The organism is Streptomyces sp. NPDC085927 (genome assembly GCF_044540975.1).
Lineage (GTDB): Bacteria > Actinomycetota > Actinomycetes > Streptomycetales > Streptomycetaceae > Streptomyces > Streptomyces hirsutus.
On the sequence record NZ_JBITSN010000016.1, the window covers coordinates 1 to 197,160 of the forward strand.

At 72.1% G+C, this 197,160-nt stretch carries 171 protein-coding genes, 5 pseudogenes and 2 CRISPR repeat arrays; of the genes and pseudogenes, 99 read left to right on the forward strand and 77 right to left on the reverse strand.

The window, feature by feature from the left end:
* Window positions 1-355 precede the first annotated feature (355 nt).
* The 18 genes from ACIF80_RS30715 (at window position 356) to ACIF80_RS30800 (ending at window position 16,239) form a co-directional block, all read left to right on the forward strand.
* Window positions 356-631 (forward strand): hypothetical protein, encoded by a 276-nt coding sequence (locus tag ACIF80_RS30715; RefSeq protein ID WP_399810551.1) that lies wholly within the window; start codon window positions 356-358, stop codon window positions 629-631.
* Window positions 632-732: 101 nt separating this feature from the next.
* Window positions 733-1,170 (forward strand): hypothetical protein, encoded by a 438-nt coding sequence (locus ACIF80_RS30720; protein ID WP_399810553.1) that lies wholly within the window; start codon window positions 733-735, stop codon window positions 1,168-1,170.
* A gap of 325 nt (window positions 1,171-1,495) precedes the next feature.
* A complete protein-coding gene (locus ACIF80_RS30725) occupies window positions 1,496-1,765 on the forward strand; it encodes a hypothetical protein (protein ID WP_399810555.1) in 270 nt (89 codons plus the stop codon).
* 191 nt (window positions 1,766-1,956) lie between these two features.
* Window positions 1,957-2,730 (forward strand): hypothetical protein, encoded by a 774-nt coding sequence (locus tag ACIF80_RS30730; RefSeq protein WP_399810556.1) that lies wholly within the window; start codon window positions 1,957-1,959, stop codon window positions 2,728-2,730.
* 644 nt (window positions 2,731-3,374) lie between these two features.
* Window positions 3,375-3,758 (forward strand): hypothetical protein, encoded by a 384-nt coding sequence (locus ACIF80_RS30735; RefSeq protein WP_399810558.1) that lies wholly within the window; start codon window positions 3,375-3,377, stop codon window positions 3,756-3,758.
* Window positions 3,755-4,552, forward strand: coding sequence for a DUF317 domain-containing protein (locus ACIF80_RS30740; RefSeq protein WP_399810560.1), 798 nt, complete (start codon window positions 3,755-3,757; stop codon window positions 4,550-4,552). Before ACIF80_RS30735 ends, ACIF80_RS30740 begins: the two co-directional genes overlap by 4 nt.
* 29 nt (window positions 4,553-4,581) lie before the next feature.
* Window positions 4,582-4,938: a hypothetical protein gene (locus ACIF80_RS30745; protein WP_399810561.1), complete on the forward strand. Its 357-nt coding sequence runs from the start codon at window positions 4,582-4,584 to the stop codon at window positions 4,936-4,938.
* The gene (locus ACIF80_RS30750) at window positions 4,929-5,753 is read left to right on the forward strand and encodes a DUF317 domain-containing protein (protein ID WP_399810563.1); all 825 of its coding nucleotides are present in this window, start codon (window positions 4,929-4,931) and stop codon (window positions 5,751-5,753) included. Before ACIF80_RS30745 ends, ACIF80_RS30750 begins: the two co-directional genes overlap by 10 nt.
* Before the next feature lie 226 nt (window positions 5,754-5,979).
* On the forward strand, window positions 5,980-6,384 hold the full coding sequence (locus tag ACIF80_RS30755) for a hypothetical protein (RefSeq protein ID WP_399810564.1): 405 nt from the start codon (window positions 5,980-5,982) through the stop codon (window positions 6,382-6,384).
* Complete coding sequence (locus tag ACIF80_RS30760; RefSeq protein WP_399810565.1) at window positions 6,381-7,151, forward strand: DUF317 domain-containing protein; 771 nt, start codon at window positions 6,381-6,383, stop codon at window positions 7,149-7,151. The genes ACIF80_RS30755 and ACIF80_RS30760 overlap by 4 nt, the downstream gene beginning before the upstream one ends.
* Before the next feature lie 34 nt (window positions 7,152-7,185).
* Entirely contained in the window at window positions 7,186-8,976 is a 1,791-nt protein-coding gene (locus ACIF80_RS30765) for a type IV secretory system conjugative DNA transfer family protein (protein ID WP_399810567.1), read from the forward strand.
* A 55-nt stretch (window positions 8,977-9,031) separates the two neighbouring features.
* A complete protein-coding gene (locus ACIF80_RS30770) occupies window positions 9,032-9,631 on the forward strand; it encodes a hypothetical protein (RefSeq protein WP_399810569.1) in 600 nt (199 codons plus the stop codon).
* Window positions 9,632-9,658: 27 nt separating this feature from the next.
* A complete protein-coding gene (locus tag ACIF80_RS30775) occupies window positions 9,659-10,492 on the forward strand; it encodes a hypothetical protein (protein WP_399810571.1) in 834 nt (277 codons plus the stop codon).
* Entirely contained in the window at window positions 10,489-11,232 is a 744-nt protein-coding gene (locus tag ACIF80_RS30780; protein WP_399810572.1) for a DUF317 domain-containing protein, read from the forward strand. The genes ACIF80_RS30775 and ACIF80_RS30780 overlap by 4 nt, the downstream gene beginning before the upstream one ends.
* A 311-nt stretch (window positions 11,233-11,543) precedes the next feature.
* Window positions 11,544-12,413, forward strand: a complete 870-nt coding sequence (locus ACIF80_RS30785; RefSeq protein WP_399810574.1) for a hypothetical protein — start codon at window positions 11,544-11,546, stop codon at window positions 12,411-12,413.
* Window positions 12,413-13,687 carry a DNA cytosine methyltransferase gene (locus ACIF80_RS30790; protein WP_399810839.1) on the forward strand — a complete coding sequence of 425 codons (1,275 nt, stop codon included), beginning with the start codon at window positions 12,413-12,415 and terminating at the stop codon, window positions 13,685-13,687. Before ACIF80_RS30785 ends, ACIF80_RS30790 begins: the two co-directional genes overlap by 1 nt.
* Entirely contained in the window at window positions 13,687-14,817 is a 1,131-nt protein-coding gene (locus tag ACIF80_RS30795) for a DnaB-like helicase N-terminal domain-containing protein (protein WP_399810576.1), read from the forward strand. Before ACIF80_RS30790 ends, ACIF80_RS30795 begins: the two co-directional genes overlap by 1 nt.
* A gap of 63 nt (window positions 14,818-14,880) precedes the next feature.
* Window positions 14,881-16,239 (forward strand): DUF317 domain-containing protein, encoded by a 1,359-nt coding sequence (locus tag ACIF80_RS30800; protein WP_399810578.1) that lies wholly within the window; start codon window positions 14,881-14,883, stop codon window positions 16,237-16,239.
* Window positions 16,240-16,791: 552 nt separating this feature from the next.
* Window positions 16,792-18,291: direct repeats of the CRISPR family, unit length 29 nt; unit sequence CGGAACACCCCCGCGTCGGCGGGGAGGAC.
* Between the two features lie 17 nt (window positions 18,292-18,308).
* Here ACIF80_RS30800 and cas2e read toward each other — a convergent pair.
* From cas2e to ACIF80_RS30840, 8 genes are all read right to left on the reverse strand, one after another.
* Window positions 18,309-18,626 (reverse strand): type I-E CRISPR-associated endoribonuclease Cas2e, encoded by a 318-nt coding sequence (cas2e, locus tag ACIF80_RS30805; RefSeq protein ID WP_399810580.1) that lies wholly within the window; start codon window positions 18,624-18,626, stop codon window positions 18,309-18,311.
* Window positions 18,626-19,579 carry a type I-E CRISPR-associated endonuclease Cas1e gene (gene cas1e, locus ACIF80_RS30810; RefSeq protein ID WP_399810841.1) on the reverse strand — a complete coding sequence of 318 codons (954 nt, stop codon included), beginning with the start codon at window positions 19,577-19,579 and terminating at the stop codon, window positions 18,626-18,628. The genes cas2e and cas1e overlap by 1 nt, the downstream gene beginning before the upstream one ends.
* A gap of 56 nt (window positions 19,580-19,635) precedes the next feature.
* Window positions 19,636-20,289, reverse strand: a complete 654-nt coding sequence (gene cas6e, locus ACIF80_RS30815; RefSeq protein WP_399810582.1) for a type I-E CRISPR-associated protein Cas6/Cse3/CasE — start codon at window positions 20,287-20,289, stop codon at window positions 19,636-19,638.
* The gene (gene cas5e / locus ACIF80_RS30820; protein ID WP_399810584.1) at window positions 20,286-21,080 is read right to left on the reverse strand and encodes a type I-E CRISPR-associated protein Cas5/CasD; all 795 of its coding nucleotides are present in this window, start codon (window positions 21,078-21,080) and stop codon (window positions 20,286-20,288) included. The genes cas6e and cas5e overlap by 4 nt, the downstream gene beginning before the upstream one ends.
* A complete protein-coding gene (gene cas7e, locus ACIF80_RS30825; RefSeq protein WP_399810586.1) occupies window positions 21,077-22,204 on the reverse strand; it encodes a type I-E CRISPR-associated protein Cas7/Cse4/CasC in 1,128 nt (375 codons plus the stop codon). Before cas7e ends, cas5e begins: the two co-directional genes overlap by 4 nt.
* A complete protein-coding gene (gene casB / locus ACIF80_RS30830) occupies window positions 22,201-22,833 on the reverse strand; it encodes a type I-E CRISPR-associated protein Cse2/CasB (protein ID WP_399810588.1) in 633 nt (210 codons plus the stop codon). Before casB ends, cas7e begins: the two co-directional genes overlap by 4 nt.
* 74 nt (window positions 22,834-22,907) lie before the next feature.
* Window positions 22,908-24,497, reverse strand: coding sequence for a type I-E CRISPR-associated protein Cse1/CasA (gene casA / locus ACIF80_RS30835; protein WP_399810590.1), 1,590 nt, complete (start codon window positions 24,495-24,497; stop codon window positions 22,908-22,910).
* Between the two features lie 540 nt (window positions 24,498-25,037).
* Complete coding sequence (locus ACIF80_RS30840; protein ID WP_399810592.1) at window positions 25,038-27,878, reverse strand: HD domain-containing protein; 2,841 nt, start codon at window positions 27,876-27,878, stop codon at window positions 25,038-25,040.
* Between the two features lie 191 nt (window positions 27,879-28,069).
* Window positions 28,070-30,112: a CRISPR direct-repeat array (repeat unit 28 nt; unit sequence GTCCTCCCCACCGACGTGGGGGTGTTCC).
* Window positions 30,113-31,012: 900 nt separating this feature from the next.
* Between ACIF80_RS30840 and ACIF80_RS30845 the strand changes: the two genes are divergently transcribed.
* The 5 genes from ACIF80_RS30845 to ACIF80_RS30865 all read left to right on the forward strand — a co-directional run bounded on the left by ACIF80_RS30845 (window position 31,013) and on the right by ACIF80_RS30865 (window position 36,862).
* Window positions 31,013-31,900 carry an SDR family oxidoreductase gene (locus ACIF80_RS30845; protein WP_399810593.1) on the forward strand — a complete coding sequence of 296 codons (888 nt, stop codon included), beginning with the start codon at window positions 31,013-31,015 and terminating at the stop codon, window positions 31,898-31,900.
* Between the two features lie 256 nt (window positions 31,901-32,156).
* On the forward strand, window positions 32,157-33,299 hold the full coding sequence (locus ACIF80_RS30850; RefSeq protein ID WP_399810595.1) for a polyprenyl synthetase family protein: 1,143 nt from the start codon (window positions 32,157-32,159) through the stop codon (window positions 33,297-33,299).
* Window positions 33,296-34,876 (forward strand): phytoene desaturase family protein, encoded by a 1,581-nt coding sequence (gene crtI / locus ACIF80_RS30855; protein WP_399810596.1) that lies wholly within the window; start codon window positions 33,296-33,298, stop codon window positions 34,874-34,876. The genes ACIF80_RS30850 and crtI overlap by 4 nt, the downstream gene beginning before the upstream one ends.
* The gene (locus ACIF80_RS30860; protein WP_399810598.1) at window positions 34,863-35,858 is read left to right on the forward strand and encodes a phytoene/squalene synthase family protein; all 996 of its coding nucleotides are present in this window, start codon (window positions 34,863-34,865) and stop codon (window positions 35,856-35,858) included. The genes crtI and ACIF80_RS30860 overlap by 14 nt, the downstream gene beginning before the upstream one ends.
* Complete coding sequence (locus ACIF80_RS30865; RefSeq protein ID WP_399810599.1) at window positions 35,855-36,862, forward strand: DUF5914 domain-containing protein; 1,008 nt, start codon at window positions 35,855-35,857, stop codon at window positions 36,860-36,862. Before ACIF80_RS30860 ends, ACIF80_RS30865 begins: the two co-directional genes overlap by 4 nt.
* Window positions 36,863-37,108: 246 nt before the next feature.
* Here the strand turns inward: ACIF80_RS30865 and ACIF80_RS30870 are convergent, their stop codons facing one another.
* From ACIF80_RS30870 to ACIF80_RS30895, 6 genes are all read right to left on the reverse strand, one after another.
* Window positions 37,109-38,656 carry an FAD-dependent oxidoreductase gene (locus tag ACIF80_RS30870; RefSeq protein WP_399810601.1) on the reverse strand — a complete coding sequence of 516 codons (1,548 nt, stop codon included), beginning with the start codon at window positions 38,654-38,656 and terminating at the stop codon, window positions 37,109-37,111.
* Complete coding sequence (locus tag ACIF80_RS30875; protein WP_399810602.1) at window positions 38,653-39,384, reverse strand: methyltransferase domain-containing protein; 732 nt, start codon at window positions 39,382-39,384, stop codon at window positions 38,653-38,655. Before ACIF80_RS30875 ends, ACIF80_RS30870 begins: the two co-directional genes overlap by 4 nt.
* The gene (locus ACIF80_RS30880; RefSeq protein ID WP_399810603.1) at window positions 39,381-40,604 is read right to left on the reverse strand and encodes a lycopene cyclase family protein; all 1,224 of its coding nucleotides are present in this window, start codon (window positions 40,602-40,604) and stop codon (window positions 39,381-39,383) included. Before ACIF80_RS30880 ends, ACIF80_RS30875 begins: the two co-directional genes overlap by 4 nt.
* On the reverse strand, window positions 40,601-41,311 hold the full coding sequence (locus tag ACIF80_RS30885; RefSeq protein WP_399810605.1) for an SDR family NAD(P)-dependent oxidoreductase: 711 nt from the start codon (window positions 41,309-41,311) through the stop codon (window positions 40,601-40,603). Before ACIF80_RS30885 ends, ACIF80_RS30880 begins: the two co-directional genes overlap by 4 nt.
* Window positions 41,312-41,414: 103 nt before the next feature.
* Complete coding sequence (locus tag ACIF80_RS30890) at window positions 41,415-42,662, reverse strand: NAD(P)/FAD-dependent oxidoreductase (protein ID WP_399810607.1); 1,248 nt, start codon at window positions 42,660-42,662, stop codon at window positions 41,415-41,417.
* Window positions 42,663-42,901: 239 nt separating this feature from the next.
* Window positions 42,902-43,903: a MerR family transcriptional regulator gene (locus tag ACIF80_RS30895; RefSeq protein ID WP_399810609.1), complete on the reverse strand. Its 1,002-nt coding sequence runs from the start codon at window positions 43,901-43,903 to the stop codon at window positions 42,902-42,904.
* A gap of 157 nt (window positions 43,904-44,060) precedes the next feature.
* Here ACIF80_RS30895 and ACIF80_RS30900 point away from each other — a divergent pair, with 157 nt between their 5' ends.
* The 4 genes from ACIF80_RS30900 to ACIF80_RS30915 all read left to right on the forward strand — a co-directional run bounded on the left by ACIF80_RS30900 (window position 44,061) and on the right by ACIF80_RS30915 (window position 46,830).
* A complete protein-coding gene (locus ACIF80_RS30900; RefSeq protein ID WP_399810610.1) occupies window positions 44,061-44,669 on the forward strand; it encodes an RNA polymerase sigma factor in 609 nt (202 codons plus the stop codon).
* A gap of 104 nt (window positions 44,670-44,773) precedes the next feature.
* Window positions 44,774-45,613 carry a DUF4397 domain-containing protein gene (locus ACIF80_RS30905; RefSeq protein ID WP_399810612.1) on the forward strand — a complete coding sequence of 280 codons (840 nt, stop codon included), beginning with the start codon at window positions 44,774-44,776 and terminating at the stop codon, window positions 45,611-45,613.
* Window positions 45,606-46,262, forward strand: coding sequence for a class F sortase (locus ACIF80_RS30910; RefSeq protein ID WP_399810613.1), 657 nt, complete (start codon window positions 45,606-45,608; stop codon window positions 46,260-46,262). The genes ACIF80_RS30905 and ACIF80_RS30910 overlap by 8 nt, the downstream gene beginning before the upstream one ends.
* Window positions 46,263-46,353: 91 nt before the next feature.
* Window positions 46,354-46,830, forward strand: a complete 477-nt coding sequence (locus ACIF80_RS30915; protein WP_399810614.1) for a hypothetical protein — start codon at window positions 46,354-46,356, stop codon at window positions 46,828-46,830.
* A gap of 69 nt (window positions 46,831-46,899) precedes the next feature.
* Here the strand turns inward: ACIF80_RS30915 and ACIF80_RS30920 are convergent, their stop codons facing one another.
* The 5 genes from ACIF80_RS30920 to ACIF80_RS30940 form a co-directional block, all read right to left on the reverse strand.
* A complete protein-coding gene (locus tag ACIF80_RS30920) occupies window positions 46,900-47,478 on the reverse strand; it encodes a Dps family protein (RefSeq protein ID WP_399810616.1) in 579 nt (192 codons plus the stop codon).
* A gap of 225 nt (window positions 47,479-47,703) precedes the next feature.
* Window positions 47,704-48,876, reverse strand: a complete 1,173-nt coding sequence (locus ACIF80_RS30925; protein ID WP_399810618.1) for a hydroxylase — start codon at window positions 48,874-48,876, stop codon at window positions 47,704-47,706.
* 28 nt (window positions 48,877-48,904) lie between these two features.
* Window positions 48,905-49,744 carry an alpha/beta fold hydrolase gene (locus ACIF80_RS30930; RefSeq protein WP_399810620.1) on the reverse strand — a complete coding sequence of 280 codons (840 nt, stop codon included), beginning with the start codon at window positions 49,742-49,744 and terminating at the stop codon, window positions 48,905-48,907.
* 66 nt (window positions 49,745-49,810) lie between these two features.
* The gene (locus ACIF80_RS30935; protein WP_399810622.1) at window positions 49,811-51,232 is read right to left on the reverse strand and encodes an MmgE/PrpD family protein; all 1,422 of its coding nucleotides are present in this window, start codon (window positions 51,230-51,232) and stop codon (window positions 49,811-49,813) included.
* Window positions 51,233-51,958: 726 nt separating this feature from the next.
* Window positions 51,959-52,789 carry an IclR family transcriptional regulator gene (locus ACIF80_RS30940; protein ID WP_399810624.1) on the reverse strand — a complete coding sequence of 277 codons (831 nt, stop codon included), beginning with the start codon at window positions 52,787-52,789 and terminating at the stop codon, window positions 51,959-51,961.
* Window positions 52,790-53,038: 249 nt separating this feature from the next.
* On the opposite strand from ACIF80_RS30940, the gene ACIF80_RS30945 reads away from it, so the two are divergent.
* The 11 genes from ACIF80_RS30945 (at window position 53,039) to ACIF80_RS30995 (ending at window position 64,145) form a co-directional block, all read left to right on the forward strand.
* Window positions 53,039-54,010 carry an ABC transporter substrate-binding protein gene (locus tag ACIF80_RS30945; RefSeq protein ID WP_399810626.1) on the forward strand — a complete coding sequence of 324 codons (972 nt, stop codon included), beginning with the start codon at window positions 53,039-53,041 and terminating at the stop codon, window positions 54,008-54,010.
* Window positions 54,007-54,855: an ABC transporter permease gene (locus ACIF80_RS30950; RefSeq protein ID WP_399810628.1), complete on the forward strand. Its 849-nt coding sequence runs from the start codon at window positions 54,007-54,009 to the stop codon at window positions 54,853-54,855. The genes ACIF80_RS30945 and ACIF80_RS30950 overlap by 4 nt, the downstream gene beginning before the upstream one ends.
* Window positions 54,852-55,640, forward strand: coding sequence for an ABC transporter permease (locus ACIF80_RS30955; protein WP_399810630.1), 789 nt, complete (start codon window positions 54,852-54,854; stop codon window positions 55,638-55,640). Before ACIF80_RS30950 ends, ACIF80_RS30955 begins: the two co-directional genes overlap by 4 nt.
* Window positions 55,637-56,455 carry an ABC transporter ATP-binding protein gene (locus ACIF80_RS30960; protein ID WP_399810632.1) on the forward strand — a complete coding sequence of 273 codons (819 nt, stop codon included), beginning with the start codon at window positions 55,637-55,639 and terminating at the stop codon, window positions 56,453-56,455. The genes ACIF80_RS30955 and ACIF80_RS30960 overlap by 4 nt, the downstream gene beginning before the upstream one ends.
* Complete coding sequence (locus ACIF80_RS30965; protein WP_399810634.1) at window positions 56,448-57,647, forward strand: flavin reductase family protein; 1,200 nt, start codon at window positions 56,448-56,450, stop codon at window positions 57,645-57,647. The genes ACIF80_RS30960 and ACIF80_RS30965 overlap by 8 nt, the downstream gene beginning before the upstream one ends.
* A gap of 39 nt (window positions 57,648-57,686) precedes the next feature.
* Window positions 57,687-58,565 (forward strand): VOC family protein, encoded by an 879-nt coding sequence (locus ACIF80_RS30970; protein WP_399810636.1) that lies wholly within the window; start codon window positions 57,687-57,689, stop codon window positions 58,563-58,565.
* A gap of 30 nt (window positions 58,566-58,595) precedes the next feature.
* Window positions 58,596-59,762: a hydroxylase gene (locus ACIF80_RS30975; protein ID WP_350848916.1), complete on the forward strand. Its 1,167-nt coding sequence runs from the start codon at window positions 58,596-58,598 to the stop codon at window positions 59,760-59,762.
* Window positions 59,762-60,652, forward strand: a complete 891-nt coding sequence (locus ACIF80_RS30980; RefSeq protein WP_399810638.1) for an alpha/beta fold hydrolase — start codon at window positions 59,762-59,764, stop codon at window positions 60,650-60,652. The genes ACIF80_RS30975 and ACIF80_RS30980 overlap by 1 nt, the downstream gene beginning before the upstream one ends.
* 70 nt (window positions 60,653-60,722) lie before the next feature.
* The gene (locus ACIF80_RS30985) at window positions 60,723-61,583 is read left to right on the forward strand and encodes an alpha/beta fold hydrolase (RefSeq protein WP_399810640.1); all 861 of its coding nucleotides are present in this window, start codon (window positions 60,723-60,725) and stop codon (window positions 61,581-61,583) included.
* 167 nt (window positions 61,584-61,750) lie between these two features.
* Complete coding sequence (locus tag ACIF80_RS30990) at window positions 61,751-63,214, forward strand: 4-hydroxyphenylacetate 3-hydroxylase family protein (protein ID WP_399810642.1); 1,464 nt, start codon at window positions 61,751-61,753, stop codon at window positions 63,212-63,214.
* Between the two features lie 91 nt (window positions 63,215-63,305).
* Window positions 63,306-64,145, forward strand: a complete 840-nt coding sequence (locus ACIF80_RS30995; RefSeq protein ID WP_399810643.1) for an aldo/keto reductase — start codon at window positions 63,306-63,308, stop codon at window positions 64,143-64,145.
* Between the two features lie 21 nt (window positions 64,146-64,166).
* Here ACIF80_RS30995 and ACIF80_RS31000 read toward each other — a convergent pair whose 3' ends face one another.
* The gene (locus ACIF80_RS31000; protein WP_399810645.1) at window positions 64,167-64,628 is read right to left on the reverse strand and encodes a pyridoxamine 5'-phosphate oxidase family protein; all 462 of its coding nucleotides are present in this window, start codon (window positions 64,626-64,628) and stop codon (window positions 64,167-64,169) included.
* 113 nt (window positions 64,629-64,741) lie between these two features.
* Here ACIF80_RS31000 and ACIF80_RS31005 point away from each other — a divergent pair, with 113 nt between their 5' ends.
* Window positions 64,742-65,200, forward strand: coding sequence for a hypothetical protein (locus ACIF80_RS31005; protein ID WP_399810647.1), 459 nt, complete (start codon window positions 64,742-64,744; stop codon window positions 65,198-65,200).
* Window positions 65,201-65,266: 66 nt separating this feature from the next.
* Here ACIF80_RS31005 and ACIF80_RS31010 read toward each other — a convergent pair whose 3' ends face one another.
* Window positions 65,267-66,847 carry an IucA/IucC family protein gene (locus ACIF80_RS31010; RefSeq protein ID WP_399810648.1) on the reverse strand — a complete coding sequence of 527 codons (1,581 nt, stop codon included), beginning with the start codon at window positions 66,845-66,847 and terminating at the stop codon, window positions 65,267-65,269.
* A gap of 105 nt (window positions 66,848-66,952) precedes the next feature.
* Between ACIF80_RS31010 and ACIF80_RS31015 the strand changes: the two genes are divergently transcribed.
* Genes ACIF80_RS31015 through ACIF80_RS31025 form a run of 3 tightly spaced genes read left to right on the forward strand, consistent with a single transcriptional unit; the run spans window position 66,953 to window position 70,635 of the window.
* On the forward strand, window positions 66,953-68,476 hold the full coding sequence (locus tag ACIF80_RS31015; RefSeq protein ID WP_399810650.1) for an IucA/IucC family protein: 1,524 nt from the start codon (window positions 66,953-66,955) through the stop codon (window positions 68,474-68,476).
* Window positions 68,477-68,533: 57 nt separating this feature from the next.
* The gene (locus ACIF80_RS31020) at window positions 68,534-69,808 is read left to right on the forward strand and encodes a VWA domain-containing protein (protein ID WP_399810651.1); all 1,275 of its coding nucleotides are present in this window, start codon (window positions 68,534-68,536) and stop codon (window positions 69,806-69,808) included.
* Window positions 69,808-70,635: a hypothetical protein gene (locus ACIF80_RS31025; RefSeq protein WP_399810653.1), complete on the forward strand. Its 828-nt coding sequence runs from the start codon at window positions 69,808-69,810 to the stop codon at window positions 70,633-70,635. Before ACIF80_RS31020 ends, ACIF80_RS31025 begins: the two co-directional genes overlap by 1 nt.
* Window positions 70,636-70,774: 139 nt before the next feature.
* Here ACIF80_RS31025 and ACIF80_RS31030 read toward each other — a convergent pair whose 3' ends face one another.
* Window positions 70,775-71,440 carry a winged helix-turn-helix transcriptional regulator gene (locus ACIF80_RS31030; protein ID WP_399810654.1) on the reverse strand — a complete coding sequence of 222 codons (666 nt, stop codon included), beginning with the start codon at window positions 71,438-71,440 and terminating at the stop codon, window positions 70,775-70,777.
* 91 nt (window positions 71,441-71,531) lie between these two features.
* Here ACIF80_RS31030 and ACIF80_RS31035 point away from each other — a divergent pair, with 91 nt between their 5' ends.
* Window positions 71,532-72,740 carry a pyridoxal phosphate-dependent aminotransferase gene (locus ACIF80_RS31035; RefSeq protein WP_399810656.1) on the forward strand — a complete coding sequence of 403 codons (1,209 nt, stop codon included), beginning with the start codon at window positions 71,532-71,534 and terminating at the stop codon, window positions 72,738-72,740.
* A 97-nt stretch (window positions 72,741-72,837) separates the two neighbouring features.
* The gene (locus ACIF80_RS31040; RefSeq protein WP_399810657.1) at window positions 72,838-73,119 is read left to right on the forward strand and encodes a hypothetical protein; all 282 of its coding nucleotides are present in this window, start codon (window positions 72,838-72,840) and stop codon (window positions 73,117-73,119) included.
* Between the two features lie 147 nt (window positions 73,120-73,266).
* Here the strand turns inward: ACIF80_RS31040 and ACIF80_RS31045 are convergent, their stop codons facing one another.
* Complete coding sequence (locus ACIF80_RS31045; RefSeq protein WP_399810658.1) at window positions 73,267-74,136, reverse strand: helix-turn-helix domain-containing protein; 870 nt, start codon at window positions 74,134-74,136, stop codon at window positions 73,267-73,269.
* A 283-nt stretch (window positions 74,137-74,419) separates the two neighbouring features.
* Between ACIF80_RS31045 and ACIF80_RS31050 the strand changes: the two genes are divergently transcribed.
* Entirely contained in the window at window positions 74,420-75,313 is an 894-nt protein-coding gene (locus tag ACIF80_RS31050) for an MBL fold metallo-hydrolase (protein WP_399810844.1), read from the forward strand.
* Between the two features lie 147 nt (window positions 75,314-75,460).
* Here ACIF80_RS31050 and ACIF80_RS31055 read toward each other — a convergent pair whose 3' ends face one another.
* Window positions 75,461-76,789: an MFS transporter gene (locus ACIF80_RS31055; RefSeq protein ID WP_399810659.1), complete on the reverse strand. Its 1,329-nt coding sequence runs from the start codon at window positions 76,787-76,789 to the stop codon at window positions 75,461-75,463.
* Window positions 76,790-77,074: 285 nt separating this feature from the next.
* Window positions 77,075-77,866 (reverse strand): IclR family transcriptional regulator, encoded by a 792-nt coding sequence (locus ACIF80_RS31060; protein ID WP_399810661.1) that lies wholly within the window; start codon window positions 77,864-77,866, stop codon window positions 77,075-77,077.
* A 138-nt stretch (window positions 77,867-78,004) separates the two neighbouring features.
* On the opposite strand from ACIF80_RS31060, the gene ACIF80_RS31065 reads away from it, so the two are divergent.
* From ACIF80_RS31065 to ACIF80_RS31080, 4 genes are all read left to right on the forward strand, one after another.
* Complete coding sequence (locus ACIF80_RS31065; RefSeq protein ID WP_399810663.1) at window positions 78,005-78,679, forward strand: hypothetical protein; 675 nt, start codon at window positions 78,005-78,007, stop codon at window positions 78,677-78,679.
* A 58-nt stretch (window positions 78,680-78,737) separates the two neighbouring features.
* Window positions 78,738-79,160 (forward strand): acyl-CoA thioesterase, encoded by a 423-nt coding sequence (locus ACIF80_RS31070; protein ID WP_388434153.1) that lies wholly within the window; start codon window positions 78,738-78,740, stop codon window positions 79,158-79,160.
* Between the two features lie 383 nt (window positions 79,161-79,543).
* Window positions 79,544-80,425 (forward strand): lysozyme, encoded by an 882-nt coding sequence (locus tag ACIF80_RS31075; protein WP_399810665.1) that lies wholly within the window; start codon window positions 79,544-79,546, stop codon window positions 80,423-80,425.
* 208 nt (window positions 80,426-80,633) lie between these two features.
* Entirely contained in the window at window positions 80,634-81,308 is a 675-nt protein-coding gene (locus tag ACIF80_RS31080; RefSeq protein WP_399810667.1) for a peptidoglycan recognition family protein, read from the forward strand.
* An 88-nt stretch (window positions 81,309-81,396) separates the two neighbouring features.
* Here the strand turns inward: ACIF80_RS31080 and ACIF80_RS31085 are convergent, their stop codons facing one another.
* The 6 genes from ACIF80_RS31085 to ACIF80_RS31110 all read right to left on the reverse strand — a co-directional run bounded on the left by ACIF80_RS31085 (window position 81,397) and on the right by ACIF80_RS31110 (window position 85,474).
* Window positions 81,397-82,776, reverse strand: coding sequence for an 8-oxoguanine deaminase (locus ACIF80_RS31085; RefSeq protein WP_399810669.1), 1,380 nt, complete (start codon window positions 82,774-82,776; stop codon window positions 81,397-81,399).
* A gap of 47 nt (window positions 82,777-82,823) precedes the next feature.
* A complete protein-coding gene (gene pucL / locus ACIF80_RS31090; protein WP_399810671.1) occupies window positions 82,824-83,744 on the reverse strand; it encodes a factor-independent urate hydroxylase in 921 nt (306 codons plus the stop codon).
* A gap of 5 nt (window positions 83,745-83,749) precedes the next feature.
* A complete protein-coding gene (uraH, locus tag ACIF80_RS31095; protein ID WP_399810673.1) occupies window positions 83,750-84,157 on the reverse strand; it encodes a hydroxyisourate hydrolase in 408 nt (135 codons plus the stop codon).
* A 13-nt stretch (window positions 84,158-84,170) separates the two neighbouring features.
* A complete protein-coding gene (uraD, locus tag ACIF80_RS31100) occupies window positions 84,171-84,698 on the reverse strand; it encodes a 2-oxo-4-hydroxy-4-carboxy-5-ureidoimidazoline decarboxylase (RefSeq protein ID WP_399810675.1) in 528 nt (175 codons plus the stop codon).
* Between the two features lie 159 nt (window positions 84,699-84,857).
* On the reverse strand, window positions 84,858-85,226 hold the full coding sequence (locus ACIF80_RS31105) for a helix-turn-helix domain-containing protein (RefSeq protein ID WP_399810676.1): 369 nt from the start codon (window positions 85,224-85,226) through the stop codon (window positions 84,858-84,860).
* Entirely contained in the window at window positions 85,223-85,474 is a 252-nt protein-coding gene (locus ACIF80_RS31110) for a hypothetical protein (RefSeq protein ID WP_399810678.1), read from the reverse strand. Before ACIF80_RS31110 ends, ACIF80_RS31105 begins: the two co-directional genes overlap by 4 nt.
* Before the next feature lie 708 nt (window positions 85,475-86,182).
* Between ACIF80_RS31110 and ACIF80_RS31115 the strand changes: the two genes are divergently transcribed.
* Both ACIF80_RS31115 and ACIF80_RS31120 read left to right on the forward strand, forming a co-directional pair.
* Window positions 86,183-87,868 carry a ribonuclease J gene (locus ACIF80_RS31115; RefSeq protein ID WP_399810680.1) on the forward strand — a complete coding sequence of 562 codons (1,686 nt, stop codon included), beginning with the start codon at window positions 86,183-86,185 and terminating at the stop codon, window positions 87,866-87,868.
* 95 nt (window positions 87,869-87,963) lie between these two features.
* Window positions 87,964-88,692: a spermidine synthase gene (locus tag ACIF80_RS31120; protein WP_399810681.1), complete on the forward strand. Its 729-nt coding sequence runs from the start codon at window positions 87,964-87,966 to the stop codon at window positions 88,690-88,692.
* A 137-nt stretch (window positions 88,693-88,829) separates the two neighbouring features.
* Here ACIF80_RS31120 and ACIF80_RS31125 read toward each other — a convergent pair whose 3' ends face one another.
* From ACIF80_RS31125 to ACIF80_RS31140, 4 genes are all read right to left on the reverse strand, one after another.
* Window positions 88,830-89,336, reverse strand: a complete 507-nt coding sequence (locus ACIF80_RS31125) for an AAA family ATPase (RefSeq protein WP_399810683.1) — start codon at window positions 89,334-89,336, stop codon at window positions 88,830-88,832.
* A 413-nt stretch (window positions 89,337-89,749) separates the two neighbouring features.
* Window positions 89,750-89,992, reverse strand: coding sequence for an acyl carrier protein (locus ACIF80_RS31130; RefSeq protein WP_399810684.1), 243 nt, complete (start codon window positions 89,990-89,992; stop codon window positions 89,750-89,752).
* Window positions 89,993-90,617: 625 nt separating this feature from the next.
* Window positions 90,618-91,646, reverse strand: coding sequence for a cytochrome d ubiquinol oxidase subunit II (locus ACIF80_RS31135; RefSeq protein WP_399810686.1), 1,029 nt, complete (start codon window positions 91,644-91,646; stop codon window positions 90,618-90,620).
* A 105-nt stretch (window positions 91,647-91,751) separates the two neighbouring features.
* Window positions 91,752-93,170 carry a cytochrome ubiquinol oxidase subunit I gene (locus tag ACIF80_RS31140; protein WP_399810688.1) on the reverse strand — a complete coding sequence of 473 codons (1,419 nt, stop codon included), beginning with the start codon at window positions 93,168-93,170 and terminating at the stop codon, window positions 91,752-91,754.
* Between the two features lie 519 nt (window positions 93,171-93,689).
* On the opposite strand from ACIF80_RS31140, the gene ACIF80_RS31145 reads away from it, so the two are divergent.
* The 4 genes from ACIF80_RS31145 to ACIF80_RS31160 all read left to right on the forward strand — a co-directional run bounded on the left by ACIF80_RS31145 (window position 93,690) and on the right by ACIF80_RS31160 (window position 96,678).
* The gene (locus ACIF80_RS31145; RefSeq protein WP_399810690.1) at window positions 93,690-94,547 is read left to right on the forward strand and encodes a TIM barrel protein; all 858 of its coding nucleotides are present in this window, start codon (window positions 93,690-93,692) and stop codon (window positions 94,545-94,547) included.
* A gap of 39 nt (window positions 94,548-94,586) precedes the next feature.
* A complete protein-coding gene (locus ACIF80_RS31150; protein ID WP_399810691.1) occupies window positions 94,587-95,489 on the forward strand; it encodes a 2-hydroxy-3-oxopropionate reductase in 903 nt (300 codons plus the stop codon).
* A 53-nt stretch (window positions 95,490-95,542) separates the two neighbouring features.
* Complete coding sequence (locus ACIF80_RS31155) at window positions 95,543-95,782, forward strand: hypothetical protein (protein ID WP_399810693.1); 240 nt, start codon at window positions 95,543-95,545, stop codon at window positions 95,780-95,782.
* A gap of 161 nt (window positions 95,783-95,943) precedes the next feature.
* Complete coding sequence (locus ACIF80_RS31160; RefSeq protein WP_399810695.1) at window positions 95,944-96,678, forward strand: TIGR04222 domain-containing membrane protein; 735 nt, start codon at window positions 95,944-95,946, stop codon at window positions 96,676-96,678.
* A gap of 39 nt (window positions 96,679-96,717) precedes the next feature.
* On the opposite strand, the gene ACIF80_RS31165 is transcribed toward ACIF80_RS31160, so the two are convergent.
* Complete coding sequence (locus tag ACIF80_RS31165; protein WP_399810847.1) at window positions 96,718-97,017, reverse strand: GPP34 family phosphoprotein; 300 nt, start codon at window positions 97,015-97,017, stop codon at window positions 96,718-96,720.
* Between the two features lie 245 nt (window positions 97,018-97,262).
* Between ACIF80_RS31165 and ACIF80_RS31170 the strand changes: the two genes are divergently transcribed.
* Complete coding sequence (locus ACIF80_RS31170) at window positions 97,263-98,501, forward strand: sensor histidine kinase (protein ID WP_399810849.1); 1,239 nt, start codon at window positions 97,263-97,265, stop codon at window positions 98,499-98,501.
* Window positions 98,502-98,561: 60 nt separating this feature from the next.
* On the opposite strand, the gene gcl is transcribed toward ACIF80_RS31170, so the two are convergent.
* Window positions 98,562-100,346 carry a glyoxylate carboligase gene (gcl, locus tag ACIF80_RS31175; RefSeq protein WP_399810696.1) on the reverse strand — a complete coding sequence of 595 codons (1,785 nt, stop codon included), beginning with the start codon at window positions 100,344-100,346 and terminating at the stop codon, window positions 98,562-98,564.
* A gap of 296 nt (window positions 100,347-100,642) precedes the next feature.
* On the opposite strand from gcl, the gene ACIF80_RS31180 reads away from it, so the two are divergent.
* Window positions 100,643-101,431 carry a hypothetical protein gene (locus ACIF80_RS31180; RefSeq protein ID WP_399810698.1) on the forward strand — a complete coding sequence of 263 codons (789 nt, stop codon included), beginning with the start codon at window positions 100,643-100,645 and terminating at the stop codon, window positions 101,429-101,431.
* Between the two features lie 52 nt (window positions 101,432-101,483).
* The gene (locus tag ACIF80_RS31185) at window positions 101,484-102,005 is read left to right on the forward strand and encodes a GNAT family N-acetyltransferase (protein WP_399810699.1); all 522 of its coding nucleotides are present in this window, start codon (window positions 101,484-101,486) and stop codon (window positions 102,003-102,005) included.
* On the opposite strand, the pseudogene ACIF80_RS31190 reads toward ACIF80_RS31185, so the two are convergent.
* A pseudogene (locus ACIF80_RS31190) lies at window positions 102,001-102,649 on the reverse strand (AMP-binding protein); the annotation flags it as partial. The gene ACIF80_RS31185 and the pseudogene ACIF80_RS31190 overlap by 5 nt on opposite strands.
* An 8-nt stretch (window positions 102,650-102,657) precedes the next feature.
* Window positions 102,658-104,331 (reverse strand): AMP-binding protein, encoded by a 1,674-nt coding sequence (locus ACIF80_RS31195; RefSeq protein ID WP_399810701.1) that lies wholly within the window; start codon window positions 104,329-104,331, stop codon window positions 102,658-102,660.
* A 498-nt stretch (window positions 104,332-104,829) separates the two neighbouring features.
* Here ACIF80_RS31195 and ACIF80_RS31200 point away from each other — a divergent pair, with 498 nt between their 5' ends.
* Window positions 104,830-107,661: an AAA family ATPase gene (locus ACIF80_RS31200; RefSeq protein ID WP_399810703.1), complete on the forward strand. Its 2,832-nt coding sequence runs from the start codon at window positions 104,830-104,832 to the stop codon at window positions 107,659-107,661.
* 501 nt (window positions 107,662-108,162) lie between these two features.
* Here ACIF80_RS31200 and ACIF80_RS31205 read toward each other — a convergent pair.
* Entirely contained in the window at window positions 108,163-109,287 is a 1,125-nt protein-coding gene (locus tag ACIF80_RS31205) for a winged helix DNA-binding domain-containing protein (RefSeq protein ID WP_399810705.1), read from the reverse strand.
* A gap of 327 nt (window positions 109,288-109,614) precedes the next feature.
* Here ACIF80_RS31205 and ACIF80_RS31210 point away from each other — a divergent pair, with 327 nt between their 5' ends.
* Both ACIF80_RS31210 and ACIF80_RS31215 read left to right on the forward strand, forming a co-directional pair.
* Window positions 109,615-109,740, forward strand: coding sequence for a hypothetical protein (locus ACIF80_RS31210; protein WP_399810707.1), 126 nt, complete (start codon window positions 109,615-109,617; stop codon window positions 109,738-109,740).
* A gap of 80 nt (window positions 109,741-109,820) precedes the next feature.
* Entirely contained in the window at window positions 109,821-110,261 is a 441-nt protein-coding gene (locus tag ACIF80_RS31215) for an SRPBCC family protein (protein WP_399810709.1), read from the forward strand.
* Window positions 110,262-110,359: 98 nt separating this feature from the next.
* Here ACIF80_RS31215 and ACIF80_RS31220 read toward each other — a convergent pair whose 3' ends face one another.
* The 4 genes from ACIF80_RS31220 to ACIF80_RS31235 form a co-directional block, all read right to left on the reverse strand.
* Window positions 110,360-111,517 carry an XdhC family protein gene (locus tag ACIF80_RS31220; protein ID WP_399810711.1) on the reverse strand — a complete coding sequence of 386 codons (1,158 nt, stop codon included), beginning with the start codon at window positions 111,515-111,517 and terminating at the stop codon, window positions 110,360-110,362.
* Between the two features lie 95 nt (window positions 111,518-111,612).
* Window positions 111,613-114,105: a xanthine dehydrogenase family protein molybdopterin-binding subunit gene (locus ACIF80_RS31225; protein WP_399810713.1), complete on the reverse strand. Its 2,493-nt coding sequence runs from the start codon at window positions 114,103-114,105 to the stop codon at window positions 111,613-111,615.
* Window positions 114,102-114,740: a (2Fe-2S)-binding protein gene (locus tag ACIF80_RS31230; RefSeq protein ID WP_399810715.1), complete on the reverse strand. Its 639-nt coding sequence runs from the start codon at window positions 114,738-114,740 to the stop codon at window positions 114,102-114,104. The genes ACIF80_RS31225 and ACIF80_RS31230 overlap by 4 nt, the downstream gene beginning before the upstream one ends.
* Window positions 114,740-115,630 carry an FAD binding domain-containing protein gene (locus ACIF80_RS31235; protein ID WP_399810716.1) on the reverse strand — a complete coding sequence of 297 codons (891 nt, stop codon included), beginning with the start codon at window positions 115,628-115,630 and terminating at the stop codon, window positions 114,740-114,742. Before ACIF80_RS31235 ends, ACIF80_RS31230 begins: the two co-directional genes overlap by 1 nt.
* A gap of 408 nt (window positions 115,631-116,038) precedes the next feature.
* On the opposite strand from ACIF80_RS31235, the gene ACIF80_RS31240 reads away from it, so the two are divergent.
* Window positions 116,039-117,808 (forward strand): PucR family transcriptional regulator, encoded by a 1,770-nt coding sequence (locus tag ACIF80_RS31240; RefSeq protein ID WP_399810718.1) that lies wholly within the window; start codon window positions 116,039-116,041, stop codon window positions 117,806-117,808.
* 269 nt (window positions 117,809-118,077) lie between these two features.
* Window positions 118,078-118,845 carry a hypothetical protein gene (locus ACIF80_RS31245; RefSeq protein ID WP_399810720.1) on the forward strand — a complete coding sequence of 256 codons (768 nt, stop codon included), beginning with the start codon at window positions 118,078-118,080 and terminating at the stop codon, window positions 118,843-118,845.
* 55 nt (window positions 118,846-118,900) lie between these two features.
* Here the strand turns inward: ACIF80_RS31245 and ACIF80_RS31250 are convergent, their stop codons facing one another.
* A complete protein-coding gene (locus tag ACIF80_RS31250; RefSeq protein WP_399810721.1) occupies window positions 118,901-119,743 on the reverse strand; it encodes a GntR family transcriptional regulator in 843 nt (280 codons plus the stop codon).
* Window positions 119,744-119,922: 179 nt separating this feature from the next.
* On the opposite strand from ACIF80_RS31250, the gene ACIF80_RS31255 reads away from it, so the two are divergent.
* Both ACIF80_RS31255 and ACIF80_RS31260 read left to right on the forward strand, forming a co-directional pair.
* Window positions 119,923-120,825: a (2Fe-2S)-binding protein gene (locus tag ACIF80_RS31255; RefSeq protein ID WP_399810723.1), complete on the forward strand. Its 903-nt coding sequence runs from the start codon at window positions 119,923-119,925 to the stop codon at window positions 120,823-120,825.
* A 306-nt stretch (window positions 120,826-121,131) separates the two neighbouring features.
* Window positions 121,132-122,175 carry a DUF2637 domain-containing protein gene (locus tag ACIF80_RS31260; RefSeq protein WP_399810725.1) on the forward strand — a complete coding sequence of 348 codons (1,044 nt, stop codon included), beginning with the start codon at window positions 121,132-121,134 and terminating at the stop codon, window positions 122,173-122,175.
* Window positions 122,176-122,466: 291 nt separating this feature from the next.
* On the opposite strand, the gene ACIF80_RS31265 is transcribed toward ACIF80_RS31260, so the two are convergent.
* Both ACIF80_RS31265 and ACIF80_RS31270 read right to left on the reverse strand, forming a co-directional pair.
* On the reverse strand, window positions 122,467-122,889 hold the full coding sequence (locus tag ACIF80_RS31265; protein ID WP_399810852.1) for an ATP-binding protein: 423 nt from the start codon (window positions 122,887-122,889) through the stop codon (window positions 122,467-122,469).
* A gap of 333 nt (window positions 122,890-123,222) precedes the next feature.
* Window positions 123,223-123,867, reverse strand: a complete 645-nt coding sequence (locus ACIF80_RS31270; protein WP_399810727.1) for a hypothetical protein — start codon at window positions 123,865-123,867, stop codon at window positions 123,223-123,225.
* Between the two features lie 234 nt (window positions 123,868-124,101).
* Between ACIF80_RS31270 and ACIF80_RS31275 the strand changes: the two genes are divergently transcribed.
* Window positions 124,102-125,610, forward strand: coding sequence for a helix-turn-helix domain-containing protein (locus ACIF80_RS31275; protein WP_399810728.1), 1,509 nt, complete (start codon window positions 124,102-124,104; stop codon window positions 125,608-125,610).
* A 25-nt stretch (window positions 125,611-125,635) separates the two neighbouring features.
* Here ACIF80_RS31275 and ACIF80_RS31280 read toward each other — a convergent pair whose 3' ends face one another.
* Both ACIF80_RS31280 and ACIF80_RS31285 read right to left on the reverse strand, forming a co-directional pair.
* Window positions 125,636-127,378: a pyruvate dehydrogenase gene (locus tag ACIF80_RS31280; RefSeq protein ID WP_399810730.1), complete on the reverse strand. Its 1,743-nt coding sequence runs from the start codon at window positions 127,376-127,378 to the stop codon at window positions 125,636-125,638.
* Window positions 127,379-127,454: 76 nt separating this feature from the next.
* Complete coding sequence (locus tag ACIF80_RS31285; RefSeq protein WP_399810732.1) at window positions 127,455-128,891, reverse strand: protein phosphatase 2C domain-containing protein; 1,437 nt, start codon at window positions 128,889-128,891, stop codon at window positions 127,455-127,457.
* A gap of 200 nt (window positions 128,892-129,091) precedes the next feature.
* Between ACIF80_RS31285 and ACIF80_RS31290 the strand changes: the two genes are divergently transcribed.
* On the forward strand, window positions 129,092-129,574 hold the full coding sequence (locus ACIF80_RS31290) for a DUF456 domain-containing protein (RefSeq protein WP_399810733.1): 483 nt from the start codon (window positions 129,092-129,094) through the stop codon (window positions 129,572-129,574).
* 99 nt (window positions 129,575-129,673) lie between these two features.
* Here ACIF80_RS31290 and ACIF80_RS31295 read toward each other — a convergent pair whose 3' ends face one another.
* The 6 genes from ACIF80_RS31295 to ACIF80_RS31320 all read right to left on the reverse strand — a co-directional run bounded on the left by ACIF80_RS31295 (window position 129,674) and on the right by ACIF80_RS31320 (window position 137,871).
* On the reverse strand, window positions 129,674-130,195 hold the full coding sequence (locus ACIF80_RS31295) for a methylated-DNA--[protein]-cysteine S-methyltransferase (RefSeq protein WP_399810854.1): 522 nt from the start codon (window positions 130,193-130,195) through the stop codon (window positions 129,674-129,676).
* 53 nt (window positions 130,196-130,248) lie between these two features.
* The gene (locus ACIF80_RS31300; protein WP_399810735.1) at window positions 130,249-131,706 is read right to left on the reverse strand and encodes a bifunctional transcriptional activator/DNA repair enzyme AdaA; all 1,458 of its coding nucleotides are present in this window, start codon (window positions 131,704-131,706) and stop codon (window positions 130,249-130,251) included.
* A 73-nt stretch (window positions 131,707-131,779) separates the two neighbouring features.
* Window positions 131,780-132,892 (reverse strand): ribosome small subunit-dependent GTPase A, encoded by a 1,113-nt coding sequence (gene rsgA / locus ACIF80_RS31305; protein ID WP_399810737.1) that lies wholly within the window; start codon window positions 132,890-132,892, stop codon window positions 131,780-131,782.
* Between the two features lie 310 nt (window positions 132,893-133,202).
* Window positions 133,203-134,726: a cellulose binding domain-containing protein gene (locus tag ACIF80_RS31310; RefSeq protein ID WP_399810738.1), complete on the reverse strand. Its 1,524-nt coding sequence runs from the start codon at window positions 134,724-134,726 to the stop codon at window positions 133,203-133,205.
* 290 nt (window positions 134,727-135,016) lie between these two features.
* Window positions 135,017-136,342: a radical SAM protein gene (locus ACIF80_RS31315; RefSeq protein ID WP_399810740.1), complete on the reverse strand. Its 1,326-nt coding sequence runs from the start codon at window positions 136,340-136,342 to the stop codon at window positions 135,017-135,019.
* 329 nt (window positions 136,343-136,671) lie between these two features.
* Complete coding sequence (locus tag ACIF80_RS31320) at window positions 136,672-137,871, reverse strand: RNA-guided endonuclease InsQ/TnpB family protein (protein ID WP_399810742.1); 1,200 nt, start codon at window positions 137,869-137,871, stop codon at window positions 136,672-136,674.
* Window positions 137,872-138,017: 146 nt separating this feature from the next.
* Here ACIF80_RS31320 and ACIF80_RS31325 point away from each other — a divergent pair, with 146 nt between their 5' ends.
* The 6 genes from ACIF80_RS31325 to ACIF80_RS31350 all read left to right on the forward strand — a co-directional run bounded on the left by ACIF80_RS31325 (window position 138,018) and on the right by ACIF80_RS31350 (window position 147,155).
* Window positions 138,018-139,274, forward strand: coding sequence for an FAD-binding protein (locus tag ACIF80_RS31325; protein ID WP_399810743.1), 1,257 nt, complete (start codon window positions 138,018-138,020; stop codon window positions 139,272-139,274).
* 116 nt (window positions 139,275-139,390) lie between these two features.
* On the forward strand, window positions 139,391-140,713 hold the full coding sequence (locus ACIF80_RS31330; protein ID WP_399810745.1) for an ROK family transcriptional regulator: 1,323 nt from the start codon (window positions 139,391-139,393) through the stop codon (window positions 140,711-140,713).
* A gap of 328 nt (window positions 140,714-141,041) precedes the next feature.
* On the forward strand, window positions 141,042-142,307 hold the full coding sequence (locus ACIF80_RS31335) for an ABC transporter substrate-binding protein (protein ID WP_399810747.1): 1,266 nt from the start codon (window positions 141,042-141,044) through the stop codon (window positions 142,305-142,307).
* Window positions 142,308-142,329: 22 nt separating this feature from the next.
* Window positions 142,330-143,292 carry a carbohydrate ABC transporter permease gene (locus tag ACIF80_RS31340; RefSeq protein ID WP_399810749.1) on the forward strand — a complete coding sequence of 321 codons (963 nt, stop codon included), beginning with the start codon at window positions 142,330-142,332 and terminating at the stop codon, window positions 143,290-143,292.
* A gap of 110 nt (window positions 143,293-143,402) precedes the next feature.
* Entirely contained in the window at window positions 143,403-144,221 is an 819-nt protein-coding gene (locus ACIF80_RS31345) for a carbohydrate ABC transporter permease (protein ID WP_399810751.1), read from the forward strand.
* Window positions 144,222-144,233: 12 nt separating this feature from the next.
* Window positions 144,234-147,155, forward strand: coding sequence for a glycoside hydrolase family 2 TIM barrel-domain containing protein (locus ACIF80_RS31350; RefSeq protein WP_399810753.1), 2,922 nt, complete (start codon window positions 144,234-144,236; stop codon window positions 147,153-147,155).
* Window positions 147,156-147,169: 14 nt separating this feature from the next.
* On the opposite strand, the gene ACIF80_RS31355 is transcribed toward ACIF80_RS31350, so the two are convergent.
* The 4 genes from ACIF80_RS31355 to ACIF80_RS31370 form a co-directional block, all read right to left on the reverse strand.
* Complete coding sequence (locus tag ACIF80_RS31355; RefSeq protein WP_399810755.1) at window positions 147,170-152,419, reverse strand: caspase family protein; 5,250 nt, start codon at window positions 152,417-152,419, stop codon at window positions 147,170-147,172.
* Window positions 152,416-152,844: a hypothetical protein gene (locus tag ACIF80_RS31360; RefSeq protein WP_399810757.1), complete on the reverse strand. Its 429-nt coding sequence runs from the start codon at window positions 152,842-152,844 to the stop codon at window positions 152,416-152,418. The genes ACIF80_RS31355 and ACIF80_RS31360 overlap by 4 nt, the downstream gene beginning before the upstream one ends.
* Window positions 152,845-153,056: 212 nt before the next feature.
* Complete coding sequence (locus ACIF80_RS31365; protein WP_399810759.1) at window positions 153,057-153,599, reverse strand: hypothetical protein; 543 nt, start codon at window positions 153,597-153,599, stop codon at window positions 153,057-153,059.
* Window positions 153,581-155,320: a PHP domain-containing protein gene (locus ACIF80_RS31370; RefSeq protein ID WP_399810761.1), complete on the reverse strand. Its 1,740-nt coding sequence runs from the start codon at window positions 155,318-155,320 to the stop codon at window positions 153,581-153,583. The genes ACIF80_RS31365 and ACIF80_RS31370 overlap by 19 nt, the downstream gene beginning before the upstream one ends.
* Before the next feature lie 306 nt (window positions 155,321-155,626).
* Between ACIF80_RS31370 and ACIF80_RS31375 the strand changes: the two genes are divergently transcribed.
* Complete coding sequence (locus tag ACIF80_RS31375) at window positions 155,627-157,069, forward strand: hypothetical protein (RefSeq protein ID WP_399810763.1); 1,443 nt, start codon at window positions 155,627-155,629, stop codon at window positions 157,067-157,069.
* A gap of 51 nt (window positions 157,070-157,120) precedes the next feature.
* Window positions 157,121-157,879, forward strand: a complete 759-nt coding sequence (locus ACIF80_RS31380; protein WP_399810765.1) for a hypothetical protein — start codon at window positions 157,121-157,123, stop codon at window positions 157,877-157,879.
* Here the strand turns inward: ACIF80_RS31380 and ACIF80_RS31385 are convergent.
* From ACIF80_RS31385 to ACIF80_RS31405, 5 genes are all read right to left on the reverse strand, one after another.
* Window positions 157,866-158,291 (reverse strand): NUDIX hydrolase, encoded by a 426-nt coding sequence (locus tag ACIF80_RS31385; protein WP_399810767.1) that lies wholly within the window; start codon window positions 158,289-158,291, stop codon window positions 157,866-157,868. The genes ACIF80_RS31380 and ACIF80_RS31385 overlap by 14 nt on opposite strands.
* Window positions 158,292-158,355: 64 nt before the next feature.
* Complete coding sequence (locus ACIF80_RS31390; protein WP_399810768.1) at window positions 158,356-159,207, reverse strand: isocitrate lyase/phosphoenolpyruvate mutase family protein; 852 nt, start codon at window positions 159,205-159,207, stop codon at window positions 158,356-158,358.
* Window positions 159,208-159,216: 9 nt separating this feature from the next.
* A complete protein-coding gene (locus ACIF80_RS31395; RefSeq protein ID WP_399810770.1) occupies window positions 159,217-160,365 on the reverse strand; it encodes a family 43 glycosylhydrolase in 1,149 nt (382 codons plus the stop codon).
* Between the two features lies 1 nt (window position 160,366).
* A complete protein-coding gene (locus ACIF80_RS31400) occupies window positions 160,367-161,494 on the reverse strand; it encodes a family 43 glycosylhydrolase (protein ID WP_399810771.1) in 1,128 nt (375 codons plus the stop codon).
* 168 nt (window positions 161,495-161,662) lie between these two features.
* Entirely contained in the window at window positions 161,663-162,496 is an 834-nt protein-coding gene (locus tag ACIF80_RS31405) for a class II glutamine amidotransferase (RefSeq protein WP_399810773.1), read from the reverse strand.
* 151 nt (window positions 162,497-162,647) lie between these two features.
* Here ACIF80_RS31405 and mmuM point away from each other — a divergent pair, with 151 nt between their 5' ends.
* Complete coding sequence (mmuM, locus tag ACIF80_RS31410) at window positions 162,648-163,562, forward strand: homocysteine S-methyltransferase (RefSeq protein ID WP_399810775.1); 915 nt, start codon at window positions 162,648-162,650, stop codon at window positions 163,560-163,562.
* A gap of 601 nt (window positions 163,563-164,163) precedes the next feature.
* On the opposite strand, the gene ACIF80_RS31415 is transcribed toward mmuM, so the two are convergent.
* A complete protein-coding gene (locus ACIF80_RS31415) occupies window positions 164,164-165,132 on the reverse strand; it encodes an alpha/beta hydrolase (protein WP_399810777.1) in 969 nt (322 codons plus the stop codon).
* 84 nt (window positions 165,133-165,216) lie between these two features.
* Window positions 165,217-165,534, reverse strand: a complete 318-nt coding sequence (locus ACIF80_RS31420; protein ID WP_399810779.1) for a putative quinol monooxygenase — start codon at window positions 165,532-165,534, stop codon at window positions 165,217-165,219.
* 147 nt (window positions 165,535-165,681) lie between these two features.
* Here ACIF80_RS31420 and ACIF80_RS31425 point away from each other — a divergent pair, with 147 nt between their 5' ends.
* Together ACIF80_RS31425 and ACIF80_RS31430 are read left to right on the forward strand one after the other, a co-directional pair.
* The gene (locus ACIF80_RS31425) at window positions 165,682-166,587 is read left to right on the forward strand and encodes an AraC family transcriptional regulator N-terminal domain-containing protein (RefSeq protein ID WP_399810781.1); all 906 of its coding nucleotides are present in this window, start codon (window positions 165,682-165,684) and stop codon (window positions 166,585-166,587) included.
* Window positions 166,588-166,733: 146 nt separating this feature from the next.
* Window positions 166,734-167,483, forward strand: coding sequence for an SDR family oxidoreductase (locus ACIF80_RS31430; protein WP_399810783.1), 750 nt, complete (start codon window positions 166,734-166,736; stop codon window positions 167,481-167,483).
* A gap of 278 nt (window positions 167,484-167,761) precedes the next feature.
* Here ACIF80_RS31430 and ACIF80_RS31435 read toward each other — a convergent pair.
* Window positions 167,762-167,950 (reverse strand): annotated as a pseudogene (locus tag ACIF80_RS31435) (integrase core domain-containing protein); the annotation flags it as partial.
* On the opposite strand from ACIF80_RS31435, the pseudogene ACIF80_RS31440 reads away from it, so the two are divergent.
* Window positions 167,951-168,187: pseudogene (locus ACIF80_RS31440) on the forward strand (IS110 family transposase); the annotation flags it as partial.
* Here ACIF80_RS31440 and ACIF80_RS31445 read toward each other — a convergent pair.
* Window positions 168,180-168,665 carry a hypothetical protein gene (locus ACIF80_RS31445; RefSeq protein ID WP_399810785.1) on the reverse strand — a complete coding sequence of 162 codons (486 nt, stop codon included), beginning with the start codon at window positions 168,663-168,665 and terminating at the stop codon, window positions 168,180-168,182. The pseudogene ACIF80_RS31440 and the gene ACIF80_RS31445 overlap by 8 nt on opposite strands.
* Window positions 168,666-169,012: 347 nt before the next feature.
* Here ACIF80_RS31445 and ACIF80_RS31450 point away from each other — a divergent pair, with 347 nt between their 5' ends.
* Window positions 169,013-171,871 carry an ABC transporter substrate-binding protein gene (locus ACIF80_RS31450; RefSeq protein ID WP_399810786.1) on the forward strand — a complete coding sequence of 953 codons (2,859 nt, stop codon included), beginning with the start codon at window positions 169,013-169,015 and terminating at the stop codon, window positions 171,869-171,871.
* A gap of 28 nt (window positions 171,872-171,899) precedes the next feature.
* A complete protein-coding gene (locus ACIF80_RS31455) occupies window positions 171,900-172,520 on the forward strand; it encodes an HD domain-containing protein (protein WP_399810788.1) in 621 nt (206 codons plus the stop codon).
* A gap of 6 nt (window positions 172,521-172,526) precedes the next feature.
* Here ACIF80_RS31455 and ACIF80_RS31460 read toward each other — a convergent pair.
* A pseudogene (locus ACIF80_RS31460) lies at window positions 172,527-172,640 on the reverse strand (deoxyxylulose-5-phosphate synthase); the annotation flags it as partial.
* 262 nt (window positions 172,641-172,902) lie between these two features.
* On the opposite strand from ACIF80_RS31460, the gene ACIF80_RS31465 reads away from it, so the two are divergent.
* Window positions 172,903-173,976 carry a hypothetical protein gene (locus ACIF80_RS31465; protein ID WP_399810790.1) on the forward strand — a complete coding sequence of 358 codons (1,074 nt, stop codon included), beginning with the start codon at window positions 172,903-172,905 and terminating at the stop codon, window positions 173,974-173,976.
* Between the two features lie 517 nt (window positions 173,977-174,493).
* Here the strand turns inward: ACIF80_RS31465 and ACIF80_RS31470 are convergent.
* Window positions 174,494-175,297 carry a MerR family transcriptional regulator gene (locus ACIF80_RS31470; protein WP_399810792.1) on the reverse strand — a complete coding sequence of 268 codons (804 nt, stop codon included), beginning with the start codon at window positions 175,295-175,297 and terminating at the stop codon, window positions 174,494-174,496.
* Window positions 175,290-175,826, reverse strand: coding sequence for a VOC family protein (locus ACIF80_RS31475; RefSeq protein ID WP_399810794.1), 537 nt, complete (start codon window positions 175,824-175,826; stop codon window positions 175,290-175,292). Before ACIF80_RS31475 ends, ACIF80_RS31470 begins: the two co-directional genes overlap by 8 nt.
* A gap of 47 nt (window positions 175,827-175,873) precedes the next feature.
* Between ACIF80_RS31475 and ACIF80_RS31480 the strand changes: the two genes are divergently transcribed.
* Window positions 175,874-176,155 (forward strand): transposase, encoded by a 282-nt coding sequence (locus ACIF80_RS31480; RefSeq protein WP_399810796.1) that lies wholly within the window; start codon window positions 175,874-175,876, stop codon window positions 176,153-176,155.
* On the opposite strand, the gene ACIF80_RS31485 is transcribed toward ACIF80_RS31480, so the two are convergent.
* The gene (locus ACIF80_RS31485) at window positions 176,135-177,259 is read right to left on the reverse strand and encodes a BtrH N-terminal domain-containing protein (protein ID WP_399810797.1); all 1,125 of its coding nucleotides are present in this window, start codon (window positions 177,257-177,259) and stop codon (window positions 176,135-176,137) included. The two genes, ACIF80_RS31480 and ACIF80_RS31485, sit on opposite strands and share 21 nt — an antisense overlap.
* Before the next feature lie 452 nt (window positions 177,260-177,711).
* Between ACIF80_RS31485 and ACIF80_RS31490 the strand changes: the two genes are divergently transcribed.
* A complete protein-coding gene (locus ACIF80_RS31490) occupies window positions 177,712-178,038 on the forward strand; it encodes a DNA glycosylase AlkZ-like family protein (protein ID WP_399810799.1) in 327 nt (108 codons plus the stop codon).
* Between the two features lie 4 nt (window positions 178,039-178,042).
* On the opposite strand, the gene ACIF80_RS31495 is transcribed toward ACIF80_RS31490, so the two are convergent.
* Together ACIF80_RS31495 and ACIF80_RS31500 are read right to left on the reverse strand one after the other, a co-directional pair.
* Window positions 178,043-179,050: a homoserine dehydrogenase gene (locus ACIF80_RS31495; RefSeq protein ID WP_399810801.1), complete on the reverse strand. Its 1,008-nt coding sequence runs from the start codon at window positions 179,048-179,050 to the stop codon at window positions 178,043-178,045.
* Window positions 179,051-179,180: 130 nt separating this feature from the next.
* Window positions 179,181-179,684, reverse strand: a pseudogene (locus ACIF80_RS31500) (carboxylesterase/lipase family protein); the annotation flags it as partial.
* A 215-nt stretch (window positions 179,685-179,899) separates the two neighbouring features.
* Here ACIF80_RS31500 and ACIF80_RS31505 point away from each other — a divergent pair.
* From ACIF80_RS31505 to ACIF80_RS31520, 4 genes are all read left to right on the forward strand, one after another.
* Window positions 179,900-180,952, forward strand: a complete 1,053-nt coding sequence (locus tag ACIF80_RS31505; RefSeq protein WP_399810803.1) for a LacI family DNA-binding transcriptional regulator — start codon at window positions 179,900-179,902, stop codon at window positions 180,950-180,952.
* 64 nt (window positions 180,953-181,016) lie between these two features.
* Entirely contained in the window at window positions 181,017-181,412 is a 396-nt protein-coding gene (locus ACIF80_RS31510) for a VOC family protein (protein WP_399810805.1), read from the forward strand.
* A gap of 184 nt (window positions 181,413-181,596) precedes the next feature.
* Window positions 181,597-182,166 (forward strand): PadR family transcriptional regulator, encoded by a 570-nt coding sequence (locus ACIF80_RS31515; protein WP_399810807.1) that lies wholly within the window; start codon window positions 181,597-181,599, stop codon window positions 182,164-182,166.
* Between the two features lie 130 nt (window positions 182,167-182,296).
* Complete coding sequence (locus tag ACIF80_RS31520) at window positions 182,297-183,100, forward strand: SGNH/GDSL hydrolase family protein (protein WP_399810857.1); 804 nt, start codon at window positions 182,297-182,299, stop codon at window positions 183,098-183,100.
* An 80-nt stretch (window positions 183,101-183,180) separates the two neighbouring features.
* On the opposite strand, the gene ACIF80_RS31525 is transcribed toward ACIF80_RS31520, so the two are convergent.
* Both ACIF80_RS31525 and ACIF80_RS31530 read right to left on the reverse strand, forming a co-directional pair.
* Window positions 183,181-183,876: a helix-turn-helix domain-containing protein gene (locus tag ACIF80_RS31525; protein WP_399810809.1), complete on the reverse strand. Its 696-nt coding sequence runs from the start codon at window positions 183,874-183,876 to the stop codon at window positions 183,181-183,183.
* A 10-nt stretch (window positions 183,877-183,886) separates the two neighbouring features.
* A complete protein-coding gene (locus tag ACIF80_RS31530; protein WP_399810812.1) occupies window positions 183,887-184,822 on the reverse strand; it encodes an AraC family transcriptional regulator in 936 nt (311 codons plus the stop codon).
* A gap of 82 nt (window positions 184,823-184,904) precedes the next feature.
* Between ACIF80_RS31530 and ACIF80_RS31535 the strand changes: the two genes are divergently transcribed.
* A complete protein-coding gene (locus ACIF80_RS31535; protein ID WP_399810814.1) occupies window positions 184,905-185,804 on the forward strand; it encodes an NmrA family NAD(P)-binding protein in 900 nt (299 codons plus the stop codon).
* Window positions 185,805-185,865: 61 nt separating this feature from the next.
* Here ACIF80_RS31535 and ACIF80_RS31540 read toward each other — a convergent pair whose 3' ends face one another.
* Window positions 185,866-187,068 (reverse strand): YihY/virulence factor BrkB family protein, encoded by a 1,203-nt coding sequence (locus ACIF80_RS31540; RefSeq protein WP_399810816.1) that lies wholly within the window; start codon window positions 187,066-187,068, stop codon window positions 185,866-185,868.
* A gap of 120 nt (window positions 187,069-187,188) precedes the next feature.
* Here ACIF80_RS31540 and ACIF80_RS31545 point away from each other — a divergent pair, with 120 nt between their 5' ends.
* The 10 genes from ACIF80_RS31545 to cysD all read left to right on the forward strand — a co-directional run.
* Entirely contained in the window at window positions 187,189-188,823 is a 1,635-nt protein-coding gene (locus ACIF80_RS31545; protein WP_399810818.1) for an acyl-CoA dehydrogenase family protein, read from the forward strand.
* Between the two features lie 463 nt (window positions 188,824-189,286).
* Entirely contained in the window at window positions 189,287-190,564 is a 1,278-nt protein-coding gene (locus ACIF80_RS31550; RefSeq protein WP_399810860.1) for a GAF domain-containing protein, read from the forward strand.
* Between the two features lie 236 nt (window positions 190,565-190,800).
* Window positions 190,801-192,132, forward strand: a complete 1,332-nt coding sequence (locus tag ACIF80_RS31555) for a hypothetical protein (RefSeq protein ID WP_399810821.1) — start codon at window positions 190,801-190,803, stop codon at window positions 192,130-192,132.
* A 75-nt stretch (window positions 192,133-192,207) separates the two neighbouring features.
* Window positions 192,208-192,780, forward strand: a complete 573-nt coding sequence (locus ACIF80_RS31560) for a GNAT family N-acetyltransferase (RefSeq protein ID WP_399810824.1) — start codon at window positions 192,208-192,210, stop codon at window positions 192,778-192,780.
* A 196-nt stretch (window positions 192,781-192,976) separates the two neighbouring features.
* Complete coding sequence (locus ACIF80_RS31565; RefSeq protein WP_310887545.1) at window positions 192,977-193,060, forward strand: putative leader peptide; 84 nt, start codon at window positions 192,977-192,979, stop codon at window positions 193,058-193,060.
* A 182-nt stretch (window positions 193,061-193,242) separates the two neighbouring features.
* Complete coding sequence (locus tag ACIF80_RS31570; protein ID WP_399810827.1) at window positions 193,243-194,940, forward strand: nitrite/sulfite reductase; 1,698 nt, start codon at window positions 193,243-193,245, stop codon at window positions 194,938-194,940.
* On the forward strand, window positions 194,937-195,116 hold the full coding sequence (locus tag ACIF80_RS31575; protein ID WP_399810830.1) for a hypothetical protein: 180 nt from the start codon (window positions 194,937-194,939) through the stop codon (window positions 195,114-195,116). The genes ACIF80_RS31570 and ACIF80_RS31575 overlap by 4 nt, the downstream gene beginning before the upstream one ends.
* On the forward strand, window positions 195,113-195,823 hold the full coding sequence (locus tag ACIF80_RS31580; RefSeq protein WP_399810832.1) for a phosphoadenylyl-sulfate reductase: 711 nt from the start codon (window positions 195,113-195,115) through the stop codon (window positions 195,821-195,823). The genes ACIF80_RS31575 and ACIF80_RS31580 overlap by 4 nt, the downstream gene beginning before the upstream one ends.
* 91 nt (window positions 195,824-195,914) lie before the next feature.
* Window positions 195,915-196,451: an adenylyl-sulfate kinase gene (gene cysC / locus ACIF80_RS31585; protein WP_399810835.1), complete on the forward strand. Its 537-nt coding sequence runs from the start codon at window positions 195,915-195,917 to the stop codon at window positions 196,449-196,451.
* A partial coding sequence (cysD, locus tag ACIF80_RS31590) for a sulfate adenylyltransferase subunit CysD (protein ID WP_399810837.1) occupies window positions 196,448-197,160 on the forward strand: 713 nt, incomplete at its 3' end. The genes cysC and cysD, both read left to right, overlap by 4 nt.

The following is a 197,160-nucleotide window of genomic DNA, read 5'->3' on the forward strand; positions in this document are numbered from 1 at the left end:
GACTCGACCGGCACGCACCCGCCGACCGGCCAGAAGAATCCTCTGTTGCCCTGGCCGCCTGATCAACCCCCGAAGGATTTCCGGAGCCGACCACTAAGCCAGCGCATCTTCGCCCATCGAACGAGTTCAGCAACCTCCTCACGGGTCAGCTCGTGGTCGTCCTAGTTCGGGAAGATGCCCTCGCAGCCGGAGGCATGGCTGATCACCCGCTGATTGTTGGTGCAGCTGGCCATCCAGGACCCTGTCCTGGCCACAACCGGCCGTCCGGCGCCCCATGCCAGCAACCGATCAGCTGTCCCCTCAGGAAAGGAACATTCTCCTGCGTCTCATAGCCCGCCCCACCCATTCGAGTAAAGTGCAGATAAGCACCGACTGCTGGAAGGCGTCGCGCGACGCAGACACGAAGTCCAAGGAAGAGTGGCTCGCCGCCCGCCGCGCCAAGGAGCAGCAGGCCGCCTCCGAGTGGGCCGAGCGCTTCGACATGCCGCCGTTGGAGGGCCCGGAGAAGGCCCGCACGATCATCCGGGCCGGCTGGTGGATCGACCAACGTGATACAGACGGCGCTGACCTGCTCGAACTCCTCGAAGCAGCCACCGATGACGACTGCGGAACCGAAAACCCTTTCCGCTGAAAGCAACCGGACCATAGCCGGGGAGTGCCGGTTAGCCAAACCGGCGATCCTGCAGACCATTGATCCTCCCACCGCCACTCGCCCCGCGTGGAAGGACCCGAATGCTCCCGCCATCCTGGACGCCTTCGAACACCCCGCTGCCCGCACCAACACCAGACCCATTCACCCCTGCTCGGGACATCACCCACGCCCACTTCCGGGCTGGAGACCACGTCGTAGTTCTGAAGGGTGCTTTCAGCGGGGAACTTTGGGGAGACTCCATGCACATCGTGGCGCCCTCCTGGCACACCCCGACGGATGAGAACGGCTGGCGGCTGCGCGATTCCACCGGTGGACAGCAGTCGTACATCACCGCCCACCCGCAGTACCTGGTCCACCTCTCTCGCCGGTGCCCCGACTGCCTGCTCCACCTGCGTGCCGTGGAGGACTACCTCCTGCCGAGGTTCACCAGGGACCGGGAGATCGTCGACTGCGGCTGGTACACCACCACCGTCCTCGGCCAGCTCGTGCACGTCAACGATGCCCGGAGCGGCCAGTGAGCCTCCCTCGCCACCGGCCCGGCCGCGTCCTGGCCCTCGCACGCTCCCGGGCCCGGGCCATCCTGAATCCCGCAGACCGTGACTGGCCCGCCCAGCTCGCTGCCAACCTGCGCGAACTCGTCGCTGACTGGAAGGAACCGGCGGAGGTCTGCGCGGATGCCGCCTGGGCGGCTCGTGCCGCCGGGCGCGGCGTCCTCTCCCTCCCACGCCCCCGGCACCGAAACCGACACGATCACCGCCGAGGCCGGCCGCATCGAGACGGACCTGCGGCTCGCTCCCACGCATCACCCCATATGGCACCGGTGCGAGCCCATTGGCTCCCCTCATGTCGGTCCCGGGCCAACTCGCTGACGAATACTCCGGCCCACTGACCGCCGTGCGCAGGCTCGTCGAGCACACCGCCTACCGCCTCGCACTGCTGCCGGGCCTCGCCGGGCAGGACACCGCACACCATCTGGAGTTGATCGCCCGCCGCCTCCATGGCGTGCAGCAGGACCTCAACACGGGCTACCGCTCATCTCAACGGCAGGTCGGCCAGCCGGGTGTTGCGGCCTTACCGCCGACCGTACGCCACACCACCCGACCCTCACCGTAGGAGCCTTCCTCTTTACCCCTCACCGACCGGCACGCGCCGCACACGGGTCGCAGCGTGTGCACCGAGCAGGTCCGCGACACCGAACGCGAAGCCTCGGCCGTGTGCGCAATCCCTCCCCCACTCCCTGCGCCGCCCCTCCCCCGGCCTCCACCAGTCCGCGCCGCTGACCCTCCCGCCTGCGTAAGGAAGACATGCACGACTACCACAAGCCCGGCCGCCTCGCGTCCTTCGCCGATCTCCTGGCCGGGGAACTGCCCGGCGCCTGGGGCAGCATCTACCACCCGCCGGATCACACAAACGACCTCGCCGAACTGAGCGACCGCGTCTGGGATATGGACCTCGTCGCCGAGTCCCTGACCACGCACCCGTTGAAACACGGAGCCGTTCTCACACGGGAGGATGGTGCCCAGCTCATCGTCCTCGACCGGCACGACGAACGGGACGGCTTCCTCATCGCCGCCGTCGCCCCTCGTAACATCCCGGCAGAGGCGTTTCGCGGACTGCGTGAGCCGGACGGCATCGCCTTGAACGACGATCCGTTCCTCAGCGCCGGGTCCGTCGCGCGCGACCTGCTGGCCCGCTACGACGCCTCGCTCGCCCAGGTCCGCAACAACGCCGCCGACACTCAGGAAGCAACCGCTGAGGTGCGTCCGTCCCAGCCGGACCGGGTCGTCCTCGCCTGGCAGGCCGACGGAAGCCTCGCCGCCGCCGGTGTCACCGCATCAGCCGCCGATGTGTTGCTCGCCAACGGCTTCATCCACGACGAACAGAGCGGCATCTACCGGCTGAGCAGTAACGACAGTGCCGCCCTGGCCTGTGCCGTGCACCAGACTGCCATCCAGCTCGACGCACGAGGCATCACCGCCGCAGTCCAGCACCAAGCAGACCGGTCCACGCCTACAGCCACCGCACCAGCAGCCGCCTTCCCACCCCGGACCCGCACTGCCAGCGCACGGACACGATGAGCCGGGACGAGCCCGACTTCTTGGTGATGGACTACATCACCATCACGCGCGACATACGCACCGGTTAGTCGACGCGCTCGGCGAAGACGACTGGGCTGCAGCGTCCTTCAGACGGCCGGCGGATTCGCGGACGTCTCCGGCGCACGCGGGGACTGCCCTCGTCCGCCGCACGACCTGCCCGTCCAGTAGAGGCGCCCCAGCACCGCGGCAGCTCACGTCCTGTTTGAGGCCGGCTCCACGGTCAACATCCGCCCCGACCTCTTCGACGAGGACGCCTGTCAGCAGACCGTGCACGAGGTCTGCGCCCGCCAGGCCCATACTGCCGCGGTCGGCCCAGCGTCCCGCGCAGGCTCCGCCACCACCGCAACGTTCCGGCGTCCCCCGTGGCCCGACCCGGCCCCGACACCTTCTTCGGGGCCCGGAAAGCACCACGACCGGAAAACCCGTAGTGCCCCGCACAGTCCTGCCGATCTCCCGGCACCTCAAGCCCTGACTGGTGACCGTCCGGTTCCGCCGCTACCTGCGCGCATTATCGCCACCGGTCCCGACCAGGACGCTCCGAAGGCCGGTGTGCGATACGCCGCCCTCGATGAAGCGCGGCGCATCGCACACCGCCACTGACCTCATGTCCGCTCCGGAGGACTATGCCCCACAGCACCTCTGACCAGGCCAAGCTGGCCGACGAGATCACCCGCCAACTCGGCCACCTCACCAGTACTCTCGTGCAGCTCCCCGCCCACCAAGCCACACAGCTCATCGCACGCGTCCTGGACCCCATGGACGGAATCCTCAGCGGCTTCGCCCACCTCGTGGCCACCGGCAGCCGCTTCGCCAAGAACGAAGCCGAACGCGGCGCGTTGCCGGCAGAAGTGTGGCTAGCCCTCGGCCGGGCCGCGAACGAACTCAATGCCATCGGCGTGGACCTCGAAGAACACGCCGACACTCTCCAGCGCTTCAGCGCCCGTCCGGCCGCCACTGCGGCAAAGCCCCTGGTTGCCACTCCGCTCGTCATACGGCGGCGCCGATGAAACGAAACCAGCGGCGAGACTGGAGAGCGGGCGAACAAGCCGAGCAGCACTACCTCGTAGAGCCGCGCTCGCTGGCCGGCGGCGGCGACGTCCGCCACATCTTCGAATACCTGCGCGCCTGCGGATGGCAGGACAAGTCCAAGCGCAGCGGGCCGCTTGCCTTCGTCAGCCCCGACCGCAGCATCCGCGTCGGATACGACCCCTTCGTCCAGCCGGGCGGATGGACGATTCACAGCAAGGCTGGCGCGCACCAGGACGAATGGATTGCGATGCTCGGCCGACAGGCACCGGTGGAGATCGTCGCCGGACTTACCGACGCCCTCGCTCGCCCCCGCTCCGCACACGCCCCCGATGTGTGGGCCCCGCTGCAGGAGCAGCGTTGGGAGACCAGGCGGCCCTCCGGGCAGTTCAACGCCAGGAGCCCGGAGGGCACGGCGTGGATGCAGTTCTACGAGGACCCATCCGGTCAGGCCATGTGGTGGTCCGGAGCCAACGACCAGCAGGGCAACGGATGGACGGCGGTCTTCACCGCCTCCACGCCCATGCACGTCGTCCAAGCCTTCTCCACCGCCCTGGCCAGCCCCGAACCCGTGATGCGACCGCGGGGACGCGTGCCACACAGCTCGAAAATCCGTACCACCTCCGTCTCGGTCTTCCCCTCCCAGCTGAGTGCCTGGCAGCAAACCCGCATCCAGGCCGCCCGCACCGCCACCTGGGCCCGCTGGGCAGCCAACCGGCCCCGCACCGCCACCCGCCCCGCCGCCGGCAGTCACCACGTCCGCGCTCGCCGCTGACCGGGCCGAACCTTCCCTCAAGGAGCCCCGTGTCCGAACTGGCCCCCAACGACATCCACCACGCCACCGAGACCCTGTCCCGGCTCACCGAATACCTGCGCGGCGCACCCGACCCCGGCGATGCGCTCGCTCTGGTCGAGCCCCTGCTGGACGAGTACACCGGCATCCCCGTCCAGTTCGGCGACAGCCTGCGCGCCCTCGCCCGCGTGGTGCTCGACCACCCGGACACCGCCCGCACCCCCGGTCTGCGTCTGCTGGCCACCGAGCTGCGCGCGGCGACATGGGAGCAGACCGACCAGCACGCTCTGCACTACGTCATGGACGAACTACGCACCCTGCTCGCGAACGGCTCCCCGGACACCCCGGAGTGCTCCCGGTGCCGGTGAACGAACGGCAGCTCGCCGAGTACGAGCGCAAGCACGCCGGCCAGATCCCGTTCGACACAAGCCCCCGCCATCTTGCCGGGCCTGGCGACGCCCGTCATGTCACCCACGGCCTCGCCGCCGCCGGATGGTCCCGCATCTCCGATCCCTTGAGCCCGCAGATGGTGCTGACCAGCCCCGACCACCGTCGCCGCCTGCAGTTCACTCCGGAGTCGGGGCACCTGTTCGCTTGGTGGCAGCTGGCGAGCGAGCCCACTGGCACTGAGCCGTACTGGTGGGCCGGCTTCGGCGAACTCGTCCCCGCCGAGGTCCTGGCCGGAGTGACCGATGCCGTCATCGCCCCGCCGCCGGCAAGGCAGCCGGACCCGTGGCAGGCAGTTTCCTCAGCGGGATGGGTCCGTACCGACGAACACACGGCGCATTCCGCGGATGGGATGTGCTCCATCGAACTGCATCCGCTCGCATTCCGCGACGCGCCGTCCTGGCACATCGAAACGCACGAGACCGGCTTCGACGGCCATCCTGGCCGCCCCATCTGGCACGCCCGGTTCCATGAACACACCCCCGTCCATCTGGTGAACGCGTTCGTCACCGCACTTGCCGACAGCAGTCCTCTTCAACGCGGGATGTACGACCGCGCCGCGCACTACAGCGCCGTTCAGGAGCCGAGCCCGCTCACTCCGAAGCAGGTGGTCGCCGCACACATCACTCGGCTCGATGCCCTTCGCGCCCAGGCACGCACCGCCCGCCGCAAGCAACAACCGGCTACTTCCAAGGCTTCCACGCCGCCGAGGGCGACCGCATCCGTGCGGCGCTGACCCGACCGTTCCGCCTCTCCGCCCCTCCGCCTGACGACCGCTAGGACCCGCCATTTCCCTCACCCCCTCCGCCCATCGCAAGTCGCTACGTCATCTCGACGGCTTCCTCAAGGACAGCGAGGGCATCCTCAGCTCCTGGAACGCGTACTCCGACGAGCACACCGACCTCGACGGCTGGCCCTATGACGAAAGCGCCTACGGCCGTCGGGCCAGTATCCGCGACGCCATGACCGCCGAGGCATTCGAGACAGTCCGCAACGGCGAGCATCGCCTCCTGGCCACCGCCCGGGCTCAGCTTGGGCAACTGCCCGCCGACGCGGTGCAGAGCCGCTGGGTCTGGCAGCTGGACGTCCTGCAGGACGCCCTGGAACGTCTCGATGCCCTGGACAAAGAGTGGCGGGAGACCCGCGACAGCCTCCCCGCCGACGCCCGCCTTGGCTCTCCGGTCTTCGATGACGCCCTCGCCGAGCACCACGCCGAATGCTGGAGCTGCCTCGACGACTGGGCCACCCATGGCCAGGCCCTCGCCGAGATCCACTCAGCAGCCCGGTACGCCCCCTCCCCTTTGGCTCCATCACCCTCCACGACCGCCGCTCTTCCCACGTCACGGGCCACCAAGGTGCGCCGATGAACGCGAACGAGGCCCCCGCAACCGTCGGGATCGACCTCGTCTCCCCGCCCTATCCGGCCAGCAGTGGCGACCCCGCATGGGTGACCGTGCCCCTGCACCGCGCCTGCGGCTGGAGCTACGGTCACGACCCTCTGATGCCCCGGGTCCTTCTGTCCAGCCCCGACCAGAAGGCTCTTTTGCGGCTTGAACCAGCCGAGGACGGGCCGTGGTGGACCCTGCAGCACGCCCGCGGTACTGCCCAGCCGAACTGGTACGCCGGCTTCGGCGCCCGCACCCCTGTCGAGATCATCGCAACGTTTACCGACGCTCTCACCGACCCCGCCAAACCGGTGGGGGCCGACCCGTTCGAGCCCTTGCGCCAGGCCGGATGGCACTCGCCCAGCGTCGACGACGTCCTCGTCTCGCCCGACGGCATCGTCAGGGTCGACCGGCCCACGTACGGCGGCAGCAATGCCTGGACGATCAGAACAGGACTCGCCTGGCAGCCCGCCATCTGGCGAGCAGACCTGGACGGCAACACGCCCATCCACCTCATCACGGCACTGACCAGTGCACTCGCCAGCGACGGCCCCCTCATCCGCGCACCCGGCCGCGTACCGCACCTGGCCCGCGCCCAGATGACCGTAAAGAGCCACAGCGTCCCCGCCGAGAGCTTGGCATCCGCGCTGGAGGACCGGGTTCGCGCGCTCTCCGCCCGACGTTCCATCACACCGATGCCCACGCCGACGCCACGACGCCCTCCGGCCGGCCCAAACCGCACTCGCTGAACCCCACAGCCCTCTCACCCGGAAGCACACACTCTTGCCCTCTGCCCCCAACTCCTCCACCGACGGGTACGACCTCGCCTTCCGCCTCTTCCTCGGAGTGCTCGGCATCGTCATACCCCTGTCGCACCTCGCCTGGCTGTCCGGCAACGCCACCGCCTGGCTGACCGGACACGGCTGGGCTTCCTACCAGCCGACCACCGCTCTCCTGCACCCCGACCGGCTCTGGCCGCAGGCCGGGGAGACGTCTCTGCTGATCGGAGCGCGCATCGTCCCGATCGCGGCCCTGCTCGCGCTCGGCGCCGTGGTCGGCGTCCTGTGGTCCCGTCATAAGGGCGGAAGCGGCGGCCGTAAGAAGAAGATCGCCGGCATGGCCAAGCCGAGGGACATCGAGCCCTTGATGGCCAAGGCGATCACCGCGAAGGCACGCTCCCTGCGACCGAGCCTGAAGACGGCCAAGCACATCGCAGCGAAGGACACCGGCATCCTCCTCGGCAACCTCCAGGGCACGCGGCACGAGGTGCGCATGGGCTACGAGGACGTCGCCGTCGCGATCATGGCGCCGCGATCCGGCAAGACCACATCCCTGGCGATTCCATCGATCCTCGCCGCTCCTGGCCCCGTCCTGCTCACCTCCAACAAGGCCGCCGGAGACGCGTTCACCGCGACCATCGACGCACGGTCGGCAGTCGGACGGACGTGGTCGATGGACCCGCAGCAGATCGCGCACGCCTCCCGCGAGATGTGGTGGAACCCGCTCGCCGACGCCAAGACCCTCGACGGCGCCGGCCGGTTAGCCGGCCACTTCCTCGCCGCCAGCGTGGACGCGAGCCAGCAGGGTGACTTCTGGTCGAAGGCCGGATCCAACATCCTGTCCCAGCTCTTCCTCGCCGCAGCCCTCGACGACCGGCCCATCACCGACGTCATGCAGTGGCTGGCCTTCCCCGCCGACCGCACCCCGCTGGACATCCTGCGCGACCACGACCTCGCCGCCGTCGCCGCGCAACTCAAGGGCACCGTGGAAGGCCCGCCCGAGACCCGCGACGGCATCTACGAGACGGCCCGCCAGTACGCCGCCGCCCTGCTGAACTCCGAGATCGCCGCCTGGGTCACCCCGCAGAAGAACATCCCGGAGTTCCGTCCGTCGCAGTTCGTCACCTCCACCGACACGCTCTACCTGTTGTCGAAGGACGGCGGAGGCGGTGCTTCGGCGCTGATCGCGGCGTGCGCGGACTCCGTGATGCGAGCGGCGACCGCCCAGGCCGAGCGTGCCAGCGGTCGGCTCGACCCGCCGATGCTCGCGATCCTCGACGAGGCCGCCAACGTCTGCAAGATCAGTGACCTGCCGGACCTGTACTCCCACCTCGGCAGCCGCGGCATCATCCCGATCACGATCCTGCAGTCCTACCGCCAGGGCCAGAAGGTCTGGGGCGACGCAGGCATGGACGCCATGTGGTCCGCCTCCACCGTGAAGGTCATCGGCTCCGGTATCGACGATCCCGACTTCGCCGACAAGCTGTCCCGGCTGATCGGCGACCACGACGTGGAGACCACCTCCACCTCCCGCTCCGAGTCCGGCAAGTCGACCTCCGTTTCGATGCGGCAGGAGCGGATCCTACCGGCCGACGCGATCCGCGCCCTGCCCAAGGGCACCGCACTCTGTTTCGCCACCGGTATGCGGGCCGCCATGCTCGACCTGCGCCCCTGGTACCTCGAACCCGGCGCTGCCAACCTCTCCGCAGCCTCCGCCCACGCGTCGAAGGCGATCACCACTCGCGCCGTCGCCAAGCACGCCCCCCAGCAGAGCGAGTACGGCACGACCATCTAGCAGGGCCGAGGCAGACCTCCGTCTCGCTCACCGCCCCTGAACCTCCCGGAGCCTCATGGCCCTCACCGACCACAACGATGTCTTCATCGGCTCGACCGGCGACGGATGGACCTTCGTCGTCCTCAACCGGTCAATCCGCAACGCCGGCCACATTCTGACCGGGGCGGGATTCACCGCACGCAAGCGCCAGGATCGCACCCTCTGTCTCCTGCCGCCGGAGACCGCCGAAGACGCGCACGAGCGCGCCGACGCGGCGGCCTACGGATTGATGACCCACACGCATGACCTCGTCGACCTCGCCTGGACCACGCGCCAGAACAGGACCGGCGCACCGCCCCGGCCCGATGTGATCTTCCGCTTCGTCGACGGCGTCGTCACCGCGACCGCCACCCCGGACACGGCAGGAACCGTCCTCGTCCAGCACGGCTTCACGTCTGCGGGAGCTCCAGGACAGTACGAGTTGCCTCCCAGATGCGGCAAACGCGAGGTACTGGGCGCCGTGGTGAGCGCCGAGGCCCATCTCTACACCCATGGCCTGAGCGTGCGCGTCGACCTCGGCATCGCCACCGTGCAGAACATCCCACCGGCACGCACCCGCCCTGGTGCCGCACCCGAGTCGCCGTCCGCTTCCCAGGCCAAGCGGCGAAGCCGCTGACCAACAGTCCGCCGCACCTGGAGCATCATGCGTCAAGTCGACCTGTCAGCCGAGGTCGCCCGACTACGGGAACTCGGCAGCGATTTCGAGGACCTGCACAGCGAAGTCCGTTCCCTCACCCTGACCCCCGGCACCGACGCCCGGCAACAGATCACGTCGAAAATCATGGTTATCAACGAGCTGGTTCGACGCGCCCTGGAGCATCTTGACGTGCTCGACGGCAGTCAGTACACCACGGTGCCCGGCAGCCGCCCTTCCCTGGAAGCACTGGCCGCCATCGTTTCCACCGCAAGTTTCGCCGCCTCCGACCTGGCCAGTGCACTGTTCTCCAATCCCCTGGAAGCCGCCGCGTCCCCCGGCCCACCAGCCGATGAAAGGGCAGTACGCAAGGCACGGCACGCAAAGGCAATGCCCGTTATGCCGAAGCATCTGGCGGACGCTGCCCGTCAGCTCAACCTCACCTACACCGGCTGTCATTACCTCGCCAACGGCATCAACGGCGACGTGAAACGGCACTCCAAACGGCAGCGGGCCCCCACGGAGCCGAGCATCTCGGACAGCCAGTACGACACCCTCCTTCGACTGTCCCAAGGGGGCGGCAGTCTCTACGACATGAGGTACGGCGTCAGCAAAGCCGTCGATCAGAACGGGAAGACCGTAAACCTCGCCACGCTGAACGCCCTGACCAAGCGAGGACTCGTCCAGGTCGACACCTCCACATCCCTGTTCCAGGGCCAGCTCCTCGACGTCACCGCCGATGGCCAGCGGGCCCTCGCCCAGCACAAGCCCGGCACAACACCCGCCCGGTCAGTGGCCAAGGCACCTGCTTCGGCGAAGCCAGCCACGAGACGCACCCGATGACCGACTTCGCCCCCACGGACCGGGTCCTCATCTCCCCGCGCCACCTGGCTGGCGGAGGACTGGACCGGCTCGGTGATGCCCTCGGTCCCCTGATCCACCTGTACTCCTGGACGCACAACCACGACGCGACCACCGGACACGTCGCCCTGGACAGCCCCTGTCACAGCCTCTTCGTCGACTTCGATCCGGCGAACCGGCACGGCAACTGGTGGCGGATCAGCCACCACGAGCCCTACTGGGAAGCCCGGTTCAGCCGGCAGACGCCGATCGAGGCCATCGCCGCCTTCGCCCAGGCACTGCCACAGTTCCTGGGCGATACGCGGCACGCCGGACGGATCCCGGTCACGACCAGCACTCTCGTGCAGACAGCAGACCTCAACAACTGGACGATGGCGGCCGAGGGAGAGGCCACCGTGTTCACCTCCGCCGACGGGCACTGCGCCCTCACCCACGAGCTGAACGCCGACACCCGCTGGCACATTCAGCACTCTCTGCTCGACGGCGTCGACACCGACTGGGCCGCCTCTTTCACCCGCGCCACCCCCGTGCGCCTGGTAAGCCAGTTCTTCACCCACCTGGCCAGCACCGCATCGGTCCAGCGCACCTTCGGTGACCTCCCGCATCTCGTGCAGCACTCCAGTGAAGCGGTGATCGCTCCCGTCCGCAACGCGGCGGTGAACCCGCGCGTCCAGCACGCCCTGGCCCAGCCTGGCCGTACCCACGCCGCCAAGCGACGGTGACGCCTGATTTACGCACCGCCACAGGGGCAAGCTGCCCTGGGCCGTACCCGTGGCAGCACCGTTCAGGCTGCCACCCGCCTTCTCCAGCGCATCCCCGCCGTGTACGCGGAAGCCGATCGCCGCCCCGCCTCCCCCGGTAACCACCAAGCCCAAGCAGTCACCGGCGGCCAGCAGCACCCCTACTCGTAGGCGGCACAGGCCCCCGCCTACCGCCAGAGACGCATCCACCACCTCTCATACCAGGATTACCCATTTCCACACCTCCCGCTTTTCGCGCCATATCCCTGGGCGCTGGGGTTCAGTCCAGCGCCATGCTCGCACTTTCAGCCGAAGGTCTCCTCCCCAAGGTCGATTACGCCATCTTCGCCGATACTGGCTGGGAACCCCGAGCGGTCTATGCCCACCTCGACCACATCGAGAAAAAGATCGCAACCCCAGCAGGAATACCCGTCCTCCGGGTCTCCTCCGGAAACATCCGCCAAGACGCACTGGACCCGGAACACCGTTTCGCCTCCATGCCGCTCTACATCCTGAACCAAGACGGCAAACAGGGCATGACCAGGCGTCAGTGCACAGGCGAGTACAAGATCAAACCGATCAAGAGGAAGGTCCGCGAACTCCTCGGCTACCCATACCCGCAGCGTATTCCGAAGGGTGTTTTCGTCGAGCAGTGGGTGGGCATCTCCACGGACGAATTCCATCGCGCCAAGGATGCCGATGTCCGCTACATGCACAACCGGCACCCGCTGATCGATCTGGGCTGGTCGCGCTCCGACTGCATCCGCTATCTCACATCACTAGGTCTCGCGGACACGCCGAAATCAAGTTGCCTGGGATGCCCTTTCCACGGAAACGCGCAGTGGCGGCACATCCGTGACACCAGCCCCGACGAATGGCAGGACGTCGTAGCATTCGACGCCGCCATCCGAAAGGGAAATGCTCGCGCGAACGCGAACGGGAACCATCTGCTGGGGCAGGCGTTCCTGCACCGCTCCCGGGTGCCGCTCAGCGAGGCGCCGATCGACCACGTCACCGCCGCTGAGTGGGCGGCCCGCCAGGACGAGCTGACCGATGCGCCGGACGCGGAGGAGCTGGAGCAGGGTGTGGTGGACGGCTGCTCCCCGTGGGCCTGCCGTGGCAGCGCCAAACCTGTACAGGACGACTTCGGACTGGTCTCTTGATCGTTCTGGATCTGTTTGCGGGTCCGGGCGGCTGGAGCCATGCCCTGTCCGTCCTCGGTGTCCGCGACATCGGCCTGGAGTGGGATCCCTGGGCATGCAAGACCCGTGCTCGTGCCGGTCAGTTGACGCTGCGCACCGATGTGGCGCTGTATCCGACGTGGCCCTGGGTCGGCCGGACCCGAGGGTTGATCGCGAGTCCGCCGTGCCAGGCATGGTCGATGGCCGGCAAGCGCCTAGGCCTGGTCGACCAGCCGCTGGTGCACCAGGCGGTCGCGGACCTCGCCGCCGGACGGGATACCCGGGAGAAGCTGCTGGCCGCCTGCCGGGATGAGCGCAGTCTGCTGGCCGCCGAACCGATGCGCTACCTCCACGCCCTGAACGCGTCCGGCGAGCCGGAGTGGGTGGCTATGGAGGAGGTCCCCGATGTCCTGCCCCTGTGGCGGCAGTACGCGGCCATTCTTCGGCGCTGGGGCTTCTCGGTGTGGACCGGCATCCTCAATGCCGCCGACTACGGCGTCCCCCAGACGAGACGGCGGGCGATCCTCCTCGCCTCCCGTGTCCGTGCGGCCCATCCGCCCGCGCCCACCCACGCCCGCCTCGCCGAGCCCGAGTCGCTGTTCGGGCCGGGCCGCGCCCGGTGGGTCAGCATGGCCGAGGCCCTCGGCTGGGGCGCCACCGAGCGCCCCGTCCCCACCGTGTGCGCCGGCGGCGGACCGGGCGGCGGCCCCGAGCCCTTCCCCTCCGGCTCGCGCCAGAGTCTCGCCACCGCCCGGGAACAAGGTCTGTGGCGCCCGCAGACGGCTTCCACGGAGGTGGTGCTCGAACCGCAGACCCGCGGAGCGGGCTGGACCGCGCGGCACGGCACCCGATCGGCCACCCCCGAGGGAAGCCCGGCGCCCACGTTCACCAGCAAGACCACCCACTGGAAGTGGGCACTGCGCAGCAACAACCAGGCCAACGCCACTGTCCGGCCGCTGGACGAGCCCGCCGGGACCCTGTTCTTCGGGCACCGCGCGAACGAGTGCACCTGGGTCGCCGAGCCCGTCGGCATCCCGTCCGAGGACAAGCGTCCGGCGGCCCCTGAGCCGATCCGGATCACCGCCCGGGAGGCCGGAGTCCTGCAGACCTTCCCCGCCGACTACCCCTGGCAAGGAAACAAGGGCCAGCAGTTCTCCCAGATCGGCAACGCCGTGCCCCCGCTGCTCGCCGCCCACCTTCTCGCGCCGCACCTGCGAGTGCCCCTCAACCCCGACGACTTCACCCTCGCCGTCTGATGCTCCCCGACCACGCTCCCGACCAGGACGCCGTCCTCGACATGCTGCCTGAACAGCGGCCGGTGTACTACGCCGAGCAGGCCCTCCTCGGTGCTCTCCTCCTTGAGCCCCACCGCCTCGCCGACATCACCGGCGTCGAACCCGACTCCTTCTCCCACCACGCCCACGGCGCCCTGTTCGCCGCGATCCGCGCCCTGCCGGCCCCCGACCCCGGCCGGCACGCCGAGGACGCCAGCTGGCTGACCGCGGTCCTGACCACCGCCCGAAAGCACACCCGCGGGCTAACCGCCTCCTACCTGCACACGCTGGTCCAGATCTGCCCATGGCCCAAGCACGCGCCCGCCTACGCACGGATGGTCGAAACCGATCACGCCCGCCGCACCCTGCGCTTGCATGCCCACCGCCTCATACAGTCCGCGACAGACGCCACGCTCCCCCAGCCCGTCTCCGCGGCCCTCGCCAAAGCAGATGCTCTCGCCCGCTGCGCCGACGACCTCGCGGCCCGCTTTCGGGCGCACCCCGGTTCCCTGCCCCGCACGCTGGCGCCACCACCCGGCGACACGCTCAGCGGGCACGACGAGGAAGCGCTCGACGAGGAGCGGTCACTGCTGGCGACCGCGATCGCGCACCCCGCGGAGACCGAGCAGATGCGCTGGCTGACCGCCCAGGACATCACCCACCCGCTTCACGCCGGACTGTGGCAGTGCCTGACCGCCCTGACCCGGCGCGGCGCTCCCGTCGACCCCGTCACCGTCCTATGGGAGGCCCAGCACAAGGGCCTGCTCACCGCGGAGATCACGCCCCTGGAGCTGCTCAACCTCCTCAGCACGCCGCCCGGCGGCTCGCCCCACTACTGGGGCGAACGCATCCTCAAGCGCGCCGTCCTCACGACCGCACATCACGTAGGCACACGCATCGCAGCGTTCACCAACGATCCAGCGACCACCCCGTACCAGCTCGTCGTCGGCAGCCGCCGCGCACTGGCAGACCTCACCTCGCTGCGCAGCCGATGGGAGCGGGCCAACCATCCCACGCCACCAACCACGCCCGCCCACTCCCGAACCTCACCCCCGCCACGGGCAGGCCCACCGCCGGTGACGACCCCGCCCTTTCCTCGCATCTCCCGCTGACGTCTACCCGCCCGGGGCCCGGCTCCATCCGGCCCGGCCCCAGGCCGAATCGAGCAACTCGCCTTGACGACACTGTCCATCGACGCGCACGTCCGCCTCGACACCCACCCCTCCCATCGCAGCGCCGTCGTCGCCACCGTCGCCGGCACCGCACGACACATCGCCCACGCCCACCTGAGCGTCCGCGGCTTCGAGCGCGTGGACGAGCACACGCTGGTCATGGCCCGCATCGACCGCGAGGAGCCCTACTGGGCAGAACGGGCCGCCCAGGCGCTCATTGCCGAAGGCATCAGCACCGAGATCACGTCCGGGCTGCGTGAAGCCATTGACGAGGAGTGGACCTGGGCCGACTACCCCATGCCCTGGTGCACCCGCCAGGAGATCCGTGAGGTCTCCGACGAAGCCCAGAAGATCTACGACGACATCCGCCACGGCCGCCTCGTCATACACGCCCACGCCCACGACGGATGGACCATGGTCGCCGCCGGCTCCTACCGCGACGGCAGCAGCGTCGCCCTCCATGGCGAGAACCACCTGCGCACGATCACGGAGAGCTTCGATTCACCTGCCGAAGCACTCACCGCCTTCGAACGCCTCTACGGCGGCACGAAGCGCCCCGGGCCCGCGCCTATGACCGACGTCGAGCGCCAGACCGCCGAAGCCCGCCACACTCTGCACTCGCCTGGCCCGCTGGAACCCGAGCCTGCCGTCCAGCGGACCGAGATGGTTCCCGCCTACGCCGCCGACCCGGCGGACCACGACGCCGCCCTCGACGAATTCGTCGCCGAACACGACGACTGGGAGAAATGGCGCACCTGGTCGGACGGCACCACCCACCTCATCCACGAGTCACAGACCTTGCGGGCCGAACTCGTCCACGAAACAGATCCCCGCGAGACCGCCTGGACCTTCGCCGCCTACGAGACACCCGTCTCCGACCGCATGTGGCACCTCACCCTGACCGGCTCCACACCCGCCCCCGTACTCAAGACCCTCCTGAGCAGGCTCGCGGAAGGCGACGCCTGGGAAACCGCCATCGGCAGCCCCACCACCGAGAAGACCGTCACCGAAGCCACCCGCCCCCTCACCGACGCCGGCTGGAAGCACACCATCGAAGGACAGTGGATCCGCTGGGAGACCACCCCGGGCGACGCCGGCATCCAGTTCGACGCCTTCGCCGCCCAGAACCTCAGCACCCTGCCCACCTGGACCCTCTGGGCCGGCCCCAGCATCGACTGCCCCACCTGGGCCCTCCACGCCTCCCCCTACACGCCCGCCCCGCTCCTGGCCAGCCTCGCCGAGGACCTCGCCCACGGCACCGGCACGAAGCTGGCAGTGCCCCACAGGCCCGCACAACTCAAGACCACTCCACCCGGCCTCCCGCAGGCCATCAATCCACACGCCGCCAACCGGAGCCTGTGACGACCCAACCCTCTCTCCGCGCCATGACACAAGCGAAGCGTGGCTCTGTACGTGTCGAGGAGCAGCGTTTCTACAGCAGTTTGGGAGGCACTTCGGTGGCCGGCACCGAGCTGTTGTTCACGACGATGGACAGCACCGCCCACCACCGGGAAGCGCTCCGCCGTCTGCGTCGCTATTGGTGCTCCGGTGGCTGAGGGCAAAAGCGCTGGCTACGGGGCCAGGCGATCGGTGGCGCAGCATCGACGCCGTCACGCGGACCGCGGCGGCGTACTGCCTCCCGTTCTCGTCGACATCGACATCGACATCGACATCCCAGCGTGGCAGGTGCCTCCCGCGGTCGTGAACAACTGCTGCCGTGAGTCGTCGATAAGGCCACGAAGCGTCACCCTCGGACGACCGCTGCCGTAGGTACGCCCCCGAGCCCGAACGCACATCGGCCCCCGCACGGCATGTCCGAAGGTCGCCATGCTGTTTCAGGCAGTCCGGTAGACCGAAGGCATAAGTCCAAGTAGGTGAAGAACCTTTCGAAGTTCACGGACAAGGCGTGCCCAGCGGAACACCCCCGCGTCGGCGAAAAGGACCCGGGTTCGGGGCCGCTGGCGCTCTCGTAGCGCGGAACACCCCCGCGTCGACGGGGAGGACGGCCTGGTCTGTGCCACGCCGTTCCTGCGGCACGGAACACCCCCGCGTCGGCGGGGAGGACTCAATCCACAGGTCCGCGAGAAAACCGTTCGTCGGAACACCCCCGCGTCGGCGGGGAGGACCCGGATGGCGGGAAGCGCCCCGGCCCAAGAGACGGAACACCCCCGCGTCGGCGGGGAGGACGACGGTGTCGGCGAGGGCTTTGAGTGCGGCCTCGGAACACCCCCGCGTCGGCGGGGAGGACTACGCCGGCCACCACATCCGACCCGGCGGCCTCGGAACACCCCCGCGTCGGCGGGGAGGACTGTAGTCCCGCGCCGTCCGGACACTGCATCGGCGGAACACCCCCGCGTCGGCGGGGAGGACAACGCCTCCCTGATGTCGGCCAGGGAGGCGGGGGGAACACCCCCGCGTCGGCGGGGAGGACGCAGCCGGAGTCGGTCGTGCCTGAGTGGCGGTGGGGTGCGGAACACCCCCGCGTCGGCGGGGAGGACCCTTCGACATGACCAGGAAGAACAGCAGCACGGCGGAACACCCCCGCGTCGGCGGGGAGGACCCCGTCGGTGGTGATCTCCTTGCCAAGCCGGGCGGAACACCCCCGCGTCGGCGGGGAGGACGCCGCGTACTGGGAGAGCAGCCGGCGGCGCACCGGAACACCCCCGCGTCGGCGGGGAGGACGCTTCCTGCCACTGCTGCGCGCTGGGCCAGTGCGGAACACCCCCGCGTCGGCGGGGAGGACAGGCGAACCCTGTGCGCACCCACGTGCGCTGGTGGAACACCCCCGCGTCGGCGGGGAGGACTCGGTGCGGATGTCCACCGACCAGGCCGGGCGCGGAACACCCCCGCGTCGGCGGGGAGGACATCCCCACCGGTGTCCTCCTGGACGTCGAGCACGGAACACCCCCGCGTCGGCGGGGAGGACCTCGAGCGGGTCGTCTCCGAACCGCGAGGTAGCGGAACACCCCCGCGTCGGCGGGGAGGACGCGGCGAAGGAGGGCCGGGCGGCGATCGAGTACGGAACACCCCCGCGTCGGCGGGGAGGACAACGCGACGCCCAACACGAACGCGAACGTCACCGGAACACCCCCGCGTCGGCGGGGAGGACCACCCCGCGAAGCTGTTGCCGCCGTACTTCGACGGAACACCCCCGCGTCGGCGGGGAGGACCAGGTCACCAGCGCCAAGCAGCAGTTCGGCTACGGAACACCCCCGCGTCGGCGGGGAGGACGTCGGACGACTCACCGCCGACCCCGAGCTCCGCGGAACACCCCCGCGTCGGCGGGGAGGACCTGGCCGAGGGTGGAGCGGCGTTCTTCGCGGGCGGAACACCCCCGCGTCGGCGGGGAGGACCTGGCCGAGGGTGGAGCGGCGTTCTTCGCGGGCGGAACACCCCCGCGTCGGCGGGGAGGACCCTTTCTGACCTGCACCTTAAGAGGGGGCTTGCATTTCCTTTACCTTTGGTGCGGCGGTCATGCGGATCAGAGTAAGGCCGTCGAAGTCGACAGGGGCCCGGCGGCGGGTTCCTGCGGTTCGGATGGCGTAGCCCTGTTCCGTGGCGGCGGGGTGGACAAGAAGGGCGGCGCCGTTGCCCACGACTTCGGTGACGGCGTTCCAGAGTTCATCACGGACGCGGGCCGAGACGCTGCCGACGAAGATGCCGGGCACTACTTCGCTGGTCCATCGACTGAGGGCGCCGCGCAGGTGGTCGGGGACCGCGGTGGTGGCGATGACGACCATGGAGGGCATCAGTTGCCTCCTTCGGCGTAGTTGACGCCTGCTGGGAGGACTCCGGCTTTGGGGTCCCAGAGGTGGACCATCCGCACGTCACGCCGTTCGGAGCGTTCCTCGTCGGTGTCATCGCCGGCTGTGGTCGTGTGGGTGTGGGCCGGGGTCAGCAGGGACTGGACGTCCTGGACGATGCGGGGCAGGAGACGCAGGAGTCGGAGGTCTTCGCGGAAGCGGCGGCGGGCTTCCTGTTCGGGGTTGTCGGAGCTGTGGAGGGCGAAGGCGAGGGGGAGTGTGATGTCGGCTTTGTAGAGGTCGGCGATGTCGTAGACGAAGGCGTGCTGGGTGCCGGCGTGGACGTAGCCGAGGGCCGGGGAAAGTCCGAGGGCGAGCAGGGCGGCGTGGACGACGCCGTACAGGCAGGTGTTGGCGGCGGACAGAGCGAGGTTGACGGGGTCCTGGGTTTCCCATTGGTCGGGCCGGTAGTTGCGGCGGAAGCGTCCGATGCCGTGTTGCTGCGCGAGGATCTTGTAGAACGCCTTCATACGCTGGCCTTCCATACCGCGGAGCTGGTCCAGGGTGACGGATTCCGGTACGTCGGCGTCCTTGAAGCGCATCCGGTACATGCGAACGGCGAGCTCAAGGCGCCGCGTCGGGTCGGCCCACGTCGCGACCTGTTGTTCGAGCCAGTGGGTGGTGAGGGAGTCCGGGAGGATGCCCGCGTAGGCACGGACGCCGCCCGCTCCGACGCAGACGACGCTGGTGCCATGGCGAGCGAGGGTGGTCAAGGCCGGGGTGGTGATGGATACACCCGGGCCGAGGAGCAGGCAGGACAGGGCGGCGGTGGGGATGTAGACGAGGTCGGTGCGGTGTTCGTCGATCTGGATCTGCGCGCACACTCCGGTGTCGTCCTGCACCACGCGGACCATGTCCAGGTAGAGGAAGGACAGGGAGTCCGCGACGCGGGGGAGCATGGCCAGGGTGGGGGCGGCGAGGCGTCTGCGCGCGTCGCCGCCCCGTCGTGGCGCGCTCACGTGGTTCTCGCGGGTGCGAGGCTGAGCAGTCCCGCGCCGTACGGTTTGCCACGTCCGATGCCGTGGATGACGGCGTCTCGGAGAGCGTCGGGGTCGGTGACGGCGGCGGTGCCGTCGTAACGGAGCAGGCTGTGCCGCATGCGGGGGGCGTCTTGGCCGCGAGGGCGGACCGACTCCATGCTGGTGGGGGTCAGGACGTGAAGGTCGAGGCCGGCTTCGGCGGCCCGGCGGAGCCACCACTGGTCGGCGTCGGTGCCGGAGAGCGGCACGATCTGTCCCCGCTTTCCCTTCTCCTCCAGGGAGAGCCGCTCCCGCTTGGCGGGGTTGAGGACGATGCGGTAGCGGACGCCGAGTCCCTTGCGCAATGCGGTGAACATCGGGGCGAGGCTTTTGACGTCGGCTTGGCCGTATCCGGTGGGCAGGCGTGCCGGGTCGAGCATGGCGGCGGTCTGGACGAGGAGGGTGCTGGAGGTGTCGGTTTCGTCCAGTCGGTACAGCAGCCCGGCCTGGTGACGGGGGGCGTCGCCGAGGCCGTCGGGGACCATCCGCATGACGGTGCGGTGCATCTGGGTGGCGTCGCGCAGGTCCCGTTGCACGTCGCGGCTATGCGGGTTGAGGCGGATGCGTGCGATCACCGGATGGTCGTTCATGCGCTTTCCTCGAGGTGGGCGTAGTCGATCAGGCGTTGCACCAGGGTCTCTGGGGGGCCTGCGAGGGAGCGGGGCACCGGTTCCACGGTGCGGTGGAGGCGGCGGCCTGTGTGGCTGCGGCCGTGCTGGGCGAAGCTCACCGGCACGTCGTTCACGTCGATGACGTCGGCCGGTGCAGGCTGTCCGGAAGCACTGGTGGGCGGTGGCTGTTCCAGGAGGAATTCCACGGCGACCGCCCCGGCTTCCTGACCGTCGCCGTCCTTCGCTCGCGGCGCGGTGCGGCTGAGCGGCACCCGGGTGCGGAGTTCTTCCTCGGGGTCGTCGACGTGGCGGCGCAGGAGGAACGGCTCGTCGGGGACGCAGGAACGGCGGCCCAGATAGGGCGCCCAGTGCGGGCGGCTCAGAGCATCCGCGAGGCGCTCGACGGTCTCGTCGGCTGCGGTGACGGCGACGACGAACACCGCGTCGGACAGGTAGTGGCGGCGGGTGATGACGGCGGCGCCCTTGTTACTGCCTCCACTGGTGGCGGCGGTGCGGTCCTTGGGGAATCCGCCGCCGACGGTGTGGTAGTCGACGAGCCGGACGCCCGGCCGGTCCACGCGCACGGTGAACCGCAGGTCCTGGTAGCGGTCCAGGCCCGCCTCATCGCGGCCGATTCCCTCGGCCGCGGCGAACATTCCGATCAGCGCGGAGCGGGTCGGGAAGGGCGCGGTGTCCCGCACTGGGGTGAACGCGGAGCGTTCACCCCAGGACTGCAGGGGGCCGGCCAGGCGCAACAGGAGCCCGCTCACTGCTGATCCTGCACGGCGGGCACAGCGGCCTCGACGGCGGCGTCGATCAGCTGGTCGAAAGAGTCGTGGGTGGTGCCGAGCCCGGTGTACTTCTCCTTGGGGTTGATGACGGCGTGGCCGTGGAAGCGGCGGTTGCGGTCGCCGGTGAGGCGGTTGATGTTGCCGGCGTAGGCGTCGAGGGCTTGGCGGGAGGGCTGGGAGAAGCCACCCTGCTGGTCGCCGGTGACGGGGGTCTCGAAGGCCGCGGCCAGGGAGAGCGGTCGGTGTTCACGCACGGCGAGGTAGGCCAGGTCCGGGACGGTGTGCGGGGCGGTGCTGCTCTTCTTGGCCTGCGGGAGGGAGAGCAGGAAGTGCTCGGCAAAGGAACTGAGTACGGTCCGGGCGGCCTTGATGTCGCCGTCCAGGTTCTTCAGCAGGTCGGCGACGTTGACGGTCGCGTACCGGTAGAAGACGCCGGCGCTGAACTCGGCGGTGTCGAGGTGACCGCTGCCGGTCTCGGCCTCGCCCAGCCAGTCGTCGACGGCGGTGAAGTAGTCACGCTGCGGCTCGGCGGTGTGCGTGGTGAACGCGTGGGCGACCTGGGCCGCCCCGTCCACGTTGGCGTCCGGGAGCTCGGCGAGCATGCGACCCAGCAGACTGATGGAGGCGGTGCGCCGCTTGAGGATCGCCTCGATCGTCTGGGGCGGCAGTACCTGGCCGGGCTTCTTCTTGTCCTGGGCCGCCTCCAGGGTCTGACGGTGCTCGGCGCACACGGCGGCCAATTCGTCGATGGCCGCCTCCGGCAGGAACAGCAGCACCGAGGTGTGGCCGGCCGATTCCGTGCCGATGCCCTTCTTTCCGGCGCTCGCGGCGACCTGCGCTCCGGCGAACGCGGCCAGCTCGGTCGGCCAGCCGGCGTTCTCGAGGGCGCGCTGCACCTTCGCCGGCACCAGGCGGGTTCGGGCGGCCTTCTCCCCGAGATCCTGCTCGACGCCGAGCCGGATGACCCGCTTCCAGGACTGGCTGGAGACCCGGATGCGGGGAGCGTTGCCGTAGCGCACCTGCTTGGGGGAGCCGAGGTCGTCACGGTTGAGGTTGGCGGCGGGCACCGACTGCAGGGCGCTCAGGTCCAGGTAGAGAGTCATCGGTCGTTCTCCTCGGCAGAATCAAAGTAGGCAGGCTCGGTCGTGCCGCTGCTGGCGGTGCGGAAGTAGCTCTCGAGCCAGCGGGTGGCGATACGGTCGCGGCTGCGGTTCCACCGGGCGAGGTCCTCCAGGAGGACTGCCCAGTCGACCGCGATGCCGCCGACCAGGAGCTGGCGGACGAGGGCGGGCAGGCCCGGGTGGACGGCATCACTGCTCTGGCGGGCCATCAAGTGAAGAGCGCTTTCGGCAGAGTTCTCCTTCAGGACGCCCTGGGAGACGGCCTGGCCGAGTGAGGCGCCCAGGTTGGAACGCTCGTACCAGGAGACGAACGCGCTCTGGTCGGGTGTGGTGTCGCGGGCCGAGCGGGGACGTGCGGCGATCAGCGAGGCCACCGCGTAGTACGCCCGCCGAACATCGGCATGGTGCTGGTCGTCGTGGTCGCGCATCCACGGCACCAGGTAACGGTGCATGTAGTTGCACCGCTCCACCGGCAGCCCGAGCCCGCGCCGCAGGGCGGCACGGGCCTGCGTGGACTCGCACACCTGGTGCACGTAGGCGACGAACCGGTCCGAGATACGGACGGTTGAGGAGGTCGGCGGAGCAGACACCGCCGGCACGGAATCGGTCATGAGACATCCCTGATGCGGGGAAGGGTGAGGTGACGAAGCGCCGACGGCGTCGGCGTGAGCGCAGCCGGGCGGGTTCAGTCGGATGCGGACGGCTGTAGCAGTGTGAGAAGGAGGCCGCGGGCGCGGTGACGGGCGCGCGCCACCCGGATGTCCGCACGGTTGGCCTGGCCGATGGCCTCGTCGAGAGCGGTGAGGGCCGCGTCGACGAACGGCTTGTCGGCCCGGTCTGTGATGCGGCCGGGCTCGGTGAGCTGCCAGAACTTCTTCTCCGCGGCCGGCCAGTAACGAGTCAGCGCGGCAGAAGCCCACGGACCGGGCTTGCGGGCATCCAGCTTGATCTTGGCCTTGGGCGACAGGTCGACACCCGTGTCGGTGGCGATCTTCCAGGCGATCCTCGCGGCGAAGTCCAGCCGGTCACCTGCCTTCTCCGCAGCGGCGTGGCAGCGCTTGACGTGATAGGCCATCTCCGCGTCGTTCTCCTCCTGCCACTGCAGGACCTGCGGACTCGTCGCCCGGAACCAGACGCTGTCCTTTTGCTGACCGTCCTGGTCGAAGCCGTAGGCGCGCACCCTCAGCCGTGGCAGCAGTGGCTTGGGCAGGTGCGCGAGAGCCGGAGGGCGCTGGGCATCCTGACGGCTGTCCTTCAGCAGCAGCGAGTCGAGATCCCGCCACAGGGCCCTCGCCCCGTCGGCCTCCCGCGGCTGGAAGTCTCCGTCCTTGCGCCTGTCGAGGATCTGGTACGGGTCACGCACCTTCTGCGGCGGCTCGTGCGTCGACCAGGTGATGTAGGCGTCGGTCACCGTCCGGCCGTCCTCCGACGGCACGAGCAGCGCGGCATGACGGAACCGGCCGGTCAGCATCCGGCCCGGCCACGTGACCGGTGGCAAAGACTCCAGGGGAGCGTTGAGTTCCTCCTCCCACGGGCAGGCGTCCTGCGCCTCCCAGTCAACCTCGGCCTGAGGGCTCGGCACGGCCAGCACCAGCGTGCTGAACAGGTCGGGCCCCCAGGAAAAGTAGGAGACGGACTTGCGCAGCGGGGCCGCGTCACCGCTGCCTGCCCGCTCACCGGTGATCCGGCGGGGCGTGCACTGCCCGGACGGCCCGTAGTACAACTGCGCGATCAGATGCCAGGCGGCCTCGGCGGCCGGTACCGGCACGGGCGCGGTGTCGGTGAAATGACCGAACAGTACCGCCCCGTTGACGCCCGTGGGGCGGCCCATCACGAGCTTGTTCACCCCGGACGGGTTCGGTGCCCCCTTCGCGTCCACGCACTCCGCGCGCAGCCGCGGATCCTGGAGGAACGGCCGCTCGGGATGGAACAGGTCGAACCGACCCACCAGGGCTGCCCGGCCGAAGTACGCGTCCACCGCCTGCGGATCGAACCGGCCGGCCTTCAGAACACGCTCCCGCAGATCGAACCAGTCGTCGATGTCCTCCGCAACGTCCGGATCGTCGAGCCGGTCACCACCATCGGTGGCGATCCTCGCCGCGATCGGCGCCAGAATCCGCATCAAGCCCGCCGCTGCCGGCGGCACCGGCATCTCCAGGTCCTCGATCTCGTGCGCGCGTTTGAACAACTCGCACAAGCCCACCCACGCCGACTGCCCGGTCAGCAAACGCACCGGAACCCACGGCTCGACCCGCAGGTCGAATCCCCCACTCACGGCCACCCCCTCCAACGCCCTTGTTCCCCATGACACACCGGCACCGCAAAGCGCCCCAGCAGCCTTGCTCCCAGCGTCCCGACATTGAAACAGCCGCCACTGACAACGGAGCCGTTTTCCGTCGGACGCAGCACCAGAGGGAAGATCGACTTGCCCGCACTGTTCCGAGTGGGCTATGACCCTCCTCAACGCACCGCCTCAGTCGAGGAATTGGCCGGCCCAGCCATGAGGAGAACCATGCAGCCGGCCCTTCCCGTCCCGTGGACTGCCGCAGCACCTTGGGTGCTTGTGGTGGCCGTCATTATGATCGTGATCGGCGAGCGTCCGGACCCGGCAACGGTCGGATCGTGCAGCGCCTTACTGCTGGGGGCTGCTGAGGTATACCGCCGCCTCTCCCGGTAATCGGCGGGGAGGTGGCCCTAGGTACTCTCCTAGGGCCACCTCCCCGCCGAAGCAGGGGTGCTTCAGTCGAGGGCCAGGGAGGTTACCTTCAGCCCTACGCCTTCCCCGCCGACGTGGGGGGTGCCCGGTTGGACTCGGTCACTTACGGACAAGCCCGAGGTCCTCATCCAGCCGCAGTGTCTTGCCGCCGACCTTCACCGCTTGCACACTCCCGCCCTGCACGGGCTGGCGAAGAACACGCAGTTCTCCGAGCATCGGGTGCTTCGTCCACGACTTCGGCGGGGCGACAGCGTCGGGATCCGCTTCCTTGAGCCAGTCGGCGCGGACCGGAATGGTGCGGCGCATCACCTCCCGCACGGACGAGACCGGCATCTTGCCGTCCGACGCGACCTGGGGAAGCAGTTGCTCACCCTCAGGGTCCAGGGTCGCCCGGCCGTCCTCCTGGACATAGGCGCACAGCAGTCGCACCGAGTCGGCGCCGAGTCTGGTGGACACCTCCCACTCATCCTCTTCACCGGGCAGATCGTGCAGGTCATGCAGCGCGGAAACGCTCCGCGCCCGTGGGACGGCGAGAAGGCCGGCCATGCTGCGTTCCGCCGTCTCCTTGCCCTTGTGAGCCGTCCAGGCTTTCGCCTCGCTGCCGCCCGGACTGTTCCAGTCGAAGTCCTCGTTGTCCCCGTGGACGGCTTCGACCAGGTCCTGCACATCGCCCGGGATGGAGATGGTCCCGCCCCCGATTCCGGCAAGAGTGTGGGAGGTGGTGGTGAGGAGGTGCTCGGAATACACCTCGCCCCACTGCTGTGGCGTCTTTCCGCCGCCAGCCATCGGGTCGAGCACCACAAGACGCGGCCCGCTCGCCCAGGCCGGACGGCCGCGACCATCGGGGTAGCCGTGCCGGGCCCAGTGGTTCTCGTGCCGCCAGCACCGTCCGGCCCGCTGCAGCAGCAGGGACAGCGGAGCGAGGTCGCTGATGACGATATCGGCATCAAGATCAAGTGACTGCTCGACGACCTGGGTGGCGACAACGATCCGGCGCGGCGGACGCGGACCTCCGCGGCCCAGCCCTTCGGTGACCTCCCGCGTACGGGCCTCGCGTACGTCCCCGGGGAAACGGGCATGCAGCAGTTGTACGCTTCCGCCCTGCTCGTGGGAGCGCTTGCCGAACCGTTCACGGAGTCTCAGATAGGTGTCCTGCGCTTCTTCTACGGTGTTGCACACCACCAGGGCAGTGCCGCCCTCCCCCTCGCCCACCGGCTTCAGGAGCCGTTCGATCACCGCCAGCCGGTCCCGGGCACCACCACCGGAACCGTGGACGACCGGCTCCACCACGACACCGAGCTCCATGCCCCGCGCACGCGCCTGCTCATGCTGGCGAGCAGGCGAAATCTGGGTCGCCCGGCCGCTCTCCCCGTCCACATACAGCCACCCGGGGTAGGGCGCCGGAAACGTCCGTCTACTCAGGGCCCGCGTCTTGTGGCCGGCGCCCTGCAGATACTCCTTGATCAGCCGGTCGCTGACCGACGCCGGCAACGTCGCCGACAGCAGGACGACCGGCACGCCGTACGCCCCGAGCCAGTTCAGCAACCGGCCCAGCAACACCTGCATGTACGGGTCATAGGCGTGGGCCTCGTCGACGATGAACGTCTTCCCCGACAGGCCCAGCAACCGCAGCGCGTTGTGCCGCACCGGCAGCACCGCCATCAGGGCCTGGTCGATCGTGCCAACCGCGAACTGCGCGAGCAGCGGCCGCTTGGGCCCGCGCAGCCACCGCTGCGGCCGCATGTCCGCCTCCGCCCGCCGACTCCCCACCCCGGCCTCGTCACCGTCACAGGTCAGCACGCTCTGCGCGTCCAGGTCCTCGTCGGCGTAAGCACTGTTCAGCCAGGCCATACTGTGGACCAGCGTCAGCCCGGCATCCTCGCCGGACTGACGCAGCAACGCTTTCGCAACCCGCCCGTGCATCTGATCGCTGGTAGCCATCGTCGGCAGCAAAAACGCGTACCCCTGCGTGCCGAAGACCTCGGACAGAACCCGCTCGGCCTCCAGAGCCGTCTCGCTCTTACCGTCACCCGGAGCCGCGGTGACGAGGAAGATGCCGCCACGACGCCCCTCGCCCATCGCCTCCCGCAACTCGTTCATCACGGACCGCTGCAACGGATTCGGCTCGCCCTGAATGCCGTACGCCTCCGCGAACCCCTTGCGCTGCAACCACACCCGGGCCAACCCGGCCTCGGCCAGCAGACGGGGAGCGTCCTTCTGTGAACGCTTGAAATGATCCGCCAGCACCGGCTCGAGCCCCCGCTGGCGTTCCCGAAGATAGTCCTCCTGACTTACCAGCCAGTCCGCAAGAATGACCACCCCCGTCACCAACACCGCGGCCGACGCCTTGAACACCCCCGGCGCCTGCGGCGCTCCCAGCGACTCGTGCACCGTGGCTGCGTGCGCAGTCCTCTGCCGCGCCCAGGCGGCCCCACCGAGAAACGCCGGAGCGATGCCGTCCTCGACGCGGTGAAAGCGTCCGTGATGACCGCCGATGACCTCGGCCAGCCGCTCTGCGACCCTCAGTTCTCCGTCAGCGGCAAAGCCCAGATCCGCCAGCACTTCCTTCGCACCCTGCAGGCCGGCCACATCATGCCCGAACCGCTCCGCGCTCATCTTCATGCGGTCGCCGCCCAGCTCCGCGCTGAGGTACTGGCTGCCATGCCAGGAGCAGAACTGAAACCCTGAGAGCTTGCCGATGTCATGCAGGCCGGCACACAGCCCGACGACTGTCCTCGCACGTTCCAGCTCGCCCGCCAGCCCCATCCCGTCGGCGATCCGCAGACGCTGGTTTTCGGACAGGTAGGCATCCCAGAGGTGCAGCGCCATCGCGGCAGCGTCCAGGAGGTGCCGGATCAGCGGATACGGCGGCAGCCCCGGATCCAAACCTCTCGACTTCCCCCACACCGACTCATCCGGCGCTTCCCACTTCCCCGGCATCCTCGCCCCCTCACCCCAGCCAGCGGACCACGCCCCACTACTGGAGCCGGCATTCAACCACTCCCCACCGACAGCACTGCAGTCATCCGGCCCCGATATGGTGAAGACGTGCAGCTTCACCCGTCGCGACGCAGAGTCGCCCTCAATGCAAAAGAAGGGCAAAGCCCTACTTGAGCCGCAGGTCAGAAAGGGTCCTCCCCACCGACGTGGGGGTGTTCCGAAGTGGCCTCCTGGCTCGCCTGGTGCACCACCGTCCTCCCCACCGACGTGGGGGTGTTCCGCGTTCCTGGATGTCCTGCTGCCCGTTCTCGGCGTCCTCCCCACCGACGTGGGGGTGTTCCGTCGTCGAGCGCCTCGAACTTGCTCACTCTCACGTCCTCCCCACCGACGTGGGGGTGTTCCTCCACGTACGCCAAGGTGGACAGAGTCCTCGGCGTCCTCCCCACCGACGTGGGGGTGTTCCGTGGCACCCGACCACCGTTGCCCGGCTGCTCTCGTCCTCCCCACCGACGTGGGGGTGTTCCGTGTGTCGAGCGTGCGGCCGAGCGTGCGGTGCTGTCCTCCCCACCGACGTGGGGGTGTTCCGATGGTGGGGTCACCCGCCATCAAGGAGACGCCGTCCTCCCCACCGACGTGGGGGTGTTCCGCGTGCTATCCGCACTTGGCCCGCCGACCGGAGGTCCTCCCCACCGACGTGGGGGTGTTCCGTCGCCGCCCAGGTCCAGCGGTACGGAGAAGCTGTCCTCCCCACCGACGTGGGGGTGTTCCGTTCATGGAGCCCGGGTCGCCGTGGTCGTTCTCGTCCTCCCCACCGACGTGGGGGTGTTCCGCTGAACCCCAACTTCTGGTCGAACCCGAAGTAGTCCTCCCCACCGACGTGGGGGTGTTCCGATCTACACGGTGACCGGGTCCGGCACCCGGCCGTCCTCCCCACCGACGTGGGGGTGTTCCGAAGCGTCTCGAGCTGGCCGTCGGTGACCTCCTGTCCTCCCCACCGACGTGGGGGTGTTCCGGCGCACCCGAACACAGTGCCTGGCAGATCACGGTCCTCCCCACCGACGTGGGGGTGTTCCGCCCCACAGGGGCGCGTGCACGTTTCTGGCCTCGTCCTCCCCACCGACGTGGGGGTGTTCCGCGGATCAGGTTAGCTTCGTTGTCTCGCGATCGGTCCTCCCCACCGACGTGGGGGTGTTCCGCTGCAGCGCTCCGCGGACGAACTGCGCAACGCGGTCCTCCCCACCGACGTGGGGGTGTTCCGAAGCGGGCCCGTATCCAGGGCCAGGCGCCGACGTCCTCCCCACCGACGTGGGGGTGTTCCGATGACGGCCGAGAGAAGGGTGCTGTTCACGCTGTCCTCCCCACCGACGTGGGGGTGTTCCGTCGGCAAGGGTGGCGCCGTGGCGGCCGGCGGCGTCCTCCCCACCGACGTGGGGGTGTTCCGCTGTGGAGGGTCCTTGTAGGAGCCTGTACGGGGTCCTCCCCACCGACGTGGGGGTGTTCCTCCGCGTTGTCCCGCGCCCGGGAGGCGCGCCGGGTCCTCCCCACCGACGTGGGGGTGTTCCGGCTCCGACAAGACCGAGGGCCAGGAGTAGGCCGTCCTCCCCACCGACGTGGGGGTGTTCCGCAGTCCCGCCTCCTGGAGACGGTCCGGCCAGTGTCCTCCCCACCGACGTGGGGGTGTTCCGACATCGTGAGCGAGGCCCCGCCAGCCGACGAAGTCCTCCCCACCGACGTGGGGGTGTTCCGTACAGGACCCGTACCGGGCTCGAGCTGAACGAGTCCTCCCCACCGACGTGGGGGTGTTCCGGCCGGGCAGAAGGGACAGCTCACCGTCCCCGAGTCCTCCCCACCGACGTGGGGGTGTTCCGCGGTCGTTGGCCGGGCCGCGCTGCTCGAGGTGGTCCTCCCCACCGACGTGGGGGTGTTCCGATCCTGCGCCTGTCGTGGGTGATCGTCGCGGGGTCCTCCCCACCGACGTGGGGGTGTTCCTACCGTCCGCGCGAGGACGTCGCTGCCCTGCTCGTCCTCCCCACCGACGTGGGGGTATTCCGACGGACGGCACCTTCCGGAAGAAGCGCCGGGAGTCCTCCCCACCGATGTGGGGGTGTTCCGTCGCCCCGGCTGCCCTCACTCTTGGGCGCGGGGTCCTCCCCACCGACGTGGGGGTGTTCCGATCCTGGCCACGATCATCGTCGTGTTCCTGGTGTCCTCCCCACCGACGTGGGGGTGTTCCGACGACCACTAGAACTCAAGACTCCGGCGGGGCTTCGTCGTCGCACGCGCTCTCACACAAGTCTCACAGACTGTGCGGACGTCTCCGGCCCTTGAGGCTCTGGCCTGGCATTACGCGCCTGTCCTGGATTAGCTGGACGCCTCTGGGCGGTCTCTACAACCTGTGCCATGTGGGGCCGGCCCGCGCCGGACTGAGTCTCTTGGCCGCGTTGGTCAGCCATCGACGGGATGTGGCCTGCGGTGAGGCAGCCGCTGTCCCGGACCTGCCGCGTCCGCTAAACAGCGGACGCGGCAGTCACTCAGCGTGCTGACCCGAGAGCCGCAGGCGAACCAACTCACCCGCGTCACCGCAGCTACGCCAGACGCGTCTCTGGAGAGAATTTGGGGAGTATCGACGGCCCTGGGGAGCGCGTGGGGAGAATCGGCTGCGTAACACAGTACGAAGCTGAAAGACACTGAAAGACGCATCCCCGCAGGTCAGAGGCCCGTAGAACCACAATGCCGCAGGTCAGCGCCATTAGGCAGACAACTTGACGACGTAGGTGCCCAGGTCGTCGGCCTCGAACACGCCGGGCACGGACCCGCCGGACCGCAGGGGTGTGAGGTAGCGGGTGGCGGTGACTTCGGTCAGCATTCTCCCGGGCCGTTCGACTCTTCGCTCTTACCGTCCACGACCGCCCCTCCGGCCTCCGGTCTGAAGTGAGCATAGTAACCAGCGGGACAGCCGCGGCGAGGAGTGCCCGCGCCACCGTGCCGGTGCCACCACGGAACTCCCCCGCCTCCAGCACCCGGACCCGAGGACGGGGCGGAGCAGCCGGTGCGACGGCGCCCCGCATGCCGACGGCGGCGGCCGGCCCTACCGTGAGGGGAGGGGGACGCCACCGCGGGAGAGGAAGCGTTCCATGCCGGTCACCGGGAGCCCGCTGCACGGACGGACAGCTGTCGTGACCGGAGCGGCACGCGGTCTGGGTGCGGCGATGGCCCGGGATCTGGCCGGCCGGGGCGCGAAGGTGGCGCTGCTCGGCCGTGAGGAGAGAACACTGGCCCGGGTCAGGGATTCCCTGCCGGCGGGTGTGTCCGAGTGCTGGGAGGTCGACGTCACGGACGACCGGGGCATGGCCCGGGCCGGCGCGGAGATCCGTGCGCGGTTCGGGTCGCCCTCCCTGGTGGTCGCCAACGCGGGAGTGGCCGAGGGCGGGCCGTTCGCCGAGTCCGATCCCGCGGTCTGGCGCCGGGTGATCGAGGTGAACCTGATCGGCAGCGCCGTCACGGCCCGGACGTTCCTCGAGGACCTGTTCGAGACCCGGGGCTACTTCCTCCAGGTCGCGTCGCTCGCGTCCATCGGTGCGGCCCCGATGATGAGCGCGTACTGCGCGTCGAAGGCGGGGGTCGAATCGTTCGCCCACGCGCTGCAGGCGGAGGTGGCCCACCGGCGTGTGGGCGTCGGGATCGCCTACATCAACTGGACGGACACCGACATGATCCGCGACGCCGACGAGTACGCGGTGCTGCGGGAGCTCCGGGGCCACATGCCGCCGCCGGCGCGCAAGGTGTACCCCGCCGAGTACGTGGCCGGCCGGCTGGTCACCGCGATCGAACGGCGCCGTCCGTCCGTCTACGTGCCCCGCTGGCTGCGGTCGGCCCAGCTCGTGCGCGCCGCGATGCCTCCTGTGGTGACGATGCTGTCGCGGCGTGAGCTGCCTCGTCTCACCGCCGGGGAGCCGTTCGAGGCCACGGGGCTGCTCGGCGCCGGCGGCCGGGCCGACCAGGCCGGCTCCCCGCACCGTTAGAGCCTCTCGTCCGGATCACGCCGGACCCGCGGGCGCGGGCCGGCGCACCGCGCGGCCGATGTGCCGGCCGGACCACCGGGCCGGCGCGCGGGCACGCGTCCGGGTGACGCACCGCCAGGGCACCCACGCCGCTGGGCCGGTGGAGTGACTGTCGTCCGGGACGGCCCCCGTAACGGGCAGGAATCAGCGCATCCGCACAAGGTCGCACGGCGGAAGCACTGGTGTGCAGGTGACCGAGAGTGAGAAGAGGTTGTGTATGTGGGGACTCGGGCCCACCGTGGCCGAACCGATCGGGCCCGTCGACGGTCCGCTCACGGCCCTCGACGCCGTCCGCGCCGTCGAGGCGGAGCTCGGGCACGTCCTCGACGAGAGACTGGGCGGGGCCCGTGCCGTGGACCCGCTGTTCGCGCGTGACGTCGCCGGCCGGGTCACCGCGTTCGTCCGGCGGGGCGGGAAGCGGCTGCGTACGGCGTTCGCGTGGTGCGGCTGGCGGGCGGCGGGCGGCTCGGGCGACGCGACGGCGCTGCTGCGGACGGGAGTCGCGCTCGAGCTGGTGCAGGCGTGCGCTCTCATCCACGACGACGTCATGGACGGTTCGCCGCTGCGCCGGGGCGCGCCCGCGGTGCACGTCGACCTCGCCCGCATGCACCGCGCCGCGCGGATGACGGGTCCGCCCGAAGCGTTCGCGACATCCGCCGCGGTACTCGCCGGCGACCTGGCCCTGGTCTGGGCGGACGACCTGCTGACCGAGACGGCGCTCGGCTCGCCGTGCGGCCCGCAGCTGCACCGCGAGTGGCGGGAGATGCGCGGCGAGATGGTCGCGGGGCAGTACCGGGACATCCACGCGCAGGCCGCCGGATCGTCCGGGGTCGACGAGGCGGTGGGCATCGCCACGCTCAAGAGCGCCCTGTACACGGTCGAGCGCCCGCTGGCGCTGGGCGCGTCCCTGGCCGGCGCCGACGCGCAGACCCTGGACGCGCTGCGCTCCGCCGGACGGTGCGCGGGGCTGGCCTTCCAGCTCCGTGACGACCTCCTCGGCGCCTTCGGCGACCCGGACCTGACGGGCAAGCCGGCCGGTGACGACCTGCGGACCCGCAAGCTGACCTACCTGCTCGCCGTCGGCCTCCGGCTCGCGGAGGCCTCCGGGGACCAGGAGGCGGCCGACGTGCTCGGACCGCACGCCTGCGCCCGGTCGGACGAGACCGTGGAGCGGATGCGGGCGGCACTGAAGCGGACCGGTGCGTGGACGGTCGTGGAGGACAAAATCACGGAGCTGGCGGCGACGAGCCTGCGGCACTTCGCGGGGGCCGGCACGGACCCCGCCGTACGGCGGGAGTTCGCCGCGCTGGTCGAACGGGCGTCGGGCGTCGCTCCGGAGCGGACCGGGGAGGCCGCGTGAGAACCGTGCCGGGGGCGACGGATCACGTCGTCGTGGTGGGTGCCGGGCTGTCCGGCCTCGCGTGTGCCCTGCATCTGCTGGGGGCGGGCCGTCGGGTGACGGTCGTGGAGCGGGACGCCGGCCCGGGCGGCCGGTCCGGCCGCGTGCGCCTCGGCGGTTACCAGGTGGACACCGGTCCCACGGTGCTGACCATGCCGCACCTGGCCGACGAGGCCTTCGCCGCCGTCGGCGACAGCCTCGCCCGGCACGTCGAACTGACGGCCCTGCACCCGGCCTACCGGGCGCGCTTCGCGGACGGGACGTCGCTCGACGTCCACACCGACGGCGAGGCCATGGAGGCGGAGGTGCGACGGTTCGCCGGGCCGGCCGAGGCGGCGGGCTACCGCGGGCTGCGGGAGTGGCTGGAGCGGCTGTACCGGGCGCAGATGCGCCGGTTCATCGACACGAACTTCGACTCGCCCTTCCAGCTCCTGCACCCGGACCTGGCCCGCCTGGCGGGGCTGGGCGGCTTCGGACGGCTGGACCGCCGCATCGGCCACTTCCTCTCCGACCCCCGGCTGCGGCGTGTCTTCTCGTTCCAGGCGCTGTACGCCGGAGTCGCCCCGGCCAGGGCCCTCGCGGCGTATGCGGTGATCGCCTACATGGACACCGTGGCCGGTGTCTGGTTTCCCAAGGGCGGCATGCACGCGCTGCCCCGCGGCATGGCCGACGCGGCGGCCGGCGCGGGCGCCGGCTTCCGCTGGTCGTCCGAGGTGACCGCCCTGGAACGCTCGGCCGGCCGGGTGCGTGCCGTACGTCTGGCGTCGGGCGAGCGGATCCCCTGCGACGCGGTGGTGCTGACCTGCGAGCTGTCCACGGCGCACCGGCTGCTGGGGCGTGCCCCGCGGCGCCCGGTGCGGCTGCGTCACTCGCCGTCCGCCGTGGTCCTGCACGCGGGGACCGACCGGACCTGGCCCGGTCTCGCCCACCACACCCTCTCCTTCGGCGCGGCCTGGGAACGCACCTTCCACGAGCTGACCCGTTCGGGGCGGCTGATGAGCGACCCGTCCCTGCTGATCACCCGGCCGACGACGCACGATCCCGCCCTGGCCCCGCCGGGCAGGCACCTCCACTACGTGCTGGCCCCGTGCCCGAACACCGCCGTCGGACCCTCGGCCGCCGCCTGGCGGGAGCTGGGTCCGCGCTACCGCGACAGCCTGGTCGCCGAGCTGGAGCGCCGGGGCCTGGACGGGTTCACGGACAGCGTCCGGGAGGAAATGCTGGTGACGCCGCTGGACTGGGCCGCGCAGGGGCATGCGGCGGGCAGCCCGTTCTCGGTCTCCCACACGTTCGCCCAGACGGGCCCGTTCCGCCCGCGCAATCTGGTGCGCGGCCTCGAGAACGTCGTGCTGGCCGGCTGCGGGACCACCCCCGGCGTGGGCGTGCCCACGGTGCTCATCAGCGGCAAGCTCGCCGCCGCGCGCGTCACCGGCGGCGTCCGCGGCGGTTCCGTCCGCACCGTCCGCGCCCGTCCGGCACCGCGCGTCGCACGTGCCGCCGCGCCCCCGGCCGAGGAAGGCATCCATGACCCGTCGTGAACTGGACGCCGCCGGGATCACCGATCCCGCGCTGCGCGCCGCCTACACCCGTTGCAGACGGCTCAACGCCCGCCACGGCAGAACCTACTTCCTGGCCACCCGGCTGCTCCCGGTGGAACGCCGCTCCGCCGTGCACGCGCTGTACGGCTTCGCCCGCTGGGCGGACGACATCGTGGACGACCTCGACCGGCCCCGGACGCCGAAGGAACGGGACCTGCTGCTGCGGCGTCTGGAGAGCGACCTCGCCCACGGGCTGCGCACGGGCGGCGGGGACGAGCCCGTGGTCCGGGCCGTGGCCGACACCTCCGCCCGGTACGGCATCGACCACACGCTGTTCGCCGACTTCCTGGCCTCGATGCGCAGCGACCTGCACGTCACCGACTATCCGACCTACGCCGACCTGCGGGCCTACATGCACGGCTCGGCGGCGGTGATCGGACTGCAGATGCTGCCCGTGCTCGGCACGGTCACCTCACGCGAGGAGGCGGCACCGCACGCGGCGGACCTCGGCGTCGCCTTCCAGCTCACCAACTTCCTGCGCGACGTCGGCGAGGACCTGGACCGGGGCCGCGTCTACCTGCCGGCGGACCTGCTCGCCGCCCACGGCGTGGACCGGCCCCTGCTGGAGTGGAGCCGCCGCACCGGGCGCCGCGACTCGCGGATCCACGAGGCGCTCGTCGCCGCCGAGGCCATGACCAGGAAGGTGTACCGGGCGGCGGAGCCGGGCATCGCCATGCTCGACCCGCGGGTACGTCCCTGCATCCGTACCGCGTTCACCCTCTACCGCGGCATCCTCGACGCGATCGCGGACCAGGGGTACACGGTGCTGCACCGCCGGGCGGTGGTGTCGCGCGGACGCCGTGCGGCCACGGCCGCCGCGGGAGCCGTCCACATCATGCGGGCGCGGTGGCGCGCCCGCGCCGCGGACGGGGTGCCCCACGCCTCCCGCGCGGCGCTTCGGGGGAAAGGATCCGTGCGGTGAGGGACAGGGCGAAACGGACCGGCTGGACCCCGCCGTTGCGACGGCGGCGCCGGGCCGGCTGGGCGACGCAGACGCCGACCTGGCGGGAGGCGCGCCCCGCGCTGATCGCCGACGTCCTCAAGCGGGCGTCCGCCCGTCCGTCCGGAAACTGGTTCGTCGTCGGTGCGTCCCGGGACGTACGGGCCGGTGGCCGGCCCCACGGCAGGACGGTGGGCGGAGTCGAGGTCGTGCTGTGGCGGTCGGACACGGGCGAGCTGCACGCCGGTCCGGGTGCCTGCCCGCACCTCGGCGCTCCCCTGCGCGGCAGCCGGGTGGTGTGCGGCACGCTGGTGTGCCACTGGCACGGACTGGCCCTGGACGGCGGCTCGTTCGCCGGCTGGGATCCGTATCCCGTCCATGACGACGGTGTCCTGGTGTGGGTCCGGCTGGACCGGGTCGGCGGTGAGGAGCCGACGGAGCGGCCCCCGGTGCCGGTGCGGCCGGCCGCGGGCAGCGGGGTGGACGCCGTGTTCACCGCGGTGGGAGCGTGCGAGCCGCAGGACGTGGTCGCCAACCGGCTGGACCCGTGGCACGGTTCCTGGTTCCACCCCTACTCGTTCGTCGATCTGACGGTGGCCCGTTCCCCGCGGGGCGAGGAGGACGACGCCTTCGTCGTCGACGTCTCCTTCCGGGTGACCGGCGCACTGGTGGTGCCGGTCCGGGCGGAGTTCACCGCTCCCGGGCCGCGTACGGTCGTCATGCGCATCACCGAGGGCGAGGGGACCACGTCCGTGGTCGAGACCCATGCCACGCCGCTGACCGGCAAGGCCGACGAGCGGCCGCGTACCGCCGTGATCGAGGCGGTCGTCGCGGCCTCGGAGCGGCGGGGTTTCGCGCTGGCACGGGCCGCCGCGCCCGCACTGCGCCCGTTGATGCGCCGGACGGCCGGCCGGCTGTGGCGCGACGACCTGGCGTACGCGGAGCGGCGCTGGGCGCTGCGCAGCACCGGGCGGTTTCCGGGCTGAGCGGCCGGGGGGGGGGGGGGGGGGGGCCCCGCCCCCCCGGGGGGGGGGGGGGCGCCCCCCCCCGGCGCCGGGGCCGCCGGGGCCGGGCGCGGGGGGGGGGGGGGGGGGGGGCGGGGGGCGGGGGGGGGGGGGGGGGGGGGGGGGGGGGGGGGGGGGGGGGCCCCCCCCCCCCCCCCCCCCCGGCCGCTCGTGCGCCCCGGCCCCGGGCAGCCTCTTCGCCGGCCGGCTTCCTCGCGAGGCCCGGTCTCAGCGTCCGGCGAGGGCGCCGAGTGCCCGCAGCGCGGGTGAGCGGCCCGACCGGGGGACCGTCCACAGCACCTGGCCCCGGACGCCCCGGTCGGCGAGCAGGGTGTTGGCCGCCAGGAAGCCGGTGGTGGCGGCGCGTTCCATCAGGGCCACGGGCAGGTCGCAGCGGATGGCGTCACCGGCCAGGGCCACCCGGGGGTCGGGGGTGCGGACGGCGGGCCGCCGGGAGTGGGCGCCGACCGGGAAGAGGGGGCAGTCGGCGCGCCGTTCGTGGCGGGCGTCCACGATCCGCGCCGGCCGGGTCTCCGGGTAGACCCGGTGCAGGCTGTCGATCAGCCGGCTCTGCACCGCCCCGGGCTCCGCGTCGGCGGCGTAGGCGTGCAGTTCCACGACCGAGCCGCCGGTACGGGCGGCCCACCGCGCGGCTTCGCCCTCGTAGCGTTCCAGGACGCTGATGTTGTCGAGGCCGTCGTAGCCGCTGGTGCCGAGGAACCCGGGGCGGTCGGCACGGACCGGCCGGTCGAGCCAGAGCCGGGAGACGGTGAAGGGCGGGGCGGTGCGCAGGGCGGCGATGTCCTCGCGCCAGGCGGGGGTGCCCAGACCGGGGGACGCCGCGACGACGCCGCGCAGGGCCCCGGGGTCGAGGGCGAGCACCACCGCCTCGTGACGGTCCGCGGTGGTGCCGGCCCGCACCTCCACTCCCCCGTCGACGCACGGGTGGACGCCGTGCACGGGCGTGCCGGTGCGCACGTGGGCCCCGAGGCGCTCCAGGTAGTCGCCGAGCGGCTCCCACAGGGCCTGGGGAAAGGGTTCGTTCGGCACGTCGAAGAGCAGGCCCTCGGCGGAGCCGAGGAAGTAGATGTGGAACATCAGCAGGAGTTCCGCGGCGGACAGTTCGCGCGGGTCGGCGAAGAAGCTGCGCGAGAACACCTCGAACGCCAGGTGGTGCGCGGCCTCGGGGAAGCGGATGCGTTCCAGGAACCGGGTCGCGCTCAGGGAGTCGAAGCGCTCGTAGACCTCGGGCACCCGGACGTCGAGGAGGGGCAGCGCGGCCCGGGGGTCCATGGCGGTGAGGTCGCGCCAGCCGAAGGTGGGGCTGAGGGCGACGAACCCGAGGGCGCTGAACGGTGGGGTGCGCGGGACGCGGGCGAAGCTGTCGGTCAGCCCTCCGCTGTGCCGTAGCGGGTAGTCGGGCAGCGGACTGAGGCGGTCGAGCGCGGGATCGGTACGCCGCAGGAGGCCGCGCAGGTTGTAGTACTGGCGGAAGAAAGCGTGGAAGCCGCGGCTCATGGTCGCCCCGCTGCCGTCGGCGAGGCGGGTGCGCCATCCCGCGAGACGTCCGCCGAGCGACTCCTCCCGTTCGTAGAGGGTGACGCGGGCGCCTCGTTCGGCCAGGAGGGTGGCCGCCGCGAGACCCGCGATCCCCCCGCCGATCACGGCGACGTCCGGTGCGTCCGCGCGGGCGAACCGGTCCCGGCCTGGTGCGGGCATCAGGACTTCGGCCTTGCGGTCCCGGCCCCGCCGGGCGGCACGGTGCGCGCCGCTCATCGGTCGTCCTCCGCTGTCGTGGCGGAGCCGTTGCGGGCGAGGAAGGTGTGCACGATCCCGGTCTGCCATCCGGCGACGGGAACGGCCCGCACGTCCGTGAACCCGGCCTTCCCGAGCCGGCCGGCGAAGCCGGGGGCCGTGTCGAAGTCGAGGACGCTGTGCCACAGGTGGCGGTAGAGGGCCCGGTCGCCGCCGAGGGTGCCCACGGGGATGATCACTCCCCGGCACACGGCCGTCCACAAGGCGCGGTGGGCGGCCGAACCGCTGAGGCTGTACTCGTGGACGGCGAGGCGTCCGCCCGGTCGCAGCAGAGTCCGGACGGCGGCCAGGACGCCGTCCGGGTCGGTGACGTTGCGGAACAGGTAGGCCGCGAACACCGCGTCGTACGGCCCTTCCCCGGCCGTGGCCACTTCCTCTGCGGTCAGGTGCCGGAAGCGCACGTGGGCCGGCCACGGTTTGGCCCGTGCCCGCCGGAGCATTCCCGACGAGGCGTCGACGGCCGTGATCCGGGCGTGGGGCGCGGCCCGCAGGAGGGCCCGGGTGGAGGCGCCCGTCCCGCACCCGAGGTCGAGGAGGTGCAGCCCGGCCCCGCCCCGGGGCAGCCGCAGCCGTCTCGCCGAGCGCAGGAGGTCTGCGCGGTAACCGGGGTTGAGGGCGGTGAGGCGGTCGTAGGTGTGCGACGCCTGGTCGAAGGCGTGGGCCAGGTCGCGGTCGCGCAGCAGTGTCATCGCCGGCTCTCTCCGATGCGTGGGACGGGGTGGGTACGACGGGACAGGAAAGGGACTTCGACGGCGGTCCGGAGCATGGGGCCGATGGGGGTGCGCAGGCCGATGCCCCACTCCTCCCGGGGTGAGGTGCCGCCGTCGAGGAAGCGCAGCAGCCGTTCCGGCGGAACGCGGCGGAACAGTCCGGTGAAGAAGCCGGGGCCGTCGATCCGCCCGGTGTCCAGGGCCCGCAGCAGGACGGCGTCCATGGCCAGGGCCCGCCGCCCGTGCGGCCGGGGCACGAGGGCCCGGCCGTCGTGCAGGGCGGCGGCGATGGCCCGGCTCTGCCGTTGCACGGCGGCGAAGGTGTAGCCGGTGGCCGGGCGGGTGGCGCCGCCGGCCGTCCCGATGCGGAAGACGGCGCTCCCGGTGCGGCGGGGGAAGCGTGCGTCGGTCATCGGGATGACGCCCTGCTCCGCCGTGTCGACGGTGAACGTGCCGAGCCCGAGGATCTCCCGGCTGTAGTGGCCCAGTGCCGCCTCGTACGCCGTCGTGGTGAGGGGGGTCCGGGAGAACTCGGTGTACTCGACGAGTGCCCTGTCGGGTGCCAGCGGCAGTACGTAGCCGAAGGCGAGCCCGTGGTGCGGCTGCGGCACCCGGAAGTCCATCAGGTCGGCGGTCCCGGGATCGAACCGGTCGGTGTCCGTGCGCACGAACCAGCCGCGGAAGTGCTGGAGGAGTTGTGTCCGGGCGGGGGGCAGGGCGGGCAGGGGGCGGGAGTCGAAGACGTGGCGGGCGCGGAGGGTCAGCGTCCGTCCGTCGGGTGCCGTGCACCGGACTTCCGCTCCGTCGGCCGTGTCGCGCACCGTGTCCGCCGTCGCGCGCAGGACGCGGGCGCCGGGCGAGCTGTCCAGGCGGGAGTACGCGAGCCGCTCGAACGCCGTGGAGCGGAGCATGCGGTAGCGCAGCGGGGACGGGTCCACGGTGATCCGGTCGCCGTCGGCGTCGTGGATCCGCAGCCGGGACCAGGAGGCCGCGACCGCTTCGTCGAAGTCGCCGGTGCCTTCGTCCCAGTAGCACCAGGTCCGTTCGGGCGGCCGCCGCGGACCGTCCGGTGGTTCCACCAGGGTCACGGTGGTGGAGGGGGTCTCCGTCAGGTGCTGCGCGAGGCTGAGTCCGGACGCCCCTCCGCCGATGATGACGACATCGGACGCCTCGTCGGGGGCGTCGCCGCGGCGGCTCACCGGGCGCGCTGTTCGACGACGGGGGTGCCGTCCGGGGCGGTGCGCAGCAGTTCGGCGTCCGCCGCCATCGCGTCGGCGACGGCGGCGACGACCTGGCGCGGGTCGCCGCCGGCGGGCATCGGCGGGGCCGTGCCGGCGACGGGCCGGTCGGCGAAACCGGTGTCCAGGTGTCCGGGCCGGATGTCCAGGACCCGGATGCCGGCGGGCCGTGCCTCGCGGCGCGCGGCGGAGAGCCAGGCGCTCAGCGCGGCTTTGGAGGCGCTGTAGTCGGCCATCCCCGCCTGCGGGCGCTCGGCGACCACGCCGGTGAAGGCGGCGATCAGGGACCCGGGTGCCATGAGGGCGAGCGCGGCGCGGAAGAAGGCGGCGGGTGCGAGGACGTTGACCGCCGTCAGGTGCTCCGCGATCTCGTCCCCGATCTGCGCGGCCCGGCCGAAGGCGACCGTTCCGAAGGCCGTCACGACCGCGTCCGGTCCGCCCAGGGCGTCGGCCGTGCCGTGCACGGCGCGGGCGCAGGAGGCGGGGTCGTACGCGTCGAAGAGGAAGGTCGGAGCACCCGGGTGCGCCCGGGCGGCCCGCTCGAGGCGGGCCGGGTCCCGTCCCGCGAGCGCCGGGCGCGCTCCGCGGCCGGCCAGTTCCGCCGTGAGGGCACGGCCGAGGACGCCGGTGGCTCCGGCCACCAGCACGCGCGCGCCGTTGATGTCCACATCTCACTCCCGGTCGCAGGGGCAGGTCGGCGGCGTCATGTGCCGCAGCGGTGATTCCGTGGGCCGGCCGCGGGTGGATGCGCCGGACGCGGTCCGGCCCGGGTCAACCGGGTGCCGGGTCGTTCAGCACCTCCCGGGCGGCCCGCGTGCCCGACGCCAGCGCCCCCTGTACGGATCCGGTCGCCCGGTGGTCCCCGCAGACGTACCGGCCCGTGGCGAAACGCGTCGTGCGGCTCAGCGGCCAGGGCGGCTCCATCGCGGGCAGCGCCCCGGTCACGGTGTACGTGCCGGCCTGCTGCCAGCCGCTCGTGTCGGTGCCGTAGAGCTCGGACAGGCGCCGGCGCACCGCCCCGTCGGCCCCGGGCCGGTCGGCGCCCAGGACGGAGCTGGAGATCAGTGCGGTACCGGGCGGGGCGTAGGTGGGTGTCACCTCGGTGAGGACACAGGTGTTCAGCACCGTGCCGGTGCTGTCCACCAGCAGGGTCGGCTCGGCCAGGGGGGTGCGCGCGGCGGCGTGGTAGTACGTGGTGACCGTACGGCCGTCGGGCACGGCCAGGCCGGGCAGCAGACGGGCCGCGGTGGCGGCGTCCGTCGCCACCACGACGGACCTGGCCGGCAGCTCGCGGCCGTCCCCCAGGAGGACCCCCGACGCGGTGAGCGCGGTGACCGGTGTCTCCAGCCGCAGGACGCCGTCGGGCAGAGCGCCGGCCAGCCGGGCGGGGACGGCGCCGATGCCGTCGGCGGGCAGGCAGAGCGTTCCCCTGACCATGCTGCGCCAGACCAGGTGGAAGAAGCGGGCGGAGGTCTCCAGCCGGTCCTCCAGGAACACGCCGGACAGGAACGGCCGCAGGATCTCGGTGACCGTCCCGGCCGACAGACCGGCGCGGGACAGGGCGGCGGCGGTCGAGCCGTCCGGACGTCGTGTGAGGAGTCCGGCGGGCAGGAGGGCGTCCCGCGCGGTGAGCGTCGCCATCGCGGCCAGGTCGCGGGCCGGCAGGACCCGCCCGGGCAGCAGGGTCCCCGCCGACCTCGGCCGCCGGGTCGGATCGGCGAGGTGGACGGGGCCCGTCGAGGTGTGCGCGGTGATGCCCGGCGTGAAGGGCCTCAGCCGCAGACCGCGCAGGTCGAGGCGCCGCTTCACCTGAGGATAGGAGGTGTTGAACACCTGGAATCCACGGTCGAGCAGGAACCCGTCCCGCCGGTCGGTGCGCATCCGGCCGCCCACGCCGTCGGACGCCTCCAGCAGGGCCACCCGCCGCCCGGCGCGGCACAGGTCCAGGGCGCAGGCCAGGCCCGCGAGACCTGCTCCGACGACGACGGTGTCCAAAGACCCACGGTGCCGTGTGTCCATGTTCCTCTTCCTTCGCCGCGAGATTCCCTCCGCATCGAGGGCCGGCACTCGTCCTGTGGCGCGCCCTTCGGCCCACGCCGCCGCACCCGTCCCACCTCGCCGCGCCGCGTTGCGGAACGCGTCGTCGGCGGGGCGTCGCGAGCGGTGGCGGGACCGGCCGCGCACCACGTCCACCCGAGCACGTTGTGGCCGGTGAGGCCAGGCGCCACCACGACCCGGTACCCGCCGGGCCCGCCGGATCACCTGAGCGCGACCGACTCCACCGCCGTGACCGCCTCCGCGAGTCCCTGCGGACGTGGCAGCCCCGGCACCGCCTGCCCGGCCCAGCCGGGTCCGAGCGTCAGGACGACCGGCTTCCTGCGCGCGCCGCGCACCCCCCATTCCATCGCGGCCACGTGCTGGGCCAGGGGCCTGCTCGCGGTGGTCCGCGACTGCGCCCACAGCCCGACCGCGACCGGCCCGGTCCTGCGTACGGCGGCCACGAGCGACTCGACGGGCAGCGCGCCGCCGAACATGCGCACCGGGAGACCCCGTTCGGCCAGTGCGGCGGCCAGTACCTCCAGCGGCAGCGTGTGGTTCTCCGCGGGGACGCAGGCGAGCACCGTGGTGGCGCCGGGCCGGTCGGCGGCCACGGGCGGGGCGTGGCGCCGCAGCGCGCCGGAGACGTGCCAGGACAGGAAGTGCTCGACCTCGACGTATCTCTCGCCCGAGCTCTCCCATTTGCGGCCGACCGCCTGCAGCGTCGGCACGATCACCTCGGTCCAGGCGGTGACCAGGCCGTGTTCCTCCATCGCCGTTCCCAGCAGTTCGTCGAGGGCGGCGGCGTCCAGGCGCAGGGCCGCGCGCGCGACTCCTCTGCACTCCTGCCGCACGTCGCCCAGCCGGAGGCCGGCGCCGGCCCGGCTGCGCCGGCGGGCGGCCGGCGCGGGAGAGGGAGCGGTGCGCGTCACCCGGGGCGCGGGCGTGTCGGGCGTCACCTCGTCGAGCGCCAGCCGGGCGGCCTCGGCGGGTGGCAGTCCGGTCGCCGTCAGCGCGCACATCCGTTCCAGCCGGGCCACGTCCGCGTCGGTCCAGCGGCGGTGCCGGCCACCGGTGTGCGCGGTGGGGCCGAGACCGTAGCGGCGGTCCCACGTCCGGACGGTGGTGGGCGCCACCCCCAGGCGCCTCGCCACCTCACCGGTGGTCAGCCCGCCGCCGCGCGGCGCGCTCCCGCTCTCCTCGACGTCTCCGTCCGTACGCACACTTCCCTCTTTCGACGCACAATCGACGCATGTTGTTTGCGTCGTTTCGGCTCTCCACACTGTAGTCCAGGCACTCGGTCAGAGCGCGCCTGCCGGCCGGCAGGCGTGGCAGTCGGCCTTCCGCCCCGCACAGGACGCACGCAGGAGGAACAAGGCCATGAGCACGAAGACGCGGTCCACCGGTCTCCGCCCCGCGGCGGCGGACGAAGCCTCGTACGAGGGCGAACTGGCCCGTGGCCTGCGCGCCGCGGACGAGAACGCGTTCGCCGCGGTCTACCGGCGCTGGGGCTCACTCGTCCACACGATGGCCACCCGCTCGCTCGGCGACACCTACGAGGCGGACGACGTGACCCAGCAGGTGTTCCTCGGCGCCTGGCGCGGGCGGGACGGCTTCCGTCCGGAGCGGGGCCCCCTCGGTGCCTGGCTCGTCGGCATCACCCGCCGGAAGATCGTCGACGCCCTGGCGGCCCGGACGAAACGCCTCACGCTGGCCGACTCGGTGGCCCACGACGCCGGTACGCGGCACCACCACGAGGTGGCACCGGACGACGTCCTGGACCGGGTGCTCCTGGTCGACGAACTGTCCCGGCTGCCGCACGCCCAGCGCGAGGTGCTCTGCATGGCCTTCTACGAGGACCTGACCCAGGCCGAGATCGCCGAGCGCACCGGAATGCCCCTGGGCACCGTGAAGAGCCATGCCCGCCGTGGTCTGCTCCGGCTGCGCCTGAGCATCGAGCAGGGCCGCGCCGACGAAACCGCCGCGTAGGCGGACCGGAACACCGGTGCCGGGCGCATCCGCGCAGGCGTCCCGCACGAAACAGATACGAGACTCCGCGACCGGCGGATCCCCTCACCGAAGGAATGATCCTCATGACCTCCCGGACCTCCCTCACCCTCGCCGCCTCGGCCGGAGCCTGCGCCCTCGCCCTGGGCGTGGCCGCGCCCGCCCTGGCGGCCCCCACCGCCGGCAGTGACGACACCGCCATGGTGTCCGTCTTCCACGGCGTTCCCGGCCTGACCGTCGACGTCTACGCCAACGGTGACGAACTGCTCGGCGACTTCGAGCCCGGCACGGTGACCGACCCGCAGTCCCTCGACGCCGGCACCTACGACATCCAGCTCTTCGAAGCCGGTCAGGGCCCCGACGGCACCCCCGCGGTCGAGAAGAAGATCGAGGTGCCCGCGGGAGCGAACGCCACGATCGCCGCCCACCTCTCCGCCGACGGCAAGCCCCAGTTGACGGCCTTCGTCAATGACGTCTCCACGGTCGACGCGGGCAAGGCACGGCTGACCGTGCGTCACGTGGCCGCCGCCCCGGCCGTGGACGTCCGGGCGGGCGGGCAGCCCGTCTTCAAGGGGCTGGAGAACCCGAAGGAGGACACCACCGTGGTCGACGCCGGCACCGTCCCGGCCGACGTGGTGCTCGCCGGCACGGACACCGTGGCGATCGGCCCGGCCGACCTGGCCCTCGAGGAGGGCAGCACCAACGTCGTCTACGCCTGGGGCAGCGCCGCGGACAAGAACCTGGCGCTGGCGACCCAGACGCTCGGCGGCATGGAATCCGCGCCGAACGGCGTCCACGCGGGCGGCAACGGTGCCGCGGTCGCCTCGAACTCCTCCGACCAGTGGGCCGCCTGGGCGGCCGTGGCCGGAACGGCGGCGCTGGCGGGCGTCCTGGCGGTGCGCCGGGCCGCGGGCCGGCGTGGGTGACACCGCGCGACGGCTGACCGGCCTCGCCGTGGCGGCCGCCGCTCTGGCGGCGGTCGCCACCCTGCGCGCCGGGCCCTCGGACCAGGGGCCCCCGCCGCCCGACTTCGGGCCGGCGGCCTCCGCACGGGCCGCCGCGCCGGGTGAACTCCCCGGCGCAACCGAGCCGTCGCCGCGTCCGTCCCCGCGCGGCGAACAGCGGGAACCCCCACCGGAGCGCGTTCTGGTGGGCGGCGTGGACCTGGACGCCCGGGTCCGGCCGGTGGGCGTCACCGGCCGGGGCGCGATGGCCATACCCGAGGATCCCGCCGTCGCCGGCTGGTACCGCTTCGGTCCCGCGCCGGGGAGCCCCCGGGGGTCGGCCGTGCTCGTCGGACACGTGGACGGCGACACCGGTGCCCTCGGCGAGTTCGCCGCACTCTACGACGTGCGGCCCGGGGACCGGGTCGAAGTGCGGCGCGCCGGCGCCGGGCCGGCGGTCTACCGCGTCGTCGCGCGTGCGACGGTACCGAAGGACGGCCTTCCGTCCTCGACGTTCCGGCGGACCGGTCCCCCGGTTCTCACCCTCGTCACCTGCGCGCCCCCGTTCGTCCCCGAGGCGGGCGGTTACCAGGCCAACCTGGTCGTCACGGCGGAGCCTGTCCCGGCCTGAGACCGGACCGGCGCGCGAGCGCGTCCGCGCGCGGATCACCCGGGCATCGGTACGCGTGGACAGCGCACGGAGCACGAGATCAGGAGGGTACGTGGCACACGTCGAGCCCGCGCACCTGGTGGAACTGGCACTGGGCAACGGCGTTTCGAGCGACGACGCCGATGCCCTGCGGCACATCGCGCTGTGCCGCCGCTGCCGGGAGGAGCTGAACCTGATGGCACGGGTCGTGGCCGCCGCACGCGGCGTGGAGGAGTCCGATCTGCCGACCGCGCCCCCGCCACGGGTATGGCAGCGGATCGCGCAGGAGGTGTCCCGGACCGGGGAAGCGGCCCCGCCACCGGCCGTGGAACCCGTCCACCGGCCTCGTACGGTGGGGAGCGTCGGGCGCCACGCCGTCCGCTCCCCTTGGGCCGGCACCCGGACGGGCCGCCGGTGGCTGGGTCTTCTCGCCGGAATCGTTGTCGTCGTCCGGTGGTCGGGACGGGCCCGTTCGGCGCGGCGGGCCGGCCGCGGCGGCCGACGCGCAGCCGGTCGTACAGGACGGGCCCTCCCGCCGGGCGGACGATGAGACCCGCCGGTCCTGCCGCGGACCGGCTTCGCCACTCGGCGGGGCCGGTCCGGTGGACGTCCGGCCCGGTCAGGGCTGGGTGCGTGCCTGTTCCGCCGCCTGCCCCGCGGCCCCGCTCTCCGTGGAGGCACCGCGGGTGCTGAGCTTGCCGCCGCTGGATTCCAGGTGTGCGCGGACGAACCACTGGAAGAGTTCCAGGCCGCGCAGCTGCTCGATGAGCATGTCCTGGGTGACCGGGTCGGACGTCTCGGTGGACTGCATGGCCTCCCGGTGGTCCTTGATGACGGAGGTGTACACGAGATCGAGGGCCCCGAGGTGCTCGATGGCCTCGGCACGGCCGATCGAGTAGTCGTCCCAGGTGCGCTGGTTCACCAGCGCACCCGGGGTGCCGTTGGGCTCTCCGCCGAGTGTGGAGATCCGCTCGGCGAGGTCGTCGGTCATGGAGCGGACCTGTTCGACCTGAGGGTCGATCATCTCGTGCACGGCGATGAAATGTGGTCCGACGACGTTCCAGTGCACGTGTTTGAGGGTCAGGTGGAGGTCGTTGAGGGAGTGCAGACGCATCTGCAGCAGCTCGATGATTCCCAGGCTGTCCTGGGTGTTCATCCCTGGCACGGTGTACGAGATGTCCGATGGCCGTGACGGCATGGCGGTACTCCTTGTGCGATCGGATGCTGAGATGACCACACAAGCACTGGTCACCCCGATCCCGGCGCTCGACCGCAGCCCGCCCCTCTCATGTCACCGGTTCGGAGGAAGGCGCACAGGAAGCCCGCGGCCGCTCGCGGTTCGAGCGGCCGTCGACGCGCGTGCGCCCCTCATGGCCCCGGGTGCCCGGCCGGTCCCGTTCCCGCCCCGCCCCCGACCCCGCCCTCAGAAGAGCACCGACGCCGGCAGCGGGTGTCCGTAGGTGTTCAGGCCGTAGGCCTGGTAGATCGGGTCGGCGTTGTTGCTGGCGTGGTTCATCGCGGCGTGGATGTCACGCCAGCAGCGCTGCAGCGTCGAGTCGCTGCGCAGCGCCGAGCCGCCGGCGTGCAGGAACAGCTCGTCGACGGCGTCCACCGCGCGCCGGGCTATGCGGACCTGGTTGCGGCGGACCCTCAGCCGTTCCTCGGGCGAGAACCGCTCGTCGCGCCGTGCCTGCTCCCACATCCGCTCGATGTCGTCGAAGAGCTGGACCTCGCCCGCCTCCAGGTCGGAGATCGCCCGGCCGAGCACGGCGAGCTGGTGCGGGTCGTTGGCGGTCTTCACTCCGCGTGCGGTGACCCGGCCCCGCATCGAGGCGATGAACGCGGCCAGGGCACCCTGCGCCATCGCGACCGTGGCGGTGGTGATGCCCGCGGTGAACATCGGGTGGAAGGGCATCCGGTACAGCGGCGCGTCACCGCGGCCGACCCGGTGGGCCAGGCCGCCGTCCTCCATCGGGGCCGGGTCGAGGATCCGGTGCTCCGGGATGAACTTGTCCTCGATCACGATGTCCTTGCTGCCGGTGCCGCGCAGCCCGACGACGTCCCAGGAGTCCTGGACGATCTCGTAGTCCTCGCGGGGAAGGACGAAGTGGCGCAGTCCGCCCGGGACCGGCTTGCCGTCCTCGTCCACGATCAGGCCGCCGAGGATGATCCACCGGCAGTGATCGGTGCCCGAGGAGAAGGGCCAGCGTCCGCTGAACCGGAACCCGCCCTCGACCGGGGTCGCGCGCCCCAGGGGGGCGTACGGCGAGGCGATCCAGGTGTCCGGGTCCTCACCCCAGATCTCCTTCTGCAGGGCGATGTCCATCTGGGCCACCTCGAACGCGTGGACGCCGACCACGCCGGCCACCCAGCCCGCGGAGGAGGAGTGGACACCGATGTCACGCAGGGTGCGGAAGAAGTCGACCGGACTGGCCTCGTGGCCGCCGAACTCGGCCGGCTGGAGCATCCGGATGACGCCGCTGGAACGCAGCACCCCGGCGGCCTTGTCGGTCAGCCGGCCCAGCTCGTCGCTGGGTGCGGCCTCGGCGGCGATCTCCTCGGCGCGGGCCAGGATCCGCTCGTGTACCTCGTGCATGGCAGAAGCCCTTTCTTCCTCTTCTTCCTCAGTTGTGGAGAAGGAAGTCGGTGACGGTGCGGTTGAACTCGTCGGCGTGCTCGAGCTGGGCCCAGTGGCCGCAGCCGGCCAGCAGCACCATCCGGGAGCGGGGCACCAGCGAGACGAGCTTCAGCGAGCTCTCGTAGTGCACGACCCGGTCGTCGCGGCCGTGGACGAACAGGGACGGTGCGGTGATGCCGGCGATCTGGGCGTGGGTGGCCATGTGCGGGCGCGGCCGGCCGATGCCGTCGGCGAAGTTGATGAGGTGGTCCGGGCGCTCGACCGCGGCCCGGTGGCGCCGGCGGACCAGTTCCGGCGAGGCGTGCGCCGGGTCGAAGGTCATGACGTCGACCAGGTCGCGGAAGTTCTCCTCGGTGGGCTCGCGGTAGGTCCGCTGCAGCACCTTCACGCCCTCGCTCGGCCCGCCGCCGGGGACGAAGAGGTGGGCGCCGCCGACCCCGGCGCCCATGGTGACGAGGTGGCTGGTCCGTTCCTGGTGGGTCGCGGCGAACATGACCGAGGTGGCACCGCCCATCGAGTTGCCGATGAACGCCGCCTGTTCGATCCCCAGGGCGTCGAGGAACTCCAGCGCGGTCGCGGCGTGGTCGCGGTCGTCGTAGCCGACCGGGTCGGACTTGCCCCAGCCGGGCATGTCGACGGCCAGGCAGCGGAACCGCTTGCCCAGCTCGCGGATGTTCGCCGCGAAGTTGTTCCAGCCGGTCGCACCGGGGCCGGAACCGTGCAGCAGGACGAGCGGGTGGCCCTCGCCGTACTCGTGGTAGTGGACGCGCCCGCTCGGCAGTTCCACGAAGCGGCTGGTCGCTTCCTCGGTGAAGGTGTCGGTCATGGTCCAGTTTCTCCTGGTGTCGGTACGGCGGCGCGATGCGGGTCGCGGCCGGGGAGGCGGGCCGGGTCAGCCGTGGGCGGGCGGGCCGGCGAGGAGTGTCTGCAGGTCCCGGGGCTCGTCGGCGTCCGGGACGGCGTGGAGCGCGTCGAACCAGGACGCCTTCGCGGGTCCCCGCCCCACGCACTGGTGGAACTTGGCGGCCAGCTCGGCGGACGAGAGCGGCCGGTGCGAGTCGCCGCGGGAGTGGTGGACGTCGCGGACCAGGAGCCGGCCGTCACCGGTGTGCAGCCGGACGACGGTGTGGCCCGGCTCCTCGGCCGGCGGCCGCTCGGCGAGCTCGATCCGGGCCATCAGCTCGGCCACCCCCGGACGTTTCAGGGCCTCGTCGGTGAAGTCGCCGAGCAGGACGTTCCCGGTCAGGAGGGCGACGGCGAGGGTGTACTCCAGGGAGAACTTGGCCTCGAGCCCGTTGCCCGGCCCGGTGTCCCGCAGCGGACGGGTGCCGCCGTGCTCGAGGGTCACCTCGATCCGCGAGATCCGGTCGACGTCGGCCCCCAGCTCCTCGCGCAGGGAGAATCCCGCGTCGATCGCGCGCTGGGTGGCGAAGCAGGAGGGATACGCCTTGATCGCGTAGTCGTCGACCCAGCCGGACACCCAGTGCTCCAGCCGCTCCCCCAGGACCGCCGTGCGCCGCGGGTCGTGGTCGCCGAAGAGGTCCAGGAAGCCGCCGCGCGCCTCCAGTTGGGCGGGGTTGGCGGTGAAGCCCCGGTGGGCCAGCCCCACGGCCATCACGGCGTCCCGGGAAGCCAGGCCGGCGTGCATCGGCTTGGTCATCGTGCCGAAGTTCGCCAGGCTCCCGGACGCCTGGGAGGCGGCGATGCCCAGGGCGTGGGCGGTCACCTCGCCGTCCAGGTCGAGCAGGCGGCAGCCGGCCGCGGTCGCGGCCAGCCGTCCGGTGGTGGAGGTGTTGTGCCAGCCCCGGCCGTAGTGGACGGCGTGCGGGAGCACCTCCGAGACGGCCCGGAAGACGGCGGAACCGACGCTGTAGGCGGCGTCGAGCTCGGCGCCCGTCACCGGACGGCGGGCGGCGAGCGCGAAGAGCGTCGGCAGCAGGACCGCGGCGGGGTGCATGGCCATCGAGGGAGCGGCGTCGTCCCAGTCCAGGGCATGCGCGGCGGTGCCGTTGACCAGGGCGGCGGCGGCGGGCCCGAGCCTGCTCGTCGAGCCCCACACGGCCGCCGTCCCGGCCGGTGCGGCGGCATCGGACGGCGCGCCGGCACCGGACGGCGCCTGGTCCTCGACCCAGTCGCGCACCAGCACGGCCGCCGGAGTGCCGAGCCCGGCGACGGCGACCCCGACGGTGTCGACCGTCAGGCCGCGCAGGGCCGCCCGGGTGGCGGGCTCGGCGCGGCGGTCCCGCCGACGGACGAAGTCGACGAGCTGCGCGGTCGCGCCGGCCTGGTGCGGCGTGGGGGAGGCGACGCTCACGGCTGTCCTCTCGCTGGTGGGGTCCTGCGGGCCGCCCGGCGACCCGCGGTGACCAGTCTCGGAGCAGCGGGCGCCGAGCGGTCCGTGGCTCGCATCCAGCGGAAAGCGAGTTGGTGAGCGGGGTGCGACGGAGGACTCCGCGGCCGGGCGAAACGACGTGGACGGGCGCGTACCTGCCCGTCGGAACAGCCCGCACGGCTGCGCACCTGCCGGCCGGAACGGCCCGCACGGCGGCACCACCTGCCTGTCGGCCGGAACAGCCCGCGCGCGTCGGCCGGTCCGGTGGCCCGGTGACGTCCGGTCCTCGGCTCGCGCCAGGGAGAAGGCCTCGCCGTCCGGGGCACGGGCGGACAGCGTCAACGCTCGGGGCACGCGGCGGGCGACGGCCGGGTCCGTCGGCCGGTGGCGGTGCCGCCCTCGGCCGGACACCGGATGCCGCCGGGCACCGCGCCGTCCGGCCGGTGCCCGGCGGAAGGGCCCGGCCGGAGGTGAACGGCCGGAAGGGACGTGAAAGCCGCCGGGGGAGCCACACGAATCCGGCGCTCCCCGCGCCGAAGGGTGTGAAGGCCGACGCCCTCTCCGGTCGGCAGGGCAGGCCGCCGTCCGTACGGCGACGGCTCCGCACGCACAGCAGCCGCACACCGCCGCCCGCCCCGGCTCAGGAGCCGGCTGCCGAGCGGCCCGGTCCCGCTCCCCGCGTCACCGGTGCACCCCGCACCCTCACCCTCACCCGGCGGACGATGCGGCCGATCGCCCGGCCGGCCCGGGACCGGTCGGGAAACCGTCCCTCCAGACGTGCGTTTTGCCGAGCGTCTGTTCGTCCGGAGCGCCGCGCAGGCCGGCGGAGATGTCCCGGGCGGTGGTCCGGGCCTGGCGGCCCAGTGACACCGGCGGATGCTGGCCCCGGCGACCGCCGATCATCACGCAGGTGCTCACCGTCTGGTCCTCGGCGAAGACGGGCGCGGCCGCCCAGACCAGCGGGGAGGTGTGCTGTGCGCCGGTGGGAGAGTGCGCGAAGCCGATCTGCCGGACCTGGGCGAGCGTCTGCCGCCAGGCGAACTGCTCCTCGCTGCGCAACGGGCGCGACGCGGGCCGGCGGTCCGGGTCGTGCCCCCAGGCCAGGAGGACCAGGCCCGCGGGGTGCTCGTCCAGCGCCGGCGATCCGAGCTGTTCCCAGACCCGGACCGTGTTGCGGCCGGCGATCTTGTCGATGATGTGCAGCCGGTCGCCCTCGCGGGTCACCAGGGCGACCGGCAGCCGGGTGCTCGCGTGCAGGTCGACCAGGGCCGGGCGGGCGCAGTCGCGCAGCAGCCGGATGTCCGGGACGCCGTGGCCGAGCCGCCACAGGCGCGGGCCGAGCCGGTAGCGGCCGCGGCCGGTCCGCTCGATGGCGCCGTGCTCGGAGAGGGTGGCCAGCATGCGGTGCACGGTCGCCGGCGGCAGGTCGGTCACCGCGCAGATGTCGGCGACCGAGCGCTCGGGCTCGCCGCCGGTGAAGCAGCCGAGGATGTCGAAGGCCCGCGCCAGCACGCCGCGCTTGCCGTTGATCTCGCTCATCTCGGCTCCATCCCGCCCGCGTCCGGCGTTCTCCGTCGGCCAACCATTTTCAGCCAAAACGTATGTGTATACGGAACGTACGCGACGTCCTGCGTTACGTCGAGGTTTCCATGAGAGCCGAGTTGAAATTCCGATTGGTGAGGGATCGGGCCACTCGAGGGCCCCGTTTTGCCACTGTCGTCATGCCCGCCACGGACGCAACTTCCGAACGAGCCGCACTGCCGGGCACGACAGAAGGACTGGACCCTCATGGCTTCCACTCGTTTTCGCGCTCTCGCCGCGACCGCCGTCGCGGCGATGGCCCTGTGTACCGCCTGCTCCTCCGACGGCTCCGGCTCGGACGCGTCGGCCGACGGGCCGCTCAAGCTCGCCGTCTTCGCCTCGCTCAACGGCGTCCCGGCCTTCGCCGCGGACGACGAGGGCGTGTTCGAGAAGCACGACCTGGACGTCGAGATCAGCACGGCGAAGACGTCCACCGAGATGGTCCCGCAGTTGCTCGGCGGCAAGGTGGACCTCGCCCTGCTGGACACCGCCACCTCGCTCGTCGCCGCGGGACAGGGCGTGGACCTGGTCTATGTCGCCGGCGCGACCGACGGCGGCATCCCCGAGGGCCAGGAGAAGTTCAGCTTCGCCAACGTGTGGGTCGAGAAGGACTCCCCGATCAAGTCGCTGGCCGACCTGACCGGCAAGACCGTGGGGGTGCCGCAGATCAAGAGCGCGCCCTGGGTCGACCTGCGCGGTTCCGTCGACGAGGCCGGCGGCGACAGCGCCTCCATCAAGTTCGTCGAGTCCCCGGACACCCTGGCCGCCCTGAAGTCCGGCCAGGTCGACGCGACCACCACGCCCGAGCCGGTGGGCACCGTGGAGCGCGCCAAGGGCGACCTGCGCCCGCTCGGGCCGGTCAACTCCGGCGGCGGCGGGATGGCGTACGTCTGGGTCGCCACCCGGGACTTCGCCGAGGCGAACAAGGAGACCGTCAAGGCCTTCGGCGAAGCGGTGCGCGAGGGCAACACGGTGGTCAACGGTGACCGTGAGCTGCTGGTGAGGACCGCCGCCGAGGTCCTCGAGGCGGACGCCGGCCTCCTGGAGAAGGCGGCGTTCCCGGTCTACGCCGAGGAGCCGCTGACCGCCGAGGACGTCGAGTTCTCGGTCGCGTACATGGACAAGTACGACCTGTTCGAGAAGGGTGCCCCGGACGCCGCGAAGCTGGTCGGGCCGTGACCGGCCCGAAGCCCACGGCGGTGACCGGCACGAAGTCCAAGGCCGTGACCGGTACGAAGCCCACGGCCGCGTCCTTCGGCGTCCGGCGCCTGGCCAACCGGCTGCTGGCGATCCTCGTCGCGCTCGTCGTCTGGTACCTGTTCGCCAGTGGGCCCGGGTCCTCCAGCGGTTTCCCGACTCCGCTGGAGAGCTTCCGGTCCGCGGTCGACCTGGCCGGCACCGGCGTCTACTGGTCGAACATCGCCACCTCGGTCGAGACGGCCCTGCTGGGCCTGGCGCTCGCCGTCCTGGTCGGCGTGCCGGTGGGTCTGCTGATCGGGGCCAACGAGCACGTCCGCCGCAGCACCCAGCTGATCCTCGACTTCGGCCGGACGGTCCCCGCGATCGCGCTGCTGCCGCTGTTCCTGCTGCTCTTCGGCGCGACCCGTGATCTGGGCCTGGTCCTGATCCTGGTCTCGGCGGTCTGGCCGGTCATCATCCAGACGTCCTACGCGGTCGGGGAGATCTCGCCCCAGCTGCGCCGGGTCGCGCGGGCCTACCACCTGACGCGGTGGCACCGGCTGCGTCACCTGATCGCGCCGTCGATGTTCCCGTTCGTCTTCGTCGGCCTGCGGATCGCCGCGACGATCTCCCTGCTGATGGCGATCAGCTCGGAGTTCCTCGGCGGCTCCGACGGTCTCGGCTACGTCCTGCTCCAGGCGATGCAGATCAACGACACCGAGCGGGCGTTCGTGTACTCGTTCACCGCGGCGGTCCTCGGCCTGCTGCTCAACCTGTTCTTCGTGCTGCTGCAGCGCCGCGTGCTGTGGTGGCACCCCTCGGTCCGCAAGGGAGGTGCGGCATGAACCGGACGCTGAAGGTCGCGTCGCTGGTCGCGCGGGAAGTGTGGCTCCCGGTTCTGCTGGTCGCCGCCTGGTGGTGGCTCAGCGCCGGCAGCACCTCGCTGTACTGGCCGGCGCTCTCGGAGATCACCGGCCGTTTCGTCGACCTGTGGTTCTTCGACCACCTGATCGAGGACGCGCTGCCCAGCGTGGTCCGGCTGGCCGCCGGCTTCGGGATCGGGTTCGTCGGCGCCGTGGTCCTCGGCCTGCTGCTCGGCTCCGTCCCGGCGCTGGAGGACGCGACCCGACCGCTGGTGGAGTTCATGCGGGCGCTGCCCAGCGTGGCGCTGCTGCCGATCATGATGCTGCTGCTCGGCACCGACGACGACATGAAGGTGATCACCATCGCCTTCGTCTCCACCTGGCCGATCCTGCTCAACACCGTGGAGGGCGTCCGGTCCGTCGACCCGGTCCTGCACCAGGTCGTGGCCGGCTACCGGCTCAGCACCTGGCACCGGATCCGTTACGTCGTCGTCCCCGCCGCCCTGCCCCAGGTCTTCGCCGGTGCCCGCGTGGCGCTGTCGATGTCGGTGGTGGCGATGGTGCTCACCGAGATGGTCGGCAGCCCGGGCGGGCTCGGCTACTTCGTCCTCGACTCCCAGCGCACGTTCGACATCGTCGCGATGTGGACCGGCCTGATCGTGCTGGGCCTGATCGGCTACGCGGCGAACAAGGCCTTCGGACTCGTCGAGGCCCGGGTGCTGGCCTGGCACCGCGGTTACACCAAGCAGAAGGAGGATCAGCGATGAAGGCACAGACCACCCCGGACACGGACGCTCCGGCCACGGACACGCCGGGCGCCGGCGTCACCGACCCGGTCATGCAGGTCCGCGGGCTCGGCCACAGCTACGGCGAGCGCCAGGTCCTGAAGGACCTGGACTTCGAGGTCGGCCGCGGCGAGCTGATGTGCATCGTCGGACCCTCGGGCGTCGGCAAGACCACGCTCCTGGAGTGCCTGACCGGGCTCCGCCGCCCCAGCGAGGGCCAGGTGCTGTTCGACGGCCTGCGGATCGAGGCGCCGCCGCGCGGTCTGGCCATCGTCTTCCAGGACTACAGCCGGTCGCTGATGCCCTGGCTCAGCGTGCTCGACAACGTCGTACTGCCGCTGCGCTCGGCGGGCGTGACCAAGGCCGAGCGGGACGCGACCGCCCGGGAGGCCCTCGCCGAGGTCGGTCTCTCCGACTTCACCGGCTCCTATCCCTGGCAGCTCTCCGGCGGGATGCAGCAGCGGGTCGCGATCGCGCGGGCGCTGGCCTACCGGCCGGCCGTGGTGGTGATGGACGAGCCGTTCGCCTCGGTGGACGCCCAGACCCGGGCGGACCTGGAGGACCTGCTGCTGCGGGTCCGCGAGCACCTCGGCATCACGGTGCTGCTGGTCACCCACGACATCGACGAGGCCGTCTACCTCTCCGACCGGGTGCTCGCCCTGGGCGGGAAGCCGGCCGGGATCCGGCAACTGCTCACCGTGGACCTTCCCGGCCCGCGCGAGCAGGTCACCACCAAGGCGCTGCCCCGTTTCGCCGAGCTGCGCAGCCAGGTCTACCGTCTGATCCGCAATGTCTGAGCCGACCACGGGCACGGCCCCGGCCGCGATCGACCCGCACCTGTTCCGCGAGGCTCTGGGGCACTACCCGACCGGGGTGGCCCTGATCACCGCGACCCTCGACAGCGGCGAGCAGATCGGGATGGTGGTCGGTACCTTCACCTCGGTCTCGCTGGACCCGCCCCTCGTCGCGTTCCTGCCCGACCGCGGCTCGCGCACCTTCGCCCGGCTGCGGGAGGCGAGCACCTTCTGCGTCAACGTGCTCGCCGCCGACCAGGCCGATCTCGTCACGAGCTGGCGCGGTCCGGAGTCGTTCGCCGGCGTCGAGTGGCGGCCCTCGCCGTCCGGTGCGCCGATCCTCGAGGACTCGGTCGCCTGGATCGACTGCGCCTACCACCAGCTGGTCGACGCCGGTGACCACTACATCGTGCTCGGTGAGGTCCGCTCGCTGGACGTGCAGCGGCCGACGTGTCCGCTGCTCTTCTTCCAGGGCGGCTTCGGCGGCTTCGCGCCCTCGTCGTTCCTGGCCCCGGCCGACCACGACCTGATCCGGGCCGCCCGGCTGAGCGAGGTGGCGATGGAGCCGCTGGCCGCCCTGGCCGCGGAGGAGTCGGCCGACGTCTCGCTGCTCGCGCTGGTCGGCGACCACGACGTGGTGATCGGTACCGAGCGCGGCTCGGCGACCCGCACCTATTTCGAGATCGGCCTGCGGCTGCCGCACCTGCCGCCGACGGGCGCGGTGCACCTCGACCCCCGGGACGAGGCGGCCGTCACCCGCTGGCTCGACCGGCTGCCGCGCAAGGACGCCGCCGCGCGCGAGCGCTGCCGGGAGATCCTGGAGCGGGTGGCCGTCCAGGGCTACTCGCTCAACCTGGTGGGTCACGGCCCGGACCTGGAGACCTGGCAGGACGTCACCCGGTACATCCACGGCGAGCCGACACCGCGCCGTCAGCGCCAGGTGCTCACCATGCACCTGGACCACCTCGACTACTACGAGCCCGACCTCGATCCGGACGGCACCTACGACGTCCGCTCCCTCACGGTGGCGGTGCCGATGGCCGGCGTCCCGCAGCTGGCGGTGAGGATGTCCTTCCCGCCGGGAGGGGCCGACGGCGCGACCGTGGCCCGGTGGGGCGCGCAGGTGCGCGACCGGGCCGCCGAGGTCGCCGACCTGATCCAGATCCGGTTCGGCCAGGACCGTGTGCTGGGCTGAGCCCGCCCACACGCACAGAGAACGATTGCGAGGAGAGACATGACCGCCCGAGTCACCGCCCTGGGTTATCTACAGTTCACGGCCACCGACCTCGACCACTGGCAGGACTTCGGCCAACGGGTGCTCGGGCTGATGGCCGACCGCAGGGGTGACGACCGCCTGCTGTTCCGCGTGGACGAGAAGGCCTACCGGCTCGAGGTGCGCCCCGGCGAGAGGGGCGGCGTGAGCGCGGTCGGCTGGGAGACCAAGGGGCCCGCCGAGCTCGCCGAGCTGGAGGCGCGCCTGGTCGCCGCCGGGTACGAGGTGACCCGGCCGGGCGAGGCGGTGGCCAAGGAGCGGATGGTCTCGGACCTGATCCGGTTCCGTGACCCCGACGACTGCTACGACCACGAGATCTTCTGGGGCCTCGGCACCTCCTCGGCGCGGTTCGCCTCCCCGATCGGCGCGGAGTTCGTCGCCGGGACCGAGGGTCTGGGACACGTACTGCAGGTGGTCTCGGACCGTGCCCGCTACGAGTCGCTCTTCCTCGACGTCCTGGGCTTCCGGCTCTCCGACCACATCGACCTCGCCCCGGACCTTGCAGCAACGTTTCTGCACTGCAACCCCCGCCACCACTCCTTCGCCTTCACCCCGAAGGTGGGGAACCGGCCGCTGGGCGTGGGCCACTTCATGCTCGAGGTCACCGACCTCGACGTGATCGGCCGGGCGATGGAGCACATCGAGGACGAGCCGCACCGGCTGCTGAAGACGTTCGGCCGGCACAGCAACGACCGGATGGTCAGCTTCTACCTGCTGACCCCGTCCGACGTGGGGCTCGAGTTCGGCACCGGCGGCATCAAGATCGACGACGAGACGTGGACGCCCACGCGGTACGACACCGCGCACTTCTGGGGCCACCACTCCGTCGACCACCACTGACCCGACTGCCACACCAGAGAGGAAGGCGCCATGAACGCCGTGCTTGACCGCGTGATGGAACACGCCGAGCTGCTGGAGAGCGACGGACCCGTGTCCGAGGAGCTCGGCCGGGTCAGCGACGAGGTCGCTGCCGTGCTGCGCGAGTCCGGTGTGATCCGGATGCTCCAGCCCCGCGACTTCGGCGGCTTCGAGTCCCACCCGACCGAGTTCCTGCGCACCGCCTACGAGATCGGGCAGCGCAACGGCGCGGCCGGCTGGATCACCGGGGTGGTGGGTGTGCACCCGCACGAGCTCGCCCAGGGCGATCCGCGGATGCAGCGCGAGATCTGGGGCGAGGACCCCGACACCTGGGTGGCCTCGCCGTACGCCCCGATGGGCCGGGCGCGGCCGGTGGAGGGCGGCTACGTCTTCAACGGCCGCTGGCCGTTCTCCTCGGGCACCGACCACTGCCAGTGGGTGATGATCGGCGGCCTGATCACCGACCAGGAGGGCAACGTCACCGACCGGGAGACGATCCACTTCGTCATCCCGCGCAGCGACTACGAGATCCTGCACGAGTCCTGGGACGTCATCGGGCTGCGCGGCACCGGCAGCAAGGACATCGTCGTCAAGGACGCCTTCGTGCCGGAGCACCGGCTGATCCGGACCAACCCGGTCACCGACGGCAGCGCCGGGTCGATCGCGGGCCGGGACGCGCCGCTGTACTCGATGCCGCGCAACGTGGTCTTCTCCGGTGCGGTCACCACGGCGACGATCGCGCTGGCCCAGGGCACCCTGGCCGCGTACGTCAAGTGGACCCGGGAGCGCAGCAGCCGGTTCGGCTCGGCCAGCCGTGACCCGTTCCAGCTGTCCGTGCTGGCTCCGGCGGCCGCCGACATCGACGCCAGCATCGGCCACGTCCTGCACGACATGGACCGGGCGTTCGACATCGTCTCCTCCGGGCGGCTGCTCACCCTGTCCGAGCGTGCCGAGATCCGCCGCAACCAGGTCTCCGCCTCGCACCGCGCGGCCGCGGCCGCCGACGAGATCTTCAAGGTCAGCGGCGGCTCCCAGCTGCACGCGAAGAACCCGATGCAGCGGATGTGGCGGGACTGCCAGAGCGCCCTGCACCACGTGCAGAACTACGCGGGCCCGCTCTACCAGGCCTACGGCATGAACTACTTCGGCGGCGAGATGCCGGCGGCGGTGAAGGTCTGATGACGGCCGGCACCCGCGGACAGCCCGCCCGCGAACCGCTCACCCGCGAGTCCACCTCCCGGTTCGTCACGGTCGGCGGCACCCGCGTCCACTACCACGAGGCGGGCACCGGACCGGAGGTCCTGCTGTGCGTCCACGGCGGGGCGCCCGGGGCGTCCGGCTGGGGCAACTTCGGCACCAACATCGCCGAGCTGTCCCAACGCGCCCGGGTCCTGGTCGTCGACCTGCCCGGCTACGGCCGCTCCGACGCCATCGAGCTGTCCGGCGGCAAGTACCGGCCCTACGCCGACGTGTTCGCCGCGATGCTCTCCGAGCTGGGCGTCGAGCGGGCGAGCGTGATCGGTCTGGCCACCGGCGGCGCGGTCGCGATCGCGATGGCCCTGCACCACGCCGAACGCGTGGACCGCCTGGTCCTGGTCTCCAGCGCCGGCGGTGTCCCCCTGTTCAGCACGATGCCGTCCGAGGGACAGAAGGCGATCCGCTCCTACTACGCGGGCGAGGGCCCGTCGCGGGAGAAGATGCGCGCCTACCTGCGGATGATGATGTCCGACCCCGGGCTGGTCACCGACGAACTCGTCGAGGAGCGGTACCTGGAGTCGGTCGCCGGCGGCGAGGAGCGCCGGGCCGGCGCCGAATCGGCGGGCGTGCCGGCCGAGCCGCTGTGGCAGGAGCTGGGCCGGATCAAGGTGCCGACCTTGATCGTCTGGGGCACCGAAAACCGGGTGCAGGGCTTCGACAACGCCCTCTTCCTGCTCAAGCAGATCCCCGACGCCCAGCTGCACCTGTTCAAGCGCACCGGCCTGTGGGTGCCGTACGAGCGGGCCTCGGAGTTCACCCGGCTGGTCCTCGGCTTCCTCGCCGAGCACCCGGGCGGCCCGGCCGCCGTCTGAGCCCGGCCGCCGCCCCGAGCCCACGAGCCGGTCCGGGCCCGGCCGAGATCCGAGTTCCAAGGAGAAGATGATGACGTACACGAGCGTGTGGTCGGACCTGGCGCAGGTCGAGTTCCGGCAGGGGTACCTGGAGACGGGGCCGTACCGGACCCGGTTCCTGCAGTCGGGCAGCCCGGACAAGCCGCTGCTGCTGATGCTGCACGGGATCACCGGGCACGCCGAGGCGTACGTGCGGAACCTGGCCGCGCACGCGGAGCACTTCAACTGCTACGCGATCGACTTCATCGGCCACGGCTACTCGACCAAGCCCGAGCACCCGCTGGAGATCCCGCACTACCTCGACCAGGTCCAGCGGGTGCTGGACGCGCTGGGCCACGAGAGCGCGTACTTCAGCGGGGAGTCGTTGGGGGGCTGGGTGACCGCGCGGTTCGCGCAGCTGCACCCCGGGCGCACCGAGCGGATCGTGCTCAACACCATGGGGGGCACGATGGCGAACCCCCAGGTGATGGAGCGGCTGCTGACCCTGTCGACGCAGGCCGCCGAGGACCCCTCCTGGGAGCGGGTCAAGGCCCGTCTGGAGTGGCTGATGGCCGACCCGTCGATGGTCACCGACGACCTGATCAGGACCCGGCAGGCGATCTTCGAGCAGCCGGACTGGAAGACGGCCTGCCGGATGAACATGGCGCTGCAGGACCTGGAGACCCGGCGGCGCAACATGCTCACCGACGACGACCTGCGCGCCATCGAGGCGGAGGCGCTGGTCGTGTGGACCACCAAGGACCCGTCGGGTCCGGTGGACGAGGGGCGCCGGATCGCGGACCTGATCCCGCGCGGCCGGCTCGCGGTGATCGAGAACGCGGGCCACTGGCCCCAGTACGAGCAGACCGAGACCTTCGACCGGATCCAGCTCGACTTCCTGCTCGGCCGCTGACCTCCGCCCGGCCTCCGCTCCCCGGCCGGACCGTCACCGCGACGGTCCGGCGGCCGTTCCCTCTGCCCCTGCCCCCCTGCTCCCCTGCGCCGGGGCCCGGGAGCCGGGCCACCACGCCGCGTCCCGCTCGGACGCACTCGCCAAGCCTCAGCACAAGGAGTGACGACATGGGACTTCGTTCGGGCGCCGCGTACCTGGAGGGTCTGAGGGACGGGCGCAGCCTGTACATCAACGGTGAGCGGGTCGACGACGTCACCGCCCACCCCGCCTTCCAGGGCGTGCTCACGACGCTCGCCGGACTCTACGACGCTCAGCTGGACCCGGAGTTCGCCGAGGTCCTGACGGTGCGGGACGACGCGACCGGGGACGCCCACAGCACCACCCTGCTCGAGGCGCGGACCCCCGAGGACGTGCTGGCCAGGCTGCGCTGCGACCGGCTCAGGACCGAGCTGACCTACGGCATGATGGGCCGGCTCCCCGACTTCATGAACGCCTACCTGCTCGACGTCCGAAGCAGCCTCGAGCACGTCGGCAAGCACGAGGAGGCGGCCCGGATGGGCGCGTACCTCGCGCGGCTGCGCCGGGAGGACCTCGCGGTCACCCACACGCTGGTGGACCCGCAGAGCGACCGCTCGACGCAGGACGCCCCGCCGGAGGCGGTGCGGATCGTGGAGCGCCGCGAGGACGGCATCGTGATCCGGGGCGCCCGGCTGCTGTCCACCCTCGCCCCGGTGGCCGACGAGGTCTTCGTCGGCCCGTACGTGCCGCGCCGGCCCGGCCAGGAGGACTACGCCCTGGTCTGCACGCTCCCGCTCGACGCACCCGGCCTCAAGATCGTCTGCCGCCAGGCGTACGACCGCGGGGACGGTCTCTTCGACACCCCGCTGAGCGGCCGGTTCGACGAGGGCGACGCGATCCTCGTCTTCGACGACGTCTTCGTCCCCGAGGACCGGGTCGTCGTCGCCGGTGACCTGGACGCGTACAACAACGTGGTGCGCAACGCGGTCGGTTACGGCCCGCTCCAGGGCGCGGCGCGCAGCACCTCCAAGCTGAAGTTCCTGGCCGGGCTCGCCACCGTGGCCGCGCGGACCACGGGCCGGGCGACCTCGCCGCGCTATCAGGAGGAACTCGGCGAGGTCATGGGCCTGCTGAACGTCGCCGAGGGCATCCTCGACGGCGCCGCGGTCGACCTGAGCCGCCGGATCGGCGAGCGTCGTGACCCCGGGTCGGTACTGCGCGGGCACGGCCGTCCGGGCGAGGAGTCGCGGGTCGGCATCGCGGCGCTGACGTTCTTCTTCCCGCACGCGATCGCCAGGGCGGTCGAGGTGCTCCGGCTGGTCGCGGGCAGCGGTGCGATCGTGATGACCGAGGGCGAGCTGCGGCACGAGGAGATCGGTCACCTCGTGGAGAAGTACGTCCACGGTCCGGGGGTCGGCGCCGAGCGACGCCTCCGGGTCATGCGGATGGTCTGGGACATGACCTGCAGCCCGTTCGCCGCCCGCCAGGCACTCTACGAGCGCTACTACACCGGAGACCCGGTCGTCGGCAGGGTGCTGTTCTTCAACGCGCCGAAGACCCGCGAGGCGGAGGCCCTCGCCGAGCGCCTGCTGGGGACGACGCCCGCGGAGTAGCGTCCGGGGCGCCGGAGGCGTGAAAGACCGGCGCCTCCGGCCGACCGCGCTGCTAGCGTTTCCCCCTGAGCGAGGGGGAGACCGCACTGCGATGACATCGACCGAGTTCCGTATCGGCGGGGATCTGGGAGTACGGCGGCTGGGGTTCGGGGCCATGCACCTGCCGACGGAACCGGGGCCGGCCCGCGAGGGCGCGCTCGCGGTCGCCCGGCGGGCCGTCGAGCTGGGCGTCACGCTCATCGACACCGCGCATCTGTACGGCGGTGGAGCCAACGAGGAACTCCTGGCCGAGGCCCTGCACCCCTACCCGGACGACCTGCTGATCACCACCAAGGTCGGGGTCGCCCGCACCGGCCCCGGAGGCGAGTGGAAGCTCGACGGGCGGCCGGCCCTCCTGCGCGACCAGGTCGACCAGGCCCTGCGGCGGCTGCGCGTGGAGCGGATCGAACTGCTCCAACTGCACCGCATCGATCCCGCCACACCGCTCGCCGACCAGGTGGGCACCCTGCGGGACCTGCGGACCGAGGGAAAGATCGGCAGGATCGGGCTGTCCGAGGTCACCGTCGACGAACTCGGCCGGGCACGGGAGATCGTCGACATCGCGAGCGTGCAGAACCGGTACAGCCTGCTCGACCGTGAGCATGAGCCCGTGCTCGCAGCCTGCGAAGCGGCGGGAATCGCGTTCCTGCCGTGGCGCCCCGTCGCCTGGGGAGAAGCGGGGGCGACGGCCGGGATCGCCGCCGTCGCGGCCGAGCTCGACGCCACCCCCACACAGGTCGCGCTGGCCTGGCTCCTCGGCCACTCACCGGTCGTCCTCCCGATCCCCGGCACCGCCCGGATCGACCACCTGGAGGAGAACGTCGCCGCGGAACGTCTCGAGCTGACCCCGGCCCACCGCGAACGCCTCGACCGTCTGCCCGAAGCGGGATAGGTATCGGTTCCTTCGGTCCGCCTACCCGGCGATGTCGAGCGCGGTTCCGTACAGCCGGTCCACCTTCAGGCGGACGACCACCCGGCGTTCGGCGACCAGCTGCTCCAGGAACGCGGCTTCGTCCTTCGGCTTCGCGGCGTCGGGGACCAGCCCGAGCAGTTCCCGGCCGACCGCGTCGCCGGGGACCGTGGTGACCTCGGAGACCTCCGCCTCGCCCTCCGCGACGGCGAACGACCACACATCGCCGCCCTGCACGTGCAGCGCCGCACGCGGGTCGCGCCGCAGGTGCTTGGGTTTGGCGCGGTCGGCCGTCGTCGAGAACCGCACGACGCGGGTCTCGGGGTCCCAGCGGTAGACCATGGTGGTCAGATGCGGGTGGCCACTGCTCCTGACGGTGGCGAGGGTGCCGAACTGCTGTGTGCCGAGCAGGCGGGAGAGGGCTTCGTCGGACAAGGGGCGTGGCGCCGGGGCATCCTGAGTCATGGAATCGCCAACGCCCCTGACGGCAAGGGGCATTCCCGAGCGGTCGCGGGCGTCGGCCCCCGGCCGTTGCCCCGCCGGGGCGCACGGACGGACGGCCCGTTACGGTCGTGTACATGCAGCCACAGCAGCCGTACCAGGCCCCCGCCCCGCCGTCCCCGCCCGGGTCGCCCGCCGCGTCGGGCCGCAGCCGGGGGCCACTGGTCATCGCTCTGCTGGTCGGACTGGTGGTGGGCGGTGCAGCCGTGGGCGCGGCCTGGGCGCTGACCGGTGACACGTCGGGCACGTCGGGCACGGGCGGCAGCGCCAGGGACGACGCCCGGGGCGCGTGCGACGCGCTGGCCGGCGTGGACGAGTCGAAGTTCTCGGCGAAGGGCAGGGCGGGCGAGCTGGCGATGTACCGCTTCGCGGGCGCCTTCGACCTGGCCGCGGCCGCCGCCGCGGGCGACTCCTCGTACGAGCCGCTCGCGAAGGCCGTCTCCCGGGCGAGCAACCGTCACCGCCAGGTCTTCGAGGTCGACGCCGAGGTGAGGAAGGAGCTGGCGAAGGCCCGCGGGATCTGCGCCGACCTCTGACCTCACCGCGACCACGCCGTGGCCCGGAGGGAGGGGGCGGCGAGCCGGAGCGACCCGTACCCGTGTCTACTCCTCCGCCAGCGGGTTGCGCACCGGCAGGTAGCGGGCCGCCGCTCCGTCGGCGTCGGTCCAGCGCAGGAGGAGGTTGGTCTTGGCGGGGAGGGTGGGGGCGGTGAGGAGGGCCTGGGCCTCCGGCAGGGAGTGGCGGGAGAGTTCCCGGCGGGCCGCGGGCCACGGGGTGAAGCCCGGGTGGTGTTCGGCCAGGGCTGCCGCGACTTCCGTCAGGTGGTTGACGATCAGGCAGTAGACGAGGCGCTCCCAGCCCGCTTCCCTCGTCACCTCCGGCAGTAGTTTCACGCCCTCGGCGTCCCGGTACAGGGCCTGGACGGGCATGCCGTCGGTGTCGACGGCGATCAGGGTGTTCTGCAGGTGGGCCTCGACCACGACTCCGTGCCGGGCGAAGGCCCTCAGCGCCGGGGGGACCACCTGGGCCAGGTAGGCCTCCCACCAGGTGGCGGGAGCGGGAGTGGTGGCGAGCGGGTTGCCGTCGTACTCCTCCGGCAGGGCGGCGGCGAGGTGTGGGGTCGTGCCGGGCAGCAGGTGGCGGTGCAGGCCGTCGCGGACCAGTACGGCCAGTTCCTCGAAGGCGAAGTCCGCGGTGCGGTGGCCGCGGTCGCTGAGCCAGGCCGCGGGGGCGTCGGGAGTGGCCGAGGCGGCGAACGCCTCGCGGGTGGCCCGGTCGGTCCGGCCGCGCCTGAGCAGGTCGTGGCGCCACAGGCGGCGGATGTCGTTGGTGATGCGCACGTCCAGGCTGAACTTCAGGAACAGGTCGTGCGCGGGCGTGTACACGGTGCGGATCGCGGCCGTGGGCCATACCGGGAACGCGGTCGTGCCGAGCCTGATCAGACGGCCGTCGGCGAACGCGGGGGCCAGGCTCCGGGCCGCCAGCTCCACCTGCCAGGGGTGGGCGGGCAGGAGGCGGTAGCCGGGCGGGGCGGTGCCCAGCCGGTCCAGGGCGGAGGTGTCGCCCTCCTCCACCACCGTGTCCTCGCGCAGTCCCAGCAGCGTCAGCGGGAAGCGGGCGTACGCCTCCGGTGCGTACGGCAGCCAGCTCGCCGTGGGGCCGGTGCCGCGCGCCTTGGGGGCGGGGTGGTGGGTGTGGCCGGTGAGCAGGGACTGTTCGGAGCGCAGGTACGGGTCGGTGGGCGGGGTGGCGCCTGCCCGTGCGGCGAGCAGCGCGGCCACCGCGTCGCGGCTGTCGGTCATCTCGGCCGGCAGTTCCCGGTTGGGCACGCCGGTGTGCCGGTGCAGCTCCTCGGCGACGAGTTTCACCAGTTCCGGGTGGCCCAGACGGCGCCATGTGCCGTCCTTCGCGCGTACCTCGGGTGCCGTGGGACGCCGGGTGCCGTGGACGCGGAGCAGGCGGCCGGTGCCGGGCAGGCGGTACGTCCGGGGGGTGCCCGGCCCTTGCTCCCGGTCGCGGCCCGCGTCCTCGTCGGTCACCGGTTGTGCGACCTCGCGCAGCAGGCAGTTCAGCAGCGGGGCGGCCGCGTACGCGTCGGCGCGGGCGGCCGGCCGGGCTTCCTCGGCAGCGCGGGGTGCCGCGTCGTCGTCTGCGGGCGGGGGCATGGGGTCCACGCGTTCCACTGTTTCCCTACGGTCTGTCCGGACGGAGACGATCAGTATGTCCGCGTGTCCGCCACGGACCGGCAGTTCGTTCCGCAGCACCTTTCGTACCCGAGGAGCCCGCCTGTGCACCGTCCCTCCGCCGTCGAGGCCGAAATCGCCGACGAGCTGGCCGTCGTACGGCCCGCGCTGGTGTCCCGGTACGCGGCAGCGCTGCCAGGGGCCCGCGCGGCCGTGCTGAGCCGGCTGTGGCGCGGTCTCGCGCACGATCCGCTGCCGTGGGTTGCGCGCCGGGAGCCGGACCGTCATGGGCTCACGCTGCGGCTGACGGACGGCCGCCGACTGCGCGGCCCGCGCCCGGATCCGTATGCGACCGCCGCGTACGTCACCGTCGTACGGCTGGGCGAGGTGGCGTACGGCGATCCGGCACGGTTGATGGGGGAGCTCGCCGTACCGCACTCGGCCGCCTTCGCCGCCGAACTCGCGCACAGTGTCGCCTCGTTGGCGCTGTCCCGGGCGGGAGCGCAGGAGGAGGAGAGCAAGGAGGACGCGGACGCGTGGGACCGGGACCAGGACTGGGAGTGGGAGCAGCGGGTGGTCGACGGGCATCCGTTTCATCCCAGCTGCCGGTCCCGGCCCGGCTTTTCGGTGGCCGACCAGTTGGCGTACGGACCCGAGCACCGGCCTGTCGTGGAGTTGGGACTGATTCCGGTACCGGCCGGGGACTGTCTGGTGACGGGGGTCTGGCCGAAGTGGCTGCGGGACGGGGAGCGGGTGGTGATCCCGGTGCATCCCTGGCAGGCGGCGCATGTGCTCGAGCGGGAGTCCGCGGGGCGGATGGCGGCGCGTCCGCTGATGGCGCTGCGGACACTCGCGCTGCCCGACGGGCCGCACGTGAAGACGGCGTTGAGCGCGCGGCTGACGTCGTCGGTGCGGGACATCTCGCTCGGTTCGGTCGCCGCGTCCGCGGTGCTGTCGGAGTTCGGGGAGGCGATGGCGGCCCGGACCGGCGGGCTGTTGCACATCACCCGCACCCTGGGTGCCGCGGCGGCCGGTTCCGCCGATCTGGCGGCCGTGGTGCGCGAGTCGCCGCAGGAGTACGCGGCGGCCGGGGAGCGGGTGGTGCCGGTGGCGGCCCTGGCGGCGACCGGGCTGCCCCGCTCCCCCGCCCGGGCGGCCCGGTTCGCACGGCTCGCCCTGACGGTGGGGCTGCGACTGCTCGACCTGGGTGTGGCGTTGGAGGCGCACGGCCAGAATCTCCTGGTCGTGCTGTCGCCGGACGGGGAGCCGGTGCGGCTCGTCTACCGTGATCTGGCCGACCTGCGGATCAGCCCGGCGCGGCTCGCCCACCACGGCATCCCCGTGCCCGAGTTGCCCGCCCGCATGGTGACGGACGACGAACGGGCCCTGCGGCGCAAGCTGTTCGGCTCGCTGGTGGCGGGCGCGCTGGCCGGTACGACGGGTTCCGGCCCGGCGCTGCGGGCGGCGCTGGAGAGTGCCGTGCGGGATCTGCCGCGCACCCCGGATCTGGCGGCACTGCGCGGCGAACCGCTGCCCGCGAAGGCGCTGACGCTGATGCGGCTTTCATCGCGGGCGGCCGGGGACGAATGGGCGGAACTGCCCAATCCCCTTCAAGGCGAGCCCTTGTAGGGCCGGCCCCGGAGCCCCGCTTTGAAGTGCGGTGATTCCGATCAATAGGATCCGGCGATGATCAGAAGAAAATGGCCGGCAGCGGGCGTCGGTGTCCTGCTCGCCGCTCTGACGGCGGGGCTCGCCTTCCCGTCCGCGGCGGTCGCCGGTGAACCCACCGGCCAGGACGCGCCCCAGGTCGACCTCGTCCTCGATGTGAGCGGCTCGATGCGGACCCGGGACATCGACGGGCAGTCCCGGATGGCCGCGGCGAAGCAGGCGTTCAACGAGGTGCTGGACGCGACGCCGGAGGAGGTCGAGCTGGGGATCCGCACCCTCGGAGCCGACTACCCCGGCGACGACAAGAAGGAGGGCTGCAAGGACACCGCGCAGCTCTATCCGATCGGCCCGCTGGACCGCACGGAGGCCAAGACGGCGGTGGCCACGCTGAGCCCCACCGGCTGGACCCCGATCGGCCCCGCCCTGCTGAAGGCGGCCGGCGACTTCAAGGACGGCAACGGTTCCAAGCGGATCGTACTGATCAGCGACGGCGAGGACACCTGCGCCCCGCTCGACCCGTGCGAGGTGGCCCGGGAGATAGCGGCCAGGGGTATCGGTCTGACCATCGACACCCTGGGCCTGGTGCCGAACGCCAAACTGAGCCGGCAGCTCAGCTGCATCGCCGAGGCGACCGGAGGCACCTACACGTCGGTCGAGCACCAGGACGAACTGACCGACCGCGTCAATGAGCTGGTGGACCGCGCGGCCGAGCCGGTGGTGACGCCGGTCGCGACCGAGGGTGCCGCGTCGTGCGCGAAGGCGCCGACGCTGGAGTCCGGTCTCTACACGGACCGCGAGGAGTTCGGGCAGCAGCGCTGGTACCGGGTGGACGTGCTGCCGGGCCAGGAGCTGCGTGCGTCGGTGAGTGTGGCGGCGGACCGGGCGGTGAACCCGGACTACGGCGTGCTGCTGCGGGCCGTCACGGTGCACGACCGGGAGATCGTCCGCGGCGAGGCCGCGGACACCGGCCGTACGGACGTCCTGTCCACCGGCCTGCGCTACCCGAAGCCCGAGCGGGACGACGACGACAGCGACAAGCCGGCCGCCGAGACGGTGTGCCTGGCGGTGACCAACTCCTTCTCGCCGGGCTCCGGTGTGAAGACCGCGCCCGGCCTGCCGCTGGAACTGACCATCGATGTCGTGGAGGGCCCGGACGGGTCGAGCGACGTGGCCTCCTTCGGCCTGGGCCGGGGCTGGTGGCTGCTCGGCACGCTGGTTCTCGCCGGCTTCCTCGCCGGTCTCGTCTGGGGCTGGCTGTCACGCTGGCGGTTCGCGGTCTGGAGGACCAGCTGATGCGTATCACCCGCTTGTTGGGCGCGGCCCTGCTGACGTTCGGGCTGTCCGCGGCTGCCGCGGCCCCCGCCATGGCCGACTCCACCCCCTCCCCCGGCGCGTCGTCCGAGGACGGCGCCGGACCGACCCGCGCGGGCACCTCGTTCCGCACCGCGACGGAGTTCGAGCAGGGGCAGACCGCGACGGCGCGCGCGTCCGTCGGCGACTACCTGTACTGGTCGTTCCCGGCGGGTACGGGGCAACGCCCCACCGTCGAGGCGTCGGTGAAGCTGCCCGAGACGCACGCCGCCGAGACCTGGCGGATCGACGTGTACGACGGTCTGCGCCGCCGCCAGGCCTGCCAGTACGGCGCCCAGACCCGCACCGCGGCGGCCGACGCGGCCTCCGTGGAGCTGAGGTGCGTGCTGCGTACGGTCCGCGCCTGGTCGGAGCCGTGGGCCAACGACCCGCTGCCGGGCACGTACTACATCCGGCTCACGGCGGTGAACCTCACGGCGGCCGACCTGGGCCGGTCGGTGGACATCGAAGTCCGGGCCGGATCGAAGGAGATGGGCGGAGCGGCGGCGGTCGACGGCTCGCTCTCGGAGCCGCTGGTACCGGGCATCGCGCTGCAGAACACCGCGGACGACCAGGACGGTGACGGGAACGACTCGCCGGCCGCCGTACTGGCCGACCTCAAGCCCGAGGACGGCTGGACCTCGGGCTGGTGGTCCGGCCGTTGGGTGTGGACCGCGGTGGGCGGTGCGCTGGCCGCACTGGCCGGGGTCGCCGGCTACCGGCTGACGCGGGGAACGGGACGGCCGTCCCGGGTGCCGCCGGGCGTGTGACATCCAGCGGGACGCCCAAGGGGGCGTCCCGCATGTGACGCCCCGTCAGGAGGCCCGCCCTGTGCGGGCCTCCTCCCGTTCACGGCCGTGCCTCCCGCGCACGGCCGCGCCTCCCCTTCGCGGCCGTGCGCGCCTCCCGTCACGCCTCCCTCAGCGCCTTGGCGAGCGGGCCGTCGCCGCTCACCGCGACCCTCCCGTCGCGTACCGCGTCGGCGACGGTCGACTCCCCGCGGCTGATCGCCGTACAGGTGCCGGTGTCGAGGACCAGCGTGGCGTCGGGTTCGCCGGGGGCGGGTCCGTCACCGTAGACCGGCCCGTCCCCGGCACCGACGCGCAGGTGGAACAGCCCCTCCTCCAGCCTGACTTCGACCAGGCCACCCCCTCCCGCGCCCTCCCCCTCCCCCGCGTCCGCGCCCACGGCGTCCAGGGCGCGCAGCAGGGGCAGCGCGAACCAGTGCGCCCGCACCGCGTCGGTGGGCCGCCGCTCCCCCAGCGCCTCCTGCCCCCACACGCCGAGCGCTTGCAGTACGGACAGCAATGCGCGTCCCCGGCCGGTGAGTTCGTACACGTAGGCCGCGCCGGGCGGGGGCAGCCTGCGCCGGGTGGCCAGTCCTTCGCGTTCCATGTCCTTCAGCCGTGAGGCCAGTACGTCCGTGCTGACGCCGGGGAGGTCCGCGTGCAGGTCGGTGTAGCGTCGCGGGCCGGCGAGGAGCTCGCGGACGATCAGCAGGGTCCAGCGGTCGCCGACGGCGTCGAGCGCGCGGGCGGCGGAACAGTACTGGTCGTAGCTTCGGCGAGGTGACATGCGACGCAGTGTAGACAAGGTGTTGGACTTTCCAAGCAGTCACTTGGTAAAACCAAGCAAGCAACACCGGATACTTGAGGGGAAGCGGCGCATGGAGTTCCGGCAGTCGAGCAAGCTCAGCGAGGTCTGTTACGAGATCCGCGGCCCGGTCATCGAGCACGCGAACGCGCTGGAGGAGGCGGGGCACAGCGTGCTGCGCCTGAACACCGGGAATCCGGCCCTGTTCGGCTTCGAGGCGCCGGAGGAGATCCTCCAGGACATGATCAGGATGCTGCCGCAGGCGCACGGCTACACCGACTCGCGGGGCGTCCTCTCCGCCCGCCGCGCGGTGGCCCAGCGCTACCAGACCCTGGGCGTGGAGGTCGACGTCGACGACGTCTTCCTCGGCAACGGCGTGTCCGAACTGGTGTCGATGGCCGTCACGGCGCTGCTGGAGGACGGCGACGAGGTCCTCGTCCCCGCTCCCGACTTCCCCCTCTGGACGGCGGTGACCACCCTCGCGGGCGGCAAGGCGGTCCACTACCTGTGCGACGAACAGGCCGACTGGTACCCGGACCTGGACGACATGGCGTCGAAGATCACGGACCGTACGAAGGCCGTGGTCATCATCAACCCCAACAACCCGACCGGCGCGGTCTATCCGAAGGAGATCGTCGAGGGCATCCTCGATCTGGCCCGCCGGCACGGCCTGATGGTCCTCGCCGACGAGATCTACGACCAGATCCTCTACGACGACGCCGTGCACCACTCGGCCGCCGCGCTCGCCCCCGACCTGGTCGTCCTCACCTTCTGCGGGCTGTCGAAGACGTACCGCGTGGCGGGCTTCCGCTCCGGCTGGCTGGTGGTCACGGGCCCGAAGCAGCACGCGAAGAACTACCTGGAGGGCCTGACCATGCTGGCCTCCATGCGCCTGTGCGCCAACACGCCCGCCCAGTACGCCATCCAGGCCGCGCTCGGCGGCCGTCAGTCCATCCGCGAACTGACCGCCCCCGGCGGCCGTCTGCACGAGCAGCGGGACGTGGCCTGGCGCATGCTCAACGACATCCCCGGCGTGAGCTGCGTCAAGCCCAAGGGCGCCCTGTACGCGTTCCCGCGCATCGATCCGGCGGTCCACAGGATCCACGACGACGAGAGGTTCGTCCTCGACCTGCTCCTGCGGGAGAAGATCCAGGTGGTCCAGGGCACCGGCTTCAACTGGCCCTCCTCCGACCACTTCCGCATCCTGACCCTCCCCCACGCGGACGTCCTGGAGACGGCGATCGGCCGGATCGGGCGGTTCCTGGGCGGCTACCGGCAGTAGGGAACCGGGAACCACCGGCGGGACGACCGCGTCGGATCAAGGTATGAGTGAAGAGAGACAGGAGAGACGGGGCTGCGCGGGTATCCTCCTGGCGGCCATGGGTGCTGTCGTGGCGGTGCTCGCCTGGGCGCCGAGGGCGCGGGTCAGCATCGACGGCGGCTTCGAGGGCATGCACCGGGACCTGAGTGTCCTCTACGTCGACCTCCCGCTCATCGCCGTCGGCGGGGCGCTTGTCCCGCTCGCCGCCTGGCTGCTCACCCTGCGTGCGCTGCGCCGCCCCTGGCTCGCGGCCGCGCTTGCGGCGGGCGCCCTCGCACTCGGGATCTGGGGCCTGCTCAGTTGGTGGACGCCCTACCAGCGACCCGAGTTCACGGGTTAGGCCCCCCTGCCGGGGTCGCGGGAAGGCGAGGTCCCGACGGCGGTGCGGACGCCACGTCGGCCCGCCGGCCCGCAGCCCGGCGAAGTACGGGTGCAGTCCGGCGAAGTACGGGTGTGTCCGGGTCCCGCGGCTCTCGCCGGGTCCACCTCATCCGTGCCCCTCGCCGATGCCGCAAGCCTGTTGCAGCACCGCCAGTGCTGTGGAGGAGGCGGATCCGGGCTCCACGGTGAGGGTGACGAGGGACTGGTGCGGTTCCTGCGGGACGTGGAACGTCTGCTGCGTGACGGTCAGGTCCCCGACGGCCGGATGGGCCAGGTCGTAGACGTCGCGGCCGCAGGTCTCGACGGTGTGTCCGGCCCACAGCGCGGCGAACTCGGAGCTGTGGATCGCCAGTTCGCCGACCAGCGCGGCGAGGCAGGCGTCTTCGGGGTTGCGGGCCGTCAGGATGCGCAGGTTGCCGACCACCGCGCGGGCCTTGGCGGGCCAGTCATGGTAGAGAGCGCGGGTGTGCGCGTCCAGGAAGACCAGCCGGGACAGGTTGGGCCGGGTGCCCGGGTCGTCGGGCGAGGCGAGGTCCGTGTGTCCGGCGAGCAGGGCGTGCCCGGCTCCGTTCCAGGCCAGCACGTCGTTGCGGCGGCCCACGACCAGTGCGGGCACCTGGCCCATGGCGGCCAGCAGCGTACGCAGATCGGCGGAGGCGTGCTCTTCGGGAGGCGCCGCCGGTCCGCTCCGGTGACTCGTCCTCGTCGACAGGACGTGCAGGTGTTCCCGCTCGGCCGTGGTCAGGCGCAGGGCGGTCGCGAGCGCGTCCAGGACCTCGGCCGAGGCGTTGAGCGACTGGCCCTGTTCGAGCCGGGTGTAGTAGCCGACGCTGACCCCCGCGAGCATCGCGAGTTCCTCCCGGCGCAGCCCGGGCACCCGGCGCCGGTCCCCGTACCGGGGCAGGCCGACGCCCTCCGGGCTCAGCTGTGCCCGCCGCGCCGTCAGGAACTCACCGAGCGGTGATCTGCGGTCCATGGCGCCCAGTATGCGCAGCAGCGGTGTCCACCGCCTGCACCTGTCAGGGGTAGGCAGGAGCGGGCCTGGTCACCCCGGCCGGGGTCCTCCAGAGTCGACCGCACGGATCACGGCGAAAGCCGCCCCGTATCCGCTGCTCACCCACCGTCCACGGCACCACCGGACGCATCGCGACCCGGCCCTGCGCGTCACACCCGAACGAGGGAGACACATGCCCACCACCCCACCCGCGCCGCCTTCGCCCACGGAAGCGGCCGTCTCCACGGCACCCCGGGTCACCACGATGCGACTGGGGGACGTCGAGATCACCCGCGTCATCGAGTTCTCGGACATCTCACCGATGACGACCGACGTCTTCTTCCCCGGCAGCGAACCGGAGGAATGGCAGCGCCATGCCGCACTGCTGGACCCGGATCACTGGGACGCCCGCACCGACCTGACGCGCGTCGCCACCCAGTCCTGGGTGGTGCGCAGCGAAGGCAGGGTCATCCTGATCGACACCGGTGCGGGCAACGGCAAGTACCGTCCGCTGCAGCCGATCTGGTCGTACCTGAACACGAACTACCTGGACGATCTCGCCGCGGCCGGCATCGAGCCGGAGGAGGTCGATCTCGTCGTCAACACCCATCTGCACGACGACCACGTCGGCTGGAACACCCGGCTCGACGGACGCGACTGGGTGCCCACCTTCCCGAACGCGACCTACCTCATGCCACGGCCCGACGTCGAGTACTGGCATCCGGAGAACCTGCCCCGCACCAGGTTCGGCCGGGGGAACCAGAACGTCTACGAGGACAGCATCGACCCGGTGATCGATGCCGGGCTCGTCAGGACCTGGGACGGCTCCTACGTCATCGACGCCAACCTCCGGCTCGAACCGGCACCCGGGCACACTCCGGGTTCCTCGGTCATCCACCTCGAGTCCGGGGGCGACCGCGCGGTCTTCGCCGGTGACCTGCTGCACGGTGCGATCCAGGTCCCCGAGCCCCACCTCAACAGTTGCTTCGAGGAGGACGAGGACGCCGCCCGCACCAGCCGGGCACGGATGTACGCCTACGCCGCCGACCACAACGCCCTCGTGCTGCCCGCTCACCTGCCCGGCCACGGCGCCTTCGAGATCCGGCGCAAGGGCGCCGGGTTCGAGATCTCCGGCTGGGCGCCCTTCTCCCGCACCTGACCACCGGCTCGACAGCCCGGCGGGGCCCGACCACTTCCGCATCCTCACCCCCATGTGGAGGACCTGGAGACGGCGATCGGCCGGACCGGGCGCTTCCTGAGCGGCTACCGGCAGTAATAGCCGGTAGCCGCTCAGGAAGCGGTGGCGTCAGGCCCGGCGGCTCGGGATGGCGAGGAGGGCCGCGGCGCTCAGGGCGGCGGCTGCGGCGAAGACGTAGAAGACCGTGGTCGGGCCGAGAGAGGCCGTCAGGATCCAGCCGCCGAGCAGCGGCGCCACGATCGCGCCGCCGCGCCCGAAGCCCGAGACGTAGCCGAGTGCCGTGGCCCGGATCGAGGCCGGGTAGCTGGACGCCACCCAGTCGTTGAGCACGGTCAGGGACGAATGGGCACCGACACCGGCGAGCGCGGTCAGACAGAGGACCACGACGGTGTTGCCGCCCAACGACAGGCCGACGACGGCGACCGCGGAGAGTGCCGCACTGCCGATGGTGACGAAGCGCGGGCCGATCCGGTCGGCGACGGCGGCGATGGCGAACGAGCCGGTCACCGCACCCAGATTGAGCACGAGCGTGAACTGCAGCGCCGAGCCGAGCGGGTAGTCCATCTCGCGCATCAGCTGGGTCAGCCAGGTGTTCAGGCCGTACCAGGCCAGGAGCACCGCGAAGTTGGCGACGACGAACAGCACGGTGGTGCGGGCCCGGCCGTCCGACAGCACGGAGCGGGCCGGTGAGGGGTTCTTCGCCTCGGCCGTCGGTCCGCCGGACGCGAGGCCTCCGCCGGACTCGGGGCTGCCGACGGACACCGGCGAGGGAGTGGCTCGGGGGCCGGGGGCGTCGGCCGCTCCGGGCCGCGAGTCCGGCAGCAGGGCGTACGCGCCGGCGAACACCAGCGTCGACAGTGCCGCGCCGACACCGAACAGGCCGCGCCAGCCGAGGGACTCGCCCCACGCGGCGGCGGTGAGCGCGGCGAGTACACCGCCGACCGGAACGCCCGCGAGGACGATGGTCGCCACCAGCGCGGAGCGACCGCGCGGCGCGTACTCCTTCGCGAGGGCCACGCAGGACGGCATCACACCGCCCATGCCGATGCCGGCGAGCAGCCGGAAGAGACCGAACTGCCAGGGCGTGGCGGCGACGGCACAGCCGACGGTGAACAGGGTGAAGATCACTCCCGACGCCAGCACGAGACGACGCCTGCCGAGACGGTCGGCGAGGGGCCCGCAGACGACGGCGCCGATGAGCATGCCCAGATAGACGAGGCTGCCGAGAGTTCCGGCGAGGGACTTGTCGAGGCCCAGATTCGAGTCGGCGAGCATCGACGGCATCGCCACGCCGTAGACGATGAGGTCGAACCCCTCGACCGTGATCGCCGCCGTGCACAGGGCGACGACCGCACGGGTCAGGGCGCGGGTGCGCCGGTCCGTCGGGTCCGGAGCGGGGGGCCGGGCGGAAGCGGGGGCTTGAACATCAGTGGTCATGCAGCCACGTCCTGTCGCGGAGAGGTGGGGGGAGGGAGCCGGGCGGGCCGCGATGCGGAGCACCGACACGGTGGGCGGCTCCGCAGACCCCGGTGTTCTTCCGGCGACAAGCGAATGACCCATCGGTGACCAGAATGGAAGCAGCGCTGTTGCGCAGAGAGCAACAGAACTGTCCAGTAGTTCCGCTCTGCGGTACAGAGGAAGCATTTTTTTGCACTACGGGCCCGCCGCCGTACCATGCTCCCCCGCTTCGGCCGTGTGCGTACGAGGACGCCGACCGCCGACTCAGAGTGCCGCCTCCATGCGGCGCACCGCCTCCCCGAGCACAGCGGCCGCATCACCGAGGCGGGCGCGGGTGAAGCGCAGCGAAGGGGCCGAGACGACCATCGCCGCCACGGCGCGGCCGCCCGGCTCCCGCACAGCGGCGCCCACCGCGGAGATGCCGCGCTCGGTACCTCCGATATTGACGGCGTAGCCCCGCCTGCGGACGGTCTCGAGCGTGCGGTGCAGTGTCTCGGGGTCGGTGTCCGCCTGCGCGGTGCGCCGGGTGCCGTAGATGTCGGCGAGTTCGGAGACGCCCAGGTCGGCGAGGAGCACCTTGCCGCCGGCGGAGAGGTGCGCGGGCAGGCTCACGCCCGTGCGGCTGCCGACGCGCAGTGCGTGCGTTCCCTCGATGCTGTGCAGAATGCGCGCCTCGGCCCCGGCCCTGACCGCCAGGTGCACCGTCTCGCCGAGTTGCCCGTTGAGCCACAGCAGGTGCGGCCGGGCGGTTTCCACGAGGTCGTACTCGGAGCGCTGGGACATCCCCAGGCGGTAGAGCGTGGGGCCGGGCCGGTACACCTTGTCGGCGCCCTGCACCGCGAAGCCGCGGCCGCGCAGGGTGGAGAGCAGACGATGAGCCGTGGACCTGGCCACACCCAGTTCGTCGGCAGCCTCGCTCAGCCGCACGCGCCCCTGCTTGCGGAGCAGGAGCAGCAGGGAGAGGGCGTTCTCCACGGATTCCAGGCCTTGCGCGGGCTTGCCGCCCGCGCTCCGCGGTTTCGCTCCGGGCCGCGACGTACGATCTGAGTTCTCCACAGCGGAATTCTACGACCGGCTCATGGAGCGGCACGCATCGCGCCGAAGCTCCGGACGCCGGGAGTGTCAGTGTTCGGTCGTAGTCTTCGAAAGGATCGGAAAGGCCGACCGGGCGGTCGGGGACCGGGGGTGGGTGCGGTGACGAGAGCGTTGGGCGCGGGGCTGCGGCGGGTGGTGGAGGCGGCCGATCCGGTCAGCGGGCGGGTCAAGGGGACCGAGGTCCAGCTTGCGGGACTGGTCAAGCGCGGGCTGGCGTTCCGGCACCCCCGTGCGCCGCACGGTCACTTCCTGACGCCGGCGGGGCACCGGATGCGGGATCGGATCCGGGAGGGGGACAGCGGCGCGGAGGGGAAGAACGGCGCCGGGGCGGCGGAGGGGGCCGCCGGGGGTGCGGCCGCCGCCGACGGGGTGTTCGCCGCTCGGGTCGGCGGGGAGGAGGGGGCGGCCGAAGGCGGCGCCGCGCGGTTGCGTGAGGTGCGGAGTGCGTGGCAGGGGCTGCTGGAGTTGCGGCGCATGTCGCACACGGACGGTGCCACCGACCGGCCCTGCGGCTGGGAGCGCGGCCATCTGGTGCAGGCCGCCGCGCTCGCCCTGGAGGCCGCGGGGCACCGTCCCGCCGGAAAGGGTGCCGGGGCCGACGGGTACCGGGTGCGGGAGACGCCGCAGCCGGAGGCCGTCGCCGTGTACGAGGCGGACGGCGAGGCGCTGCGGGCCTGCGCGGCCACCCTGGAGGCGGCCGGCTGGCAGGCCGGGGAGTACACGGAGCCGCGGACGCGGGCCCGGTACCTGCTGGCCTCCCCGCGCCGCGTATGAGGGCCGTGCCAGGATCGGTGCTCGACGCAGCGAACCGAACAGGCATGAAGGGGCAGTAGTGAGCGAGCCGTTTTCCGTCCGGGTGACCGTGCGCGGATACGAGACCGACGTGCAGGGCCACCTCAACCAGGCCGTGTACCTCAATTACGCGGAGCACGCGCGCTGGGAGCTGTTCCACGAGGCGGGGATCACGCAGTCCGCGCTCGCCGCGCGGGGCGTGGGGCCGGTCGTCCTGGAGACCACCATCCGTTACAAGCGCGAGCTGCTCGCCGGCGAAGAGGTCGATGTGACCTGTGCCTTCTCCTGGAACACCGGCAAGACGTTCCGCGTGGAGCAGGTCATCACCAAGGCGGACGGCACGGTCTCGGCCGAGATCACGGGCGTCGCCGGTGCGCTGGACCTCAAGCAGCGCAAGCTGCTGCCGAACCCGCGGGACATCTTCCGGGAACTGGCCAAGGACCCGGAACGCTTCGGCCTGTAGGACCGACGGGACCGACAGGACCGACAGGACCGCATGGTGGCCGTACCGGGAGCCGAGCTCCCGGTACGGCCACACGCCGTTCCGTCCGGAGCCGGCCCCGGTGCCGGAGGCGCCGGACCGGCCTCGCTGCCGCGGGCGGCCCGTGGCGCGGAGGCCGCGCCCGCTTTCACCCCGTGAAAGTTTCCGCCGTCAGGACGGCAACGTCGCAGGCCGTCCGAACCGCCAGTGGACCAGACCTCCAGCGGCGGCCGAACACCCTTTACACGTGCGGAATCCACATGCGTAACTTATGACGCGCGCACGTCAATCAGCACAGGTTTGCCCAGGTGGCACCGGCCGACGTCACCTCCTCTCTCATCCCCACATGCGTACAGGAGGCAGCCATGTCCTCGTTCCCCCACCTCTTGACCGGCCCCCGCAGACGGGTCACCACGGCGCTCGGAGTCCTCGGCGCGGCACTCGCCCTGACGGTGACCACCGCCCCCGGAGCCACCGCCGCACCCCGGCCCGGACCGGACCGCGCCGAGGTCGCTCCCGGCAACGCGTACATGGGTGTGGGCGCCCGGATCCACGACGACGTCCCGGCCGAAGAGCCGTCGATGGGCATCATGGCCCCGACCGACGGCGTCCAGGGCATCGACGTCTCGCACTGGCAGGGCAGCATCAACTGGTCCTCCGTACGCGGCTCGGGCATCCAGTTCGCCTGGATGAAGGCGACCGAGGGCACCGGCTACAAGGACCCGAGCTTCAACACCAACTACCCCGCCGCCCACAACGCCGGCGTGATCCGCGGCGCGTACCACTTCGCGCTCCCCAACGCCTCCAACGGCGCGACCCAGGCGAACTACTTCGCCTCCAGCGGCGGCGGCTGGTCGCGCGACAACCTGACCCTTCCTGGTGTCCTGGACATCGAGCACAACCCGTACGGGGCGATGTGCTACGGCCTGTCCACCACTCAGATGCGCACCTGGATCAACGACTTCTACACCACCTACAAGTCGCGCACCGGCCGTGACACGGTGATCTACACGACCGCGAGCTGGTGGAACACCTGCACCGGCAACTGGACCGGCATGTCCGCCAAGAGCCCGCTGTGGGTGGCGCACTGGACCAACACCTCGCCGACCCTCCCGAGCGGTTTCCCGACCTGGACGGTGTGGCAGTACACCAGCACCGGATCGGTCGGCGGCGTCGCCGGCAACGTGGACCGCAACCAGTTCAACGGCTCGCGGGACCGGCTCCTGGCCCTCGCCAACAACACGTGACCCGTACCGGCACGCCCCGCCACGGCATGCCCCGCACCGGCACGATCCGTACCGGAAGCGTGGACTGACGCCGCCCCACCACGTCCGTCACCGCGCATCCGGCACGCCCGCACGGCCGAGCGCCTCCGCACGTGAACACGCGGTGGAGCCGACGACCGACCCCGTCGGCTCCACCGTTTCCCCCCACCCCCTCCCCCAAGGAGTGCTCGTGAACGCCGAGAACGCGCTCCGGCGCCGCCTCCTGCTCGCCGGGGCGGCCGGCCTGGCCGCCGTCGCCGCGCTGCCGGGCGCCGCCCGCGCGCAGAGTTCCGCCCGTACGCAGGGCGCCGGGGCCATCGAGCCAGACATCGACACCACCGCGGCCTGGGGCGCCCGTGCCCCGCGGGGAACCATCAGCCGGCTCTCGTACCGGCCGAGCCGGATCATCGTCCACCACACGGTGAGCGCCAACACCACGAACTTCTCCCGCGCGCAGGCCCACGCCCATGCCCACTGGGTCCAGGACCTGCACATGGACGACAACGGATGGGTCGACACCGGCTACCACTTCCTGGTCAGCCGGGGCGGCTGGATCACCGAGGGGCGGCACGGCAGCCTCCAGGCTCTGGCGGGCGGGACCGGTTTCGTCCTCGGCGCCCACACCTCCGGGCAGAACAACCAGGCCGTCGGGATCGCCAACGAGGGTTCGTACCACGCGGGCGCGACACCGCCGCAGGCGCAGTGGGAGGTCCTGGTCGCGCTGTGCGCGTACACCTGCGCACGCTACGGCATCGCCGCCACGCAGCTCTACGGCCACAAGGACTACGGCGACACCCTCTGCCCCGGGGTCTTCCACGCCATGCTGCCCCGGCTGCGCGACGAGGTGGGGGCAGCCCTGGCGTGAGACAGGCCGCCCTCACAGGGCGGCCTGGAGACATGGCGGGCCCGCCCGGGGCAACTCGGGCGGGCCGGTACCCGTTCAGGACCCGCGCTCAGCGCTGTGCCGCGATCGCGGCCAGCCGCCGGGCCTGTGCGCGGGTGGTACGGGCGATCTCGTCCTCGTCGGCCGTGCGCAGCCGGCCGCCCTCCACGATCTGGCGGCCGTTGACGAACGACGCCGTGACCGGCGCCGGCGCACCGAGGACCAGCGCGGCCACCGGGTCGGCGATGGAGGCGTGGGCGAGGGTGTCCATCCGCCACAGCACCAGGTCGGCGAGCTTGCCCGGCTCCAGCGAGCCGATCTCCGCCGCCCGGCCCAGGACCCGGGCGCCTCCGTGGGTTCCCAAACGCAGTGCCTGACGTACCGTCAGAGCGGTCTCCCGGTGCGGGCCGAGGCGGTTGACGAGCAGGGCGTTGCGCAGTTCGGTGTGCAGTTCGCCGGACTCGTTGGACGCGGTGCCGTCCACGCCGAGGCCGACCGGGACCCCGGCGGCCAGCAGGTCGGGGACGCGGGCGATCCCGGCGGCGAGGCGGGCGTTGGAGGAGGGGCAGTGGGCGACGCCCGTCCCGGTGCGGGCGAAGGCGGCGATGTCGGAGTCGTTCATGTGGACGCAGTGCGCCATCCACACGTCCTCGCCGAGCCAGCCGGTGGACTCGAAGTAGTCGGTCGGGCCCATCCCGAACAGTTCGTGGCAGAACTTCTCCTCCTCCACCGTCTCCGACCCGTGCGTGTGCAGGCGCACGCCGAGACTGCGCGCCGACTCCGCCGACTGCCGCATCAGTTCGGTGGAGACGGAGAACGGGGAGCAGGGTGCCACGGCGACCCGGGTCATGGCGTCGAAGGAGGTGTCGTGGTGCTGCCGGACGGTCTCCTCGGTCGCGGCGAGGGCGTCCTCGATCGTCTCCACGGCGAAGTCCGGGGGCAGGCCGCCGTCCTTCTCGCCGCGGTCCATCGAACCGCGGGCCAGGGTGAAGCGGACGCCCATGTCGCGGGCGGCGCGGATGACGGCGCCGGACAGGTCTCCGGAACCGCGCGGGAACACGTAGTGGTGGTCCACGGCGGTGGTGACACCGCCGCGGGCCATCATCGCGAGGGAGCCCCGGGCGGCGGCGTGCACCATCGGCTCGTCGAGTCGCGCCCAGGTCGGGTACAGCGCGACGAGCCAGTCGAACAGGTTCCGGTCGGTGGCCAGGCCCCGGGTGAGCCACTGGTAGAAGTGGTGGTGGGTGTTGACCAGGCCGGGCGTGGCCAGGTGCCCGGTGGCGTCGATGCGGCGGACGACGTTCTCCAGGCCCTCGGGGGCCCTGCCCTCACCGAGCGACTCGATGCGGTGGCCGGCGAGGACGAGGTACCCGGAGGCGTACTCGGTGTCCTTCGCGTCGACGGTCGCGATCGCGCAGTTCTCGATGACGGTGCGCTGGACTGCTTCCATGGTTCGTCTCTCCACTCGCTCCGCGCGTTCTCTTCGTCTCTTCGTTCTCAGAGGTTGGTGAGGTCCGCCGGTATGAGCGCCTCGCAGCCGTCGCGCAGGATCGTGGCTTCGATCAGGCCGTAGGGGCGGTCGGCGGCGAAGTACACGGCGCCGTCCGCGCTGTCGTTGTCGAGCCCGAAGGGTTCCAGGTCCACCTGGAAGTGGTGTCTGTTGGGGAGGGAGAAGCGGACCTCGTCTATCTCCTCGCGGTGCTCGATGATCTGCGCGCCCATCCGGTACATCGTCTGCTGCAGGGACAGGGAGTACGTCTCGGCGAAGGCCTGGAGCAGGTGCTGCCTCGTCCGCGCGTAGGACGTCTCCCAGTCGGGCATCGTCTGCCCGTCGTCGGTCCAGTTGAACCGCCACCGGGCGGCGACCGAGGTGGCGAGGATGCGGTCCCGGGTCTCCTTCAGGGTCGTGTACCTGTCCTTGACGAAGCCGTGGAACTCGGAGTCGGTGGAGTTCAGCACCGTCAGGTCCTTCAGACCCGAGACGATCTCCCACCGCTCGCCGTCGTAGGTGATCTGCGTGAGCCGGGTCTCCTGGCCCGTGCGGACGAAGGAGTGCTCGCCGCGCTCCCGCTGGTGGGTACCGGAGGTCGCGATCCTGTCCCAGGCGTACTCCTCGACGCGGATGCGGGCCCGGTGGATGGGCTCCTGGGAGGTCACGAAGTGCCGGGCGAGGTGGATGCCGAACTGCTCGGCGGACTCGATGCCGTGCTCCTTGGCGAAGGCGAACACGGTGTTCTTGGTGGTGTCGGTCGGCAGGACGTTGGCGTTGGAGCCGGAGTGGTGGACGTCCTCCATGTCGCCGGACAGGGCGACGGAGACGTTCAGGTCCTTGATGTGGTGGGTGGCGCCGTCCCTCGTGATCCTGACGACGCGGTTCTCCGCTTTGCCGTACTGGTTCGGGCCGAGAATCGTGGGCATGTCTGCTAGCTCCCTCGGTATACGGAGTAGCCGAACGGGTTGAGCAGCAGCGGTACGTGGTAGTGCTCGCCCGGTACGACGGCGAACGTGATCGCCACCTCCGGGAAGAACACTCCGGTGCCGCTGTCCCGGTGCGCGGGGGCGTCCTGCCGTGCCTCGGCTCGCCTGTCGGTGGGATGTGGCTCGAAGTACGGCTCCACGGCGAAGTCGAGCCGTACGTGGGTGGTGCCCTCCGGCAGCGCCGGGAGGTCCTTGCACCGCCCGTCCTCGTCGGTCGCGGAGCCGCCGAGCGCCTGCCAGTGCCCCTCCCGGCCCGAGCGGGCGGAGAGCCGGACGGCGACGCCCCGGGCGGGGCGGCCGACGCTGGTGTCCAGGATGTGCGTGGACACGGAAGCGGTGGTCTCGGTGCTCATGCGGGCACTGCTCCTAGGGATGTCGGGGCTGCCGGTCCGCTTCGGCCAGCCGGGCCAGGCGTATGCGGTTGATCCTCCCCAGCTCGGTGCGGACGGTCTCGCGTTCCCGCTCCGGCGTGTTACCGAGGCGCTCCCTGACCGCGTCGCGCATCTGCTCGCCGGTCCGGCCGGTGGCACAGATGAGGAACACATGGCCGAACTTCTCCTGGTAGGCGAGGTTCAGCCCGAGCATCTCCGCCTTGAGGCGGTCCGACGCGGAGGCCATGCCGCTCTGCTCCCGCGCCGAGGCCGGGTCGCCGGGCCGGGGCCTGCCGATCGGCGGGTGCCCGGCCATCGCCTCGTCGAGGTCCGCCGCGGTCAGCCCGCTCGTGGCGGCGTCGGCGGCGGCGTACAGATCATCGACGGTCGGGTACGGGCGGCCGGCGAGCAGCCGCCGGGCCCAGGCGGTGGAGGCGCACACCTCGCGGAGGGCGGCGAGGGCCGCGCTCTCCTCCAGGGCGTTGAAGCGGGCCAGGCCCTGCGGCGTGGAAGCGGACGTCACGGAAGCCTCCCCCGGCCGGGAACGGCCGTCCTGCGGAACGGGCGTGCGAACAGCTAACGCCGCCCCGGACCATCACGTCAACAGTTTGTTGAAAAACGTGGCGTCCGGGCCACCCCCCGAAAACCGGCCGAAGCCCTTCAGGAGCCCCTCAGAAGCCTCTCAGGAGCCTTTCTCCCGGTTGAGGTAGTTGTAGACGGTGAAGCGGCTGACGCCGAGCGCGCCCGCCACCGTCTCGACACCGTGCCGGACGGCGAAGGCGCCGCGCGCCTCCAGGCTCCGTACGATCTCCTGCTTGGCCCTGCGGTCCAGGTCGGCGAGGGGTCTGCCGTGCCGGCGCTCCAGCGCGGCGAGGAGGTGATCGAGGGAGTCGGCGAGCTGGGGAAGGCGCACGGCGACGATGTCGGTGCCCTCCCAGGCGAGGACGACGTCGTCGGGACCCGCCTCGTCGGGCGGGAGCAGCCGCCCGCCCATGGCGTCGACGAGCGGCTTGACGGCGGCGATGAACGACTCGTCCGCCCTGCCGCTCATCCCTCGGCCTCCGCGACCACGTTGACCTGGAGCGAGACCCGGGTCGCACCGGCCTCCAGGCTGCGGCGCAGCAGGGCGTCCACGGCGGCGAGGACCACGTCGGCGCCGCCCTCCGCGGTGTTCCCGAACGGCCCGACGTCCACCGAGTCCAGCGCGGCCCTCTCCACGACCTCCCGGGCCACCACCGCATGCGCGGGCGCCTCGTCCAGATCGAAGGGCTCGGTCGTGAACTCCACTCTCAATCGCATTGCACTCCCCGAACGCGCCCTTGACCTGCACCTTCACCCAGATCGCCCACCGCGAGGGCACATCAGGGCGCAGCAGGGACGCATCAGTCGGCTGCTTCACCACCGCGATGCGCCCCGGACCAATCGATTTCACTGGGACGGAGCCGCTTCGTCCGCCACCAGGGGACCCTAACCGACCGGGGCCCCCTCCGCCCTGCACGTGCCCGAGCCGCCCGCGCAACGCCATGGCCCCATGGCTGGTCGTCCTGCATCCGGCCGCCCCGTCGAGCGCGCACCGGTCCGTCGGCTCCGAGCATCTGCCCGCAGACACCTCAACGCCTGGCCCACGGACAGAAACCGGGCCGGAATCCCGGCAGGAGCCGGGTCCCACCACCCCGGCGTCACCGCGCCTCCTGGGCCGTCGAGCGGACAGGTCGCGTGCAGGGGTGTCGGCTCCCGGTACGTCGAACCGTCATGGCGGCGGCTCCGGCCGGCCCGGTGCGGTGTCCATGGCCGTGCACGGGGGCCCGGCCGACAGGACAGCGGGTGCGGCGGCGACCGGCAGGGCAGCGAGGGCGACGAGTGCCGGGCGGGCCCGCGTGGACCGGGCGGTGGGACGAGGCCGACGACGGCGTCCAGCGGCAGCCGTATGCCGAGGCCGGAGACTGCGGCACCGAAGAACACCGACGTGGGGCGGCCCGCCAGGAACGCCTCGGCTAACGTCAGGGTATGAGCCATCCGCACCCCGAACTAAAAGCCGCCCCGCCACTGCCCGAAGGAGGGCTGAGGGTCACCGCCTTGGGCGGCCTGGGCGAAATCGGCCGCAACATGACCGTCTTCGAGCACGCCGGAAAGCTGCTCATCGTGGACTGCGGGGTGCTGTTCCCCGAGGAGACGCAGCCCGGGGTGGACGTGATCCTGCCCGACTTCACGTCGATCAGGGACCGTCTGGACGACATCGCGGCCGTCGTCCTGACCCACGGGCACGAGGACCACATCGGGGGCGTGCCCTATCTGCTGCGTGAGCGGTCCGACATTCCCGTCGTCGGGTCGAAGCTGACGCTGGCGTTCCTGGAGGCCAAGCTCAAGGAGCACGGCATCCGGCCCCGGACGGTACGGGTGAAGGAAGGCGACCGGCGGGGCTTCGGCCCCTTCGAGTGCGAGTTCGTCGCGGTCAACCACTCCATCCCGGACGGGCTCGCCGTGGCGATCCGTACCGGCGCCGGGCTGGTGCTGCACACCGGTGACTTCAAGATGGACCAGTTCCCCCTCGACGACCGCATCACCGACCTGCGCGCCTTCGCCCGCCTGGGCGAGGAGGGCGTGGATCTGTTCCTCACCGACTCGACCAACGCCGAAGTGCCCGGCTTCACCACCTCCGAGCGGGAACTGAATCCGGCGATCGAGCAGGTGATGCGTACCGCGCCCCGGCGGGTCATCGTCTCCAGCTTCGCGAGCCATGTGCACCGCATCCAGCAGGTCCTGGACGCCGCCCACCAGCACGGCCGCAAGGTGGCGTTCGTGGGCCGCTCGATGGTCCGCAACATGGGCATCGCCCGCGAGCTGGGTTATCTGAAGGTCCCCTCCGGTCTGGTCGTGAGCACGAGGGAACTGGAGAAGCTCCCCGACCACCGGATCACCCTGGTCTGCACGGGATCGCAGGGCGAACCCATGGCCGCGCTGTCGCGGATGGCCAACCGCGACCACCAGATCCGCATCGGCGAGGGCGACACGGTCCTGCTCGCCAGTTCCCTGATCCCCGGCAACGAGAACGCCATCTACCGGGTGATCAACGGGCTGACCCGGTGGGGCGCCCACGTCGTCCACAAGGGCAACGCCAAGGTGCACGTCTCCGGGCACGCCAGCGCCGGCGAACTCGTCTACTGCTACAACATCGTCAAGCCCCGCAACGTCATGCCCGTCCACGGCGAGTGGCGCCATCTGCGGGCCAACGCCGCCCTCGCCATCCGCACCGGAGTCGCCCCCGAACGGGTCGTCGTCGCCGAGGACGGGGTCGTCGTCGACCTCGTCGACGGGCGTGCGTCCATTACCGGCAAGGTGCCCGCGGGCAACGTCTACGTGGACGGCATGGAGGTCGGCGGCGCAACCGAGGCATCCCTCAAGGACCGTCTCACCCTGGCCGAGGAAGGCGTGGTCACGGTCGTGGCGATCGTGGACGCCGACACCGGCGTGCTGGCCGAGGCACCCGACTTCCTGGCCCGCGGCTTCGTCCACGACGAAACCACGTTCGAACCCGTCGTCCCCCTCATCGAGAAGACGCTGGCCACCGCCGCCGAGGAAGGTATCGGCGACGCACACCAGCTCGAACAGCTCGTCGCCCGCGCCGTGGCCAACTGGGCGTTCCGCACCCACCGCCGCAAACCCCTCATCATCCCCGTCATCATCGACGCCTGACCGGGCCGCACCCCGTATCACTCGCCCCGGGCGCGGACTGCCGGCGCCACCTCAGCGGCACCCCCGTGCCCGACGGACATCAGAAAGGTGGACGGATGAGCCTGCGCTTCGAGGAGCTCGACTGGCGGGAGACACCGATCGGTGAGATCAGTCTGCGACGGCGCCGTCATCCGGTCTCGGGCGAGGATGTGTACGAGGTCAAGCTCGGCGACGAGTTCTTGATGTCCAGCCTCTTCACCGCCGGCGAGATCGCGCTGGCGGAGCTGGGGCTGGCCGAACTGCCGAACACCGAACTGGACGTCGCCGTCGGCGGACTGGGTCTCGGATACACGGCCCGGGCAACACTGGACGACCCACGGGTCCGTAGGCTCACGGTGATCGACGCACTCGCGGAAGTCATCGACTGGCACCAGCGGGGCCTGGTCCCCCTCGGGACCGGGCTCGCGTCGGATGCCCGGTGCCGCCTGGTCCACGGCGATTTCTTCGCGAGGGCCGGCGGCACCGGCGGACTGGACCCGAAGGAACCGGACCTCCGATTCCACGCCATCCTGCTGGACGTCGACCACTCGCCGCGCGATGTGCTCCACCCGCGCCACGCTGCGCTCTACCGGCCGCCCGGGCTCCGTTCTCTCGCCGGGCATCTCCGCCCCGACGGCGTATTCGCCCTGTGGTCGAACGATCCCCCCGACGAACAGTTCCTCTCCGCCCTCACCGAGGTCTTCGCGGAGTCGGCGGCACATGTCGTCGAGTTCACCAACCCGCTGCAGGGCGGTACGTCGGCCAACACCGTCTATGTGGCCGGCACAAAAACAGGCGCGTATTAAAAGCGTCCACGGGCCGCCCGGGTCGCTTTCCCCGCCGGGTGGCCTTTCCTCCGGAGGCAGCGGACCGCGGGCGAACTCGTCGGGCCGGTATACGCAGACGCCCCGGCCCACCTACCGAAGGCCGCCTGCCCTGCCACTCAGTGATCAGCCGGGTTACCCGGTGATCCGGGGGCATGCGGCGGCTCGGCACGTACCTCGAAGCCACCGCGGCCATCGAACCGCACCTCGTGCACCGCATCGAACCCGGCTTCCGTCGAGGGCTTGCGGAGCTGTCCCAGCGTGGCCAGGACGCCGATGTCCGGGACGCGGGCACGGCCCTCGCGGGCGGCGTTGCGCCGCAGCGAGCCGCTCACGTCCGGTGGGAACCAGTACGCCGTCGCAGTGGCACCGTGGGCGTGGGCCAGTTCCACCAGCGGGGTCCACTCCCGCGGTGACGGGTTGGTGTTGTCCACGGCCACCGGCCGCCCGGCGGCCAGGTGCTCGTCCACCAGCCGCATCTGCCGCCGCTGCTTGTTGCGGGCGCCCCGTGGGAACAGGTCCTTACTGACCAACGTGTACCGGCCGGACAGGCGCTGGTCGAAGAAGGTGGACTTCCCGGACGCCTGGAGTCCGACGAACACGGCCACGTCCGTTCCCGTCGTCATGCGGCCACGATGCCACGCCGTCCGGTGATGTCCGACCGTCACCGGAGGCCGGCTCCTGGGAGCGGAGCTCCCGCTGGACCGCGCTTGCCGCATGTGCCGGAGGCTCTTGCCCCGGGCCGCGGCGAGGGCCGCACAGACACCCACCGCCTGCCCGGTGGCCATCGAGACCGGCATGACGGGGGCGAGCCGTGCGACTCGCAGGGGCGGCGCGCCTCGCTGTTGCAGAGAATCCCGCCCCTCCGGGCACGAGCACAGAAGCCGCCGGGCGCTCGGAGATGCGCTCCCTGCGCGCGTCTTCCCGCCCGACGACTTCCGCATCGGGACGGACACCGGCGTGGGTCACCGCCGACCGGTCCCCCGCGAGTGCGTCGACTCGGGTGCTCGAAGGGCGGGCCCGCAACGTGACCGAACCGTCAGCCGACGGCAGGGCCTGCCTTCTCGGTGCCGGACAGTTGAGCCAGGAACTCATGACAGCGAGCTGCGCGTTGCGAGTCCTGTTCCATGACGTTCCGGAAGAAGTCGGCGATCTCCTTCTGGTTGGCGTTCTCCGCGTCGCGCACGTACTGCCCGTAGTCGTGCCCCGCCTTCAGCGAGTGGTACTGCACGGAGATGAGGTCGTACACGACGTCACTGAATCCTGTTTCACCCGTTGCCATGAGCCCTCCTGAACGTGTGAGAACCAGATCGGAAGGCCGGGTATCACGTCCTCTCCGGCTGAAACCAAACCCAGCCCTCTGCCGGCGCGGCCTGACACCGTGCAGGTGGACAGCATCCACGGGGGCGCCGGCGTCACCCGGTCCTGACCGGCACTCCCTTTGCTCGCCGAGACGCGCCTGTGCGGGTTCCTCGTCCACCTCGTCCGTCCCGGCAGGCCGCCCCTCGCCGCAGCGCACCGGTCCTCCGACCCGGAAGGCAGGCACCCGTTGAACACCGGCAACTACGTCGAGCCCGCGACGCCCCAGGCACGTCAGGCTCCTCGTCGGTCCGGTGCTCGACTCGATCGCCCTCGTGCCGGCCGTCATCGGACTGCCGGACAACAGCCCGTCGGGCCCCCGCCTCCTCGGCTTCGAGTGGGGCATCGCCGACCTGGGTCGTCCTCAGCCTCCTCGCGGCCGCGCATGGCGAAACGCGTCTCGCTGTCCGGAGCGGGGGCGGAACCGGCCCGCCACTGTCGGCCGAGCCGCGGATGTCTCCTCCGGGGCGGGGAACGACACCGCCCGGTGGGGCGGAAGCGTCTGAGCCTCTGCCGTCAGGGGTGAGGTGGGCCGCCCCATGAGGCCGTCAGGGTGATGTACGGCCGTGCGTGCTCGGCGCTTCGGCGGTGCGTGCCCGCTGGAAGGTGCCGTAGAGGAGCCACAGGGACGGGATCAGCAGGATGGCGCCGCAGGCGAGGACGATGAGGCAGGCGGAGAGCACGGCGGGCTGGGAGGCGGCTCGGTCCACGGTAAGGCTGCCGATCAGCATGGCGGGGTACTGGGCCGCGCCCCACGCCCATAGGATCGCGGCGACGGCCAGCGCAGCCGCTCCGCGCGCCACGACATGGCGCCGCCGGGTGAGCAGCCCGAGGCCCACGACACCGCTGACCGTGCTGAGCAGGACCAGCGGCAGCGCCCGGTGGGTGAGCCCGTGGAAGAGCTGGGGGGCGTCCGCGTGCAGCACGGCGATGCCGGCCAGGGCGACGGCTCCGCTCGCCAGTCCGCTCGCCACGGCCCGTCGGGCGAAGGCCCGCGCCAGCTCGGGATCTCCCTCGCGGTCGGCGTCCGCGCACAGATAGACGGCAGCGAGATGGGCGCAGGTCAGGACCGCCAGGACTCCGCCGAGCACGGAGGTGGGGTTGAGCCAACTGGTGATCACATCACCCCGGGCGAGCCCGGCCGGTACCCGGCCGGAGGCGACTCCACCGGCGACGGCGCCGAGGAAGAACGGGGTGACCAGCGAGGACACGGCGAAGCACGCACCGAAGAGCCGACGCTGCCACAGTTCGGTGCTGGCCTTGCGGAAGGCGAAGGCGGCGCCGCGGGCGATGATGCCGAGCGCGGCGAAGGTCAGCGGCAGGTAGAGGGTGGACATCACGGCGGCGAAAACCGGTGAGAACCCGGACCAGAGCAGCACGACGACGAAGATGAGCCAGACGTGGTTGGCCTCCCAGATCGGCCCGATGCTGTGCTCGATCAGCCGCCGTTGTGGAGCGCCCCGGCGCGCGCCGCCGGCGAGCAGGTCCCACACACCGGCGCCGAAGTCGGCGCCTCCGAACAAGGCGTAACAGGTCAGCCCGACCCACATGACGGCGAGGGCGGTGTCGGCGAGCACGGGACCTCCATGGCAGACGTCGCGTTCGTGAGGACGGCAGTGGAGGAATCGAGATGAGAGCCCCGGGGACCGGACCGGTCCGGCGAGCCGAGGACGGTGTCCCGGTCAGACCACGGGATACTCCCGCACATCCGCCTCCTGAGGTGCGGCCGGAATGGCCGTACCACGTGCCAGACGGCGGAGCACGTAGACCGTGGCGGCGGTCATGGCGGCGTACACCACCAGCACCAGCCACAGCCCCACCATCAGGCCGGGCGCCGGGTTGACGGCGTCCCGTACGCTCATCACCCCCCAGACGATCCACGGCTGCCGGCCCAGCTCGGTGACGCTCCAGCCGCTCTCCAGCGCGACCACGGAAGCCGGACCGGCGAGTGCGACGAGCACCAGCAGCAGGCGGCTCCCGCGCCGGTCGAGGAGTTCGCCGCCGGAGCGCCGGGTGCGCCACCACGCCAGGAACAGCCACAGGCCGAGGGCCAGCAGGAAGAAGCCGACGGCGACCATGAGGTCGAAAGCCCAGTGCACACCGGTGACGGCGGGCCACTGGCTGCGGGGCACCTGGTCCAGTCCTTTCACCACCGTGTCCGTCCGGTATCCGATCAGCAAGGAGAGCCCGTCGGGGATCTCCAGCCCGTACTTCAGTCCGTCCTGCCCGGCGACACCGCCGATGGTGAGCGGGATGTGGGAGCCGGTGCGGTACACGCCCTCGATGGCCGCCAGTTTCACCGGCTGATAGTCGGCCAGGAACCGGGCGACCCAGTCGCCCACGACGATCTGGAAGGGCGCGACCACTGCCCCGACGGTGAACGGGATGGCGAAGCCCGCCTTGTGGTAGGCGTCGCGCCGGCCTCGCAGCAGGGCAACGGCGTACACGGCGGCGGTCAGGAACGAGGCCACCATGAACGCTGCGAGGATCATGTGCACGGTCTGCGGCGGGCTCGCCGGGTTCAGCATCGCCGCCCAGGGATCCACCTGTACGACCTTGCCGTCGCGCAGGGTGAATCCGCGGGGCTGGTTCATCCAGGCGTTCGCGCAGACGACGAAGAACGCGGAGGCGGTGCCCGCGATCACGATGGGGATGCCCGTCAGCAGGTGCCTGCGCGGCGGCAACCGGTCCCAGGCGTACAGATAGATGCCGAGGAAGATGGCCTCGATGAAGAACGCGAGGCCCTCCAGTGCGAAGGGCAGCCCGATGACCTGACCGAAGCGTCCCATGAGGCCGGGCCACAGCAGCCCCATCTCGAAGCTGAGGATCGTACCGGACACCGCGCCCACCGCGAACAGCACGCCCATGGCCCGCGCCCAGCGCCGGGCCAGCAGTTTCAGCGCCGCGTTGTTCCTGCGGATGCCCAGCCACTCCGCGAGGAGGGTGAGCGCGGGCAGGCCCACGCCGAGGCAGGCCACCACGATGTGCCAGGCCAGGGAGAAGCCCATCTGTGCCCGCGCCGCCGACAGGTCCCCCTCTGTCGCGGCGCGTGCCAAGACCACTAGGGGCCACGGAGCGGAGCCAACAGCGATGGCGTTCACAAGCAACTCTCCCGCGTGCCTGAAGGGCTATCACCGCAGGCTGCCCCCGGCATCCCCGGCACCGGCCCACGGCCATTTCGGGATACCCATCACATTTATATGCAAACCAGCCAGAGGCATGAATGGCCGGCTGCCCTGATCGCGCCACCCCCACCCGGACGACGTGGCGCCGTACGCCATGAGGGGAGCTCGATCCGGAATCCAACCGGCCACGGCGCGAGCCCGGCCTGCCGCGCCGCAGGACTTCACTCTCCATCGCACGCGTTCAACCCAGCCGCTCCGATCGCCCCCTTGCACCGGCCGGGAGCACCCCGGCCCGAGCCCCGGGAGCCGGGCGGGGGCGAACGGGCAGGGGCGCGCAGGCCGGGCCCGGCAGGTCTTCGGCCTCCCCTCATTCTTGCCGCCGCTCCCCTTGACAGCCCCCGAGCCCCACGGGCAATCTTCCATCAGATAGAAGAAGCTTTCCATAATACGGAATCCAAGGAGCGATTGTCGTGACCGGAAGGGAGTGCGGCCCCGATGCCAGGTGCTGAGTGGAGTGCCGCCGCAGACCAGCGCTTCGTCGTCAACCTGTCGATCCTCTTCACCGAACTCCCGCTCCTGGAGCGCCCCGCGGCAGCCGCCGCGGCCGGCTTCACCGCGGTCGAGCTGTGGTGGCCCTGGACCGACTCACCGGCACCCGCGCGCTCCGAACTCGACGGGCTGAGAAAGGCGATCGGGAACGCCGGCGTCCGGCTCACCGGCCTGAACTTCTACGCCGGGCAGCTCCCCGGCCCCGACCGCGGCGCCCTGTCGCTGCCGGGTGAGGAGTCGGAGCGGTTCCGCGCCCATGTCGACGTGGCCGCGGACTTCGCCGAATCCCTCGGCTGTACGGCCCTCAACGCGCTGTACGGCAACCGCGTCGAGGGCGTGGACCCGGCCGAGCAGGACGCGCTCGCCCTGGAGAATCTCGTCCTCGCCGCCCGCGCCGCCGACCGGATCGGCGCGATGCTGCTGATCGAGGCGCTGAACCGGCCCGAGTCGCCGCGGTACCCGCTGGTGTCGGCCCCGGCGGCGGTGGAGGTCGTCGACCGGGTGAACGCGGCCACGGGGCTGGGCAACGCCCGGTTCCTGATGGACCTGTACCACCTGGCCATGAACGGCGAGGACCTGCCGGCGGTGATCGAACGGTACGCCGCGCGGACCGGCCATGTGCAGATCGCCGACAGCCCCGGCCGCGGCGCCCCCGGCACGGGCGTGCTCCCGCTGGAGGACCTCCTCGGCCGTCTGCGCACAGCGGGCTACACGGGCTGGGTCGGGCTGGAGTACAAGCCGGGCGACCGGCCGAGCGCGGAGGCCTTCGACTGGCTGCCCCGCAGGGCCCGTGCGGCCCGCTGATCACTCCTTGTCCCCGCGTGTGCAGAGAGGCCTCCCACCATGAGTGACGCCCCCGACATCCTTCCCCGGATCGCCTGGATCGGCCTCGGCATCATGGGCTCCCCCATGTCCGAGAACCTGATCGGGGCGGGCTACGACGTCACCGGCCACACCCTGGAGCAGGAGAAGCTGGACCGGCTGGCCGCCGCGGGCGGCACTCCGGCCTCCTCCCTCGCCGGGGCGGTCCGGGAGGCGGACGTGATCATCACGATGGTGCCCGCCTCCCCGCAGGTCGAGGCCGTCGCGTACGGGCCCGAGGGCATCCTCGAGAACGCGCGGCCCGGCGCCCTGCTGATCGACATGTCCTCGATCACCCCGCAGACGTCCGTCGACCTGGCCGCCGCCGCGAAGGACAAGGGCATCCGTGTGCTCGACGCACCGGTGTCCGGTGGTGAGGCGGGTGCCGTCGAGGCGGTGCTGTCCATCATGGTCGGCGGTGAGCAGGCCGACTTCGACGCCGCGAAACCGCTGTTCGAGGTGCTCGGCAGGACCGTCGTCCGGTGCGGCGCGCACGGTTCCGGGCAGACCGTGAAGGCCGCCAACCAGCTGATCGTCGCCGTCAACATCCAGGCGTGCGCCGAGGCCGTGGTCTTCCTCGAGAAGTCCGGCGTGGACCTGGCGGCCGCACTGGACGTCCTGAGCGGCGGCCTCGCGGGCTCGACCGTACTGACCCGCAAGAAGGACAACTTCCTCGGCCGGGACTTCGAGCCCGGTTTCCGGATCGACCTGCACCACAAGGACATGGGCATCGTCACCGACGCCGCCCGCGCCGTCGGCGCGGCCCTGCCCGTCGGCGCCGTGGTCGCGCAACTCGTCGCGAGCCTGCGCGCGCAGGGCGACGGCGCACTGGACCACTCCGCGCTGCTGCGCGCCGTGGAGCGCCTGTCCGGCACCCGGGTCTGAGCACGCCGGGGCCTCCGGGTGCGGATCCGCCCTGCGGGCAGCAGCCTGGAGGCATGGCAGACCCCGCAAAGCATCCGCACATCGTGGTGCACTCCCCGGCGCTGGACGGCTCGCGCCGGGTCACCTCCGGCGACGAGACGCTGGGCGTCGCCTCGCACATCGACGACGTGGGCGAGATCCTGCGGCTCGCCGATCTCTACGTCACCGACGTCGAGGGGGCGGACCTCATCGAGTGGCAGGGGGGCGGCCCCGAGGACTGGCCGGGCCTGTCGGAGGAACACCACGAGGCCTGACCGCCACCGGTCTACGGCAGCGGCCGTAGACCCGCTACGGCACCCTCAAATCGACCTCTGAACCGCGTCCTGGAGGCTTCGAGCACCCCCGCCGCCGGGCAGAAACCCCTCACGCGGGGCCCGCCGGCACGGGGGCGGCGGGCCCCGGTTCAGGGGGAACCATGGGCGACTGCATCCACTGCTCCGACGCTCGGCGGACGCCGCACGAGATCGCGCTGCTCCGCGACGGCCCGCGTGCCGCGGTCACCGTCGCCGTCGTCGCCCTGTACCTGCGGGGCGCCCTCGAAGCGGGTCCGCCGGGCACCGTGCGGGTCTCCCGGCCGACGGAGACCGGTGACGCGGGGCGACCCCCGCCGTCCCTGCCGCCCTTGCCGCCCCTCCCTCCCGTCGGAGTCCCGCTGGACCCGCCGGCCACGGACGGCGCGGACCCCGCGGAGCCCGTCGACACCACGCTCCGGGCCCTGATGCTGGAGAGTGCGGTGCACGGCGCCCTCGACGAACCCACCGGTCTGGGCGAGTTGGTCCGCCACCCGGAGGTGCGCTGGGCGGTGGCCGAGGTACGCGTCGGCCTCGCGGAGGCCGGGCTGCTGACCTACCCCCTGCTCAGGCCGACCCGCGCCGCCCGCCGCCAGGTACGGGACCTGCGGGAACAGCACCCGCTCCCCGCCGTCCGGCGCGGCCTCACCCCGGACGACACCCTGCTCGCCGTCGCGCTCCACGGTGAGCAGGGCCTGCGGGTGTTCGTGCCGCGCTTCGCCCTCCGGGCGGGGCTCACCGCCCGGGTCAGGATCGGGAACAAGAGCATGCTCCGCCCTTCCCGGAGCTCCGGAACCTACGGCAGCTCCGGCGGCAACCACTACTGCGGAGGCGGGGGCGGTTGCGGCGGCGGAATGTAGTGGAGATGTGGGGGCCGGGGTACGGAGGCCGGGCGGGTCCTACGACGTGATCACGGCCGGCGTGACGGCGGTGCTCGAGGCAGCGACGGCCGCGGCGGTCCGCGTCACCGCCGTGTGCACGGCCTGTGCGCCCCAACTGCCGTTTTCCAGCGCCTTCGCACGCTCACGGACCTCGGCCCACCGGATGAGGGCGGGCCGGAGTGTCTGCAGGGTGCCGCTCGACGAGAGCAGCGCGATCACCGCGGCGGCGGTACGGGCGTCGGGACTCTCCCCGGCCTCCGGTACGGCGCGGATCTCGGGACCGCTGTCCCGCTCTCCCGAAGGGGGCTCCGGCGGCAGTACGGCGTGTCACGGGTCCATATGACAGACGTCACGGAAAGCCATGACAGACCGCACTTCCGCTGCCTGAGGACCGCGGGGAGTGTGGAGGTCATGAACACCGTCATGGAAGAGACCGGCCTGCGGCGGAGCTGCCAAAGGCGCGCCCCCGTACACGCCGTGTGCGGCGGCGGTGCCGCCGCGGGCCCCCGGCGTTGAGTGCAACGGATCCCAGGACGAGGGAGCCGGGGACCGAGACCGTGACCATGACCGTGCACGACTGGGTGGAACGGCTCGGCGGGCCGGACGGCCCCGGCCGTTATCGCCGGTACGCGCTCCTCAGCCTCGGCTACTTCGCCGTCTTCGAAGTCGGGCTGTGGGCCCTGTGGATGGCACAGTCGGATGCCGGCACGCCCACGCTGGCGTCCGTGGCCGCGTTGGCCTCCGCCCACGTCGTGACCCAGACGCTGCTCTCCCGCGCCGCTCTTCGCCACTATCTCGGCACCGGCCCCCGGCCCGATCGGCTGATTTCGCTGTACACGGCCGTGACCGTGGTCCTGGCCGCCCTGGGGTGTTCGCTGCTGGCCACCGGCCGCATCGACGAACGAGGCCTGACGACCTGTCTGTTCTGGCTGTTGATGTTCTACCCCGGGCCTCCGGCGCTGGCACTGCCGCGCCGTCCGGGAGCGGTGCTGGTCGCGGTGGTCTCGCTGTCCATCGCGGCGGGCGGCGTTGCGGTGGGGCTCTCCGGGACGTGGCTGGCGCTCGTGCTCGGCGCCACCCTGATCATGGCGCCCTTCATGGCCGGGGCGGTCCGGGCCACCGGCTGGGGCGTGCGCCTGGTCGAGGAGCTGGCCGCGGCACGGCAGACGCAGGCACGGCTCGCCGTGGCGGAGGAGCGGCTGCGTTTCGGCCGCGACCTGCACGACGTGCTGGGGCGCAACCTCGCGGTGGTGGCGTTGAAGAGCGAGCTCGCGGTGCAACTGGCACGACGGGGACGGCCTGAGGCGGTGGAGCACATGGTGGAAGTACAACGCATCGCGCAGGAGTCGCAGCGGGAGATCCGCTCGGTGGTGCGCGGCTACCGCACCGCCGATCTGCACACCGAACTCGCCGGAGCCCGCTCCGTGCTGGAGGCGGCGGACATCGCCTGCCGCATCGGGGACGGGCCGGCGGACCGGCTCCCCACCGACGTCCAGGCCGCACTCGGCTGGGTGGTGCGCGAGGGAACGACGAACGTGCTGCGCCACGCGCCGGGCGCCTCGCGCTGCACCGTGTCGCTGCGCACCGCGGGCACGGGCGCGGTACGTCTGACGATGGAGAACGACGGCGCACCCGGCGCCGAAGGAGGTGCGGGTACCGGCCTGTCCGGACTGCGCGAGCGCCTGTCCGGGCTGAACGGCACACTGACCGCGGAACGGCGCCCCGGAGGCGTGTTCCGACTGACGGCGCACATTCCGTGGAAGGAAGGGCAGGAAGGAGAGGCGGAGCACGGGGGCCGGTGACCGGGGCCCCGCCGACCGGCCTTCGCCCGCCCCTCCGTCATGAGCCGGGCTCCCCGCTCGTCAGACCTTCAGCGTCCTGATGGACGTCGGCGCGTGCCACGGCTCCGTGGCGGTCTCCTCGAACTCGACGACGTCGCCTATGTCGTTGGTGGTCGACATGGCGATGTCGGTGACCCGCTCGAGGACGGCCTCGACGACGACCGGCACCCTGTGCTCCGCGGCGAGCTCCTTCGCCCGTTCCAGGGCCGCGCCCAGCTCACCGGGGTCGGTCACCCGGATCGCCTTGCAGCCGAGGCCCTCGGTGACCCGGACGTGGTCGACGCCGTAGACGCCGAGTTCGGGCGCGTTGATGTTCTCGAACTCCAGGCTGACCTGGAAGTCGATGTCGAACGCCCGCTGCGCCTGCCGGATGAGGCCGAGGTAGGAGTTGTTGACCAGCACATGGATGTACGGGATCTTGTGCTGCGCCCCGACGGCCAGCTCTTCGAGCATGAACTGGAAGTCGTAGTCCCCGGACAGGGCGACGACCTGGGCTCCGGGGTCGGCCCTGGCCACGCCGAGTGCCGCCGGGACGGTCCAGCCGAGGGGGCCGGCCTGGCCGCAGTTGATCCAGTGCCGCGGGCGGTGGACGTGGAGCATCTGGGCGCCGGCGATCTGGGAGAGGCCGATGGCCGAGACGTACCGGGTCTCGGGGCCGAAGGCCCGGTTCATCTCCTCGTAGACGCGCTGCGGTTTGATCGGGACGTCGTCGAAGTGCGTACGCCGCTGGAGGGTGGCCCGCTTCTCCTGGGCCGCCGCCGCCCAGGCGGAACGGTCGGGCAGCCCGCCCTCGGCCCTGTGTTCCTTCGCGACCCGGACGAACAGCTCCAGCGCGGCGCGCGCGTCGGAGGCGATGCCGTAGTCGGGGGCGAAGATCCGGCCGATCTGGGTGGGTTCGATGTCGACGTGGACGAACGTCCGTCCGGCCGTGTAGACGTCGAGCCGGCCGGTGTGGCGGTTGGCCCAGCGGTTGCCGATGCCGAGGACGAAGTCGGCTTCCAGGAAGGTCGCGTTGCCGTAGCGGTGGGAGGTCTGGAGGCCGACCATTCCGGCGTTCAGCTCGTGGTCGTCGGGGAGGGCGCCCCAGCCCATCAGGGTGGGCACGACCGGCGTGCCGGTCAACTCCGCGAACTGCACCAGCAGTTCGGATGCGTCGGCGTTGATGACTCCGCCGCCCGCGACGATCAGCGGGCGCTCGGCGGCGTTCAGCATGCCGAGCGCCTTCTCGATCTGGGCGCGGCTCGCGGCGGGTTTGTGGACCGGCAGCGGCTCGTACGTGTCGGGGTCGAACTCGATCTCCGTCTGCTGCACGTCGATCGGCAGGTCGATCAGGACGGGGCCCGGCCGGCCGGAGCGCATGAGGTGGAAGGCCTGCTGGAAGACGCCGGGAACCTGCGCGGCCTCGAGGACGGTCATCGCCATCTTGGTGACCGGCCGCGCGATGGCGGCGATGTCCACGGCCTGGAAGTCCTCCTTGTGGATCACCGCGGTCGGGGCCTGGCCGGTGACGCACAGGATCGGGACGGAGTCGCCGGTCGCGGAGTACAGGCCGGTGATCATGTCGGTCCCGGCCGGACCGGAGGTGCCGACGCAGACGCCGATGTTTTCCGGCCGGGCGCGGGTGTAGCCCTCGGCCATGTGCGAGGCGCCCTCGACATGGCGGGCGAGGGTGTGGGTGATGCCGCCGGAGTCCTTGAGCGCCGCGTAGAACGGGTTGATCGCCGCGCCGGGGACACCGAACGCGTCGGTGACGCCCTCACGCTTGAGGATCTCGACTGCCGCGCGGGCAGCGGTCATTCGAGCCATGGAGCACTCCTGTTTCGACTGTCGGATGCGCACTCCGGTCGTGCCCTGCGGTGAGGCCCCTCCCGGCCGCGTCGACTTCCACCTGATATTCCGCAATACGGAAAGTAACTTCTGCTATCTGGAATGAATGTAAGCGGGCCCCGCACAGGCCGTCAAGGGAGCCGTGTGCGTGCGGTCCCCGGGCCGGATGCGTGCGTCCGGGAACGGCAACCGCCGGACAGGCCGGGGGTCGTGGGAGGACGATGGGGGCGCCGGCCTGAGCTGAGGACGTCGTCCGGGAACGGAAGTGGTGGGCCATGCCCGAGAGCGTGTCCGTACGCTGTCCGGCCTGTCGGAGCGAGCACCGCTACACGGCGCCGTCGTACCCGTGCGCGTGCGGCGCGCCGGTCGTACCGCCGCTGGATCCGGAGGCGGTGCCGACGCCGGTCGTCCATCGCGTCTGGCGGGAGGAATGGGTCACCGTGCGCTGCGGACGCTGCGGGCGGCCCGGCGAGTGGCCACGACCGGAGTTCGGCTGCCCGTGCGGGACGGTGCTGCGGATCCCGGTGGCCGGCCCGGACACCGCTCCCGCCCCGGACGGGTCCCCCTGGCCCGCCTCGGACATCGCACCTGCCTCCTACGGCACACCCGCCTCGTACGCCGCACCCGCACCGGACGGCATCCCCGCACCGGAGTCGCCGACGGCCGCCCCACCCGCTTCACGCCGCCCCGGCGTCCCTTCCGTGCCGATCCGCACCGCGCGGGACGCGGTCACGGCGACCGTGCTGTATCTGCGCCTGCTCGGCCACGACGACATCCGCCGCGCCCACCGGCGTCCCCCGTCCGGCATCGGGCTGGCCGGCCGGGGTGTCCTCGCCCTGGTCGACCCGTCGGCACGTCCGGTGACGTCGCGGGACGTGGAGTGTCTGTGGCTCATGTCCATGTCGGAGTCCGCCCGGTGTCTGTGCTTCACCCTCGCCGGGTACGCCCCGGACGCCCGGGAGCGCGCCGACCGCCTGGGGGTCCCGCTGTTCCTGCTCGACCTCACCGGCACCCCGCAGCCGGTGAACGCCCCGGCCCACGCGCTGGACGCCACCCGCTCCTGAGAAGCCCGAAAACCCGGGGACGTTCCCGCCCCCGCCGTCCGATACTCGGCGCATGCGTACGCACATCCGGCCCGCCACCCCCGACGAGCTGTCCGCCCTCCAGGACATCGAACGGGCCGCCGGCGCCTCCTTCCGGACCCTGGGCATGCCGGAGATCGCCGACGACGAGCCGCCCGCCCTCGACACCCTCGACCACTACCGGCGGGCGGGCCGCTGCTGGGTCGCCGCCGACGAACGGGACCGGCCCGCCGCCTATCTGATCGCCGAACCGGTGGACGGCGCGTTCCATCTCGAGCAGGTCTCGGTGCACCCGCGCGCCGCCCGCCGGGGCGTGGGCCGGTCCCTGATCGCCCACGCCGCCGAGCAGGCCCGCGCGCAGGGCCTGAGCGCCCTGACCCTGACCACCTTCGCCGACGTCCCGTGGAACGCCCCGTACTACGCCCGCCTCGGTTTCCGCACGCTGGCCGAGGCCGACCTGACGCCCGGTCTGCGCCGGATCCGCGCCCGGGAGGGCGAGCACGGGCTCGACCGGTGGCCGCGCGTGTGCATGTCCCGAAGTCCCGGCCGGCCATGACGTTGTGGTGGGAGAGGGTGGCGCCCTTGGGGAAGCCGGTGGTGCCCGAGGTGTACTGGATGTTGACCGGGTCGTCGCAGCTCGGTCCGGCGGCGACGGCGTCGAGCCGCTCGCGTGGCACGGTGGCGGCGCCCTCGGTCATCGCGTCCCAGGACGGGTCGCCGATGTACACGGCCTCCCGCAGCCCCGGGCAGTTCCCGCGCACCTGGTCCACCGGCGCCCGGTAGTCGCTGCCCTTGTGGGAGAGCGAGGCGATCAGCACCGCGACACCGGCCTGCCGCAGGACGTACTCCAGCTCGTGGGCGCGGTAGGCCGGGTTGATGTTCACCATGATCGCGCCGATGCGGGCGGTGGCGTACTGCGTCAGGACCCACTCCGGACAGTTGACCGCCCAGAGCCCGGATGCCGACGCGGTCGCCGGTCGTGATCCCCTTGGCCGGCAGCCCGCGCGCCACCTCGTCGACCGCGGCGCCGAACTCGGCGTAGGTCCAGCGCCGGCCCGAGGGCACGTCGACGAGGGCCTCGCGGTCCGGGTACGCGGCGATCGCGCGGTCGAGATTGGCGCCGACGGTGTCGCCGAGCAGCGGGGTGGTGCTCGTCCCGTGGCTGTACGACGGGGAAGGCGCGGGGGTCGGGGCCGGGATCGACGGGGTCACCGGAAGTCCTCCTCGCGGTACTCGGCGTCGGAGCCCGCCGCCGTGGCCTCGCGCAGCTCGATGCGGCGGATCTTGCCGGAGACGGTCTTGGGCAGCTCGCCGAACTCCAGCCGGCGGATCCGCTTGTAGGGGGCGAGCACCTTGTGGGAGTGCTCGAAGAGCTCCCTCGCGGTGTCCGGGCCGGGCCGGTGGCCCTCCGCGAGCACGATGTACGCCTTGGGCACGGCCAGGCGCAGCTCGTCCGGGGCGGGCACGACGGCCGCTTCGGCGACCGCCTCGTGCTCCAGCAGGGCGCTCTCCAGTTCGAAGGGGGAGATCTTGTAGTCGGAGGCCTTGAACACGTCGTCGGCGCGGCCCACGTAGGTGAGGTAGCCGTCGGGGTCGCGGGAGCCGATGTCGCCGGTGCGGTAATAGCCGCCGGCCATGGCCTGTGCGGTGCGGTCGGGGTCGCCGTGGTAGCCGGTCATCAGGCCCACCGGGCGGTTCGACAGGTCGAGCGCGATCTCGCCCTCGGTGGCGCCGGGTGCGCCGGAGACGGGGTCGAGGAGCTCGACCCGGTAGCCGGGCCCCGGGCGGCCCATGGAGCCGGTCCGCAGGGGCTGGCCGGGGCTGTTGGCGATCTGGACGGCGGTCTCGGTCTGGCCGAAGCCGTCGCGGATGGTGACGCCCCAGGCGCGCCGGATCTGTTCGATGACCTCGGGGTTGAGCGGTTCGCCGGCGGCCACCACCTCGCGCGGCGGGGTACGCAACCCGGTCAGGTCGGACTGGATGAGCATGCGCCACACGGTGGGCGGGGCGCAGAAGGTGGTGACGCCGGCGCGGTCCATCTCGGCCATGAGCCGGGCGGCGTCGAAGCGCGCGTAGTTGTGCAGGAAGACGGTCGCCTCGGCGTTCCACGGGGCGAAGAGGTTGGACCAGGCGTGCTTGGCCCAGCCGGGCGAGGAGATGTTCAGGTGCACGTCGCCGGGTGTGAGCCCGATCCAGTACATGGTCGCCAGGTGTCCGACGGGGTACGAGGTGTGGGTGTGCTCGACGAGTTTGGGCTGTGCGGTGGTGCCCGAGGTGAAGTACAGCATCAGGGGGTCGTCGGCGAGGGTGGGTCCGTCGGGCGCGTAGTGCTCGGCGGCGCCGTAGGCGTCCTCGTAGGGCAGCCACGCCTCGCCGGCGCCCCCGCCGACGGCGATGCGGGTGTAGTCGCCGGGCACCTCGTCGAACTTCGAGGTGTCGGCGGCGCGCGTGATCACGTGCCGGACGCGGCCCCGGTCGACGCGGTCGCGCAGGTCGGCGGGGCCGAGCAGCGGGGTGGCGGGGATGACCACGGCGCGCAGTTTCATCGCGGCGAGCGCGGTCTCCCAGAGTTCGGCCTGGTTGCCGAGCATGACGAGCACCCGGTCCTCGGCACGTACGCCCTGCTGCCGGAGCCAGTTGGCAACCTGGTCGGAGCGGCGGGCCAGTTCGGCGAAGGAGAGCCTGGTCTGCCCGCCGTCCTCCTCCACGAGGTGCAGGGCGGTGCGGTCGTTGCCGTCCGCGATCACGTCGAACCAGTCGAGCGCCCAGTTGAAGCGGTCGGGGCGCGGCCAGCGGAAGCCCTCGTAGGCAGTGGTGTAGTCGTCGCGGTGTTCCAGCAGGAAGTCCCGGGCCCTGCGGAACTCCTCCGTCGCCGTCGTCATGTGTTTCCTTCCGTCGCCGTCGTCATGGGTGCTCCGTCCTCCTCGGCCCCGGACCTTGCCTGGCGCCTCCGTGCCATCGTCTAATCCGTGACGCAGGTCTCACTACCCCTGAAAGGGGATGTGGGCTCATTCGGGAGCCACGACGGAGAGGCGAACAGGTGACAGCCGACCCGGGCGGGGACGGACAAGGCGGTGGCGGCCGGGCGGCCGGGGGCGACGGGCGGAACCGTGAAGGCGTGTCCGCGCCCGGCGATGCGCGAGCCGGGTGTGCGGACGGGTGGGGAGACGGCGGTCTCCGCACGCGGGGCGGGGTGGTTGCCGTAGGTTTGCGGTGTTCTCGCGGGGTCGGCATTACCGGTGATCCGGGGTTTCCGGCCGGTGTGCCGGGACTTTGGATTTCATCCGCGCGTCCGCTGTTAAATGCCTCACGACGTCGCCCCTCCGAATTCAACTGACCCGGTGCCTAATATTGGCCAGGACACGCCACAGGAGGGAGCGGTGACCGTGCGCCGGGACTTCAAGGATCCTGCCAGGTGCCGTCCCGACCTGGTCATCGGCAGGGAGGAGCCGTTCACCGAAGCGCGCGAGCAGCTGGCCCGCGGGGGCAGCGTGCTGCTGCACGGGCCGGCCGGAATAGGCAAATCGACCGTGCTGCGGGCACTTGCGGCGGAAAACGCGGGCGGGGCGCCCACGGTGTTGCGCTGCTCCGCCACGGAGTCCGAATCCCACCTTCCGTTCCTGGCGCTTGCGGATCTGTTCGGCCTGGTCCTCGAAAGGGTCTGCGGTGCGCTGCCCGTCGCGCAGCGCACCGCCCTGGAGTCGGCGCTCACCGGCCGCGGCGAGTCCACGCTCCAGCGGGACGGGCTCGCGCTGCGCCTGGCGGTGCTGTCCACCCTGCGGGCGCTGGCCGCCGAGGGGCCCGTCCTGGTCGTCGCCGACGATCTTCAGTGGCTGGACTCGGCCAGCGCGGAGCTGCTGGGCTTCGCCGCCCGGCGCCTCGGCGACGCGCCGGTGCAGATGCTGTGCGCGGTGCGGACCGAGGGCACGGAGGGGCAGGAGTACGACCGTCATCTGCGGGCCTGCCCGCCGGACACGCGGGTGGTCCGGCTGGGCCCGTTCTCCCGTACCCAGGTGTCCGCGCTGCTCGACCACCGCGGTTACACGGGGTTGTCCCGCACCACGGTCCGCGACATCCACCGCACCAGCGACGGCAACCCGTTGTTCGCGCTCGAACTGGGCCGTGCCCTGGCCGAGAGCCCGGCCCGGCCGCGCCCCGGCGAGCCGCTGCCGGTGCCGACCTCGCTGCGCGCCCTGGTGCTCAGCCGGCTGGAGATGCTGTCGGACGACGCGCGCCGCACCCTGCTGGTGGCCAGCGCCGGTGCCCGCCCGACGCCGGCGCTGCTGCACGCGGCCGGCCGGGACCACGCCGAGGAGGAGACGGCCCAGGCCGCCGCGCTGGGGCTGCTGGCGACGGACGCGGAGGAGCCGGCGCTGCGGTTCGCGCATCCGCTGATCTCGGCCGCTCTGTACGCGGAGGCCCCCGCGCACGAGCGGCGGGCCGCGCACGCCGCGCTGTCCACGGCGGCCTCCGACCCCATCGAGCGGGCCCGGCATCTGGCCCTCGCCACGACCGGTACCGACCCGGAGGTGGCGGCCCGGCTCGCCGAGGCCGCCGCGCTGGCCCGCGACCGCGGGGCTCCCTCGGTCGCCGCGTCGCTGGGGCTGCTGGCCGCCCGCCGCACCCCGGCCGACCGTACGCCGGGCCCGGACGAGCGGCGGCTGCAGGCCGCCGAGGACGCCATCACCGCGGGAGAGGCGGATCTCGCCCGGGACATCGCGCGCGAGGTGCTGACCCGGGCCACGGTGCCCGCGGAGCGGGTGCGGGCGTGGATGGTGGTCATCGAGGCGGCCGGGCAGGCGCTCGGCGAGGTCGACGCGGTCTTCCCGCAGGTACTGGCCGACGCGGGCGACGACCCGCGGCTGCTCGCCCTGGTCCACTACCAGCTGGCCTGGCGGGAACTGGTGGTCGACGGTGACTTCGGCAAGGCCCGGCGGGAGGCCGCGCACGCGGCGGACCTGGCGGCGCGGGGCGCGGACCGGCGCACCGAGCTGATGGCGCTGGCCTTCCAGTCGTCCACCGAGACCCTGATGGGCCACCCGGACGCCCCGGCCACCATCAAGCGGGCCCTGAGGGAGCCCCAGGACCCCTATGTGGCCTGCCACCACAACGGTGCGGGCATGGCCAGGTTCCGCTGGCTGCTCATGAGCGACCAGCTGCCCGAGGCCCGCAAGAGCATCACCGGGCTGCTGCGGGAGGCGCGGCGGCGCGGCATGGTCGAGAGCGAGGTGCACTTCCTGCGCTTCCTCGCCGACACGGAGCTGCGCTCCGGGCACTGCGGCCGCGCCCTGGACCTGGCACGGGAAAGCCTGCGGCTGGCCCGGGACTCCGGGATCGGGGAGGGCGCCTCGGCGATGCTCGCCTCGCTCGCGGAGGCCTCCGGCGGGGACGTGGAGCGGGCGCTGGCACTGGCGCGGGAGGCCGCCGACCACGCCGAGGTGGACGGCGACCAGATGTACCTCTCGCGCGCCCTGGCCGCCTTCGGCTATGCCCAGTCGGTCGCCGGGGACGCGGCGGGCGCGGTCCGCTCGCTGCGCCGGGTGCGGGAGCTGGAGCAGGGCATGGGCATCACCGACCCGGCGCGGGGCCGCTGGCACGGCGATCTCGCCGAGGCGCTGGTCCGGATCGGTGAGCCCGGCGAGGCGCAGGAACTCATCAATCTCACCCGGGTGCACGCGCTGCGGCTGGACCGCGCGGGCGTCCTCGCCGTACTGGACCGCGCGGAGGCCCTGGTGCGGGCGGCCCGCGGGGAACACGAGGCCGCGCAGAAGCAGTTGACGTCGGCGCAGGGCCGGCTGGGCCGGCTGGGGTACGGGCTGGAGGAGGCGCGGGCCGCGTTCGCGCTGGCCCGGCTGCGCGCCCGGCGCCCGGGGACGGCCTCGGGTCATGCTCCCTACGACGAGGCCGCCCGGCTGTTCCGGCGCTGCCGCGCGCTGCCCTGGCTGCGGCAGGTGGACACGGCCGTGGCCGCCGGTCCGGTGGAGCCGGACACGGTGTCCGCGGCCACCTCGGCGGCGCTGGACGGCCTCGCCTCGATGGAACGGCAGGTCGCCTCGCTGGTGATGGAGGGGGCCACCAACCGGGAGATCGCCGCCCGGCTGTTCATCAGCGTCAAGACGGTCGAGGCGACGCTCACCCGGGTGTACCGGAAACTGGGCATCCGGTCGCGGGTGGACATCGTCCGTCTGGCCGCGGGCCGCCGCACCAAGTGACCCCGGGGAGCCTGGGGGACGGCGGACGCGGGACGGCAGGGATGCGGTGACCTGGGCCGGGGCACGCGTCCGGGCCCTCACGGGGTCAGCGGTGAGCGCGGTGCCGGGCGGTACGGGGCGGGCGGTCGGGACCGAGGGTTTTCCCTGCCCAACTCCCGTAGGGGCTTCCCTCATTGGGGACCCGCGCTCCGGCTCGTAGCGTAAGGGGTGTGCCGCTCGCCGGGCACACGGGGACCGATGGCCCGGCCCCCGTGCTGAACCCCCCACCCCGCGCACCCCCACCGGCAACCGATGAGGAGAGACCGATGTACGGGCTCATCCGCCGCACGAAGACCGCCGCGACCACCGCCGTGATCGCCGCCACCTGAATTCCTGAGTACCCCTCAGGTGAGTGCCAGGGGGCGTTGCGGGCTTCCACGAGCAGCCCGCAACGCCCCCTATCCACGCCCCGTCGACCGCGCTCCCCCTCGCCCTCCCTCGCCCCTTCGCCCGGCCCTTCCGTCACCGGCGTACGGCTCCGAAGCGGATGTCGTACGACGTGTCCGGGTACATCACCCGGAGCATCCGCTCCCCCTCGGTGGTGATCTCGTCCCGTCGGGCCCTGGTGAGCGGGCCGAGCGGCTCGACCACGAGGGCGTGTTCGTCCAGCCGCCACACCCCCGCCAGGAAGCCGTCGACGAGGAGGGCGCGGTAGGGGATGTTTCCCTGCCAGGTGCTGCCCCGCAGCCCGTGGGGCACGACGCGGGTGCGGTCGGCGTGGGAGAGGAGCAGGTTGTCGAACTCGGGCAGGAACCGCGGCGGGGCCGGGGTGTCCGGGTCGGGCCGGGGCGCGTCGGGGAGGTCGAACAGCTCGACTCCGTGTTCGTCGTGGAAGGTGACCAGGCGCGGCCGGAGGCGGTCGAAGGCTTCGCGCAGCCTGGTCAGTCCGGCCCAGATCTGCATGTCCTTCACGGAGGCCGGCCCGAAGGCGGCGAGGTAGCGCAGCACGACGGCGTCCGGCCCCGGGGAGGGCTCGGCGGAACGGCCCAGCCACCGCTCGGCGGTGGTGAGCGTGACCTGGCCGCTGCGGCCCCACAGTCCGCGCGGGGTGATCTGGACGAGGGGCAGCCTGCAGCGGGCGGCGACGGACAGGGCCTGCGGGTCGGCGTCGGGCCATTCCTCGAGCAGGGCCTCGCGCAGCTGCTTCATGGTGCGCGGTTCGGCCTCGACGAGGTCCCGGGCGAGGACGGTCAGCCGGTCCAGGTCGACCCCGGCCAACCCCTTGCGGAAGGAGGCGAGCTCGCGGTCACGGGCGGGCTGCACCAGAGGGCGCAGGGTGAGGCAGTCCTGAGCCGTGTGGGTGTGGATGGTCGAGCGCAGGGTGACGATGCGGACCACCGCGCGGTCGGCCATCGGCCGGGACAGCGCCTCGGGCGTGAAGCCGTCGAGCCGGGCGGCGAGCGCGTAGTACGGCGGTTTGACGTTCTGTGCCTGGAGCCCGACCAGATGCTCGACGGCCGCCTCCGCGGACAGCGGTGAGCGCCGCAGGAGCAGCTGCCGGGCGAGGGTGGCACGGTTCAGGGCCCGGGTGCCGAGCACGGCGGCCGGACCCCGCACCGGGGTGACGCTCCGCTTCGTCTTCGTCATGCCCGCACGCTACCGAGGCTTGCGGCCACCCCCTGTCCGCGAGTCCGGGAACACCGCTGCGAAGACGACCGCCGTTCCAGGGCTGCCGTTCCAGGGCTGCCGATTCAGGGCTGCCGATTCAGGACATTTCCTCGGGACGTGTAACACCCCGGCGGGCACCGGACGCTGAGTCCTACGGGGCGCGAGAAGCGGCCCCTTTCTCACGTCGTAGGCCAGTACCAGGAACAACCCCCCGACCGAAGGGCTTCCTCCGTGACTTCCCACCCCGCCGGCACCGAAGGTTCCGCCGCGTCCGGACACGTTCGTCTCCCCGTCTACGAAGGCCTCGTGCGCGAACTCGGGGACGTCCTGGCGGAGACCCGCGAGGTGGCCGAGCGCACGGAGCGCCAGATGCGCCAGGTACTGCCGGTACGCCCCCACACCCGGCCCTCGCCCGCGCCGGCCCCCCGGTGAGTCCCCGCGCCGACTGGGCCGTGCGGGTGACGCGCCCCCGGCGGGGCCGTCGGCCCGTCCTGATTCCCTAGGATCCCCCCGTGGCCACCTTCCATCTCCAGCGCACGGCACCCCTCCCGCTCGACGAGGCCTGGCGTCGGCTCACGGAGTGGCCCCGCCACGGGGCGGCGGTCCCGCTCACCCGGGTCACCGTGACCACTCCCCCGCCCACCGGTCGGGGCACGGTGTTCGTCGCCCGCTCGGGCCTCGGCCCGGTCGCCTTCGACGACCCGATGGAGGTGACCGTCTGGCAGCCCCCGGCCGACGGTTCCCCCGGCCTGTGCCGGCTGGAGAAGCGGGGGCGCCTGGTCAGGGGCTGGGCGGAGATCGAGGTCCGCCCGGGGCCGGGCGGCCGGACCCGCGTGCTGTGGCGCGAGGACCTGCGGGTCCGGTTCCTGCCCGGCTTCTGCGACCCGGCCCTGCGGGCCGTCTCGCGCAGGGTCTTCGGCCGGGCGGTGAACACCCTGCTGCGGCAGCCGTGACGGAGGTGCCACCGGGAGGTGTCACCAGGAGGTGTCACCAGGAGGAGCGACCGGGAGGAGTCACCGGCGCTGCCGCGCCCACGCCGAGGACGCTTCCGTCACACCGTCGAACCGATTCTGCCGGTGGACCCGGAGGCGTGAGCGGGTTCACGGTGGATCGGGGTGCGGGCGCCGGTGAGGGGGGTGCCGGTGCCGCCACGGCGGGCGGCGACGATCTCGGCGGCGATGGACACGGCCGTCTCCTGCGGGGTGCGGGCGCCGAGGTCGAGGCCGATCGGTGAGCGCAGGCGGGCCAGTTCCCGGTCGGTGACGCCGACCTCGCGCAGGCGGGCGTTGCGGTCCAGGTGGGTGCGGCGGGAGCCCATCGCGCCGACGTAGGCGACCGGGAGACGCAGGGCGAGCCGCAGCAGCGGTACGTCGAACTTCGCGTCGTGGGTCAGCACGCACAGGACCGTACGGGCGTCCACGGCGGTGCGCTCGAGGTACTTGTGCGGCCACTCGACGACGATCTCGTCGGCGTCCGGGAAGCGTGCCCGCGTGGCGAACACGGGGCGCGCGTCGCACACGGTGACGCGGTAGCCGAGGAAGGCACCGGCCCGGGCCAGCGCCGACGCGAAGTCGATCGCGCCGAAGACGATCATCCGGGGCGGCGGGACGGACGACTCGACCAGGAGCGTGAGCGGCGCTCCGCAGCGGGATCCCTCGGCGCCGATCTCCACTGTGCCCGTGCGGCCCGCGTCCAGCAGCGCGCCGGCCTCCGCCGCCACCGTGCGGTCCAGTTCCGGATGGACGCCGAAACCGCCCTCGTACGAGCCGTCCGGGCGGACCAGGAGCGCGCGGCCCGTCAGGTCCGCCGATCCGCTCACGATCCGGGCCACCGCCGTCGCCTCCCCTCGCGCGGCGGCGGCCAGCGCGGACGCGAGCACCGGGCGTCCGGGGTCCGCCGCCCGCACCGGCGTGACGAGGATGTCGATGACGCCGCCGCAGGTCAGACCGGCGGCGAAGGCGTCCTCGTCGCTGTGGCCGAAGCGTTCGAGGACGGTTGCGCCGTCCTGGAGGGCCTGCAGGCACAGCTCGTACACCGCGCCCTCGACGCAGCCTCCCGACACCGAGCCGATGACCGTGCCCTCGGCATCCACCGCCAGCGCGGCACCGGGGCCGCGGGGTCCGCTGCCGGTGACCGCCACGACGGTGGCGACCGCGAAGTCACGGCCCTGCGCTGCCCACCGGTGCAGGTCCTCGGCGATGTCCAGCATCTGTCGGTCTCCCTCGGCAAGGGCCCACGGGCATCGGCATCGGCATCGGTCAGGGTCTGCCCGTCCCGGGCGGGTGCCCTGCGGCGCCGGGTGCGTCACCCGGTTCCGGTGAGGTGTTCCGGGCGGACCGGTGTGCGGTTCAGCTCCAGCCCGGTCGCGTCCCGGACGGCCGCGAGGACCGCCGGGGTGGACGAGAGGGTGGGGGCCTCGCCGACGCCGCGCAGCCCGTACGGCGCGTGGTCGTCGGCGAGTTCGAGCACGTCGACGGGGATGACCGGCGTGTCGAGGATGGTGGGGATGAGGTAGTCGGTGAAGGAGGGGTTCTGCACCTTCGCCGTCCTCGGGTCGACGACGATCTCCTCCATGACCGCCACGCCCAGGCCCTGGGTGGTGCCCCCCTGGATCTGGCCGATGACGGACAGCGGGTTGAGCGCCTTGCCGACGTCCTGGGCGCAGGCGAGTTCGATCACCTTGACCAGGCCGAGTCCGGTGTCGACCTCGACGACGGCCCGGTGTGCGGCGAAGGTGTACTGGACGTGGCCGTTGCCCTGGCCGGTGCGCAGGTCGAAGGGTTCGGTCGGCCGGTGCCGCCACTCCTCCTCCACCTCGACGGCCTCGTCCCCGAGGACGTCCACCAGATCGGCCAGTACCTCACCGCCGTCGGTGACGACCTTGCCGCCCTCCAGCAGCAGTTCGGCCGTCGCCCACGCCGGGTGGTACGAGCCGAACCTGCGCCGGCCCAGCTCCAGGACCTGCTCCCGGACCAGCTCGCAGGCGTTCCTGACCGCTCCTCCGGTGACGTACGTCTGCCGGGAGGCTGAGGTCGAACCGGCCGAGCCCACCCGGGTGTCGGCGGGGTGGATGGTCACCTGGCCGATGCCCAGCTCGGTGCGGGCGATCTGGGCGTGGACGGTGACTCCACCCTGCCCGACCTCCGCCATCGCGGTGTGCACGGTGGCCACGGGCTGCCCGCCGGCCACCTCCATCCGGACGCGTGCGGTGGAGTAGTCGTCGAAGCCCTCGGAGAAGCCGACGTTCTTGATGCCGACCGCGTAGCCGACGCCGCGCACGACGCCTTCACCGTGGGTGGTGTTGGACAGGCCGCCGGGCAGCTGGCGCACGTCGGCGCCCTCGCTGCTCTCCCACTGCCGCTCGGGCGGCATCGGCATCGCCTTGACGCGGCGCAGGAGTTCGGCGACCGGTGCCGGGGAGTCGACGACCTGCCCGGTGGGCATGACCGTGCCCTGTTCCATGGCGTTGAGCCGTCTGAACTCCACCGGGTCCAGGCCCAGTCGCGCGGCCAGTTTGTCCATCTGGGCCTCGTAGGCGAAGCACGCCTGGACCGCGCCGAAGCCGCGCATGGCGCCGCAGGGCGGGTTGTTGGTGTAGAGGGCGAGGGCCTCGATCTCTACGTCGTCCACGACGTACGGCCCGACGCCGAGGGAGGAGGCGTTGCCGACCACGGCCGGGGAGGCGGAGGCGTACGCTCCGCCGTCGAGCACGATGCGGCACGTGACGTGGGTCAGCTTGCCGTCGCGAGTGGCGCCGTGCTCGTAGTACAGCTTGGCCGGGTGGCGGTGGACGTGGCCGAAGAAGGACTCGAAGCGGTTGTAGACGATCTTGACGGGCTTGCCGGTGCGCAGGGCGAGCAGGCAGGCGTGGATCTGCATGGACAGGTCCTCGCGGCCGCCGAACGCACCGCCGACGCCGGCCAGGGTCATCCGTACCTTGTCCTCGGGCAGGCCGAGCACGGGCGCCATCTGGCGCCGGTCGGAGTGGAGCCACTGGGTGGCGATGTAGAGGTGGACGCCGCCGTCCTCCTCGGGGACGGCGAGCCCCGACTCGGGGCCGAGGAAGGCCTGGTCCTGCATGCCGAAGGTGTACTCGCCCTCGACGACGACGTCGGCGCGCTCGCGGGCCCGTGCCACGTCGCCGCGCACGATCGGCTGGCGGTGGACGATGTTGGGGTGGGCGACGTGGCGGCCGATGGGGGTCCCCCCTGGACCGGAGCTTGTCGTAGGCCCTTGGGGGAGGCCGTCGCGGTGCTCGTGGACGAGGGGCGCGTCGGGGGCGAGCGCGGAGGCCTCGTCGGTGACGACGGGCAGGTCCCGGTACTCGACCCTGATCTTCGCGGCGGCGCGGCGCGCGGTCTCGGGGTGGTCGGCGGCGACGACGGCGACCGGCTCGCCGTGGTGGCGGACCTTTCCGTGGGCGAGGACGGGGGTGTCCTGGATCTCCAGGCCGTAGTGGCGCACCTCGGTGGGCAGGTCGTCGTAGGTGAGGACGGCGTGCACGCCCGGCAGGGCGAGGGCCTCGGAGGTGTCGATCGAGACGATCTCGGCGTGCGCGACCGGGGAGCGCAGGATCTGGCCCCAGAGCATGTCCTCGTGCCACAGGTCGGAGGAGTACGCGAACTCGCCGGTGACCTTGAGGGTGCCGTCGGGGCGGAGGGTGGACTCGCCGATTCCGCCGCTGGCCGGGGTGCCCTGGGTGAGGGTGGAGGGCGCGCCGAGGGGGGTTCCGGCGGGTCCGGGTCCGGTGGTGGCCCGGGTGGGGGTGCGGGGGGTCCCGGAGCTGTGCTCGGTCATGGTCGGGTCCCCTCGGACTGGCGGGCGGCCGCGAGGCGGACCGCGTCCATGATCTTCTCGTAGCCCGTGCAGCGGCACAGGTTGCCCGACAGCGCCTCGCGGATGTCGGCGTCGCTCGGGCTGGGGTTGTGTTCCAGCATCTCGTCGGCGGCGACCAGCAGGCCCGGGGTGCAGAAACCGCACTGGACGGCGCCGGCGTCGATGAACGCCTGCTGGATCGGGGCGAGTCCGGCTCCCTCGCCGGTCTGCGAGCCGGTGCCGTGGGCGCCGTCGGGTCCCTGGGCCCCGTGGGCCTGCCACCGCTGAGCCGCGTCGAGCGGGGTGCCGGTGGCGTCCGGTGCTTCCGTCCCGTCCCGCGCATCGCCCCCGGCGGCGCGGGAGCGCTGCCGGGCGAAGTCGGCCAGTCCTTCGACCGTGACGATCTCACGGCCCTCGGCCTGGCCTGCCGCGACGAGGCAGGAGCACACCGGGACGCCGTCGAGGCGCACCGTGCAGGAGCCGCACTCGCCCTGCTCGCAGGCGTTCTTGGAGCCGGGCAGGCCGAGCCGCTCGCGCAGCACGTACAGCAGGGACTCGCCCTCCCACACGTCGTCGGCCTCCTGGGGCCGTCCGTTGACCGTGAAGTGGACACGCATCACGCGGCTCCCTCGGTGGTACGGCGGGTACCGCGGTACGACTCCCAGGTCCAGGTCAGCGTGCGGCGGGCCATGACGCCGACCGCGTGCCGGCGGTAGCTCGCGGTGCCGCGGACGTCGTCGATCGGGCTGCAGGCGGCGGAGCACAGGTCGGCGAACTGTTTGGCCACCGACGGCGGGACGATCTTCCCGTTGTCCCAGAGGCCGCCCTCGTCGAGCGCCGCGTTCAGGAACTCCTCGGCGGTGGTGGCCCGTACGGGGGTGGGCGCAGCCGAGCCGATGCCGGTGCGGACCGTACGGGTCCCGGGGTGCAGGGCCAGACCGAACGCGCACACGGCGATGACCATGGCGTTGCGGGTGCCGACCTTCGAGAACTGCTGCGGTCCGTCCGCCTTCTTGATGTGGACGGCGCGGATCAGTTCGTCGGGCGCCAGCGCGTTGCGCTTCACGCCCGTGTAGAAGGCGTCGATCGGGATGCGGCGGGACCCGCGCACCGATTCGGCCTCGACCTCGGCACCGGCGGCGAGCAGCGCCGGGTGGGCGTCGCCGGCCGGGGAGGCGGTGCCGAGGTTGCCGCCGACCCCGCCGCGGTTGCGGATCTGCGGGGAGGCGACGGTGTGGGAGGCGAGGGCGAGGCCCGGCAGCTCGGCCCGCAGGTGCTCCATGATCCTCGTGTACGGGACGGAGGCGCCGAGCCGTACGGTGTCCTCGCCGACCTCCCACTCGGTGAGGTCGGCGATGCGGTTGAGGTCCATGAGGTACTCGGGCCTGCGGTGGTCGAAGTTGATCTCGACCATCACGTCGGTGCCACCCGCAATCGGCACGGCGGTGGGGTGCTCGGCCTTCGCGGCGAGCGCCTCCTCCCAGCCGGCGGGGCGAAGGAAGTCCATGACCGGCTCTCTTCTTCGTCTCGTGGATCGTACGGTTCGAGCCAATCCGTGTGCGGTGGGCCCGGTTCCTTCATGGGGGATTCACGCGGAGTGGGCTCAGTACACCGCCCGCTGCTCCACTCGGGTCAGTCACGAAAGACCTGAAGGAGTTGGCTGGCCAACGGGGGCATCTTGTAGATTCATATGAAAAGAGGACCTCAGTAACCTCCTTGCCTTCCTCCGGAAACAACGGACACGGAAGACACGGAGTACACAGTCCGGGAGACGGCCGGCCGTGCCGGACCGGCCACTCTCCCGGGCGCCGCGCGGAAGGCCGTCCGGGCCCTGTGCGGAAGGACCTCCACGGGCCCTTCCACGGGCCATCGTAGACATCGGTACACATCGAGACAGGGAACGGCGGCGACGAGAATGCGGCTGCGCGCACTGCTGGAGACCGACGCGCTGGGGCTCGCGCTGCTCTGCGGCGAGGACGAGCTGGACCGCACCGTGCACGGGGTGATGACCACCGACCTGAGGGACCCCAGCCGCTACCTCTCCGGCGGGGAACTCGTGCTCAGCGGCCTGGCCTGGCGCCGGGACGCCGCCGACTCCGAGCCGTTCGTACGGCGGCTGGTACAGGCGGGGGTCGCGGCCCTGGCCGCCGGCGAGGCGGAACTGGGGGCCGTCCCGGAGGACCTGGTCGTGGCCTGTGCGCGGCACCGGCTGCCGCTGTTCGTGGTGCACGAGTCGGTGGCCTTCGCGACGGTCACCGAACATGTCGTACGGCAGGTGTCCGGCGAGCGGGCCGGGGACCTCGCGGCCGTGGTGGACCGGCACCGGCGGCTGATGACGTCGGGCCCGGCGGGCGGCGGTCCGGACATGGTGCTCGACCTGCTCGGCACCGACCTGGACCTGCGGGCGTGGGTGCTCTCGCCCACCGGGCGGCTGATCGCCGGTTCGAAGGCGGGGCCGCGGCTGCCCGACGACGTGTGCGTACGGATCGCGGCGGAGCATCTGGCGGCCGCCCGCAGCGGCCGTCCCGGACCGCACCGGGTGACCCTGGACGACCGGACGACGTACAGCCTCTTCCCGGTGCGCGGCGACGGGCCCGCGGCCCCCACGGTGGCGGCCGCCCCGCAGCCCGCGCAAGCCCCGCAGACCGCGCACGGCGGACCCGGCGGGCACGGCACTCCGCCTTCCCCGGAGCCGCGGGACGGCCGGGACGGCCGGGAGACCGTGCTGTCGGACTGGCTGCTGGTGGTCGAGGCCGACGCCGGGGACTGGGCCGAGGAACGGCTGGACCTGCTGTACGGGGTCACCCAGCTGATCGTGGTCGAGCGGGACCGCCGGAACGCGGCGCGCACGGTACGGCGCCGGCTCGCGCAGGAGGTGCTGGAGCTGGTGCAGGCGGGCGCCGCGCCGGCCGAGGTCGCGGCCCGGCTGCGCGTGGCGGCACCGGTGCTGGTGCCCGGCCTCGGAGCCGCGCCGCACTGGCAGGTGGTCGTCGCGCGGGTCGAATGGGACGACGGTGGGGCCGAGGGCGGCGCGGCGGCGCAGGCACTGCTCGAGGAGATCCTGGTCGACCCGGCGTCGACGGGTCCCGAGCAGTCCGACCGGATCGCGGTGGCGCACACCGGGGACGAGGCGGTCGCGCTCGTCCCGCTGCCCGCGGTGGCGGGCGCGCACGACGGCGCCGACGGGCGGGGACTTCTCGCCGACGCCCTGCTGGAGGCCATACGGGACCCGCTGACGGCCGGTCTGGACGGTGACGGGCGGCTCACCCTCGGGGTCAGCGCGGCCGTGCACTCGGCGGAGGGGCTGCGCGGGGCCCTGGAGGAGGCGCGGCACGCGCGGCGCGTGGCCGCGGCGCGGCCGGGCCGGGTCTGCGCGGCCGGCCACCACGAGCTGGCCTCGCACGTCCTGCTGCTCCCCTTCGTCCCCGACGACGTACGCCGGGCCTTCACCGCCCGTCTCCTCGACCCGCTGCGGGATTACGACCGGCGCCACCGCGCCGAGCTGATCCCCACCCTGGAGGCCTTCCTGGACTGCGACGGCTCCTGGACCCGCTGTGCCGCCCGGCTGCACCTGCACGTCAACACCCTGCGGTACCGGGTGGGCCGCATCGAGCAGCTGACGGGCCGTGACCTGTCCCGTCTGGAGGACAAGCTGGACTTCTTCCTGGCCCTCCGCATGAGCTGACGGCCCGGCGGGCGCGCGGCGGGGGCGGTGGGGTCGCGCGGGGCGGGGGCGGCTGGGCCGCGCGGGACGGGGTTGCGCGTGCCGAGGGTGTGCGCCGGTGGGGTGTCGCGGGCGCCGTCGGGCGCTCCACCGTTCGTGCCCGTTGATCCACGACTTTGTGAAATCCTTCACCCACCCTCTTGGCCCGACCCCGTTGTTCGTGCTGAGATGCGGCCACCACTCAACAGCTCGATGGCGTGCTCGGGGAGGGCAACGTGGCGCACACCGCCATGTCTGGTAACGGAACGACCGCTGGTGACGATCCCCTCCAGACCGCGGTATGGCGGCTGCGCTCACGCGCCTGCTGGGCCGACGCCGCCGCTCTGCTCACCCCGGACACCGCGGCCGCCGCGCTGCAGCGGGCGTCGCTCCTGGTGGAGCGGTGCCTGTACACGGAGACGGGCTGGGCCGAGGCCGAGGACGCGCTGCGCACGGCCGAGGCGCTGGCCGACACCGACGACGAACGGGGCGCCGCCGCTTGTGAACGCGGGTACTTGGCCTACGCCGCCACCCTGTTCGCGGTGCGCGACCGGGCCGACGAGGCACGGGCCGCGCTCGGGCGCGCGGCGGCACTGATCCCTCCGGGGGCCCCGGCGCGGGCGCTGCTGGACTTCCGGCGCGGGCTGATCGCCGAGAACCTGTCCCGCTCCCCGCAGTCGGCGCGTGCCGCGTACCGCCGCGCCCACGCGGGCGCCACCGCGCACGCCGACCCGTTGCTGCTCTCCGGCACGTGGCGTCACCTCGCCGGACTCGCCCTGCGGGAGGGCGAGGTGGCGGAGGCACGGCACGGCTTCGCCGAATCCCTGCGGATCCGGGAGGAGCTGGGCTATCTGGTCGGCACGGCCCCGGCCCTGGTCTCCCTCGCCGACACGGAGACCGAACCGGAGGCGTCCCGCCTGCGCGAGGAGGCCCGCCGGCTGCTGCGTCTGCTCGGCGGCGTCCCCACCTGGCTGTCCCGCCAGCTGGCCCCGCCGGCCCCGGGAGCGGCGACGGCGTAGGAACGCCCGCGGCTCCGGGCCCCGTACCCAGTGCCGGGTGCGGGGGGGCCGCCGTTCAGACCGCGCCGGTGAAGTGCTCCCCCAGCAGTGACCGCACCGCGTCCTGGTCACCCGCGATCAGCGCGTCCAGCAGGGCCGTGTGCTGGTGGGCGTCGGCCACCAGCACACGGCCGAGAGGGCCGGGGGCGGCACCGACCAGGGGCCACTGGGCGCGGCGGTGGAGGTCCTCCGCGATCCGGACCAGTTGTTCGTTGCCGACGAGGGTGAGCACCGCGCGGTGGAAGGCCCGGTCGGCCTCGGCGTACGTGGCCCGGCAGCCGGAGGAGGCGGCGCGGATCGTGGCCTCGGCGAGGGGGCGCAGCTCGGCCCAGCGCTCGGCGGGCACCGTACGGGCCAGCCGCAGCACCATCGGAACCTCGATCAGCGCCCGGACCTCGGCCAGTTCGGCCAGCTCCCGGTCGCCCCGCTCGACGACCCTGAAGCCCCGGTTCGGCACGACCTCGACCGCACCCTCCAGGGCGAGTTGCTGCATGGCTTCCCGGACGGGGGTCGCGGAGACCCCGAACCGCTCGGCCAGCACCGGCGCGGAGTACACCCCGCCGGGCCGCAGGTCGCCCGTCACCAGCGCGGTGCGCAGTGCGGCGAGGACCTGCCCGCGCACGGAGGACCGCTGGACGGGCGTCCGGGGCCGGGGAAGGACGGCGGCCGGTTCGCCGTGGGTGTGCTCGCCGCGTACGGCGTCGTCCCGACCGGGCGCGACGTCGCCTTGCCGGCCCCGGACGCCGGACTGGGCGGACACCCTGACCCTGCCCGCGCGCGCGTCCGCACCCGCGGGCGCGCCGCCCTGTCCGGTGCCGGTGTCACCCTCCCCTGCGAAGCCCTTCGTGCCCTGCCTCACGGGGTCCTCCTCCGGACGTTTCGGTACTTGGGGTCATTACGGCGGCTTGTCAGTCGTTCGTCAAGCACCTTACGGGCACGGGCCCCGCGGTTCACATCTCAACGATCTTGGGTAAGGTGAGGCTTACCTTTACCGGTCCGGCGTCGGGCCGGTTCGGCGAGACGTGAAGGGGTGGTCCCATGGCAGCGCCCGGTTCGGCCGTCGCGGATGCGTACGCCCGCCTGACGGAGGCCTTTCCGGCACTCGCCGTCACGGAACTCGCCCCCGACGAGGAGACGCCCCGGGGCGGCGCCTGGGTGTCCGCCGACGCTCTCGCCGAGGGGGACGGCGGTTCCGCCCTGGACGCCTTCCTGTCCTGGGACGACAGCCAGGTGCTGCGGGACTACGGACAGCAGGCCCGCCCCGACGTGGTCGCCAGCTTCGGCCTGCACCGCTACGCCTGGCCCGCCTGCCTGCTGATCACCGTGCCGTGGTTCCTGCACCGCCGCGTGCCCCGCTACCCGGTGACCCACGTCTCGTTCGACCGCGCGGCCGACGGGCTCGCCGTGGGCCGCATGGCCGTACGCCCCGAGTCGTTCGCCTGCCTCCCCGGTGACCCGGCGGCCGCGCTGCCCGGCGCCCGCGTGGTTCAGGACGAAGAGGCCCTGCGGGCCGAGGTGCGCGCCTCCGTCGCCGAGCACCTCGAACCCGTCCTGGCGGGCTTCGGCCCGAGGATGCGCCGTCGCGGCCGCGCCCTGTGGGGCATGGCGACCGACGAGGTCGTGGAGAGCCTGCGGTACATCGGCCAGCTGCTGGGCGAGGAGGAGCGGGCCCTGCGGGAGCTGGAGCTGCTGCTGCCGGGGGCGACCAAGCCGTACGTCGGCGCGGCGGGCTTCCGCCCGGTCACCGGGCCGGGCGGCGAAGCCACGCACACCCGGGACCGGATCAGCTGCTGCATGTTCTACACCCTGCGCCCCGACGACATCTGCGCCAACTGCCCGCGCACCTGCGGCGTCGGGAAGACGAACGGCGGGGCGGTCGGCGGAAAGGTCGTCATCATGCCCATCGAAGACACCCACATGCCGGTGGCCAAGGCCAGTTGACGCCACGTCGGACGCCGGCGCACCCGCGTCCGTCCGCCGGGCCCGCCCGGCTCCGGGCCCCCACGAAGGTCACAGGGACTTCACCATTCCCTCACCTGCCCCAAGGCGTATTCACGGCACCACCCGTATGAGCAGTCGCATTCGAACCCAACTCACGTCCCTCATGCGTCAGTTCGAGCAGAACGCCGTCCTGGGTACCCCCTCGCGCTTCAATGGCGGCCACTTGCCCCGAAATCCCCTGAAGGACGGCGGGATTGGGCCACTATGGCGGGCGTTACGCCCTATCCCAATGCAAGGGACCCCTGGATGAGACTGACCGACATATCGCTGAATTGGCTGCTTCCGGGCGCCGTGCTGCTCCTGGGCATGCTGGCGGCGGTGGCGGTGCTCGCGCGCGGCAAGCGCTCCTCGGTCAAGGACACGAGCGCGGACGACTCGTGGGAGCGCAGCGAGGAGCGCCGCAGGCGCAAGGAGGCGCTGTACGGCACTGTCTCCTACATCCTGCTGTTCTGCTGTGCCGCGGTGGCGGCCGCGCTCTCCTTCCACGGTCTGGTCGGCTTCGGCGAGCAGAACCTCGGCCTGTCCGGCGGCTGGCAGTACCTCGTGCCCTTCGGTCTGGACGGTGCGGCGATGTTCTGCTCGGTGCTCGCCGTGCGCGAGGCCAGCCACGGTGACGCGGCGCTCGGCTCCCGCATACTCGTGTGGACGTTCGCCTTCGCCGCGGCCTGGTTCAACTGGGTGCACGCCCCCCGGGGCATAGGGCACGCGGGCGCTCCGCACTTCTTCGCGGGCATGTCCCTGTCGGCGGCCGTGCTGTTCGACCGCGCCCTGAAGCAGACCCGCCGGGCCGCCCTGCGCGAACAGGGCCTGGTACCGCGTCCGTTGCCGCAGATCCGCATCGTCCGCTGGCTGCGGGCTCCCCGGGAGACGTACCGCGCCTGGTCGTTGATGCTGCTGGAGGGCGTACGCAGCCTCGACGAGGCGGTCGAGGAGGTCCGCGAGGACCAGCGCCAGAAGGACGAGACGCGCCGGCGCCGGCGCGGCCAGGAGCGAGTGGAGCGGGCGCGGCTGAAAGCCATCAGCCGGGGCCACCGCGCCCTCGTGGGCGGCGGCGGCCACCCCATGGAGGCCCCGACGGTGGAGCGGGCGGACGACGCGGTGCCCCCGGAGCCTGCCATAGCGGCGCCGGAGGCCGTCCTGCCCGTACGCTCGCGCCCCTCTCTGCAGCCGGTGCGCGGTGCTTCGGATCCGACGACCGTCGACCTCACCGCGGAGGACGACACCCAGGCACTGCCGCGCCTGGACTCCCTCGAGCGCAAGCTCAAGGACCTGGAGCAGCAGTTCGGCTGACGTCGGCGGGACGGGGGACGGGGGACGGGGGACGGGGGACGGGGGACGGGGGACGGGGGCGCGCCCCGGGGGGGGGCCCGCCCCCCCCGCCCCCCCCCCCCCCCCACCAGTGGGCCCGGGCCGGGGCCCGGTGGGTGGGGGTGAACCGGGCCGGGGCCCGGGGGGGCCCGGGGGCCCGGGGGACGGCGCACTGAACGGGACGGGGCCCGGCCGCACAGGCCGCGCCCCGTCCCGTTCAGTGCGCCGGTGCCGGTGCCGGTGTCGGTGCTGATGCCGGTGCCGGTGCCCGGGTCAGGCGGCGTCCGCGCCGAGTTCGAACCAGACCGCCTTGCCCACCCCGTGTGCCCTGATCCCCCACGCGTCGGCGAGGCACTCGACCAGGACCAGTCCACGGCCGTGCGTACCGTCGCCGGCGTCCGGTGCCCGCGGCCGGGGCTCGTGGTCCACGAAGTCCCGTACCTCGACCCGTAAGCCCCGGGGTCCGACGGTGGCGGTGAGGACCGCCGCCCGGTCGGTGTGGATCAGCGCGTTGGTGACAAGTTCGGTGGTGAGCAGTTCGGCCGTCTCCGACTGTCCGGGCCTTCCCCAGCGCCTGAGCAGTTGTCGTAGGTCATGGCGGGACTCGGGCACCGCCCGCAGGTCCGCGCGCCCCAGCCGGCGCCTCAGCTGTGCCTCCGGCGCCTGGTTCCCTTCCCCGTCGGCCGTCCCTTCCACGGTCGTCACCGAGCCGGTCCCCGCCGTGCCGGGACAACCCCCTTGTACCTGCCTTCTCATGGCCCCCGCCCGCGTTCCGGTGTCGATTCCCCCTGCGGCTCGAACACGTCCGTGGGAATCCATGCCCCGTCACCCACGCGCCAGTCATGCGGCACCGTCAAGGCCGGTTATTGGCCGAACTTCGACGGCCACACACGTGTGCGGGGCCGTCCTCCCGACCCCCGTGGCGAGAGGACGACCCCGGCTTCGCGGTGGTCGTGCGGCCCCTTGCGGACCATGCCCTTCCGGGCAGTTCCTTTCGGACAGTGGCGTTTTGGCCATGTCCTTCCGGTGTCAGTACAGCTTGTCGACGGCCTTGGTCGTCGTCTTCTTGAAAGCGGCCACCGGGGCGTCGTCGAAGTCGCCCATCTGCCCCCAGCTCACGAGGGTGACCGTCCTGCCGTCCCGTCCCACCGACAGCAGGTGGATGTCGGTGGCGCCCCAGGAGGCGTTGGTGTGCAGTCCGTGGACCTGCGCGCCCTCCTCGACCGGCAGCGAGCCGTAGTACCGGCCCTCGGCCTCGATCTCCGGGTCGGACCGCTCGATGCGGTCCGCGCAGGAACGGATCCTCTTGTTGATCAGGGCGGCCAGCGCCTTGCCCTTGGCGGCCGAGCCCGTCACGACCGTGGCCTGCACCGCACCCGCGTCCAGCTCGGTGTGGAAGACCCGGTGCCGGTAGTCGTAGGCAGGGATGCCGTCTTCGCCCAGACAGTAGGCGAGTTCGACCGGGAAGCCGTCGGTGACGGGTCCCGCCGTCCACTCGGACGACGGGTGCGGCGGCAGCTGGGACGCCGCGAGGAACTTGGGCGTGGCGGCCTTCGCCTTCGGAGCGGTGCCCGTGGACGGCGCGGCTCCGGCCGGCCCGGTGAGCGACGTGACGGCGGCGAGGGTGATGACGGAGATGACCGAGAGCGCGGCGGCCCGGGTGCGCATGGGCATGGGTGTCCCCCGTGAGGAGTGCGTGGTTGGATGCGGGTGCTGCCGGGATGGCCCGGATGGTCCGTCCGGTGGCCGTCGGGGCGACACCAGGAGCATCCGCCGTCCCGGGTGGCCGGCGCAAGCGTCGGCGGTCGTTCCCCGGGCATGGAACCATCCCAGCCCGTCTGACGTGCAGGTATATGAGGTGCCTGGGATACCGTCCCGGGCCCGTTCGGCCCAACGAGTGTGTGCGGGGTGAAGGTGTCGGCACAGGACGACGTGGCGGAGTTCGCGGCTCGGCTGCGGGAGCTGAAGGAACGCACGGACCGCAGTTACGGCTCGCTGGCCCGCCGCCTGAACATGAACACCTCCACGCTGCACCGCTACTGCGCGGGCGAGGCGGTCCCCCTCGACTTCGCCCCGGTGGAACGCTTCGCCGCCCTGTGCGGGGCGTCGGGCGCGGAACGCCTGGAGCTCCACCGCCACTGGCTCCTGGCCGTCGCGGCACGGCAACGACCGCGAGCGGGAGAGACGGCGACGGGGGCCGAGCCGGAAGCGGAGGGCGACGCCGACGCGGCCGCGGAGCCGGAGACGAAGGCCGCGTCCGAAGCGGAGACGAAGACCGCGGCGGAAGGTGTGGACACGCCGTCCTCCGCCGGCGCCACCGGCCCCGATCACCCCCTCCTGGACACGGGCATCGTCATCGGTCCCCACTCCCCGGCCGGCCGCCCCCTCCCCCGCCCCTGGTACCGGCGCAAACGCGTGGCGGGGGTCCTGGCCGTCGCGTGTGCGTTACTCGCCACCGTGGGCACGCTGGCCGCGCTGCCCGACGGTCACCGCCCCTCCCCCGACGACCGCAGCCGGGCCACCGCCGACTCCGTGCCGACCGCCTCCGCGGACCCCACGGCGCCGGGTCTGCGTGCCTCGTCGCCGCCCCCCTCCGCCTCCCCCTCGTCCGGCCGCCCGGAGCGCACACCGGACGGCTCCGGAACCGGGCGCGAGCCGTCCGGCCCGGCCGCTTCCGGTGACGCCTCCGGAAATGCCGGAGGGAGCGGCCCCAAAGGTTCGTCCGGGGGCTCGTCCGGGGGTTCCTCCGCGCCCGCCGGTACGCCTCTCGCCTGGACCGTCGACTCCCATGCCTGGGCCTTCGGCTGCGGTCACGACTACGTCGTCGCCAAGCCGCCCGCCCAGGTGCCGCCGCCCCCGGTCCCCCAGGACGCCGGTACCTGGGTGGCGACGCAGGCGGCGGTGCACGGAGGCGAGACGATCGTGAAACTGTCCGTGCAGGGGACGTCGGACACGGCCGTCGTCCTCACGGCACTGCGGGTCCGGGTGACCGGCCGCACCGATCCCGCTCCGGGCAACGCGTACGCCATGGACCAGGGGTGCGGCGGTGCCCTCACCCCGCGGTACTTCGCGGTGGACCTGGACAAGGACCGGCCGATCGCCCGCGCGGTCGCCGGGAACGACGCCGGTACGCCGATCGCCCGCGCGGTCGCCGGGAACGACGCCGGTACGCCGATCCCGGCGGTCCGCATGCCCTACCGGGTCTCCGCGAAGGACCCGGAGGTGCTGGAGGTGACCGCCACGACCGCGGACTGCGACTGCCGCTGGTACCTGGAGCTGGACTGGTCCTCGGGCGGCCGCTCCGGGACCGTCCGGATCGACGACGACGGCCGTCCGTTCCGCACCAGCGGGATCAAGGGGCTGCCCCGCTACGAGTACGACACCTCCCATCGCCGCTGGGCGCCCCGCGCGGGCTGAGCGCCCGCGTTCCGGGCCGCCGCCGTCACGGGCGCGGAATGTTGCGCAGGTTGGACCGTGCCATCTGCGCCATCCGGCCGACCCCTCCGTCCAGCACCATCTTGGAGGCGGACAGGGCGAAGCCGGTCACCATCTCCTTGCTGATCTTCGGCGGGATGGACAGCGCGTTGGGGTCGGTGACGATGTCGACGAGGGCCGGCCCCTTGTGCTTGAACGCGGCCTTCAGCGCCCCGGCGAGTTCCTTCGGTTTCTCCACGCGGACCCCGTGGGCGCCGCAGGCGCGGGCGACGGCGGCGAAGTCGGGGTTCTTCATGCCGGTGCCGTGCGACGGCAGTCCGGCGACCAGCATCTCCAACTCGACCATGCTGAGGGAGGAGTTGTTGAACAGGACCACCTTCACCGGCAGGTCGTACTGGACCAGGGTGAGGAAGTCCCCCATCAGCATGGAGAACCCGCCGTCGCCGGACATCGACACGACCTGCCGGCCCCGGTCGGTGAACTGCGCCCCGATCGCCATGGGCAGCGCGTTCGCCATCGAGCCGTGGGAGAACGAGCCGATGACCCGGCGGCGGCCGTTGGGCGAGATGTAACGGGCGGCCCAGACATTGCACATCCCGGTGTCGACGGTGAACACCGCGTCTTCGTCGGCGAGTTCGTCCAGGACGGCGGCCGCGTACTCGGGGTGGATCGGCACGTGCTTGTCCACCTTGCGCGTGTACGCCTTCACCACCCCCTCCAGCGCGTCCGCGTGCTTCTTCAGCATCCGGTCGAGGAACTTCCGGTTCTCCTTGGCCCGGACCCGCGGGATCAGGCAGCGCAGCGTCTCCCGCGCGTCGCCCCACACCGCCAGGTCCAGCTTCGTGCGCCGGCCCAGGTGCTCGGGCCGCACGTCGACCTGGACGATCTTCACGTCGTCGGGGAGGAAGGCGTTGTACGGGAAGTCGGTGCCGAGCAGGATCAGCAGGTCGCACTCGTGGGTGGCCTCGTAGGCGGCACCGTAGCCGAGCAGCCCGCTCATGCCGACGTCGTACGGGTTGTCGTACTGGATCCACTCCTTGCCGCGCAGGGCGTGCCCGACCGGGGACTTGATCTTCTGGGCGAACTCCATGACCTCGGCGTGCGCGCCCCTCGTGCCGGCGCCGCAGAACAGGGTGACCTTCTCGGCCTCGTCGATCATGTCGACGAGGCGGTCGATCTCGGCGTCGCCGGGGCGGACCGTGGGCCGGGAGGTGACGAGGGCGGTCTCGGGGGCCTGCTCCGGGGCGGGCTCGTCGGCGATGTCGCCGGGGAGGGCGACGACGCTGACCCCGGAGCGGCCGACCGCGTGCTGGATGGCGGTGTCCAGCAGCCGGGGCATCTGCTTCGGACTGGAGATCATCTCGCTGTAGTGGCTGCACTCGCGGAACAGCTGGTCGGGATGGGTCTCCTGGAAGTAGCCGAGGCCGATCTCGCTGGACGGGATGTGCGAGGCGAGGGCGAGGACCGGGGCCATGGACCGGTGGGCGTCGTACAGCCCGTTGATGAGGTGGAGGTTGCCGGGCCCGGAGGAGCCGGCGCAGGCGGTGAGCCTGCCGGTGATCTGCGCCTCGGCGCCGGCGGCGAAGGCGGCGGTCTCCTCGTGCCGGACGTGGACCCAGTCGATGGCGGAGTTGCGGCGCACCGCGTCGACGACGGGGTTGAGGCTGTCGCCGACGACGCCGTAGAGGCGCTTGACTCCCGCGCGGGTCAGGATGTCGACGAACTGTTCCGCGACGTTCTGTTTGGCCATGGTTCCCGGGTGCCCCTTCGGTGTCCGTGAATCCCCGGTTCTCCGTTCGGGTTCCATGGAGTCACACCCTGAGCGCTCACGCCTCCCAGACGGCGGCGGCCGTGCGGTCGTCCGCGTACCCCTTGACCCGTACCTGGGTGTCGGCGAGGAACGCGGCGAGACCGGGCGGTTCGGGACGGGACCACCGCGTGGCCAGGTGGGCGCCGAGTTCGTCCTCGCCGCGCAGCGGGTCGGCGAGGCCCGGACTGCACAGCAGGAGGGTGTCGCCCTCGCGGGCGATGGACGTACGGAAGCGGAAGGGTTCCCGCGGGGGTTCGGGGGCGGGCTCGTACGGGCTCGGGGGCGTCGGTATGCCGAGGTCCATGGTGAGCCGGTCGCCCTCGGGGGTCTCGGAGGGCGGCGAGCCGAAGCCGAGGACGGCCCCGCCCCTGACCTCGGCGGCCTTCGGTTCGATGTCCTGCCATGCCCCGTCCCGCAGCCGGAACAGTCCGCCGTCGCCGACACCGAAGAAGACGCGGGTGCGGCATTCGGGGTCTGCGGGCAGCAGCAGGCAGCGCAGGGTGGCCGCGTACGCCTCGGGGTCGAGGCCCTGCTCCGCGGCACCCGCCCGGAGCCTGCCGAGGGTACGGTCGGTGAGGCGGTGCAGCCCCGACTTGAGGTCGCCGCGCCGGCCGGCCCTGATGTCCTCGGCGAGGCGGGCGTGGCTGAGGCCCACCGCCTTGCCGATCCACCGGCAGGCCTCGGCGGCCGCGCGGTGGGCGCCGGGGGCGCCCCGTACGCCGGTGGCGACCGCCACCAGCACCAGGGCCCGGTCCCCGCTGCCGAACCGGGCGGTCAGCAGGGCGTCCCGCCGCAGTTCGCCCCGGTACCGCGCGGAGTCGCCGCGCACGGAGGCGGCCCGCAGGGTGCAGGCCCCGTACCGGGCTCCGTCGAGCACGGTGTCCGGGACCAGGTCGTCCAGTTCGTGGGGGTCGGCGGCGGGCAGCGTGGTGGGCTCGGCGTCGTAGGTGGGCGGCCGGGATCCCACGTGGCCGCGCGGCGAGGGCGGCTCCGCGGGCCGGACGGGGCGCGGGGCACGGGGGTCGGCGGGAGCGTCGGTGAGCGTGGGAGCGGGGGTGGGGTCGGGCGGGGCGGGAAAGCCGGTCGCCGAGGCCGTACGGCCCAGCGGGGGCCATGCCGGCGGCGGCCCTTCCGGCGGGCGGGGCGTCCGGCCGCCGGACCGCTGTGTGCCGGGCGGCCGCACGGGAGGCGTCCCACCTCCGGCCACCGGCCTCGGAGCAGGTGACGGGGCGCCGGAGGAGCCCCCCGCGGAGGACTCCACGTCCGCCGGGTCGTCCACCGGACTGTCCACCGGGCCGCCGACCGCCTCGTTCACCGTGTCCGCCGCCGAGTCGAAGCGGTCGTCCAGGGAATCGGGTGCGGGTGCGGAGCCCGTGTCACCGGTGGCGCCGTCGTACAACTGCCCCCACCAGGCGTCCTCGTGACCGGTGGACCTGCCTCCCTGCTCGCTCATACCTTGAATTGTCCACCGCGTGGGCCCGATGGAAACGGAGCATCAGGAAATCCGTTCCCGGCACCGTGCGGCACGCGGCACACCGGCCACTCGGGGCCCACGGAGGCACGTCCGTTCGATACGAGGGGCCGACGCGAGGGCCGGTGCGCGTCCCCCGCATCCGGTCTGCGCCTCCCGCCGTCCTCCGGCACCCTGGACAGATGGGAGCGTGGGATCTCCTGCTGACCGGACTGGTGATCCTGTTCGGTCTGTGCGGAGTACTGCTGCCCGGGGCGCCGGGGTCGTGGCTGGTGTGGGCCGCGATCATGTGGTGGGCGCTGAAGGACCCGCGGCCCGTGGCGTGGGGGGTGCTCGTCGGGGCGACGGTCGTCCTGTTCCTCTCCCAGGTGGTCCGCTGGACCCTGCCGTCCCGCCGGCTGCGGACCGGCGGCATCGACGGCCGGGTGCTGGCGTACGCGGGCGCGGGGTCGCTCCTGGGCTTCGTGCTGGTGCCCGTGCTGGGCGCGGTCCCCGGTTTCGTGGCCGGGATCTACGCCTGCGAGCGGATCCGCCTGGGCCGCCACGGCGAAGCGGTGACGGCGACGCGTACGGCGATGCGCTCGGGCGGCTGGAGCGTACTGATCGAGCTGTTCACCTGCCTGCTGATCACGGCGGCGTGGCTCGGCGCGGTGATCTGGGGCTGAAACCCACCGGCCACCGGCCCCGGGCCACCGGGGCCGGGCCACCGGGGCCGGGCCACCGGGGCCGGGCCACCGGGGCCGGGCCACCGGGGCCGGGCCCGGTTACGGACGGAGCACCCCTTCGTGGGTGAGCAGGTGGATCTTGCGGTCCAGGCCGCCCGCGTACCCGGTCAGTGACCCGTCGGCGCCGATCACCCGGTGGCAGGGGCGCACGATCAGCAGCGGGTTCGCTCCGATCGCCCCGCCGACGGCCCGTAGGGCGGCCCGGGGCGCACCGATCCGCGCGGCGATCTCGCCGTAGGACACGGTCGCCCCGTAGGGGACGTCGTCGAGCGCGGCCCAGACCTTCTCCCGGAAGGGGGTGCCGGCGGTGAGCAGCGGCAGCCGGAAGTCCCTGAGCTCACCGGCGAAGTACGCGGCGAGCTGCTCCTCGGCCGCGCGGAACGGTCCCGGGTCCTGCCGCCAGGCCTCCCGCATGCTGCGCCCGCCCTTCTGCCCGGGCACGGAGAGCGAGGTCAGCGCCCCGTCCGGGCCGGCGGTGAGCAGCAGCGTCCCGAGGGGGCTGTCGACACTGGTCCAGTAGGTGTCCACGGCAGCCGCACCGCTGGTCGTCGTGCTCGTCATCGTGCCCGTCGGGGTGAGTGTCGTAGTGGGTGTCGTGGTGGATGTCGTGGTGTTCATGGGTACTCCAACTCCCCTGCCGCGCGCAGGTGGTTCAGGGCGTATGAGCGCCAGGGGCGCCAGCTGTCGGGCAGGTCGGGGCCGGGCGGGGCCACGTCGGGGTCGCCGAGGGCACGGGTGCGGATCCCGGCGATGGTACGGGCGTCCAGGCCCGGAACACCGAGCAGGGCGTCCGCGGCCGTGTCCCGGTCGGCACCGGGGTCGAGCCGTACGGTGCCGTCGGCGAGGGCGGTGGTGAGCGCGCCCAGGGGGCCTTCGGGTTCGGCGCCGGCGAGGGCGGCCGGTTCGGGGAAGAGGTGGGTGAGGGTGCCGCAGGGGGCGTCGAGCGTCTTGCCGTACCGCTGGACCAGGCGTGCGGCCCGGTCGCGGCCCACCAGGGCCCGTACCGCGAGTTCGTCGGGGTCGGTGGTGCCCGGTGAGCGCAGTCCCGGCCGGGCGGCGACCAGCGGGGCGAGCCGCGTGTCGGCGCCGAGCCGTTCGTCGACGGCGTACGGGTCCGCGTCCAGGTCGAACAGGCGGCGCAGCCGCTGTACGGCGGTGGTCAGGTCGCGGAGGTCGGTGAGGTGGATCCGGGCGTCGAGCCAGCCGCCGGGGTGGGCGCCGGAGCCGGTGCGCGCGGTGCCGGGGCGTTCGTCGACGGCGGTGATGCCGGTGCCGTACGGGAGTTTCAGGGTGCGCCGGTAGGTGCGGGCGCCCGGGGTGCCGGTCACGTCCTCGATGCCCTCGACGGCCTCGCGTTCCAGCAGGTCGAAGACGGGGCCGGGCCGGTACGGGCCGCGGTGGGCGAGACGCAGGGGGATGCCGGCGGCGGGGGTGGCGGTGCGGCGGCCGGCCGGGCCGCCGCGGGGCGCGGTGGCCCGCAGTCCACTGGGAGTGGCGGCGTACACGGCCCGGACGGTGTCGTTGAACTGCCGCACGCTGGCGAATCCGGCGGCGAAGGCGATCTCGGTGACCGGGAGTCCGGTGGTCTGCAGGAGCACGCGCGCGGTGTGCGCGCGCTGCGCCCGTGCGAGTGCGACGGGCCCGGCGCCGAGTTCGCCGGTGAGCTGGCGCTGCACCTGGCGGGCGCTGTAGCCGAGCCGTGCGGCCAGTCCGGCGACGCCTTCGCGGTCGACGACGCCGTCGGCGATCAGTCGCACGGCCCGGCCCACGACGTCGGCGCGTACGTTCCACTCGGCGGAGCCGGGGACGGCGTCCGGGCGGCACCGCCGGCAGGCCCGGAATCCGGCGCCCTGCGCGGCGGCGGCGGTCGGGAAGAACCGCACGTTGTGCCGCTTGGGCGTGACCGCGGGGCAGCTGGGACGGCAGTAGATCCCGGTCGTCCCCACAGCGAAGAAGAACGCCCCGTCGAACCGTCCGTCCCGGCTGCGCACCGCCTCGTACCTGCTGTCCTCGTCCATCACACCGTCCAGTCTCCGCCCGCCGGAGGGACCCGGCTGGCGGAAATCGGACATGAAGGTGAGCAGCCGGCGGACAGGCCGCGGACGGAGGTGCGCCGCCGGAGCCGGAACCTGCCGGGGGCGGACGCTAGAACGGCCTGCCACCGCCCCTCTTCGCCTCCATGGCGGCCCTGCCCATCGCCCCCTTCCGTTTCCAGTCCTTGCGGATCTCCGCGCGCAGGCGTGCGTCGGTCTTGGCGACGATGCGCCGGTTCTCCCGGAGCAGCTTGCGGTAGCTCTCCAGCCTGCGTTCCGCAAGGGCGCCGGTCTCGATGGCCTCGAGGACCGCGCAGCCCGGCTCGCTCTCGTGGGCGCAGTCGTGGAAGCGGCAGTCCTCGGCGAACTCCTCGATCTCGGAGAACACCTGGCCGACGCCGCTGCCGGCGTCCCAGAGGCCGACGCCCCGCAGGCCCGGGGTGTCGATGAGGACTCCCCCGCCGGGCAGGGCGAGCAGGTTGCGGGTGGTGGTGGTGTGCCGGCCCTTGCCGTCGACGTCGCGGGTGGCCCGTACGTCCATCACGTCCTCGCCGAGGAGCGCGTTGGCGAGGGTGGACTTGCCGGCGCCGGACTGGCCGATCAGTACGGACGTGGTGCCGGCGGCGACCGCGGTGAGGACGTCGACCCCGGCCCCGTCCTGTGCGCTGACGGTGAGCACCGGCACGCCGGGCGCGCTGGTCTCCACGTCCTGGACCAGGTGCCCCAGCGTCACCGGGTCCGGCACGAGGTCGGCCTTGGTGAGCACCACCACCGGCTGCGCCCCCGACTCCCAGGCGAGCGCGAGGAAGCGTTCGATGCGGGCCAGGTCCAGCTCGACGGCGAGCGGGACCGCGATGAGGACGTGGTCGATGTTGGCGGCGAGGATCTGTCCCTCGGACCGCTTGGAGGAGGTGGACCGCACGAAGGCGGTACGCCGCGGCAGGTACGTCCGCACGTACCTCGGCGTGCTCCCGGCCGGGTCGACGGCGACCCAGTCCCCGGTGCACACGACCCTCAGGGGGTCGTGCGGAGTGACGAACGCGGTGTCGGCCCGCACGGTCCCGTCACCGGTGACGACGTCGCACTGCCCACGGTCGACCCGCACCACACGGCCGGGCACCAGCCCCTGCGCGCCGTACGAGGAGAACACGGCCTCCCATTCCTCGTCCCAGCCGAGGGGAGCGAGAGCGTGCGAAGAAGCCGGGACAGAAGAGGAGAAGTTCAAGGGAAACCCTTCGAAGGGCGGCCCCGGCAGCGCGCGTCACGGACGCGGCGGAAGAAGAGGTGTCAGCCGAGGGCCACGGAGGTGGGATGAACGAACGTCCGGATGCAGGCAGCACCCATCACGGAGACAGTCATCGGTCACACCTCCCTTTCACCGCACACGCACCAACAACGACAGCAGCCGACGGCTCCTGCTCACTTCCGACCACAGCCTAGAGGGAGAGCCACGCGGACGGCCAACCCTTTTCCGCACCCGCCCTCGGGAGAAAAACCGCGCAGCCCGGCCCGTCCCGGACGTGCCGCCGGCCGGGTCACCCGGTCGCGCAGGGGCGGTCGTTGAGGGTGATGCCGGTGGGTGGGGAGTTCTTGCCGGTCCAGGACGCGAGGAAGCCGAAGGCGATTTTTCCGCCGGCGGGGACCGTCTTGTTGTAGCCGGCGGCGGTGGCGGTGACGCGGGATCCCTTCTGGCTCGCCTCTGCGTCCCACATCTGGGTCACGCGCTGGCCGTCCCGGAAGGTGAAGGCGACGCGCCAGGAGTCGAGGGGCTCTGTCGTGGTGACGGTCACGGTGGCCTGGAAGCCGTCGGGCCACTGGTTGCCCGGGTCGTACGTGGCGTGGCAGACGGCCGGCTCGCCGGGCGCGGTGGTCCGGGGCGGGGAGGCCGTGGCGGAGGTACTGCCCTGGGGTTCGGGGTCGGGATGGGGGTCGGCGGCGTCGTCGTTGCCGGGGGCCGGCCGGTCCGGGGCGCGGTCGTCGGAGGTGGTGCCGGCAGGTGGTTTCCCGCCGTCGGAGGGAGCGGTCTCCGAGGCCGGGGCGGGTGGGGCACCGGGGCCCGCGGGCGGGTACAGGTCCGGGTCGGCCACCGCCTGGCGGTCGGCGTCGGAGCGGGTCGCGCTGTCGGCCTCCGCGCCGCCGAACTGCATGAGGGAGACCGTGAGCGCGAGCCCCGACACCAGGACGGCGGCGGCCATCAGCCCGCCCCGGACGACCCGCGTCCGGTCCGGTCCGTCGGCGGGGGTGCCGCCCGCGTCGGGGCGGCCGGGGCCGAGGCGCGCCTCGGTCGCGCGGCGGCGGCGCTCCAGGTAGGCGAGACCGCCCCAGCCGATGACCCCGCCGGTGAGCGCGACGGGCAGCCCGCCGCCGTGCAGCCGGAGGCAGGCCGCGGCCTCCGCGCACTGCACGCAGGTGGCGAGGTGCCGGGACAGGTCGTCGGGGGTGTCGGCGGCGGGTGAGCGGGTGACGGCGTCCAGCAGCCGGGCGTAGCTGCGGCACTCGGCGTCCATCGGGGAGTCGAGGTGGTTGCGGTGGCAGCGGTCCCGGAACAGGCGGCGGACCTGGGCGAGTTCGTCGGCTGCGGTGGCGGGGTCGAGGCCGAGCCGGCGGGCCACCAGGGGCAGGGGCAGGGACTCCGCCTCGGCCAGCCAGAGCAGTTCGGCGTCGGCCTGCTGCAGATCGCGCAGTCCGCGCAGGGCGACCGGACGGCTCAGCGGCGGGCCGGTGTAACGGGCGGCCTGGTCGGAGTGGAGCCACAGCCGCAGGCCGGGATCGAGCCGGTGTCCCTGGCCGATGTCCTCCCAGTCCGCCGCGGTGGCGCGAACGGCAGCCAGCAGCAGCGGTATTCGGGGCAGCCGGGACGATCGGCGGCCGGTGCCGCGCACGGTGCCCGCCTCCGCCTCGCGCACCTCTCGTATGCCTTGTGCGAACGCTTCCCGCGCGAGTTGCGCGGCGGCGGTGGAGCCGGCCGTGCAGAGATCGGCGTACGAGAGCACCGCGTCCCAGCACTCCGAGAACAGGGCTGTCTCGGTGGCGTCCTGGGGGGCCGGCAGGTCGGGCATGAGTCTCCTGCATCCACGAACGAGGTCAACTCGCCGCATTGGCGGCACAGTTGGAGGTCCTCGGGGCGATGGACGAGCTTTTCACGATCTCGACACAACTGACAAGCACTGTCTCCGCTTCGGGCAGCACGGCGCCCGCGTACGCGCCCCTCGCGTGCGCCCCTCGCCGGAGAATACGCAAGGAAGGCCGGAACGTCTCGGTTCCGGCCTTCCCTGTTTCCTCTGCTTCTTCGCTTCTTCCCCTGAGCCGTCTCAGGCCCTCGCGGCCCTCTCGGCGGCCCTCACGGGTCTCACGCCTCGACGGGCTCCTGCGCCGGGAGGCTGTCCATGAAGGAGCTGACGGAGAACACCGCGCGGCCCGGTCCGGGCTCACCGTAGCCGGGGGGCGAGGCCAGGCCGAAGTCGTCCATCGTCGCGCGGTAGGCCTCGAGCAGCCGGATGTGGTACTCCAGCGGCGCGCCCTGCGGGTTGGCCTTGCCGAGCGGGGTGGTCGGCTCGGGGCACCAGGTGGTGAAGCGGGGCGTGATGCCGTGCGACATGAAGAAGCGCAGCCCCTCGGTGGTGGAGGCGATGGCCTCGTCGACCGTCTTGAAGCCGAACGGCTCGGCCATCTCCACGCCCGCCACGAAGTTGGGGATCACATTGCGCGCGCCGAAGATGTCCGCGGAGTCCAGGATGCGCTTGTGCCACTCGTCGCGGCCGACGTAGCGCTCCTTGCCGGGGCAGTACATCTTGAACAGGTACTCGTCCCACACCTCGTAGTTGGGGTGGTAGATCTGCACGCCGTGGTCCTTGAAGCGCTGCACGTCGTCCCGGGGCAGCGCCTGGGCGACGACCTTGCCGATCCAGCGGCCGGGGAAGCGCTCCTCGATGGCCTTGGCGTAGTGGCCATAGAAGTCGGCCTCGTCGCGTCCGGAGACGGTCTTGGTGATCGCGCCGCCGGTCAGCGTGTAGGCGGTGGACGCCTTCGCCGTGTCGTAGCGGTCGATGATCTCCAGGGCCTCGAGGACCTCCTCGACGTCCTTGACCCCGGTGTAGGGGCGGCCGGCCGCCTTGTGCTGGCGCCAGTTGTGGTTGATGTCGCAGTACTGGCACTCCTCCTTGGCGCCGAAGTACTGGCAGACCCGGAAGACGGTCAGGTAGATCAGGTAGCCCCACTGGATGGTCGGGGCCACCTCCATGACCGACTTCCCGTTGGAGAGGGTGTGCCGGTAGTACTCGGGCATCGGCGGCACGCCGACGTCCGAGATGCGCTTCCCGTCGAGGTAGAGGCCGAGGACCCCGTCCTCGTTCGCGGCGACCCGGTACGGGGAGGAGGGGTTCACCCGGACCGAGACGACGGTGCGGCGCAGGTCGTAGGGGCCGCCGGTGAGGATGATCTCCTCGGGCGGGCGCCGCAGCGCGGCCTCACCCAGCTCGGGCAGGGTGCCGTGGTCGAAGGAGAAGATGAAGTACGACTTCGGCTTGACCTCGCCCTTCTCGTTGTCGCTGAGGGCGGACGGATCGAAGGCGACCCCGCCCCGGAGCAGGTCCTCCTTGAAAACGGCCTCGCGCGGTACATGCGGGAACCGCTCCATCAGATCCTCGACCAGCGCGGTACGGCTGCCGCTGCCCATCCCGTGTCTCCTTCCGGCTCGGACGTACGACTCCCGGCTCGGACGTACGACTCCTCACGGTATGCCCCCGCCCCCCGGTCCGTGGTGCCGGGGCCCCCGACGTGACGCGGGGCACTCCCCCGACCTGCGAAGACAGTACGTCCTCCGGGGCACCCGACGGCCTTCGGTGCCGTGCGGCGCCCCGTGCGCGCCTCGCGTGGTGCGGGAAGGCGGACCGGGCGACGCGTACCCCGGGGCCCGCGATAAATTCCGGCGGGGACCTCTTCGGTCCCGCACCTCGGGGGAAGGACGACCGTTGACTTCCTCCCCCTCCTGAAGGAGGGGGATTCCTACGGCTCGCGCCGTGGGGTTTCCTGCTTCACTGCCGACTGCCCGCCCGGAGTTCTCCGTTGAGGTCTTACACCGGCTCCACAGGCCGACACCGTCAGTCCGACGGCCAGAAGGTTCTGCGCTGCATTCACGTCCCGGTCATGGGTCGCGCCGCAGTCACAGGTCCAGGTGCGGACCTGCAGCGGCAGCCTGTCCTGCAGGGCGCCGCAGTGGGAACACAGCTTGGAGGAGGGAAAGAAGCGGTCCACGGCCACGACGTCCCGCCCGTACCAGGCGGCCTTGTACTCCAGCATGCTCCGGAACTGCGACCACGCGGCATCACTGATGGCGCGGGCCAGGTTCCGGTTCCTGACCATGTTGCGCACGGCCAGGTCCTCGATCACGAGCGTTTGGTTCTCACGCACGAGTCGAGTGGTCAGCTTGTGCAGCGCGTCACGCCTGCGGTCAGCGATGCGGGCATGGATGCGGGCGACCTTGCGCCGGGCCTTCTCACGGTTCGCCGAGCCCTTCGCCTTCCGCGACAGCTCCCGCTGGGCCCTGGCCAGACGGGCGCGGTCGCGGCGCTCATGCCGGGGATTGGTGATCTTCTCCCCGGTCGAGAGGGTCAGCAGGTGGTCCAGGCCCACGTCGATACCGACCGCCGTATCGGTGGCGGGAAGCGGCCGGACGGTGGAGTCCTCGCACAACAGGGACACGAACCAGCGCCCGGCCGCGTCCTGCGAGACGGTCGCCGTGGACGGCTGCGCTCCCTCCGGCAGCGGCCGGGACCACACGATGTCCAGCGGTTCCGTCATCTTCGCCAGCGTCAGCCGCCCGTTTCGGTAGCGGAACCCGCTGGTGGTGTACTCGGCGGACTTCCGGGACTTCTTCTTCGACTTGAAGCGCGGATACTTCGCTCGCTTGCCGAAGAAGCTGGTGAACGCCATCTGCAGGTGGCGCAGGCACTGCTGGAGCGGGACCGAGGAGACCTCGTTCAGGTAGGCGAGTTCCTCGGTCTTCTTCCAGGCCGTCAGCAACGCCGACGTCTGGTTGTAGTTGACCCGCTCCTGCCGCGCCCACGCCTCGGTGCGGGCCGCCAGCGCCAGGTTGTAGACCTTCCGCACGCATCCGAACGTGCGCGACAGTTCGGCCGCCTGCGCACCGGTCGGATGGAAGCGGTATTTGAACGCCCGCTTCACGCACGCAGTGGTCACGCTCACAAACTAGCGGGCTGCCTGTGAGTATCAAATCTGCCGGTCAGGGCACGGTTTTCCGCCTTGACGGCGGAAGCCCGCTCGATGTCCTGCTCCGCAGGAGTTTCGTTTCCTCCCCCTCTGAAGGCGGGAGTTTCCACGAAAGGACTCAGATGACCGGGACCGTGACCAACTGGGCGGGCAACATCACGTACGCCGCCAAGGAGCTGCACCGCCCGCACACCCTGGACGCGCTGCGCGCGCTGGTCGCCGGGAGCAGCCGGGTGCGGGCCCTGGGCAGCGGGCACTCCTTCAACGAGATCGCCGAGCCGGGCGAGACCGGCGTCCTGCTCTCGCTCGAGGGCCTGCCCGCCCAGGTCGACGTGGACACGACGGCCCGGACGGTACGGGTGGGCGGCGGCGTGCGGTACTCGGAGCTGGCCCGCCGGGTGCACGAGCGGGGGCTCGCGCTGCCGAACATGGCGTCGCTGCCGCACATCTCGGTGGCCGGTTCGGTCGCCACCGGCACGCACGGCTCCGGGGTCGGTAACGGTCCGCTCTCCTCGGCGGTGCGCGAGGTGGAGCTGGTCACGGCGGACGGTTCGGCGATACGGATAGGCCGTGAGGACGAGGCCCGGTTCGGCGGGGCGGTCACCTCGCTCGGAGCGCTGGGCGTCGTCACGGCGCTCACTCTGGACCTGGAGCCGGGGTTCGACGTCGAGCAGCACCTGTTCACCGAGCTGCCGCTGGCCGGGCTGGACTCCGGCCTCTTCGAGACGGTGATGTCGGCCGCCTACAGCGTGAGTCTGTTCACCGACTGGGCGGCGCCGGGGTTCCGGCAGGTGTGGGTGAAGCGGCGTACGGACCAGCCGCTGCCGGAGTTCCCCTGGGCGACGCCCGCCACCGAAAAGCTGCACCCGGTGCCGGGCATGCCGGCGATCAACTGCACGGACCAGTTCGGCGTGCCGGGGGCCTGGCACGAGCGGCTGCCGCACTTCCGCGCGGAGTTCACGCCGAGCAGCGGGGCGGAACTGCAGTCGGAGTATCTGCTGCCGCGCCGGTTCGCCGTCGACATGCTGCACGCGATCAACGGGATCCGGGAGACGGTCGCCCCCGTGCTGCAGACCTGCGAGGTGCGGACCGTGGCCGCCGACGACCAGTGGCTGAGCCCTTCCTACGACCGGAACACCGTGGCCGCCCACTTCACCTGGGTCGCCGACACGCCCGCGGTGCTGCCCGTGGTCCGGCGGCTGGAGGAGGCACTGGCCCCCTTCGACGCGCGGCCGCACTGGGGGAAGGTGTTCACCACCCCGGTGGCCGAGCTCCGTGCCCGTTACCCGCGGCTGGGTGACTTCCGGGCCCTGGCCCGGTCGCTGGACCCGGAGGGCAAGTTCAGCAACGCGTTCGTGCGGGACGTCCTGGGCGACTGACCGTCCGACCGGCTCCGCCCCCCTTCGTACAGCCCCTTTCCGAACCCCTTGTCGAACACCGGCACCGGCCATAGCCTTGCCGCGCGCCGGTGCCGAGGCCGCCCGGCACGGCAGGGATGGGGGCACCTCCGGTGAAGCGCACCTCGCGGGACATCCGTACCGCCAACCGCTACGAGGTACTGCGCCAGATCATCGCCGAGTCCCCCACCTCACGGCAGGAGCTGGCGGCCGCCACCGGGCTCAGTCTCGCGACGGTCGCCACCCTCGTCGGCGAGCTGCTCGACCTCGGCATGATCACCGAGGTCGGGTTCGAGGACTCGGCCGGCGGCCGGCCGCGCGGTCTGGTGGCCGTCGACGCGGCGGGCGGCGCCCTGATCGGCGTCGACCTCGCCGAGACGTACGTCCGGGTCGAGCTGTTCGACCTGGCGCTGAACGTGCTGGCCCGCGCCGAAGAGAAGATGCGCCCCGGCGAGAACCGGCCCGAGCAGGTCGTGAACCATGTGGCCTCGGCGGTCGGCTCGGTGGTGGAGCGGGCCGGCATCGAGTCCGCGCGGGTGCTCGGGGCCGGGGTGAGTGTGCCGGGCCAGGTGGACCGCGCCACCGGCGTCTCCGAGTACGCGCCGAACTGGGACTGGCACGACGTGCCGCTGCGGGACCTCCTCGCCGAGCGGATCTCCCACCCGCTGTACCTGGACAACCCGTTGCGCGCCTGCGCGGTGGCCGAGCTGTGGTTCGGGGCGGCGCGCGGGCGCGGTGACGCGGTGGTGGTCAACCTCGGGACCGGGGTGGGCGCCGGGCTGGTCCTGGGCGGCGGGGTGCACCGGGGGGTCAGCAACAGCGCCGGCGAGTGGGGGCACACCACGCTCGTCCTGGACGGGCGTCCGTGCCACTGCGGCAATCGCGGCTGCATGGAGACGTACACCGGTGCGCCGGGGATCATGCTGAACCTGCGGGAGGTGAGCCCGCACAGCCCGCTGCTGCGTCCCGACGACCAGACGGCCACGGTCGACGCCCTGGCGCGGGGGGTGGCCTCGGGCGACCCGGTGGCGGTCAGGGTCCTCGAGGACACCGCCCGTTACGTCGGTGCCGGGATCGCCGGCCTGATCAACCTGTTCAACCCGGAGGTGGTCGTGCTCAGCAGCTGGGTCGCGGCCGCGTTCGGCGAGCCCCTGCTCGACGCGGTGCGCGAGGCCGTCACCCGGCACACGCTGCGCCGCCCGCTGGCCGCCACCCGGATCGTGCTCTCCCCGATTCCCACCGATCCGGTCTGCCTGGGCGCGGCGACGTTCGCGCTGGAGGGCGCGTTGCAGACGGCACGCAGGGGCAACGGCACGCGCGCCCACACGGCCACACGAGCCCGCGGCTCCGGCTCCGGCTCCGGCTCCGGCTCCGGCTCCGGCTCCGGCTCCGGCTCCGGCTCCGGCTCCGGCAAGCCGTAACACCCCTCGCACCATCTGCGCCGCGAGCCTCAACGCCCTTGCCCCGTCGGCTTGTTCGTCATCCCGAACGGTGCGCAACGCTTCGTGCGGGCTTTGCCCAACCCCTTGCCGAAGCCTTAGCCGAAGGTTAACGTCCGGCACCGCAGGCGTTTCCGCGCCCTTTGCCGCACCACCGCCGGAAGCCGTCCGCCGTTCACCGCAGATCCCGCTGCTCCGCGTGCACCGCCCCGTACCGCCGGCGCCGCCTGCACTTCCCCGCGTCCGTCCGGGCCCCCGCCCCGCCCGCCCCACCTGCCTTTCGAGCCGTACTCGAGACAAGGACGTCGACATGTCGGCATTGAGTACTCACCACTGGGACCGCCGTTCCGTACTGCGGGCGGCCATGGGTCTGGCTGCCGCCGGCGGGCTCGCCGCGTGCGGCGGCAACACCGGCCGGGACGGCGGACCGGGGTCGGGCAAGCGCCTGGTCCAGTACTTCCACGCGTACGGCGAGGCCGGCACCGAACAGGCCATCAGGCGTTACGCCAAGGCCTACGAGGAGGCCGACGTGACCACGCAGTGGATCACGGGCTCCAACTTCGAGAGCAAACTGTTCGCCTCCCTGCTCACCGACAAGGCCCCGGACGTCTTCGAGTTCCATCCGCAGATCCAGCTCGTCAAGAGCGGCCAGGTGGCGGACCTGACCGACCTGGTCGAGCCGGTGAAGGACGACTTCAACCCGGCCGACATCCAGTCGCACACCGTCGACGGGAAGATCTACGGGGTCCGGATGATCGACGATCCGCAGTTCTTCTTCTACCGCAAGTCGATGTTCGAGAAGGCGGGTGTCGGCGTCCCCGCCACGCTCGACGAACTCTTGGCGACAGCAGCGGAGTTGACCACGGACAAGGTCAAGGGCATCTACCTGGGCAACACCCTGCACCCGATCGTCAACCCGATGATCTGGGCGTCCGGCGCCGACACCCTCGACGAGAAGAACGAGATCGCCTACCACACGGACGGAGTGGTCGGGGGTTTCCGTACCCTGCGCAAGCTCTTCACCAGCGGCGATCTGCTGCTCGACGCGCCGACCGACTTCTGGGACCCCTCCGCGCTCAACCAGGGGCTCACCGCCATCCAGTGGTGCGGCATGTGGGCGATGCCGCAGATGCAGCAGGCGCTCGGCGACGATCTCGGGATCTTCCCCTTCCCGAAGGTCACCGACACGGGCAAGCAGGCGGTCACCAACGGCGGCTGGTCGATGTTCGTCAACGCGAAGGGCAAGAACGTCGAGGCGGCCAAGGAGTACGTGAAGTGGCTGTGGATCGACCGGAAGGAGTACCAGGAGGACTGGTCCCTCTCCTACGGATTCCACATCCCGCCGCGCACCTCGATCGCCCGGTCCGCCGACAAGCTCAAGTCGGGCCTGCCGGCCGAGGGCGTCAGGCTGTTCAACGAGTTCGGGCACTTCGACAACATCGGCTGGACACAAGCCATGATCACCGCCCTGGAGGACGTCCTCGCCGACTGCGTCCGCAAGGGCGGTGACCCTCAGAGCGCGCTCGACAAGGCCGACGCGACGGTCGACCGCGAACTGCAGAAGCTGTTCGGATAGACCGCGGACGGGAAGCGACGAGATGTCGACCACCACCGCGCGCGGTGCCGCCCGCCCCGCCCCGGCCAAGGGCTCCCCCCGGCCGCGGCGCCCGCTGTGGACCGGCAGCACCTTCAACTTCTGGCTGTTCACCGGGCCCTTCCTCCTCGGCCTGCTGATCTTCGTCTACGTGCCGATCCTGTGGAGCGCGTGGCTGTCCTTCTTCGAGGCCCGGTTCACCGTCACGCCCAGCGACTTCGTCGGCTTCGAGAACTACCGGCTCATGCTGACGGACGACCGGTTCATGGGCTCCCTCGGCACCTTCACGGTGTTCGCGGCGCTCATCGTCCCGACCACCTGGGCGCTGTCGCTGGCGCTCGCGCTGGCGGTGAACCGGCTGCGGTTCATGCGGGCCTTCTTCCGCTCGGTCTTCTTCCTGCCGACGGCGGTGAGTTATGTCGCCGCCTCGCTCATCTGGAAGATGTCCCTCTTCAACGGGGTCCGCTTCGGACTGGCGAACACCGTGCTCGGCGTGTTCGGCGTGGACGACACCGCGTGGCTGGCCGACCCGAACCCGCCCTGGTACTGGCTGGTCATCGTGACCGTGCGGCTGTGGCTCCAGGCCGGCTTCTACATGATCCTGTTCCTGGCCGCGCTGCAGAACATCCCGCGCGAGCTGTACGAGGCGGCCGCCATCGACGGGGCCGGGCCCGGCTGGCAGACGTTCCGGTACATCACCCTGCCGCAGCTGCGCGCGACGTCGACGGCCGTGATCCTGCTGCTGCTCGTGGCCGCCTATCAGGCCTTCGACGAGTTCTTCAACCTGCTGAACAAGACCACGTGGGGGCGCCCGCCGCTGGTCGAGCTGTACTACAAGGCCCTGGGCGACAACCAGGACTACGGCGCGGGCAGCGCGGGCGCTCTGATCCTCACGCTGCTGATCTGCCTGGTGACGCTGCTGCAGGGCCGGTTCATGGGCTTCGGCCGGGGGGAGGACACCAGGTGACCGCCGACACACCCGCACCGAAGACGGCGGAACCCGGGACGGAGGGACCGCCCCGGCGACCGGGACGCCCCGCGGGCAGAACGGGCAGACCGGGCGGTCCGCGCGGCAGCTTGCCCGGGTCCGCGGGCCTGTACGCCGCTACCTGCCTCGCCGCACTCCTCTTCCTCGTCCCCTTCTACCTGATCGTCCGCAACGCCCTGTCCACCGATCCCGAGATCACCGGCGAGGAGTGGGCGTTCTTCCCCTCGGACATCCAGTGGGGCAACATCACCGAGCCGTTCGACGACCCGACGGTCGACTTCGCCCGGTCGCTGTGGAACTCGGCGGTCGTCGGGATCCTGCACACCGTCGGCACCCTGCTGGTCTGCTCGCTCGCCGGATACGGGCTGGCCCGCATCCCGTACCGGCACGCCAACAAGGTCTTCTACGCCGTTCTGGGGACCCTGATGGTGCCGACGGCGGTCACCTTCGTGCCCAGTTTCGTGCTCGTGTCGTCCCTCGGCTGGGTGGACAGCTACCGGGGTCTGATCATTCCTGGCCTCTTCAGCGGTTTCACCTGCTTCCTCTTCCGGCAGTACTTCCTGGGGTTCCCCCGAGAGCTGGAGGAGGCGGCACGGGTGGACGGGCTCGGCCACTGGGGCGCGTACTGGCGTGTCGTCGTTCCGAACTCGCTGAACTTCTTCGCCGCCATCGCGACGATCACCTTCATCAGCGGCTGGAACTCCTTCCTGTGGCCGCTCGTCATCGGCCAGGACCCGAGCGCCTGGACGGTCCAGGTCGCCCTCTCCTCCTACATGACCAACCAGACCGTCAACTTCCATCTGATCTTCATGGCCACGGCCATATCCATCCTGCCCCTGGTCTGCGTCTTCCTGTTCCTCCAGCGCTGGCTCGTCCAGGGCATCGCACAGACCGGCATCAAGGGCTGAGTCAGGAGACCGATGTCTTTGCGCACCACCGCGACCGACTACGTCGAGGACGTCTCCCCCGGCCGCGGGGCCCTTCCCCCACGCGCCCGGTACGCGTCCTCGGACGCGGCGTCCCTTTCGCTGAACGGCAGGTGGCGGCTGCGCCTGTCGGCGACGGCGGACGCCGAGGACGACGCGTTCGCCGCTCCCGGACACGACGCCGGCGACTGGGCGGAGGTGACCGTCCCCGGTCACTGGGTCCTCCAGGGCGACGGCGCCTTCGGGGCCCCCGCCTACACGAACCACCTCTACCCGTTCCCCGTCGATCCGCCGTACGTCCCCACCGAGAACCCGACCGGCGACCATCTGCGCGTCTTCGACCTCCCGGAGGGCTGGCCCGCCCCGGCCGGGGGCGACGACGCCGTGCTGCGCTTCGACGGGGTCGAGTCCTGTGCCCGGGTGTGGCTGAACGGTACGGACATCGGGGAGTTCAAGGGATCGCGGCTGCCGCACGAGTTCGCGGTCGGGGCTCTGCTGAAGCCGGCCGGGAACGTTCTCGCGGTCCGCGTGCACCAGTGGTCGGCCGGTTCGTACCTGGAGGACCAGGACCAGTGGTGGCTGCCCGGCATCTTCCGTGACGTGACGCTGCTGCACCGGCCGGCGGGCTGCGCCGGCGACTTCTTCGTGCACGCCTCCTACGACCATGTCACCGGGGAGGGCACCCTGCGCGTCGACTCCGACGCCGACGGGCGGGTGACCGTACCGGAGTTGGGCATCGACGTCGCGACCGGGGAGCCGGTGACGCTGCCGGTCGGCCCCTGGTCGGCGGAGACCCCCCGCCTCTACGCCGGAGTGCTCGCCACGGCCGGTGAACGCGTCCCGCTGCGGATCGGGTTCCGCACCGTCGCCCTGGAGGACGGCCTGGTCAAGGTCAACGGGAAGGCGGTCCTCTTCAAGGGGGTCAACCGGCACGAGTGGCACCCGGAGCGGGGCCGCGCCCTGGGCCTGGACACCATGCGCGAGGACGTGCTGCTCATGAAGCGGCACAACGTCAACGCCGTCCGCACCTCCCACTACCCGCCGCATCCCGCCTTCCTCGACCTCTGCGACGAGTACGGGCTGTGGGTCGTCGACGAGTGCGACGTGGAGACCCACGGCTTCGTCGAACAGGACTGGCGCGACAACCCCACCGACGACGAACGCTGGACCCCCGCCCTGCTCGACCGGGCCGCCCGCATGGTCGAGCGGGACAAGAACCACCCGTCGGTCGTGATGTGGTCGCTCGGCAACGAGGCGGGCACCGGCCGCGGCCTGACCGCGATGGCCGACTGGATCCACTCCCGGGACCCGGCCCGTCCGGTGCACTACGAGGGCGACCACGACTGCCGTGACACGGACGTCTATTCACGGATGTACCTGCCGCACACCGAGGTGGAGCGGGTCGCCCGCGGGCTCGACGGCGGCTCCCGGCGAAGGCGCGATCTCCCGCTCATCCTGTGCGAGTACGCGCACGCCATGGGCAACGGCCCCGGCGGACTCGCCGACTACCAGGCGCTGTTCGAGCGGTACGACCGGCTCCAGGGCGGCTTCGTCTGGGAGTGGATCGACCACGGCATCAGGCACCCGGAGCTGGGCTACGCCTACGGTGGTGATTTCGGCGAGGAGCTGCACGACGGCAACTTCGTGTGCGACGGGCTGCTCTTCCCGGACCGTACGCCGTCGCCGGGGCTGATCGAGTACAAGAAGGTGATCGAGCCGGTCCGGATCGAGGCCGGTGACGTGGACGGCACCGTGCGGGTGACCAGCCGGTACGACTTCGCCGACCTGTCCGCCCTGGAGTTCACGTGCGCCCACCAGGTGGACGGGCAGCCGGCCCGCACCCACCGGCTCGCCGTGCCACCGCTCGCCCCCGGGGAGTCGGCGGAGGTCAAGCTGCCCGAGGCACCGGACGGCGGGGGCGCGGAGGTCCACTGGACGGTACGCGCCCTGCTCGCCGACGACACGCCCTGGGCGGGTGCGGGCCACGAAGTGGCCTGGGGGCAGGGGACGGTGGCCCACCGGACGGCCCTGCCCGCCGTGGGGCCCGGGTCCGGCGTACGGCCCGTCGCCGACGACGGCCGGATCACGCTGGGCCCTGCCTCCTTCGACGCCCGTACCGGCGCGGTGCGGACGATCGCCGGTGTCGCGGTGGACGGGCTGCGCCTCGACGTGTGGCGGGCGACGACGGACAACGACGACGGTGCGCCCTGGCAGCCGGACGCCCGGTACGGGCTGCTCTGGCGGGAGCTGGGGCTGCACCGCATGCGGCATCGGACGGTCGCCGTGGAGGCGGGCCGTGGCGGCGCCGGTGGAGGTGACGACGAGGCTCTGGTCGTGCGGACGCGAGTGGCCCCGGCCGGACGTGAGCCGGGGCTGCGGGTGGCGTACCGCTGGACCTCCGACGGCACCCTCGTACGGCTGACCGTGTCGGTCGTGCCGGAGGGCGACTGGACGGTGCCGCTGCCCCGGCTCGGGATCCGCTTCGGGCTGGACGCCTCGCTCACCGGGAGCGTCCGCTGGTTCGGCGGTGGGCCCGGCGAGGCGTATCCGGACACCTCGGCGGCGTCGCGGCTGGGCCGGTGGGAGGCCGGTGTGCCGGACCTGCAGACGCCCTATGTCCGTCCGCAGGAGAACGGGGCGCGGGCCGGCGTACGCCGGGTGGAGCTCGGCGGGCTCCGGATCGAGGGCGACCCCGAGTTCTGGTTCACCGCCCGGCCCTGGACGAGCGAGCAGCTCGACGCGGCCCGGCACCTCACCGACCTCGTCCCCGGTGACACGGTGTGGGTGAACCTCGACCACGCCCAGCACGGCATCGGCTCGCAGTCCTGCGGTCCGGGCCCGCTCCCGCAGTACGCGCTGTGGGCGGAGCCCGCGCAGTTCTCGTTCGTCTTCTCCGGGCGGCAGGGTTCCGGCTGAGGCGGGTGAGCGGCTCACGCCGGGCGCAGGAACGCCTGCGCCCGGCGGGTGTCGTCCGCCCCGAGGTCCGGGCGGGCGAGCAGCGCTTCCAGCAGGGTGTCCGTGGCCGTCTCCGCGAAACCGCCGCCGCCCTTGGAACCGGCGGCGCCGGTACCCTCCCCGGCGGTGTCCTCGGCGCTGTCCCCGCCCGTGTCGACGTGCTCGTCCAGCCAGGCCAGGGTCCAGGCGGCGGTCCGCCCGGCCGCTGCCGGGGCGAGGTCCGGCAGTCGCAGGAGGGCTTCGAGTACGAAGCGGGCCCGCCACTCGGAGGCATGGTGTTCCAGCCAGGTCAGCGACCAGGCGACCGCCGCCGCGCGTTGCTGTGCCGTGAGGCCGGGGCGGGGGGCGTAGGCGGCCAGGAGGAAGCTGACGTCCTGGGCGGTGGGGTCGAGCTGGACGCTGTCGACGACGAGGGAGATCACCTGGCGGGTCTGCTTCGGTGACAGGTCGGTGCGGGCGGCGAGGAGGCTGACTTCGCGCCGGCACTCCGCGAGCTGCCGGCCGCGGATCCACTGCAGGGTGAACTGGGTCAGCCTGTGCACCTGTTCGGGGCCGAGGTCGGCGCGCTTGAGGAACGGCAGCAGCACGGCGTGGGTCTCGCGCGGTGCTCCGTAGCGGTGCAGCCAGGAGAGGGTGACGTCGATGGCCTGGTCGATCTCGTGGGCGGTCAGGCGTTGTTGGGCGTTCAGCGGCACCAGGACGTGCCGTGCCGTGTAGGTGGTCCCGTTGCCGTGCAGCCACTGCAGGGCGTGGGTGACGGCCTGTCGGACCTCGGCGGGGGTGAGGTCGGTGCGGGCGAGCAGGGGGGTGAGGACGAAGCGGGCCTCCCGCATGGCGGCGTGCTGCCGGAGCCACAGGTCGGTGAAGGCGACGGTGGCGCGGGCCCGGTCGCCGGTGATCTCCTTGCGGCCGAGGAGTTTGTCGAGGACGAACCGCGCGTTGGGTGTGGCGAAGCGCTGTTCGAGCCAGCGGGCGGCCAGCGTGATGCCGGTGTCGAACCGGTCGGGGCGGATCCTGCGGTTGGAGATGAGGGGACCGAGGGTGAAGGTGACCTGTCCGCTGTCCAGATGGTGTTCGAGCCACTGGACGGCGTAGCCGGCCGTGAGGTCGAGGTCGTCGTCGCCGAGGCCGCCGACCCGCATGAGCGGTTGCAGCAGGTAGGAGGCGTCGGGCTGGGTGGCGTGCCGCTCGAGCCAGGCCATCGCGAGGCCGACGACGTGCCGGAACCGGTCCTCGGTGAGTTCCTGGTGGACGACGGTGGCGCCGAGGACGCGGGCGGCCTCGGGCAGGTCGGCGTGCTGTTCGAGCCAGGTCGTCGCCGAGTCGAGGTCCTGCCGGGCCCGTTCGGCGTCGGTGGCGTCCCGGGGGGCCAGCCGGTGGAGCAGTTCGGCCGCCTCCCGCTTCAGGGTCTCGTCGCTGCCGTACTGCTCCTGCCTGCGGGTGACGAAGCCGAGCGCCTGGCCGCGTTCCCCGGGGGTCAGGTCGTCGCGGTCGAGGAGGGCGCGCAGCACGGTGTCGGCCTCGGACACGTTGAGGTAGCTCGTCAGCCAGAGCAGGCCGGAGGCGATCGCCCGGCGGGCCGGCGGGGCGCTGAGGTCGGGACGGTGGAGCAGGGCGCCCAGGACCCGCCCCGCCCTGCCGTCGGCCCCGTGGAAGTCGAGCCACCGGACGGCGAAGGCGGTGGCGTCGCGCACCTGGGCCGCGGTGAGTTCGGGACGCAGGAGCAGTGAGCGCAGCACGTAGTCGCCGGCGATCTTGCGGCCGTGCCATCCCAGCCAGGACAGGGCCGCGGTGACGGCCCGGCGCGCGTGTTCGGCGGTGAGGTCGTCCCTGGCCAGCAGCCTGTCGAGGGTGAAGCTCGTCTCGAACTGTTCGGCGCGGGCCACCGCCCACCGGGACGCCGTTTCGGCGGCCCGGCGGGCCTGTTCGCCGGACAGGTCGTTCCGGTCGAGCAGGGGACGCAGGACGTAGCCTGCCGTGTCGCTGTCGGCGTGGTGCCGCAGCCAGGTCGTCGCCGCCTCGATGGCCTCCTGTGCCGGGGCGCCGCGCAGGTCGTCGCGGTCGAGCAGCGTCTTGAGGGCGTGGGTGGCGGCGAGTGCGGTGCCGTGTTCCGCCAGCCACTGGCCGGCGTGGCCGACGGCGCGGCGGGTCTCGTCCTCGGTGAGGTCGGTGCGGGACAGCAGCTGTCCGATCAGGAAGTCGGCGTCCCACACGGTGGCGTGGTGTTCCAGCCAGCGGTCGGCGTAGCCGACGGCGCGGCGGGTCTCGTCCTCGGTGAGGTCGGTGCGGGACAGCAGCCGCCGGATCAGGAAGTCGGCTTCCGGTGCGGTGGCGTGGTGCCCCAGCCAGCGCTCGGCGAGGTCGACGGCCCGGTCGGACTGGCTCTTGTCGGTTCCGGTCCGGGTCAGCAGCGGACGCAGGAGGTAGGTGGCGGACGGCGCGGTCGCGTGGCTGTCGAGCCATTCCAGGGCGAGGGCGGCGGCCTGCCGGCCTTCGTCCTCGGTGAGGTCGGTGCGGCTGAGCACCGAGCTCAGGGCCTTGTCGGGTTCGGGGGTCGTACCGCGCCGCTGGAGCCAGTCGAGGGTGGCCTGGACGGTGCGGCGCGCCTCGTCGTGGTTGAGGTCGTCGCGGGCGACCAGCGCGGGCAGGACGTGGATGGCTTCGCGGATGCCGGTGTCGCGTTCCGCCCAGAGCAGCGCGGCGGCCACGACCTGCCGGGTCTGGGGTGCGGTGAGGTCGTCGCGGGCGACGAGGGCGCGCAGCACGAAGTGGGCGTCGAGGGCCGCGCCGTTGCGTCTGAGCCAGCCGAGGGCGTTGCCGAGGGCCGGTTTCTGCTGCTCGGGCGGCAGGTCGGGGCGGCCGAGCAGGGGGCCCAGGACGTAACTGGCCTCGGGCCGCCAGCCGTGGGTGTCGAGCCATTTCAGCGCTGCCGGGAGGAAGAGCAGGGCCGCGTCGGCGGGCAGGTTCCGCAGGCCCCGGTAGAGGACGTGGCGGGCGTCGACGGTGTCGCCGAACTCGTCGAGCCAGGGTCCGACCACCTGCTGCCAGTTCTGCACGGCGACGCGGGACCAGGGGGCTCCGGAGCAGATCGCGCCGAGGGCGTAGCCGCCGATGTCGGCGTTGAGGCGCATGACGTCGCCGATGGCCCCGGTGTTCGCCACGAACCACGTGTCCAGGACGGCGGCGACCTCGTCGGCCCGGCGGGCCGGGGCCAGGTCGTTCATGACCCTGCCGATGTTGGTCGCGTACCGGCCGACCGTGCGGGGGCCGGTGAGGCAGCCGGAGAGGAGGACGTAGCTGCGGTCGCGGTCCGGGCCGCGGCGCTGTTCCGGCAGGATGACCGATTCGACGAGCTGGTCGCACACCACGTCGTGGGCGGTGGACAGGATGCCGGTGTCGCCGTCGCGTTCCAGCCAGCCGAGGTCGATGAGGGTGTCCACCACACCGTCCGCGCGCAGGGCGGCGCTCGGGGTGCGGGAGAGGGCCGCGTTGGCCGCCGCCGTCACCTCCGCGTACGGCTGGGGGCAGGCGGCTGCCGCGGCAGCCGCCGCGACCAGGCTGTCGGAGGCGGTGACCCGGTCGAAGGTGTTGGTGCGTCCGGGGACGGTGAGGTCGTCCTCCTCCAGCCGGCTCCGCAGCCAGCGGGGCAGCTCGCCGCTGGCCCGCAGTCCCGCCGTCTCGGGTATCGGCAGGTCCTGGACCACGCGGCGTTCCAGTTCGCGGGCGACGAGCAGGGTGATGATGGGCCGGTGCCCGCAGATCTCCCGCATGCGGTCCATGCCGTACTCGGCGATCGCGGTGGGGGCAAGGCTGGTCAGGGCATGGTCGGCGACGAGCCGCTGGAAGTCCTCGTCCTGGCGCAGCTCCACCTCGTCGAACAGGTCGTGGAGTTGGGTGTGGTCGGCCTTCTGCAGCCAGCCGGGGCGGACGGAGGCGAGGAAGGCGACCCGGATGCCCCGGCGCCGGGCGGCGGGCAGCAGGCGGTGGCGGAGCACGGCCAGGTCGAGCGGGGCGCCGTGGGCGTCCCGGTCGGTGAGGTACTCGTTGAGGTAGTCGATCACCACGAGGGCGGGGCCGTCCTGGGCGAGGACGTGCTGGTTGATCTGATCGGTGATCGACGACTCCCGGCCGGGGAGGACGTGGAGGACCCGCCAGCCCTCCTCGAGGGCGATCCGGCCGACCTCGAGTCCGGTGCGGGTCTTGCCCGTTCCGGCGGATCCGATGAGCAGGACGCCCCGTTCGTCGTTGTCCCGCAGCCGGGCGAAGAGACGGTGCGGGTCCGCCTCGTGGTCCTCTCCGGGGGAGAGGAACGGCAGGTGTTCCGGGGTGAGGTTCTTCTTGAAGCCGCCGAGTCCGTCGACGAGGTCGGGCTGGTCGACCACCGCGGCCAGCGGGTCGGGGTCGGATCTCACCGGTTGCGCGGAGGGTACGGGCGTGACCTGGGCCGGGACGCGGTCGAAGGCCTTGTTCTTGGCGAGGGGGATCAGATGGCCGTCGTCACGGCTGGCCATCCTGGGCTGCGGGACGAGCCGGTTCCCGGCCTCCCGGCGTCCGGAGAGCCGGTTCTTGAGGACGGCGAAGACGTCGCCCATGGTGAGCAGGGGCTGCTCCTCGCCCAGACGGCCGCCGGGCAGCGGCCCTTTGATCCCCTCCCGCAGCAGTCGGGCGAGCTGGAGGGTGAAGACACTGCCGTCGGGCAGGCAGAGGGACTCCTCGGTGTCGGCGGCGGAGGTGAGGACACCGGCGCCCTCGATGTCGAGCGCCTCCAGCACCGGTGACGGTTCCTGGGCGCCCATGGGCAGCGCGGCCCCGCTGAAGCAGCAGTCGATGATGACGACCTTGTGGCGCGCCTGGGACTCGGCGACGTACTCCCGCAGTTCCGCGTACCGCACGGAGCGGTGCGGACTGGCGACGTGGGCCTTGTGGGTGGCGAGCAGCAGGCTGCGGCCGTCCCGGTCGAAGAGGCCGTGGCCGGCGTAGTAGACGAGGAGGAGGTGGGTCGCCTCGTCGGCGGCCCTCTGCACGGCGTCGAGGATGTCACCCGGGGGGCAGTCGGCCGGGAGGGCACGGCAGTGCTCCTCGGTGAGGCCGCCGATGTCAGGATGCGTCAGCTGGGCTTGCAGGGCCGGAATGTTGTGGCGTACGCCGTCCAGGGCCGGCAGGTGCTCGAAGTCGTGGACGCCGATGAGTACGGCCCGCGACTCGGGCGCCTCCTGCCCGGTCACGACCGGGTCGGCTCGGCGTCCGGCGTGTCGGGGTCGGACGTATCGGGGTGCGGGGCGCCGTCGGCCGGGAGTGCGGTTCCGCCGGTGTCGGGGACGCCGGTTTCCAGGCTGCGGAGCAGCTGGAGCAGCTCGTCGGAGGTGAGGTGGCCGATGTCGACGGTGGTGTCGCCGTGGGTCAGCGTCCGCGCGCCCTGCCGGCGGTCGCTCGCCCGGGCGAGTCTCCACGTGGCGTACGCGACGGCGAAGTTGGCGATGTCGACGGCGTTGCCGAGCACGAGGTCGATGGCGTCGAGCGCGCCCATCGTGGGGCCCGGTTCGCTCACCGGCGTGACGGGGATGCGGCGGGCCTTCGGGTCCCGCCCGAGCCATGCCTGAAGGTCCGTCAGAGTCCGCTTGTCGCCGTCGCTTTGGATACGGATGCGCATGCCCGTTGCCTCTCCCCGTGGATGCCCTGCCGCAAAGATCCGATGCTAGTCGAGCTGATTGCCTCCAGGGAATGTCCTGTCCTGCGCAAGAGGGGACGGGCGGGCCGTCGCACGGCGCGTCCTGTCCGGGTACGCGACCGGACGCCCCCGTGCCGGCCCGGCGGTGCGGGGCCGCCACGGGGGCGCGGGCGTGCGGGCCGGGGGCGGTTCGGTCAGTGGTCCGCGCAACAGGGCGTGGGGTCCGGGGACTCGAAGGGGACGAGGACGCCGCCCCTCGCCGGTGTGGCGGCGAGGAGGAGCTCGCCCTGCTGCCACTGCGGGCGGACGTGGTCCCGTGTCACCATCCGGGTCCCGGGGTCGGGCGTGCCCGGTGCGCCGAGGACGGTCACACGGCTGATCGCGGACCCCGCGATCAGTTCCGCGACCGTCATCGTGCCGGTGAGCGCCGACGCCCCCGGGTAGACCACGGCCCGGCCGGACGCGTCGGGCAGGCCGGCCGACAGCTCTCCGTGTCCGTCCGCCTCGAGTCGCGCCCACGTGGTGCGCAGGTACGGCTCCGACGGCAGGCACAGGGAGACGGCGACGCGCGGACGGTCTCCGCGCACCAGGTGCGTACAGCCGAACGTCCCCTCCGGCAGCTCCAGTCCGGCCGCCAGCCGCTGGAGGAGGTGGTCGGCGCCCCGCAGGTCCCGGATGCCCGCGTCGACGGTGAGGGCATGGGCGTTGGTGTGGGGCGTCACGCGGGCAGGACCCATACCGGGTTGGAGTAGAACCACAGGTCGCGCCAGGGGTCGGCGTCGCCGACGACGTCGACGGCGGGGCCCGCCGGGTCGACCTCGGCGCCCATCGCGCCGACGGCGGACCGGTTGCCGTCGGAGCCGCGCAGCCGGACGTACACCGGGCGGTCGACGCGGCCGAGGTCGTACGTGACGCGGACCGTGCCGGCCGCCTTGTCGATGTCGTACGAGCGGGTGACCTTCGCGGTGGGCGCGGTGAAGGTGTCCTTGTCGGCGACGGGACCGGTGACGTCGCCCTGGATGACGTCCACGCGGGCCAGTTTCGGTATGAAGCCCGCCCAGTTGGTGCCGCCCGCGAGCGTCACGTCGGCGGTCAGGGTGACCCTGGTGCCCTTGCGGACGTGCAGCGCGCCGCCGAGCGTGGCCCAGCGTCCGCCGCCGGAGACCCGGACGTCGAGGCCGCTGACGAGCCGGCCGTGGTCGACCCAGATGCGGCCGGCGCGGATGCCGTCCATGACGGCGGCGTAGGAGAAGCCGTCGGCGCCGACGTGGGTGCGGCTGTACTGGCCGGGCCAGTAGTCGCCCTGGGTGACATCGATCTGCCCGTTGTACACGGGGTCCGGGTAGCGGCCGTCGGTGGTGAAGTCGCCGCCGGTGCCGCGCGCCCCGGTGTCGGCGTAGACCTGGTGGGAGTCGGAGTTGGCGGTGATCCACCAGGGGCGGCCCTCGGCGAGGAGGCTGTCCCACAGGCCGCCGACGGTGGCGGTCATCCAGTCGAAGCCGCCCCAGGTGCGGTAGCTCTCCAGCGGGTAGCCGGCGAAGGAGTTGGCGCTGGGGCTGTTGTCGTAGATGCCCCGGGCGCGCCCCATGCCGAGGGGCTTGGGCAGACCGGCGGCCTGGTGGCCGGGGGCGCCCTCGAAGCCGACGGCGATCTGGTGCTTCTCCGGGGTGGCGTCGCGCCAGGCGCGGATCTCGTGCGGGGAGTCGACACCGCGCCGTGCCGGGTGGTTGGCGAGCATCAGGGCGTCGTCGATCCTGCGCCGTCTCACCTGCTCGGCGAGGAACGCCAGGCCCGCGACGACGAGCGCCTCGTTGGCGGGGGTGGAGTCGGAGACGCCCTTCACGCTGCCGTCGTAGTCGTTCTCGAACTGCTTGAGGACGGCGACCTCGTTGCGTCCGGGGTGGACGAAGACGGTGCCGTGCTCGGCGGCCGGGATGTTCCATTCCAGGCCCTGGAAGACCAGGGTGTCCTCGTGGGCGGCGCGGGCCTCCTTGATGTCCGGGTTCACCTTCTCCACGCCGATCCTGGCGTGCGTTTCGCTGCCGTGGTCGGTGATGACCAGCCAGTCCATGCCGTGCTTGGCACCCTGGCGGACCTGGTCGACGACGCGGTACTTGCCGTCGCTGCTGTACTGGGTGTGGATGTGGTGGTCACCGGCCAGCCACAGGAAGCCCCCGCCCTTGCCCCGGCCGCTGCCGCGGCTGTTCCCGCCGGACCGGGCGGGGGCGGCGGCCGCGGTGCTCGTGGACAGCACGCCGCCGGCCGCGAGGCCCGCGCCGAGCAGTCCGGCCCGGCGCAGGAGGGTGCGGCGCGACTTCTGCTCCGGGGAGAGGGCCTCGTCGGGCACGGAGGTGTCGAAGGCGGCGGGCAGCGGCGCCGTCGTCTCGTGCCGGTGGCCGTCCCCGTGGTGGTGATGGTGGTGCCCGTGACCCTGCCCGTGCGTGTGCCCGTGTCCCATGTGCGTGCCTCCTGGATGCCACCGGTGGGGCGGCTGCCTTCCGCGGCGCGATCACGCCGTGTGTGGAGGATGGGGGCACCGCGTGAACGACGTACGACATGGGGGTGATCGGCACATGCCCCTGGTGCGGCGGCTCACCGCACCCCGCCGCCACTGCCGTCACCACCGCCGTCACGGGCTGCCGTCACGCATCGGGCGGTCGTGCCGGGTGTGAGACGGTGAAAACAGCGGTACGGACGTTGAGTCGGAGCCGTTTTCCTAAGATGGAACGCACGCGGCCGTCATATGCCGCCCAGCGGGAGGGGGATGAAGCACGCCTTGTCCCAACAACAGCTCGGCCGCGGTCCGTTGCGGCCCACTCCCCCGGACGGCCCCACTCCTCCCGGTCCGGACGACGGATCGTCCCGACCGCCCCGGTTCGTGGGCTGGCTGGGCGGGCTCGGATGCGCGGCGGCCGGATACGCCGTGTTCCAGTTCCTGTTCGAGGTGCTGCCCGCCTCCCTCGGCGGGGAGGCGGCGAAGTACCTGATCGCCTCGGTGAGCGGCCTCGGCACCGCGCTCTCCGCGGGGCTCGCGGCGGCACTGCTGCGGGCCCGCGCGGCAGCGCCGGCACCGCGACCGCTGCCACGGCCCGCGGCCGAAGCCGGTCCCCCGGCCGGCGGCCAGGTCCCCGGCCCGCTTCCGCAGCTCTTCGCGGCCACCTACGACACGCTCGTCGGCGAGGTGTCGGTCGTCGACGATCCGGAGCGCGGGCGGCTCGTCGGCTGGTCGCACTCGCTGGGCGAGAGCTCCCCGTCCCGCCCCACCTCGGTCGGAACGGCGTACGGGCTGCAGACCATTTTGGATCTGGGGACGGCCGACGGACGCCTCTCCACGGGCGAACTCGCGGACACGCTCTGGCGGTTGCGGCTTCCGGGCGGCGGCTGGTCGGCCCGGTCGCAGGGCGCGCGGGCGCGTCCCGAGGTGACCGCGCTGGTGCTGGGCGCGCTGGCCCGCGCGGGGGCGTCCCGGGGCGGCCGGCTGGCGCGCGAGGTGGACCTCTGCACGGCGGCCTTCACCCATGACGCCGACCGCGCGGGACGCGAGTCGACCCATGTGATGACGACGGTGCTGCGCGGGCTGTTGCGCGCCGCGCCCGACTGCGACGCCCTGCCGGTGCTGCGGGAGGCGCTCGTCGAGGGGGCGGTGAGCGATCCGCACCGGGACCGTCTGCGCTGCTGGGGCTACCGGCTCGACTCGCCGTACGAACGCCCGTCAGCGGTGCACACCGCGCAGGCGGTGCTCGCGCTCGACCGTGCGGCACGCGTCCTGGACGAGAGCCAGGAGGTGCGGGCCGTCCGTGAGGACGGCGTGCGCTGGCTGCTGTCCTGCCCCGACGCACCGCACCACGTCTGCCAGGATCTGGAGAACGGCCGGGAGGAGGTCCGCCGTCCCCGCCCCGACGACCCGGCGCGCCACGAGGTGCTGAACGTACGGCACTTCACCGCGTCCTGGGTCGTGCGCGCCCTGCTGTGCCGGGGCTCGCTGGAGGTGGCCCGCCGGGACGGCCGGGAGGAGACCTGGCGGGAGCTGCTGGACGGTGCGGCCGCCTGCGTACGGGCCGGGCAGCAGGACGGCATCTGGACCTGGGGGCGGGGCGAGAGCACGGAGCTGCGGCGCCCGATGTGGATGACGTACCAAGGTGTGTCGGCACTGCGTGCACACGCGGTGTGGACGTATCGACCGGACGAGGCGGCTCCCGCGCGTTGACGCGTGGGACGGGTTTACGCGCCGGGCAGGAACCGGAAGAACGGAGTGCGCATGGGTGGTCGACAGGTCTTGGCGGCACGCAGGTTGCTGGCCGGATCCCTGGACGGCGCGTTGCCCGAACGGGACCAGGTGGCCGCGGCCTACGCGGTCGTCGACGAACTCGGTTCACCGGAGCGCCTGTTGGAGCTGATCGCCGAACTCGCCTGCGGCGAGGGCGATCCCGAGGCGGCGGCCCGGCTGTCGTACCGGCACGTCCTCGGCTTCGACAAGCTGCTGCTGGTCGATGCCGGACCGCAGCACATGCTGCGCGCCCATGTGTGGCACGCGGGTGCGGGCGGCACGGGCCGGGAGGACATCCACAACCACCGCTCGGCGCTGGCCTCGCACGTCGTACGGGGCCGACTGTGGACGGAGTTGTACGAGGAGGTGCCCGAGGGGCGGGACGCGGGGCGGGCCGGGGCGCGGGGCGGCGGTATCGCGGCGGCCCGCTTCGAGGAGTCGCTGGCCGAGGGGTCGGCGGACTGGCTGCTGGAACCGGCGGGTCCGGCGCGGCTGCGGCTGACGCATCTGGGCCAGTACGCGGCGGGCAGCACGTACGCCCTGCCGGCGCACACCCTGCACCGTGCCTGGTGCGACACGCAGGGGCCGACGGTGACCCTGTTCCTCGAGACGGGCGGTGGACGGCGCCGGCACACCGATGTGTTCACCCCGGGCGGCCCGCACGCGGGTGCGGTCCCGAAGGTGCCGATGAACGTACCGGGCTATCTGGAGTCCCTGGGCTCCCTGGCGGACCTGCTCAGGAGTGCGTGAGCGCCTGCCGGACGATGTCCAGGTTGTAGGCGTCGATGTCGACGCCGGTGAGCTCGGACGGGCGGAGCCAGGCATGGTCCTGGTCCGGACTGGGCAGCACGACGTCCCGGGACAGCGGGCGGACCAGGAAGTTCTCCTGCCAGTTCTTGATCTCGTGCCCGGCGTACTCGCTCAGGAAGGACGATTCGCCGACCTTGCGGACGACCTCGCCGAGCAGGCCGGTCTCTTCCTTGAGCTCGCGCAGCGCGCCGTCCGGGGCGCTCTCGCCCGGTTCGAGCTTGCCGCACGGGACGCCCCACACCCGGGGCAGGAATCTCTCGTGCTCGCTGCGGCGCACCAGGAGCACGCGCCCCTCGTCGTCCCTCACGACCGCTGCCGCCAGCCGTTTGTCGCCGGGGATGTCCATGCTCATGGTCCCTCGGTCCCTCGGTCTCTCGCCGGAGATGAGTACAAAGGTTCTGATACCCGCGAAAGCGTCAACCGTACCAGGGTCGTCCGAGGGACGCAGTGGGGTCGGCCACGCCCCGTACGGAGTCCCTGCTCAGCGCCTGGATCTCCGCGTAGGCGGGTGCGGTGCCGGCGGGTGTGCGCCCCTCCCGGATGTCGGTCGCGGCCTCCACCGCGGCACCCAGCGCCCGCCGGTACAGCAGGGATCCGAGGCTGATCCGGCGCACGCCGAGGCCGGCGAGTTGCGGGACGGAGGGGCCGGTGGGTGAGTAGAGGATGTTGAGCGGTACGGCGAGCCGGCGCACCAGAGCGGCGATCTCGTGGGGGTCGGTGAGACCGGGCACGAACACGCCCTGGGCACCGGCTTGTTGGTAGGCGTCGAGCCGACGGAAGGTGTCCTCCCGCCTGTTGCCGCCGTCCGTATCGGGACCGGTGGCCCAGTAGGTGTCGGTGCGGGCGTTGACGAAGAGTCCGGGGGCCGCCGCCCGCACCGCGGCGATCTTCGCGGCGTGCCGGTCGACGGGCCCGAGCCCGTCCTCCAGGTTGATCCCGACAGCACCGACGGCATGCAACTCACTCGCGAACGCGGCGACTTCATCGGGGTCGTCGCTGAAGCCGTCCTCCGCGTCCACGGACAGCCAGTACGGTCCCGAGCCGAGGGTGAGGGCGAGCAGCAGTGTCTGCTCACGCGTCGCCGCCGCCCCGTCGGGCAGCCCGGCCGCCGCGGCGACGGCCAGGCTGGTGGTGCCGACCGCCCGGAACCCCTGCGCGGCGAGAGCGGCGGCGGAGGCGTGGTCCCAGGCGTTGGGCAGCAGGAGGGGCTCGTCGGCTTGGTGCAGTCCGGCGAACCCGGTGACGGCGTTCGGCGCGCTCTCGGTCATGCGGGAACGCTAGCCGCGGAATGCTTCGGCACCGGCCGAAGTGTGGAGGGCGCTCGCGAGGGGAGCCTGGGACGCTCCGGTTCCGGTCGGAACGTCCCAGGGGCTTCGTCCCCTCCTGACCCGGCCCTCGGGCACCGGATGCCCGAGGACGAGTGCGTCGCGGACCAGGGCCGCGAACCGGGTGGCGCCGTACTCCGTGTCGACGGTGATCTCGGGTGACCAGGACAGGGACATCGAGGTGGAGGACGGGAAGGTCAACGGCAGCCACACGTACCGGGAGTCGTTGACCCTGCCGCCGAAGGAGTTGCCCCAGCGGTCCCCGAGATACAGGTACGAGGTGCCCGAGGACCCCTGCACCGGCAGGACGAACGCGGTCTGCGACCCGTAGGCGGTCGCGTCCCCCACATTGCGCATCGCCGACCAGGGGCCGGCGGGGCTGGTGGCGGTGGCGTACTGCTGCTGGTTGGGGTTCCAGCCGGAGGTCAGCATGAAGTACACGCCGTCCCGCTTGAACAGGGCCGGCGCCTCGCGGTGGCCGCCGGGCCACGGGTTGGCGACCAGGCTCGCGATGCCGGTGTGGTCGGCGGTCAGCCGGTAGATGTGCAGGTCGTAGTTCTCGCGGGCGGCCGAGATCATGTAGCCGGTGCCGTCGGTGTCGGTGAAGACGGTGATGTCGCGGGACATGTGCTGCCCCAGCGGGCGGAAGCTGCCCCGCCACTCGTAGTCGCCGTCCACGGTGTCGGAGACGGCGACGGCGGCGCGGGCCTCGCTGTAGTCGGAGCCGTTCTCCTTGTGCATCCACATCACGAACATGCCGGTGGCCGCGTTGTACATGACCTTGGGTCGCTCGATGTTGGCGGTGGCGAGTTCCGGGTCGCCGGCCTCGGTGAGGACGTGGTTGCGGAACTCCCAGTACTTCAGGTCGGCCGAACGGTAGGCGTCGACGTACCGGAAGGTGTTGTCGTCGTTGCGGTGTTCGCCGAACCAGTAGTAGTACGCGCCGACCTTGATGATCCCGCCGCCGTGGGCGTGCACGGGGTTCCCGGTGACGTCGGTGAACCGGACGCCGTTGCCGATCGTCTGCGGTGCGGCCTGCGCGGGCCCGGCAGTGGCGAGGGCGAGGCAGAAGGTGAGCAGAACCGCGTACAGGCGTCTCATGTCACCTCCCCTCGCCCCTGGTCGTTCCGGTTCCGTCGGCCACGGGGACGCCGAAGTCCGGGGTGCCGTCCGGCTTCCAGCCGAGGGTCTGGATGCGGGTGTGGCGGTTCGGGTCGTCGAGCGGGTCCCCGTTGATCTCCTTGTACTGCCGGGCGTGGTAGACGAGGACGTCGGTGCGGCCGTCCTCGGCCACGGTGAAGCAGCTGTGCCCGGGACCGTACTGCCGGGTCGTGTCGTTGCTGGTGAAGACGGGGACGGGCGACTTGGACCAGCTCGCGGTGTCCATGAGGTCACTGTCGCCGGGGGCGGTCAGCAGCCCCATGCAGTAGTTGGCGTCGGTGGCGCTGGCCGAGTACGTCATGAACACCCGGCCGCCCCGCTGGATCACGTACGGTCCCTCGTTGACCCTGAAGCCGATGCGCTCCCAGGCGTACTCCGGTGTGGAGAGCCGCACGTGGGGCCCGGTCAGGGTCCAGGGGTCGGCCATCTCGGAGAGCCAGACGGCGGTGTTGTCGTCCATGCCGGGCTCGTGCTGGGCCCAGGCGAGGTAGCGGGTGCCGCGGTGGGTGAAGGTGGTGGCGTCCAGGGAGAAGGTCTCCCACGCGGTCCTGATCCGCCCCTTCTCGACCCAGGTGCCCCGGAGGGGGTCGGGGTGGGCGTTCTCCAGCACCCAGATGCGGATGGCCCACACGTCCTCGGCGGGCGCGGCGGCGAAGTAGATGTACCACTTGCCGGCGACGCGGTGCATCTCCGGCGCCCAGATGTGGGCGCCCATGTCACCGGTGGGGTGCGCCCGCCAGATCACGGACTCGGCGGCGCTTCCGAGTCCGTTCAGGGTGCGGGAGCGGCGCAGGACGATCCGGTCGTACTCGGGGACGGTGGCGGTGAAGTAGTAGAAGCCGTCGGTGTGCCGGGTGATGTGCGGGTCGGCGCGGTTGCGGACGAGGGGGTTCACGTAGGGGGCCGCCTTCGGCCCGCCGGCGGAAGCGGCGGGGGCGGCCGCGTGGGCCGACGTGGGGGTGGTGGCGGCCAGGGCGCCTGCGGCGAGGGCGCCCTTCAACAGCAGTCGGCGGGCGGGCGGCGGGGACGAGCGGGGCGGGTCGGGCAGGTCGTCGGCGGCGCGGCTCATGCGGTCTGCCTCTCACGGTGGGAGGTGCTCGCGATCACGGGCTTGTTCGACATCGCGAACGGCATCTGACATGGCGAACGCCGACAAGGTAAGGGTGTGTCGCGGACAGGTCAACGGGTCGGGCGGGACGAAGACCTCCTCCCCCTCCCGCCCGGGGCCGCCTCCCCTCTACGCCGCCCGAGGGGTGAAGCGGTGCATCACGTCGCCTTCGGGCTGGACGATGCCGTATCTGCCCTCGGGGACCTCGTTCCAGGCGCCGGGCAGGTCCCCGAGCGGCTCCGACACGATGAGGCGGGTCTCGTCGGACACCTCACGCAGGAACGCCTTGTCCGGATGGAGGGAGCGCAGCGTCTCCACCCGGGTGCTGTAGAAGAGCGAACGGGACGCCTTCCGGGTCGAGTAGCGGAACGCCCACAGCCGTTGACCGTCGGTCACCGCGACCGTCATCTGCAGCGGGAACTCCACACCGTGCTCCCACCCCACCCGCTCCACCAGGCCCGCCATCCGCGCGACCGCGCCCGGCGGGTCCTGATCCAGGCCGAAGGTGAGCGCCAGGTAGAACATCAGCTCGGAATCCGTCGACCCCTCGACGGAGGGAAAGAGCTCCGGATCGACGGCCAGGGCGAGGTCGCGCCGGATGCGGTCGAAGTCCGCGATCGCGCCGTTGTGCATCCACATCCAGCGGCCGTGGCGGAACGGGTGGCAGTTGGTCTCCTGCACCGACGAGCCGGTCGACGCCCGGATGTGGGCGAAGAACAGGGGCGAGCGGACATGGCCGGCGATCTCCCGCAGATTGCGGTTGCTCCAGGCCGGACCGATCTCCCGGACGACCGCCGGAGTGTCGGTGTGGGACCCGTACCAGCCCACCCCGAACCCGTCACCGTTGGTCGTCTCGACGCCCAGTCTGGCGTGCAGGCTCTGGTCGATCAGCGAGTGCTTCGGCCGGTAGAGGATGCTGCTGAGCAGGATGGGGGTGCCCGAGTAGGCGAGCCACCGGCACATCGTCCACCGCCTTCCCGACCACGGGTCGTCTCCCCTCAGGATCCCAGCCCTCCCGTACGGGCGCGCTGCGAGAGCCGCACGAGCCGCCGGGGCTGCGAGGCAGGTGGGCGGGCCGCACGCCCCGGCCTCCGGTTCGACTACCGTCGGCGGTATGAGCGGTACCCCGTCCTTCACCGACGCCCTCGCGGCGGGCACGGTCTTCCTCGACGGCGGCATGTCCAACCAGCTCGCCTCGGCCGGCCACGACCTGAGCGACGAGCTGTGGTCGGCGCGGCTGCTCGCCGAGGACCCCGGGGCGGTCACCGAGGCGCACCTCGCCTACTTCGAGGCGGGCGCGGACGTGGCGATCACCGCCAGCTACCAGGCCACGTTCGAAGGCTTCGCGCGACGCGGCATCGGCCACGACCGGGCCGGCGCCCTGCTCGCCCTGAGCGTCGGGTCGGCCCGCACGGCGGCCCGGCGGGCCCGGGCGGCCCGCCCCCTGTGGGTGGCGGCGTCCGTCGGCCCGTACGGCGCGATGCTCGCGGACGGCTCCGAGTACCGGGGCCGGTACGGCCTGACCGTGGCCGAGCTGGAGCGCTTCCACCGCCCGCGCATGGAGGCCCTGGCCGCCGCGGAACCCGACGCCCTCGCCCTGGAGACGATCCCGGACACCGACGAGGCCGAGGCCCTGCTGCGGATCCTGCCCGGCCTCGGCATCCCCGCCTGGCTGTCGTACTCGGCGAGGGGCGACCGCACCCGCGCGGGCCAACCCCTGTCCGACGCCTTCGCGCTCGCCGCCGACGTGGACGAGGTGATCGCCGTCGGCGTGAACTGCTGCACCCCCGAGGACGCCGACCACGCGGTCGCCCTCGCGGCCCGCGTCACCGGCAAACCGGTCGTGGTCTACCCCAACAGCGGCGAGACCTGGGACGCCGGGGCACGGGCGTGGACGGGGCCCGCCACGTTCACCCCCGAGCAGGTCGCGGGCTGGCAGGAGTCCGGGGCCCGGCTGGTCGGAGGATGCTGCCGGGTGGGCCCGAAGACGATCTCGGCGATCGCCGCGACGCTACGGCGGCCGGCGTAGCGAACGCGCACCGGACGACCTTCCCCGGCTCCCGCTCCCCCATCCCCCACTTGTCCGCCGACTCCCCCACCAGCAGCAACCCGCGCCCGCCTTCCGTCGGCTCCCGGTCGCCCTCCGCCTGGGGCACGGCCGGCACGCCGCTCCCGCTGCCATGCACCTCGACCCACTTCTGCGTCATCCTCGCTCTGCCCGCGGGCAGGAACACCGGCAGCCTGTCGACCGTGCTCACCGAACAGCTCCTGGGAATAACCGAGTTGGTCCGCAAGTCGCTGACCTGGGACCAGGGAACGAAGAGGGGCCGTCACGCGGCGCTCACCCTGGCCACCGGCCCGGACGTGCACTTCGCCGACCCGCACCACCCCTGGCAGCGGCCGACCAGCGAGAACACGAACGGCATCATCCGCCGCTGCCTCCCCCACGGACACCGGGATCACCGACCACCAGCCCTACCTCACCGCCATCGCCGAGGAGGTCAACAACCAGCCCCGCCGCTGCCTCGGCTGCCTCACCCCACAGGAAGCCTTCCGGCGAGCCCTGACCGAAGATGTTGCTTCAACGAATTGACACCGCTGTGTGTGTTCCGCGCGAGGGTGCCGGTGGCTTACGCGGGCGGCTGCCGGCGCAGGACGCGGGCGAGCCAGTCGGTGCGGGTGCGGCGGGCTGTGGCAGAGATGTGCGCCTGCGGGTACAGGGCGTCGAAGCCGTGGAAGCCGCCTGCCCAAACGTGGAGTTCGGCCTGGCCACCCGCCGTCCAGATGCTGCCGGCGTAGGCGATGTCCTCGTCACGGAAGACCTCGGCGGAGCCGGTGTCGATGTAGGTGGTCGGCAGGCCTGAAAGGTCGCCCGACAGTGCGGGTGAGACATACGCGGGTACTTCGTCTCCGGTGAGGCCACCGAGGACTGAGCGCCATCCGAACGCGTTCATCTCGCCGGTCCACACGCCCGGTACGCCCGAGTACTGAAGGCTGGAAGTGGTGGCGTTGCGGTGGTCGAGCATGGGGCAGATCAGCACCTGGGCCGCGATGGCGGGAGCACCGAGGTCGCGAGCCAGCAGGGCGACGCCGGCCGCGAGACCGCCGCCCGCGCTGGCACCGGCCACGATGATGCGCGTCGGGTCGATGCCCAGCTCGGTGGCATGCACGGTGACCCACAGAAGTCCCTGGTAACAGTCGTCGACCAGCGTGGTGCCGCCGGCCTCGGGCGCGAGCCGGTAGTCCACGGAGACCACGACCGCGCCGAACTCATCGAGCCACTCGAGGGGGATGTCGAGCTGCGAGAAGCGGTCACCCATGACCATCCCGCCGCCGTGCATCCAGTAGACGCATGGCGCGGCGGTGGTCCGGTCCGTGTTCGCGGGGCTGAAGACCGACAGCGGTATCTGCGCGCCGTCCGGGGCGGGCACAGTGACTTCACGCCACTCGGCCTGTCGGCCCGTGAGGAGCGACTCGACAGGGGTTGACGGGTACTGCCTCAGTTGGGTGAGGATCTCGGGAGTCAGGTGAGACATGAGGGGCATGTCGGAGAGGAGTTCGTGCAGTTCGGGGTCCAGGCCGGGGCGTCGCGTGGTCATGGTGATGCCTTTCGGAGGAGCGCTGATGAGTCGGGGCATTCGGCGGGAACTGGGGCAGCGGGCCGGAAGTTGGTTCGGTGGATCTCAGAAGCTGGCCTTGCCGCGGACGGGGACGTAGTCGGTGTACTCGGACTCCTTGGCCAGCAGTCCGCCGGTCTTCGCCACGATGTCCCGGGCGGCTTCGCCGGCGAAGATCCGGTGGTGGTCCTCTTCGCTGGTCCATCCCTCAGTGACGTGGACGGTGTCGGGGTCGGACGCGGAACGGGACACGAGGTAGACGAGGCAGTGTTCGCTCGCGCCGGGGGCGCCCTCGTCCAGGCCGGTGAGCAGGAGCTCGATCAGTTGGTCGCCCTTTCCGGGCGTGGCGGTCAAAGTGGCGTTGAAGCCGTATGCGGCGCTCATCGGTGGGTTCCTTCGTCTGGGACGTCGAGGTGAAGTAATTCCATTCAAACCCTGTGACCTGCAGCAACGTTAGAACGATGCTCTTTCGCATCTGCACGTTCCTCTCAGATTCGGGAGCAAAAAGCAGAATGGTGCTGCAATGAAGGCATGTGCCTCGACGAACTCCGCACCCTGCTGACTCGCCATGCCCGCTCTGACTGGACCACCGCTATTGACGGCGTCCTCATCTCGAAGGTCGACCGGCCGGACCCGCCGGAGCCGTCCATGTCCGGCACGGTCCTGGCGGTCATCGCCCAGGGCGCCAAGCGCCTCGCGCTGGGCGACCGGGTCTACGAGTACGGCCCCGGTCAATATCTGGTCGCGTCCGTGGACCTGCCCGTCACGGGGCAGTTCCTCCAGGCCGACCCCGAGCAGCCGGCGATCGGCTTCGGTCTCCTGCTGGAACCGTCGGTCATCGCCGAGCTGCTGCTCGAGGCCGGTCCCGGGGACATCCCCCCGGTCGGCGGAAATGTTCCGTCGGGGATCGCCGTCGGTGACGCTTCAGACGCACTGCTCGATGCGGTGGTCCGACTGCTGCGCCTGCTCGATGAGCCTCGCGACCGGGCTGTGCTTGCCCCGCTGATCAAGCGCGAGATCCTGTGGCGTCTGATCGCCGGCGAGCAGGGTGCGACGGTTCGCCAGCTCGGCCTGGCCGATAGCGGTCTCAGTCACGTCTCCCGGGCCGTGCGCTGGATCCGCGAGCACTACGCGCAGCCCTTCCGGGTCGCGGACGTGGCCCGCATGTCCGGCATGAGCGTCTCCGCTTTCTACCGCAACTTCCAGGCGGTGACCGCCATGAGCCCCATCCAGTTCCAGAAACAGATCCGACTGCAGGCGGCGCGGATACTGCTGGCCACCCACCCGGGCGACGTCACACGGGTTGGCCAGCGCGTCGGCTACGACAACCCGTCACAGTTCAGCAGGGAATACCGCCGTCAGTTCGGCGCACCTCCAAGCCGGGACGCCGCCGGGCTACGGAGCACCGTACGCACGCCGGCGAGCGCACTCCCGTGAGTTGAGCAGGCAGGATTACGCAAGTAGAAGCGAGGATAGTTCTACTGTTTCAGCAGGTCAGAGCGATTCAATGGTATTGCCGGTTCTTTCGCAGAGCAGAGAAGTGCCTGCCCGGCCGTCGATCCCACCCATCGCAAGGACCCGCCATGAAGACCATTCTCATCACCGGCTCCTCTTCCGGATACGGACGGGAGACAGCCCTCCACTTCCACAACCAGGGCTGGAACGTCATCGCCACCATGCGCACCCCCCGTCCGGATGTCCTCCCCGAGTCGGACCGGCTCCGCATCATCGAACTCGACGTGACCAAGCCGGACAGCATCACCGCCGCCTTCGAAGCAGCGGGCCCCATCGACGTCCTGGTCAACAACGCGGGCGTCCCCTCAATCAGCGTGTTCGAGGGCACCCCCATGACCCGTGTACGGGAGGTATTCGAAACCAATACCTTCGGCGTGATGGCAACGACCCAAGCAGTCCTCCCCCGCTTCCGCGAGCGCGGATCCGGCGTCATAGTCAACGTGACTTCCAGCGTGGTCCTGGGGGACATGCCGCTCTCGGCCCTCTACAAGGCGAGCAAGATGGCCATCGAAGGGTTCACCTCATCCCTCGCCCTCGAACTCGCCCCCTTCGGCGTGCGGGCGAAGACCGTCGAACCGGGTGCCTGTCTCACAACCAGCTTCGCCGCCAAAGCAACCAACGGCGCTTCGCCGGACGAACTGGTGCCGGCGCCCTACGCGGAGTTCGCCAGGAAGGCCATGGGTGAATTCACAGGCCAGGCCGTGTTCACCAAGGAGAGCGACGTCGCCAAGAGGGTCTGGGAAGCCGTGCACGACATGACCGGTCAGCTGCAATTCCCGGCCGGTCCCGACGCCGTCCGGCTCTCCCGAGCCAAGTGATCAACCGGCAAGCAAGGTGACTCGCAGCGACCCAAGAGACGGCCCCGCGCACATGCCCGGGGCCGTTCGCTCCTCACTGCTTGATGCCCGTCCTCTCCACACGGCGCGCATAGTGGATGACGAGCCAGCGGCTGGTCTGAGCAGGACCGGGTGGAATCGATCAACGCCGACGGCGCGAGTTCCGGCGCTCGTAGGGCGGCCAAATCCGCCCCAACGCCCGCCCGTTCCTCATCGTCTACGCCTACCTGAGGTTGATCCCCGGGGGTGGACACCGGGTTTCATGCGACGAGTGACAGCGTACGTGACGTGATCAATTGCTGTCCGTACTCGGCCGGCGCGAGGTAGCCGAGGGCGGAGTGGCGGCGGTGCCGGTTGCAGTACGACAGCCACCTGAACAGTTCCAGCCGTGTCTGCGCCTGCGAGGTCCAGCTCCTTTCGTGCAGCAACTCGCGCTTGAGGCCCTGGAACGCGGCGAACAACCGTCCCGGAGAGGAAACAAACAGCTCAAACGGGCCTTCTTCCTCTCAGCGTTCGCCGCCTTGGGCGACCCCGCCTCCCGGGCCTACTACGACAAGAAGATCGCCCAGGGCAAACACCACACCCAGGCTCTGCTCTGCCTTGCCAGGCGCCGGGCCGACGTCCTGTTCGCGATGCTCCGCGACGGAACCTTCTACGCACCACAGCCGTCGATTCCAGTCACCTGACCTGCGGGTCTGCGAGGACAACGGCTCGATCAGCCTCGACATCGAAGCCGAGTACCGGATGGCCATAGTCGCCTTCCGGGTCCATCAGCACCGGCTTGCCCAACCGCCGCCCGATCTCACGGAGGAAGCCGCAGAACACATCAAGTCGCTCCTGGCCCTGCAACTCCCGCAGGTCGACGTCGAAGTCGACTTCATCCTCGGCTTGGAAACGGAAGATCGCCAACAGATCGGCAGCCGGCCAGACCCGCAGGTCCGGGCACTCGGCATCCGCCGGGCGGGACAGCGCGGCCTCTGCCCGGGGCACCGGAAGGACCTTCTCTCCCTCGGAGTACTGGCACTTCCAGCCCTTCTCCGCGACAAGATCGAGGACCTCCTGCCAGTCCTCCACCGAGGTATTCGGGACGCGCACGTCCGGCAACGACCCCACCAATTCCGGGTCGAAGAAACAGCTCACGTCATCCCACAGCAGATCAGCCACGGCGCCATGCTGCACCGCGCACGAAGCCAACGCACCCCCGTTTCCCTTGACCAAAGACATAGGGGCACCCCCCGTGCCCTACGGACCCGAACGTGGCGCGGTTCGGGTTCCACATCTGGAGGGTGCGGCCGGGTGCGGGTTCCTGCCGTCGGCGCCGGGCGGTGTCACCCGCCTGTCCCGGGCGTCACCGCCGCCGACGGATCGCCTTCCCCTCGGGAGCGGTTGACCGGGGCAAGCGTTATCCTCACCGAACGCTTGTGACACATGTGTCTGACGACCACCGGGGGGTGTCCGTGCACGGCCGTGATCAGAGTTTCCCTCAGGACTGTTCGGGCGGCCACCCGGGTATGTCGACCGAGGCGGGGATCGACGTCCAACGCCAACTGGAGTCCCTGATCCAGGACTTCCGGGCGAGCGATCCTCCGATGCCGGTGATCGTGCTACATGCCGAGGACCCCGCCGACGACGACCGGGTCACCGAACTCGTCGACGAGCTGCGCAAAGGGCAGCAGCAGCACGGCACGCGCCTGGCCGTCGCCTCGACCGAGCCGCAGCCGGGGAACAGCAGTCCCACAGCGCGGGCCGCACAGCTTGTGCGCGATCTCGGCGACTCCAGGAAGTGGGGCGACCGGTCCGCCGCCTACCGGCCCTACTCCTTCCCCCGCCTCAGCCTCGTCCGTGCCCTCCAGGAGGCCACCGACGATCCGGAGATGCGCGAGCACTGGCCGACCGCACCCGCCGGCACTCCGGAGGGGAACACCCAGCGGGAGCGGGCCCGGACGGAGCTGCTGCGCATCCTGGCCCGGCAGCACTGGCGCCCCCGCAGACCCCCGCGCCGGCAGATACTGCTCACCGACGTGCAGCAGTTCCTCCCCATGGGCGCCCTGGGCGCCTTCACCGCGCTGCTCACCCGCCCCGAGTGGTACATCGCCGTCCTGGCGGGCATCGGACTGATGGTCCTGCTCGCCGTCCTGAACCACGTCCCCGGTCGCGCCCCTCTCTTCCTGTGGCTGCGCAGGGAGAGCCGGTGGTTCCTGACCACGACGTTCCTCCAGTCCGCCGCCCGCCACCGGTCGACCAGTGTGCGGCTGCTGCGGCCCGTCCACTCCTGGAAGGCCATCGCGGCCCGCGCCTACGACGTGGCCGAGGCCATGCGGGAGGGCGGCCCGTTCCCCCTCCAGCTGTATGTCCTGGCGCTCCTCGAGGACCTGCGGAACAACCACCGGCGCGGCACCTGGGATCTGCGGGGGTTCAAGCGGACGCGGCCGCCGGTGCTGTTCCTGCGCCGGACGGGGCGGGAGAACGGCGGCATCGAACTGATCAAGGCGGTCAGCGACGTCCGCAGCCGGCGCAGTGAACTCGACCCGCTGCTGATCGTGGCGGGCGCGGCGGCGAACGACGCGCCGCTGCTCGACCGCGGCGCGGACGGAAGTCCGCAGGCCTCCCCGTCACCGTCCCGGTACCAGCCCTCGCGGCTCCAGCAGCGGCTGCGGACCTGGTACGACGAATGGGCCGGCAACCTCCGGGCCGACCAGTCGCCGAGCAGGACGAACGCCCTGCCCTGGGTGCTCAGGATTCCGCTGCCCCGCGAGGAGTTGGTGCAGCTGCGGGAGACGGACTGGCGCTGTGTCAGGGCCAGGCACCGGCCGCCCCTGGTCCGCGTGGTGTGGTCGGCGTACAGCCTCGCCCTCGCCCTCGTCCTCGCCTGCACCGCGGGCGGTGTCCACTCCTACGAACTGCACCGGACGTACTGCTCGGCGGGCCTGCTGACCGCCAACCGCGACACCGAACGGCATTCCGCGCCCGGCAACGGCACGGAGTGCGTCGGGATAGCCACCGGGGACGTCCGGTTCGGCGCGTACCTCCGGGACACGGACGACGAGGAGGCCGACAAGCAGGGCGAAAGACTGCGCGAACTGGAGAACCGGATCCACGACGAGAACGCCAGGGTGCTGCGCAACCACCCCGGCACCTACGTGACGGTGGTGTACGCGGGACCGCTGAGCTCCTCCAAGCTGAACCCCTCACCGGTCAAGGGCGTCGAGGAGCTGACCGGCGTGCACCTCGCCCAGCGCGTCGTCAACGAGAACCACACGGTGAAGATGCGGGTGCTGCTCGCCAACGGCGGCGCGGACATGGGGCACCAGAGTGAAGCAGCCGAGGAGATCGCCGAGTACGCCGAGCGCGACCCGACCTTCGTCGGCGTCGTCGGCTTCGGCCGTGACCTGCAGAGCAGCCCCGATGTCACGGACCGGCTCCACAAGGCGGAAGTGCCCATCGTCTCCGGCACCAACTCGGCGAGCTACCTGCCGAAGGAGTTCTCCAACTGGTTCAGTCTCGCGGCTCCCGACGAGCACCAGACAGAGGCGCTCGGTCACGTCGCCCGGCAGCTGCGCACCCCCGGCAGGGCCACGTACGCCCTGGTGCTGGCCCGCGACCTCAAGGGCTCGCAGGACCGTTACACCAGCGAGCAGGCCGCCTACGGCGGAGAGATGCTGAAGCGGGAAAGATTCCGGATGCTGCCCACACAGGAGTACCGGGTGGTGAACGGCGACCCCGAGCTGCGGCTGCACGCGGAGCGCATGTGCCAGGGGGAGAACGTCCCCTCGGTGATCTACTTCGCCGGACGGGTCGAGGACGTCGGCCCGCTGATGACCCAGCTGAGCACCCAGCCGGGCTGCGCGAACAAGGAGATCTCGATCCTCACGGGTGACGACCTGAGCAAGGCCAGGTTCTCCGGTACCGGCGGCAGCGACGGCGTGGCCCCGCAGATCACGCTGTACCACGCGGCCCTGGCCGAACTGGAGGATGCCGCGCCCTCCACCGCCTTCTACGAGGACGCCGCCCGCTACCTCACCTGGATCGAGCAGGACCGGCTCCCGTACACCACCCCCGACTTCGCCAGCGGTCAGACGGCTCTCTCCCACGACGCCGCGCGTGCGCTGTACTGGGCGGCCAGCCGCGAGGACGCGCCCCAGAGCCGCGCGGCGACCTGGGTCAACCTCCGGAGCGTCAAGCTCGACAGGATGGCCACCGGGACGATCGACTTCACCAACGCGCCCCTGTACGGCGAACGGCACGGCCACAGCATCCTCATCAAGCGGGTCCGCAGAACCCCGTCCGGTGTCTCGGAGGCGGAGGTCCTGTGCAGCAGGACGGCCGGCGACATCAAGCCGCTCGACGTGAAGGAGTGCCCGATCAAGTGAACGGACCAGTCATGCCCAGGATTCCGGGATGAGGATTCCAGGCCCCGAAGAGATCCGTGCGCTGCACGAGAAGTACGCGCCCACCGCCGAGGCGTTCACACTCGTCCACACCCACTGCGAGATCGTCTGGAGCATCGCCGGGCAGCTCCTTTCCGCGCCGCGCCTCGCCCACCTCGACGCCGACCTGGTCCGCGCCGGCTGTCTCCTCCACGACATCGGCGTCTACCGCCTCTACGGGGACGACGGCCGGCTGGATCACAAGAGCTACGTCCGGCACGGACTGCTCGGCCAGGAGATCCTCGAAGGGGAGGGCTTCCCCGAGGCCCTGTGCCGGTTCTGCTCCCACCACACCGGGGTCGGAATCACCCGGCACGACATCGTGCGCCAGGGCCTCCCCCTGCCTCCCGCCGACTACACGGCGGTGACGGAGGAGGAGCGGCTGGTGATGTACGCGGACAAGTTCCACAGCAAGTCCAGACCGGCGGCGTTCCTCTCCCCCGACGAGTACGCCTCCCACGTCCGCCGCTTCGGCGAGGAGAAGGTGACCGCCTTCCAGGCCCTGCGCACCGAGTTCGGCGACCCCGACCTCACCCGTCCGGTGCCGGGCTGGAGCGTGGACGAGGACGGAAGCGTGGACGTCCGCCCGTGACCGCCCTCGCCCGCGCACGGTGCGGGAGCTGCCCGGGCGTCCACCGCAACAGTCCTTGTGGAAGCGGACACCCGCGTGCGGCAGGGCGGACAGCACCCTCCAGGCCACGGTGTCCCGGCGCGGCGAAGGCCGGCCCCGTACGGGCACCGGGCGTCGGCCGCTCGCCGCGGAGGGGGTCCGGCGAGAGAGCGTCCGTCGTGCTCCCTTCGCAGTTCAGCCGTCGGGAACACGTTTGCGAGGCACGTCGTCGGCGGGTGATACTCCGTCTCCCCCCACGTGCCTCTGTCGTATCTCTCCCGGTGAAGGACTCTGCTCGATGGGTGTGTTCGGGTGTGCGCAAGGCGCCGTGATGGCCGTGATCGTGCAGGGTGGTGCGTGACCCGTGGAGATCGCTCGCATCGTCGTCGTCGGGCTCGTCGTCGCAGTCGCGGTCGTCTACCACCGCCGCCTCACGAAGGGTGCCCCTTCCTCCATCGGCTCGTCCCGGAGAGCCGGACGGATGGGTTTCCTTCCCCAGTCCAGGCAGAACACCCTGCAGGCAGCCCCCGATCCCGAGTTGGAGCACGCGAAGTCGGCAGCGTCTCGCGGACGTTGGGAGCCGGCGGCGCAGTTGCTGGCCCGGACCGGGGAGCAGCGCGACTGGGCACGCCGCTCGTACTGCGCCGAGGCGTTCGGCTCGCACCGGGCCGCGCTCCCGGACAGCTGGCTGCACGCGTGGCAGGCGGCGGTCGGCCCGGACGACCCGGACGTGGCGCTGGTACGGGCAAGAGCGACGGTGTCACTGGCCTGGCATCTGCGGGGTGGCGGCTGGGCGAAGGACACCAGCCGGGAGCAGTTCGCGGACTTTCACGGCACGCTGGCCCGGGCACCGCAGGAGAACGCACGCGCGGCGGAGCTGAACCCGGACGACCCCTCGCCGTATGTCGCCGAGATCTGGGCCGCGTCGGGCCTGGGTTACTCGCACGAGGACATGCGGCGCATCTGGAAGGAGGCCACCGCCAGGGATCCGCACCACTTCGGCACGCACTGCGCGGCACTCCAGTACTGGTGCGCGAAGTGGCGTGGCTCGGAGAAGCTGGCCGTGTCCTTCGCCCGTGAGGCCGCGGCCAAGGCGCCGCTCGGCAGCCTGCTCACCGCGTTGCCGCTGATCGCGTGGTACGAGCACCACGACGACGGCGCGGAAGCGGCCGACTTCCGCGCGCCGCATCTGCTCGCCCTGACCGATGCGGCGCTGGCAGACGTGGCCGCGGCCCCGTCGGACCGTCCGGGCACGGCGGCCGTACGCCACCTGCTGGCCTACTTCCTGACCCGGCAGGGCCGCCACGACGCGGCGTTGGAGCAGTTCCGGCTGGTCGACGGCTACGTGGACGCCCTTCCGTGGAGGTACTGGGACGATCCGGCCGCCGTGTACTGCCTCTGGCGGGACCGGGCGATCAGCGGAGCGAGCCGGCACTGAGAGCCGGCGCGGACACGACCCTTCGGGAAGTGGGCCCGGCGCCCTGTCCGGCATCCCGTCGGGTCCGGGCCGGCGTCCGCCTGCTCCGACGGCACGCCCCCACGCGAGTGGACGACTGCCGAGCGCCCTGTGCCGGGCAGCCGCTGGAGGACGCCTTCGCGCTCGCCGCCGGTCACGTCACGGGGTGGCAGGAGTCCGGGGCTCGGCTGATCGGTGGATGCCGCCGGGAGGACCGGAAACGATCTCGCCGGTCGCCGCGACGCTGCGGACGGGGGAGCGAAATCGCACCGGACGACCTTCCCGGGGTCCCGCTCCCCCCTCCCTCCCCACTTGTCCGCCGGCTCCCCACCGACAGCAACCCGCGTCCGCTCTCCCCGGCTCCGGCACCTCTTCACCCTCCGGCGAAGTACGGCATCCGCACGTCACGGCAGCCGCGGTCGCACGGTGATGCAAAAGAACCTCCGGGTTCGTGAAGGCGTCGGACGCCCCCACGGGTGCGGGCTTCCGGGCCCGCGCTCTACTGCCAGGTCGCGGTGTCGGGGTCGATGCCGTGGGCGCGCGCGCCGGCTTCGACGATTCGACGGAACCACGTGGCGAGGCCGGCGCGGATGCCGTCGTAGTGGGCAGCAAATGCCGGATCGGCCTCATACATGCGGCCGAGACAGACCTGCATCTGCCTGGTGAGGGGGAAGTACGAAGCAAAAACTTCGCGGTGCCGCTCGACGAGTCGATTCGCTTCTGGGCTACCAGGTGTGACGCCGGCGTCCATCGCGTCCCCGAGTGCGCGGTCGAGGCCGGCGACGGCGTCGGCGACGGCCTGCCATTCCTCCGGATCGCGAGAGGCCGAGCGTTCGGCGTACTGCCGCCATTGCGTGGTGTCTCCGTAGCGCTGACGGGCTTGGGCGGGCCAGTCCGGGTTCCACTGGGGGCCGAAGATCGCGGCCTGCTGCTCGATGGTCAGCAGCAGGCCGCGCTCGTGGGCGTCGATCATCCGATCCAGTCCGGCGCTGAGCTGCTGGAGGCGGTCGATCCGTTCAGCAACCTGGGTGCGCTGCGCGCGCAATGCGCCGGGCACGTCTGCGGCCGAGTCGTCCAAGAGGGCCTGAATCCTGTCCAGGCCGAGACCGACCTCACGGTAGACGACGATGCGGTGCAGGCGTTCCAGATCACCAGCGGTGTAGAGCCGGTATCCGGCAGCCGTGCGCAGCGACGGTCGCGCCAGACCGATCTCGTCCCAGTGGTGCAGCGCGCGGACGGTCACGCCCAGACGCGTCGAGACCTGACCGACGGTCAGGCCATCGGCGTCAGTGGCATCAGGCATGCTCCTCATTGTCGTCGCGAGCGACGTCCGGTGGGGTGATCCCGATGGCTTCAAGGTTCCGCGCCTCCTGACTGGCCGGATCGAAGGGCTTCGCCGCAGTGAAGACGATCCGTGCGTTCTCGGGGGTGGTCACCGCCACATCGCGGGTGTTCCAGGGAGTGTCCCGTGGACCGTCGACCGAGTTCGGGCGCACCGCACGACAGGCCTCGACCAGGGGATCGACCTGGCTGAGCACGCACGCGAAACTGAGGCTCATCGCCGGTGTCTGTTCCGGTACGCTCGCCGCCGGGACGAGGAGTACGTCCTGGAACGCCCACCGGCGCAGATGCACGAGCCTGCCGGGGATGCCGAACAGCTCGAAGAACCCGAGCCCACGAATCCAGAAGTCCACCGACGCCGCCAGATCGCTCGTGGGGATCGTCGCGAACGCGGGCATTCCGTAGATGCCGCGGAACGGCTCCGGCGGAACCGCGTCCGGACCGGGATCGGGCACGGGACTTACCTCGAACGCGTTGTAGTAGTCGCTCATGCACCCCACCCTCCAGCCTCACGCAACGTGAGGGTCAAGCCGTGTCCGTGCATCTCGCCCTGCCCCAACGATGCGACCAGCGGTGTGGCCGGTGGAGAGATCACCGACAGGTGACCAACGCGATCCTTCACCGGGTGCGGACCGGCGTGCAATGGCGCGACCCGCCTGAACGGTTCGGCCCGGGGACGACCGTCTGCGAGCGTCACCGGCTGTGGTCGGGCGACGGAACCTGGGAACGCCTCCTCCGGCAGGTCCAGGCCGCGGCTGACGCGGCAGGCGAAATCGACTGGGACATCCCGGTGGACTCCTCACCCGGACGCATCCAGTGATCGGTTCCCCGAGGCTCGGCCCACCGGCAGACCATCCTGCTGGTCTCGTTGCTCACGCTCGTCCTGGACACGCTCGCCCCCTGACCGGCGACATGATCGGCCGGACAAGTCCTGGAGCAGGCTGAGTGCCTGCATCGCATCGTGTTCGATGCGGGAGAGTTCGTGGAGGAGGGAGCCGGCCTGCGTGAGGTTCTTCGCGTCGCCGGATTCGCCTGCTGCCGCGACGAGTGCGGCCACCTGAGTCCAGAGGGCGGCGGCCTCGGTATACAGGCTGTGGCCGGTGCGCAGATGGCTGCTGTCGATCAGCTGGGCACACTCGGCGAGGAAGTCCCGGTGGAGATTGCGGAACAGGGCGCCGCCGGTGCCGGCCCTCTCCATGAGGGCGGCGGCCCGTGGCAGGTCCTCCTGCGGATTGTCGCTGCGCTGCAGCCACTTCGGCACTTGCCTGGCGGCCCTCTCGATGCCCCGGTGGCCCAGGTTCGCGATGGGCGGGTTCAGGAAGGCGTCCGCGCAGGTCTTGATCGCGGGGATGATCCGGTCCTGCGGTGGCGTCGGGCTGCGGGGCGCTGTGATGGTGAAGGAACGGTGCTTGGCGGTCATGGGGCCGCGCGCGGCCCTGGCCCTGGCCAGGCCGGCAAGGCCGGTGGAGACGGCTCCGCCCTGCGGGTCGGTGTCCACCAGGTAGGCGTCCTGTTCGTCGTAGCCGTACATGGCCACGACGTGCCCGCCGAAGTGCACTCGGGTGCTGAAGTAGTCCAGGTGGTAGCTGTCGAGCTGCAGGCCGACCGGCCGGCCTGCGTCGATGGGTGCCGCCACGTTCTGCCATGCCTTGCGCGGGGAGGTGGTCTCCTCGACCAGCAGCTCGAACCCGAGGGCGGCGGCCAGGTTCCTGGTGAGTTCGAACGGCTTGACCCGGCCTCCCAGGAAGGGAAAGCCCATGGCTTTGCTGTCCCAGTAGATGAAGGACAGCCCGGAGCCGAGCCCGAACAGCATGGGCTCGGACAAGTCGAGTCCCTCATGCCGCAGCAGCACGCCCAGCGCCGTCGTCTCGCAGTGCTGCATACCGCGCACATCGATGTCTTCCACCACGGTCGTGCCGCTCATTTTCCTCCCTCACCGGACAAGGCATGATCCACCGGACACGACCTGGGAACGGCCGCCGCCGGCCGTCCTCGACCCTCGGTCCGGACCGAAGACGCCGTAGCCCGCCCTCCACGATCTCCACGGCGAAGAAGGGTGCGGCGGCTCCGGCCCGCCGTGGACCTCGTCCGCCGCGACCCGGCCCACACGGTGCCCGGCATCGTGGAACCGGCCGATCATGCGGGCGGCCGGGTCCGGCTCGGTCGCGAGCCTCGCTCCAGGAGAGCAGGTGCCCCTCGGAAGCGGCAAGGAGGCCACTTGAACGCTCAGATGAGAAGCATAGGGACAGTGAGGGCCGAAGTGCTCACGCTTCTGGGCAGGTGTGTCACTTCTGGGGCACGGGCACTCTTGGTGACCGGAAAAGGTGACCGCCGGGTTCGGGCTGCTCGGTCTTTCGGCGGATCTCGGACGGGCCGATGTGGGACGGCACGATGCTGGCCCACGCCGTCCCCGGCCGGGTCCTGCCCCAGGAATACCGGCCGTCGGTCGTACGGCGCAACGGCGACATGCTGCCCTGCCTGCTCGTCGACGGGCAGGTCGCCGGAGTGTGGCGCGCGGCTGACGGCGGGCTGGAACTGACCGCCTTCCGCACGCTCACCAAAGCCGAGTGGCACGGTCTGACCGAGGAGGCGGAGAAGTTGTCCGTGCTGCTCGCCGACCGTGATCCCGCCGTCTACCGCCGCTACGGACACTGGTGGGACAAGGGGCTCCCCGGGGTCGAGAGCAGGATCGTCAAGGGCTGACCGCTCAGAGGAACCCGGTGCGGGGAGCCGTGACCTCGATGGTGTCCTTCACCAGGGCGAGCGCGGCACCCAGGGGACTCGAGCGTCCCCCGCTCACGATCACGTCGCCGGCATCGGGGCAGCCGAACACCACGGCCTTCTCCGGCCCGACGAGCGCGTGCAGGGGGTCGCCGGGCTCCGTCTCCTCCAGTCGGACGCGGACGAGGCGGGGCTCGTCCACGGACACGCTTGCCACGGCACGCAGACGGCGCCCTCGGGAGACCGCGTCCAGCGCCGCCCGGGAAGTTCCCTCGTCCACCGGTTCCGTCTGCACCTGTACGGACGCCGGGTCCCATCCCCAGGCCAGCGCTGCGAGCAGCCGCACCTTCGTGGCGGCGTCCGCGCCGGACAGGTCGGACGACGGGTCCGCCTCCGCGGTGCCCCGGCGCTGAGCCTCCCGGATCGCCTCCCCCAGCGAGTCGCCCTCGGCGAGGCGATCGAGGACGAAGGTGGCGGTGCCGTTCGGGCAGGCCCGAATCGTCGTGCAGCCCACCCCGCGCAACGAGGTCCTGGCCAGGTCCCCCGCCGGCAGAACGGCTCCCGTGGCCCCGGAGATCCTGATCATGCTGCCGGACGCACGGGCCGCTTCATCGAGGTCCCGCCAGTGGCTGAGCAGGTGGCTCTTGGTGGCCGTGACCACATGGACCCCTCTGCGCAGGGCGAGGACCGCCTCTTCCGCGGCGTGCCGGCGGAGCCGGGGTGAGGACGGGATCGCCTGGACGAACACACGGGCAGCGGTCCGGTCGAGCGTCTCCTCCAGCGAAACCAGCGGACTCCACGCCGAGCGGGGCGGCACGGGTTCGCCCTCGCGGAGCCGGCACTGTGCGGAACTCGCCCGGACGGCACCGACGTTCACCCGTACGCCGTGCCGACGGGCAAGCTCGTCCCCCTGCCGCGCCAGATGCTCGACGAAGGCCTGGCCGACCGGACCGTATCCGGAGAGCACCACATCGGCCCGGCTCACTTCACGCATGGTTCCCTGCTCCTCCTCGACATCCCGTGCGGGGGACCAAGCTTCGCACTCCGCGGGCCGCGGCAGGCCGGAGCGAGGACGTCACTGCCACCAGAGGCGGATGGCCTCGACCCGCTGGAGCCCTGTCCCCTCAGCGGTGCCGGAGCGCGGCGTTGCGGCGCAACCGGCTGATGACCGAGCGGAGTTCCGGGGGAGTGGCGGGCGGGGGGTCCTGGGCGGTGTCAGCGGTGTTCGTGGTCCACAGGGCGAGTTCGCGGTCCCGGGGGCCGTGCGCGGTGTGCGGTGCGCCGTTGCCGAATATCCGCACCGGGTGTCTCGCGTCCCAGCGTTCCCGTCCCGGCTCCCCGTCGCAGACGAACCGCACCCGTGCGCCGTGCATCGCGTCGGACAGGGCCTGGGGCGCGCCCTCGCCCGCCAGTTTGCGCGCGTCGGGCTCGTCGCCGCTGTCGAAGACGAAGCCGAGTTCCACGGCGTGGCAGGCGCCCGTGCCGGGGCGGTGGGAGGGCCAGGCGAACTCGTGGACGTAGGACGGGGCTTCGCGGCCGTCGGCGAGCCGGTGGAGCGGGACGCGCAGGAGGCGGTCGGTGACGAGCCGGCCGATGATCTCGGAGGTGCCGGCGTCCGGGCGCAGGGCGGCGAGCTGGTCGCGCAGGCCCAGGTTGGCGGGGGCGTCCGGGAAGAGGCCGTAGCCCTCGACGCCGAGCCGTGGTCGAGCGACACGAACACCACGCCGTTCATCGGTATTCCTGCGCACGTGTGAGAGTTCTTCCCGCCGGGGTGCCCCAGACCTACAGTAGGAAGCGCTTTCTATACGGTGGCCCTCGGCTGGGCCGGAGAGGTGAGGTCCCGATGGTCCGTACGGGAAGTGCGGGACGGACGAGCGTGGCGGCCGGGCCGACGCTGGCGGTCGTGGCCCGCGAGGCGGGGGTGTCGGTGCCGACCGCGTCCAAGGTGGTCAACGGGCGCGAGGACGTGGCCCCGGACACCCGCCGCCGCGTCACGGAAGCCCTGGACCGGCTCGGCTATGTACGGCGGCCCCGGTTCGACGGGGCGAGAGCGCCTCGCAGGGTGGACCTGGTGGTGGACTCGCTGGAGAGTTCGGGGTCCGGCGCGGTCCTCCACGGCGCGGAGGAGGCGGCGCACGACGCCGGTCTGGAGATCGTGGTGTCGGCGGCGCTGACCCGCAGCCGGTCCGGGCGTCCGGAGCGGGGCTGGCTGGACAAGCTGATGACCCGCGGGTCGTCGGGGGTCCTGTTCAATCTGGCCGAGCTGAGCGCGTCCCAGTACGCCTGGCTGGAGCAGCACCGCATTCCGTTCGTGATGATCGACCCGGTGCTCGAACCCCCGCCGGGCGTCGTGTCGGTGGGCGCGGCGAACTGGCAGGGCGGGGTGACGGCGACCGAGCACCTGCTGTCCCTCGGCCATGAACGGATCGCCGTCGTCGCGGGCCACCGGCACACCCCGTCCAGCGGTGCGCGGGTCGCGGGCTACCGCTCGGCCCTCGCCTCGGCGGGCGTCCGGCAGCGCGCCGAGTACGTCCGTCACGCCGGTTCCGACGAGGCCGCAGCCCGACGCCGCATGCGCGAACTCCTCGACCTGCCCGAACCTCCCACGGCCGTCTTCGTCTGCTCCGACCGGATGGCGCTCGGGGTGTACGAGGCCCTGGCCGAGCGGGGCCTGCGGGTGCCGGACGACATGAGCGTGACCGGCTTCGACGACCTCCCCGAGGCCCGCTGGCTCGCCCCGCCGCTGACGACGGTCCGCCAGCCCCTGTCCGAGATGGCGGCGACGGCCCTGCTCCTCCTGCTCCGCATCATGGACGGCCACCACTCGGAGAGCACCCGCACCGAGCTGTCCACCCGCCTGGTCGAACGCGCGAGCACGGCACCGCCGCGCGGTTGACCCGCACGCGGCCGTGTCCGATTCCTTCAAGACCGAGGAGACGGGGCGCGCCTACGGTGGCCCCATGAGTGCACGATTTGATGCCATCGGATTGGTCGTCTCCGACATGGGCGCCTCGGTCGCCTTCTATCGGCGGCTCGGGTTCGCGTTTCCCGAGGGGGCCGAGGAGCAGGGACACACCGAGGCCGAACTGCCGGGCGGACTGAGGTTGTTGATGGACACCGAGGAGGTCGTCCGGTCGTTCCACGCCGAGTGGGAGCCGCCCTCGGGAGGAGGGCGGACCTCGTTCGCCCTGCGGTGCGACAGTCCCGCCGAAGTGGACGCCCTGTACGAGGAGTTGGTGGCGAGCGGCTGCCGGAGCGAGCTCAAGCCGTGGGATGCGGTGTGGGGGCAGCGGTACGCCACCGTCCTCGACCCGGACGGCAACGGGGTCGATCTGTTCGCGCCGCTGGCCGGATGAGCCCGGCAGGGGCGCCGGCCGCAGCCACGGCGCCCGGCTCGCGCCCGGGCGATCCATCCCCACGCCTACTCAATCATGTGACTAGTCAGTTTCTTGAGTAGGATCCGGGGGAAGAACCCGGCGGAGTGCGGGCCCGGCCAGGGCCCGGACCGGTGTCCGGGACGCGAAGGGGAGGGCTGCCGCGATGGCCTTGCGACATGCCGTACTGGCAGCACTCCTCCACGGCGAGTACAGCGGGTACCAGCTGGCGAAGGCCTTCGACATCGGCGTGGCGAACTTCTGGCACGCCCTCCCCCAGCAGCTCTACGCCGAGTTGGCCAAGCTGGAGAAGGAAGGCCTGGTCACGGGCCGTCAGGTGGTCCAGGAGTCCCGGCCCAACAAACGCCTGTTCCAGGTGACCGAGGCCGGCTTCGCCGAGCTGGAGACGTTCGCCGCCGCCGTGTCGAAACCGTCGTTCATCCGCGACGACCTGCTCGTCAAGATTCACGCCGCCGACCGCATCGACACCTCCCCGCTGGTCGAACAGCTCGAGGAGCGGGCGTCCGCCGCCGAGGGCAGGGCCGGGCTCCTCGCCTCCCTGCTGGACACGATGCGCGGCGCGCTGGACGAGGAGGAGTACCTGCGCACGGGCGAGCGGATCGGACCGTATCTGACCTGTCTGCGCGGCCTGTCCTTCGAGCGCGAGCACCGGGAATGGTGCCTGCGCACGGCGGCGGTCCTGCGCGAGAGGAGGCAGGCCCGTGCCGAACGCTGAATACGCCGAGCCGGCGGAGCAGGCCGGGCAAGCCGCACCGGCCGGGGGGACCGTGCCGCACGAAACCGCTGACACCATCGAGCCCGCCGCGATCACCGCGGTCACCGCGGTCACCGAGAACTCCAGGAACGTGCCCGCCACCGGCACCGCCCGCCGTGCCCGTTACACCCGCTACGTCGCCCTGGGCGACAGCCAGACCGAAGGCGTCGGTGACGGCGACGACATCACGGGCCTCCGCGGCTGGGCCGACCGCCTCGCCGAACACGTCGCGGCCGCCCACCCCGGCCTGGAATACGCCAATCTGGCCGTACGGGGGCGGGTCGCCGGCCAGGTCCGCGCGGAGCAGCTCGGCCCGGCCCTGTCCCTGCGCCCGGACCTCGCGACCGTCGTCGCCGGGGTGAACGACCTGCTGCGGCCCCGGTTCGACGCCGCGGAGGTGGCGGGGCATCTGGAGGCGATGTTCGCCGCGCTCACGGAGGCCGGGGCCCACGTGGTGACCCTGACCTTCCCCGACATCGGGCGGATCGCGCCCGTGGCCCGGCCCCTGCGGTCCCGGCTGTTCGACATCAACGACCGGATCCGCGCGGCGGCCGCCCGCCACGGGGTCACGGTCGCCGAGATCGAGCCGCACGACGTCTCCACCGACCCGCGGCTGTGGAGCACCGACCGGCTGCACGCGAGCCCGCTCGGCCACGTGCGGATCGCCGAAGCCGCCGCCCAGGCGATCGGCCTGCCCGGCACCGACGGCTCCTGGACCCGCCCGCTGCCGCTCCTGCCGGTCCCCACCCGTCTGCGGGCCACGGCCGCCGAACTGCGCTGGGCCGCCACGTTCCTCGGCCCCTGGGTCGGCCGCCGCATCCGCGGCCGGTCCTCCGGAGACCACCGCATCGCGAAGCGCCCCGAACTCCAGCTGGTACACATGCCTGTCGCGTAGAAGCGCCCCTGCTCCTACGGGACAGGCGAGCGGAAACTCCGGAGGGGGTCCGCCTCCGTGGTGTGCCCGGACCCACTCGCTCAGCTGCGAGCGGCCAGTAGCTCGCCCAGGGGCAGGCCCGTCAAGTCCCGTACCTCGCGGGACAGATGGGCCTGGTCCGCGTAGCCGGTGCGGGTGGCCGTCTCCGCGTACGGGGTGCCCCTGCGGGCCAGGGCGAGGGCCCGGTGGAGGCGGAGGATGCGGGCCAGGGTCTTGGGGCCGTAGCCGAACGCGGTGAGTGAGCGGCGGTGCAGCTGGCGTGCGCTCAGGCCGAGTCCGTCGGCGGTCCCGGCGACCGGGCGGCCCGCGGCCAGGGCGGCCACGACCTGTCGGAGCACCGGGTCGGGCGGAGTGGCCGTCTCGGCCGCCCGTCGCAGGGCCAGGTCCTCCAGGCCGCGTGCCGGGTCGGCCGCCGCGTTCACCCGGGCGGTCGCCCGGCGTACCTCCGCCGCCGGCCAGAGGTCCGCCAGGTCCGGCCGCCGGTCGCGCAGTTCGTGTGCGGGGACGCCCAGGAGGGCGGGGGCGGTGCCGGGGTGGAAGCGGATGCCCGCCCAGGGACTCGACGTGCCGCCCTCGGTGAAGTGGGCGTGGGTGTCGGGGCCCGCGACCAGCAGGCGTCCGTCGTGCCAGAGCAGGTCCATGCAGCCGTCGGGGACCACCCGGCCCGCTCCGGTACCGGTCGGGGTGTTGGTCCACACGACCGCGTCCTGCAGTCGTGACGCCCGTTCGCTGTACACGTCGTCCAGGCTACGCGGCCCGGGCCCGCCACTCCTGCGGGCTGACGCCGTACGCCCGTTTGAAGGCCGTCGACAGCGCGAAGGCGCTGCCGTAGCCGACGTGGCGGGCGATCGCGCCGAGGGTGTCGTCCGTGTCGCGGAGACGGTCCGCGGCGAGGGCGAGGCGCCAGCCGGTGAGGTGCGTCATCGGGGGCTCGCCGACCAGTTCCGTGAAGCGGCGGGCCAGCGCGGCGCGCGAGACGCCGGCCTTCGCGGCGAGCGCGGCGACCGTCCAGGGGTGGGCCGGGTCGCCCTGGAGGAGGCGCAGCACCGGGCCGACGACGGGGTCGCCCAGCGCCCCGTACCAGGCGGGCGGTGCCGTCTCGGGGCGGGCGAACCAGGCCCGCAGCGCGGCGATGACCAGCAGGTCGAGCAGCCGGTCGAGGACGACCTCCTGGCCGGGTTCGTCCCGCACGATCTCCGCCGCGAGGACCGGGGTGAGCGGGCAGTCCCAGTCGTCGGCGGTGAGGAAGAGCAGGGACGGCAGCGCGGCGAGCAGGCGGCCGCCGATCTCGCCCCGCACCTGGTAGGTGCCGATGAGCATGACCGTGGCACCGTCAGTGCTGTCGCCCCAGGTGCGGACGCCGAGGTCCATGACACCGTTCAGGGGGCGTCCGTCGGGGTAGTGGCACTCCCCGCCCGGCAGGATCAGCGCCTGCGGCGGGGTGTCGGGGTCGTCGGCGCAGGTGTACGGGTCGGGACCGCGCGCGATGGCGAGGCCGCCGGGGCGCAGCAGCCGCCGGTCGCCGCCGTCCGGCACCAGCCAGGCCTCGCCGCGGACGAGGAGCATCACGGTCAGCGGGGCGCGGTCCTCGATCCGGACCGACCAGGGCGGGTCGAAACAGGCCCTGATCATGAACGCGCCACGGGCGCGGGGCCCTTCCAGCAGGCCGGTGAGAGCGTCCATGGGCTTCAGCGTAGACGCGGGCTCATGGGAACGAGCCGTTCGACGATGGTCCGGGCGGAGCCGGGGCAGTTGACTCGATCGCATGACACAGCGAACGGCAGACACGAAGGACATCACGAGCACGGAGGGCACGGTGGACGCGAAGGACACGGCGGACGCGGAGAAAACGACCGTCGTCGTCACCGGCGCCCGTGGGCGTACCGGGAGCCGGGTGGCCCGGGCGGCCGAGGCGGCCGGGCTCGCGGTGCGGGCGGCGTCCCGGGCCACCGGGTTCGACTGGGAGGACCGTACGACTTGGGCGGACACCCTGCGCGGTGCCGACGCGGCCTACCTCGTGCACCCCTCGGACGTGGGTGCCCCGGGGACCGCCGAGGCGGTCGGCGCGCTCGCCGGCGAGGCGCTCGGGCTGGGCGTACGGCGGCTGGTGCTGCTGTCCGCGCGGGGCGAGGACCAGGCGCTGCCCACGGAGGAGGCGCTGCGGGCGTCGGGCGCGCGGTGGACCGTCGTACGGGCGGCGTGGTTCGCGCAGAACTTCAGCGAGGGGCCGCTGGCGGAGGAGCTGCGCCGGACCGGGGAGCTGGTGTTCCCGGCCGGTGGGGTGCCGGAGCCGTTCGTGGACGCGCGGGACGTCGCGGAGGTCGTGGTCGCCGCGCTGGCCGACGGGGAGCGGTACGCCGGGCGGAGCCTGACCGTGACGGGGCCGCGGCTGCTGACGTTCGGGGAGGCGGTCGCGGAGATCGCGCGGGCGACGGGGCGTGAACTGACGTACCGCGCGGTGCCGGCCCAGGACTACGGCGAGGCGCTGACCGGGTTCGGGGTGCCGCCCGAGGAGGCCGGGTTCCTCACCGAGGTGTTCGGCACCCTCCTCGACGGCCGCAACGCGCAGGTGGAGGACGGGGTGCGGCAGGTGCTGGGCCGGGAGCCGCGGGACTTCGCGGACTTCGTGCGGGAGGAGGCGGGCGCGGGGACCTGGAAGCCGTGAGCGGACCGGGACGAGGGGCCGGGCGACTCCCCCGGTTCCCTCGGCCCGCCCCTGCCCCGCTCTACTTGTCCTCGTCCGGCGGGGACGGCGGAAACGCCGGTGGAGCCGGTGGAGCCGGTGGGGCCGGTGGGGCCGTCCCGTTCCGCGGGGGATGGTGGTGGCTGTTCTTCGCGTGGGTGCGCAGGCGGGCCGTGACGTCCTCCGGGGGCAGGAAGCGGGACCAGCGTTCGGGGAACTCGGCGGGCATGTCGGGGTCGGTCTCGTCGTCGTCCACCGCGGCGGTGCGGGCGACGTACTCGGCGACCTGCGCCTGCCGGATCCGTTCGTTCGCCTCGCGGGCGGCGGCGGTCGCGGCGGCCGGCCAGACCCGGTCGATCGCGGCGTTGACCGCGGCTCCGACGAGCACGGCGAAGGCGGACACGCCGATCCACAGCAGTACGGCGACGGGGGCGGCCAGGGAGCCGTAGATGGTGGGGCCCTCGATGACGCTGGTCAGGTAGATCCGCAGCAGGAAGCTGCCGAACACCCACATGGCGAGGGCGACCAGCGCGCCGGGCACGTCCTCGACCCACGGGGATCGCACGGGCACGGAGACGTGGTAGAGCGTGGTCAGGAAGGCGACCGACAGCAGGATGACCACGGGCCAGTAGAGGATCTGTACGAGCGTCGTCGACCAGGGGACGACACTGACCACGGCGTCGGGGCCGGCCACCATGAGGGGCAGCGCGACCGAGCCGACCAGCAGGGCCACGATGAACAGCAGGAAGGCCAGCAGCCGGGTCTTGACGATGCCGCGCATACCGTCGAGGCCGTACATGACGGTGATGGTGTCGATGAAGACGTCCACCGCGCGGGAGCCCGACCACACGGCGAAGAAGAAGCCGAGGGAGATGACGTCGGACCGGCCGCCCTTCATCACGTCGTTCAGGATCGGCTCGGCGATCTGGCTCACGCCCTGGTCGGACAGCACCGTGCGGGAGGCCTCGATGATGTTGGTGCGCAGGCTCTGGGTGGTCTCGGCGCCGATCCAGATGTCGACGTAACCGAGCAGGCCGATCACGCTGAGCAGCAGCGGGGGCACCGACAGCAGGGTGAAGAAGGCCGCCTCCGCGGCCAGGCCCAGGATCCGGTACTCCATGCAGGAGTTGACGGTGTCCTTGAGCAGCAGCCAGGCGGTCCTGCGTTTGGAGACATTGCGGTACAGGGCTCGGGCCCGGTGAAGTCGACCGGATGGTGCGTCGGGGGATTCGCTTGCTGGCTGCACGAACCAAAGGTATCCGTCGTGCCTGGTCGGCCTCACCCGAAGGGTCGCTCGGTGGTCGCTCGGTGGTCGTGAGGTGCCCGCGGGGTGATGCGGAGGGCGGCGGCGGGTAGGTTCGTGTTCATGGCAGGTACCACGCACACCGTGACCAACCAGGCGCCGCCGCTGGCGCAGTACGACGTGTTCACCGCCGACCGGGCGCTGACCGAGGCCGTCGAACGGCATCTGGACCCGTCGCTGCTGGACGAGGGCCTGTCCGAACTGTCGGCGCTCGGACGCACCTCCGGCTCCGCCCAGGTGCAGGAGTGGGGGGTGCAGGCCAATGAGAACCCGCCCCGGCTGCGCACCCACGACCGGTACGGGCACCGGATCGACGAGGTCGATTTCCATCCCGCCTGGCACCGGCTGCTCGGCAAGGGCGTCTCGGCGGGCCTGACGGGCGCGTGGGCGCGGCCGGGCGGGCATGTGCGGCGGGCGGCGGGGTTCGTGGTGTGGTCGCAGGTCGAGGCCGGGAACGGCTGCCCGCTGTCGATGACGCACGCGGCCGTGCCCGCCCTGCGCGCGGACCCGGCGCTCGCCGCCGAGTGGGAGCCGCGGCTGACGTCGATGGTGTACGACCGGGCGCTGCGGCCCGCCCACGAGAAGCCCGGTGTGCTCTTCGGGATGGGCATGACGGAGAAGCAGGGCGGCAGCGACGTACGGGCGAACACGACGTCCGCGCGGCCGCTGGCCGAGGACGGGACGTACGAGCTGACCGGGCACAAGTGGTTCTGCTCGGCTCCGATGTCGGACGCGTTCCTGGTGCTGGCGCAGGCGCCCGGGGGACTCACCTGTTTCCTGGTGCCGCGCGTGCTCGAGGACGGCTCGCGCAACGTGTTCCTGATCCAGCGGCTCAAGGACAAGCTGGGCAACCGGTCCAACGCGTCCTCGGAGGTCGAGTTCGCGGGGACGTGGGCGCGGCGGGTCGGGGACGAGGGGCGCGGGGTGCGCACCATCATCGGCATGGTGGCGGCGACCCGGCTGGACTGCGTCCTGGGTTCGGCGGGACTGATGCGGCAGGCCGTGGCGCAGGCGGTGCACCACTGCGCGTACCGGGAGGCGTTCGGCGGCAAGCTGATCGACAAACCGCTGATGCGCAACGTACTGGCCGATCTCGCCCTGGAGTCGGAGGCGGCCACCACGCTGGCGCTGCGGCTCGCCGCGGCCTACGACGACGGGAGCGAGCGGGAGCGGGCGCTGCTGCGGATCGCGGTGCCGGCCGCCAAGTACTGGGTGACCAAGCGGTGTGCGCCCCTCGCGGTGGAGGCGGCGGAGTGCCTGGGCGGCAACGGGTACGTGGAGGAGTCGGGGATGCCCCGGCTGGTGCGCGAGTCCCCGCTGAACTCGGTGTGGGAGGGCGCGGGCAACGTCCAGGCGCTGGACGTGCTGCGCGCGCTGAGCCGGGATCCGCAGGTGCTGGACGCGTACCTCGGCGAGGTCGGGCAGGCGCGCGGGGCCGATCACCGGCTGGACGGCGCGATCAAGGGCCTGCTGACCGAGCTGGCCGACCTGGAGGGTGCCGAGGGGCGCGCGCGGCGGCTCGTGGAGCGGCTCGCGCTGGTGCTCCAGGGCTCGCTGCTGGTGCGGTACGCGCCGCCGCAGGTCGCCGACGCGTTCTGCGCGGCACGGCTGGGCGGTGACGGGGGCGCGGCCTTCGGGACGCTGCCCCCCACCCTCGACCTCGCGGCGGTGGTGGAACGGGCCCGGCCGGAGGTGTGAGACGGCGAGGGCTGCCTCGGGTGTGAGACCGCGGAGGGCCGGCCCGGGTGGGACGGCGGAGGGCTGCCCCTACGACAGATCCGGCGACTCCGGCGGACCGAGCAGGACAACCCGGCCGGGACGAGCCGGCTTTGACGGTCCTCGCACGACAACCCGGGTGTGACGCGGGGGTGGTGCTGCGCCGACACGGCACCACCCCCGCCGCACGGGCCCCTTGGAGCCGTGGACGCCGCTCGGGACGGCGTCGCTCAAGTTTCAAGCAGTACGGGGCGATCCACCAGGGTTGCAGGGGGTTGCAACTTGCTGCCGTGTGCTGTTGTCCGTTTCCTTACGGAACGATCTCGCGGCGGGCACACGGCACTATGGGACCGACGACAGCCAGAACGGATCTCGGGGACGCGGCCGGCCGGCCGAGCGCTGTTCTCCGAGTCTTTCCCCGGGAGGATCAGTGCCGCTCTCGCCGATGGACGTGACGCATCTGGCCGGCGTGGACACGATGCGCGCGGCCAGGATGCTCAGTGAGGTCCGCTCCGCGACGCTCTCCGGGCAGCGCGCGCCCATGGCGCCCCGGCCGGTGATCGAGGAGTCCTGGGAGCGGGTGCTGCGCAGCGGGGTCGACCCGGACCACGACTTCCGGACCGGGCTGCTGTCCCGCGCGGAGGTGCAGCGGCGGCGGGAGAGTTCGACGCTGCGGCATGTGCTGCCGGTGCTGCGGGAAGGGCTGCTGCCGTTCACGGACGCCACCCGCCACATCATGGTGGTGGCCGACGCCGACGGCAGGGTGCTGTGGCGGGAGGGCAGTACGGCGGTCCTGCGCAAGGCGGACCGCCTCGGTTTCGCGGTGGGCGCGGACTGGCGCGAGGACGTCGTCGGCACCAACGGTGTGGGCACCCCGGCGGTGACCGGACGGCCGGTGCAGGTGTTCGCCTCCGAGCACTTCGTGGAGTCGCACGCGAACTGGACGTGCGCGGGGGCGCCCCTGACCGACCCGCGGGACGGGCGGCTGATCGGCGTGGTGGATGTGAGCGGGCCGCTGGAGACGATGCATCCGTCCACGCTGGCCTGGGTCGACGCGGTGGCCAAGCTCGCCGAGGCCCGGCTGCGGGAGCACCATCTGGAGTCGCTGGAGCGGCTGCGGTCGGTGGCGGCGCCGGTGCTGGCCCGGCTCGGCGGACGGGCCCTGGTGGTGGACCGGTACGGGTGGACGGCCGCGGTGACCGGGATGCCGTACCTGAGACGGCTGGCGCTGCCCGCTTCGGTGTCGGCCGGGTTGCGGTGGTTGCCGGCGCTGGGCCGGTGCTCGCTGGAGCCGCTGGCCGGGGGCTGGCTGGTGCGGGCGGCGGACGAGCCGGTGACCCGCGCGGCGAGCCGGATCGTGCTGGATCTCCGGGAGCCGCGCGGCGCGTCGGTGGAGGTGTCCGGCGATGCGGGCTCCTGGTCCCGGAAGCTGAGCCCCCGCCACGCCGAACTGCTGTACCTGCTGGCCGTGCGGCGGTCCGGCCGCAGCGCCGCGGGCCTGGCCGAGGACGTGTTCGGGGACCCGGCCCGTACGGTGACGGTGCGCGCCGAGATATCCAGGGTGCGGCGCTATCTGGGCGGCCTGCTGGAGCACCGGCCGTACCGGTTCGCGAAGAGCGCCGAGGTCGACGTCCTGCTCCCGGACGACCCGCGTGACCTGCTGCCGCACTCGACGGCCCCGGCACTGGGCGACCGCGGGCACCGGCCGGCCACCGGGCTCTGAACCCGGAGATCCGAGGCCGGAGGCCGGAAGTCGGAGGCCGGAAGTCGGAGTCATCGGCCCTGGCGTCCGAGCACAGCACACCAGCGCCCGTCGGGCCGAGTGTTCCGCGGATTTGCGGGGTCTTCGCACCCCTGCGGGGTCCTCTGCCGTAGCATCGCTCCTCGGGCCACCCTCACCTGCTCCACGGTCGGACGGTCGGATCGCCGGACGCAGTTGGCCCGCCTCGGGAGGTCGTTATGAAGCATCGCGGCAGACATCGCCGGCGCAGGCGGGGCAAGGCGCTGCGGGCGACGCTGGCCGGGACCGCGCTCGCGCTCACCGCGGCGGCCACCCTGATCAGCACGTCGCAGGCCACCGACGCCGACGACCCCGGGGCGCTGAAGCCGCTCACCGCGTCCGCCGAGACCGCGCCGCTGCGGCTGTCCGAGGACCGTGTGCCGTCGGAATGGCTCGACCGGCTCTCCTCCGAGATGGGCCGGCCCGTCGGCGTCCGGACCGTGCTCGACGACACCGACGGTTCCCTGCGCGAGGCGGAGTCCTGTACGGACGACGACCGGCGCGCGCTGCCCGTCGAACCCGCCGCCACGCGCGCGTACTGCTGGGACGGCGCCGACGTCGAGGGCTGGCGTCCCGGCGCCGTCACCACGTCCGGGGACGCGGACGACGACGGCCACTGGGGTCCCAGCCGGGTGGTGCTCTCCGCCTGGAGCCAGGGCGGCACCGCGGCGGACGGTACCGCCGCGCAGGACCCCGCCGTGACGGGTGCCGGCGCGGGGCAGGGGCTGGCCCGGGTCGCGTTCGTCGACGCCGACGACCCCGCCGACCTCCGCTACACCTGGGCGCAGCTCGCCGTCCCGGTCGCCGGCGGACAGGACTACCGCGGACTGGTCTCCCCCGTGACGGGCATGGTCTGGTACCAGGACAAGCTGCTGGTCACCGCCGGGCGGGGGGACGGCAGCGCGCTGTACGTGTACGACGTGGACCGCGTCCAGCGGGCCACCGTGGACGGTTCGACGGTCGGGCGGGTGCCCGGTGGCTGGTCGGCGGCCGGGGCGCGGTACGTCCTGCCCGCCGTCGCCGCGTACCGGACGGCCGACGCGGACGCCCCGCAGCCGGGCGGCATCTCCCTGGACCGCAGCACGGCGCCGGACAGCCTGGTCGCGCACGAGGCGGTCACCGAGGACCACGACGGGCCGACCCGTCTGTGGCGGTACGCGTTCGACGACGGCAGGGCCCGCGCGGGGCTGCTGGCCACGGACCCGCTGCTGAGGGCGGACCCCGTCTCGGCGTACGAGACGAAGCTGACCCATGTGCGCAGCGTGCTGTCGCACGGGTCGGGCTGGTACCTGGGCCGGATGACCGGGACACCGGACGAGCGCGGGACGCTGTGGCGGCAGGACACGGAGGGGGCCCGGCCCACCCGGTGCGGGGCGGACGAGACGCACCGCTGCTGGAGCGGCCCGTCGGCGTCCCTGTCCTACTGGCAGGAGACCGGCGAGGTGTGGTCCCAGTCCGGCCGCATGCTCTTCGCCCTGCCCCTGACCTCCGTCGACGGCTCGCTGGACTAGGACCTGCCGCCGCTCCCGCGGGTGCGTGAACCGGGCGTTCGACAGATGTCCGCGCCGGATGGTTCCCTTTCCGGCATGACGACCATCGCCGTGACCACCTGGTCCCTGGAGCAGACCGCGCCCACCGATCTCCTGCCGGCCGCCGTGCCGGAGGGAGACGTACGGGTCGTCCGCTCCGAGGTGCCGTCCCCGGAGTTCAGCCGCTTCCTGTACGCGTCGGTCGGCGGTGACATCCGCTGGACCGACCGGCTGGGCTGGACGTACGCGCAGTGGCTGGAGCACCTGGACCGGCCCGGCGTGGAGACCTGGGTGGCGTACGACCGGGGGACGCCCGCGGGGTACGTGGAGCTGGAGGCGCAGGACGACGGGGTCGTGGAGATCGTCTACTTCGGGCTGATCCCGGCCTTCCGGGGCCGGCGCGTCGGCGGGCACCTGCTGTCGTACGGCGTCGCGCGGGCCTGGGACCTGGCGGAGCGGTGGCCGGGCCGCAAACCGACCGGGCGGGTCTGGCTGCACACGTGCAGCAAGGACGGCGAGTACGCCCTGGACAACTACCGCCGCCGGGGCTTCCGGCTGTTCGACACCAAGGTCGAGGACGAGCCCGAGGTCGCCACCCCGGGCCCGTGGCCGGGAGCCCACCCGGCCTGAGCGCCGCACCCCGCACAGCCGCCCCACGTGCGAGCCGTACGGCGCCCGTCCCCCCTGAGCCGCTCCTGAGCTGCGCGGACGGGACCGCCCGGGCCGCCTGTGACCAAGACCACCCTCGTCTCTCATAACGAGACGAAGGTGTCCGGATATTGGACGAAGCTGGACTGTGTCCAGATCCCCGTGCCACGCTTCCGTCATGCCTGGAACGGGAATCGCCTTGGTGAGTCGGCGGCACGTCGACCTCGGCCGCATGTCCAGCGCCATCTGTCCGGCGCGCTGAGAGCACGTTCAGCAGCACCCGACAGCCCCTCTCCGCTCCGGTCCGCCCAGCTCGGCACCGTCCGGTTCCGCCCCGTTCCGCTTCGTTTCACGAACTCCCGCGCAATGACGCGCACGTATGCCCACGCCCGTCATGCGCAGGTCAGAGCCGCATCCCCGTCTGTCCCGAAGGACGTATCAACCATGGCCGCCAGCCCGCAGAACCCTGCCGCCGCGACCCCCCGCCGCAAGGTGAGCCGTCACCGCGGAGAGGGCCAGTGGGCCGCGGGACACTTCACGCCGCTCAACGGCAACGAGCAGTTCAAGAAGGACGACGACGGTCTCAACGTCCGGACACGTGTTGAGACGATCTACTCGAAGCGGGGATTCGACTCGATCGACCCCAACGACCTGCGCGGCCGCCTGCGTTGGTGGGGCCTGTACACGCAGCGCCGCCCCGGGATCGACGGCGGCCGCACCGGCGTGCTGGAGCCCGAGGAGCTCGAGGACGAGTACTTCATGATGCGGGTCCGCATCACCGGCGGGCGGCTCACCACCGAGCAGCTGCGCGTGATCGGCGAGATCGCCGAGACCTACGCCCGCGGCACCGCCGACATCACCGACCGGCAGAACATCCAGTACCACTGGATCCGCATCGAGGACGTGCCCGCGATCTGGGAACGGCTCGAGGCGGTCGGCCTGTCCACCACGGAGGCCTGCGGCGACACCCCGCGCGGCATGCTCGGCTCCCCCGTCGCCGGGGTCGCCGAGGACGAGATCATCGACGGCTCGGCGGCGCTGGACGAGATCGCCCGCCGCTACATCGGCGACCCGCGCTTCTCCAACCTTCCGCGCAAGTTCAAGACGGCCGTCTCCGGCTCCCCGCTGCTGGACGTCGCCCACGAGATCAACGACGTGTCCTTCGTCGGCGTCGTCCACCCCGAGCACGGCCCCGGCTTCGACCTGTGGGTCGGCGGCGGTCTGTCGACCAACCCCAAGTTCGGGGTGCGGCTGGGGGCCTGGGTGCCCGAGGCGGACGTGCCCGAGGTGTGGGAAGGCGTCATCTCCATCTTCCGCGACCACGGCTACCGGCGGCTGCGCAACCGGGCGCGGCTGAAGTTCCTGGTCGCCGACTGGGGGCCGGAGAAGTTCCGCCAGGTCCTGGAGGACGACTACCTGGGCCGCGAGCTGGCCGACGGCCCGGCACCCGAGATGCCCGCGCAGCAGTGGCGCGACCACATCGGGGTGCACCGTCAGAAGGACGGCCGGTTCTACGTCGGCTTCGCGCCGCGGGTGGGCCGGATGGACGGCTCGCTGCTCACCAAGGTCGCCGCGCTGGCCGAGGACCACGGCTCGGGGCGGGTCTCCACCACCGCCGAGCAGAAGATGATCGTCCTGGACGTGCCGCAGGACCGGGTCGAATCGCTCGTCGACGCCCTGGAGGCGCTGGACCTGCGGGTCAAGCCGTCGCCCTTCCGGCGCGGCACGATGGCCTGCACGGGCATCGAGTTCTGCAAGCTCGCCATCGTGGAGACCAAGGAGCGCGGCAGCGAGCTCATCGACGAGCTGGAGCGCCGGCTGCCCGAGTTCGGCGAGCCGCTCACCATCAACATCAACGGCTGCCCGAACGCCTGCGCCCGTATCCAGACCGCGGACATCGGTCTCAAGGGGCAGCTGGTCACCGACGCCGAGGGCCGGCAGGTCAGTGGCTACCAGGTGCACCTGGGCGGCGCGCTCGGCCTGGAGCCGGCCTTCGGCCGCAAGGTGCGCGGTCTGAAGGTCACCTCGGACGAACTGCCGGAGTACATCGAGCGGGTCCTGAAGCGCTTCCAGGCGGAGCGCGAGGACGGCGAGCGGTTCGCCGCCTGGGCGGCCCGCGCGGACGCGGAGGCCCTGTCGTGAGCGAGCGGGCCGCGCCGTTCTACTGCCCGTACTGCGGCGACGAGGACCTGCGTCCCAGCGAGGAGGGGCACGGCGCCTGGGAGTGCGGGGCGTGCAACCGGGCCTTCCGGCTGAAGTTCCTCGGGCTGCTCGCCCAGGGAATCGACCGGTCCGACACGGGAGGGGACCGAATATGACGGCGGTTCAGGAAGAGCGCACCACCGACGAGCTGAGGGCGCTGGCCGAGCAGGCGGGCCGCGACCTGGAGGACGCCTCCGCACCGGAGATCCTCCGGTGGGCCGTCGAGACCTTCGGCGGGCGCTTCTGCGTGACCTCCTCCATGGAGGACGCGGTGGTCGCCCACCTCGCCTCCCGCGCCCTGCCCGGTGTGGACGTGGTGTTCCTCGACACCGGCTACCACTTCGAGGAGACCATCGGCACCCGGGACGCCGTGGAGGCCGTGATGGACGTCAACGTCATCACGCTCACCCCGCGGCAGACCGTGGCCGAGCAGGACGCCGAGTACGGGCCGAGGCTGCACGAGCGCGACCCCGACCTGTGCTGCAGCCTCCGCAAGGTGCGGCCGCTGGAGGAGGGCCTGCGGGGGTACGCGGCCTGGGCGACCGGGCTGCGCCGCGACGAGTCCCCGACCCGGGCGAACACCCCGGTCGTCGGCTGGGACGAGAAGCGGCGGAAGGTGAAGGTCTCCCCCATCGCCCGCTGGACCCAGGACGACGTGGACGCCTACGTCGCCGAACACGGCGTGCTCACCAACCCGTTGCTGATGGACGGGTACGCGTCGGTGGGCTGCGCCCCCTGCACCCGGCGGGTGCGGGAGGGTGAGGACGCCCGCGCCGGCCGCTGGGCGGGCCGCGGCAAGACCGAGTGCGGACTGCACGGCTGACATGACCCAGCCCCCCGCGCCCCCGCGGCCCCGCACCGGACCCCCCGCGCCCGCGGCGCCCCCCACGCCCCCTACGAACCAGGAGACCGACGTGATGACCGGAGCCACCGTCTGGCTCACGGGTCTGCCGAGCGCCGGCAAGACCACCATCGCCCACGAACTGGCCGGCCGGCTGCGCGAGCGGGGCCGCCGGGTCGAACTGCTCGACGGCGACGAGATCCGCGAGTTCCTCTCCGCGGGCCTCGGCTTCAGCCGCGAGGACCGGCACACCAACGTGCAGCGCATCGGCTTCGTCGCCGAACTCCTCGCCCGCAACGGCGTCACCGCCCTGGTCCCGGTCATCGCGCCCTACGCCGACAGCAGGGACGCGGTCCGCAAGCGGCACGAGGCGAACGGAACGTCGTACGTCGAGGTGCACGTGGCGACCCCGCTCGAGGTGTGCTCCGCACGCGACGTGAAAGGCCTCTACGCCAGGCAGGCCGCGGGCGAACTCACCGGGCTGACCGGCGTGGACGACCCCTACCAGGCCCCCGCCTCACCCGACCTGCGCATCGAGTCGCAGCACCAGACCGTCCGGGAATCCGCCGCGGCGGTGCACGCCCTGCTGAGCGAAAGGGGACTGGCATGACCACCGTGGCCACGGTCGCGACCGGCGACGAGGGCACCGGCGGTACGCCCGGACCGTACGCCCTCTGCCACCTCGACGCCCTCGAGTCGGAGGCGGTCCACATCTTCCGCGAGGTCGCGGGCGAGTTCGAGAACCCGGTGATCCTCTTCTCCGGCGGCAAGGACTCCATCCTGATGCTGCACCTGGCACTGAAGGCCTTCGCCCCGGCACCGGTCCCCTTCTCGCTGCTGCACGTCGACACCGGACACAACTTCCCCGAGGTCCTCGACTACCGCGACCGCACAATCGCCCGGCACGGGCTGCGACTGCACATCGCCTCGGTGCAGGACTACATCGACCGCGGCGTGCTGCGCGAGCGCCCCGACGGCACCCGCAACCCACTGCAGACCGTGCCGCTCACCGAGAAGATCGCCGCCGAGAGGTTCGACGCCGTGTTCGGCGGCGGCCGCCGCGACGAGGAGAAGGCCCGCGCCAAGGAACGGGTGTTCTCACTGCGCGACGAGTTCTCCCAGTGGAACCCCCGCCGCCAGCGGCCCGAACTGTGGAACCTCTACAACGGCCGGCACGCACCCGGCGAACACGTCCGGGTCTTCCCGCTGTCCAACTGGACCGAACTGGACGTGTGGCAGTACATCGCCCGCGAGCACATCGAACTGCCCGACATCTACTACGCCCACCACCGCGAGGTGTTCCAGCGCGACGGCATGTG

Bases quoted from the DNA above. Each gene is read 5' to 3' on its own strand.
- ACIF80_RS31150 (WP_399810691.1), top strand. From the start codon at position 94,587: ATGAGTGACGCCCCCGACATCCTTCCCCGGATCGCCTGGATCGGCCTC.
- ACIF80_RS30965 (WP_399810634.1), top strand. From the start codon at position 56,448: ATGTCTGAGCCGACCACGGGCACGGCCCCGGCCGCGATCGACCCGCAC.
- ACIF80_RS30740 (WP_399810560.1), top strand. From the start codon at position 3,755: ATGAAACGAAACCAGCGGCGAGACTGGAGAGCGGGCGAACAAGCCGAG.
- ACIF80_RS30840 (WP_399810592.1), bottom strand. From the start codon at position 27,878: ATGCCGGGGAAGTGGGAAGCGCCGGATGAGTCGGTGTGGGGGAAGTCG.
- ACIF80_RS30970 (WP_399810636.1), top strand. From the start codon at position 57,687: ATGACCGCCCGAGTCACCGCCCTGGGTTATCTACAGTTCACGGCCACC.
- ACIF80_RS30920 (WP_399810616.1), bottom strand. From the start codon at position 47,478: ATGCCGTCACGGCCATCGGACATCTCGTACACCGTGCCAGGGATGAAC.
- ACIF80_RS31530 (WP_399810812.1), bottom strand. From the start codon at position 184,822: ATGGACGCTCTCACCGGCCTGCTGGAAGGGCCCCGCGCCCGTGGCGCG.
- ACIF80_RS31285 (WP_399810732.1), bottom strand. From the start codon at position 128,891: ATGAGCGAGCAGGGAGGCAGGTCCACCGGTCACGAGGACGCCTGGTGG.
- ACIF80_RS30760 (WP_399810565.1), top strand. From the start codon at position 6,381: ATGAACGCGAACGAGGCCCCCGCAACCGTCGGGATCGACCTCGTCTCC.
- ACIF80_RS31400 (WP_399810771.1), bottom strand. From the start codon at position 161,494: ATGAGCCGCGCCGCCGACGACCTGCCCGACCCGCCCCGCTCGTCCCCG.
- ACIF80_RS31370 (WP_399810761.1), bottom strand. From the start codon at position 155,320: ATGGGACACGGGCACACGCACGGGCAGGGTCACGGGCACCACCATCAC.
- ACIF80_RS31415 (WP_399810777.1), bottom strand. From the start codon at position 165,132: ATGACCACGCGACGCCCCGGCCTGGACCCCGAACTGCACGAACTCCTC.
- ACIF80_RS30720 (WP_399810553.1), top strand. From the start codon at position 733: ATGCTCCCGCCATCCTGGACGCCTTCGAACACCCCGCTGCCCGCACCA.
- ACIF80_RS31360 (WP_399810757.1), bottom strand. From the start codon at position 152,844: ATGCGCATCCGTATCCAAAGCGACGGCGACAAGCGGACTCTGACGGAC.
- ACIF80_RS31420 (WP_399810779.1), bottom strand. From the start codon at position 165,534: ATGAGCGCCGCATACGGCTTCAACGCCACTTTGACCGCCACGCCCGGA.
- ACIF80_RS30795 (WP_399810576.1), top strand. From the start codon at position 13,687: ATGCTCCCCGACCACGCTCCCGACCAGGACGCCGTCCTCGACATGCTG.
- ACIF80_RS31425 (WP_399810781.1), top strand. From the start codon at position 165,682: ATGTGCCTCGACGAACTCCGCACCCTGCTGACTCGCCATGCCCGCTCT.
- ACIF80_RS31375 (WP_399810763.1), top strand. From the start codon at position 155,627: ATGAAGCACGCCTTGTCCCAACAACAGCTCGGCCGCGGTCCGTTGCGG.
- ACIF80_RS31470 (WP_399810792.1), bottom strand. From the start codon at position 175,297: ATGCCTGATGCCACTGACGCCGATGGCCTGACCGTCGGTCAGGTCTCG.
- ACIF80_RS31120 (WP_399810681.1), top strand. From the start codon at position 87,964: ATGAGCCTGCGCTTCGAGGAGCTCGACTGGCGGGAGACACCGATCGGT.
- ACIF80_RS31570 (WP_399810827.1), top strand. From the start codon at position 193,243: ATGGCCGCCAGCCCGCAGAACCCTGCCGCCGCGACCCCCCGCCGCAAG.
- gcl (WP_399810696.1), bottom strand. From the start codon at position 100,346: ATGGCTCGAATGACCGCTGCCCGCGCGGCAGTCGAGATCCTCAAGCGT.
- ACIF80_RS30990 (WP_399810642.1), top strand. From the start codon at position 61,751: ATGGGACTTCGTTCGGGCGCCGCGTACCTGGAGGGTCTGAGGGACGGG.
- ACIF80_RS31330 (WP_399810745.1), top strand. From the start codon at position 139,391: ATGGGGGCACCTCCGGTGAAGCGCACCTCGCGGGACATCCGTACCGCC.
- ACIF80_RS31450 (WP_399810786.1), top strand. From the start codon at position 169,013: ATGTCGACCGAGGCGGGGATCGACGTCCAACGCCAACTGGAGTCCCTG.
- ACIF80_RS31000 (WP_399810645.1), bottom strand. From the start codon at position 64,628: ATGACTCAGGATGCCCCGGCGCCACGCCCCTTGTCCGACGAAGCCCTC.
- ACIF80_RS31105 (WP_399810676.1), bottom strand. From the start codon at position 85,226: ATGAGCGGCAGGGCGGACGAGTCGTTCATCGCCGCCGTCAAGCCGCTC.
- ACIF80_RS30860 (WP_399810598.1), top strand. From the start codon at position 34,863: ATGACCCGTCGTGAACTGGACGCCGCCGGGATCACCGATCCCGCGCTG.
- ACIF80_RS31315 (WP_399810740.1), bottom strand. From the start codon at position 136,342: ATGGGCAGCGGCAGCCGTACCGCGCTGGTCGAGGATCTGATGGAGCGG.
- ACIF80_RS31230 (WP_399810715.1), bottom strand. From the start codon at position 114,740: ATGCGTGTCCACTTCACGGTCAACGGACGGCCCCAGGAGGCCGACGAC.
- ACIF80_RS31110 (WP_399810678.1), bottom strand. From the start codon at position 85,474: ATGCGATTGAGAGTGGAGTTCACGACCGAGCCCTTCGATCTGGACGAG.
- ACIF80_RS30770 (WP_399810569.1), top strand. From the start codon at position 9,032: ATGGCCCTCACCGACCACAACGATGTCTTCATCGGCTCGACCGGCGAC.
- ACIF80_RS31025 (WP_399810653.1), top strand. From the start codon at position 69,808: ATGCGTATCACCCGCTTGTTGGGCGCGGCCCTGCTGACGTTCGGGCTG.
- ACIF80_RS30985 (WP_399810640.1), top strand. From the start codon at position 60,723: ATGACGTACACGAGCGTGTGGTCGGACCTGGCGCAGGTCGAGTTCCGG.
- ACIF80_RS31240 (WP_399810718.1), top strand. From the start codon at position 116,039: ATGCGGCTGCGCGCACTGCTGGAGACCGACGCGCTGGGGCTCGCGCTG.
- ACIF80_RS31170 (WP_399810849.1), top strand. From the start codon at position 97,263: ATGACCGTGCACGACTGGGTGGAACGGCTCGGCGGGCCGGACGGCCCC.
- ACIF80_RS31365 (WP_399810759.1), bottom strand. From the start codon at position 153,599: ATGGGTCCTGCCCGCGTGACGCCCCACACCAACGCCCATGCCCTCACC.
- ACIF80_RS30725 (WP_399810555.1), top strand. From the start codon at position 1,496: ATGTCGGTCCCGGGCCAACTCGCTGACGAATACTCCGGCCCACTGACC.
- ACIF80_RS31270 (WP_399810727.1), bottom strand. From the start codon at position 123,867: ATGCCCATGCGCACCCGGGCCGCCGCGCTCTCGGTCATCTCCGTCATC.
- ACIF80_RS30875 (WP_399810602.1), bottom strand. From the start codon at position 39,384: ATGACACTGCTGCGCGACCGCGACCTGGCCCACGCCTTCGACCAGGCG.
- ACIF80_RS31045 (WP_399810658.1), bottom strand. From the start codon at position 74,136: ATGGACCGCAGATCACCGCTCGGTGAGTTCCTGACGGCGCGGCGGGCA.
- ACIF80_RS31085 (WP_399810669.1), bottom strand. From the start codon at position 82,776: ATGGAAGCAGTCCAGCGCACCGTCATCGAGAACTGCGCGATCGCGACC.
- ACIF80_RS31030 (WP_399810654.1), bottom strand. From the start codon at position 71,440: ATGTCACCTCGCCGAAGCTACGACCAGTACTGTTCCGCCGCCCGCGCG.
- ACIF80_RS31515 (WP_399810807.1), top strand. From the start codon at position 181,597: ATGGCCTTGCGACATGCCGTACTGGCAGCACTCCTCCACGGCGAGTAC.
- cas1e (WP_399810841.1), bottom strand. From the start codon at position 19,579: ATGCTCCCCCGCGTCGCGGACTCCCTGTCCTTCCTCTACCTGGACATG.
- ACIF80_RS30925 (WP_399810618.1), bottom strand. From the start codon at position 48,876: ATGCACGAGGTACACGAGCGGATCCTGGCCCGCGCCGAGGAGATCGCC.
- ACIF80_RS30775 (WP_399810571.1), top strand. From the start codon at position 9,659: ATGCGTCAAGTCGACCTGTCAGCCGAGGTCGCCCGACTACGGGAACTC.
- ACIF80_RS31055 (WP_399810659.1), bottom strand. From the start codon at position 76,789: ATGACCACTGATGTTCAAGCCCCCGCTTCCGCCCGGCCCCCCGCTCCG.
- ACIF80_RS31115 (WP_399810680.1), top strand. From the start codon at position 86,183: ATGAGCCATCCGCACCCCGAACTAAAAGCCGCCCCGCCACTGCCCGAA.
- ACIF80_RS31040 (WP_399810657.1), top strand. From the start codon at position 72,838: ATGGGTGCTGTCGTGGCGGTGCTCGCCTGGGCGCCGAGGGCGCGGGTC.
- ACIF80_RS30850 (WP_399810595.1), top strand. From the start codon at position 32,157: ATGTGGGGACTCGGGCCCACCGTGGCCGAACCGATCGGGCCCGTCGAC.
- ACIF80_RS30900 (WP_399810610.1), top strand. From the start codon at position 44,061: ATGAGCACGAAGACGCGGTCCACCGGTCTCCGCCCCGCGGCGGCGGAC.
- ACIF80_RS31225 (WP_399810713.1), bottom strand. From the start codon at position 114,105: ATGACCGAGCACAGCTCCGGGACCCCCCGCACCCCCACCCGGGCCACC.
- ACIF80_RS31005 (WP_399810647.1), top strand. From the start codon at position 64,742: ATGCAGCCACAGCAGCCGTACCAGGCCCCCGCCCCGCCGTCCCCGCCC.
- ACIF80_RS31535 (WP_399810814.1), top strand. From the start codon at position 184,905: ATGACACAGCGAACGGCAGACACGAAGGACATCACGAGCACGGAGGGC.
- ACIF80_RS31075 (WP_399810665.1), top strand. From the start codon at position 79,544: ATGTCCTCGTTCCCCCACCTCTTGACCGGCCCCCGCAGACGGGTCACC.
- ACIF80_RS30945 (WP_399810626.1), top strand. From the start codon at position 53,039: ATGGCTTCCACTCGTTTTCGCGCTCTCGCCGCGACCGCCGTCGCGGCG.
- ACIF80_RS31220 (WP_399810711.1), bottom strand. From the start codon at position 111,517: ATGCTGGACATCGCCGAGGACCTGCACCGGTGGGCAGCGCAGGGCCGT.
- ACIF80_RS31350 (WP_399810753.1), top strand. From the start codon at position 144,234: ATGTCTTTGCGCACCACCGCGACCGACTACGTCGAGGACGTCTCCCCC.
- ACIF80_RS30870 (WP_399810601.1), bottom strand. From the start codon at position 38,656: ATGAGCGGCGCGCACCGTGCCGCCCGGCGGGGCCGGGACCGCAAGGCC.
- ACIF80_RS31145 (WP_399810690.1), top strand. From the start codon at position 93,690: ATGCCAGGTGCTGAGTGGAGTGCCGCCGCAGACCAGCGCTTCGTCGTC.
- mmuM (WP_399810775.1), top strand. From the start codon at position 162,648: ATGAGCGGTACCCCGTCCTTCACCGACGCCCTCGCGGCGGGCACGGTC.
- cas6e (WP_399810582.1), bottom strand. From the start codon at position 20,289: ATGAACGACCATCCGGTGATCGCACGCATCCGCCTCAACCCGCATAGC.
- ACIF80_RS31335 (WP_399810747.1), top strand. From the start codon at position 141,042: ATGTCGGCATTGAGTACTCACCACTGGGACCGCCGTTCCGTACTGCGG.
- ACIF80_RS31280 (WP_399810730.1), bottom strand. From the start codon at position 127,378: ATGGCCAAACAGAACGTCGCGGAACAGTTCGTCGACATCCTGACCCGC.
- ACIF80_RS31405 (WP_399810773.1), bottom strand. From the start codon at position 162,496: ATGTGCCGGTGGCTCGCCTACTCGGGCACCCCCATCCTGCTCAGCAGC.
- ACIF80_RS31580 (WP_399810832.1), top strand. From the start codon at position 195,113: ATGACGGCGGTTCAGGAAGAGCGCACCACCGACGAGCTGAGGGCGCTG.
- ACIF80_RS30755 (WP_399810564.1), top strand. From the start codon at position 5,980: ATGACCGCCGAGGCATTCGAGACAGTCCGCAACGGCGAGCATCGCCTC.
- ACIF80_RS31485 (WP_399810797.1), bottom strand. From the start codon at position 177,259: ATGAGCGGCACGACCGTGGTGGAAGACATCGATGTGCGCGGTATGCAG.
- ACIF80_RS31295 (WP_399810854.1), bottom strand. From the start codon at position 130,195: ATGACGAGCACGACGACCAGCGGTGCGGCTGCCGTGGACACCTACTGG.
- ACIF80_RS31475 (WP_399810794.1), bottom strand. From the start codon at position 175,826: ATGAGCGACTACTACAACGCGTTCGAGGTAAGTCCCGTGCCCGATCCC.
- ACIF80_RS30730 (WP_399810556.1), top strand. From the start codon at position 1,957: ATGCACGACTACCACAAGCCCGGCCGCCTCGCGTCCTTCGCCGATCTC.
- ACIF80_RS30905 (WP_399810612.1), top strand. From the start codon at position 44,774: ATGACCTCCCGGACCTCCCTCACCCTCGCCGCCTCGGCCGGAGCCTGC.
- ACIF80_RS31245 (WP_399810720.1), top strand. From the start codon at position 118,078: ATGTCTGGTAACGGAACGACCGCTGGTGACGATCCCCTCCAGACCGCG.
- ACIF80_RS31155 (WP_399810693.1), top strand. From the start codon at position 95,543: ATGGCAGACCCCGCAAAGCATCCGCACATCGTGGTGCACTCCCCGGCG.
- uraH (WP_399810673.1), bottom strand. From the start codon at position 84,157: ATGAGCACCGAGACCACCGCTTCCGTGTCCACGCACATCCTGGACACC.
- ACIF80_RS31235 (WP_399810716.1), bottom strand. From the start codon at position 115,630: ATGGACTTCCTTCGCCCCGCCGGCTGGGAGGAGGCGCTCGCCGCGAAG.
- ACIF80_RS30930 (WP_399810620.1), bottom strand. From the start codon at position 49,744: ATGACCGACACCTTCACCGAGGAAGCGACCAGCCGCTTCGTGGAACTG.
- ACIF80_RS30780 (WP_399810572.1), top strand. From the start codon at position 10,489: ATGACCGACTTCGCCCCCACGGACCGGGTCCTCATCTCCCCGCGCCAC.
- ACIF80_RS31430 (WP_399810783.1), top strand. From the start codon at position 166,734: ATGAAGACCATTCTCATCACCGGCTCCTCTTCCGGATACGGACGGGAG.
- ACIF80_RS30960 (WP_399810632.1), top strand. From the start codon at position 55,637: ATGAAGGCACAGACCACCCCGGACACGGACGCTCCGGCCACGGACACG.
- ACIF80_RS31185 (WP_399810699.1), top strand. From the start codon at position 101,484: ATGCGTACGCACATCCGGCCCGCCACCCCCGACGAGCTGTCCGCCCTC.
- ACIF80_RS30845 (WP_399810593.1), top strand. From the start codon at position 31,013: ATGCCGGTCACCGGGAGCCCGCTGCACGGACGGACAGCTGTCGTGACC.
- ACIF80_RS31550 (WP_399810860.1), top strand. From the start codon at position 189,287: ATGGACGTGACGCATCTGGCCGGCGTGGACACGATGCGCGCGGCCAGG.
- ACIF80_RS31395 (WP_399810770.1), bottom strand. From the start codon at position 160,365: ATGAGACGCCTGTACGCGGTTCTGCTCACCTTCTGCCTCGCCCTCGCC.
- ACIF80_RS30980 (WP_399810638.1), top strand. From the start codon at position 59,762: ATGACGGCCGGCACCCGCGGACAGCCCGCCCGCGAACCGCTCACCCGC.
- ACIF80_RS31195 (WP_399810701.1), bottom strand. From the start codon at position 104,331: ATGACGACGGCGACGGAGGAGTTCCGCAGGGCCCGGGACTTCCTGCTG.
- ACIF80_RS31160 (WP_399810695.1), top strand. From the start codon at position 95,944: ATGGGCGACTGCATCCACTGCTCCGACGCTCGGCGGACGCCGCACGAG.
- ACIF80_RS31310 (WP_399810738.1), bottom strand. From the start codon at position 134,726: ATGCCCGACCTGCCGGCCCCCCAGGACGCCACCGAGACAGCCCTGTTC.
- ACIF80_RS31380 (WP_399810765.1), top strand. From the start codon at position 157,121: ATGGGTGGTCGACAGGTCTTGGCGGCACGCAGGTTGCTGGCCGGATCC.
- ACIF80_RS31505 (WP_399810803.1), top strand. From the start codon at position 179,900: ATGGTCCGTACGGGAAGTGCGGGACGGACGAGCGTGGCGGCCGGGCCG.
- ACIF80_RS31290 (WP_399810733.1), top strand. From the start codon at position 129,092: ATGGGAGCGTGGGATCTCCTGCTGACCGGACTGGTGATCCTGTTCGGT.
- ACIF80_RS30995 (WP_399810643.1), top strand. From the start codon at position 63,306: ATGACATCGACCGAGTTCCGTATCGGCGGGGATCTGGGAGTACGGCGG.
- ACIF80_RS31385 (WP_399810767.1), bottom strand. From the start codon at position 158,291: ATGAGCATGGACATCCCCGGCGACAAACGGCTGGCGGCAGCGGTCGTG.
- ACIF80_RS31035 (WP_399810656.1), top strand. From the start codon at position 71,532: ATGGAGTTCCGGCAGTCGAGCAAGCTCAGCGAGGTCTGTTACGAGATC.
- ACIF80_RS30940 (WP_399810624.1), bottom strand. From the start codon at position 52,789: ATGAGCGAGATCAACGGCAAGCGCGGCGTGCTGGCGCGGGCCTTCGAC.
- ACIF80_RS31325 (WP_399810743.1), top strand. From the start codon at position 138,018: ATGACCGGGACCGTGACCAACTGGGCGGGCAACATCACGTACGCCGCC.
- ACIF80_RS31180 (WP_399810698.1), top strand. From the start codon at position 100,643: ATGCCCGAGAGCGTGTCCGTACGCTGTCCGGCCTGTCGGAGCGAGCAC.
- cas7e (WP_399810586.1), bottom strand. From the start codon at position 22,204: ATGACTCTCTACCTGGACCTGAGCGCCCTGCAGTCGGTGCCCGCCGCC.
- ACIF80_RS31555 (WP_399810821.1), top strand. From the start codon at position 190,801: ATGAAGCATCGCGGCAGACATCGCCGGCGCAGGCGGGGCAAGGCGCTG.
- pucL (WP_399810671.1), bottom strand. From the start codon at position 83,744: ATGCCCACGATTCTCGGCCCGAACCAGTACGGCAAAGCGGAGAACCGC.
- ACIF80_RS31510 (WP_399810805.1), top strand. From the start codon at position 181,017: ATGAGTGCACGATTTGATGCCATCGGATTGGTCGTCTCCGACATGGGC.
- ACIF80_RS31125 (WP_399810683.1), bottom strand. From the start codon at position 89,336: ATGACGACGGGAACGGACGTGGCCGTGTTCGTCGGACTCCAGGCGTCC.
- ACIF80_RS30890 (WP_399810607.1), bottom strand. From the start codon at position 42,662: ATGGACACACGGCACCGTGGGTCTTTGGACACCGTCGTCGTCGGAGCA.
- casB (WP_399810588.1), bottom strand. From the start codon at position 22,833: ATGACCGATTCCGTGCCGGCGGTGTCTGCTCCGCCGACCTCCTCAACC.
- cas2e (WP_399810580.1), bottom strand. From the start codon at position 18,626: ATGCCCTCCATGGTCGTCATCGCCACCACCGCGGTCCCCGACCACCTG.
- ACIF80_RS31340 (WP_399810749.1), top strand. From the start codon at position 142,330: ATGTCGACCACCACCGCGCGCGGTGCCGCCCGCCCCGCCCCGGCCAAG.
- ACIF80_RS30735 (WP_399810558.1), top strand. From the start codon at position 3,375: ATGCCCCACAGCACCTCTGACCAGGCCAAGCTGGCCGACGAGATCACC.
- ACIF80_RS31455 (WP_399810788.1), top strand. From the start codon at position 171,900: ATGAGGATTCCAGGCCCCGAAGAGATCCGTGCGCTGCACGAGAAGTAC.
- ACIF80_RS31565 (WP_310887545.1), top strand. From the start codon at position 192,977: ATGCCTGGAACGGGAATCGCCTTGGTGAGTCGGCGGCACGTCGACCTC.
- ACIF80_RS30785 (WP_399810574.1), top strand. From the start codon at position 11,544: ATGCTCGCACTTTCAGCCGAAGGTCTCCTCCCCAAGGTCGATTACGCC.
- ACIF80_RS31495 (WP_399810801.1), bottom strand. From the start codon at position 179,050: ATGCGTGAAGTGAGCCGGGCCGATGTGGTGCTCTCCGGATACGGTCCG.
- ACIF80_RS31260 (WP_399810725.1), top strand. From the start codon at position 121,132: ATGAGACTGACCGACATATCGCTGAATTGGCTGCTTCCGGGCGCCGTG.
- ACIF80_RS31545 (WP_399810818.1), top strand. From the start codon at position 187,189: ATGGCAGGTACCACGCACACCGTGACCAACCAGGCGCCGCCGCTGGCG.
- ACIF80_RS30955 (WP_399810630.1), top strand. From the start codon at position 54,852: ATGAACCGGACGCTGAAGGTCGCGTCGCTGGTCGCGCGGGAAGTGTGG.
- ACIF80_RS31300 (WP_399810735.1), bottom strand. From the start codon at position 131,706: ATGTCCGATTTCCGCCAGCCGGGTCCCTCCGGCGGGCGGAGACTGGAC.
- ACIF80_RS31205 (WP_399810705.1), bottom strand. From the start codon at position 109,287: ATGACGAAGACGAAGCGGAGCGTCACCCCGGTGCGGGGTCCGGCCGCC.
- ACIF80_RS31560 (WP_399810824.1), top strand. From the start codon at position 192,208: ATGACGACCATCGCCGTGACCACCTGGTCCCTGGAGCAGACCGCGCCC.
- ACIF80_RS31490 (WP_399810799.1), top strand. From the start codon at position 177,712: ATGTGGGACGGCACGATGCTGGCCCACGCCGTCCCCGGCCGGGTCCTG.
- ACIF80_RS30975 (WP_350848916.1), top strand. From the start codon at position 58,596: ATGAACGCCGTGCTTGACCGCGTGATGGAACACGCCGAGCTGCTGGAG.
- ACIF80_RS31390 (WP_399810768.1), bottom strand. From the start codon at position 159,207: ATGACCGAGAGCGCGCCGAACGCCGTCACCGGGTTCGCCGGACTGCAC.
- ACIF80_RS31020 (WP_399810651.1), top strand. From the start codon at position 68,534: ATGATCAGAAGAAAATGGCCGGCAGCGGGCGTCGGTGTCCTGCTCGCC.
- ACIF80_RS31050 (WP_399810844.1), top strand. From the start codon at position 74,420: ATGCGACTGGGGGACGTCGAGATCACCCGCGTCATCGAGTTCTCGGAC.
- ACIF80_RS31255 (WP_399810723.1), top strand. From the start codon at position 119,923: ATGGCAGCGCCCGGTTCGGCCGTCGCGGATGCGTACGCCCGCCTGACG.
- ACIF80_RS31130 (WP_399810684.1), bottom strand. From the start codon at position 89,992: ATGGCAACGGGTGAAACAGGATTCAGTGACGTCGTGTACGACCTCATC.